General features: G+C 72.3%; 208 protein-coding genes and 1 tRNA gene (2 of these 209 running past the window's edge). 114 read left to right on the plus strand and 95 right to left on the minus strand.

What is annotated here, in order from left to right; translation table 11 throughout:
* The 3 genes from F9C41_RS10110 to F9C41_RS10120 form a co-directional block, all read left to right on the plus strand.
* On the plus strand, positions 1-802 hold the 3' portion of the coding sequence (locus F9C41_RS10110) for a helix-turn-helix domain-containing protein (RefSeq protein WP_155386440.1). It extends 95 nt beyond the left edge of the window; 802 of the gene's 897 nt are visible here — the last part of the coding sequence; the start codon falls outside the window, past its left edge; its stop codon occupies positions 800-802.
* A 57-nt stretch (positions 803-859) separates the two neighbouring features.
* On the plus strand, positions 860-1,060 hold the full coding sequence (locus tag F9C41_RS10115) for a DUF397 domain-containing protein (RefSeq protein WP_155386441.1): 201 nt from the start codon (positions 860-862) through the stop codon (positions 1,058-1,060).
* A 131-nt stretch (positions 1,061-1,191) separates the two neighbouring features.
* The gene (locus tag F9C41_RS10120; protein ID WP_155386442.1) at positions 1,192-1,386 is read left to right on the plus strand and encodes a DUF397 domain-containing protein; all 195 of its coding nucleotides are present in this window, start codon (positions 1,192-1,194) and stop codon (positions 1,384-1,386) included.
* A 158-nt stretch (positions 1,387-1,544) separates the two neighbouring features.
* Here the strand turns inward: F9C41_RS10120 and F9C41_RS10125 are convergent, their stop codons facing one another.
* Positions 1,545-2,471, minus strand: coding sequence for a site-2 protease family protein (locus F9C41_RS10125; RefSeq protein ID WP_155386443.1), 927 nt, complete (start codon positions 2,469-2,471; stop codon positions 1,545-1,547).
* 71 nt (positions 2,472-2,542) lie between these two features.
* Between F9C41_RS10125 and F9C41_RS10130 the strand changes: the two genes are divergently transcribed.
* Positions 2,543-3,223, plus strand: coding sequence for a VOC family protein (locus F9C41_RS10130; protein ID WP_155386444.1), 681 nt, complete (start codon positions 2,543-2,545; stop codon positions 3,221-3,223).
* Between the two features lie 45 nt (positions 3,224-3,268).
* Here the strand turns inward: F9C41_RS10130 and F9C41_RS10135 are convergent, their stop codons facing one another.
* The gene (locus F9C41_RS10135; protein ID WP_155386445.1) at positions 3,269-3,826 is read right to left on the minus strand and encodes a TetR/AcrR family transcriptional regulator; all 558 of its coding nucleotides are present in this window, start codon (positions 3,824-3,826) and stop codon (positions 3,269-3,271) included.
* A 55-nt stretch (positions 3,827-3,881) separates the two neighbouring features.
* Between F9C41_RS10135 and F9C41_RS10140 the strand changes: the two genes are divergently transcribed.
* The 10 genes from F9C41_RS10140 to F9C41_RS10185 all read left to right on the plus strand — a co-directional run bounded on the left by F9C41_RS10140 (position 3,882) and on the right by F9C41_RS10185 (position 18,481).
* Positions 3,882-4,943 (plus strand): FAD-dependent monooxygenase, encoded by a 1,062-nt coding sequence (locus F9C41_RS10140; RefSeq protein ID WP_155386446.1) that lies wholly within the window; start codon positions 3,882-3,884, stop codon positions 4,941-4,943.
* Positions 4,944-5,030: 87 nt separating this feature from the next.
* Positions 5,031-6,041: a LacI family DNA-binding transcriptional regulator gene (locus tag F9C41_RS10145; protein WP_230689473.1), complete on the plus strand. Its 1,011-nt coding sequence runs from the start codon at positions 5,031-5,033 to the stop codon at positions 6,039-6,041.
* Between the two features lie 537 nt (positions 6,042-6,578).
* Complete coding sequence (locus F9C41_RS10150) at positions 6,579-7,937, plus strand: ABC transporter substrate-binding protein (RefSeq protein WP_155386447.1); 1,359 nt, start codon at positions 6,579-6,581, stop codon at positions 7,935-7,937.
* 140 nt (positions 7,938-8,077) lie between these two features.
* Positions 8,078-9,040: a carbohydrate ABC transporter permease gene (locus tag F9C41_RS10155; protein WP_155386448.1), complete on the plus strand. Its 963-nt coding sequence runs from the start codon at positions 8,078-8,080 to the stop codon at positions 9,038-9,040.
* A 12-nt stretch (positions 9,041-9,052) separates the two neighbouring features.
* The gene (locus tag F9C41_RS10160; RefSeq protein ID WP_155386449.1) at positions 9,053-9,940 is read left to right on the plus strand and encodes a carbohydrate ABC transporter permease; all 888 of its coding nucleotides are present in this window, start codon (positions 9,053-9,055) and stop codon (positions 9,938-9,940) included.
* 194 nt (positions 9,941-10,134) lie between these two features.
* On the plus strand, positions 10,135-13,098 hold the full coding sequence (locus tag F9C41_RS10165; RefSeq protein WP_155386450.1) for a carbohydrate-binding protein: 2,964 nt from the start codon (positions 10,135-10,137) through the stop codon (positions 13,096-13,098).
* 35 nt (positions 13,099-13,133) lie between these two features.
* Positions 13,134-14,753 carry a glycoside hydrolase family 13 protein gene (locus tag F9C41_RS10170; protein WP_155386451.1) on the plus strand — a complete coding sequence of 540 codons (1,620 nt, stop codon included), beginning with the start codon at positions 13,134-13,136 and terminating at the stop codon, positions 14,751-14,753.
* 245 nt (positions 14,754-14,998) lie between these two features.
* Positions 14,999-16,771 carry a glycosyl hydrolase family 28-related protein gene (locus F9C41_RS10175; protein WP_155386452.1) on the plus strand — a complete coding sequence of 591 codons (1,773 nt, stop codon included), beginning with the start codon at positions 14,999-15,001 and terminating at the stop codon, positions 16,769-16,771.
* A 220-nt stretch (positions 16,772-16,991) separates the two neighbouring features.
* Positions 16,992-17,987 carry a LacI family DNA-binding transcriptional regulator gene (locus F9C41_RS10180; RefSeq protein ID WP_155386453.1) on the plus strand — a complete coding sequence of 332 codons (996 nt, stop codon included), beginning with the start codon at positions 16,992-16,994 and terminating at the stop codon, positions 17,985-17,987.
* Between the two features lie 140 nt (positions 17,988-18,127).
* Complete coding sequence (locus tag F9C41_RS10185; protein WP_155386454.1) at positions 18,128-18,481, plus strand: ADP-ribosylation/crystallin J1; 354 nt, start codon at positions 18,128-18,130, stop codon at positions 18,479-18,481.
* A 26-nt stretch (positions 18,482-18,507) separates the two neighbouring features.
* Here F9C41_RS10185 and F9C41_RS10190 read toward each other — a convergent pair whose 3' ends face one another.
* On the minus strand, positions 18,508-20,121 hold the full coding sequence (locus tag F9C41_RS10190; RefSeq protein WP_155386455.1) for an MFS transporter: 1,614 nt from the start codon (positions 20,119-20,121) through the stop codon (positions 18,508-18,510).
* Positions 20,122-20,271: 150 nt separating this feature from the next.
* On the opposite strand from F9C41_RS10190, the gene F9C41_RS10195 reads away from it, so the two are divergent.
* From F9C41_RS10195 to F9C41_RS10205, 3 genes are all read left to right on the plus strand, one after another.
* Positions 20,272-21,060 carry a nucleotidyltransferase domain-containing protein gene (locus tag F9C41_RS10195; RefSeq protein ID WP_155386906.1) on the plus strand — a complete coding sequence of 263 codons (789 nt, stop codon included), beginning with the start codon at positions 20,272-20,274 and terminating at the stop codon, positions 21,058-21,060.
* 81 nt (positions 21,061-21,141) lie between these two features.
* Positions 21,142-21,666 carry a GrpB family protein gene (locus F9C41_RS10200; protein WP_155386456.1) on the plus strand — a complete coding sequence of 175 codons (525 nt, stop codon included), beginning with the start codon at positions 21,142-21,144 and terminating at the stop codon, positions 21,664-21,666.
* Positions 21,667-21,815: 149 nt separating this feature from the next.
* On the plus strand, positions 21,816-22,724 hold the full coding sequence (locus tag F9C41_RS10205) for an ADP-ribosylglycohydrolase family protein (RefSeq protein WP_155386457.1): 909 nt from the start codon (positions 21,816-21,818) through the stop codon (positions 22,722-22,724).
* Positions 22,725-22,737: 13 nt separating this feature from the next.
* Here F9C41_RS10205 and F9C41_RS10210 read toward each other — a convergent pair whose 3' ends face one another.
* Together F9C41_RS10210 and F9C41_RS10215 are read right to left on the minus strand one after the other, a co-directional pair.
* Positions 22,738-23,670 carry an LLM class F420-dependent oxidoreductase gene (locus tag F9C41_RS10210; RefSeq protein WP_155386458.1) on the minus strand — a complete coding sequence of 311 codons (933 nt, stop codon included), beginning with the start codon at positions 23,668-23,670 and terminating at the stop codon, positions 22,738-22,740.
* Between the two features lie 57 nt (positions 23,671-23,727).
* Positions 23,728-24,660, minus strand: coding sequence for an MBL fold metallo-hydrolase (locus F9C41_RS10215; protein WP_155386459.1), 933 nt, complete (start codon positions 24,658-24,660; stop codon positions 23,728-23,730).
* Between the two features lie 124 nt (positions 24,661-24,784).
* On the opposite strand from F9C41_RS10215, the gene F9C41_RS10220 reads away from it, so the two are divergent.
* The 3 genes from F9C41_RS10220 (at position 24,785) to F9C41_RS10230 (ending at position 26,717) form a co-directional block, all read left to right on the plus strand.
* Positions 24,785-25,105, plus strand: a complete 321-nt coding sequence (locus F9C41_RS10220) for a hypothetical protein (protein WP_155386460.1) — start codon at positions 24,785-24,787, stop codon at positions 25,103-25,105.
* A gap of 208 nt (positions 25,106-25,313) precedes the next feature.
* Positions 25,314-26,054 (plus strand): hypothetical protein, encoded by a 741-nt coding sequence (locus F9C41_RS10225; protein WP_155386461.1) that lies wholly within the window; start codon positions 25,314-25,316, stop codon positions 26,052-26,054.
* 177 nt (positions 26,055-26,231) lie between these two features.
* On the plus strand, positions 26,232-26,717 hold the full coding sequence (locus F9C41_RS10230; RefSeq protein WP_155386462.1) for a GNAT family N-acetyltransferase: 486 nt from the start codon (positions 26,232-26,234) through the stop codon (positions 26,715-26,717).
* A 474-nt stretch (positions 26,718-27,191) separates the two neighbouring features.
* Here the strand turns inward: F9C41_RS10230 and F9C41_RS10235 are convergent, their stop codons facing one another.
* Both F9C41_RS10235 and F9C41_RS10240 read right to left on the minus strand, forming a co-directional pair.
* On the minus strand, positions 27,192-27,731 hold the full coding sequence (locus tag F9C41_RS10235; RefSeq protein ID WP_155386463.1) for an orotate phosphoribosyltransferase: 540 nt from the start codon (positions 27,729-27,731) through the stop codon (positions 27,192-27,194).
* Between the two features lie 14 nt (positions 27,732-27,745).
* Positions 27,746-28,441, minus strand: a complete 696-nt coding sequence (locus F9C41_RS10240; RefSeq protein WP_155386464.1) for an alpha/beta fold hydrolase — start codon at positions 28,439-28,441, stop codon at positions 27,746-27,748.
* 221 nt (positions 28,442-28,662) lie between these two features.
* On the opposite strand from F9C41_RS10240, the gene F9C41_RS10245 reads away from it, so the two are divergent.
* Entirely contained in the window at positions 28,663-29,121 is a 459-nt protein-coding gene (locus tag F9C41_RS10245; RefSeq protein ID WP_155386465.1) for a T6SS immunity protein Tdi1 domain-containing protein, read from the plus strand.
* A 60-nt stretch (positions 29,122-29,181) separates the two neighbouring features.
* Here F9C41_RS10245 and F9C41_RS10250 read toward each other — a convergent pair whose 3' ends face one another.
* From F9C41_RS10250 to F9C41_RS10255, 3 genes are all read right to left on the minus strand, one after another.
* Positions 29,182-29,676, minus strand: a complete 495-nt coding sequence (locus F9C41_RS10250; RefSeq protein WP_155386466.1) for a DUF309 domain-containing protein — start codon at positions 29,674-29,676, stop codon at positions 29,182-29,184.
* A gap of 122 nt (positions 29,677-29,798) precedes the next feature.
* Positions 29,799-31,052, minus strand: a complete 1,254-nt coding sequence (locus F9C41_RS41180; RefSeq protein WP_230689474.1) for an aminotransferase class I/II-fold pyridoxal phosphate-dependent enzyme — start codon at positions 31,050-31,052, stop codon at positions 29,799-29,801.
* Between the two features lie 75 nt (positions 31,053-31,127).
* A complete protein-coding gene (locus F9C41_RS10255) occupies positions 31,128-34,175 on the minus strand; it encodes a putative bifunctional diguanylate cyclase/phosphodiesterase (protein WP_230689475.1) in 3,048 nt (1,015 codons plus the stop codon).
* 258 nt (positions 34,176-34,433) lie between these two features.
* On the opposite strand from F9C41_RS10255, the gene F9C41_RS10260 reads away from it, so the two are divergent.
* Positions 34,434-35,189: a hypothetical protein gene (locus F9C41_RS10260; RefSeq protein ID WP_155386467.1), complete on the plus strand. Its 756-nt coding sequence runs from the start codon at positions 34,434-34,436 to the stop codon at positions 35,187-35,189.
* A gap of 76 nt (positions 35,190-35,265) precedes the next feature.
* On the opposite strand, the gene F9C41_RS10265 is transcribed toward F9C41_RS10260, so the two are convergent.
* A complete protein-coding gene (locus F9C41_RS10265) occupies positions 35,266-36,855 on the minus strand; it encodes a sodium:solute symporter family protein (protein ID WP_155386907.1) in 1,590 nt (529 codons plus the stop codon).
* A gap of 53 nt (positions 36,856-36,908) precedes the next feature.
* Positions 36,909-37,118 carry a DUF3311 domain-containing protein gene (locus F9C41_RS41185; RefSeq protein WP_230689477.1) on the minus strand — a complete coding sequence of 70 codons (210 nt, stop codon included), beginning with the start codon at positions 37,116-37,118 and terminating at the stop codon, positions 36,909-36,911.
* Between the two features lie 230 nt (positions 37,119-37,348).
* Here F9C41_RS41185 and F9C41_RS10275 point away from each other — a divergent pair, with 230 nt between their 5' ends.
* From F9C41_RS10275 to F9C41_RS10305, 7 genes are all read left to right on the plus strand, one after another.
* The gene (locus tag F9C41_RS10275) at positions 37,349-38,536 is read left to right on the plus strand and encodes an acyl-CoA dehydrogenase family protein (protein WP_230689478.1); all 1,188 of its coding nucleotides are present in this window, start codon (positions 37,349-37,351) and stop codon (positions 38,534-38,536) included.
* Complete coding sequence (locus F9C41_RS10280) at positions 38,533-39,642, plus strand: acyl-CoA dehydrogenase family protein (RefSeq protein ID WP_196279705.1); 1,110 nt, start codon at positions 38,533-38,535, stop codon at positions 39,640-39,642. The genes F9C41_RS10275 and F9C41_RS10280 overlap by 4 nt, the downstream gene beginning before the upstream one ends.
* A gap of 237 nt (positions 39,643-39,879) precedes the next feature.
* Complete coding sequence (locus F9C41_RS10285) at positions 39,880-40,716, plus strand: ABC transporter ATP-binding protein (protein ID WP_155386469.1); 837 nt, start codon at positions 39,880-39,882, stop codon at positions 40,714-40,716.
* A complete protein-coding gene (locus F9C41_RS10290; RefSeq protein WP_155386470.1) occupies positions 40,713-41,438 on the plus strand; it encodes an ABC transporter ATP-binding protein in 726 nt (241 codons plus the stop codon). The genes F9C41_RS10285 and F9C41_RS10290 overlap by 4 nt, the downstream gene beginning before the upstream one ends.
* 36 nt (positions 41,439-41,474) lie before the next feature.
* Positions 41,475-42,353 (plus strand): branched-chain amino acid ABC transporter permease, encoded by an 879-nt coding sequence (locus tag F9C41_RS10295; protein ID WP_155386471.1) that lies wholly within the window; start codon positions 41,475-41,477, stop codon positions 42,351-42,353.
* Between the two features lie 56 nt (positions 42,354-42,409).
* Complete coding sequence (locus tag F9C41_RS10300; protein ID WP_230689479.1) at positions 42,410-43,516, plus strand: branched-chain amino acid ABC transporter permease; 1,107 nt, start codon at positions 42,410-42,412, stop codon at positions 43,514-43,516.
* 87 nt (positions 43,517-43,603) lie between these two features.
* Positions 43,604-44,881, plus strand: coding sequence for an ABC transporter substrate-binding protein (locus F9C41_RS10305; protein ID WP_155386473.1), 1,278 nt, complete (start codon positions 43,604-43,606; stop codon positions 44,879-44,881).
* 126 nt (positions 44,882-45,007) lie between these two features.
* Here F9C41_RS10305 and F9C41_RS10310 read toward each other — a convergent pair whose 3' ends face one another.
* Positions 45,008-46,228, minus strand: coding sequence for an acetyl-CoA C-acetyltransferase (locus tag F9C41_RS10310; protein ID WP_155386474.1), 1,221 nt, complete (start codon positions 46,226-46,228; stop codon positions 45,008-45,010).
* A 191-nt stretch (positions 46,229-46,419) separates the two neighbouring features.
* On the opposite strand from F9C41_RS10310, the gene F9C41_RS10315 reads away from it, so the two are divergent.
* The 3 genes from F9C41_RS10315 (at position 46,420) to F9C41_RS10325 (ending at position 50,865) form a co-directional block, all read left to right on the plus strand.
* Positions 46,420-47,193: an SDR family oxidoreductase gene (locus tag F9C41_RS10315; protein WP_407924691.1), complete on the plus strand. Its 774-nt coding sequence runs from the start codon at positions 46,420-46,422 to the stop codon at positions 47,191-47,193.
* A 211-nt stretch (positions 47,194-47,404) separates the two neighbouring features.
* Positions 47,405-48,025, plus strand: a complete 621-nt coding sequence (locus tag F9C41_RS10320; RefSeq protein WP_155386475.1) for a TetR/AcrR family transcriptional regulator — start codon at positions 47,405-47,407, stop codon at positions 48,023-48,025.
* Positions 48,026-48,096: 71 nt separating this feature from the next.
* The gene (locus F9C41_RS10325) at positions 48,097-50,865 is read left to right on the plus strand and encodes a LuxR C-terminal-related transcriptional regulator (protein ID WP_230689480.1); all 2,769 of its coding nucleotides are present in this window, start codon (positions 48,097-48,099) and stop codon (positions 50,863-50,865) included.
* A gap of 163 nt (positions 50,866-51,028) precedes the next feature.
* Here the strand turns inward: F9C41_RS10325 and F9C41_RS10330 are convergent, their stop codons facing one another.
* The 3 genes from F9C41_RS10330 to F9C41_RS10340 form a co-directional block, all read right to left on the minus strand.
* Positions 51,029-52,111 carry a Zn-dependent alcohol dehydrogenase gene (locus tag F9C41_RS10330; protein ID WP_196279706.1) on the minus strand — a complete coding sequence of 361 codons (1,083 nt, stop codon included), beginning with the start codon at positions 52,109-52,111 and terminating at the stop codon, positions 51,029-51,031.
* Complete coding sequence (locus tag F9C41_RS10335) at positions 52,108-53,568, minus strand: aldehyde dehydrogenase family protein (protein WP_155386477.1); 1,461 nt, start codon at positions 53,566-53,568, stop codon at positions 52,108-52,110. Before F9C41_RS10335 ends, F9C41_RS10330 begins: the two co-directional genes overlap by 4 nt.
* A 123-nt stretch (positions 53,569-53,691) precedes the next feature.
* Positions 53,692-54,378, minus strand: a complete 687-nt coding sequence (locus tag F9C41_RS10340) for a TetR/AcrR family transcriptional regulator (protein ID WP_155386478.1) — start codon at positions 54,376-54,378, stop codon at positions 53,692-53,694.
* Between the two features lie 88 nt (positions 54,379-54,466).
* Between F9C41_RS10340 and F9C41_RS10345 the strand changes: the two genes are divergently transcribed.
* From F9C41_RS10345 to F9C41_RS10400, 12 genes are all read left to right on the plus strand, one after another.
* A complete protein-coding gene (locus F9C41_RS10345) occupies positions 54,467-55,615 on the plus strand; it encodes an acyl-CoA dehydrogenase family protein (protein ID WP_155386479.1) in 1,149 nt (382 codons plus the stop codon).
* A gap of 90 nt (positions 55,616-55,705) precedes the next feature.
* Complete coding sequence (gene fabG, locus F9C41_RS10350; RefSeq protein ID WP_155386480.1) at positions 55,706-56,467, plus strand: 3-oxoacyl-ACP reductase FabG; 762 nt, start codon at positions 55,706-55,708, stop codon at positions 56,465-56,467.
* A gap of 29 nt (positions 56,468-56,496) precedes the next feature.
* Complete coding sequence (locus F9C41_RS10355; RefSeq protein WP_155386481.1) at positions 56,497-57,669, plus strand: acyl-CoA dehydrogenase family protein; 1,173 nt, start codon at positions 56,497-56,499, stop codon at positions 57,667-57,669.
* Positions 57,666-58,097, plus strand: a complete 432-nt coding sequence (locus F9C41_RS10360; protein WP_155386482.1) for a hotdog family protein — start codon at positions 57,666-57,668, stop codon at positions 58,095-58,097. The genes F9C41_RS10355 and F9C41_RS10360 overlap by 4 nt, the downstream gene beginning before the upstream one ends.
* Complete coding sequence (locus tag F9C41_RS10365; protein WP_155386483.1) at positions 58,094-59,629, plus strand: long-chain-fatty-acid--CoA ligase; 1,536 nt, start codon at positions 58,094-58,096, stop codon at positions 59,627-59,629. The genes F9C41_RS10360 and F9C41_RS10365 overlap by 4 nt, the downstream gene beginning before the upstream one ends.
* 178 nt (positions 59,630-59,807) lie before the next feature.
* Positions 59,808-60,335 carry a SigE family RNA polymerase sigma factor gene (locus F9C41_RS10370; RefSeq protein WP_230689481.1) on the plus strand — a complete coding sequence of 176 codons (528 nt, stop codon included), beginning with the start codon at positions 59,808-59,810 and terminating at the stop codon, positions 60,333-60,335.
* The gene (locus tag F9C41_RS10375) at positions 60,332-61,576 is read left to right on the plus strand and encodes a hypothetical protein (protein WP_155386485.1); all 1,245 of its coding nucleotides are present in this window, start codon (positions 60,332-60,334) and stop codon (positions 61,574-61,576) included. Before F9C41_RS10370 ends, F9C41_RS10375 begins: the two co-directional genes overlap by 4 nt.
* 141 nt (positions 61,577-61,717) lie before the next feature.
* Positions 61,718-62,281, plus strand: a complete 564-nt coding sequence (locus F9C41_RS10380) for a SigE family RNA polymerase sigma factor (RefSeq protein ID WP_155386486.1) — start codon at positions 61,718-61,720, stop codon at positions 62,279-62,281.
* Complete coding sequence (locus F9C41_RS10385) at positions 62,278-63,510, plus strand: hypothetical protein (RefSeq protein WP_155386487.1); 1,233 nt, start codon at positions 62,278-62,280, stop codon at positions 63,508-63,510. Before F9C41_RS10380 ends, F9C41_RS10385 begins: the two co-directional genes overlap by 4 nt.
* A 78-nt stretch (positions 63,511-63,588) precedes the next feature.
* On the plus strand, positions 63,589-64,278 hold the full coding sequence (locus F9C41_RS10390; protein WP_155386488.1) for an HAD family hydrolase: 690 nt from the start codon (positions 63,589-63,591) through the stop codon (positions 64,276-64,278).
* A gap of 116 nt (positions 64,279-64,394) precedes the next feature.
* Positions 64,395-64,901 carry a DinB family protein gene (locus tag F9C41_RS10395; protein ID WP_155386489.1) on the plus strand — a complete coding sequence of 169 codons (507 nt, stop codon included), beginning with the start codon at positions 64,395-64,397 and terminating at the stop codon, positions 64,899-64,901.
* Positions 64,902-64,971: 70 nt separating this feature from the next.
* Entirely contained in the window at positions 64,972-65,754 is a 783-nt protein-coding gene (locus F9C41_RS10400; RefSeq protein ID WP_155386490.1) for an SDR family NAD(P)-dependent oxidoreductase, read from the plus strand.
* A gap of 183 nt (positions 65,755-65,937) precedes the next feature.
* Here F9C41_RS10400 and F9C41_RS10405 read toward each other — a convergent pair whose 3' ends face one another.
* On the minus strand, positions 65,938-67,332 hold the full coding sequence (locus tag F9C41_RS10405; protein ID WP_155386491.1) for an NAD(P)/FAD-dependent oxidoreductase: 1,395 nt from the start codon (positions 67,330-67,332) through the stop codon (positions 65,938-65,940).
* Between the two features lie 391 nt (positions 67,333-67,723).
* Here F9C41_RS10405 and F9C41_RS10410 point away from each other — a divergent pair, with 391 nt between their 5' ends.
* On the plus strand, positions 67,724-69,901 hold the full coding sequence (locus F9C41_RS10410; protein WP_155386492.1) for a carbohydrate-binding module family 20 domain-containing protein: 2,178 nt from the start codon (positions 67,724-67,726) through the stop codon (positions 69,899-69,901).
* Between the two features lie 90 nt (positions 69,902-69,991).
* Here F9C41_RS10410 and F9C41_RS10415 read toward each other — a convergent pair whose 3' ends face one another.
* Together F9C41_RS10415 and F9C41_RS10420 are read right to left on the minus strand one after the other, a co-directional pair.
* The gene (locus F9C41_RS10415) at positions 69,992-72,154 is read right to left on the minus strand and encodes a HelD family protein (protein WP_155386493.1); all 2,163 of its coding nucleotides are present in this window, start codon (positions 72,152-72,154) and stop codon (positions 69,992-69,994) included.
* Positions 72,155-72,271: 117 nt separating this feature from the next.
* Positions 72,272-72,991: a DedA family protein gene (locus tag F9C41_RS10420; protein ID WP_230689482.1), complete on the minus strand. Its 720-nt coding sequence runs from the start codon at positions 72,989-72,991 to the stop codon at positions 72,272-72,274.
* Between the two features lie 268 nt (positions 72,992-73,259).
* On the opposite strand from F9C41_RS10420, the gene F9C41_RS10425 reads away from it, so the two are divergent.
* A complete protein-coding gene (locus F9C41_RS10425; protein ID WP_330164747.1) occupies positions 73,260-73,895 on the plus strand; it encodes a carbonic anhydrase in 636 nt (211 codons plus the stop codon).
* Positions 73,896-74,155: 260 nt separating this feature from the next.
* Here F9C41_RS10425 and F9C41_RS10430 read toward each other — a convergent pair whose 3' ends face one another.
* Complete coding sequence (locus tag F9C41_RS10430) at positions 74,156-74,482, minus strand: hypothetical protein (RefSeq protein WP_144119606.1); 327 nt, start codon at positions 74,480-74,482, stop codon at positions 74,156-74,158.
* Positions 74,483-74,716: 234 nt separating this feature from the next.
* On the opposite strand from F9C41_RS10430, the gene F9C41_RS10435 reads away from it, so the two are divergent.
* Complete coding sequence (locus F9C41_RS10435) at positions 74,717-75,211, plus strand: DUF3145 domain-containing protein (RefSeq protein ID WP_196279707.1); 495 nt, start codon at positions 74,717-74,719, stop codon at positions 75,209-75,211.
* 112 nt (positions 75,212-75,323) lie between these two features.
* Positions 75,324-77,075 carry a glycoside hydrolase family 3 protein gene (locus tag F9C41_RS10440; RefSeq protein WP_155386495.1) on the plus strand — a complete coding sequence of 584 codons (1,752 nt, stop codon included), beginning with the start codon at positions 75,324-75,326 and terminating at the stop codon, positions 77,073-77,075.
* A gap of 63 nt (positions 77,076-77,138) precedes the next feature.
* On the opposite strand, the gene F9C41_RS10445 is transcribed toward F9C41_RS10440, so the two are convergent.
* The 3 genes from F9C41_RS10445 to F9C41_RS10455 all read right to left on the minus strand — a co-directional run bounded on the left by F9C41_RS10445 (position 77,139) and on the right by F9C41_RS10455 (position 79,405).
* Positions 77,139-78,386 (minus strand): RNA polymerase sigma factor, encoded by a 1,248-nt coding sequence (locus F9C41_RS10445; RefSeq protein WP_155386496.1) that lies wholly within the window; start codon positions 78,384-78,386, stop codon positions 77,139-77,141.
* Positions 78,383-78,721 carry a YciI family protein gene (locus tag F9C41_RS10450; protein ID WP_155386497.1) on the minus strand — a complete coding sequence of 113 codons (339 nt, stop codon included), beginning with the start codon at positions 78,719-78,721 and terminating at the stop codon, positions 78,383-78,385. The genes F9C41_RS10445 and F9C41_RS10450 overlap by 4 nt, the downstream gene beginning before the upstream one ends.
* 153 nt (positions 78,722-78,874) lie before the next feature.
* Complete coding sequence (locus F9C41_RS10455) at positions 78,875-79,405, minus strand: XdhC family protein (RefSeq protein WP_155386498.1); 531 nt, start codon at positions 79,403-79,405, stop codon at positions 78,875-78,877.
* A gap of 55 nt (positions 79,406-79,460) precedes the next feature.
* Between F9C41_RS10455 and F9C41_RS10460 the strand changes: the two genes are divergently transcribed.
* Positions 79,461-80,012 (plus strand): AAA family ATPase, encoded by a 552-nt coding sequence (locus F9C41_RS10460; protein WP_230689484.1) that lies wholly within the window; start codon positions 79,461-79,463, stop codon positions 80,010-80,012.
* 15 nt (positions 80,013-80,027) lie between these two features.
* Here the strand turns inward: F9C41_RS10460 and F9C41_RS10465 are convergent, their stop codons facing one another.
* From F9C41_RS10465 to F9C41_RS10500, 8 genes are all read right to left on the minus strand, one after another.
* Positions 80,028-81,431 carry an acyl-CoA carboxylase subunit beta gene (locus F9C41_RS10465; protein ID WP_155386499.1) on the minus strand — a complete coding sequence of 468 codons (1,404 nt, stop codon included), beginning with the start codon at positions 81,429-81,431 and terminating at the stop codon, positions 80,028-80,030.
* Positions 81,432-81,570: 139 nt separating this feature from the next.
* The gene (gene fabF / locus F9C41_RS10470) at positions 81,571-82,797 is read right to left on the minus strand and encodes a beta-ketoacyl-ACP synthase II (protein ID WP_155386500.1); all 1,227 of its coding nucleotides are present in this window, start codon (positions 82,795-82,797) and stop codon (positions 81,571-81,573) included.
* Positions 82,798-82,812: 15 nt separating this feature from the next.
* Positions 82,813-83,055, minus strand: a complete 243-nt coding sequence (locus tag F9C41_RS10475) for an acyl carrier protein (protein WP_120316303.1) — start codon at positions 83,053-83,055, stop codon at positions 82,813-82,815.
* Between the two features lie 58 nt (positions 83,056-83,113).
* On the minus strand, positions 83,114-84,058 hold the full coding sequence (locus tag F9C41_RS10480; RefSeq protein WP_155386501.1) for a beta-ketoacyl-ACP synthase III: 945 nt from the start codon (positions 84,056-84,058) through the stop codon (positions 83,114-83,116).
* 67 nt (positions 84,059-84,125) lie between these two features.
* A complete protein-coding gene (locus F9C41_RS10485) occupies positions 84,126-85,091 on the minus strand; it encodes an ACP S-malonyltransferase (RefSeq protein ID WP_155386502.1) in 966 nt (321 codons plus the stop codon).
* Positions 85,092-85,209: 118 nt separating this feature from the next.
* Positions 85,210-86,409: a PucR family transcriptional regulator gene (locus F9C41_RS10490; RefSeq protein WP_155386503.1), complete on the minus strand. Its 1,200-nt coding sequence runs from the start codon at positions 86,407-86,409 to the stop codon at positions 85,210-85,212.
* 41 nt (positions 86,410-86,450) lie between these two features.
* The gene (locus F9C41_RS10495) at positions 86,451-87,263 is read right to left on the minus strand and encodes an LppM family (lipo)protein (protein WP_155386504.1); all 813 of its coding nucleotides are present in this window, start codon (positions 87,261-87,263) and stop codon (positions 86,451-86,453) included.
* Positions 87,264-87,366: 103 nt separating this feature from the next.
* Complete coding sequence (locus tag F9C41_RS10500; protein ID WP_155386505.1) at positions 87,367-88,008, minus strand: hypothetical protein; 642 nt, start codon at positions 88,006-88,008, stop codon at positions 87,367-87,369.
* 253 nt (positions 88,009-88,261) lie between these two features.
* Here F9C41_RS10500 and F9C41_RS10505 point away from each other — a divergent pair, with 253 nt between their 5' ends.
* Positions 88,262-88,867, plus strand: coding sequence for a copper resistance CopC family protein (locus F9C41_RS10505; RefSeq protein ID WP_155386506.1), 606 nt, complete (start codon positions 88,262-88,264; stop codon positions 88,865-88,867).
* A gap of 52 nt (positions 88,868-88,919) precedes the next feature.
* Here the strand turns inward: F9C41_RS10505 and gltX are convergent, their stop codons facing one another.
* Together gltX and F9C41_RS10515 are read right to left on the minus strand one after the other, a co-directional pair.
* Entirely contained in the window at positions 88,920-90,347 is a 1,428-nt protein-coding gene (gene gltX, locus F9C41_RS10510; RefSeq protein WP_155386507.1) for a glutamate--tRNA ligase, read from the minus strand.
* A gap of 113 nt (positions 90,348-90,460) precedes the next feature.
* The gene (locus tag F9C41_RS10515; RefSeq protein WP_155386508.1) at positions 90,461-92,065 is read right to left on the minus strand and encodes a glycosyltransferase family 39 protein; all 1,605 of its coding nucleotides are present in this window, start codon (positions 92,063-92,065) and stop codon (positions 90,461-90,463) included.
* Between the two features lie 98 nt (positions 92,066-92,163).
* Here F9C41_RS10515 and F9C41_RS10520 point away from each other — a divergent pair, with 98 nt between their 5' ends.
* Complete coding sequence (locus tag F9C41_RS10520; protein WP_155386509.1) at positions 92,164-93,834, plus strand: stealth family protein; 1,671 nt, start codon at positions 92,164-92,166, stop codon at positions 93,832-93,834.
* Positions 93,835-93,935: 101 nt separating this feature from the next.
* On the opposite strand, the gene F9C41_RS10525 is transcribed toward F9C41_RS10520, so the two are convergent.
* Positions 93,936-95,804, minus strand: a complete 1,869-nt coding sequence (locus F9C41_RS10525; protein ID WP_155386510.1) for an ABC transporter ATP-binding protein — start codon at positions 95,802-95,804, stop codon at positions 93,936-93,938.
* A 57-nt stretch (positions 95,805-95,861) separates the two neighbouring features.
* Positions 95,862-96,353 (minus strand): MarR family winged helix-turn-helix transcriptional regulator, encoded by a 492-nt coding sequence (locus F9C41_RS10530; protein WP_155386511.1) that lies wholly within the window; start codon positions 96,351-96,353, stop codon positions 95,862-95,864.
* Between the two features lie 84 nt (positions 96,354-96,437).
* On the opposite strand from F9C41_RS10530, the gene F9C41_RS10535 reads away from it, so the two are divergent.
* Together F9C41_RS10535 and F9C41_RS10540 are read left to right on the plus strand one after the other, a co-directional pair.
* Positions 96,438-97,673, plus strand: coding sequence for an MFS transporter (locus tag F9C41_RS10535; protein WP_155386512.1), 1,236 nt, complete (start codon positions 96,438-96,440; stop codon positions 97,671-97,673).
* A 43-nt stretch (positions 97,674-97,716) separates the two neighbouring features.
* A complete protein-coding gene (locus tag F9C41_RS10540) occupies positions 97,717-98,376 on the plus strand; it encodes a ThuA domain-containing protein (RefSeq protein ID WP_155386513.1) in 660 nt (219 codons plus the stop codon).
* Positions 98,377-98,498: 122 nt separating this feature from the next.
* On the opposite strand, the gene aceE is transcribed toward F9C41_RS10540, so the two are convergent.
* Positions 98,499-101,234: a pyruvate dehydrogenase (acetyl-transferring), homodimeric type gene (aceE, locus tag F9C41_RS10545; RefSeq protein ID WP_155386514.1), complete on the minus strand. Its 2,736-nt coding sequence runs from the start codon at positions 101,232-101,234 to the stop codon at positions 98,499-98,501.
* Between the two features lie 202 nt (positions 101,235-101,436).
* On the opposite strand from aceE, the gene F9C41_RS40630 reads away from it, so the two are divergent.
* From F9C41_RS40630 to F9C41_RS10565, 4 genes are all read left to right on the plus strand, one after another.
* Entirely contained in the window at positions 101,437-101,973 is a 537-nt protein-coding gene (locus F9C41_RS40630; protein ID WP_196279708.1) for a hypothetical protein, read from the plus strand.
* 33 nt (positions 101,974-102,006) lie between these two features.
* A complete protein-coding gene (locus tag F9C41_RS10555; protein ID WP_155386515.1) occupies positions 102,007-102,411 on the plus strand; it encodes a secondary thiamine-phosphate synthase enzyme YjbQ in 405 nt (134 codons plus the stop codon).
* Between the two features lie 171 nt (positions 102,412-102,582).
* The gene (locus F9C41_RS10560) at positions 102,583-105,135 is read left to right on the plus strand and encodes a glycoside hydrolase family 9 protein (RefSeq protein ID WP_230689533.1); all 2,553 of its coding nucleotides are present in this window, start codon (positions 102,583-102,585) and stop codon (positions 105,133-105,135) included.
* Between the two features lie 156 nt (positions 105,136-105,291).
* Positions 105,292-106,863 carry a DUF4139 domain-containing protein gene (locus F9C41_RS10565; RefSeq protein ID WP_155386517.1) on the plus strand — a complete coding sequence of 524 codons (1,572 nt, stop codon included), beginning with the start codon at positions 105,292-105,294 and terminating at the stop codon, positions 106,861-106,863.
* 122 nt (positions 106,864-106,985) lie between these two features.
* Here F9C41_RS10565 and F9C41_RS10570 read toward each other — a convergent pair whose 3' ends face one another.
* On the minus strand, positions 106,986-107,912 hold the full coding sequence (locus F9C41_RS10570; protein WP_155386518.1) for a metallophosphoesterase family protein: 927 nt from the start codon (positions 107,910-107,912) through the stop codon (positions 106,986-106,988).
* A 101-nt stretch (positions 107,913-108,013) separates the two neighbouring features.
* Between F9C41_RS10570 and F9C41_RS10575 the strand changes: the two genes are divergently transcribed.
* The 4 genes from F9C41_RS10575 (at position 108,014) to F9C41_RS10590 (ending at position 111,853) form a co-directional block, all read left to right on the plus strand.
* On the plus strand, positions 108,014-110,338 hold the full coding sequence (locus F9C41_RS10575) for a thiamine pyrophosphate-dependent enzyme (protein WP_155386519.1): 2,325 nt from the start codon (positions 108,014-108,016) through the stop codon (positions 110,336-110,338).
* Positions 110,339-110,656: 318 nt separating this feature from the next.
* Positions 110,657-111,100 carry a DUF3052 domain-containing protein gene (locus F9C41_RS10580; RefSeq protein WP_155386520.1) on the plus strand — a complete coding sequence of 148 codons (444 nt, stop codon included), beginning with the start codon at positions 110,657-110,659 and terminating at the stop codon, positions 111,098-111,100.
* A 93-nt stretch (positions 111,101-111,193) separates the two neighbouring features.
* Positions 111,194-111,652 carry a peroxiredoxin gene (locus F9C41_RS10585; RefSeq protein WP_155386521.1) on the plus strand — a complete coding sequence of 153 codons (459 nt, stop codon included), beginning with the start codon at positions 111,194-111,196 and terminating at the stop codon, positions 111,650-111,652.
* A gap of 126 nt (positions 111,653-111,778) precedes the next feature.
* Positions 111,779-111,853: transfer RNA gene (locus F9C41_RS10590), tRNA-Val, on the plus strand.
* A gap of 63 nt (positions 111,854-111,916) precedes the next feature.
* On the opposite strand, the gene F9C41_RS10595 is transcribed toward F9C41_RS10590, so the two are convergent.
* Positions 111,917-112,072: a site-specific integrase gene (locus F9C41_RS10595; RefSeq protein ID WP_155386522.1), complete on the minus strand. Its 156-nt coding sequence runs from the start codon at positions 112,070-112,072 to the stop codon at positions 111,917-111,919.
* On the opposite strand from F9C41_RS10595, the gene F9C41_RS10600 reads away from it, so the two are divergent.
* The gene (locus tag F9C41_RS10600) at positions 112,071-112,229 is read left to right on the plus strand and encodes a hypothetical protein (RefSeq protein ID WP_155386523.1); all 159 of its coding nucleotides are present in this window, start codon (positions 112,071-112,073) and stop codon (positions 112,227-112,229) included. The two genes, F9C41_RS10595 and F9C41_RS10600, sit on opposite strands and share 2 nt — an antisense overlap.
* Positions 112,230-112,320: 91 nt before the next feature.
* On the plus strand, positions 112,321-112,806 hold the full coding sequence (locus F9C41_RS10605) for a hypothetical protein (RefSeq protein WP_155386524.1): 486 nt from the start codon (positions 112,321-112,323) through the stop codon (positions 112,804-112,806).
* Positions 112,807-113,389: 583 nt separating this feature from the next.
* Here the strand turns inward: F9C41_RS10605 and F9C41_RS10610 are convergent.
* The 8 genes from F9C41_RS10610 to F9C41_RS10645 all read right to left on the minus strand — a co-directional run bounded on the left by F9C41_RS10610 (position 113,390) and on the right by F9C41_RS10645 (position 120,835).
* On the minus strand, positions 113,390-113,998 hold the full coding sequence (locus F9C41_RS10610; protein ID WP_155386525.1) for a hypothetical protein: 609 nt from the start codon (positions 113,996-113,998) through the stop codon (positions 113,390-113,392).
* Between the two features lie 208 nt (positions 113,999-114,206).
* On the minus strand, positions 114,207-115,880 hold the full coding sequence (locus F9C41_RS10615) for a sulfatase-like hydrolase/transferase (protein ID WP_155386526.1): 1,674 nt from the start codon (positions 115,878-115,880) through the stop codon (positions 114,207-114,209).
* 1 nt (position 115,881) lies between these two features.
* Positions 115,882-116,526: a GTP cyclohydrolase II gene (locus tag F9C41_RS10620; RefSeq protein ID WP_407924692.1), complete on the minus strand. Its 645-nt coding sequence runs from the start codon at positions 116,524-116,526 to the stop codon at positions 115,882-115,884.
* A gap of 5 nt (positions 116,527-116,531) precedes the next feature.
* The gene (locus F9C41_RS10625; protein WP_155386528.1) at positions 116,532-117,239 is read right to left on the minus strand and encodes a RibD family protein; all 708 of its coding nucleotides are present in this window, start codon (positions 117,237-117,239) and stop codon (positions 116,532-116,534) included.
* Positions 117,232-118,200, minus strand: coding sequence for a lysylphosphatidylglycerol synthase transmembrane domain-containing protein (locus F9C41_RS10630; RefSeq protein WP_155386529.1), 969 nt, complete (start codon positions 118,198-118,200; stop codon positions 117,232-117,234). The genes F9C41_RS10625 and F9C41_RS10630 overlap by 8 nt, the downstream gene beginning before the upstream one ends.
* A gap of 79 nt (positions 118,201-118,279) precedes the next feature.
* The gene (locus tag F9C41_RS10635) at positions 118,280-119,338 is read right to left on the minus strand and encodes a glycosyltransferase family 4 protein (RefSeq protein WP_155386530.1); all 1,059 of its coding nucleotides are present in this window, start codon (positions 119,336-119,338) and stop codon (positions 118,280-118,282) included.
* A gap of 112 nt (positions 119,339-119,450) precedes the next feature.
* Positions 119,451-119,849, minus strand: a complete 399-nt coding sequence (locus tag F9C41_RS10640) for a 6-pyruvoyl trahydropterin synthase family protein (protein WP_155386531.1) — start codon at positions 119,847-119,849, stop codon at positions 119,451-119,453.
* Positions 119,850-119,854: 5 nt separating this feature from the next.
* Positions 119,855-120,835 (minus strand): zinc-dependent alcohol dehydrogenase, encoded by a 981-nt coding sequence (locus tag F9C41_RS10645; RefSeq protein ID WP_155386532.1) that lies wholly within the window; start codon positions 120,833-120,835, stop codon positions 119,855-119,857.
* 53 nt (positions 120,836-120,888) lie between these two features.
* On the opposite strand from F9C41_RS10645, the gene F9C41_RS10650 reads away from it, so the two are divergent.
* Positions 120,889-121,653 (plus strand): CDP-alcohol phosphatidyltransferase family protein, encoded by a 765-nt coding sequence (locus F9C41_RS10650; protein ID WP_230689485.1) that lies wholly within the window; start codon positions 120,889-120,891, stop codon positions 121,651-121,653.
* 41 nt (positions 121,654-121,694) lie between these two features.
* Here the strand turns inward: F9C41_RS10650 and F9C41_RS10655 are convergent, their stop codons facing one another.
* Positions 121,695-122,399, minus strand: a complete 705-nt coding sequence (locus tag F9C41_RS10655; protein WP_230689486.1) for an FkbM family methyltransferase — start codon at positions 122,397-122,399, stop codon at positions 121,695-121,697.
* 91 nt (positions 122,400-122,490) lie between these two features.
* A complete protein-coding gene (locus F9C41_RS10660) occupies positions 122,491-123,018 on the minus strand; it encodes a hypothetical protein (protein ID WP_155386535.1) in 528 nt (175 codons plus the stop codon).
* A 147-nt stretch (positions 123,019-123,165) separates the two neighbouring features.
* Between F9C41_RS10660 and F9C41_RS10665 the strand changes: the two genes are divergently transcribed.
* From F9C41_RS10665 to F9C41_RS10680, 4 genes are all read left to right on the plus strand, one after another.
* On the plus strand, positions 123,166-124,098 hold the full coding sequence (locus tag F9C41_RS10665) for an aminoglycoside phosphotransferase family protein (protein ID WP_155386536.1): 933 nt from the start codon (positions 123,166-123,168) through the stop codon (positions 124,096-124,098).
* A gap of 179 nt (positions 124,099-124,277) precedes the next feature.
* The gene (locus tag F9C41_RS10670; RefSeq protein WP_155386537.1) at positions 124,278-125,717 is read left to right on the plus strand and encodes an alpha-amylase; all 1,440 of its coding nucleotides are present in this window, start codon (positions 124,278-124,280) and stop codon (positions 125,715-125,717) included.
* Between the two features lie 234 nt (positions 125,718-125,951).
* Entirely contained in the window at positions 125,952-126,776 is an 825-nt protein-coding gene (locus F9C41_RS10675; protein WP_155386538.1) for an oxygenase MpaB family protein, read from the plus strand.
* A 196-nt stretch (positions 126,777-126,972) separates the two neighbouring features.
* The gene (locus F9C41_RS10680) at positions 126,973-127,731 is read left to right on the plus strand and encodes a VOC family protein (RefSeq protein ID WP_155386539.1); all 759 of its coding nucleotides are present in this window, start codon (positions 126,973-126,975) and stop codon (positions 127,729-127,731) included.
* A 71-nt stretch (positions 127,732-127,802) separates the two neighbouring features.
* On the opposite strand, the gene F9C41_RS10685 is transcribed toward F9C41_RS10680, so the two are convergent.
* The 7 genes from F9C41_RS10685 to F9C41_RS10715 all read right to left on the minus strand — a co-directional run bounded on the left by F9C41_RS10685 (position 127,803) and on the right by F9C41_RS10715 (position 133,743).
* Positions 127,803-129,143 (minus strand): C39 family peptidase, encoded by a 1,341-nt coding sequence (locus tag F9C41_RS10685; protein WP_155386540.1) that lies wholly within the window; start codon positions 129,141-129,143, stop codon positions 127,803-127,805.
* Between the two features lie 124 nt (positions 129,144-129,267).
* Positions 129,268-129,993, minus strand: coding sequence for a hypothetical protein (locus tag F9C41_RS10690; RefSeq protein ID WP_155386541.1), 726 nt, complete (start codon positions 129,991-129,993; stop codon positions 129,268-129,270).
* Between the two features lie 68 nt (positions 129,994-130,061).
* Complete coding sequence (locus F9C41_RS10695; protein ID WP_196279709.1) at positions 130,062-130,862, minus strand: tyrosine-protein phosphatase; 801 nt, start codon at positions 130,860-130,862, stop codon at positions 130,062-130,064.
* The gene (locus F9C41_RS10700; protein ID WP_155386543.1) at positions 130,859-131,608 is read right to left on the minus strand and encodes a tyrosine-protein phosphatase; all 750 of its coding nucleotides are present in this window, start codon (positions 131,606-131,608) and stop codon (positions 130,859-130,861) included. The genes F9C41_RS10695 and F9C41_RS10700 overlap by 4 nt, the downstream gene beginning before the upstream one ends.
* A 64-nt stretch (positions 131,609-131,672) precedes the next feature.
* Positions 131,673-132,461 (minus strand): dioxygenase family protein, encoded by a 789-nt coding sequence (locus tag F9C41_RS10705; RefSeq protein WP_155386544.1) that lies wholly within the window; start codon positions 132,459-132,461, stop codon positions 131,673-131,675.
* Between the two features lie 194 nt (positions 132,462-132,655).
* A complete protein-coding gene (locus F9C41_RS10710) occupies positions 132,656-133,189 on the minus strand; it encodes a carboxymuconolactone decarboxylase family protein (protein WP_155386545.1) in 534 nt (177 codons plus the stop codon).
* Entirely contained in the window at positions 133,189-133,743 is a 555-nt protein-coding gene (locus tag F9C41_RS10715) for a peroxiredoxin (protein ID WP_155386546.1), read from the minus strand. The genes F9C41_RS10710 and F9C41_RS10715 overlap by 1 nt, the downstream gene beginning before the upstream one ends.
* A 398-nt stretch (positions 133,744-134,141) precedes the next feature.
* Between F9C41_RS10715 and cimA the strand changes: the two genes are divergently transcribed.
* The 3 genes from cimA to F9C41_RS10730 all read left to right on the plus strand — a co-directional run bounded on the left by cimA (position 134,142) and on the right by F9C41_RS10730 (position 137,232).
* Complete coding sequence (gene cimA / locus F9C41_RS10720) at positions 134,142-135,737, plus strand: citramalate synthase (protein ID WP_155386547.1); 1,596 nt, start codon at positions 134,142-134,144, stop codon at positions 135,735-135,737.
* Positions 135,738-135,851: 114 nt separating this feature from the next.
* Positions 135,852-136,601, plus strand: a complete 750-nt coding sequence (locus tag F9C41_RS10725; RefSeq protein WP_155386548.1) for a D-Ala-D-Ala carboxypeptidase family metallohydrolase — start codon at positions 135,852-135,854, stop codon at positions 136,599-136,601.
* A 178-nt stretch (positions 136,602-136,779) separates the two neighbouring features.
* Positions 136,780-137,232, plus strand: coding sequence for a hypothetical protein (locus F9C41_RS10730; protein ID WP_155386549.1), 453 nt, complete (start codon positions 136,780-136,782; stop codon positions 137,230-137,232).
* 125 nt (positions 137,233-137,357) lie between these two features.
* Here F9C41_RS10730 and F9C41_RS10735 read toward each other — a convergent pair whose 3' ends face one another.
* Positions 137,358-138,281: a S66 peptidase family protein gene (locus tag F9C41_RS10735; protein ID WP_155386550.1), complete on the minus strand. Its 924-nt coding sequence runs from the start codon at positions 138,279-138,281 to the stop codon at positions 137,358-137,360.
* Between the two features lie 82 nt (positions 138,282-138,363).
* Between F9C41_RS10735 and F9C41_RS10740 the strand changes: the two genes are divergently transcribed.
* The 10 genes from F9C41_RS10740 to F9C41_RS10785 all read left to right on the plus strand — a co-directional run bounded on the left by F9C41_RS10740 (position 138,364) and on the right by F9C41_RS10785 (position 149,204).
* A complete protein-coding gene (locus F9C41_RS10740) occupies positions 138,364-139,320 on the plus strand; it encodes an endonuclease/exonuclease/phosphatase family protein (RefSeq protein ID WP_155386551.1) in 957 nt (318 codons plus the stop codon).
* 284 nt (positions 139,321-139,604) lie between these two features.
* Complete coding sequence (locus tag F9C41_RS10745) at positions 139,605-140,240, plus strand: TetR/AcrR family transcriptional regulator (protein ID WP_155386552.1); 636 nt, start codon at positions 139,605-139,607, stop codon at positions 140,238-140,240.
* 32 nt (positions 140,241-140,272) lie between these two features.
* Positions 140,273-140,866, plus strand: coding sequence for a hypothetical protein (locus F9C41_RS10750; protein ID WP_155386553.1), 594 nt, complete (start codon positions 140,273-140,275; stop codon positions 140,864-140,866).
* A complete protein-coding gene (locus F9C41_RS10755) occupies positions 140,863-141,144 on the plus strand; it encodes a hypothetical protein (protein WP_155386554.1) in 282 nt (93 codons plus the stop codon). The genes F9C41_RS10750 and F9C41_RS10755 overlap by 4 nt, the downstream gene beginning before the upstream one ends.
* Positions 141,125-141,916: a type 1 glutamine amidotransferase gene (locus tag F9C41_RS10760; protein ID WP_196279710.1), complete on the plus strand. Its 792-nt coding sequence runs from the start codon at positions 141,125-141,127 to the stop codon at positions 141,914-141,916. Before F9C41_RS10755 ends, F9C41_RS10760 begins: the two co-directional genes overlap by 20 nt.
* Before the next feature lie 48 nt (positions 141,917-141,964).
* Positions 141,965-144,970: a bifunctional [glutamine synthetase] adenylyltransferase/[glutamine synthetase]-adenylyl-L-tyrosine phosphorylase gene (locus F9C41_RS10765; RefSeq protein WP_155386556.1), complete on the plus strand. Its 3,006-nt coding sequence runs from the start codon at positions 141,965-141,967 to the stop codon at positions 144,968-144,970.
* A gap of 57 nt (positions 144,971-145,027) precedes the next feature.
* Positions 145,028-145,813, plus strand: a complete 786-nt coding sequence (locus F9C41_RS10770; RefSeq protein ID WP_155386557.1) for a metallophosphoesterase — start codon at positions 145,028-145,030, stop codon at positions 145,811-145,813.
* Positions 145,814-145,925: 112 nt separating this feature from the next.
* Positions 145,926-147,020, plus strand: coding sequence for a sensor histidine kinase (locus tag F9C41_RS10775; protein WP_196279711.1), 1,095 nt, complete (start codon positions 145,926-145,928; stop codon positions 147,018-147,020).
* A 31-nt stretch (positions 147,021-147,051) separates the two neighbouring features.
* A complete protein-coding gene (locus F9C41_RS10780) occupies positions 147,052-147,708 on the plus strand; it encodes a response regulator transcription factor (protein ID WP_155386559.1) in 657 nt (218 codons plus the stop codon).
* A 77-nt stretch (positions 147,709-147,785) separates the two neighbouring features.
* Positions 147,786-149,204: an alpha/beta hydrolase family protein gene (locus F9C41_RS10785; RefSeq protein WP_196279712.1), complete on the plus strand. Its 1,419-nt coding sequence runs from the start codon at positions 147,786-147,788 to the stop codon at positions 149,202-149,204.
* 116 nt (positions 149,205-149,320) lie between these two features.
* Here F9C41_RS10785 and F9C41_RS10790 read toward each other — a convergent pair whose 3' ends face one another.
* The gene (locus tag F9C41_RS10790) at positions 149,321-151,867 is read right to left on the minus strand and encodes a penicillin acylase family protein (RefSeq protein WP_196279713.1); all 2,547 of its coding nucleotides are present in this window, start codon (positions 151,865-151,867) and stop codon (positions 149,321-149,323) included.
* Between the two features lie 63 nt (positions 151,868-151,930).
* Complete coding sequence (locus F9C41_RS10795) at positions 151,931-155,116, minus strand: VWD domain-containing protein (protein WP_155386561.1); 3,186 nt, start codon at positions 155,114-155,116, stop codon at positions 151,931-151,933.
* A 123-nt stretch (positions 155,117-155,239) separates the two neighbouring features.
* Here F9C41_RS10795 and F9C41_RS10800 point away from each other — a divergent pair, with 123 nt between their 5' ends.
* Positions 155,240-155,674 carry a holin gene (locus tag F9C41_RS10800; protein ID WP_155386562.1) on the plus strand — a complete coding sequence of 145 codons (435 nt, stop codon included), beginning with the start codon at positions 155,240-155,242 and terminating at the stop codon, positions 155,672-155,674.
* Between the two features lie 72 nt (positions 155,675-155,746).
* Here F9C41_RS10800 and glnA read toward each other — a convergent pair whose 3' ends face one another.
* Positions 155,747-157,180: a type I glutamate--ammonia ligase gene (glnA, locus tag F9C41_RS10805; protein ID WP_155386563.1), complete on the minus strand. Its 1,434-nt coding sequence runs from the start codon at positions 157,178-157,180 to the stop codon at positions 155,747-155,749.
* A gap of 259 nt (positions 157,181-157,439) precedes the next feature.
* Here glnA and F9C41_RS10810 point away from each other — a divergent pair, with 259 nt between their 5' ends.
* Positions 157,440-157,805: an RDD family protein gene (locus F9C41_RS10810; RefSeq protein ID WP_269058908.1), complete on the plus strand. Its 366-nt coding sequence runs from the start codon at positions 157,440-157,442 to the stop codon at positions 157,803-157,805.
* 146 nt (positions 157,806-157,951) lie between these two features.
* Here F9C41_RS10810 and F9C41_RS10815 read toward each other — a convergent pair whose 3' ends face one another.
* The 4 genes from F9C41_RS10815 to lipA all read right to left on the minus strand — a co-directional run bounded on the left by F9C41_RS10815 (position 157,952) and on the right by lipA (position 161,710).
* A complete protein-coding gene (locus F9C41_RS10815) occupies positions 157,952-159,340 on the minus strand; it encodes an MFS transporter (RefSeq protein ID WP_155386564.1) in 1,389 nt (462 codons plus the stop codon).
* Positions 159,340-159,915: a winged helix-turn-helix domain-containing protein gene (locus F9C41_RS10820; RefSeq protein WP_155386565.1), complete on the minus strand. Its 576-nt coding sequence runs from the start codon at positions 159,913-159,915 to the stop codon at positions 159,340-159,342. Before F9C41_RS10820 ends, F9C41_RS10815 begins: the two co-directional genes overlap by 1 nt.
* A 132-nt stretch (positions 159,916-160,047) precedes the next feature.
* Positions 160,048-160,740 (minus strand): DUF4191 domain-containing protein, encoded by a 693-nt coding sequence (locus F9C41_RS10825; RefSeq protein ID WP_155386566.1) that lies wholly within the window; start codon positions 160,738-160,740, stop codon positions 160,048-160,050.
* Between the two features lie 34 nt (positions 160,741-160,774).
* A complete protein-coding gene (lipA, locus tag F9C41_RS10830; protein ID WP_155386567.1) occupies positions 160,775-161,710 on the minus strand; it encodes a lipoyl synthase in 936 nt (311 codons plus the stop codon).
* A gap of 310 nt (positions 161,711-162,020) precedes the next feature.
* Between lipA and aspS the strand changes: the two genes are divergently transcribed.
* From aspS to F9C41_RS10845, 3 genes are all read left to right on the plus strand, one after another.
* A complete protein-coding gene (aspS, locus tag F9C41_RS10835) occupies positions 162,021-163,298 on the plus strand; it encodes an aspartate--tRNA(Asn) ligase (RefSeq protein WP_155386568.1) in 1,278 nt (425 codons plus the stop codon).
* Positions 163,299-163,438: 140 nt separating this feature from the next.
* Positions 163,439-164,035: a LemA family protein gene (locus F9C41_RS10840; RefSeq protein ID WP_196279714.1), complete on the plus strand. Its 597-nt coding sequence runs from the start codon at positions 163,439-163,441 to the stop codon at positions 164,033-164,035.
* Between the two features lie 11 nt (positions 164,036-164,046).
* Positions 164,047-165,969 (plus strand): M48 family metallopeptidase, encoded by a 1,923-nt coding sequence (locus F9C41_RS10845; RefSeq protein ID WP_155386569.1) that lies wholly within the window; start codon positions 164,047-164,049, stop codon positions 165,967-165,969.
* A gap of 98 nt (positions 165,970-166,067) precedes the next feature.
* Here the strand turns inward: F9C41_RS10845 and lipB are convergent, their stop codons facing one another.
* Positions 166,068-166,721 (minus strand): lipoyl(octanoyl) transferase LipB, encoded by a 654-nt coding sequence (gene lipB, locus F9C41_RS10850; protein ID WP_407924693.1) that lies wholly within the window; start codon positions 166,719-166,721, stop codon positions 166,068-166,070.
* A 328-nt stretch (positions 166,722-167,049) separates the two neighbouring features.
* Between lipB and F9C41_RS10855 the strand changes: the two genes are divergently transcribed.
* The 3 genes from F9C41_RS10855 to F9C41_RS10865 all read left to right on the plus strand — a co-directional run bounded on the left by F9C41_RS10855 (position 167,050) and on the right by F9C41_RS10865 (position 171,216).
* Complete coding sequence (locus F9C41_RS10855; protein WP_155386925.1) at positions 167,050-169,194, plus strand: MMPL family transporter; 2,145 nt, start codon at positions 167,050-167,052, stop codon at positions 169,192-169,194.
* A 294-nt stretch (positions 169,195-169,488) separates the two neighbouring features.
* Positions 169,489-169,830, plus strand: coding sequence for a hypothetical protein (locus F9C41_RS10860; protein WP_155386571.1), 342 nt, complete (start codon positions 169,489-169,491; stop codon positions 169,828-169,830).
* 9 nt (positions 169,831-169,839) lie between these two features.
* Entirely contained in the window at positions 169,840-171,216 is a 1,377-nt protein-coding gene (locus F9C41_RS10865; RefSeq protein ID WP_155386572.1) for a hypothetical protein, read from the plus strand.
* Between the two features lie 22 nt (positions 171,217-171,238).
* Here the strand turns inward: F9C41_RS10865 and F9C41_RS10870 are convergent, their stop codons facing one another.
* The gene (locus tag F9C41_RS10870; protein WP_407924682.1) at positions 171,239-173,119 is read right to left on the minus strand and encodes a DUF6541 family protein; all 1,881 of its coding nucleotides are present in this window, start codon (positions 173,117-173,119) and stop codon (positions 171,239-171,241) included.
* 133 nt (positions 173,120-173,252) lie between these two features.
* Between F9C41_RS10870 and F9C41_RS10875 the strand changes: the two genes are divergently transcribed.
* The 4 genes from F9C41_RS10875 to F9C41_RS40635 all read left to right on the plus strand — a co-directional run bounded on the left by F9C41_RS10875 (position 173,253) and on the right by F9C41_RS40635 (position 177,718).
* The gene (locus F9C41_RS10875) at positions 173,253-174,230 is read left to right on the plus strand and encodes an ATP-binding protein (protein WP_155386573.1); all 978 of its coding nucleotides are present in this window, start codon (positions 173,253-173,255) and stop codon (positions 174,228-174,230) included.
* Positions 174,231-174,266: 36 nt separating this feature from the next.
* Positions 174,267-174,662, plus strand: a complete 396-nt coding sequence (locus tag F9C41_RS10880; protein WP_155386574.1) for an SCO5389 family protein — start codon at positions 174,267-174,269, stop codon at positions 174,660-174,662.
* Positions 174,663-174,800: 138 nt separating this feature from the next.
* The gene (locus F9C41_RS10885; protein ID WP_155386575.1) at positions 174,801-175,814 is read left to right on the plus strand and encodes an LLM class flavin-dependent oxidoreductase; all 1,014 of its coding nucleotides are present in this window, start codon (positions 174,801-174,803) and stop codon (positions 175,812-175,814) included.
* A gap of 227 nt (positions 175,815-176,041) precedes the next feature.
* Positions 176,042-177,718, plus strand: coding sequence for an extracellular catalytic domain type 1 short-chain-length polyhydroxyalkanoate depolymerase (locus F9C41_RS40635; protein ID WP_196279715.1), 1,677 nt, complete (start codon positions 176,042-176,044; stop codon positions 177,716-177,718).
* Between the two features lie 109 nt (positions 177,719-177,827).
* Here the strand turns inward: F9C41_RS40635 and F9C41_RS10900 are convergent, their stop codons facing one another.
* The 6 genes from F9C41_RS10900 to lpdA all read right to left on the minus strand — a co-directional run bounded on the left by F9C41_RS10900 (position 177,828) and on the right by lpdA (position 185,012).
* Entirely contained in the window at positions 177,828-178,718 is an 891-nt protein-coding gene (locus tag F9C41_RS10900; RefSeq protein ID WP_155386576.1) for a TIGR01777 family oxidoreductase, read from the minus strand.
* Between the two features lie 30 nt (positions 178,719-178,748).
* Positions 178,749-179,462 (minus strand): hypothetical protein, encoded by a 714-nt coding sequence (locus tag F9C41_RS10905; protein WP_155386577.1) that lies wholly within the window; start codon positions 179,460-179,462, stop codon positions 178,749-178,751.
* 100 nt (positions 179,463-179,562) lie between these two features.
* Positions 179,563-181,077: a DUF6297 family protein gene (locus F9C41_RS10910; RefSeq protein WP_155386578.1), complete on the minus strand. Its 1,515-nt coding sequence runs from the start codon at positions 181,075-181,077 to the stop codon at positions 179,563-179,565.
* Positions 181,074-181,718 (minus strand): ABC transporter ATP-binding protein, encoded by a 645-nt coding sequence (locus tag F9C41_RS10915; protein ID WP_155386579.1) that lies wholly within the window; start codon positions 181,716-181,718, stop codon positions 181,074-181,076. The genes F9C41_RS10910 and F9C41_RS10915 overlap by 4 nt, the downstream gene beginning before the upstream one ends.
* Before the next feature lie 95 nt (positions 181,719-181,813).
* Entirely contained in the window at positions 181,814-183,571 is a 1,758-nt protein-coding gene (sucB, locus tag F9C41_RS10920) for a 2-oxoglutarate dehydrogenase, E2 component, dihydrolipoamide succinyltransferase (RefSeq protein ID WP_155386580.1), read from the minus strand.
* A gap of 64 nt (positions 183,572-183,635) precedes the next feature.
* Entirely contained in the window at positions 183,636-185,012 is a 1,377-nt protein-coding gene (lpdA, locus tag F9C41_RS10925; RefSeq protein WP_155386581.1) for a dihydrolipoyl dehydrogenase, read from the minus strand.
* 184 nt (positions 185,013-185,196) lie between these two features.
* On the opposite strand from lpdA, the gene F9C41_RS10930 reads away from it, so the two are divergent.
* Complete coding sequence (locus tag F9C41_RS10930; RefSeq protein ID WP_155386582.1) at positions 185,197-185,514, plus strand: hypothetical protein; 318 nt, start codon at positions 185,197-185,199, stop codon at positions 185,512-185,514.
* A gap of 159 nt (positions 185,515-185,673) precedes the next feature.
* Here F9C41_RS10930 and F9C41_RS10935 read toward each other — a convergent pair whose 3' ends face one another.
* Positions 185,674-187,242: a leucyl aminopeptidase gene (locus tag F9C41_RS10935; RefSeq protein WP_155386583.1), complete on the minus strand. Its 1,569-nt coding sequence runs from the start codon at positions 187,240-187,242 to the stop codon at positions 185,674-185,676.
* Between the two features lie 72 nt (positions 187,243-187,314).
* Here F9C41_RS10935 and gcvT point away from each other — a divergent pair, with 72 nt between their 5' ends.
* The 3 genes from gcvT to F9C41_RS10950 are packed head-to-tail and all read left to right on the plus strand — an operon-like array spanning position 187,315 to position 189,585.
* Positions 187,315-188,436 carry a glycine cleavage system aminomethyltransferase GcvT gene (gene gcvT, locus F9C41_RS10940; RefSeq protein ID WP_155386584.1) on the plus strand — a complete coding sequence of 374 codons (1,122 nt, stop codon included), beginning with the start codon at positions 187,315-187,317 and terminating at the stop codon, positions 188,434-188,436.
* A gap of 50 nt (positions 188,437-188,486) precedes the next feature.
* Positions 188,487-189,224, plus strand: coding sequence for an ArsR/SmtB family transcription factor (locus F9C41_RS10945; protein WP_155386585.1), 738 nt, complete (start codon positions 188,487-188,489; stop codon positions 189,222-189,224).
* Between the two features lie 10 nt (positions 189,225-189,234).
* Entirely contained in the window at positions 189,235-189,585 is a 351-nt protein-coding gene (locus F9C41_RS10950) for an MmcQ/YjbR family DNA-binding protein (protein WP_155386586.1), read from the plus strand.
* Here the strand turns inward: F9C41_RS10950 and F9C41_RS10955 are convergent.
* The 3 genes from F9C41_RS10955 to F9C41_RS10965 are packed head-to-tail and all read right to left on the minus strand — an operon-like array spanning position 189,582 to position 192,957.
* Positions 189,582-190,217, minus strand: coding sequence for a hypothetical protein (locus F9C41_RS10955; protein WP_155386587.1), 636 nt, complete (start codon positions 190,215-190,217; stop codon positions 189,582-189,584). The two genes, F9C41_RS10950 and F9C41_RS10955, sit on opposite strands and share 4 nt — an antisense overlap.
* Positions 190,218-190,241: 24 nt before the next feature.
* A complete protein-coding gene (gene cobS, locus F9C41_RS10960) occupies positions 190,242-191,042 on the minus strand; it encodes an adenosylcobinamide-GDP ribazoletransferase (protein ID WP_155386588.1) in 801 nt (266 codons plus the stop codon).
* On the minus strand, positions 191,020-192,957 hold the full coding sequence (locus F9C41_RS10965) for a bifunctional adenosylcobinamide kinase/adenosylcobinamide-phosphate guanylyltransferase (RefSeq protein WP_155386589.1): 1,938 nt from the start codon (positions 192,955-192,957) through the stop codon (positions 191,020-191,022). The genes cobS and F9C41_RS10965 overlap by 23 nt, the downstream gene beginning before the upstream one ends.
* 90 nt (positions 192,958-193,047) lie before the next feature.
* Between F9C41_RS10965 and F9C41_RS10970 the strand changes: the two genes are divergently transcribed.
* The gene (locus F9C41_RS10970; RefSeq protein ID WP_120316212.1) at positions 193,048-193,242 is read left to right on the plus strand and encodes a hypothetical protein; all 195 of its coding nucleotides are present in this window, start codon (positions 193,048-193,050) and stop codon (positions 193,240-193,242) included.
* A 49-nt stretch (positions 193,243-193,291) separates the two neighbouring features.
* On the opposite strand, the gene F9C41_RS10975 is transcribed toward F9C41_RS10970, so the two are convergent.
* A complete protein-coding gene (locus F9C41_RS10975; RefSeq protein WP_155386590.1) occupies positions 193,292-194,290 on the minus strand; it encodes an aldo/keto reductase family protein in 999 nt (332 codons plus the stop codon).
* Between the two features lie 51 nt (positions 194,291-194,341).
* Positions 194,342-197,083 (minus strand): WG repeat-containing protein, encoded by a 2,742-nt coding sequence (locus F9C41_RS41190; RefSeq protein ID WP_230689487.1) that lies wholly within the window; start codon positions 197,081-197,083, stop codon positions 194,342-194,344.
* A gap of 241 nt (positions 197,084-197,324) precedes the next feature.
* Here F9C41_RS41190 and F9C41_RS10985 point away from each other — a divergent pair, with 241 nt between their 5' ends.
* The 4 genes from F9C41_RS10985 to F9C41_RS11000 all read left to right on the plus strand — a co-directional run bounded on the left by F9C41_RS10985 (position 197,325) and on the right by F9C41_RS11000 (position 201,365).
* Positions 197,325-198,065, plus strand: a complete 741-nt coding sequence (locus F9C41_RS10985; RefSeq protein ID WP_330164749.1) for an ABC transporter permease — start codon at positions 197,325-197,327, stop codon at positions 198,063-198,065.
* A complete protein-coding gene (locus F9C41_RS10990; RefSeq protein WP_230689489.1) occupies positions 198,058-198,867 on the plus strand; it encodes an ABC transporter permease in 810 nt (269 codons plus the stop codon). Before F9C41_RS10985 ends, F9C41_RS10990 begins: the two co-directional genes overlap by 8 nt.
* Before the next feature lie 22 nt (positions 198,868-198,889).
* On the plus strand, positions 198,890-199,861 hold the full coding sequence (locus F9C41_RS10995) for an ABC transporter ATP-binding protein (RefSeq protein WP_155386591.1): 972 nt from the start codon (positions 198,890-198,892) through the stop codon (positions 199,859-199,861).
* 172 nt (positions 199,862-200,033) lie between these two features.
* Complete coding sequence (locus tag F9C41_RS11000; protein WP_155386592.1) at positions 200,034-201,365, plus strand: MFS transporter; 1,332 nt, start codon at positions 200,034-200,036, stop codon at positions 201,363-201,365.
* Between the two features lie 84 nt (positions 201,366-201,449).
* Here F9C41_RS11000 and F9C41_RS11005 read toward each other — a convergent pair whose 3' ends face one another.
* The 7 genes from F9C41_RS11005 to nadA all read right to left on the minus strand — a co-directional run bounded on the left by F9C41_RS11005 (position 201,450) and on the right by nadA (position 208,629).
* On the minus strand, positions 201,450-202,055 hold the full coding sequence (locus F9C41_RS11005; protein ID WP_230689490.1) for a response regulator transcription factor: 606 nt from the start codon (positions 202,053-202,055) through the stop codon (positions 201,450-201,452).
* Positions 202,052-203,101, minus strand: coding sequence for a sensor histidine kinase (locus F9C41_RS11010; RefSeq protein ID WP_155386593.1), 1,050 nt, complete (start codon positions 203,099-203,101; stop codon positions 202,052-202,054). Before F9C41_RS11010 ends, F9C41_RS11005 begins: the two co-directional genes overlap by 4 nt.
* Before the next feature lie 238 nt (positions 203,102-203,339).
* Positions 203,340-204,071, minus strand: coding sequence for an ABC transporter permease (locus F9C41_RS11015; protein ID WP_155386594.1), 732 nt, complete (start codon positions 204,069-204,071; stop codon positions 203,340-203,342).
* 2 nt (positions 204,072-204,073) lie between these two features.
* Positions 204,074-204,967 (minus strand): ABC transporter ATP-binding protein, encoded by an 894-nt coding sequence (locus F9C41_RS11020; protein ID WP_155386595.1) that lies wholly within the window; start codon positions 204,965-204,967, stop codon positions 204,074-204,076.
* A 71-nt stretch (positions 204,968-205,038) separates the two neighbouring features.
* Positions 205,039-205,665, minus strand: a complete 627-nt coding sequence (locus F9C41_RS11025; protein ID WP_155386596.1) for a DUF3043 domain-containing protein — start codon at positions 205,663-205,665, stop codon at positions 205,039-205,041.
* A 341-nt stretch (positions 205,666-206,006) separates the two neighbouring features.
* Entirely contained in the window at positions 206,007-207,335 is a 1,329-nt protein-coding gene (gene murA, locus F9C41_RS11030; RefSeq protein WP_155386597.1) for a UDP-N-acetylglucosamine 1-carboxyvinyltransferase, read from the minus strand.
* Positions 207,336-207,477: 142 nt separating this feature from the next.
* A complete protein-coding gene (gene nadA, locus F9C41_RS11035; protein WP_155386598.1) occupies positions 207,478-208,629 on the minus strand; it encodes a quinolinate synthase NadA in 1,152 nt (383 codons plus the stop codon).
* Positions 208,630-208,812: 183 nt separating this feature from the next.
* On the opposite strand from nadA, the gene F9C41_RS11040 reads away from it, so the two are divergent.
* Complete coding sequence (locus tag F9C41_RS11040) at positions 208,813-210,015, plus strand: glycerate kinase family protein (protein WP_155386599.1); 1,203 nt, start codon at positions 208,813-208,815, stop codon at positions 210,013-210,015.
* 70 nt (positions 210,016-210,085) lie between these two features.
* Here F9C41_RS11040 and F9C41_RS11045 read toward each other — a convergent pair whose 3' ends face one another.
* Positions 210,086-210,997: a zinc-binding dehydrogenase gene (locus F9C41_RS11045; protein ID WP_155386600.1), complete on the minus strand. Its 912-nt coding sequence runs from the start codon at positions 210,995-210,997 to the stop codon at positions 210,086-210,088.
* Between the two features lie 30 nt (positions 210,998-211,027).
* Positions 211,028-212,506 (minus strand): MFS transporter, encoded by a 1,479-nt coding sequence (locus tag F9C41_RS11050; RefSeq protein ID WP_155386601.1) that lies wholly within the window; start codon positions 212,504-212,506, stop codon positions 211,028-211,030.
* Between the two features lie 85 nt (positions 212,507-212,591).
* On the opposite strand from F9C41_RS11050, the gene F9C41_RS11055 reads away from it, so the two are divergent.
* The 3 genes from F9C41_RS11055 to F9C41_RS11065 all read left to right on the plus strand — a co-directional run bounded on the left by F9C41_RS11055 (position 212,592) and on the right by F9C41_RS11065 (position 214,562).
* Positions 212,592-212,972, plus strand: coding sequence for a MarR family winged helix-turn-helix transcriptional regulator (locus F9C41_RS11055; RefSeq protein ID WP_155386602.1), 381 nt, complete (start codon positions 212,592-212,594; stop codon positions 212,970-212,972).
* Positions 212,973-213,051: 79 nt separating this feature from the next.
* Positions 213,052-213,405 (plus strand): HesB/IscA family protein, encoded by a 354-nt coding sequence (locus F9C41_RS11060; protein WP_155386603.1) that lies wholly within the window; start codon positions 213,052-213,054, stop codon positions 213,403-213,405.
* Between the two features lie 182 nt (positions 213,406-213,587).
* On the plus strand, positions 213,588-214,562 hold the full coding sequence (locus F9C41_RS11065) for a carbohydrate kinase family protein (protein WP_155386604.1): 975 nt from the start codon (positions 213,588-213,590) through the stop codon (positions 214,560-214,562).
* A gap of 150 nt (positions 214,563-214,712) precedes the next feature.
* On the opposite strand, the gene F9C41_RS11070 is transcribed toward F9C41_RS11065, so the two are convergent.
* Both F9C41_RS11070 and F9C41_RS11075 read right to left on the minus strand, forming a co-directional pair.
* The gene (locus tag F9C41_RS11070) at positions 214,713-214,952 is read right to left on the minus strand and encodes a sulfurtransferase TusA family protein (RefSeq protein ID WP_155386605.1); all 240 of its coding nucleotides are present in this window, start codon (positions 214,950-214,952) and stop codon (positions 214,713-214,715) included.
* Positions 214,949-216,103, minus strand: a complete 1,155-nt coding sequence (locus F9C41_RS11075; RefSeq protein ID WP_196279734.1) for a cysteine desulfurase family protein — start codon at positions 216,101-216,103, stop codon at positions 214,949-214,951. The genes F9C41_RS11070 and F9C41_RS11075 overlap by 4 nt, the downstream gene beginning before the upstream one ends.
* Before the next feature lie 257 nt (positions 216,104-216,360).
* Between F9C41_RS11075 and ctaC the strand changes: the two genes are divergently transcribed.
* Together ctaC and F9C41_RS11085 are read left to right on the plus strand one after the other, a co-directional pair.
* Entirely contained in the window at positions 216,361-217,185 is an 825-nt protein-coding gene (gene ctaC, locus F9C41_RS11080) for an aa3-type cytochrome oxidase subunit II (protein ID WP_155386607.1), read from the plus strand.
* A 10-nt stretch (positions 217,186-217,195) separates the two neighbouring features.
* Positions 217,196-217,621 (plus strand): cytochrome c oxidase subunit 4, encoded by a 426-nt coding sequence (locus F9C41_RS11085; RefSeq protein WP_155386608.1) that lies wholly within the window; start codon positions 217,196-217,198, stop codon positions 217,619-217,621.
* Between the two features lie 75 nt (positions 217,622-217,696).
* Here F9C41_RS11085 and trpD read toward each other — a convergent pair whose 3' ends face one another.
* From trpD to F9C41_RS11100, 3 genes are read right to left on the minus strand one after another with little or no spacing between them, the layout of a single operon-like run.
* Complete coding sequence (gene trpD, locus F9C41_RS11090; protein WP_155386609.1) at positions 217,697-218,794, minus strand: anthranilate phosphoribosyltransferase; 1,098 nt, start codon at positions 218,792-218,794, stop codon at positions 217,697-217,699.
* A 41-nt stretch (positions 218,795-218,835) separates the two neighbouring features.
* Complete coding sequence (locus tag F9C41_RS11095; RefSeq protein WP_155386610.1) at positions 218,836-219,231, minus strand: response regulator; 396 nt, start codon at positions 219,229-219,231, stop codon at positions 218,836-218,838.
* The gene (locus F9C41_RS11100) at positions 219,228-220,247 is read right to left on the minus strand and encodes a cytochrome c oxidase assembly protein (protein WP_230689537.1); all 1,020 of its coding nucleotides are present in this window, start codon (positions 220,245-220,247) and stop codon (positions 219,228-219,230) included. Before F9C41_RS11100 ends, F9C41_RS11095 begins: the two co-directional genes overlap by 4 nt.
* 129 nt (positions 220,248-220,376) lie before the next feature.
* Here F9C41_RS11100 and ctaE point away from each other — a divergent pair, with 129 nt between their 5' ends.
* The 6 genes from ctaE to F9C41_RS11130 all read left to right on the plus strand — a co-directional run bounded on the left by ctaE (position 220,377) and on the right by F9C41_RS11130 (position 226,112).
* Positions 220,377-220,982, plus strand: coding sequence for an aa3-type cytochrome oxidase subunit III (gene ctaE, locus F9C41_RS11105; RefSeq protein ID WP_155386612.1), 606 nt, complete (start codon positions 220,377-220,379; stop codon positions 220,980-220,982).
* An 8-nt stretch (positions 220,983-220,990) separates the two neighbouring features.
* On the plus strand, positions 220,991-221,803 hold the full coding sequence (qcrC, locus tag F9C41_RS11110) for a cytochrome bc1 complex diheme cytochrome c subunit (protein ID WP_155386613.1): 813 nt from the start codon (positions 220,991-220,993) through the stop codon (positions 221,801-221,803).
* Positions 221,800-222,876 (plus strand): cytochrome bc1 complex Rieske iron-sulfur subunit, encoded by a 1,077-nt coding sequence (gene qcrA / locus F9C41_RS11115; protein ID WP_155386614.1) that lies wholly within the window; start codon positions 221,800-221,802, stop codon positions 222,874-222,876. Before qcrC ends, qcrA begins: the two co-directional genes overlap by 4 nt.
* Before the next feature lie 2 nt (positions 222,877-222,878).
* Positions 222,879-224,465: a cytochrome bc1 complex cytochrome b subunit gene (gene qcrB / locus F9C41_RS11120; protein ID WP_155386615.1), complete on the plus strand. Its 1,587-nt coding sequence runs from the start codon at positions 222,879-222,881 to the stop codon at positions 224,463-224,465.
* 170 nt (positions 224,466-224,635) lie between these two features.
* Positions 224,636-224,815, plus strand: coding sequence for a hypothetical protein (locus F9C41_RS11125; RefSeq protein WP_155386616.1), 180 nt, complete (start codon positions 224,636-224,638; stop codon positions 224,813-224,815).
* Between the two features lie 94 nt (positions 224,816-224,909).
* Positions 224,910-226,112 (plus strand): cytochrome P450, encoded by a 1,203-nt coding sequence (locus tag F9C41_RS11130; RefSeq protein ID WP_155386617.1) that lies wholly within the window; start codon positions 224,910-224,912, stop codon positions 226,110-226,112.
* A gap of 131 nt (positions 226,113-226,243) precedes the next feature.
* Here the strand turns inward: F9C41_RS11130 and F9C41_RS11135 are convergent, their stop codons facing one another.
* The 4 genes from F9C41_RS11135 to F9C41_RS11150 all read right to left on the minus strand — a co-directional run.
* Positions 226,244-227,077 carry an alpha/beta hydrolase family protein gene (locus F9C41_RS11135; RefSeq protein WP_155386618.1) on the minus strand — a complete coding sequence of 278 codons (834 nt, stop codon included), beginning with the start codon at positions 227,075-227,077 and terminating at the stop codon, positions 226,244-226,246.
* 84 nt (positions 227,078-227,161) lie between these two features.
* On the minus strand, positions 227,162-227,437 hold the full coding sequence (locus F9C41_RS11140; RefSeq protein ID WP_144121539.1) for an Lrp/AsnC family transcriptional regulator: 276 nt from the start codon (positions 227,435-227,437) through the stop codon (positions 227,162-227,164).
* Between the two features lie 108 nt (positions 227,438-227,545).
* Positions 227,546-228,373, minus strand: a complete 828-nt coding sequence (locus tag F9C41_RS11145; protein ID WP_155386619.1) for a nucleotidyltransferase family protein — start codon at positions 228,371-228,373, stop codon at positions 227,546-227,548.
* Positions 228,370-228,788, minus strand: the 3' portion of a protein-coding gene (locus F9C41_RS11150) for an NUDIX hydrolase (protein WP_155386620.1). Its footprint extends 127 nt past the window's final position; the window shows 419 of its 546 coding nt (coding positions 128-546); its start codon lies off the right edge, out of view; the stop codon is at positions 228,370-228,372. The genes F9C41_RS11145 and F9C41_RS11150 overlap by 4 nt, the downstream gene beginning before the upstream one ends.

Raw genomic sequence — 228,788 nt, forward strand, 5'->3', positions numbered from 1 at the left:
CGCCGAGGCGCTCGACTGGTCGCTGTCCAAGGTGCAGCGCATCGAGAGCGGCGAGGTGACCGTCTCCGGCACGGACCTGCGTGCCCTGTTGGACACCCTCGGGGTGGCTGATTCAGCCACCGTTGCCGAACTCGTACAGGATGCCAGGACGGCGCGTCGCCGAGTCGCCGGTTGGTGGGACACTCCCCGTTACCGCACGCAACTCACCCCGGCACTGATGCAGCTGATGCAGTTCGAGAGCCAAGCCACGACGATCCGGACCTTTTCCCCGGCCCTGCTTCCGGGAGTACTGCAGACGCCACGGCACGCCGAAGCGGTCCTCAATTTCTGGAACAGCGAGCTTCGCATGATCACAGATGATCAGCGCGGGGCGCGGCTGGAGGTTCGGCTGCGTAGGCACGAACACATCTTCAACCGTGCGGATCAGCCGACCTACATGCTGGCGATCGACGAGGCGGTCCTGCTTCGAACTGCCGGTGACCGTGAGACTGCTATCGAACAATTCCAACGTTTGATGCGACTCATCACCGAGGGAAAGCTAATCTTGAGGATCGTTCCCCTGGCACTGGCCGGGCTCGCCGTCACTCTCGGGCAGTTCAGCATTCTGGACCTCGGCAGTGAGCAGGACGCCGTCCTGTATCGGGAAAGCTGGGCGACGGACGAGATTCTCCACGACCCGGGTGTGGTCTCGCACCATCGCCAGATCTTTGATGCGATCGAGCGCTGGTCGTACAGCGCCGAACGATCTAGTCGCCTGCTCGAGGCCCGTATCGCGGCCCTCCGTGCGGAGTCCGATGGCTAGGCGGTGAGACCGCCTGAAAGACCACTCCTACCACCATCAGAAGGGAACTGTTTCGTCGTGTCACATGTTCAGACAAGTGTCAGCTGGCGCAGGAGCACTCGTTGTGAATCCGGGGCCTGCGTGGAGGTGGCACAACTCGGGCCCGACGTCGGTCTGCGCGACTCGAAGGATCCGCAGGGGCCGGTTCTCCGCTTCTCCCGCCAGGAATTCGCCGCCTTTATCGCGGGGTTGAGGGCGGGAGATTTCGTCGCTGACTGACGTCGTCCGGCGACAGGCCCGTTCCTCGACGGAACGGGCCTGTTTTGTTGTGCCAACTGTTCTGCGGTACGTCGTAGGCAAGGGCCTTGCCTTGTACGCTGAGCTGCTAGTCACCGATGAAGGGTCAATCCATGACATCGGACAGTCAGCACGTCACCTGGGGTGTGGGCTCCTACTGCGAAGGCGGTGCCTGTGTTGAGGTTGGCGTGAGCGGCGACGAGGTGCTCATTCGCCGCGCTCGAACGGAGGAACCCGTCGTCGTGTTCACCCGCGGCGAGTGGGCGGCGTTCCTGAGGTCCGCCAAAGACGGCGAGTTCGACCTCTAACGGCCCGGAGCGGGCCGTTCACGATCGGGCACAGCAGCAGCCGGCGGTCAGCGGTGACCGCCGGGACCCGGTAGTGGCATGAGCTGAAACGTCCTCTCTCGTTCGGTGGTCTGACGACACGGCCGCCCAGCGGTTCTCGCTCGGTCAGGCGGCGTGCGTCACCAGCTCTTCCAGAACTGGAAGAGGTAGTTGCCGTAGGCGGCCAGTTCACGTGGGATGCCGGAGACGTCGAGGAAGAAGACGGTCGCGTCGCCGAACAAGCCCCGGGCCAGCGGGAAGTACAGCAGGGCGAAGACGATCAGGATGCCGAACGGCTTGATCTTGTTGCCCGCGTGGCGTGCGCCGGGGGACAGGTAGGGCTCGATCATCCCGTACCCGTCCAGGCCGGGCACCGGCAGCAGGTTGAGGATCGCGGTCGCGACCTGCAGGTAGGCGAGGAAGGTCAGCCCGGCCCAGAAGGTCAGATGCGGCGCGTCCCAGTTGAGGAAGGCCGGGCCGCCGAGCGCCACGGCCGCCAGCAGCCCGATGGCGGCGACGATGTTCACGGCGGGGCCGGCAGCGGAGACCAGCGCGTCGCGGAAGCGGTTGCGCAGCCGGTGACTCTCGATCATCACAGCGCCGCCGGGCAGCGGCAGACCGCCGATGAGCAGCCAGAGCATCGGCAGCAGCAGTGTGAGCACCGGGTGGCCGTACTTGCGGGGGTCTAGCCGCAGGTAGCCCTTCTCGGCGACGGTGTGGTCGCCGCCGCGGTGCGCGGTCAGCGCGTGGGAGAACTCGTGCAGGCAGAGGGTGACCAGCCAGCCGGAGAGCACGAAGAAGAACACGACCAGTGACGGATGTCCGACGCCGGTCCACGCCGCCACGGCGCTGACCAGCATGACGATGACGAGCGCGACGAAGATGAGGGAGATTCCGCCCCTCGGTTCGCGGTCGCGCCGCGGTCGCGGTGTGCGCGCCGGTCGCAGCGACGGTATGCGCCGTTCGCGTGCGACCTGGTTCTCGACCGCCTTGGCGCGGCGGCTCCAGTCCTCTTCGGCCGCGAGGCGGTCGAGTGGATCGTCGTGTTGCCCTTGCCCACCGCTCATGGCGGGCAAGGCTACCCGAGTCGACCCCATGAACGCTGTACGCGCGTCTCGCGCCCTGGCAGCATCGGGGCATGCGCGATGAGGTCCTCACCCGGCAGCAGGCATCCGATGCGGTCACCGGTCACGGCTGGCGGTTCGTGCTCGGCTCGTTGTGCACCGCCGTCGAGGTGTCGTCGCTGGCGCAGGCGGCGGAGGTGGCTTCGCTCGCGGTGGCGGCCGCGGGTCGGGGCGCGGAGCGTCAGCTGCTGCTCGACCTGCGTGGAGATCGGGTCCTGCTGACGGTGCAGGTGCCCGGCGCGATGCGGGTGACCGGCCGGGAGACGGAGCTGGCGGTGCGGGTGTCGGCCGCGTTGACCGCGGCGGGGCACGCGACCGATGCCGTCAGCGGGTCGCCACGCACCGTCCAGCTGTTGGAGATCGCCATCGATGCGCTCGACATCGCCTCGGTGCGCCCGTTCTGGCTGGCGGTGCTCGGTTACGCCGAGGTGGGCGACGATCCGGGGGCCGCTGTCGTCGATCCGTACGGTCAGGGTCCGACGGTGTGGTTCCAGCAGATGGACCGGCCGCGTACCGAGCGCAATCGCATCCACCTGGACATCTCGGTGCCGCACGACGAGGCGGACCGCCGTGTCGCGGCGGCCGTGGCCGCCGGCGGGCGGGTGGTCTACGACAAGGAGGCGCCCGCGTTCCGGGTGCTCGCCGACCCCGAGGGCAACGAAGCGTGCGTCACCACCTGGCTCGGCCGCGACTGACCACCGCGTCGTGGACCCTCGGCCCGGACGGCATCGCCGAGCGGATCAGGTGGCGGCCATGCCGCGCAGCGCGGTGAGGATGGACGGGGTCGGGTCGAAGTCGGGCTCCGGGCAGGCGAGCTGGATGGCCACCAAGCCGTCGAGCAGGGCGAGCACGGTCAGGTAGTCGGCCTGCGGCGCGGTCGAACCGAACTGCGCCAGCCACGGTTCGCCCCAGGTCGCCAGCCGCTGCCGCGCCGTCCTGATCCGCTCCTGCAGGACCGGATGGAACGCCGCCTCGTGGAAGATCGCGTGCCGGGCCAGCGTCAGTGCCTTCGCCGGGCCGGTGACCTCGCGGACCATGTCGCCTATGAGCTGGGCGAACTCCTCCAGCGAGGCGGGCGGGCGCTGGCCGGCCAGGCGCTGCCACACCGCTGTCTCGATCTCGACGAGCCGGTCGAGGATGCCGCCGACCAGGGCCTCCCGGGTGCGGAAGCTGTTCGACGTCGAGCCCTCCGGCAGTCCGGCCTGCGCGTCGACCGCGCGGTGGGTCAGCGCGCGCAGCCCTTTCGTGCCGAGTACGGCGATGGCGCCGTCGAGCACCTGCTCCCTGCGGTCGGACATGAGACCCATACTACAGCTGTAGTCATGCCCACTACAGCTGTAGTACGTTCGGGGCATGACGAGAACGGCGGCCGTCGTGGGTGGCGGCATCGGCGGTCTGGCGACCGCCATCGGCTTGCGGGCGGCGGGCTGGCGGGTCTGCGTGTACGAGCGCAGCGACACCTTGCCGACCACCGGCACCGGCCTGGGCATCTGGCCGTCGGCGCTGCGCGCGCTCGACGAACTCGGCGTCGGCGGGGCGGTGCGCGCGGCCGGGCTGCCCCAGCGCAACGGCGCGATCCGCCGGCCCGACGGGTCGCGCATCGCCACCCTCGACGTGGACCGGGTGCGGGACCGCCATGGCGAGCCGGTCCAGCTGGTGTCGCGGCCGGCCCTGCTCGGCGCGCTCAGCCAGGCGTTGCCCGCCGGTGTCGTCCGCTTCGGCCGCAGCGTCGACGACGTCACCGCGTTGCGCCGCGACCACGATGTGGTGGTCGCGGCCGACGGCATCGGCAGCCGGATCCGTACGGCGCTGTTCGGCGACCGGCACGGCCTGCGTTACGCGGGCGCGACCGTCTGGCGCGGCACCGCCGACCTGGACACCGACATGGGCGGCGAGACCTGGGGAGTCGGCGCCCGCTTCGGAGTCACCCCGCAGGGGCCGGGCCGCACCAACTGGTACGCCGTGCTGACCGCCCCCGAGCATCACCGTCCCGCCCTCGACGACCCGGACGAGCTGCGCCGCGTCTTCGGGCACTGGCACGACCCGATCCCGGCGGTGCTCGACCGGTATGCCACCTCGCACGTCATCCGGCACGACATCCACCACCTCGCCCCAGCGCTGCCGTCGTACACGGCGGGCAACGTGGCGCTGCTCGGCGATGCGGCGCACGCGATGACGCCCGACCTGGGCCAGGGCGCCTGTCAGGCGATCATCGACGGGGTCGCGCTGGCACGCTGCCTGTCCGGCGGCGACGTGGCGGCCGGGCTGCGCGCCTACGACCGCGAACGCCGCCGCCCCACCCAGCGCATGGCCGCCACGGCCCTCATGGTCAACCGCATGTCCCAGGCCAGGCGTCTCCTCCCGCTCCGCGACGCCGTCCTGCGCCTCGCCCTCTCCTTCGGTCCACCCGCCTGACCCCACCATGAGCTGGGCGTTCGTGAGCGTGCAACAGGTTGCGCAGGCCGTCTTGGTTTTTGCACTACTTCCTGTAAGATCCCGGAGGTGACGACGAGCAGGCTTTCGGCGGTGGCGAAGTTCGCGGGCGTGTCCGAGGCGACCGTGAGCCGGGTCTTACGCGGCAAGCCGGGGGTCTCCCAGGCCACCCGCGACACGGTGCTCACCGCGCTGGACGTGTTCGGCTTCGCCCGGCCGGAGCCCGTGCGCAGCGAGCGCGCCCGGCTGATCGGGCTGGTCGTGCCCGACCTCAGTAACCCGATCTTCCCGGCGTTCGCCGAGGTCATCGGGGTGTCGCTGATCCAGCGCGGGCTGGTGCCGGTGCTGTGCACGCGCACCTCCGACGGGGTGTCCGAGGCGCACTACATCGAGATGCTGCTGGCCCAGCAGGTCGGCGGGATCGTGTTCGTCGGCAGCAGCTACGCCGACGCCGGGCCCGCCGCGATCAAGCAGCTCACCGAGCGCAGGCTGCCCATAGTGCTGATCAACGCGGCCGACGAGAACCTCGGCGTGGCCCGGATCTGCGTCGACGACACCGGCGCGGCCGAGCAGGCGCTGGCGCACCTCGCGGGGCTGGGCCACGAGAAGATCGGGCTGATTCTGGGGCCCGTCGGGCACGTGCCGTCGGCCCGCAAGCTGGCCGGGTTCGCGAAGTTCTGGGAGGAACGCGGTGAGACCCGCTGGCGGCGCTGGGTGGACCACACGGTGTTCACCGTGGAGGGTGGCCGTGGCGCGGCGAACCGGCTGCTCGCGGCAGGGGTGACCGGGCTGGTGTGCGCCAGTGACGCGCTGGCGCTGGGCGCCGTTCGAGCGGTACGCAAGCAGGGCCTGGAGGTCCCGGACGACGTGTCGGTGGTCGGCTTCGACGACTCGACCTTCATGGGCGTGACCGACCCGCCCTTGACCACGGTGCGCCAACCGGTGCGAGCCATGGCCGGTGCGGCGGTGATCTCCCTGTTGTCACAGCTGGAGGGCCGTCCGGCGGCGGCCGAAGAAGTGCTGTTCGACCCCGAGCTGATCGTCCGCAGCACCACCGGCCCGTGCCCGGTGCGCGCTTAGGCCCACCCGTGCACTCCGGTCCCCGCCCGCAACGCCGCCGGCGGCAAGCCCCGACTGCCACGCACCCGGCCCCCGGGTGCGCCGCTGCTGCGCGCCTTCGCCCGGATCGCGCCGTCACCACGGGCCGCGCCCTGGGGTCGGTGGATGATCGTTCGACTTGCCTGGCACATGGGCGTATGAGTGTGCAAGATACGCACACCTGCCGGGCAAGTCGGGCGATCTTGGGGTGGGACGGGCGTCACGGGGTGGCGGCGATCTAGCGATCGGGCAGGTCGCGCCCTTCTTGAGCGATCATATCGATGAGTCACGAACTTGCGGGGCTGTGCAAGTGGATGGCAAACGAGCCATCACGTTTTTGCGTCATCCTCTGGACTTCCGGGCGCGAGCGCGCCTATCCTTCTGCTCACGCCACGGCGCTGTAACCCCCGAGCGACGCGGCCGCAATGCGCGATTAACAAACCCGGAGCGCCCGCCGCTGCCGGAGCAGCCGGGCCGGCTGAGGTCCGGGATGTGCATACAGAAGGGATCGGAGAACCGATGAACCGACGTTTGCTCGGCAAGTCGCTGGCGCTCGCGCTGGTGGCCGGCACGACGATGCTCGGCGCGGCCTGCGCCAGCGAGGAGCCGGCGACCCCCAGCGGTCCGGTGACCATCACCGTCAACGGGATGCCCCCGGCGACGGACGCGGTCAACCGCAAGAACTTCGAGGACGATGTCAAGGCGTTCGAGGCCAAGTACCCGAACATCAAGATTGACGCCAAAGAGGGGTTCATGGACCCCCAGCAGTTCGCTACGAAGCTGGCCGGCGGCCAGCTGGAGGACGTCTTCTACGTCTACCTGACCGACCCGGCGAGCCTGATCGCCAAGCGCCAGGTCCAGGACATCTCCGCACAGCTGGCGGCGTTCCCGTCGATCAAGGACGTCAAGCCGGACCTGATGAAGGTCTTCACCGGCGGCGACGGCAAGATCTACGGCGTTCCGGTGGCGAACTACTCGCTGGGCCTGGTCTACAACCGGACGCTGTTCACCAAGGCCGGCCTCGACCCGGCGAGCCCGCCCAAGACCTGGGAAGAGGTCCGTGAGGCGGCCAAGAAGATCGCGGCGCTGGGCAACGGCACCGTCGGCTACGGCGACTACAGCAAGAACAACACCGGCGGCTGGCACTTCACCGCGGAGATGTACTCCATCGGTGGCGACGTCGCCGTCAAGGAGGGCGAGGCCTGGAAGGCCGCCTTCAACAACGACAAGGGCAAGCAGGTCCTGCAGCAGCTGAAGGACATGCGCTGGACGGACAACACGATGGGCCAGCGCCAGCTGCTCGAGTGGGCCGACCTGCTGCAGATGATGGCGTCGGGCAAGCTCGGCATGTACATCGGCTCGGCGGACAACTTCCCCGTCATCGTGAACCAGTACAAGGCCAAGTACGAGGACTTCGGTCTCGGCGGCATCCCCGGCGGCCAGGGCACCCTGGGCGGCGGCGACGGCTACATGTTCAAGGCCGGCCTCAGCCCCGAGAAGATCAAGGCCGGTCTGACCTGGCTGTCCTTCAAGGGCGGCGCGCTCGACCCGGACCGCATCGCGGCCGACAACGAGAAGGCGGCCGCCAAGGGCCAGCCGGTGGGCCTGCCCCAGCCGAACATCTGGACCGGCGCCTCGCTGGCCAAGTGGGAAGAGGCGACCAAGAAGCACGCCAACATCCCGTCGCAGAACTTCGGCCCGTTCCTGGCCACCTCCACCACCATCCCGCTGAAGCTCGAGCCGCCGCTGGCGCAGCAGATCTACGCGGTGCTGGACACGGCGATGCAGAAGGTGCTGACCGACCAGAACGCCGACATCAGCAAGCTGCTGGCGGACGCCGAGAAGCAGGTCAACACCATCCTGTCGACCGTCAAGTGACGCGGTAGGGTCCCGGACCGCGGGGGCGCCGGTAGGAAGTCCAGGTGCCAAGCCACCAGGACGAATGACCGGCGCAGGTCCGGGACCCACCTGCCGACCAGGCACACCGGGTTCAGCACAGCAGGAGAGGAAGCACGACGATGACGGTGATCGCGCCGGAGACCACGGCAGCGGTGACACGGGGGACGGGGCGCGACGGCGGGCCAGGGGGGCCGGGCTCGGCCCGCATGGCGAGGCTGCGTCGTAAGATCGGCGACAACGTACAGGCGTACATCTTCCTGGCGGCAGGTCTGCTCTGCTTCGGCCTGTTCTCCTGGTGGCCGCTGGTCAAGGGCATCATCCTCAGCTTCCAGCAGGACAACTTCGTCACCGACCCGATCTGGGTCGGGTTCGACAACTACCAGGCGGTGCTCGACGACCCGCTGTTCGCCACCGCATGGCTGAACACACTGGAGTTCACCGGCCTGGCGCTGCTGTTCGGGTTCGCGGTGCCGTTCGTGCTGGCGCTGGTCATCAACGAGTTCCGCCACGCCAAGGGCTTCTTCCGGTTCGCGGTGTACCTGCCGGTGATGCTGCCGCCGATCGTCAGCGTGCTGCTGTGGCAGTACTTCTACGACCCCGGCACGGGCCTGTTCAACGCGATCCTGTCCGGCGTGGGCCTGCCCACCTCCGACTGGACGCAGTCGCCGAAGATGGCGATGATCTCGCTGGTACTGGTCTCGACCTGGGCCAACATGGGCGGCGCGACCATCATGTACCTGGCCGGCCTGGCCGGCATCCCCGGTGAGCTGTATGAGGCCGCCGAACTCGACGGCGCGTCGGTCTGGCAGCGCATCAGGCACGTGACCATCCCGCAGATGCGCTTCATCATGCTGGTCTTGCTGCTGCTGCAGATCGTGGCCACGATGCAGGTCTTCATCGAGCCCTATCAGCTCACCGGCGCCACCAACCCCGAGACGATCACGGTGATGATCCTCATCTACCGGTACGCGTTCACCGTCAACAACGACTTCGGCATGGCCGCGGCGATGAGCGTGCTGCTGTTCATCGTGCTCGGTGCGTTCTCGGCCCTCTACCTGCGGCTCACCCGCAAGGCCGACTGAGGAGGATCCCAGATGAGCTCGATGACGCGATCCCTGATCTCGGAGGCCGACCTGCGCCGCGGCCACGGCCGCCTGATCTACCGGCTGGTGCTGGGCGCGATGGCGGTGGCCTTCGTGCTGATGTTCATCGGCCCGCTGTACTGGATGGTCATCGGCGCTTTCAAGACGCCGATCGAGCTGGCCCAGACGCCGCCGACCATCCTGCCGACCGAGTGGCACCCGGAGACCTACCTCGACGCGTGGAACCGGCTCGAGATCGGGCGCTACATGGTCAACACGGCGTTCTACGCGCTCGGCGGCTGGCTCATCCAGCTGATCGTCGACGTCGCCGCCGCGTACGCCCTGTCGAAGTTGCGGCCGGTGCTCGGCAACGTGGTGCTGGGCGGCATGCTGGCCAGCCTGATGCTGCCGGCCGCGGCGCTGCTGGTGCCCGCCTACCTGACCGTGGCCGAGGTGCCGATCTTCGGGGTCAACCTGCTGAACACCCCGTGGGCGCTGTGGCTGCCGGGCGCGGCCAACGCGTTCAACATCTACGTGCTCAAGCGGTTCTTCGACCAGATCCCCAACGATCTGCTGGACTCGGCGGGCATCGACGGCGCGGGCAGGTTCCGTCTGCTCTGGCACATCATCCTGCCGCTGTCGCGGCCGGTGCTGGCGGTGGTCTCCATCTTCGCGATCATCGGTTCCTGGAAGGACTTCATCTGGCCGCTGCTGGTGCTGCAGGACCCGGAGGGTCAGACCATCAGCGTGGCGCTGAGCCGGCTGGCCGAGACCGGGCGGGTGACCAACAACGAGATGTTCGCGGGCCTCGCCATCGCCAGCATCCCGATGGTGGTCCTGTTCATGATCTTCCAGCGCAGCATCCTCAACGGCCTGTCCGCGGGAGCCCTCAAGGGGTAGGCCGCACCCAGATTTCCGGCCGCCCCGCCCGGTGGCGGCCGGATCAGAGATCCGCTCACGCATCGCCGCCCGGTTCCCATGCCCGGGGGCCGGTCGGTGCTGCCCGGAACACGGCCCGCCCGCCATCGCGCGAGGCAGGCGGCCGGGTTCCACCGCCACGGGGGACACACCCACGCAAGTGAAGGGAGTACGCAATGACGCTGCACCATCGCACCGCTCCACGCATCCCCGCTCGCACCCTGCTGGCCGCGCTCGCCGCGACCGTGCTCACCCTCGGCGCAGGCCTGCTCACGGCCCTGCCCGCGTCCGCCGCGACCACGACGTACCAGGCCGAGTCGGCCGCGCGGTCCGGCGGGACCGTGGTCGCCACCGACCACACCGGCTACACCGGTTCCGGTTTCGTGGGCGGCTACACCGACACGAACAAGGGCAACGCCAACCTGACGTTCACGGTGAACGTGTCCGGGACGGCCAACCGCACGCTGACCATGCGCTACGCCAACGGCACCACGGCCACCAAGACGCTGTCGCTGTACGTCAACGGCACGAAGATCAAGCAGATCAGCCTCAACGCCACCGCCAACTGGGACACCTGGGGCACCCAGGTCGAGACCGTGTCCCTGGCCAACGGCAACAGCACGGTGTCGTACAAGTTCGACACGGCCGACTCCGGCAACGTCAACCTGGACAGCCTGACCGTCGCCGACATCGCGGCCCCGCCCGCGGGCCAGTACGAGGCCGAGTCCGCCTCGCTGTCCGGCGGCACGACGGTCGCCACGGACCACCCCGGCTTCACCGGTTCCGGTTTCGTGGGCGGCTACACCGACGGCAACAAGGGCAACGCGAACACGTCGTTCACTGTGAACACCGCGAGCGCGGGCACCGCCACGGTGACCGTGCGCTACGCCAACGGCACCGGCGCGAACATGACGCTGTCGCTGTACGTCAACGGCGGCAAGCTGCGCCAGATCAATCTCCCGGCCACCGCCAACTGGGACACCTGGGGCACGATCGCCGAGGCCGTGACGCTCAACGCGGGCAACAACACGGTCGCGATCAAGTTCGACAGCACCGACTCGGGCAACATCAACCTGGACAACATCAGCGTGTCCGGGACGACCCCGCCGAGCAGCCCGAGCCCGACCCCGAGCACCAGCCCGACCCCGCCGCCCACGGGCGTGAGCTACGAGCTGGAGACCGGGTTCACCTCCGGTGGCGCGTCGACCGCGACCAGCACCGGCGGTTACACCGGAAGCGGCTACGTGACCGGCCTGACCACGGCCGGCGCGCGCGTGATCCGGACCGTCAACGCCACCGCGGCGGGGGCGACCACGGTGACACTGCGCTACACCAACACCAACGGCGCGGCTCGCACCGTGTCCGTGCATGTCAACGGTCTCAAGACCGGCCGGCTCTCGCTGCCCGCCGGTGCGGGCTGGCTCAACGCCGCGCAGAGCATCACGCTGCGCGCCGGGCTGAACATCATCGGCTACCAGTACGACTCGGGCGACTCCGGCAACGTGCTGCTGGACAACGTCACCGTCGGCAGCGGCACGGCGCTGGCCACACGCGGCGCGACCCTGCCGTACACCGTCTACGAGGCGGAGTCGGGCAGCACCAACGCGGCGCTGATCGGGCCGAACCGGGCCTACCTGACCGAGCCGTCGGAGGCGTCCGGCCGCCGGGCCGTGAAGCTGTCCTCGACCGGCCAGTACGTGCAGGTCACGCTGAGCAAGCCGGCGAACGCGTTCGTGATCCGCTACTCGATCCCGGACAACGCGGCGGGCACGGGCAACACCAACCCGCTGGCGCTGTACGCGGGCAGCACGAAGATCCAGGACGTCAGCCTCAGCTCGACCTACAGCTGGGTGTACGGGGCGTACCCGTACAACAACAACCCGGCGGGCGGCGAGCCGCACCGGTTCTTCGACGACGTGCGGGTGCTGCTGGGCACCACCTACCCGGCGGGCACGGTCATCAAGCTGCAGAAGGACGCGTCCTCGTCGGCGGCGTACTACACGATCGACCTGATCGAGGCCGAGGTCGCCCCGGCGGCCCTGTCCGCCCCGGCCGACTTCCTGTCGGTGACCTCGTACGGCGCGGTCGCCAACGACGCCGGTGACGACACCAACGCGTTCAACAGCGCGATCTCCGCGGCGCAGAGCCAGGGCAAGGGCCTGTGGGTGCCGGCCGGCACGTTCGTCACGAACGCGCGGCTCAACATCCAGAACGTCTCCCTGCGCGGCGCGGGCGTGTGGCACACCGTCATCAAGGGCACGAACGGCAAGGGCGGCTTCTTCGCCACCGGGTCCAACGTGCGGCTGGCCGACTTCACCCTGTCCGGCGACGTGCGCTACCGCGACGACAGCGCGTTCGACGCGGGCATCGAGGGCAACTTCGGCACCGGCTCGCTGGTCAGCAACGTCTGGCTGGAGCACACCAAGGTCGGCATGTGGCCGTCCACCGGCACCAACGGCCTGTACGTCGTCGGCACCCGGATGCGCAACATCTTCGCCGACGGCGTGAACGTCAACGGCGGCGCGACCAACGTGCGCGTCGACCAGAGCACGCTGCGCAACACCGGCGACGACGCGCTGGCCATGTGGTCCAACTCGGCGCCCGTCACGAACAGCGCGTTCACCTTCAACACGGTGGCGCTGCCGATGCTGGCCAACGGTGCGGCGATCTACGGCGGCAACGGCAACCGCATCGAGGACAACCTGATCAGCGACTCGGTGTACGCCGGGTCCGGCATCGCCATCAGCACCTGGCACGGGGCGCAGCCGTTCAGCAACACCACCTCGGTGCAGCGCAACACGCTGACTCGCACGTCCAGCTTCGAGCGCAACTGGAACTCGTCGCTGGGCGGCCTGTGGATCTACGCGGAGGCCACCGACATCACGGCCCCGGTCCTGGTCAAGGACGTCGACATCATCGATTCCACGTACCAGGGCATCCTGCTCAGCTTCCAGCGCAACATCACCAACCTCACGCTCGACCACGTCACCGTCAACGGCGCCGGGACGTACGGGATCGAGCTCAACGCCGCGGGCAGCGCGTACGTCACGTACGTCACCGTCTCCGGCGCCGCGAGCGGCGGGTTGATCAACCGTCTGGGCTACACGCTCAACCGCGGCCCCGGCAACAGCGGTTTCTGACCGGACCCACTGCGAATCACTGAAGGCAGGTACCCGTGTTCCACAACGACACCCGTGACTGGTGGCACCACGCCGCCATCTACCAGGTCTACCCGCGCTCCTTCGCCGACGCGAACGGCGACGGCGTGGGCGACCTGGCGGGTATCCGCGCCAAGCTCGGGTACCTGCACTCCCTCGGCATCAACGCCATCTGGTTCAGCCCCTGGTACCCGTCGCCGATGGCGGACGCCGGCTACGACGTGGCCGACTACCGCGACATCGACCCGTCCTTCGGCACCCTCGAAGAGGCGGAGCTGCTGATCGCGGAGGCGCACGAGCGCGACATCCGCATCATCATCGACATCGTGCCGAACCACTGCTCCGACGCCCACGCGTGGTTCCAGCGCGCGCTGGCCGAGGGGCCGGGCTCGCCGGCCCGGGACCTGTTCTGGTTCCGGGCCGGTCGGGGCGAGCACGGCGAGCTGCCGCCCAACGACTGGAGCTCCATCTTCAACGGCCCCGCCTGGACCCGCGTCGCCGACGGCGAGTGGTACCTGCACCTGTTCGCCCCCGAGCAGCCCGACCTGAACTGGGAGAACCCGCTGGTCCGGGCGGAGTTCGAGGACATCCTGCGGTTCTGGTTCGACCGCGGCATCGACGGCATCCGCATCGACTCCGCCGCGCTGTGCGTCAAGGACCCGACGCTGGCCGACTTCGACCCGGCCGCGCCGCCGACCCCGCACCCGTTCGAGGACCGCGACGCCATCCACGACATCTACCGCTCGTGGCGGGTCATCGCCGACTCGTACGAGCAGCCGCGGGCCCTCATCGGCGAGGTGCTGCTCGCCGACATCGACCGGTTCGCGCTGTACCTGCGACCCGACGAGATGCACGCCGCGTTCAACTTCCACTTCCTGGGCTGCCCGTGGGACGCCAAGTCGCTGCGCCACTGCGTGGACGCGACGCTGGCCTCGCACGCCCCGGTCGGCGCGCCGAGCAGCTGGGTGCTGGCCAACCACGACGTCACGCGTACGGTGACCCGCTACGGCCGCACCGACACCGGCTTCGAGCACGCGCTGCGCCAGGCCCGCCACCTCATGCCCACCGACGCGACGCTCGGCCTGCGCCGGGCCCGCGCGGCGGCGCTGCTGACCCTGGCCCTGCCCGGCTCGGTGTACGTGTACCAGGGTGAGGAGCTGGGCCTGCCCGACGTCGAGCGGCTGCCCGATGACACCCGCCAGGACCCGATCTACCACCGTTCCGGCGGCACCGACCCGGGCCGCGACGGCTGCCGGGTGCCGCTGCCCTGGTCGTCGACGGGCGCCTCGCACGGTTTCAGCCCTGAAGGCGGCGCACCCGCCTGGCTGCCGCAGCCCGACTGGGCGCACCTGACCGTCGAGGCCCAGCAGGCCGACCCCGGCTCGATGCTGCGCCTCTACCAGGCCGCGCTGGCCATCCGGGGCAGCGAGGCAGGGCTCGGCGACGGCCCGATGACTTGGCTGGACACCCCGGAGGCGGTGGTGGCGTTCACCCGGCCCGGCGGCTTCACCTGCGTGGTGAACCTGTCCGCCGAGCCGGTCGACCTGCCCCCGCACACCGCGGTGATGCTGACCAGCATCGACCTGACCGACGGTCGCCTGCCCGCCGACGCCTCGGCCTGGCTGCGCACCGTCTGACAGACCACCCGCGGCGGCGGTTGAGCGGACCGCCGCCGCGGGTCCTTCCTCCAAGCCCGCCCACCATTCGCCCCGCGGCCCCGCCTTCCCCCGTGGGCCGCGACGCTCGTCATGATCGCCGGACTTGCCTGGCAACCGGGCGAAAGCGCCTTCAAGATACGCACAGGTGCCAGGCAAGTCCGGCGATCTCGGGCGGTCCGGCGGTGGGCGGCCACGGCGAGCGCACCTACTTCCAGGAGTCGCCGATGTCCCGCAAAGTGTTGATTTCGCTGGTCGTGGCAGTGGTCGCGGTGGCCGGTGCCGCCGTGGCGGTCGCCTGGCCGCGGGAGGACAAGCCCGCGCCCGCGCCGCCGAGGCTGGCGACCGTCGGCGACATCACCGGTCGTGGGGCGTCGCTGCCCTGGCGGGCGTACGAGGCGGAGCACGTGCGCACCGACGGCGCCGTCATCGGGCCGGACCGCCGCCACGGGACGCTCGCGGGGGAGGCCTCCGGCCGGATGGCGGTGACACTCCAGCCCGGACAGCGGCTGACGGTCACCCTGGCCGCCCCGGCGAACGCGGTCAACGTGCGCTTCTCGATCCCCGACAGTGCGGACGGCAGGGGCCAGGACACCTCGCTCGCCATGGAGGCGGGCGGCGTGACCCTGCCCGCGCTCGCGCTGACCTCGCGCTACAGCTGGTTCTACGGCGGCTTCCCGTTCACGAACACCCCGGCGCAGGGCGGCGAGCGCCACCTGTACGACAGCGCCCGCACCCTGCTCGGCACCGACCTGCCCGCCGGCGCGACGGTCACGCTGCGCGCCGGCGGGCTGCCGACCACCCTCGACCTGGTCGAGTTCGAGCAGGTCGCGGATCCGCTGCCGCAGCCCGCCGGTGCCCTGTCGGTGGCCGACTTCGCGGCCGACCCGAGCGGCGCGCAGCCCGCCGGCGAGGCGTTCATCAAGGCGATCGCGGCGGCCCGTGCCCAGCGCAAGGTGCTCTACGTGCCCGCGGGCCGGTACGCGGTCGGGCAGCACCTGCCGGTCGACGGCGTCACCGTGCAGGGCGCGGGCATGTGGCACACCGAGCTGCGCGGCAAGGGCGTCGGCGTCTACGGCAACCCCGTCCCGAAGCCCTCCCAGCAGGTGCACGTGACCGACCTGGCGATCATCGGCGAGGTGGACGAGCGCGACGACCGGGCGGCGCTGGCCGGGGTCGGCGGTGCGCTCGGCGGCGGCTCGGTGCTGGAGCGCCTGTGGATCCAGCACGTCAAGGTCGGCATGTGGCTGGACGGCCCGTTCGACGGGCTGCGCATCACCGGATGCCGGATCATGGACGTCACCGCGGACGGCATCAACCTGCACCAGGGCGTCAGCAACACCGTGATCAGCGACAACCTGGTGCGCAACACCGGCGACGACGGCATCGCGCTGTGGTCGGAGGCCGGGCCCGACGGCTTCGACGGCGAGTACGGCGCGGACCGGCAGGTCACCGTCGAACGCAACACCGTGCAACTGCCGATGCTGGCCAACGGCATCGCGATGTACGGCGGCCACGACAACACGGTCCGCGCGAACGTCGTCGCCGACATCCAGGTCGAGGGCGGCGGCATCCACGTCGGCAACCGCTTCTCCGCGACCCTGCTGCGCGGGGTCACCCGGATCGAGGGCAACACCACGCTGCGCGCCGGGGCCGACCACCCGTTCCTGGCCACCCCGATCGGCGCGCTCTGGTTCTACGCCAAGGACGCCCCGCTCACCGGCGAGGTCCTGGTCACCGACAACGACCTGCTCGACAGCACGCACGCCGCACTCCAGGTCCTCGGTTCCTCCGTCACCAACGTGACCATCACCGACCTGCGCGTGCACACCACCGGCACCCACCTCCTCCAGATCCAGTCCGCCGGCTCCCTGACCCTCTCCACCCTCACCGCCGAAGCCATCGGCGCCCAACCTCTCTTCCACTGCCCCGACGCCGTCACCTTCACCCTCACCGCCACGCCCCTAACCCCCACCTACTGCGGCCCCTTCCTCAAATGAAAGGAAGGGCACCTTCACATCGCTATGTGTTGTAGAAGGTGCCCTTCCCCACCGCGCCGTAGAGCGGACCTGCGGATCTGCGGTTCGGCCGGGCCGCTCGCTCCATGGATCGATCATGAAGTTGTGCCGCCGACACGCCGCCGACCCGTGCCATAGGTTCATGATCAACGCAGGGAGATTTCTGCAAGTGGCTTGCACCCGAGTGTTCTACACTTGCGCGATGGCGCGGAGGCTGGCCGAAGTGGCCCAACATGTCGGAGTCAGCGAAGCCACCGTGTCGCGGGTGCTCAACAACAAGCCGGGCATCTCCGAGGCGACTCGGGCGGCCGTGCTGTCGGCGCTCGACGTGCTCGGGTACGAGCGGCCGACCAAGCTGCGCGGGGAGCGCGCCAGGCTGGTCGGCATCGTGCTGCCCGAGATGCAGAACCCCATCTTTCCCGGGTTCGCCGAGGTCATGGCGGGTGCACTGGCCAAGAAGGGGTTCACCCCGGTGCTGTGCGCGCGGACCGTCGACGGGGTGGCCGAGTCGGAGTACATCACCATCCTGCTGGAGCAGAACGTCTCCGGCGTGATCTTCGCCAGCGGCCTGTACCAGCAGACCCGCGCCGCGCACGAGCACTACGCGCGGTTGAGCGAGCGCGGCCTGCCCACGGTGCTGATCAACGCGAGCGCCGACGGGCTGGCCTTCCCTCGGGTGTGCACGGACGAGGAGCACGCGGTCGAGCAGGCGTACGCCCACCTGACGGCGCTGGGCCACGAACGGATCGGGCTGGTGCTCGGCCCGCCGGACCACGTGCCCTCGGCCCGCAAGCTGGCCGCCTACCGCGCCGCCCGCAAGGGCGCGGCCGAGCTGGTCGCGCACGGCGCGCTCACCATGGAGGAGGGCCACGCCGCCGCCGCGCGCCTGGTCGCGGAGGGCGCGACGGGTCTGATCTGCGCCAGTGACGTGCTGGCCATCGGCGCGATGCGGGCGGTGCGCCGGGCCGGCAAGCAGGTGCCCGCCGACGTGTCCGTGGTCGGCTTCGACGACTCCGGGCTGATGGCGTTCACTGACCCGCCGCTGACCACGGTGCGCCAGCCGATCGTCGCCATGGGGCAGGCCGCGGTCGCGCTGCTGCTCAGCCAGATCGACGCCGAGCAGGTGCCCGACGACGAGCTGCTGTTCGAGCCGGAGCTGGTGGTACGCGCCTCGACCGGCCCGGCCCCGACCGCCTGACGCCCCTGCGGCGCGGCCGTGCCGCGCGGGCTGGACAGCCGTCCGTACGTGACCGACCTGCGCCCGCCGGCCTGAGCAAACCGCTGGCCGGGCCGCCCCGCCTGGCGGTAACGTGCGCGCCGCTGCGAGAGGAGCGCGCGATGACCGAGACGTTGACCCTGTGGCGGCCCACCGGACCGAAGGAGCTGGACCTCGTTCGGGAGTCCGGCTGGCGGGCGTGGCCGCCGCGCCTACCGGACCAGCCGATCTTCTACCCGGTGCTCAACGAGCAGTACGCCATCATGATCGCCAGGGACTGGAACGTGCCCGCCAGCGGCTCGGGCTACGTCACCCGGTTCGCGGTGGACCGGGAGTTCGCGCAGCGCTACCCGGTGCAGCAGGTCGGCGGGCGGGACATCCTCGAACTGTGGGTGCCCGCCGAGGAGCTCGCCGAGTTCAACCGGCACCTTGTCGGCCTGATCGAGGTCGTGCACGAGTTCCACGCGACCGCCTGAACCGGCTGCGTCCTGCCGCGCCTTCGTCAGCTCGCCTCGCGGGCGGGCGAAGGCGCGGTCCCGGCTGGTGCCACGTCTTCGGCCTGGTAGGACGTGAGCAGTCGGCTCTCCTCGACGTGACGGGGGTAGTACCGGGCGACCAGGGCCATGCCGAGTCCGATGGCGATGATCGCGGCGGAGTACGCCCAGCGGTCGCCCTCCAGGAAGGCGTTGCGGGCGCCTTCGATGATCTCGTGCGCGTGATGCGGGTAGCGCTGGGCGGTGTCGGCGGCGCTCGAAAACGACTTCTGCAGCTCGGACACGACCGACTGGGCGATCTCCTGCGGCTGCGGCGTCTCCTGCACCTGCTTGGCGATCGACCTGGTGTACCCAAAGGTGAGCAGCGCGCCGAGCAGCGACTGCATGATCGCCCCGCCGAGGTCGCGCTGCAGGTCGGCGGTGCCCGAAGCCATGCCGACCCGGCGCACCGGCACCGAGCCGGTCAGCGAGCGCGACGCCGGGGTGCCGGCGAGCCCGATCCCGACTCCGATCAGTGCGTACGCCAGCCCCACCCGCCAGTAGGCGACGCCCTCGTGCCACAGCAGTAGCATGGTGAGGAACGCCAGCAGGCAGAACAGGTAGCCGAGCAGCAGCGTGAACCGTGAGCCGCGGCGCTCGACCAGCTTGGCCGAGTACGGCGCGAACAGTGTCATCATCAGCGGCGAGGGCAGGATCGCCGCCCCGCCCTGCAGCGCGGTGTAGCCAAGCACGTTCTGCATGAACTGCTGCCCGATGAAGATCGCCCCCATCAGCGAGCCGAACACGATGGTGCCGGCCACGGCCGCCACCCAGAACGTGCGCCGTGCCGCGATTCTCAGGTCGTACAGCGGGTTGGCGGCCCTGCGCTGGCGCAGTACGAACGCGATCGTCGCGGCGACGGCGACCACCGCCAGCCCGGCCGCCGTCGCGCCGACTCCGGGGGAGGGCGCGAAGTTGACGGCCAGCACCAGGGATCCCACCAGCACCACGGACAGCACACCGCCGAGGTGGTCGACCGGTTCGGTGGACTCGTTGACGTGCGACGGGACGCACCGGATCGCCAGGATCAGCGCGACCACCGCGAGCGGCAGGGTGAGCAGGAAGACCGAGCCCCACCAGTAGCGTTGCAGGGCGGCTCCGGCCAGCAGCGGGCCCATCGCCGAGATCGCGCCGCCGATGCCCGACCACAGCGCGATCGCGTGGATGCGCGGGCCGCCGCGCCACAGGGCGGCGATCAGGGCCAGGGTGGTCGGGTAGGCCATGCCGGCGGCGAGCCCGCCGAGTACGCGGGCGCACACCAGCATCACGTCCGACGTGGCGTGCGAGGCCAGCAGGCAGGCGGGCACGGACAGGCTGACGCCGAGGATGAGCAGCAGCTTGCGGCCGTACCGGTCGCCGAACGCGCCCAGGTAGAGCACCGAGGCGGCCAGGCCGAGCGAGTAGCCGACGGCGACCAGGTTGAGCATGGTCTGCGAGGAGTCGAAGGCGCGCCCGATCGCGGGCAGCGCCACATTGGCCACGCTCAGGTTGAGGTTGGCCACCGCGGCGACCAGGATCAGCGTGCCCAGCACCAGGGCCTGGCGCGGGGGAGCCGCGTCGGGCACCGCGCTGCTCGGCGTCATCGCTGGCCTCTCGTGCTGTTTCGCCCGGTGGGTGACCAGGGCGTATCTCCACGTTATGCGGCAGCGCCGCGAGCGTACGCGGATTGCCCGGACCGCCGTCGCCGTGGACGGGCGGTTCCGGCAGATGGGGTAACGTGACCTGCCGTGGAAATGGATCTTGCGCAGCGGCTGCTGGCGGTGCCGGGCGTGGTGGCCGTCGTGCTGGGCGGCAGTCGGGCCCGCGGCGAACACCGGCCCGACAGCGACACCGACCTCGGGCTGTATTACCGCGGTCCGCTCGACGTGGACGCGTTGCAAGCGCTGGCCGTCCAGGTGGCGACCGCGCACGACGTGTACCGGCCGGGAGAGTGGGGGCCGTGGGTCGACGGTGGCGGCTGGCTTACCGTGGACGGGCGGGCCGTCGACTGGATCTACCGTGACCTCGACCGGGTGCGGGCGGTGTGGGCCGACTGCCGTGAGGGCCGGTACACCGTCGAACGGCAGGTAGGGCACCCGCTGGGTTTCTACAGCCACGCGTACGCGGGGGAGGTCGCGCTGTGCCGGGTGCTCGCCGACCCGACCGGGGAGGTCTCCGAGCTGCGGGAGCAGACGCTCGACTACCCGGCCGCGCTGAGCGACGCGCTGGTCGCCGCGCTGTGGGAGGCGGAGTTCTCCATCGTGGGCGCGCGCAAGGTTCCGCAGGACCGGGTCTACGTCGCGGGCTGCCTGTTCCGCGCGGTCGGCGTGATGGCGCAGGCCCTGCACGGGCGGGCCGGTCGCTGGACGGTCAACGAGAAGGGCCTCGTCGCCTCCGCCGCCCGGCTGCCGATCGCGCCGGCCGGTTTCGCGGAACTCGCCGCAGCGGCCGTCATCGATGTGGACGCCGCAACGTGGCTGCTGGCGCAGGTGCGTGCCGCGACCGGCACACCGGGCGAGGCCGTCTTCGCCGACCGTCCCTGACCGCGCGGTGTTCGCCCGTACGGCTCCACGTGGCGACCTGGCCGTGTTTCGCTTCGCGGCTCGATGAGGCACCGTGGTCGGATGCAGACACCCGGGGTCCGGCTGGACGAGATCGTGATCGTGCCGTACGACGCACGCTGGCCGGCGCTGTTCGAGGCGCAGCGGGTGCGGGTGGCGGTGGTGCTGGCGCCGGTGCTGGTGGGAGCCGTGGAGCACATCGGCAGCACGGCGGTGCCGGGACTGCCGGCCAAGCCGATCATCGACATGCTGGCCAGGGTGAGCGGGCACGAGGCGGCCGGTCCGGTGGCGGCCCGGCTGGTGGAGATCGGCTGGGTGGCCGCGCCCGAGCCGTCGGACGGGGCGCTGCGGCGGTGGTCGTACTGCTATCCCGACATGGCCCGGCGCAGCCACCACCTGCATGTGGTCGAGCACGCCTCGGACGGCTGGCCGACCTGGCTGGCGTTCCGGGACCGGCTGCGCGCCGACCCCGCCGCGGCGGCGCGCTACGCCGCGCTGAAGACCGAGCTCGCCGCGCGTGACCGGCACGACCGGGTCGCGTACCGGGCGGGCAAGGCCCCCTTCATCGAAGCCGTGCTCGACTCCTGACCCGGCCGCTTGATCCGTTTATGTGGACGCTGGACGTTGCCAGGACGACTATCCAGGACGACGTCCAGCGTCCACAAAAACGGATCTTGAACGCGGGTGCGGTTACCCGATTGCCGGGGTTGACGCGGTGGGACATGATCGACGGCACGATGAGGTTCGTCCTACACGAGAACACGCGGCGCGGATACGCCGCCGAGAGCCTGGCGGGTCTGTCCGTCGGGGACGCGCTGGGAGCGCAGTACTTCATGGTCGGGCGCAGGGTCGCCGACCTCGTGGCGGGCATCGTCCCGCCGCCGGTCTGGGAATGGACCGACGACACGGAGATGGCCTGCTCCATCACCTGGATGCTGCACGAGGCGGGCCGGATCGACCCGGACCGCCTCGTCGAGGCGTTCGCGCAGCGCTGTGAACCCAACCGTGGGTACGGCGTCGGCGCGTTCATCATTCTGCGGCGGGTGCGCGGCGGAGCGCCGTGGCAGCAGGCCGCCACCGAGGCGTTCGAGGGGCAGGGCTCCTGCGGCAACGGCGCCGCGATGCGGGTCGCGCCGCTGGGGGCGTACTTTCCCGACGATCCGAAACGGGCCGCCGAGGAGGCCGTCGCGTCGGCGATGGTCACCCACGCCCACCCGGAGGGGGTGGCCGGTGCGATCGCCGTCGCCGTCGCGGCCAGCCACGCCTGCGCGGGACGGCTGTCGGGCACCCGGCCCAAACCGGGGCCGTTCGTGGACGCGGTGCGGGCGCTGACCCCGCCGGGCCGGGTGCACCGCGGGCTCGGCCGGGCCAGGCGGATGCTGCACCTGCCGGCCGCCGAGGCCGCGTACGAGCTGGGCAACGGCGCCGCGATCACCGCGCAGGACACGGTGCCGTTCACGGTCTGGGTCGCGGCGCGGCTCCTGCACGACTACCCGGCGGCGATCCGCACCTGCGTCGAGGCGGGCGGGGACGTCGACACCACGGCGGCGATCGTCGGCGGCATCGTGGCCGCGTACACCGGGCTCGCGGGCATCCCGCCCGAGTGGCTGGCGTCGCGCGAGCCACTGCCCGACTGGGCGGGCTGAGATACCGGCGGCGTCAGCGGACCTGGGGGGCGACCTCGGCGGCGACCAGCTCCAGGTGGTCCAGGTCCGTCAGGTCGAGGACCTGCAGGTAGATGCGCTGCGCGCCGATCTGCGCGTACCGGCCGATCTTCTCGACGATCTCCGCAGGCGAACCGGCCAGGCCGTTGGTCCGCAGCTCGTCGACCTGCCGCCCGATCGCCCCGGCGCGCCGGGCCACCTCGGCGTCGGTGCGCCCGCAGCACAGCACGAGGGCATTCGACAGGCGCAGCGCGCCCGGGTCGCGACCGGTGCGCACGCAGGCGTCGCGCACCCGGCCGAACTGCGCGGCCGAGTCCTCGACACTCGCGAACGGCATGTTGAACTCGTCGGCGAACCGCGCCGCCAGCACCGGTGTGCGCCGCTTGCCGCCGCCGCCGAGCAGGATCGGCGGGTACGGCTGCTGCGCCGGCTTCGGCAGCGACGGCGACCGGGTCAGCGTGTAGTGCTTGCCGTGGAAGTCGAACGCGCCGCCGACCGGGGTCGACCACAGCCCGGTGAGGATGTGCAGCTGCTCGCCGAGCCGGTCGAAGCGCTCGCCGACGGGCGGGAACGGGATGCCGTACGCCTCGTGCTCCTCGGCGTACCAGCCGGCGCCGATGCCGAGCTCGACCCGGCCGCCGCTCATCGCGTCCACCTGCGCGACGCTGATCGCGAGCGGGCCCGGATGGCGGAACGTCGCCGCGGTCATCAGCGTGCCCAGCCGGATCCGGCTGGTGTCGCGGGCCAGCCCGGCCAGCGTGGTCCAGGCGTCGGTAGGCCCCGGCAGCCCGGTCACGTCGCCCATCTTCAGGTAGTGGTCGGACCGGAAGAACGCGCCGTACCCGGCGTCCTCCGCGGCGCGGGCCACCGCGAGCAGCTGCTCGTACGTGGCGCCTTGCTGGGGCTCGGTGAACACGCGCAGTTCCACAGCCCGAGCCTAGAAGCGCAGCTCAGCGTGGCGAGGGCGTTTCCCAATGCCGGCCCGTCAGGCGAAGCAGGTGGGGATGCGGCCGCCGTTGAACGCGGCCACGTCGGCGAGGATCGCGTAGTTGTCGAGTTCCGCGCCGCGCTCGACGCCCTGCGCCTCGGCGTAGGCCCGGTGCAGGTTGGCGACCAGGCGTTCGGGGTCCAGCCAGGCTTTGAACGGGCCCAGGTCGGCGTTGCGGGCGGTCTCCAGCGGGGTGAGCCCGGCCGCGATGCCCTCCGCGGCCAGCTCCTGAACCAGGCGCAGGTAGGCCGCGTTGTCCTCGAACACCTCCGGGCCGGCGAGCGGGCCGTGCCCGCTGACCACGACCGCCGGGTCGAGGGCGGCCAGCCGCGCCAGCACCTCCAGCGAACCCTCGATCGAGCCCATCAGGCACAGCGGCGTGACCCCGGAGAACGTGATGTCCCCGGTGAACAGCACCCGGTGCTCGGGGATCCACACCACGGTGTCGCCGGTGGTGTGCGCCGGACCGGGGTGCCAGAGCTCCACCCGGGTGGCACCGGCGTGCAGGGTGAGCCGGTCGGTGTAGGTGAGCGTGGGCACGGCCGGGGCGACCTCGCCCCAGGCCACGTCGGGCCAGATGCCGGGCAGGTTCAGGCCGTCGCCGATGATGTCGGCGCGGGCCTTCTCGTGCGCGACGACGACCGCGTCCGGCGCGACGGTGCGCGCGCCGTAGTGGTGGTCGCCGTGCCGGTGGGTGACCACCAGGGTGCGCACCGGCGCCCAGGTCAGTGCGGCGATGTGTTCGGCGAGCAGGCGGGCGCGGCGTTCGGTGGCGGTCGCGTCGACCAGGGTCACCGCGTCCTGCCCGAGCAGCACGCCCGCGTTGCTGACGCACCAGCCGCCGTCGGGCTGCAGGTACGCGTACACGTCAGGGGCGAGGCGGGTCAGTGACGGCGTGGGTTCCACGACGGGCGAGGCCGTGCTGCTCATGTGATCCCCCGGGTTCGTCGGGCAGCGACGTTCGCCAGTCTGGCAGAGAACCGGCGCGCCCGTGTCCCTGTGGTCTCGATCACTCCGGATGCGACGTTCGCCCGAACGGGGTAGTTTTCGTTTCGTGACATTCAGCGCGTTCACCGGTCCAATCCGGTGGGTCGTGCGCCTCTCCGCGCGGATGCTGACCGCGCTGGCCCTCATGAGCCTGCTGCTCGCCCCCTCGGCCGGCCACGCGGCGCAGCCCGCGCCCCGGCCGCCGGCCGAGCAGGTCGCGGTGAGCCCGGCCGCCGCCAAGCACGAGGCGGAACCCGCCCCGGCGGCCGCGCCCGTCCAGATCGGAATCATCGAGCCGGCCGTAGTGGTCCGCACCGCCGCGAACGCGGTCCGGCCACCGGCCGCGGCTCACCTGCTGGCGCACGGCAGTCGCGCTCCGCCCGCGTAACGCTCCGTCGCGTCGCCGCCCCCCGTCTGCGGCGTCGAACCCGTTCGTGGCCGCTTGATGCATGGGCGCGTCCACGTCCGTCGGAACGGATCACGCGCCTTCGGTGCCACCGCGTGACGCGGTGCCCGGGCCTCCTCAACGTCAGACCCCCACCTCGCGACGAACCCTGGTGTCGCGTCCACCCCTCCACCACCCCGAGGTGTCGATCATGAACGTCGTCCTGGACCTGTTCCTCCGTGACCTGCCGAACGCCGCGCTCGTCTGGTCGCTGCTCGCCGTGCTGGCCGTCGTGGCCATCGGCGCGCTGACCCTGTCCACCCGCCAGCCCGAGCCCGCGCCGGTCGCGCCCTCCCCGGAGGTGCTCGAGCAGCAGGCGCTACTGGCCGCGCACGCGCAGGCGCTGGTCCGCAAGGCGCGCGAGGCGACCGCCGCGGCCGAGCGCGCCGCGGCGACCGCCCGGCGGCGGCGCGAGGAGTGGCTTGCCGCGCAGGACGTGGCCGAGACCACCTGGCAGCGTTACGACGAGGCCGACTCGCAGGCGCGCCGCACGCTGACCGCCGCCGCGCTGCCGCTGCCACGCACCCCCCAGACCCCCGCCGAGTACGCCTTCCGGGAGCGCCACCTGCACCGTGCCGCCATGTCGGCCTGCTCGCACCAGCAGCTGTCCGCCCTCGAACTGAGTGACGCGCTGGCCCACCGCGGCGGCTGGGACCCGCGCCGGCACCCGATCGAGCAGGAGACGATGCTGTCGCAGTTCGCCCGCGCGTCGCTGCGCACGGCGTACCGCCGGGCGGCCGACACCGAGAAGCAGGCCTGGCTGGCCACGGAGGCCGCGACCGCCGCTGCGGCGTCGCTGCGGGCAGCCGCCCACGCCGCGCACGTCCGCGCCCGCCGGGTCACCCGCCGCGTCACCCCGCCCGCCGAGACGACCCTCGCGGACCTGATCTGACCCGCGCCCCGCGCGTCCGGGGCGCCGCGCGTCCGCCGTGCGCCGCGCGCGGCGTGATCACTCGACCTGCCTGGCAACCGGGCGAATGGCCGGCCGCACAGGTGCCAGGCAAGTCGAGTGATCTTGGGCGGGCGAATGCGGGTGAGCGGGCCGGGGACGGGGCGGTAGGGTCCGGGCGTGATCATTCGAGAGGCGACCGGCCAGGACTGGCCGAAGATCTTCCCGTTCTTCGCCGAGATCGTCGCGGCGGGGGAGACCTATGCCTTCCCCGAGGGCATGGACTCCGAGCAGGCCCGGCCGTGGTGGATGGAGCAGGCTCCCGGCCGGACCGTGGTGGCCGTGGACGGGGACACCGTGCTCGGATCGGCCAAGATGGGCCCGAACCGGCCGGGACGGGGCGCGCACATCGCCACCGCCAGCTTCATGGTCGACCCGGCGCAGCGCGGCCGCGGCGTGGGCCGGGCGCTGGGCGGGCACGTGCTGGACTGGGCGCGGGCGCAGGGGTACCACGGGATGCAGTTCAACGCGGTGGTGGAGACCAACACCGCGGCCGTACGCCTCTGGCAGGCGATCGGGTTCGAGATCCTCGCCACGGTCCCCGAGGCGTTCGAGCACCCGAAACACGGCCGGGTTGGCCTGCACGTGATGTACCAGCGGCTGTAGCCATACCGCCCATCCGGGCGCGATCCGGTGGTGCATGGCGCACAAAACGGGTTAATCGTGCGTGTTTGAACGCTGGCGAGGTGCGAAATCCGTGCCCGCGGCGAACGCGGAGAGTGGAGCGCCGATTACTTTCAGTGAAAAAATCTTGAGTTTGCCCTGGACGACCCCAGGTCAGGCGACGTAGCGTGATCCCCAGTGGCGCGACGCTCGATGAAGGCCCCAGGGGTCCCAGCGGGCCGGCCCGGTCGGAGAACTCGTTTTCCGGTTGTGGCGCCGAGCGAAGTGCACAGGGGGATGGGTGGACAGATGCCGTTGGGGGACGGCGTCCACCCGGACAGTGAAAGGCCGGCGGTCGCTAACGGGGGTGAGCGACCGCCGGCCGCACTGTCGACCAGGGCCGAACTTCCGGCGCCGACGTCCCGTCTCCCCGAGCCGCGGCTTCTTGCGATCGCGACACCGGAGTGAATTCAGCGGCTATCGCTCGGCGGTGGCCCGTGCGCGGTCGAGGTCGGAGCGGGTCAGCAGGGCGCCCAGCGTGATGCCGTCGGCGGCCAGCGCCGCCGCGCCGCCCTCCTCGCGGTCGATGACGCACAGCGCGTTGTCGACGGTCGCGCCCAGCTCACGCAGCTGCCGAGTGGAGATGGCGAGCTGGCCGCCGGAGGTGACCACGTCTTCGACCACCAGCACCCGCCGGCCGGCGAGCTCGGCGCCCTCGGCGAGCCGCGCGGTGCCGTACGCCTTAGCGGTCTTGCGCACGAACGCGCACGGCAGCCCGGTGTGCCGGCCCAGCGCGGTGACCACGGCGATGCCGCCCATCTCCAGCCCGGCCAGCACCTCGGTGCCCGGCGGAACGAGCGCGGCCAGTTGTCCGGCCAGTGCGTCGAGCAACACGGGGTCGGCCTCGAAGCGGTACTTGTCGAAGTACTCGGTCGCGGTGCGTCCGGAGCGGAGCAGGAACTCGCCGCGCAGGCGGCAGACGGCGTCGACCTCGAAGGCCAGCTCGGTAAGGTTCACGAAAGTCGATCCTGTCAGGCCGTCGATGGGTCCAGGAACGTCCGCAGCGCGGCGAGGAACTCCGCCGGGCGCTCGCGGTGCACCTGGTGCCCGGCCTCGACGGTGACCGTGCGGGCGTCGGGAATGCGGGCGACGGCCTCGGCTGCCCTGTCCGCCGGGACCGGGCTGGCCGTGCCGCCGTGGATCAGCAGGGTGGGCACGGCGATCCGGTCCAGGCGCGCCCACCAGTTCGGGTCGGGGTCGTTGACCTGCGCCATCAGGCTCGCGAAAACGTCCCAGTCGTAGTCGAGCCCGCCGTGCGGCCGGTCCGGGATCGCGAAGCGCGAGCCGCCGGGCCACGGCGGCGGGGAGTCCTCCAGCACCAGCCGCGCCAGCCAGTCCGGCTGTTCCTGGGCGACCAGGCACGCCACGGTGGCGCCGGCGGAGTGCCCGACCAGCGTGACCTCGCGCAGGCCCAGCGACGGCACGAAGCCGAGCACGTCGTCGCGCATCAGCTCGAACGAGTACACCCCGGGGTGCTCGCTGCGACCCTGCCCGCGCTGGTCCAGCGCGTAGACGTGGTGCGTCGCGGCCAGCCCCGCCATGGTGTGCGCCCAGGTCCCCGCCTCGTTCGGCAGCCCGTGCAGGAACAGCACCACCGGCGCGCCCGCCGTCCCCTCCTCCAGAAAGGACAGCCGTATCCCGTTCGCCGTGATCTCGCCCCGTGTCACGGGCGCGACGGTACTGCAGTTTCGGGGAAACTGCTGCCTCGCGTGCGCCGGATGCCGGAGTTTCCCCGAAACTGCAAACCCTGATCAGACTCGGCCACGGCGGCGGCGTGTGCCGCAGCCTCGCGGGTGACGGCCAGACCAGCACGTCGGCAGCGTCGCCGCGGGGCACGGATTCGTGCGGCTGCGGGCCGACGTGCTGCCGGTTCGTGCATACTGCCCGGATGCGCTTCACCAAGACGTTCACCGAGCAGCAGTACGCCCAGGCCCTCGACTCCTGGTCGTGGCTCGGCCTCGAGGGCAGGAAGCCGCTGTTCACCTCGCTGTTCGGCGACGTGTTCATGGCCGGCAAGGACGGCTGCTGGTATCTCGACACCATCGAGGGCGCCCTCACCCGGGTCTGGGCCTCGGCCGACGAGCTGGCGCTCGACCTCTCCACCGAGCAGGGGCAGGACCGCTACCTGCTGGGCGGCCTGGCCGCGCAGGCCGCCGACCGCGGCCTGGAACTCGGGCCCGACCAGGTGTACACGTTCATGCCGCCGCCGGTCATCGGCGGTGGCGTCACCGTCGAGTCCGTCGTCGTGGAGAGCTTCGTCGTCGCGGTGAACATCGCGGGCCAGATCCACGAACAGGTCCGCGACCTGCCTCCGGGCACCTCGGTCACCGGCATCACGCTGGGCTGATCGGCGCGTCGTGGGTTCGCCGCCGCGCGGCCCTGGTGGGTCGTGGTGAGCAGCCGCCGGTCAGCGCTGGTCGCGCAGGCGGGGGACGAGCGCGTCCGGGCCGAGCCGGTCCAGGCCGTCCTGCCCGATGCGGGCGGCCAGCGCCCGGGACCAGGCGACCAGGCCGGTGACCGCGACCTCGTGCGGCGGCGCTGCGGCGTACTCCTCGATGCGGTCGGCGGCGCGGGTCAGCAGCCTGGCCGCGCCGGTGGCGTTGCCGCGGCGGGCGTGGGTGAGGCCCACCGCGAGCTGCGCGAGGCCACGCCACAGCTCACGTTCGGGTTCGGGTGCGGCCTTCCACGCACCTTCCAGCACCTCGTGCGCGTGGAACGCGCGCCCCTCGGCGAGCAGTTCCTGCGCCTGCGCCAGCGCCTCGTCCGGCGCAAGCCGCAGCTCGTCCGGAGTGGTGGGCACGCCTGCCGCGCCGCGGGGCAGGGGTCGGCCCAGTTCGTCACGGGGGCGGGCGTTGCGCGCCCGGCCCGCGCCGTCACGGTCCCGATCGGCGGCTGCACTCATCCGTCCATCCTGCCCCGTGCCGCCGGTTCCGGCACACCGGTCCGTCCGGGCGGCGTCCGGCCTGACCCGGTTCGACTGGGGCCGCGACCGGCCGGGGCCGCGGCGGTATGCGGCGAGGCCGCTCAGGCCAGGGCCCGGCGGAGGGCGCCGCGGCCGTCGAGCTCGGTCAGCACCGTGTTGAGGTGGTCGACCTGCTCGTCGGTATGCGCGGAGGTCAGCTGCACCCGGAAGCCGACCTGCCCCCGCGGCACCAGCGGGTACGCGGCCAGCGTGACGTACACGCCGCGCCGCCAGAGCAGGTCGGCCACGTCGGCCAGGTCGTAGCCGGGCGACAGGGGCAACTCGATCACCGGTGTCCGGTGCCGGTTGGGGGTGTGCACGCTCAGCGACTCCAGGTGCGCCAGGACCCGGGCCGTCAGCCCGTGCAGCGTGGTGCGCAGCTGCTCGCCGCGGGCCTCGTTGACGTCGAACCCGGCCAGCACCGCGGCCAGCGAGTGCACGGGTGACGGTCCTGAGTAGAGGTAGGGCGGGGCAGCCAGTTTCAGGTGCTCCTTCACCGCGGTCGGCACCGCCACGAACGCCAGCAGCGCCGAGTAAGCCTTGGAGAACCCGCCGACCAGCACCACGTCGTCGTACGTCTGCCCGCAGTGGCGCACCACCGCGTTGCCGCGCGACCCGTACGACGTGGCTGCCCCGTCGCCGCGTTCGCCGATCACGCCGAAGCCGTGCGCGTCGTCGACGTAGAGCAGCGCGCCCCACTCGCGGCAGATCGCGGCGAGCGCGGGCAGGTCCGGGATGTTGCCGGTCATGCTGTTCACGCCGTCGAGGCAGACCACCCGGGGATGGCCGGCGTCGGCCGAGCGCAGCAGCCGCACCAGCTCGTCGGGATCGTCGGCGCGCCAGCGGTAGAGCTGCGCGCCCAGCCCGCGGGCGTACGAGCCGCCGTCGTAGATCGTCTTGTGCGCGCCGGCCTCGACGAACACCGCACCGCCGCCGACCAGCGCGGGCAGCACCGACATGTGGATGTGGGTGATCGTCGGCAGCACGAGCGTGTCGGGCGCGCCGAGCAGTTCGGTCAGGCGCTGTTCGATCTCGGGGTAGAGCCGCGGGTTGCCCAGCAGCCGTGACCAGCCCGGATGGGTGCCCCAGCGGCGGACGGCCGCCTCACCCGCCGCGATGATGTCCGGGTCGAGGTCGAAGCCGAGGTAGTTGCAGGAGGCGAAGTCGATCAGCCACCGGTCCCCGATCCGGATGCGCCGCCCGTCGACCTCCTCGATGACGGCGTCGTACATCGGGGTCTGCGCGCGCAGCCGGTCGAGCTGGTCAGTCGAGGGGACCCTGTGCGCATCCGGCATGTGCGCCGACGCCTTCGTCATGCCGGCTGCCCGCTGCTCACGCCTTCTCCGCGCTGCGCTCGCCGGTGACATCTCCGCGCCCATTGATTCGCTCGCTCATGCGGCCACCTTCTGCTCGGTGATGAAGCTGATGGCCTGCTCGCTGGTGAGCGGGCGGGCGAACAGGAAGCCCTGGCCGTAGCGGCAGCCGATGCGCGACAGCAGGTCGCGTTCGACGGTGCGCTCGATGCCCTCGGCGATCACCTGCAGGCCGAGCGTGTGGGCCAGCCGGACGATGCCGTCGACCAGTGCCGCCTGCTGCGCCGACGAGGCGATGGTGCTGGTGAACAGCCGGTCGATCTTCACCACGTCCAGCGGCACGTGGCGCAGGTAGCTCAGCGACGAGTAGCCGGTGCCGAAGTCGTCGATGGCCACCCGGATCCCGGTGGTGCGCAGCTCGGTGAGGTCCTCCCAGACCCCGTCGTCGTCGCGCAGCAGCAGGCTCTCGGTGATCTCCAGCATGAGCTGGTGCGGCGGCAGGCCCTCCTCGGCCAGGGTCTCGTGCAGGCTGGCCACGAAACCCGGGGTGCGGAACTGGCGTGCGGACACGTTGATGCTGACGTACGGCACCGAGGTCGGTCCGGCCTCGCGCTGCCACCGCGCTGCTTCGGCGACGGCAGCGCGCAGCACCTGGTCGCCGATCGCCACGATCTGCCCGGACTCCTCGGCGACCTCGATGAACTCGCCCGGCAGCAGCCGGCCGCGGGCGGGGTGGTTCCACCGGACCAGTGCCTCGTACCCGGCGGTGATGCCGGTGCGCAGCTCGACGATGGGCTGGAACTCGACGGTGAACTCCTTGCCGGCGATCGCCTGGTCCAGCTCGGTGCGCAGCTCCAGCCGCTCCACGATGGCGGTGTGCAGGTCGGGCAGGTAACGACGCCACTGGCCCTTGCCCTCGCCCTTGGCGACGTACAGCGCCAGGTCGGCCTGCCGCAGCAGTTCCGGGGCGCTGCGGGCGTCGGCGCTGGTGGCGATGCCGATGCTGGCGATGCCGGAGACCGGCCGGTCGTCGATGGTGAACGGCTCGGCCAGCGCGGCCACGATCCGGTCGGCGACCTCGTCGATGGTGGCCGCGTCCGGGGCTCCCTCGATCAGCGCGGCGAACTCGTCGCCGCCGAGCCGCGCCGCCACGTCGTCGGCCCGCAGCACCCCGGCCAGCCGCTCGCCGACCGCGCGCAGCAGCCGGTCCCCGTGCTCGTGGCCGAGGGTGTCGTTGACCACCTTGAAGTCGTCGAGGTCGATGAAGAGCACGCCGACGACGGAGCCGTCCGCGTCGGCGCGGGCGATGGCCTGGCCGATGCGCTCGGCGAAGCGCACCCGGTTGGCCAGGCCGGTGAGCGAGTCGTGGTACGCCAGGTGGGTCAGCTCGGACTCCATCCGGCGCTGCTCGGTGACGTCGCGCATGGTCACCACCAGGCCGTTGACCGTCGGTTCGTCGCGCAGGTCACGGCAGGAGACCTCGGTCTGCACGGCCGTGCCGTCGGGGCGCAGCACGGTCCAGTCGGCGGTGTCGACGGTCTCGTCCTCGGCCGCGGCCAGCCGGAACAGGTCGGCCACCAGGGTGTGGTGCGGGCTGTCGACCAGCTGTGAGAGGTTCTTGCCGGGTAGTTCCGCGGTGCCGAAGACGGTGGGCGCGGACGGGCTCGCATACCGGATGCGCCCGCCGTCCGGTTCGACGATCAGGATCACGTCCGAGGTGTTGTGCACCAGGGTGCGGAAGTATCGCTCGCTGTTGTGCCGGGTGATCTCGTTGCTCAGCATGATCCGCTCGATGGCGAGGGCGGCCTGCGCGGCGACCAGCTCCATCGGCAGCTGCAGGTAGCTGAGCGAGTTCTCGTCGGAGGAGATCAGCAGCATGCCGATGTGCGGGTCGCCGGTGGGCCGGTCCTCCAGCGCCAGCGGGCAGATCATGGTGATCTCGAAATCGCCCATCTGGGCCGCGATGTCCGGGGGCAGCGATTTGGTGAAGCGCAGTCGCGAACCCATGGTGGTGGGCGCGGGGTGGAACAGCTCGGGCGCGGTGCCGTCGTTCATCACCATGGCGACCCGGTAGTCCGAGCCGGGCGGCAGCAGCCGTTCCGCGGTGCGTTTGAGCGCCCAGGTGACGCCCTCCACCGTGGTCGCCGACATGAGTGCGGCGTTGCTGGCCCGGATGCCGCTGGTGCGGATGGTGTTGCCGCGATAACTGTTGATCACGCCGAACAGCCGGATCAGCACCAGGAGCACCGTGGTCACCACGAAGGCGACGATGACCATCGGATACCGCAGCCGGTCCTGGCCCACGCCGACCACCAGGACCGCGAGCGGGATGAGCACGAACAGGGTCAGCAGCGCCTGGTGCATCGCGCGCATCTCGCGGGGTCTGACCACGCGCGGAGTGGTCAGGTCGGCCATCGAGGGATGCAGCGCGGCCGCGCCCCAGCAGGTGTAGAAGACGATCCAGCCCAGGTCGACCGGGCCGCCGACGGTCCAGTACCCGTGCAGCTGGACCAGGCCGTACATGACGTCGGCGGCCAGCAGCCCGACCGCGCCCACGGTCAGCAGCGCCACCGTGGGGCTGAACGGCACCACGGAGATCAGCCGGCCGACCGTGGCCAGGATGAGGATGTCGCCCAGCGGGTAGGCGACGGACACCAGGCGCTGGCTCATGGTCAGGTCCTGGTTGAGGATCTGCGGGCTGATCAGGAAGATCCACGAGAGCAGGCCCAGTCCGGCCGTGACGATCAGCGCGTCCAGGGGGACGGTGCGGTCCCGGCTGGCCGCGCCCGCCTTCGACAGGCCGAGCAGGCCGATCGTGACCGCGGGGTACATCGCCAGGTAGAGCATGTCGGCCGGGGACGGGAACGGGTTCACCTCGCCCAGCATGTCGGTCATGACGTTGTACAGCGTGTCCCCGGCGGAGAGCAGCAGCAGGCCGGCGATGATCCAGAACCACGGGGACCAGCGGCGCGGGCGGTAGCGGTACAGGCCGTAGACGATCGCCCCGGCGCTGCTCAGGCCGATCGCGCTCCATAGCAGGATGTGCCAGCTCGGCAGGGCGTAGAACAGTGCCGCCAGGACGGCCATCCAGGCTCCGTACCAGGCCATCACTTTGCGGGCTGACACGCTCCTCCTTCCGGCGGGGCGGCATGCGGCCCGAATTAGGTAATTATGACAGCTTTTCGTATACCTTATCGCCTCACAGCGCGCCGGCGGCAAGAGATATGGCCAGGTCAAGGGCTACTTGCGTAGTTCGTCCCGGCTGCCGGGGGGCCGACGGCCGGGAACGCGAGACCTGGACCACAAAGGGTACAAGTCCGGAACACCGGAAATGCTCCCTCGGTTGAATCCCCTCGTACGCAATCCCAACGAAGGGACCTACTCGTGGTCAACGTCGACCTGATGGCACGGCACCTGCCCGCACTCAAGCGCGTGTCCTTCCGGGCAGTACTCGCCGCCACCGGCATGGCAGTGCTCACCGGCATCGCCGGAGCACCGGCCAGCGCCAGCCCCGTCACCGCCAACGCCCCTGAGGCGAAGGCAGTGGCACGGGCCGTAGCGGCACCCGCCACCGCCACCAAGACCGAGTCGGCCGCGGCAGTCGCCGCAGCGCCGGTCGCCAAGCCGGCGACCAAGGCGCCCGCCGCAGCCAAGAAGGCCGAGCAGGCCGCCAAGGCACCGAGCCGCCAACAGCTGATGCCGGCTCCCGTAGCGGAATACCAGGAGACTTTCCGGCCCACCGCCGAGCAGAAGCGCAACGCGGAGGTCATCATCGAGACCGGCCAGAAGATGGGCCTGCCCCCGCGCGCGTGGGTGATCGCGGTCGCGACCGCGGCGCAGGAGTCGACCCTGAACAACCTGGGTCACCTCGGTGACATGAACGACCACGACTCGCTGGGCCTGTTCCAGCAGCGTCCGTCGGCCGGCTGGGGCACCCCGGCCGAGATCACGGACCCGGTCTACTCCTCGAAGGCCTTCTACAACGGCCTGAAGAACGTCGAGGGGTACGACACGATGGCGCTGACCGACGCGGCGCAGACCGTGCAGGTCTCGGCCTTCCCGGACCACTACGCCAAGTGGGAGAAGCTGGCCGCGGACCTGGTCCTGGCCAAGTACGGCCAGGGTCCGTACGCCGCCTGACACAACGCAGTACCGCAGTACGCAGCTCCGGCCGCGCCCGTCTTCGGACGGGTGCGGCCGGAGCTTTCTGCGCTCTTCAGCGGGCGGCGTGGGCGCCTACGCGGGGCCGGGTGGGGCCGTCGAGGAGGGCGTCGGAGTGGCGGGGGGCGGTGGTGGTCGCGTCGGCGAAGTAGTCGGCGGGGCGGGTGGCGTCGATTCCGGCAGGGACGCGCAGGGCGCGGAGGAGCAGGGTGGCGGCTACCACGATCACCAGGTTCACGGCCAGGGCGATCAGGCCGGTGTAGACGGCGGCGCGGGTGTCGAAGCCGAGCTGGGCGAGCGGGAGGTTCGAGCCGCCGAAGTGGGTCTTGAGGATGCGGCCGTCGGGGGCGCGCTGGGGGACCAGGTAGAGCAGGAGCAGGCCGGTGCCGAGGCCGCCGAGCAGGCCCGCGGCCAGTGCCCAGCGGTGGAACCAGTTGGTCCACAGGCCGAGCACCACGGCGGGCACCGTCTGCAGCACGATGACGCCGCCGATCAGCTGGAACTCGATGGAGAACTGCGGGTCCAGCAGCAGGATGAAGACCAGTGCGCCGAACTTCGCCAGCAGCGACACCCAGCGGCTGACCCGGGCCTCCTCGCGCGGTGACGCGCCGGGGCGCAGGTATTCGCGGTAGATGGAGCGGGTGAACAGGTTCGCGGCGGCGATGGACATGACCGCGGCCGGGATGAGGGCGGCGACGCCGACGGCGGCGTACGCGATGCCCGCGCACCAGGCCGGGAACACCTCGTGGAACAGCTGCGGCACGACCGTGTTCAGGTCCCCGCCGACGGGGCGCACGCCCTGGCCGATCGCGAAGAAGCCGAGCATCGCGACCAGCCCCAGCGCCAGGCAGTAGACCGGCAGCGCGGCAGCGTTGCGCTGCACCGTGGCCCGGTCGCGGGCGGCCAGGATCCCGGTCAGCGCGTGCGGGTACGCGAAGATCGCCAGCGCGGAGCCGAGCACCAGGGTGAGGTAGCCGATCCAGCCGCCCTCGGGCAGCAGCAGCCCGCTGGCGGGGGAGACGTCGTTCGTGAAGCGCTCGCCGGCTCCCCGGAACGCCGCGGACCAGCCGCCGGACATGGCGACCAGCAGCACGATCGCCAGCACCAGCCACAGCAGCAGCACGTCCTTGGCGATGGACAGCAGCGCGGGCGCGCGCAGCCCGGACCGGAAGGTGCAGATCGACGCCACGACCACGGCGACGGTCAGCGGCCACTCGCCGGTGACGCCGAGCGTCCTCATCACCGCCTGCAGCGCCACCAGCTGCACCGCGATGTACGGCATGGTGGCCACGATCCCGGTGACCGCGACCAGGGCCGCCAGCCCGCGCGAGCCGAACCGGGCCCGGGTGAACTCGGCCGAGGTGACGAAGCCGTGCGCGTGCGAGACCGACCAGGTGCGGGTACTGATCAGGTATGCCATCGGGGCGGTCATGATGGCGAACGGCACCGCGAAGAAGCCGGCCGCGCCGACGCCGTACACCAGCGCGGGCACCGCGATGTAGGTGTACGCGGTGTACATGCTGCCGCCGAGCAGGAACCAGGTGACCCAGTTGCCGAACGCGCGCCCGCCGACGCCCCACTCCTCCAGCGAGTGCAGGCTGTGCGGCCGGCGCCAGCGGGCGGCGGAGAAGCCGAGCAGCAGCATCGCCCCCAGCAGCACGGCGAAGACGCCGATCTCGACCTGCCGTGCGGTCACGGTCACCGCCCCGCCCTGGTCATCCGGTGCACGAACGTGGTGACCGCCATCGCCAGCACCGCACAGCCCACCTGATACCAGTAGAAGAACGGGATGCCCCAAAGCTGCGGTTCCAGCCGGTTGTAGAGGCCGACCGGCAGCGGGGCGAGGATCGGGATCAGCAGCAGCCACCGCCACCCCCGCCGTGCCGGACGTGCGCCGAATTCGGGCACCTGACGTCTCCTCTCGTCCCGTCCCGGCGACGATCGGACGCGCCGGGGAGCACGCTGGGTAATCAGGACACTGTCCGGTCGTAACGCGCCGGAGACATCGGCGAAATCACCGGTCTTGCGGCTCGCGATCATCGCCGGTGGCCGCCCCCTTCCGCCGCGGCCGTCTCGCGCTTATATTGCACTCGCAGTGCATCTAGTTTGCGCCGAGGGGACCGAGGGTGGGAGGGCACGTGACACAGCCGGTGACGGCCGAGGACCTGCAGGAGCGGGTCGACGGCTTCCTGGCCGGGCACGATGTGGCGGGCGACCGGCGGGAGTTCCTGCGCGCCCGGTTCGACGCCGGGCTGGCGTGGGTGCACTATCCGGACGGTCTGGGCGGGCTCGGTGCACCGAGGGTGCTGCAACCCGTGGTGGACCAGCGGTTCGCCGCGGCGGGCGCGCCGGACAACAGCCCGCGGCGCATCGGCATCGGTCTGGGCATGGCCGCCCCGACCATCCTGCGCCACGGCACGGCCGCGCAGCGCGCGCGCTTCCTGCGTCCGCTGTGGACCGCCGAGGAGGTCTGGTGCCAGCTGTTCAGTGAGCCCGGCGCCGGGTCCGACCTGGCCGGCGTCGCCACCCGCGCGGTACGCAACGGCGACGGCTGGCTGATCGACGGGCAGAAGGTGTGGACCTCCATGGCGCACCAGGCGCGCTGGGGCATCCTGCTCGCCCGCACCGACCCGGCCGCCGCCAAGCACGCCGGGCTGACCTACTTCCTGTGCGACATGCACGCCCCCGGCGTCGAGGTGCGGCCGCTGCGGCAGGCCACCGGCGAGGCCGAGTTCAACGAGGTCTTCCTGTCCGGCGTACGGCTCGACGACGAGCTGCGGCTCGGCGCGGTCGGCGAGGGCTGGGCGGTGGCGCGTACCACGCTGATGAACGAACGGGTCGCCATCGGCGGGGCCGCGCTGCCCCGCGAGGGCGGGATGATCGGCGTGCTGGTCCGCACCTGGCGCACGCGGCCCGAGCTGCGCACTCCCGCACTGCACGACGAGGTGCTGCGGCTGTGGGTGCGCGCCGAGGCGCTGCGGCTGACCGGCATCCGGCTGCGCCAGCAGCTGGCCGCGGGCGAGCCCGGCCCGGAGGGCTCGGCGATGAAGCTGGCCTTCGCCGCGCTCACCCAGCAGATCTCCGGCACGGAGGTGGAGTTGCTGGGCGCCGAGGGCCTGCGCCACGACCACTGGCGCGCCGACCGCCCCGAGGAGCTCGACCTGATCGGACGCGGCCCCACGTACCGCTGGCTGCGGGCCAAGGGCAACTCCATCGAGGGCGGCACCTCCGAGGTGCTGCGCAACATCGTCGCCGAGCGGGTGCTCGGCCTGCCCGCCGAGCCGCGTCAGGACACCGGCGCCGCCTGGAAGGACCTGCCCCGATGACCCTCGACCTGCGCTACACCGAAGAGCAGGAGGCCCTGCGCGACTCCGTGCGGGCGATGCTCACCGACCGCGCCCCGTGGGCGCGCGTGCTCAAGGTCGCCGAGAGTCCCGAGCCGGACGACGCCGACCTGTGGCGGCTGCTGTCCGCGGAGACCGGGCTGGCCGCCCTCGCCGTGCCCGAGCACCTGGGCGGCGCGGGCGCGACGCTCGCGGAGACCGCGGTGGTGCTGGAGGAACTCGGCCGAGCCGTCGCACCCGTGCCCTATCTCGGCACCGCGGTCGCCGGGCAACTGCTACTGCACCTCGGCGACGGCGAGCTGCTGCGGGACCTGGCCGGTGGCGAGGTGGTCGCGCTGGCCCTGCCGTTCGACGTCGGTCCGGCGGCGTCCGGGCTGCGGCTGCCGGGTGTCGAGGTGTCGACGGCCGCGGACGGCAGTCCGCTGCTCAACGGCACGGTGAGCAGCGTCGCCGACGCGCTGCGGGCGCGGGTGCTGCTGGTGCCCGCGGGCGGGGCGCTGTTCGCGGTCGAGGCGGACGCGGCCGGGCTGACCCGGACCCCGGTGGCCTCGCTGGACGAGACCCGGCCACTGTGCGACCTCTCCATGTGGAACGCACCGGCGCGGTTGCTGGCAGCGGGTGACCGTGCCGCGGCGGGGCTCGACGCGGCGCTGGTCGCGGGCGCGGCACTGCTGGCTTCGGAGCAGCTCGGGTTGGCCCAATGGTGTCTGGACACGACGGTGGAGTACCTGAAGACCCGGTTCCAGTTCGGTCGGCCGGTCGGCTCGTTCCAGGCGCTCAAGCACCGGCTCGCCGACCTGTGGGTGGAACTGGTGCAGGCGCGGGCGGTGGCCCGCCACGCCGCGGCCGCTGTGGCGGTGGGCGATCCGGACGCGCGGCTGGCGGCGGCCCTGGCCCAGGCGCACTGCGGCCCTGTCGCGGTGCGCGCGGCCGAGGAGTGCGTGCAGATGCACGGCGGCATCGGCTTCACCTGGGAACACCCGGCCCACCTGTACCTGAAGCGGGCCAAGAGCGCCGCCGTCGCCTACGGCACCGCCGCCCACCACCGAGCCGCCCTCGCCACCCTCGCCGACCTCGTTCCCGCGTGACCCCGCGACGCGGAGGTTGCTTCACCGAGCGTGCAAATAAAGATCGACTCGACGGTGTCCGGAGTGGGCGCAGGGCATGTTCGCGCCCCGAAGATCATGCGATTTGAACGACTTCGTGCAGTGAGGTCACGGGGTCGTAACAAGGGTATTGACGAGCCGTTTCTCAAACCTACACTCCTAGTGTAATAACTTAGCCATCCCTCACATCGACCCCGATCCCGACCTGTAGAGGTGACGATGAAACCGCCGTCCGGCGAGACAAGCGCGGCAGGCCACAGCCTGTTCCTGCGGGGTATCGGGGTGCGCTTCGGCGGGCTGACCGCACTGGACGACGTGTCCCTCGAGGTGGCTCCCGGCCAGGTGGTCGGGGTCATCGGCCCCAACGGCGCGGGCAAGACCACGCTGTTCAATGTGGTCTGCGGACTGGTCCGGCCGACCTCGGGCACGCTGGAGCTGAACGGCGTGCGCCTGTCGCCGTCGCCGCACCGGCTGGCCGGCCTCGGCATCGCCCGCACCCTGCAGGGCGTCGGCCTGTTCCGCGGGCTGACCGTGCTGGAGAACGTGATGGCGGGCGCGACCTGCACCGCCCGCGCCGGTTTCTTCTCCGGCCTGCTCGGCCTGCCCCGCAGCGACCGCGACGAGCGGCGGCTGCGCGAGCAGGCGTTGACGCTGCTGGAACGCTTCGGCGTCGCGGCGTACGCGGCGGCGCTGCCCGGCACCCTGCCCTATGCCGTCGGCAAGCGGGTCGCGCTGGCCCGCGCGCTGGCCGCCCGCCCCCGCCTGCTGCTGCTCGACGAGCCCGCGGGCGGGCTGGGCGCGCAGGACATCGCGGAGCTGGCTGAGCTGATCACGACCCTGCCGGCCGAGGCGGGTTGCTCGGTGATGCTCGTCGAGCACCACATGGACCTGGTGATGGCTGTCTGCGACCGGATCGCGGTGCTCGACTTCGGACGCCTCATCGCCACCGGCACCCCGCAGGAGGTGCGCGACGACCCCGCGGTGGCCGAGGCCTACCTCGGCGCCGAGGTCGACGCGGCCACCCCGTCCATCAGCCGCCAGGAGGCTTCGGCATGACCGCTGACGACGTGATCCTGCAGGTGCGGGGCCTGACCGCCGGGTACGGCGCGGCGCCCGTGCTGCAGGAGGTGGACCTCACCGTGCGGGCCGGGACCATCGCGGCGGTGCTGGGGGCCAACGGCGCGGGCAAGACCACCCTGCTGCGCACCCTGTCCGGGCTGGTCCGGCCGAGTGGCGGCGAGATCGTCTACGGCGGGCAGCCGCTGCGCGACGTGCCGGTGGAGCAGCTCGTGCGCCGGGGCATGGCGCACGTGCCGGAGGGTCGGGGCGTCGTCGCCGAGCTGACCGTCGACGAGAACCTGCGGCTGGGCGGCCTGTGGCGGCGCGACCGCGAGGACGCGGGCAAGGCGCTGGCCGAGGTGTACGAGCTGTTCGAGCCCCTGGCGCAGCGCCGCCGCAGCGCCGGGCACCAGCTGTCCGGCGGCGAGCGGCAGATGCTGGCGCTGGGCCGGGCCCTGGTGGCCCGCCCGAAGCTGCTGCTGCTCGACGAGCCGTCGCTGGGCCTCGCGCCCCGCGTCATCGCGCAGATCATGGCGCTGCTGCGGCACCTGCGCGACAGCACCGGCCTGACCGTGCTGCTGGTCGAGCAGAACGTACGCAGCGCGCTGTCGGTGGCCGACGAGGCGGTGGTCATGTCGCTGGGCCGGATCGTGACGGCGACCAGCGCCGACCGGCTGCGCGACGACGAGGAACTGCGCCACGCCTATCTGGGCTTCTGAGCCCCCGCCCTGCTACTGCGAGTAAGGAGGTATCCGTTGGACCGCTTCGTCTTCCTCACCTTCGACGGCCTGTCCAAGGGGGCGGTGCTGGCCGCGTTCGCGCTGGCCCTGGTGCTGATCTGGCGGGCCGCGCGCATCGTCAACTTCGCCCAGGGGGCGATGGCGGTGGCTGCGGCGTACGCCGGCTACAGCGTCACCACGGCGACCGGCTCGTACTGGCTGGGCTTCGGCGCGGCGCTGGTCGGCGGGCTGCTGATCGGCATGGTCGTCGAGCGGGCGGTGATGCGGTTCGTGGACCACAGCTCGCCGCTGTCCGAGGTGATCGTGGCGCTCGGCCTGGTCCTGGTCATGCAGGCGGTGCTGGGCATGGTGTACGGCAACGAGTTCCTGCCCGCGGGCACCCCGTTCAGCCGCAACGCGCTGAGCGTCGGGGAGGTGCCGCTGCTGTCGCGATACGACCTGTTCGTCTTCGGGGCCGTGCTGCTGGTGCTGCTGGGGCTCGCGCTGCTGTTCACGCGTACCTCCGTCGGCCTGCGCATGCGGGCCTCGGCCTTCGCGCCCGAGGTGTCGCGGCTGCTCGGCGTGAACGTCGGCGGGATGCTGACGCTGGGCTGGGCGCTGGCGTCGGCGGTGGGCGCGCTCGCCGCGATGCTGGTCATCCCCACCGAGCTGGGCCTGCACCCGCACGCGATGGACCTGGTGTTCGTGTCCGCGTTCACCGCGGCTGTGGTCGGCGGGCTGGACAGCCCGCCCGGCGCGGTGGTCGGCGGCCTGACCGTCGGCCTGATCCTCTCGTACGTCAGCGGCTACCTGGGCAGCGACGTCACCCCGATGGCAGTGCTCGTGCTGCTGCTCGCGGTGCTGCTGGTCCGTCCGGGCGGCCTCTTCTCCAGCACCGTGGCGAGGCAGGCATGAGCGAGCGAACCGGGTCAGCGGGAACCGAGACCGCCGACGAGCGGGCAGGAGAAGGCGTGAGCGAGCAGACCGTCAGCCCGGCCGCCGCCGCACCCGCACCACGGCGGGCCGGACTCCTGCCTGGCCTTTTCGGCCGGTCGACGCTGCTCCGTCACCTGATCCTCGCGGTGCTCGCCGGGGTGCTGCTGTTCCTGCTGACCCAGCAGCTCGACCCGTTCCGCAACTTCCAGTTGGCCACGGTCGCGGCCTACCTGTGCGCGACGGCCGGGCTCACGTTGCTGGTCGGCATGAACGGGCAGCTGTCGCTGGGGCACGGGGCGCTGATGGCCGTCGGTGCGTACACCGTGGCGCTGGCCCAGAACGCGCTGGCCGAGCGGGGGATCACCGGCAACCAGGTGCTGCCGTTGTCGCTGGCCCTGGGGGTGCTGGTCACCATGGTCGCGGGCGCGGTCATCGGGCTGGCCGCCGCCCGGCTGCGCGGGCCGTACCTGGCGGGCGTGACCCTCGCCGTGGCGGTCGCGGTGCCCGCGGCGACGGTCACCTTCGACGAGACGTTCAACAGCGAGCAGGGCCTGTCGGTGGCCGTCGAGCCGCCGCCGCTGTCGCTCGGGCTGTACTTCCCGAACGAGCGTTGGCAGGCCTGGGTCGCGCTGACCGGGGCGCTGCTGACCATGCTGCTGCTGGCCAACCTGGTACGCAGCCGGGTCGGGCGCAACCTGCGCGCGGTGCGCGACGACGAGGTGGCCGCCCGGCTGGCCGGCATCCACGTCGGGCGTACCCAGGTGCTGGCCTTCGTGGTGAGCGCGGCCAGCGCCGGGCTCGGCGGCGGCCTGATGGCGCTGCTGGCGCAGAGTGTGTCGCCGGGTGCGTTCTCGCTGACCCTGTCGCTGTTCCTGCTGATGGCCGTGGTCATCGGGGGCCTGGGCAGCCTGTCCGGTGCGGTGTGGGGAGCGCTCCTGCTCGTGGCGCTGCCCGACCTGACCCACGACAGCGCGCAGTGGGTGTCCCTGTCGCCCGCGGTGGCGCAGCGGCTGGAGGGCAACCTCCCGCTGGCCGTCTTCGGGCTGACCCTGATCGTCGTGATGATCGCCGCCCCGGGCGGCGTGCAGGGCCTGCTGCGCCGGATCGGCGCGAGGGTCCGGCGGCGGGCGCCTGCCCGCTGATCTCACGACCGCACCACCGTACCAACTGCTCCACCTTGTTATATCGATAATCATCAATGTAAGCGTGACGGAAGGACCGGTGTTTCCATGAACGCCCTGACCCGACGCGGGCTCTCGCTCGCCACGGCCGCCGTGCTGCTCGCGGCTGTCGCGGCCTGCAGCGAGGACGCGAACACCCCGCCGGCCGACGTGCCCGGCGTGACCGCCGGCGAGATCGTGGTCGGCACGCACATGCCGCTGACCGGTCCCGCCGCGGCCGGCTACTCCGAGATCGCCCCGGCGAGCAAGGCGTACTTCGACTACGTCAACGCCAACGGCGGGGTGCACGGCCGCAAGATCACGTACAAGTTCATGGACGACGGCTACAACCCGGCCAACACCCAGACCGTGGTGCGCAAGCTGGTGCTGGAGGACAAGGTCTTCGCCGTCCTCAACGGCCTGGGCACCCCCACCCACACCGGCGTGCTGGACTTCCTCAAGACCAACCGGGTGCCGGACCTGTTCGTCGCCTCGGGCAGCCGCAGCTGGAACCAGCCGGACAAGTACCCGGGCACGTTCGGGTTCAACACCGACTACACGGTCGAGGGCAAGATCCTGGCCACCCACATCAAGGCCACGTACGCGGGCAAGAAGGTCTGCTTCATGGGCCAGGACGACGACTTCGGCCGGGACAGCCTGGTCGGCGTCGAGCAGGTGCTCGGCGCGGGCGCCGTGGTCGCCAAGGAGAAGTACGTCACCAGCAACCAGAACGTCGCCCCGCAGATCGGCGCCCTGAAGGCGGCCGGTTGCGAGGTCGTCGTGCTGGCCACCGTGCCGGGCTTCACCGCGCTGTCCCTGGGCACCGCGGCCCGCCTCGGCTTCAAGCCGCAGTGGGTCGTGTCCAACGTCGGCTCGGACTACCTGACCCTGTCCAAGGTGCTCGGCGCGGGCAAGCCGCTGCTCGAGGGCATGGTCGGCATCTCCAACCTGCCGTCGCCGGTGGACATGAGCGACCCGTGGACCGCGGCGTTCAAGAAGATCCACGACCAGTACAACGGCAGCGCCCCGTTCAACGGCAACACCGTGTACGGCATGTCGGTGGCGTACCTGTTCGTGCAGTCGCTGCAGGCGGCCGGCAAGGACCTCACCCGTGAGGGCCTGATCGCGGCCGTGGAGAAGGGCGGCTTCAAGGGCCCCGGCCTCGCCCCGTTCCGCTTCAGCAAGGACAACCACTCCGGCATGGGCGGCGGCAAGCTGACCAAGGTCACCGCCGGCAACCAGGAGTTCTTCGGCCCCGTCTACGAGACCGACTCCGCCGCCGGCCCGGTCAACGAGTTCAAGGAGGAGCGCCCCGCCCCTCCCGCCAACTCCATCCCGGCAGCCTGACCCCTTCCCGCGTCGATCATGAACTTATGGCACGGCTCGACGGCGTGTCCCTGCCATAACCTCATGATCAACGCCCGGTGAGCATCGGCCCGGCATGCGGAATGCATGCCGGGCCGGTGGGGTGGGTCAGGAGAGGCGTTCGAGGACCATGGCCATGCCCTGGCCGCCGCCGACGCACATGGTCTCCAGGCCGATGGACTTGTCGTGCCGGCGCAGGGAGTTCAGCAGGGTGGTGGTGATGCGGGCGCCGGTCATGCCGAAGGGGTGGCCGACGGCGATCGCGCCGCCGTTGACGTTGAGCTTGTCCCAGTCGAGGCCTAGTTCGGCGGCGCTGGCGACGACCTGGACGGCGAACGCCTCGTTGATCTCGACGAGGTCGACGTCGTGGATGGACATGCCCGCGCGGGCGAGGGCCTGCTTCGACGCCTCCACCGGGCCCAGGCCCATGATCTCGGGGGACAGGGCGGACAGGCCGGTCGAGACGATGCGGGCCAGCGGGGTGATGCCCAGTTCGGCGGCGCGGGTGTCGGACATGATGACCAGGGCCGCCGCGCCGTCGTTGAGGGGGCAGCAGTTGCCCGCGGTGACAGTGCCGTCGGGCCGGAACACCGGCGCGAGCCCTTCCAGCGCGGACAGGGTGACCCCGGCGCGCGGGCCGTCGTCGGCGCTGACCACCGTGCCGTCGGGCAGCGTGACCGGGGTGATCTCGCGGGCCCAGAACCCGTCCTTGATCGCCTGCTCGGCGAGGTTCTGCGAGCGGCAGGCGAACTCGTCCTGCAGCTGCCGGGACACGCCCCTGAGCTGGGCGACGTTCTCGGCGGTCTGGCCCATCGCGATGTAGACGTCGGGCAGCTCGCCGTCCTCACGGGGGTCGCGCCAGGTCGGCGCGCCGCCGGTGGCCCGCTGCTCGGTGCGCGCGAGCGCGCCGTCGTAGAGCGGATTACGGGTGCCGGGCATGCCGTCGCTGCGGCCGTTGCCGTAGTGCGACACCGATTCGACGCCGACGGAGAGGAACACGTCGCCCTCGCCGGCCCGGATCGCGTGCAGCGCCATCCGGGTCGTCTGCAGCGAGGACGAGCAGTAGCGGTTGACGGTGGTGCCGGGCAGGTGATCGAACCCCAGCATGGTGGCGACCACCCGGCCGAGGTTGTGGCCCTGCTCGCCGGCGGGCTGGCCGCAGCCGAGCAGCAGATCGCCGATCTCGCGCGGGTCGAGGGCGGGCACCTGGTCCAGCGCCGCCCGGACGATGTCGGCGGCCAGGTCGTCGGGGCGTTTCGTGGCCAGCGATCCCTTGTTGGCGCGGCCGATGGGGGAGCGGGCCGCGGCGACCACCACAGCTTCAGGCACGGTCGGATCCTTTCACGAGTACGGGCAAACTTTGTGCACTTAAGCTGCATCTTTCGGCGCGGCCCTGTCAATGCCGTGCCAGGTGGGCCATGTCACGATGACCGTCTTCCGTTGACCGCCCGCGCGGCGCTCCCTAATATCGGCACTGCTAGTGCAACTAAACCCTTCCTGGAGGAGTCCACGTGACCGCCCTGGAACTCGACGGCGCCGCGATCGTCGTCACCGGCGCCGGCTCCGGCATCGGCGCCGCGATGGCCCGCCGCTTCGCCGCGGCCGGCGCCCGGGTGGTCGTCAACGACCGCGACCCCGTCGCGGCACAGCGCGTCGCCGACGAGATCGGCGGGCGTGTCTTCCCCGCCGACGTGGCCGACGAGGCGCAGGTCGCCGCGCTGGTCGACTACGCGTGGGAGTCCTTCGGGGCGCTGGATCTGTTCTGCGCCAACGCCGGTGTCGCACCGCCCGCCGACGGCGCCCGGGCCTGGGAACTGGCCTGGCGGGTCAACGTGCAGTCGCATGTGCTGGCCGCGCAGGCGCTGCTGCCGCGCTGGCTGGTCGCCGGGCAGGGCCGGCTGCTGGTGACGGCGTCGGCGGCGGGGCTGCTCACGATGCTCGGCAACGCGCCGTACGCGGTCACCAAGCACGCGGCCGTGGCCCACGCGGAATGGCTGCGGGCCACCTACGCCCACCGCGGTGTCGTGGTGCAGGCGCTGTGCCCGCAGGGTGTGCGCACGCCGATGCTGGATTCGTCGGGCCCAGGCGGCAGCGTGCTGCTGGACCCCGGTGCGATCAGCGCCGAGGAGTGCGCCGAGGCCGTGGTGACCGCGCTGGGCGGCGACGCCTTCCTGGTGCTGCCGCACGCCGAGGTGGCCGGCTTCTACACGCGCCGCGCCGAGGACCCCGATCGCTGGCTGCGCGGCATGAACCGCCTGCAGCAGGACCTGGAGCAGCGGCTGGCGGACTCGTGAGGCCGCGACCCGGCACCATCGTCCCGGCCTCGGGACGCGTCGCCGGCCCGGCGGTGTCGCGTCTCGCCGTCCCGGCGGAGGCGGGCATCGCCGTCCCGATCGTGGGACGGCGACGAGCGGCCGGATCCCGTCGTGAACGACGCGACTACACTCTGCGTGCACGTTTGGGCGGCGCGGTGTGCAGCACCGTCGAGAGGTTGGCGGGAGCGGTATGAGCAGGACCGGCACCGAGGGCAGGGTCGACGGGCGCACCGCCCGTGCCGAGCGCACCCGGGCCGCCATCGTGGATGCGCACCTCGCGCTGATCACGGAGGGTGACCTGCGGCCGACCGGCGAGCGCATCGCCGAGCGGGCCGGGGTCTCGCTGCGCGCGCTGTGGACCAACTTCACCGACATGGAGACGCTGTTCGAGGCCAGCGGCGTGCGCGTGCTCGCCCGCCAGGACGCGGCCTACCGGCCGGTGGACCCCTCGCTGCCGCTGCACCGGCGAGTGGAGGAGTACTGCCGCCAGCGGGCCGAGCTGCTGCAGCTGATCGCGCCGATGGCCCGCGCCGCGGCGATGCGCGAGCCGGTCTCCGCGCAGCTGCGCCGCAATCGGCTCAAGCACATCGAACGGGTACGCGACGAGGTGTCCGCGCTGTTCGCACCCGAGCTGGAGATGGCCGGCCCGGGCCGGGACCAGCTGCTGGCCGCGCTGACCGCGTCCACCATGTGGCCGGCCTGGTCGATGCTGCTCGACGGGCTCGACCTCGACGTCGACGCCGCCCGGGGTGTCATGGTGCGCACCGTCACCGCGCTGCTGCTCACCGCGATGGCGTCGGGGATGGCATAAGCGGCACGATCCGCGTCTTTCCAAAGCCGTTACTTATAGGTAACACTGTCGGCATGGTAAATGCATCGACAGTGCACATACCAGTGCTGCGCGGGCGTGCCCGTGAGCAGCAGACGATCGCCGAACTCCAGGCGGGGGCGGCCGGCGGGCTAGGCGGAGCGCTGCTCCTGCACGGCGACCTGGGCGGCGGCAAGACCGCCCTGCTGCGCCACGCGGCGGCCACCGCCCCGGACGGCACCGTGCTGCTGTGGGCCGCCGGTCTGGAGGAGGAGTCCGACCTGCCGTACGCCGGGCTGCAGAGCCTGCTCCAGCCGGTCTGCGAGCGGATCGCGGAGCTGCCGTCGCACCAGGCGCGGGCGCTCACCCGGGCGCTGTCCGGTGAGGGCTGCGCCGCCGACGACCGGCTCGCCCTGTCCATGGCCGTGCTCACCCTGCTGAGCACGCTGGGCCGGGAACACCCCGTGCTGTGCTGCGTCGACGACGCCGACGCGCTGGACCGGTCGTCACTGGACGCCATCGCCTTCACCGCGCGCCGGGCCCATACCCACCGGGTGACGCTGCTGCTCACCTCCACCGCCGAACTCCCGCTCAACGGCGTGCCACAGCTCCCGCTCCGGCCGCTGGAACCGCAGTCGGGCCGCGCCCTGCTGGCCGACCTGCTGCACCATCCCGGGGTCGACGAGGAACCGCGGCTGTGGGGCGTCCGCGGCGTGGATACGGGCGACGACGTGCTGGCGGCGTTGGCCACTCTCGGTGGCGGCAATCCGCGTGCGCTCACCGATCTGGCCGCCTCGCTCAGCGACAGCCAGGTCGCGGGGGAGGCCCCGCTGCCGACCCGGCTGCCCGCCGACAGCACGCTGCTGCGGACCTACCGGGCCCGGCTCGACCGGCTGCCTGCGGACACCCGCTGGCTGCTGCTGCTGGCCGCCGCCGACGAGGAGACCGATGCCGCGGGCCTGATGCGGGCCGCGCACAGCTCCGGCGTGGACATCGCCGCGCTCGCGCCCGCCGAACGCGGCGGCCTGGTCCGGGTGAGCCGGGGCGGAATCGTGTTTCCGCAGCCCATCGCGCGCGCCCTGGCGTACGAGGAGGCGCCCCTGGCCCAGCGCCGCGCCGCCCATCTGCACCTGGCGCAGATCCTCGACGCCGACACCGAACGGCTGCGCCGCGCGGTGCACCTGGCCGCGGCCGCGTACGGCCCCGACGCCGAACTCGCCGAGGAGCTGGAGGAGGCGGCGGCCGGCGGCGGTTACTCGCGCGCCTCCGCGGCGCTCGAGCACGCCGCACAGCTGACCACCGAACCCGGCGGCGCGGCCAGCCGGCTGGTCACCGCCGCCCGGTACGCCTGGCAGTCCGGCAGCGCGGGACGGGCCCGCAGCCTGCTGCGCCGCGCCCGGCCGACGGCGCGCGGCGTGTCGGCCGAGAGCGAGGTGCTGTCCGGGGAGATCGAGCTGCGCGCCGGGGCCACCGCGAACGCGGCCGAGTCGCTGCTCACCATCGCCGACCGGCTCGCCGCCTCCGAACGCGAGCTGGCCGTGCTGGCGCTGATGCGGGCCGGTGAGGCCGTCTGCTTCTCCGGCGACTACCCCCGCTACGCCGAGGTGGCGAGCCGGGCCGCGGCGCTGCGCCGCCCCGACGACCCGCCGGAGCTGGAGGTGGTGTTCGAGCACATCGCCGGGTTCGGGTACACCTTCGGCGGCCGCCACCACCGCGCGATCGGCCCGCTGCAGCGCGTCGTCGAACTCGGCGCCGCGCTGGACACCGCGTCCCCGCTGACCTGTGCCAGCGCTGCCGCGCTGCTGCTGGCCGACGACGTCGGCGCACACCGGCTGGCCGCCCGCGCCGTCGAGGTCGCCCGGGAGAGCGGCGACGTGTCCGCGCTGCCGCTGGCCCTGGAGATGACGGCGTACGCCGAGTACTGGCTCGGCCGCTACGACGCCGCGGCGGCCACCAGCCTGCACGGGCTACGCGCCGCGCGGGCCTGCGGGCAGGGCAACTACGCCGGGGACCACCAGGCGATGCTGGCGGTGCTCGCGGCCATCCGGGGCGACCGCGAGCAGGCCCTGCGCCACATCCGCGACATCGAGGTCGCGCCCGGCACCGGGCAGACCAACCGTCCGAAGGCGCTGAGCCAGTGGGCTCTGGCGGTGCTCGACCTGATCGCGGGCCGCCCCGCCGACACGGTCGCCCGTATCGCGGGCATCGCCTGCCCGGTCACCGGCCGGGGGCACATCGTGGTGCAGGCCATGGCCACGCCGTGGCTGGTCGAGGCGGCCGTCCGGGCGGACGACCGGGAGCAGGCGGTGGCCGCGCTGGCCGGGTTCGACCTGTGGGCGGCGTCCACCGGCGACCCGGTGCGCCGGGCGCTGTCGGCCCGCTGCCACGCCTTGCTCGCCCCGCGCGGCAGCGCCGCGGCCGAGGAGCACTTCCAGCAGGCGCTCGCGCTGCACCTGGCCGGGGAGGCCGACTTCGAGCAGGCCCGCACCGAGCTGCTCTACGGCCAGGAGCTGCGCCGCGCCCGCCGTCCCCGCGACGCGCGCGAACACCTGCACCGGGCGCTGGAGACGTTCACCCAGCTCGACGCCCCGGCCTGGGCCGACCAGGCCCGCGCCGAGCTGCGGGCGGCCGGCGAGGCGGTGGACGCCCTCGCGGTGCGCGCCGCCGACGTGCTCACCGCCCAGCAACTCCAGATCGCCCGCCTGGTCTGCGACGGCGCCACCAACCGCGAGGTCGCCGCTCAGCTGTTCCTCAGCCCCCGCACCGTCGACCACCACATGCGCAACATCTTCGCCCGCCTCGGCATCCGCTCCCGCATCGAACTCGCCAAAGCCCTCACCTAACCCGCCCGCCCCGCCCCTCCTGCCGCAACTCTTAAAGAGTCGCGCCCCCCGGCCCGACCGGAAGCCGCAACTCTTCAAGAGTTGCGACCCGGGCGGGGGGCCGACGGGAGCCGGGACGGCCGGGAGGCCGCACGCGTGGGCGTGCGGCCTCGGTCGGGAGCGGTCAGGGGAGGAGGATGACGGAGCGGGCGCCCTCGCCGCGGGACATGCGGGCGAAGGCCTCGGGGGACTCGTCCAGGGTGATCCGGTCGGTGATGAGCGCGGCCGGGTCGAGGTCGCCGGCGAGGACCTGGCGGGCCAGGTCGGGGACGTCGCGGTCGGGGTCGGAGTTGCCGTACACCGAGGAGCGCAGGGTCCGGGCGGAGTGGAAGATGTCCAGCGCCGCCAGGCTGACCATGTCGTCCTTGGCGCCCATGCCGACGACGGTCACCTGACCGCCGCGGCGGGTCGCCCGCCACGCGGCCCGGATGGTCGCCGACCGGCCCACGCACTCGAAGGAGTGGTCGGCCCCGCGGCGCTCGGTAAGGCCGCGGACCTGGGCGCTCAGGTCGTCACCCGATACCAGGAAATGGGTGGCCCCGGCGGACAGCGCCAGCTCGCGCTTGGCGTCGGAGACGTCGACGGCGATCAGCGGATCGGCGCCGGCGGCCCGCGCTGCCATCACAGTAGACAGGCCGACCCCGCCGAGCCCGATCACGAGCGCCGACTCGCCTGGCCGCACCGCGGCGGTGCGGTGCACCGCGCCTACCCCGGTGAGCACCGCGCAGCCGAGCAGGGCGGCGGTGGCGAACGGCAGCTCGGACGGCACCGGGATGACCGCGTGGTCGCCGACGACGACCTCCTCGGCCAGCGCCCCGAGGCCGAGCGTGACGTGCAGCGGCTCGCCGTCGGCGGTCGCGCCGCGGGCGGCGGTCGGTGCGCCCGCGGTCTCGCACAGCCACGGCTGCCCGTTGCCGCAGAACCAGCAGCGACGGCACGGCGGAGCCCAGTTCAGCACCACGTGCGTGCCGACGGCGACGGTCGCGTCCGGCCCGGCGGCGGTCACCACGCCTGCCGCCTCATGACCCAACACCAGGGGGTACGCGGGCGCGAGCGTCCCGTTCACCATGGACAGATCGGAGTGGCACACCCCGGCGGCGCGGATGTGCACCCGCACCTCCTTCGGGCCCGGCGGGGGCAGCAGGATCGGCTCGATCTCCAGCGCCGATCCGGGTCCGCGCCACAGCAGCGCGCGCACGGGGCTCATCGCTGGATCGCCTTCGTCTCGAGGAACTCGTCCAGCCCGTGGCGGCCGAGCTCCCGGCCGATGCCGGACTGCTTGAACCCGCCGAACGGGGCGAGCGGGTTGAACGCTCCGCCGTTGACGTCGACCGCGCCGGTGCGCATCCGCCGCGCGACGGCCAGTGCCCGTTCCTCGTCCCCCGACCACACCGCACCGGCCAGGCCGTACCGGGAGTTGTTGGCGATGGCCACGGCCTCGTCGTCGGAGTCGAACGGGATCACCACCAGCACCGGCCCGAAGATCTCCTCCTGGGCGACGGTGCTGTCGGGGTCCACATCGGCCAGCACGGTCGCTGCGACGAAGTGGCCCCGGTCCGGCACGGGCGCGTCGAGCCCGCCCGCGATCAGGCGCGCGCCGTCGGCGAGCCCCTGCGCGATGTAGCCACGTACGGTCTCGCGCTGCGCGGCCGAGGCCAGCGGGCCGAGCCGGGTGCTCCGGTCGAACGGGTCGCCGAGGGTCTGCCCGGCGGCGACCTCCGCGGCGATGGCGAGCGCCTGCTCGTACCGGGCGCGGTGCACCAGCATGCGGGTCCACGCGGTGCAGGTCTGGCCGGAGTTGAGGAACGCGTTCGCGACGCCGGTCTTCACCGCTCGGTGCAGGTCGGCGTCCTCCAGGATCACGTTGGCGGACTTGCCGCCCAGCTCCAGCGCGACCCGGGCGATGCGGTCCGCGGCCAGGTGCGAGATGCGCGCGCCGACCGCCGTGGAGCCGGTGAACGACACCATGTCCACGTCGGGGTGCGCCGCGATGGCGGAGCCGACCACCGAACCCGGCCCGGTGACCAGGTTGGCCACGCCCGGCGGCAGCCCGGCCTCGTCGATCGCGTCGAACAGCAGGTACGCCACCAGCGGGGTCAGGTCGGCGGGCTTGAGCACCACCGTGCAGCCGGCGGCCAGCGCCCCGGCGACCTTGGCCATGATCTGGTGCAGCGGGTAGTTCCACGGCGTGATCGCGCCGACCACGCCGACGGGCTCGCCGACGATCAGCGAGTTGCCGACGGTGTGCGTGCTCTCCGGCTGCCCGGCCAGCTCGACGTAGCTCCTCAGCACGGTCAGCGGCAGTCCTGCCTGGACCTTCGTGGCGATCCGCAGCGGGGTGCCCAGTTCGCGGGCCACGGTGGCGGCGATGTTCTCGGCGCGGGCCGACAGCGCCGCGTGCAGCCGGTCGAGATGTGCGGCGCGCTCCGCCGGGGCCAGCGCCGACCAGGGTCCGAACGCGGCCTTCGCGGCGGCGACGGCGCGGTCCACGTCGACGGTGTCACCGGCGGGCACGTGCGCGATGACCTGCTCGGTGGTGGGGTCCTCGACGGCGATCACGTCCGTGCCGTGCGGGGCGGTCCAGCGGCCGCCGATGAAGAGCTGGGTGCGGTCCGCGATCGGGGTGGTACGTCCCGGATGCGTCGCCGCGGCTGCCAGGTCCATGCTGTCCCTTCCCATCAAGCGGCGTCGCCCGCGACGCGGCACCCGGACGCGGACCCGATGGGGTGGTGACGGCGTCGTCGGCTGGCCGCGGCGCGAGCGGCCGGCACTCGCCGGGCCGCAAAACTAGCGCTGCAAGTTTCGACTGTAGTACGAGTCGGCCCGCGGCTCCAGAGGCGGGAGCGGGCCGACCGTGGCCTCGTACTCCCGGGCCAGCCCGTCGACCAGCGCGTCCAGGCCGAGCGAGAACGCGCCCTCGTCGACGCTGTGCTGGTGCTCGGCGAGGCGGTGGGCCTGGGACAGGTGGGGGTAGTGGGCGGCGTACAGCTCGGGGTCCTCGACGAAGCCGCGCGCGAACGAGCCCAGCGACGAGCCCGCGACCAGGTAGCGCATCACCGCGCCGATGTGCGTGGCGCGCGCGGGCGGCCAGCCGGCCTTAACCAGTCCGCCGTACACGGCGTCGGCCATGTGCAGCGCGGCCGGCCGCCGCCCCGGGCCCTGGGCCAGGTACGGGACGATGTTCGGGTGCGCGGTCAGCGCGTCGCGGTAGGAGTGCCCCCACCGCCGCAGCGCCTCGCGCCAGTCGTGCGTGGTGAAGAACGACACGTCCACGCCCGCGATCACCGCGTCGGCGACCGCGTCCAGGATCGCGTCCTTGGTGGCGAAGTGGTTGTACAGCGACGGCCCGCGTACACCCAGCTCGGCGGCCAGGCGTCGGGTGGAGAAGGCGGCCAGCCCGTCGGCGTCGATCATCGCGGCGGCGGTCTCCACGATGCGCTGCCGGCTCAACAGGGCCTGGCTGGGCCGGGGCATGGTCGGTTCTCCTTCGGTCGGTGCTGCCGCCAAACTCTGCCACAGCGGGGTCTGGACGAGATAAAACTTTCACCGCTAGTTTAATGCGGTGGACATGACACTGTCGCCGGAACACGCCGCGGTCCGCCGCCTCGCCGCCGAGTTCGTCGATCGCGAGGTCGTGCCGCACGCGGCCGAGTGGGACCGGCGCGAGAGCGTCGCCCGCACCGTCGTCAAGCAGCTCGGCGAGCTGGGCTTCCTCGGCCTGACCATCGCCGAGGAGCACGGCGGCAGCGGCGGCGACCACCTGGCGTACTGCCTGGTCCTGGAGGAGCTGGGCCGCGGCGACTCGTCGGTGCGCGGGCTGGTCTCGGTGTCGCTGGGCCTCGTGGCCAAGAGCATCGCGCGCCACGGCACGCCCGCGCAGCGGGAGCGGTGGCTGCCCGGCCTGTGCGGCGGGGACCTGCTGGGCTGCTTCGCGCTGACCGAGCCGGGCACCGGCTCCGACGCGGCGTCGCTGACCACTCGGGCGGTCCGGGACGGCGGGGACTGGGTCATCACCGGCTCGAAGATCTTCATCACGAACGGGACCTGGGCCGATGTCGCGCTGGTCTTCGCCCGCACCGGCGGGGGCGGGCCGCGGGGGATCAGCGCGTTCCTGGTGCCGACCGACGCGCCCGGCCTGACTCGGCGGGAGATCCACGGCAAGCTCGGGCTGCGCGGGCAGCCGACGGCGGAGCTGGTGTTCGACGGGGTGCGGGTGCCGGCCGACGCGCTGCTCGGCGAGCAGGGGCGCGGGTTCCATCTCGCCATGTCCACGCTGGACAAGGGGCGGATGTCGGTCGCGGCGGGCTGCGTGGGCATCGCGCAGGGCTGCCTGGACGCGGCGGTGGGCTACGCCAAGGAGCGCACCCAGTTCGGCAAGCCGATCGCGGCGTACCAGCTGGTCCAGCAGTTGATTTCCGATGTCGCGGTGGACACCGCGGCGGCCCGGCTGCTGGTGTGGCGGGTCGCCGACCTGGTCGACCGCGGGCAGCCGTTCGCGACCGAGGCGTCGATGGCGAAGCTGTTCGCCAGCGAGGCCGCCGTACGCGCGGCGAACAAGGCGCTGCAGGTGTTCGGGGGGTACGGCTACGTCGACGAGTACCCGGTCGGCAAGTACCTGCGCGACGCGCGCGTCACCACCCTCTACGAGGGCACCAGCCAGATCCAGCAGTTGTTGATCGGCCGCGCCCTCACCGGCGTGAACGCGTTCTGAAAGTCCAGCTCAGACAGGCATAGGCGTTAACAAGGGCACCTTCCTCTACGAATAGCGATGTGAAGGTGCCCTTCCTTTCAAGGAGGAGCTATGAGCAGCAGGTTCGGTGGGCGGGTTGCGATCGTGACCGGCGGGGCGCAGGGGATCGGGGCGGCTACCGCCAGGCGGCTGGCCTCGGAGGGGGCGACGGTTGCCGTCGTCGACCTGAGCGTCGAGAAGAGTGCGGCGCTGGCGAAGGAGATCACGGCGGCGGGCGGGACGGCTGCGGGTTACGGGTGCGACGTCACCGACGAGGCGGCGGTGCACGCGATGACCGAGCAGGTGGTGGCCGACTTCGGGCGGCTGGACATCCTGGTCAACAACGCGGGGATCACGCGGGACGATCTGCTGTTCAAGATGAGTTCCGCGGACTGGCACGCGGTGCTGAACACGAACCTGACCAGCATGTTCTACTGCTGCCAGGCGGCGCAGAAGCACATGGTCGCCGGGAAGTACGGCAAGATCGTCAATTTGAGCAGCCGGTCGGCGCTGGGCAACCGGGGGCAGGCCAACTATGCGGCGGCCAAGGCCGGGGTGCAGGGGCTGACCGCGACGCTGTCGATCGAGCTGGGGCCGTTCGACATCTGCGTCAACGCCGTTGCGCCCGGGTATGTGGCCACCGCGATGACCGCCGCCACCGCCGAGCGGGTCGGTTCGTCCGCCGAGGCGCACCAGCAGTGGGCGAGCGAGCACACCCCGCTGCGCCGGGTCGCCCAGCCGGAGGAGATCGCGTCCGTGGTCGCGTTCCTGGCCAGCGACGACGCCTCCTTCGTCACCGGGCAGACCCTCTACGTCAACGGCGGCGCGCGCTAAGCGAAGCACCACAACCGAAGGGAACCACAGTGGACTTCTCGCTCGACGACGAGCAGAGGGCGATCCGGGACACCGCCCGCGCCTTCATCCGCAAGGAGGTCGTGCCCCTCGAACACGAGCTGCTGCGCCGCGAACGCGCCGGAGAACCCGGCATCGAGCGGTCGGAGCTGCGCGAGCTGCAGCTCAAGGCGCGCAAGTTCGGCTTCTGGGGGCTGGCCACGCCGACCGAGCACGGCGGCATGGACCTGCCCGCGATCATGCAGTCGCTGATCTGGACCGAGATCGGGCACACCCTGGTGCCGTTCCGGTTCGGCGGCGAGGCCGACAACATCCTGTTCTACGCCAACGCGGAGCAGCAGGAGGAGTACCTCAAGCCCACCATCGAGGGCGAGCGCGTCTCCTGCTTCGCCATCACCGAGCCGGGCGCGGGCTCCGACGCGGCGAACATCAAGCTCAGTGCCCGCCAGGACGGCGACGACTGGGTCCTGAACGGCGAGAAGACCTTCATCACCAACGGCAACGAGGCCGACTTCGCCATCGTGGTCGCGGTCACCGACAAGGACAAGGGGGTACGCGGCGGCGGCACCACGGCGTTCCTGGTCGACCGGGCGATGGGCTGGCACTCGGAGTTCATCGCCACCATGGGCCCCGGCGGACCCGCGTCGCTGGTGTTCGACAACGTCCGGGTCCCGTCCCGCAACATCCTCGGCGAGATCGGGCAGGGCTTCGAGCTGGGCATGAAGTGGATCGGCAAGGGCCGCTACCTCATCCCGTCGCACGCCCTCGGCATCGGCGAGCGCGCCCTGCAGATGGCCGTCGACTACGCAAACACGCGGGTCACCTTCGGCAAGCCGATCGGGGAGAACCAGGCCATCCAGTGGATGATCGCCGACGCGGAGACCGAGCTGGAGGCCGCCCGCTGGCTGGTGCTGCGCGCCGCGTGGACCGTCGACCAGGGCGAGGATCCGCGCCACTCGTCGTCGATGGCCAAGCTCTACGGAGCCGGGATGATCAACCGGCTGGTGGACCGGGTCATGCAGATCCACGGCGGCATGGGCTACACCCGTGAGCTGCCCATCGAGCGCTGGTACCGGCAGGTGCGGCTGCTGCGCATCTACGAGGGCACCGACGAGATGCAGCGCCTGATCATCTCGCGGGACCTGCTGCGCGGGTACACGAAGATCGGGGGGCATCTGGCATGAGGGTGTTCGCGTCCGCCCAGGAGCTGGCCGCCGCGGTCGGCCAATGCATCGGTCCGGGCCCCTGGCAGCGCGTCGACCGGTCGCGGGTGGACGCGTACACCGACGCCACCGGCGGCGTCGACTGCATCGGCATCGGGTCGGCCACGCCCGGCTGGCTGACCCTGTCGATGCTGCCGCTGCTGGTCCGCGACGTGTACCGGTTCGACAACGTGCGCCTGGGCGTCGACTACGGGGTGAACCGGGTCCGTTTCCCGGCCCCGATCCCGGTCGGGGCCCAGGTGCGCCTTACCGCCCGCATCGCCGAGGTCGAGCCCGTCGACGGCGGCGTGCAACTGGTCGCGCAGCTCACCGTCCGCGCCGACGGCGAGGACAAACCCTGCTGCGTGGCCGAGACCGTCAGCCGTATCTACTTCGAGGAGGAGCTGTGAGCACGCTTTCCCTGGCCGCCGTCCTGGCCGAGGCCGCGCGCCGCCATCCCGCAAAGACCGCCGTGGTCGACGCGTTCGGCCGCGAGACCTACGCCGACCTGTGGCGGCAGGCGCTGGCCTACGCCGCCGGCCTGCGTGAACTGGGCGTCCAGCCCGGCGACGCCGTGGCGCTGGTCGCGCCGAACGTGACCGACTTCCCGCGCGCCTACTACGGCATCCTCGCCGCGGGCGGTGTCGTCGTCCCGGTGCACCTGCTGCTCACCCCGTCCGAGGCGGCGTACGTGCTGCGCGACAGCGGGGCGAAGCTGGTCGTCTGCCACAGCGGCATGCTCGCGCTCGGCGCGCCCGCCGCGGCCGAGGCCGGCATCCCGATCGTCAGCGTCGGCCCGCGCCCCGACGAGGGCGGACCGGAGCGGCTGGAGCAGGTCAGCTCGCGCGTCCCGGCGCTGCGCTCGTACGAGACCCGCTACCCGAACGACCCGGCCGTGATCTTCTACACCAGCGGCACGACCGGCAAGCCCAAGGGCGCCGTGCTCACCCACCTCAACCTGGTGATGAACGCGACCGTCAACATCTTCGACGCCAACGACGCCCGCCCCACCGACGTGGCGCTGGGCTGCCTGCCGCTGTTCCACACGTTCGGGCAGACCGTCGGCATGAACGGCACCTTCCGCATCGGCGCGACCCTGGTGCTGCTGGCCCGGTTCACCGGCGAGGCCGCGCTCGACCTGATGGTCCGGGAGAAGGTCGACGTCTTCCACGGCGTGCCGACCATGTACGTCGGCCTGCTCGAAGCCGCCGCCGGCCGGGCCGAGCTGCCGAAGCTGCGGCTGGCCATCTCCGGTGGCGCGTCGCTGCCGGTGGCCGTCCTGGAGCGGTTCAACGCCGCGTTCGACACCACGATCTACGAGGGCTACGGCCTGTCCGAGACCTCCCCGACGGCCACCACCAACCAGCCGCACTTCGGCGTACGTCCCGGCACCGTCGGCCACTCGGTCTGGGGCGTCGAGGTCGAGATCGCCCGCGCCGAGGTCGACGACCGCATCGAGCTGCTCGGCCCCGGCGAACTGGGCGAGATCGTGATCCGCGGCCACAACGTGTTCGCCGGCTACCTGGGCAACCCGGCCGCGACCGAGCAGGCCCTGGTCGACGGCTGGTTCCGGACCGGCGACCTCGGCACCAAGGACGCCGAGGGCTTCGTGTCCATCGTGGACCGCAAGAAGGACATCGTCATCCGCGGCGGCTTCAACGTGTACCCCCGCGAGGTCGAGGAGGTCCTGGCCCGCCACCCGTCCATCGAGCTGGTCTCCGTCATCGGCGTCCCCGACGACGTGCACGGCGAGGAGATCTGCGCCGTGGTCGTGCTGCGCCCCGACGCCGAACCCGTGACCGAGGACGGACTCATCACGTGGTCCCGCGACCTGCTGGGCAAGCACAAGTACCCCCGCCAGGTCCGCTTCCTCCCCGAACTCCCGATGGGCCCGAGCCACAAGATCCTCAAACGCGAACTCCGCCGTATGCTCACCGACTGACGAGCAGAAGGAAGGGCATCGTCGGCTCGCGTCAGCGAGACGAGCAGCAGCTCGGGACATCGCTATGAATGGTGGAAGGTGCCCTTCCTAACTTCTCCCGCAGGTTTTCCAACCCGTGCCCGGCATGCCGCCGTGTAGGTGGGGCGGAAGGTCGGGAAGACGAACGGGGAGGTGTCATGTGGCGGACGACGACGGGTTCCGCGAGTTCGTGCACGCGCGGCTGGGCAGGCTGTCGCGCATCGCGTACCTGCTGACCGGTGACCATCACGCGGCCGAGGACCTGCTGCAGAACGCGCTGGTCAAGCTCGCGTCACGGTGGTCGAAGGTGTCCGCGGGCGGCGCGCCGGACGCGTACCTGCGCAAGATCCTCTATCACGAGCACGTGTCGGCCTGGCGGCGCAACCGGCACCTGCGTGCCGAGTGGTCCACGGCGGAGCCGCCGGAGGGCGGCAGCGGCCGCGACATGGCCGCCGAGACGGTGCGCCGCCTGCTCCTGGAACAGGCGCTCGCCAAACTGACCCGCAAGCAGCGCGCGGTGATCGTGCTGCGCTTCGTCGAGGACCTGTCCGAGGCCGACGCCGCCACGGCGCTCGGCGTCACCGTGGGCACGGTCAAGAGCCAGACGTCGTATGCCCTGAAGCGGCTGCGCGAGCTGGCACCCGAACTGCACGTGCTGGTCAGGGAACCGAAGGAGGCCTGGGCATGACCGACTTGAACGAACTGCTGGCCGACATCGGCGACCGCGCCCGCACGTACGACGTCACGGAGCGGGCCCTGGTGCTGGGCCGCCGCCGGCGCAACAACCGCCGCCTCGCGGGTATGGGCGGGATCGCCGCGGTGGTCGCCCTGTCGATCCTGGGCGTCACGTACCTGCCTACCACGCAGGGCTCGCCGCCACCCCCGGCGGCCCCCTCGTCACCGGCCCCGGCCCTGTCGCCGACCACCCCGGCCGTGAACGTGGCCAAGTGCGTGCCGCAGCGCCTGCCGATGCCCAAGGGCTACCCGCCGAAGAGCGTGGTGACCGGCGGCGACCCCACCGGCCGTATCCTGGTCGGCCGGGCCTACCCGTACGACGGCCGGGACCGCCTCCTGATCTGGGAGGACGGCAAGGTCAAGGTGATCCGGCACGAGGGCGAGGACCCCGACTTCAGGGACGTCAGCTCCACCGGCATCGCCGTCGGATCCAGTTACGTCGACGGGGACGTCCAGGTCCCTTGGATCTACCAGGACGGCAGCCTGCGCCGGCTCAAGGGGCAGCACGCCGGGGCGACCGCCGTCAACGACAGCGGCGTCGCCGTCGGCGCGATGGACAAGGGCGGCGGCTCGGACGCCTGGCCCGTCATCTGGCGTACCCCGACGGCGGAGCCGGCTCGGCTGGAGGTGCCGGCCGGGATGACGGGCAAGGCGACCGGCATCGACGCCGGCGGCACGATCTCGGGCTGGGTGCGACCGCTGTCGCCATCGGCCGAGCGCGGGCAGAACCCGGTCGTGCCGGTGATCCCGAGCCGGGCGGTCGTCTGGCAGCCGGACGGCACGATGCGGGAGCTCAAGGTGCCCGACAGCATCGACGGCAACCCGGTCATCGCAGCCACGGCCGAGGACGTCCGCGACGGCCAGGTGGGCGGCACCCTGACTGCCGGCACCAGCCGGACAGACGTGCGCGAGTACGTCGTTCAGTGGAACCTCGCCACCGGTGAGGCGCGCTGGCACGTGGTGGCAAGCCGCGCCAAGGTGGTCAACGCGGTCGGGCTCGCGGTCTCGTGGGACCGGCATCCACTCCTGTTCCTGGAGCGGGCCTCCGTGCCGCTGCCGGACGTGGCGGGCGCCCCCGACGGCCACGCGGCGAATCCGGACGTGCGTCTGATCAGCGCGGACGGCCGCACCGTCGCCGGCTACCAGCCCGTCAACGGCGCCGGCCCCGTCGCCGTCGTCTGGCGCTGCACCTGACAAAGGAAGGGCACCTTCCCATCGGATTTCGTAGCGGAAGGTGCCCTTCCCAACTCTGTGGCCGAGGACTTCCAACTTTCGTGTCGTATGCCGCCGTCAGGTGAGGCGGAAGACCGGATACGAACGGGGAGGTGACGGCTGGTGGACGACGAAGGTTTCCGTGACTTCGTGCACGCGAGGCTGGGCTGGTTGTCGCGTATCGCGTACCTGCTCACCGGTGATCGCCATGCGGCGGAGGACCTGCTGCAGAACACGCTGATCCGGCTGTCCTCGCGGTGGTCGAAGGTGGTGGCGGCGGGCACGCCGGACGCGTACGTGCGCAAGCTGATGTACCACGAGCACGTGTCGGCCTGGCGGCGCGCCCGCCATCTGCGGGCCGAGTACACGACCGCGGAGCTGCCCGACGGGGCGGCCGGGCCGGACATGGCCGCCGAGACCGTGCGGCGGCTGCTGCTGGAGCAGGCGCTCGCCAAGCTGACCCGCAAGCAGCGTGCGGTGATCGTGCTGCGGTACTTCGAGGATCTGTCCGAGGCGGACGCCGCCGAGGCGCTCGGCGTGTCGGTCGGCACGGTCAAGAGCCAGACCTCGCACGCGCTGGCGCGGCTGCGCGAGCTCGCGCCTGAGCTGCACGTGCTGGTGAAGGAGCCGAACGAGCGCGCCGTCGGGGCCGTCCGCGCGCACAGCCGGAACGGGGTGACGGCATGAGCGACCTGAAGGAACTGCTGCACGCGATCAGCGACCACGCCGGGGTGTTCGACGTCACCGAGCGCGCCTTCGTGCTCGGCCGCCGACGCCGGACCAGGCAGCGCACGGCCTTCGCGGGTGCGGCCACGACCCTGGCCGTCACCGCCCTGCTGGTCGCGGTGAACCTGCCGGCCCGCCCGGCCCCCGAACCCGCGATCACCCCGGTCCCGTCGCCGTCGCCGTCCATGGTCGGCCCGTCGGCCTGCACCCCCGCGGAGCTGCCGCTCCCCGAGGGTGTCCGCAACGACGACGTCTTCAGCATCCACGGAGATCCCACCGGCCGGGTCCTGGCGGCGCGGGCCTGGGACGCCAAGGGCGCCGTCCTGGTGGTCTGGGTGGACGGCGCGTCCCCCACGGTCGTCCCGTGGCCGGACGGAGCCACCTCGGTCGACGCGGTCAGCTCGACGGGCGCCGTGCTGATGACCGTCGAGAACGGGACCAAGGGCGGCCGCGAGAAATCGAAGACCTGGGTGTATCGGGACGGCAAGGTCACCAGGCTCAGCGGCACGGGCGCGCTCGGCCTCGGGATCAACGCCACCGGCACGATCGTCGGCCTGGTCGCCGACAACCAGCTGGTGACCTGGTCCGATGCCGACGCCGAGCCGGTGCTCCTGCCCGTGCCGGACGGCATGACCGCGGCCGATCCAATGGCGATCGCCGATGACGGCACCATCGCCGCCCAGCTCTACGAAGGGCGGCTCGGCCCGAAACCGGCCTACCGCTACTCAGGCCCGGGCTGGGGATACGTCTGGCCGCCGGGTGGCTCGCCGCAGCGGCTCAGGGTGCCCGACACGCTCAACGGTCTCCCCGTCGACGCGTCGCGGGCCTTCGCCGTCGCCGACGGATGGGCCGCGGGCAACATCGGGGGCGGCAAGAACGAGGCGAGGCTGACCCGGCCGACCCGCTGGAACCTGGCCACGGGCGAGGTCGAAGTGCTCGCAGCAGCGGAGCGGGTCAGCCCGCACGGGTGGTCGATCGTGCGGAAGGCCGGCGCGCTGACGCTGGTGGGCTGGGGCACGGCGGTTCCCGTGCCGCCCATGCCGGGCCATCCGATTTCCCGAAACGGAGTGAGGGAACGCCTGAACGTCTATGTGGTCAGCCCGGACGGCCGCGTCCTGGCCGGGATCCAGGACGTCACACCGATGAACGGGCTGCCGGCATACCTGACACTGCGCTGGACCTGCCGGTGACCTTCCGCGGGCCGGGCACACGTCTGGTGCCCGGCCCGCGGCTTGACACCGGCCCCGGCCGCGTGGTCGGGTCGGGGGATGCAACGGCTGGTGCTCTGGGACATCGACCGCACGCTGATCGACGGCGGCAAGGTCGGCCGGGACGTGTTCGTCGCCGCGTACCTGGCGGTGGTGGGCAGCGAGCCGCCGCGGCTGCCGGAGTTCGGCGGGCGTACCGACCACTGGATCTTCACGACGGCGCTGGAGTGGCACGGCCGCGAGGTCAGCACGGAGATCGTGGCCGAGTTCTTCGCTCACCTGGCCGAGCACACCCGGGCACACCGGCCGCAACTGCTGGCCCGCGGTGCGGCGCTCGCGGGCGCGGCCCAGGCGCTGGCCGCGCTGGCGGTGGAGACCGGGGTGGTGCAGTCGGTGGTCACCGGCAACATCCGGGAAGCCGCGTACGAGAAGCTGTCCGCGTTCGACCTGCTCGGGCCGATCGACCTGGAGGTCGGCGGCTACGGCTGCGACGACGGGGTGCGTTCGGTGCTGGTGCGGCTGGCTCACGAGCGGGCGCAGGCCAAGTACGCGGCGATGCTGCCCGCGCGGCAGGTCGTCGTCATCGGTGACACCCCGCACGACATCGAGGCGGCCAGGGCCAACGGCGCGGTCGCGGTGGGCGTGGCGACCGGCTCGTGCACCGCGGACGAGCTGGTCGAGGCGGGCGCGGACGTGGTGCTGCCGTCGCTGGCCGACACCCCGGCGGTGCTGCGCGCGGCCCTGACCTGACCGGTCCGGCCCACGCCGGCCCGCTGCCCGTAGGCGTGTCGCGGCCATGCCGCCCGCCTCCTGAACCGGGGCTTATCGGTTCGACAGGCACCGGGCCGACCAGCATGATCGCAGGCATGACGCGAACCGACGTGCCCGCCACCTGGGACGAACGAGCCACCCTCACCACCTTCCTCGATTACGTGCGCGCGACCGTGCGTGCCAAGTGCGAGGGCGTCACCGACGCCGACGCGCGCCGGGCACCGCTGCCGGACTCCCCACTGATGACCGTGAAGGGCCTGGTCAGCCATGTGCGCTGGGTGGAGTACTCCTGGTTCCAGGTGGTGCTGCTGGGTGAGGAGGACGCCGGGCCGTGGACGAAGGAGGACCCGGACCGCGAGTTCACCTGCGCCCTGGACGTGCCGATCGAGCAGCTGCTCGACGAGTACGACGCGCAGAGCGCCCGTTACCGCGAGCTGGTCGCCTCGCTCGACCTGGACACCCTCGCCCAGCGGAACCTGGGCCGGGCCGGACGGCCCGCGACGCTGCGGTGGATCCTGTTCCACCTCGTCGAGGAGATCGCCCGCCACAACGGCCACCTCGACGTGGTGCGCGAGCTCGTCGACGGCACCAAGGGTGACTGACCTGCCCGTTTCCCCGGAGGGACCGGCCCGGCGCACGTAGCCTGAACCGGAGCGCGTCGGGGGAGGCGTCATGGATCTTCAGCTGGGCGGCAAGGTCGCGGTGGTCACCGGAGCCAGCAAGGGCATCGGCCTCGCGGTGGTGAAGGCGCTGGTCGCCGAGGGTGCGAGCGTCGTCGCCGCGGCCCGGGACACCTCCGGCGACCTGGCCGGGATCGACGGCCCGGTGCGCGCCGTCGCGGTGGACCTGACCGACCCGGCCGGGCCGCAGCGCCTGATCGACGAGGCGACGGCCGCGTACGGCGGGCTGGACGTGCTGGTCAACAACGTCGGCGCGTTGAAGACCCGGCTGGGCGGGTTCGTCTCGGTCACCGACGAAGACTGGTTGTGGTCGCTGACCGTCAACCTGCTCGCCGCGGTACGCGTCACCCGCGCCGCGCTGCCGCATCTGCTGGCCCGGGGCGGTGGCAGCATCGTCACGGTCAGCTCGATCAACGCCTTCCTGCCCGACCCCGCGATCATCGACTACACCGCGTCGAAGGCGGCGCTGACGAACTTCTCCAAGGCGCTGTCCAAGGAGGTCGGGCCGAAGGGCATCCGGGTCAACACGGTCAGCCCCGGCCCCGTGCGCACGCCGATGTGGACGGGCGCGGGCGGCGTCGCCGAGTCGTTCGGCAAGGCGGGCGAGGTGTCGCCCGAGCAGGTGGTCGACCAGGTCGCCGCGCAGGCGGCGACCGGCCGGTTCACCGAGGCCGAGGAGGTCGCCGACCTGGTGGTGCTGCTGGCGGGCGCGCGGGCGGGCAACGTCACCGGGGCCGACTTCGTCATCGACGGCGGGCTCATCACCACGCTGTGAACCCGATCGGGCGGTGGATGTTTGGCGCACGGGTGTTCGGGGAACCCCCGTGCGCCGCGCGGCCACTCGTCATCGGAGGGATGGGCGCATCCCGGAACGGGTGACCGCGGACGGCCGTCACCCGCCGGCGGCTCGGTCGATTCGGTCGCACCCCGGATCGACCGTCCGCCGGCGGGCTGCCGATCAGCGGACCGGTTCGAACAGCGAGACCGGGGAGGGCTGCGCCACCGCAGTGGTGCGGGCCCTGCCCGCCCGGCCGGACCACAGCACGCGGGCCAACACCCCGGGGGAGAACAGCCGCTGCGGCGGGGACATCAGGTTCGCCACGGCCAGGAACGCGTGGCCGACCTCGGGGTGCTTGGCGGCGGCGCGGTGCAGGCGGCCGACGTACCCGTTGAGGAAGTTGACCTTGCCGGAGCGCGCGCCCACGACCTCGGGGTAGCGCAGGTCCGCGCCGACCGCGATGTCCCATGGCACGTCGATGACCGACGCTGCGGCCGCGTAGAAGCGCTTCGGCAGGCCGTCGCGGCCCGCGCGCAGGCTGTCGCGCAGCACGATCGACTCGACGGCGGCGACCGTCATGCCCTGTCCGTACGCCGGGTTGAAGCTGCACATCGCGTCGGCGACGGCCACGAAGCCCTCGGGCAGCCGGTTCATCCGCTCGTAGCGGCGGCGCACGCTGACCGGCAGCCGCAGGCGCAGCGCCGGACCGGCCGGCTCGCACTTGCTGAGCAGTTGGAACAGCTCGTCACCAGGCAGCTGCCGGGCGAACGCGGCGTAGTCGTCGGGGTCGGTCGGCGGGGTGCCCGCCTTGCCGACGCCGACCAGGGTGATCATCCAGCGGTCGCCTTCGACCGGCACCGCGATGCCGCCGAAGGGCGTCTGCGGCGACGGGCTGATCACGGCTGCGCTGAAGTTCAGCTGGCCGGGCGTCCGCCGGTAGGCCTGCGAGACGTAGACCGTGTGCGGGTCGACGTGCTCCTCGGCCGGCCTGTCGAAGCCCAGCTCGGACAGCCAGGTCGGGCCGCGGTTGCCGCGACCGGTGGCGTCGACGACCAGGTCGGCGTCGAGGCGCTGCTCGGTGTCGCCGCCGACGGGCAGCACCCGCGCGCCGACGACCCGGCTGCCGTCCGCGGACGCGATCAGGCCGACGGCCTCGTGGCGCGGGTGCAGCGTCACCTCGGGCAGCTCGGCCAGGCGACGGCGTACGTACGACTCCAGCGCGATCCGGGTGACGCCGAGGCCCTGCAGGCCGGTGGCCGCCTGGGCAAGGCGGTGGCCGTCATTGATCCAGACGACGTCGTGCTGCACGTCGAGGGGCACGGCTCCGGCTGCGGCCATGTCGGCGGCGAAGCCGGGGAACAGCTCTTCGAGGACCTGGCGGCCGCGGGCGAGCAGGCCGTGCGTGTGGTCGCCCTGCGGCACCCCCTTGCGGCCGGTGATGCCGTCGGTGGGCAGCGCGTCGCGGTCGAAGATGGTGACCTTCGCGTACGAATCGCTCAGCACGCGGGCGGCGAGCAGGCCGCCGATGCTGGCGCCGAGCACGATCGCGTGCCCGGACTTTTCCTTGGCAGACAAGGTTTTCTCCGTCTCGGTGTGAGGTGTGCACACACCGTAAGAAGCGGTAACGCAATCATGAAAACGAATATCCGGTCCGGTAGATGACACTGTGTGCCCGCTCACGCGCTCTGCGTCGGTCCTGTCAGGACCCCGACGCCGAGCGACTGGAAGAATCTTTGAAAGATTTTTCAGTATCGCGACCGCGCCCGCTCGCCCCGGCGTGCGCCGATGCGGTCCATGGCCGACCCGCCGAAGATCCGCTGTGCAAACGGAACCCTCCTCAGCTCTGATTTGTACGGCAAATCCGGCGCATCGATACCCTTCACGTCGCGTCAACGCGGGGCTAACATCCTTGAAACTTGCGCAAGAGTTTCCATCCCTCGCCCCTCCCCGACCCAGGAGGAGACTCGTGTCCACCCGCCACCGCTCCCTAGCCGCAGCCCTCGCCTCGGTGCTGCTGGCCGCCGCGCTGTCCGCGGTCGTGCTCCTGCGACCCGGCGCCCCCGGCCTCGTCCCGGCCAAGGCGGACGCCAACCCCGGCAACCGCGACGTCATCGTGCACCTGTTCCAGTGGCCCTGGGCCTCGATCGCCAACGAGTGCACCACCGTGCTGGGCCCCAAGGGCTTCGGCGCGGTGCAGGTGTCCCCGCCGCAGGAGCACGTCGTGCTCGGCGGCCAGGGCTACCCCTGGTGGCAGGACTACCAGCCGGTCAGCTACCAGCTCGTCAGCCGCCGCGGCGACCGCGCCGCCTTCGCGAACATGGTCGCCGCCTGCCACAACGCGGGCGTGAAGATCTACGTCGACGCCGTGATCAACCACATGGCCGGCGGCGCGTCCACCGGCACCGGCTCGGCGGGTTCCACCTACTCGCACTACAACTACCCCGGGATCTATCAGAACCAGGACTTCCACCACTGCGGGCGCAACGGCAACGACGACATCGTGGCCTGGGGCGACCGGTGGGAGGTGCAGAACTGCGAGCTGGTCGACCTGTCCGACCTGGCCACCGAGTCCTCCTACGTGCGCGGGAAGATCACCGCGTACCTCAACGACCTGGTCTCGCTCGGCGTGGACGGGTTCCGGGTCGACGCTGCCAAGCACCTGCCCGTCGCCGACCTGCAGGCGATCCTGGGCGGTGTCAGCGGCTCGCCGTACGTCTTCCACGAGGTGATCGAGGACAGCGCGTTCCCGCCGGGGGAGTACGCCGGGATCGGTGACGTCACCGAGTTCCGCTACGGCGACGTCGTCGGCAACGCGTTCCGCGACGCGAACCTGTCCAACCTGAACAACCTCGCCTCACAGATGGCCCTGAGCTCCGGCGACGCGGTCAACTTCATCGACAACCACGACACCCAGCGCAACGGGCGGGCCCGGCTCACCTACAAGAACGGGCAGACCCACGCGCTGGCGGCGGCGTTCAGCCTGGTCTACCCGTACGGCACGCCCCAGCTGATGAGCAGCTTCACGTTCAGCGACAACGAGGCGGGCCCGCCCGCGAGCAACGGCGTCACCAGCCAGGTGAGCTGCGGCTCGGGCTGGGAGTGCGAGCACCGCAAGACCGTGGTCGCCAACCTCGTCGGCTTCCACAACGCGGTCAACGGCACCGGGGTCGCCAACTGGGCCTCACCGTCGGCGTCCCGGATCGCGTTCGGGCGCGGCAGCGTCGGGTTCGCCGCGTTCAACCGCGACGGCGCGGCCTGGAGCACCACCTTCAGCACCGGGCTGCCCGCGGGGGTGTACTGCAACGTGGCCACCGGCGACTTCACCGCCGGGGTCTGCGCGGGCAGCACCGTCACCGTGAACGGCTCCGGCCAGGCCACCGTCACGGTCGCCGCCAACAGCGCGCTGGCGATCTACACCGGGGCGCTGGTCGGGTCGTCCCCGTCGCCGACCGGCCCGCCCTCGCCGACGCCCAGCGGCACCGCCTGCACCACCGTGTCGGTCACCCTGGCGTCCGACACCACCACGACCAGCGGCCAGAACGTCTTCGTGGCCGGCAGCATCGCCCAGCTCGGCTCCTGGAACACGGCCAACGCGGTGGCCATGTCCGGCACGGCGTACCCGCTCTGGCGGGTCACCGTGAACCTGCCCGCGGGCACGTCGTTCGAGTACAAGTACATCAAGAAGGACGGCTCCGGCAACGTCACCTGGGAGGGCATCGCCAACCGCGCCCGCACCGTGCCGACCGGCGTCTGCGCGGTCACCTACACCGAGGCCTGGAACGTGCCAGGCGGCTCGACCCCGTCGCCCAGCGCCTCCCCGAGCCCGTCGCCCACCGGTTCGACCTGCGCCTCCATCGCGGCGGCGTTCTCCGTGAACGCGACCACGACCTGGGGTCAGAACGTCTTCGTGGTCGGCTCGATCCCCGCCCTCGGCAGCTGGAGCGCCGCGAACGCGGTGGCCCTGTCCAGCGCGGCCTACCCGCTCTGGACCGCCACGATCAACCTGCCCACCGGCACGACCTTCGCGTACAAGTACCTCAAGAAGGATGCCGCCGGCACCGTCACCTGGGAAAGCGACCCCAACCGCACCCGCACCACCCCCACCACCCCCTGCACCGCCACCTACCCCGACACCTGGCGCTGAGAGCAAAGGGAGGGCACCTTCTCAACGCTCCGCGTTATGGAAGGTGCCCTCCCTGACGTCTCACCCGGGTTGAACCGCGCCGACGCGCGGTCAGCGCCAGGGGCGGCTAGCGATGGTGGTGAGGCGTTGGGTGGCGCGGGAGAGGGCGACGTAGAGGGTCCGGCGGCCGGCGTCGGTGCCGGCGTCGACGAGGCCGGGTTCGACCAGGACCACGGCGTCGTACTCCATGCCCTTGGCGGCCAGAGCGGTGACCACGCGCAGGCGTTCGGTGTCCCACTCGGACAGGCGGGCGGTGATGCGGTCGCGGATGCGGGCGTCGGGGGTGATCACGCCGACGGTGCCCTCGACCTCGCCGAGCAGCGCGGCGACCGCGTCGCGGACCGCGTCGTCGAGCTGCGCCCGGTCCACGATCCGGTGCACGGGGGCGACGCCGGTGGTGCGTACGGCCCTCGGCAGCGGCAGGTCCGGGGAGACCCGCCGGATCACCTCGGCGGCCACCTCGAAGATCTCCGTCGAGTTGCGGTAGTTCGTGGTGAGCTGGTGCGGGTGGCGCTTGCGGCCGCCCAGCGCCTCGTCACGGGCCCGGGCGACCTCGCCCGCGCTGCCGATCCACGCCGACTGCGCCGGGTCGCCGACCACGGTCCAGCTGGCCGCGTGGCCGCGCCGGCCGATCATGCGCCACTGCATGGGCGTGACGTCCTGCGCCTCGTCCACCACCACGTGGGCGTAGTCGCGGTAGTCGTTCTCGCGCGGCGCGGCGGCCGACGCGGCGCGCGAGCGCTCGTGCGAGGTCGCCACCTCACGCACCCCGCCCACCATGTACGCCTCGCGCCGGCGCACCCGGGGCTTCGGCTTGTCGCCGAGCAGCTCCTGCAGTTCGTCGAGCAGCGGCACGTCGTCGATGCTGGGACCCTGCTCACGCAGCGGCGCGAGCGCCCGCACCAGGGCGCGCTGCTCCTCGTTCGACAGCGTGCCCTCGGCGTACCGGCGCAGCCGCTGCGGGTCGGCCAGCCAGCCCAGCACCTGCACCGGGCGCACCAGCGGCCACCACGCCTTGAGGAAGTCGCGGAAGCCCTCGTGCTCGGTCAGCTCCTCGTCGAACCGGGCCTGCTCCAGCCGGGGCTGCTTGGCCTTCATCTGCTCCCAGAGCTGGTCCAGCACCGCGCCGAACGCCTTGGCGCGGATCTCGTTGCGCCGGTTGCCGCGCCCGATCCGCCGCCGGATCTCCTCGCCCTGGCGCCAGGTCAGCTCCAGCCACTCCCCGCGGTAGCGGAAACGCAGGCCGTCGGGGCTGCCGGGCGGGGCGTCCTCGGCGGCGCGGCGCAGCACCCGCCGCATGCGCGTCGAGCCCTTCACCGCGCGGACCGCGGCGGTCTCCTCGCGGGTCGCGTTGAAGCCGGGCACGAGCTGCCCGAGCGACTTCAGCGTGGCGGTGTCCTCGCCCAGCGAGGGCAGCACGGTCTCGATGTACTCGACGAACACGGGGGAGGGCCCGACGATCAGCACGCCGCCGCCGGCGAAGCGCGCCCGGTCGGAGTACAGCAGGTAGGCCGCGCGGTGCAGGGCCACCGCGGTCTTGCCGGTGCCGGGGCCGCCCTCGACCATGGTCACACCGGACGCGGGTGAGCGGATCGCCAGGTCCTGCTCGTGCTGGATGGTCGCCACGATGTCGCGCATGCCGGTGCCCTTGGCCCGGCTCAGTGCCGCCAGCAGCGCGCCGTCACCGACCACGCGCATGCCCTCCGGCGCGGCCGAGGGGTCGAGCAGGTCGTCCTCCAGGCCGGTGACCTTCTCGCCGAACGACGAGATCATCCGGCGGCGGATCACGCCCAGCGGCTGGGCCGCCGTGGCCCGGTAGAAGGCCGCCGCGGCCGGCGCGCGCCAGTCGATGAGCAGCGGCTCCGCCCGCTCGGTACGCACGCCCAGGCGGCCGATGTAGCGGGGGCGCTCGTCCCAGCCCGCCGCCTCCGGGTCGGCCGCGGCCTCGTCCGGCTCGATGCGGCTGGGGTGCAGGTCCAGGCGGCCGAAGACCAGGCCCTCGTGCTCGCTGTCGAAGGCCTGCCGCCGCCGCGCGGCGTGGAACACCATCGCGTCGCGCTCGACCAGCGACCCGTACGTGCCGACCCGTGCGAGTTGATAGCCGTCGGCCTCCGCCTTCGCGGCGTCGGCGCGCAGTCGGGCCAGCCGCGCGTAGACACGGTCCACGTGCTGCTGCTCGATGGCGATCTCGTCGTGCAGGGTGTTGTCAGACATGCGTCTCCCGGGCCGGGTATGGCGGCGATGGTGCCCCGATAGGGTACGGGCTGCCCCCGACCGGAAGATCGATCACCGGGCCGATGTGACGCGGAGCCCCACCGGATAGGCTGACTATCAGCCCACCCGCTCCTCGCTCGGCCGCCGCGCGGCCGCCGGGGAGGAGTCCGTGAGGTGGTCGGTCTCATCCGTGCCGAGGTGTGCGACGGTCTCGTCCGCCGCGGCGGCGACCAGGGACTTCTTCGCCCGGTGCTTGAACCACCAGGTGGTGCCGAGGCCGAAGACCAGGGCCAGGGCCAGGGCCGCCCAGGAGAACCGCTTCAGCCAGGCCTCCGCCACGGCGCCCAGCGCGTAGATCGCGAATGTGGTGCCGAACGCCCAGACCAGGCCGCCACCGGCGTTGGCCAGCAGGAACTTGCGATACGGCACCTTCAGTGCGCCGGCCATCGGCCCGGCCAGGATGCGCAGCAGGGCGATGAAGCGGCCGAAGAAGACCGCCCAGGTGCCCCAGCGCCCGAACATCGCCTCGGCCCGCACGATCTGCTCCGGGCCCAGGTGCTTCGGGAACCGGCGGCCCAGGCGCTCCAGCAGTGGGCGGCCGCCGCGCTTGCCGATCGCATACCCGATGGAGTCGCCGACGATCGCGCCGATCGCGGCGCCGGCGGCCACGCCCCACGGTGAGATGTGATCCGTGGTGGCGGCCAGCAGAGAGGCACTGACCAGCACGATCTCGCCGGGCAGTGGGATGCCCATGCTCTCGGTTCCGATGACCAGACCGACGATGAGGTAGATGGCGACCGCGGGGAGCGTCTCCAGCCATGCTCCGACGAACTCCACCGGCCACCCCTTCCCGAGCGCCATCGCCCGCAGGGACCTCACGGGACGCTCGAAAGATACCCGACCGGCAACCCCTGCGCACCCGGCTGAACTCCCTAAGGGGCCACCGGAGGTGTCGGATCACGGCCTCGCCCGCACGCGTGTCGCGGGCCCGCCGGGCTCGGCTCGGCGGCCGGTTCGGGCCGGAACCGCGCCTCGGTCGTGAGAAGGGTCGCACTACTTCCGAGTAACCTTCCCGTGGCGGGTCTTCACCAGCGACCCTTGAGCCATGACGCAGTCGAAGACCGCGCCGTCGGATCGCGATGTGACGATGCTCGGCGAACGCCGGGGGCCCGCAGAGGCGCTGGCCGACCTGATGACCGGCAACCGCCGCTTCGCGGCCGGACGCCCCCGCTACGGCCACCACATCGGCGAGGCGGCCGCCCAGTCCAGCGCCCAGGAGCCGTACGCCGTGGTGCTGGGCTGCATCGACTCGCGGGTGCCGCTGGAGGCCGTGTTCGACCAGAACTTCGGCGACATCTGCGTGGTCCGCTCCGGCGCCCACGTGCTGGACCGCTCGGTGGTGGGCTCGGTCGAGTTCGCCGTCGCCGAGTTGCACGCCTCGCTGGTGATGGTGCTCGGGCACGAACGCTGCGGCGCCGTCGCCGCGACCGTCGACGCCCTGCGCACCGGCAGCCGACCCGACGGGTTCATGGGCTACCTGGTGGATCAGATCGCACCCGCGGTCACCGAGGTCGGCTTGAGCGACCCGCAGGTGAACGCGAAGGCGCTGCGCCGCCACGTCGGCCGCACCGTCGAGCAGCTCCGCCTGGCCGAACGGCTCGCGACCGCCACCACGGCCGGTCGCGTCCAGATCGTCGGCGCCGTCTACGACCTCGACACGGGCGTGGTCGAACTCCTCTGACCCGACCTTCCCGCCCGAACTCCCCGGGGGCGCGACCCGCGCCGCCCGCACGAACTGCAGAAGACCCGCGGCCGCAGAGACTCTCTGCGGCCGCGGGTCTTGCATCCGCAGGCTCGGCAGGCGTGGCCGCCGGCCGTGCCGGGTGCGACGGCCATCGCCGGTTCGCGGGCCGGGCGTGTCGCCGACCCGGGGCATGGGATCGGGCATGACTGAGGCCCCGGCCGCGGAGCGGACGGGGCCTCAGTGTGAGACAGAAGGGCTCAGCCCTCGAAGATGCCGGCCTCGGCCAGGCGCTTCTCGGTGGCGTCCCACCCGTGACCGGGGTGGGTGCTGTTGAGAGCGACCAGCTCGGCACGGATCTTGGTGGCGTGGCCGGCGCCCGCGAGCACGCGGATCTCCTCGACGAAAGCGTCCGAAGAGGTGCTCAGGTGCACGGTCTTGCCGTTGGTGAGGTTCCGCACGTAGGCGTGCTTGCCGTTGTTCAGCGGAATGATGTACTTGAACTCACCGAGCACGCTGAGCGCGCCACCCTTGGCCTCACCGGCCCGGACAGACGCGCGTGCGGTCTTGGAGGTGTTGCTCGCCACGACGTACTCCTTGAAAGTCTGGTTGACTTAAGAACTCTACACGACCCCTGAGCAGACCCTGATCGGCGTCGCCTTCCGGTGTGACGGACACGTCCCCGCGGGCCGGTCGGACATTTCATCCGGCGAGTTTCGCGATTCTCTGGCGCCACATCCGCCCCAGCCGTCATCATGGGTGAGATCGCCGGAGCGCCAGGCCGTAGGGGAAGACGCGCCTGTCCGTCTCGGGAGGTCACCGTGCCCACGCGTGGCGTCGTACACGTCCACTCGAGCCCGCTTGCCGTGTGTCCTCACGTCGAGTGGGCGATTTCGCGCGCCCTGAAAAGCGGCGCGATCAACCTGCACTGGACCGTGCAACCGCTCGAGCCCAGCGCCCGCCGTGCCGAGTGCGGCTGGTCCGGGCGGCCCGGCACCGCCGCGGAGATCGCGGCTGAGCTGCGCCAGTGGCCGATGCTGCGCTTCGAAATCACCGAGGAGCCCAGCGCCGGCGTCGACGGCGAGCGGTTCATGCACGTGCCCGGCCGGGGCCTGTTCCGGGCCGCCATGGGCGCGGCCGGGGACATCCAGCTCGGCGAGGACCGGCTGCGCGCGCTCATCACGGGCAGCCGCAGCCCGGAGGCGCTGGCGCATGCCCTCGACATGGCGATGGGCACCCCCTGGGACGCCGAGCTCGAGCCGTACCGCTACGCCGCCGAGGGCGCGCCGGTGACGCTGCTGACCAGGGCCGGGTGACGCTGCTGACCAGGGCCGGGTGCGGCGGCAGGCCTGGCAGGGGGACGCCGGCGAACCGGGGCCGGTGGGTCCGAGCGCCGGGGGGAGGCCGCCCCGATCGGCCGTAAGGACGATGCCGAGGCGTGTAACGGTTGACCCGGTCACGTACTGCTGGTGGGATACCCGCGTGACCTCGTCAACGCAGAAAAGGTTCCGCAGGCTCGGCACCGTCGTGTCCAGCCTCTGCACAGTGGCGCTCGTGGCAAGCGCGTGCGGCACGGCGCCCGACAACGGGGGAACACTGCCGATGCAGGAACCGACCGATGTCTCCGCCAAGGTCGCGGGGATCATCAAGAAGATGTCCGACGCGGACCTCGCCGGCCAGGTGCTGATGCCGTTCGCCTACGGGCGCTCGGCCACCGACGTCTCTGCCGGCACCGCGGCGGGCAACAAGGCCCTCGCCGGGGTGGACACCCCCGCGCAGATGATCGAGAAGTACCGGCTCGGCGGCATGATCCTGATCGGATTCGGCGGCAACGACCCGACCGCGGCCAACCAGCCGGTGAACAACGTGGAGTCCCCGGAGCAGGTGCGGGCGCTGACCGGCGGGCTGCAGAGCGCGGCGGCCCGGCTGCCCGCCGACGTGCCGCTGCTGATCGGCATGGACCAGGAGTTCGGCGTGGTCACCCGGCTCACCACCGGGGTGACGGCGCTGCCCAGCGCGATGGCGTTCGGGGCGGCCGGTGATCCGCGGCTGACCGAGGTCGCCTGGCGGGCCGCGGGCCTGGAGCTGGCCGCGGTGGGCGTCAACGTCAACTTCGCGCCGGTCGCCGACGTGCTCGGCCCGGCGGGCAGCCCCGTGATCGGCTCGCGGTCGTACGGGTCGGACCCGCGGGCGGCCGGAGAGCAGGTCGTCGCCGCGGTCAAGGGGATGCGTGCGGGTGGCGTGGCCGCCACGCTCAAGCACTTCCCCGGGCACGGCCACACGGCCGCCGACAGCCACACCGAGCTGCCGGTCGTGAACCAGACCCGGCAGCTGCTCGACTCCGACGACCTGGCCACCTTCAAGGCCGGCATCGAGGCCGACGCGCCGCTCATCATGTCCGGGCACCTCGACGTGCAGGCGATCGACCCGGGCGTGGCGGCGACCTTCTCCAAGAAGGTGCTGACCGACCTGCTCCGCAAGGAGCTGGGCTTCCAGGGCGTCGTGGTGACCGACGGCATGAACATGGCGCCGGCGATGAAGGTGCCGCCGGGCGAGGCGGCCGTGAAGGCGCTGCTGGCCGGCAACGACCTGATCCTCATGCCGCCGCACGTGGGCCAGGCGCACCAGGGCATCGTCGACGCGGTCAAGGCGGGCACCCTGCCGCGGGCACGGCTCGTCGAGGCCGCCGGCCGGATCCTGTCCCTCAAGCTCGGGTTCGGACAGGCCGCCGCCCCCGCACTGTCCACGGTGGGCACCCACCAGCAGGAGGTCGCCCCGCTCGCCGCGGCCGCGGTCACCGTGCTGCGCGGCGCCTGCGGCAAGCCGCTGGTGACCGGGCCGGTGCGGGTGACCACGTCGGCCGGGCGCGACAAGGCCCGCAACCGCCTGACCGAGGCGCTCAAGAAGAACGGGGCCACAGTGGTCGAGACCGGCGGCAGCGTGGTGCACCTCGTCGGGTACGGCGACGCCGCCGACGACTTGAGCGCGGCCGCGGCGGTCACCGTCCACATGGACGTGCCCACGCTGCTGGCCAAGTCGACGTCGAAGGTCCTGCTGGCGACGTACTCGTCCAGCGACCTGTCCATGGACGGGCTGGCCGCGGTGCTGACCGGCAAGGCCAAGCCGACCGGCCGCTCGCCGATCGAGGTCACCGGCCTGCCCCGGACCACCTGCGCCTGACCTGCCGAAACGCCCGCTGCGCCCCCGTGGCCGCAGCGGGCGTCCGGCTGTCCGCCGCTGCGCCTAGAGCTCGTCGGCGCGGTCGAGCAGGGCACGCCGCTCGGCGTCGCCGTGGGCGCGGGCGGCGGCCGCGCGGAACAGGTCCGCTGCGCGCACCCGGTCGCCCGCCCGTGCGGTGAGGTCGGCCTCCGCGGCGATCGCCAGCGGGTAGTCGTCGAGCGCCCCGCCCGCGCGGGCCCGGGCGAGCAGGTCGAGCCCGGCCTCCGGTCCGTACGCGTACCCGTGCGCCACGGCCCGGTTGAGCTCGATCACCGGGTTCGGCTGCAGGCGCGCGAGCTGGTCGTAGCAGTCCGCGATCCGGATCCAGTCGGTGTCGGCGACGGACGCCGCGGTGGCGTGGCAGGCCGCGATCCGTGCCTGCAGCGCGTAGGGCCCGGACTCCGCCGGCCCGGACTCCCGCAGCTCGGACTCCCGCAGCTCGGACAGGATGCCGACGGCTTCGCCGATCGCGGCGTGATCCCAGCGGGACCGGTCCTGCCGGTCGAGCGGGACCAAGTCGCCGGCGGGGTCGCGGCGGGCGTGCCGCCGCGAGTGCTGCAGCAGGAACAGGGCGCGCAGGGCGTGGACTTCGGCCTGGTCGGGCATGAGCCGGCCGAGCAGCCGGGCCAGCCGGATCGCCTCCTCGGCGAACGCGGGCTCCCCGTCGGCGTTGTAACCGTGCGTGAACAGCAGGTACAGCACGGCCAGCACGCCGGGCAGGCGCTCGGCGCGCGCCGGGCCGGTCGGCACCCGATACGGGATGCGGGCTTCGGTGATCTTTGTTTTGGCCCTGGTCAGCCGCCGGGTCATGGTCGACTCGCTGACCAGGAACGCCCGCGCGATGTCCGCGGTCGCCACCGCGCAGATGGTGCGCAGCGTCAGCGCGACCCGGGCCTCCAGCGGCAGCGCGGGGTGGCAGCAGGTGAAGATCAGCCGCAGCCGGTCGTCCACGATCTCCTCCCGCTCCGGTTCGGCGGTGGCCGCCGTCAGCGCCAGCACGGCCAGCTCACGCAGCTTGCGGCGTTCGACGGTGCCGCGCCGGAGCACGTCGAGGGCGCGGTTGCGGGCCACCGTCATCAGCCAGCCGCCCGGGTTGTCCGGCAAGCCGTCGACCGGCCAGCGGTCCAGCGCCAGCGCCAGCGCCTCCTGGGCGCAGTCCTCGGCGAGCGTCCAGTCGCCGGTGATCCGGATCAGCGCCGCCACGATGCGCTGGTACGCCTCGGTGGCGGCGGCCGCGGCGGCGTCGGCCGCCGCGGCCCGTGCGTCGGTCAAGACCGGTCCCAGTCGGCCTGCGGCCGGATCTCGATGCGGCCGTTGCGGGCCATCGGATGCGTCCTGGCGACCTCGATCGCCTCGTCGAGGTCGGCGCACTCCAGCAGGTCGAAGCCCACGATCAGCTCCTTGGTCTCGGCGAACGGCCCGTCGGAGACCAGGGTCTGCCCGTTGCGCACCCGCACGGTCGTCGCCGTCGACTTCGGCGCGAGCGCCATGCCCTGCAGCCGCTGCCCGCTGGCGTCGTGCCGGTCCACCCACACGTTGATGTCGGGCTCGGGCGTCGGGTCGGTGTCGGGCTCGGTGTCGGTGCAGACGAACATCAGATACTTCATCGCTTGCTCTCCTTGTTCGGGACTCACCACAGTGACGAACAGCGGACCGCGTTCCGGACAGCTTTGCGAAAGAAGTTCGAAGGAAGGGCACCTTCTTGTCGGCATACGCGGAGGAAGGTGCCCTTCCTGACGTCTGGCGAGCGTTTCCGCAGTTCAGAAGGCGAAGCCGCCGGGGCGGGCGTTGCGGTCGGCGATGAGGCCGGCCAGGGTGGCCACGGCGATCTCCGCGGGTGTGCGCGAACCGATGTTCAGCCCGATCGGCCGGTGCACCCGCGCCACCGCGGTCTCGTCCACCCCGCGCTCGCGCAGCGCCGCCACGTGCGGGGCGGTGTGCCGAGGGCTGCCCATGACGCCGATCCACCGGGCCCGGGTCTGCAGGGCCGCGTCCAGGATCGCGCCGAGTTCGGGCCGGTCGTGGTCGGTGACCACCACGTCGACGTCACCGTCGGCGAACGACGGGTCGACGGTGCTGGCCAGCCGCAGGTGGTCGGGGCGGGAGACGGATTCGACCCGGTGCAGGTCGGGTTCCACCAGCACGGTGCGGTAGCCGAGGTCGTGCCCGAAGTGCAGCAGGTGCTCGGCGACCGGGGACGCGAACACCGCGACCAGGGTGCGGGCGCCGTGCTGCGCCGGGAGGTCGTCGTGCGCGGCCGCGCAGGCCGGATCCGGGTGCTGATGTGCCACTCGCCCAGCCTAGTACCGTGGCGTCGGATTCCGGGACGGCAGCGGGGAGGCCGCGGTGGCGGTGATAGTGGTGACGGGCATTCAGGCCGCGGGCAAGTCGACGGTGGCGCAGGGGGTCGCCGAGCGGTTGGCGCGTTCGGTTCACCTGCGCGGCGACCTGTTCCGCCGCATGGTGGTCAGCGGCCGAGTGGAGATGGGCCCGGCCGACCCGCCCGCCGAGGCGGTGCGCCAGCTGCGCCTGCGGTATGCGCTGGCGGCGTCCGTGGCCGACGGATACGCCGAGGCCGGGTTCGACGTGGTGCTGCAGGACATCGTGCTCGGCGAGGACCTTACCGAGATGGTGGCCGCGATCCGGCACCGGCCGCTGCACGTGGTGGTGCTGGCGCCGCGGCCGGCGGTGGTGCAGGCCCGCGACGACGAGCGGCGGGCGACGCGCGGCAAGGTGGCGTACAAGCCCGGTGATGAGGGCGTGGCGGAGCTGGACGCGTATCTGCGGACGCATACGCCCCGGATCGGGCTCTGGCTGGACACGTCGGACCAGACGGCGGCCGAGACCGTCGACGAGATCATGTCTCGGGTGTGGACCGAAGGCCTGATCTCGAGGTGAAGGTGCCTTCCTTCGTCAGAGGGGGATGTTGCCGTGGGCGCCGCGGGCCGCGGGGGCGGCGGCGAGGGCCTCGGCGATGCGTTTGCGGGACTCCGCGGGTTTGATGACGTCGTCGACGACGCCGATCTCCAGGGCGCGGTTGACGCCGCCGGCGGTGTGGGTCTGCTCCTCGATCAGCTGGGTGCGCAGGGCCTCGCGCTGCTCGGCGGGGGCCGCGGCGAGCCTGCGGCGGTGCAGGATGTTCACGGCGGCGCCGGCGCCCATGACGGCGACCTCGGCGTTCGGCCAGGCGAACACGGCGCTCGCGCCGAGTGCGCGGGAGTTCATCGCGATGTACGCGCCGCCGTACGCCTTGCGGGTCACCAGGGTCACCCGGGGCACGACCGCCTCGGCGAAGGCGTGCAGCAGCTTCGCGCCGCGGCGCACCACGCCGTCCCACTCCTGGCCGAGGCCGGGCAGGTAGCCGGGCACGTCCACCAGGACGACCAGCGGCACCCCGAGCGCGTCGCACATGCGCACGAAGCGGGCGGCCTTCTCGGCGCCCGCCGAGTCCAGGCAGCCGCCCAGGCGGATCGGGTTGTTGGCGACGACGCCGACGGTGCGTCCGGCGAAGCGGCCCAGCGTGGTCACCACGTTCGGGGCCCACTTGGCGTGCAGTTCGATGCCGGGCTCGTCGAGCAGCGCCGTGACCACGGGCCTGGCGTCGTACGCCCGGTTGAACTGCTCGGGCAGGCTCGCGCTGAGGTCGCGGTCGTCGGCGACGTCGGCCGGGGAAAGGCGGCCCTGCCTGCCGAGCAGCCGGGTCAGTTTGCGCGCCTCGCCGAGCGCGGTCTCGTCGTCCTTGCAGGTCAGGTGTACGACTCCGGAGCGCCGACCGTGCGCGTCGGGGCCGCCCAGGCTCTCCATGTCGACCTGCTCGCCGGTGACGGAGCGGACGACCTCGGGGCCGGTCACGAAGATCCGGCCCGCGTTGCTCATGATCACGATGTCGGTGAGCGCCGGCCCGTACGCCGCGCCGCCCGCCGCCGGGCCGAGCACCACGGACAGCTGCGGCACCCGGCCGGAGGCCCGCACCATCGCCGCGAACACCTGGCCCACGCCGTCGAGTGCGACGACGCCCTCGGCCAGCCGGGCTCCGCCGGAGTGCCACAGGCCGACGACCGGGATGCGCTCGCGGACCGCGGTGTCGATGGTGTCCACGATGTGCTGGCAGCCCGCGACGCCCATCGCGCCGCCCATCCGGGTGGCGTCGGTGGCGAAGGCGACCGCGGGCACGCCGTCGATCTCGCCGCGCGCGCTGAGCACGCCGGAACCGTCGGCGTCGAGCAGCAGCCGCATGGCGCCCGCGTCGAACAGCGCCCGCAGCCGCACCAGCGGGTCACGATGGTCGACGGCGACCGCTGCCTTGGTCGTGGTCACTCGGGCCTCCTCGGGGCGGGCGGTGACGCAGCGACGCCCAGGCGCCTTACGGCGCCTGAGCGTCGCCTGGCCTTGCCCGGGGACCGGATTGCCCGGCCGCCCGGCTCAGGGCCGCGTCCCGAGCTGCCGGTCACTCGGCCTACGGCCTCGTGAACAGGAGGGCGACGTTGTGCCCACCGAAGCCGAACGAGTTGTTCAGCGCGGCCGCGATCTGGAGCGGGCGGGCCTTGTGCGCCGCCACGTCCATGGTCAGGGCGTCGTCGGGGTCGTCGAGGTTGATCGTCGGCGGCACGACACTGTCGCGGATCGCCAGGATCGTCGCGATCGACTCCAGCGCGCCCGCCGCGCCGAGCAGGTGCCCGGTCATCGACTTGGTCGCCGTCAGCACCGGGTGGTCACCCAGCGCCGACCGCAGCGCTGCGATCTCCGCGATGTCGCCGACCGGGGTCGACGTCGCGTGGGCGTTGACGTGCACGACATCGGCCTTGGCCACGTCGGCGTCACGCAGTGCCTTCGCGATGGCCTTGGCCGCGCCGGTGCCCTCGGGGTGCGGCTGCACGATGTCGTACCCGTCGGAGGTCATGCCCGCGCCGGCGAGACGTGCGTAGATCCGCGCGCCGCGTGCCGCGGCATGGTCGGCCCGCTCGAGGATCAGGATGCCCGCGCCCTCGCCCAGGACGAAGCCGTCCCGGCCCTTGTCCCAGGGGCGGGAGGCCCGCTCCGGGTCGTCGTTGCGCGTCGACATGGCGCGCATCGAGGCGAAACCGGCGATCGGCAGGGGGTGGATGACGGCCTCGGTGCCACCGGCGATGACCACGTCGGCGCGGCCGGACCGGATCATGTCCAGACCCCAGGCGACCGCCTCCGCTCCGGTGGCGCACGCGCTGGTCGGCGCGTGCACGCCGGCCTGCGCGCCGTACTCCAGACCGACGAAGGCGGCCGGACCGTTCGGCATCAGCATCGGCACCGTGTGCGGGCTGACCCGCCGCGCGCCGGATGCCTCCAGGATGTCGTCCTGGGCCAGCAGGGTCTGTGCGCCGCCGATGCCGGAGCCGACGACCACGCCGAGCCGCTCGCGATCGAGACCGGCGTCGGCCAGGCCGGAGTCGGCCCATGCCTCGGCGGCGGCGATGAGCGCCACGGCCTCGGAGCGGTCCAGCCTGCGCAGCCGGACGCGGTCGATGACCTCGCTCGGCTCCACCGCCAGCTGGGCAGCGATCTTTACCGTCAGCTGATCGGCCCACTCCTGGGTCAGCTTGCTGACCCCGGAGCGGCCCGCCAGCATCGCGTCCCAGGTCGACGCCACGTTCCCGCCGAGCGGGGTGGTGGCGCCGATGCCGGTGACGACAACGTCAGGCTTGGTCACGTCAATCTCGCAACTTCAGGAGTTGGCGACGATGAAGGAGACAGCGTCGCCGACGGTCTTCAGGTTCTGGACCTCGTCGTCCGGGATCTTCGCGCCGAACTTCTCCTCGGCGGCCACGACGACCTCGACCATGGAGAGCGAGTCGACGTCGAGGTCCTCGGTGAACGACTTCTCCTCGGAGACGTCGTCGGGGTTCACGCCGGCGACCTCTTCGAGGATCTCGGCCAGGCCGGTGACGACCTCTTCGCGCGTAGCCATGGAACTTGGTTTCCCTTCGGTTGGTGGAACTCAGGTGGATTCAAGCCAGGGGTGGGGCTCAGGGGCAGCGGACTACCTGACCGGCGTAGGTCAGGCCGCCGCCGAAACCGACGAGGAGCACCGGCGAGCCGGACTTCACCTCGCCGCGTTCGATCATCTTGGACAGCGCCAGCGGGATGCTCGCCGCCGAGGTGTTGCCCGACTCGATGATGTCGCGGGACAGCACCGCCGGGTCCACGCCGATCTTGCGGGCCAGCGGCTCGATGATGCGCAGGTTGGCCTGGTGGGGCACGAAGCCGCCCAGGTCGCCGGGGGCCACCCCCGCCTTCTCGCAGGCCGCGAGCGCGACCTGGGGCGCGGTGCCGGTCGCCCAGCGGAAGACCTTCTGGCCCTCCTGCACGATGTACGGCTGCCAGCCCTCGATGGCGATCGCGTCGCTGGGCTCGCTGCCCCAGACCACGGGACCGACGCCGGGCTCCTCGCCCTCGGCGGTGGCGGAGACGACCGCCGCGCCCGCGCCGTCGGCGAAGATCACGCAGGTGCTCCGGTCGGACCAGTCGGTGATCTGCGACAGCTTCTCGGCGCCGATCACCAGGGCGTGCTTCGCCGCGCCCGCGCGGATCGCGTGGTCGGCGTTTGCCAGCGCGTACGAGAAGCCGGAGCACGCGGTGTTCAGGTCGAACGCGGCCGCGCCGGCGACCCCGAGCTTGTCGGCGACCCGGCAGGCCACGTTCGGGCTGCGGTCGATCGAGGAGCAGGTCGCCACGATCACCAGGTCGATGTCGGCGGCGGTCAGGCCGGACGCGGCCAGCGCCTTCTCCGCGGCGAACCCGGCCATGTCGGCGACGGTCTCGGTGTCGGCGATGCGCCGCTCCTTGATGCCGACGCGGGACTGGATCCACTCGTCGTTGGTGTCCACCATCTGCGCCAGATCGTCGTTGGTCACGACGCGAGACGGCTGGTAGTGCCCGAACGCGAGGATCTTGCTGCCGTTAGCGCTCATGCCCACTCCTCGCTTCGCTCGTCGACGGCATGAGTTCCCGCCGACATGGTTCGTTCGCTGCGCTCACTCACGATTGCTCTCCGATGCGGGCTTGCGGGGTGGGTTCGTGCGACCCCGGCGCGCTGTGGCGCGAGATGAGGTCCTTCGCGGCGGCCAGGTCGTCCGGCGTGTTCAGCGTGACGATCTCCGGCGTGCCGGGCTTCAGCTCGCGCTTGACCAGCCCGGCGAGGGTGCCCGCGGGCGGCAGCTCGATGACGGCGGTGACGCCGCGCTCGGCCAGGCCGCGCATGCACAGGTCCCACCGCACCGGTGCGGTGACCTGGCGGACCAGGCGGCCAAGCATCTCCTGGCCGTCGGTCACGGCCGCGCCGTCGGCGTTGGACAGCTGCGCGCGCGCCGCGTCGGCCGTGCCGACGGTGCTCGCGACGGCGGCCAGGGCCGCCTCGGCCGGGGCCATGAACGGGGTGTGGAACGCCCCGGCGACCTGCAGTTTGATGACCCGGGTGCGGGCCGGCGGGGCGGCGGCGAACTTGTCCAGCGCGTCGAGCGCGCCCGCGATGACGATCTGCCCCGCGCCGTTGCGGTTGGCGGCGTAGAGGCCGTGCGCCTCCAGCGCGGCCAGCAGTTCGGCCTCGTCGCCGCCGAGCACGGCGGCCATGCCGGTGGGCTCCAGCGCGCAGGCGGCGGCCATCTCGCGGCCGCGTACGCCGGCCAGCGTGATCGCCGCGTCGGGCGTGAGCATCCCGGCCAGCGCGGCGGCGCCGAGCTCGCCGACGCTGTGCCCGGCCACGACTGACACGTCCGCCAGCGGCAGGTGGTCGGCGGCGAGCAGGGCGGCGGCGATGAGCAGCGGCTGGGTCTTCGCGGTGTCCTTGATCTCCTCGGCGTCCGCCGCGGTGCCGAGGTGCACCAGGTCGACCCCGGCGAGACTCGACCACCAGCGCATACGTTCGGCGGCGCCGTCGAGGTCGAGCCACGGCGTGAGGAATCCTGGTTTCTGGGCACCCTGGCCCGGGGAGAGTACGGCGAGCACGTATTCAACCCTGAGGGATCACGGTCCCGCGCGCCGTTGCCGGGGATGACTAAATCCTCCTACCGAAGTTGTGGGTACCCCACAAAGATCGGCGGACGGTGGCGGAATTATGTCCTGTTCATGTCGGCTTGGTGAGCTGTTCGCCCTGCGTACCCGGCTCGAGGCGGCCCAAAGCCAGTGCGATCTTGAGGGTGAAGGCGTCACGGGGAGTCAGCGGTCCGAAGCCTGTGACCTCGGCCACTCGGCGTAGTCGGTAACGCACCGTGTTCGGGTGGACGAACAGCGCGCGAGCGGTCGCCTCCAGCGCGCCACCGTGGGTGAGGAACGCGTCCAGCGTCTCCAGCAGCTCCCCGCTGGTCCGGGCGAGCGCGCCGTACGCCGAGTGGCGCAGGATGCGCCGGGCCTCCCCGTCGCCCGCCAGGGCACGCTCGGGCAGCAGGTCGTCGGCGGCCACCGGCCGGGGCGCGGCGGGCCACGCGGGCGCGGCGCGGTAACCGGCCATCGCCGAACGGGCCGACTCGGTCGCCGCCTCCAGCGACGGCACCGCCGGGCCGACCACGACCGGGCCCTCGCCGAACGCGGGCAGCAGACGCTCGGCCACCGACACCGGATCGCTCGCCCCGCCCATCACCACGACCAGCCGGTCGCCGTGCACGCCGCCGAGCACCTCGACGTCGGCGCGGCGGGCGGCCCGGTGCACGCCGTGCAGCACGATCGCGGCCTCGCCGCCGGGGGAGCGGCCCACCACCACCGCCACCGGCGGCGCGTCGGTCCAGCCCAGCGCGGCGGCGCGGCTGGCCAGCACGTCGGCGGAGTCGCCGCGCAGCAGTGCGTCCACCAGCAGCGCCTGCAGCCGGGCGTCCCACGCGCCGCGGGACTCGGCCGCGCGGGCGTACACCCGCGCCGCGGCGAACGCGACCTCCCGGGAGTAGCGCAGCACGGCCTCGCGCAGCTGCTGCTCCTCGCCCGGCGCGGCCAGGTGCGGCACCTGCTCCTCGACGACGTCGATGGTGACCTTGATCAGGGCGACCGTCTGCTGCAGGTTGATACTGCGGGCCAGGGCCCGCGGCGCGACGTCGAACACCTCGTCGGAGACGGCCTGCGGCCCGCCCCGCGCCCCCGCGCCGGTGCGCAGCCACTGCACCAGTGACTGGACGCCGGCCTGGGCCACCAGCATGACCCACGACCGCTGATCGGCCGGCAGCTCGCGGAACCACGGCAGGGACTCGTCCATGCGCGACACGCTGGCCGTGGCCAGGGCACCGGCGGACCGCTCGATCTGCCGCAGGGTCGCGGCCAGCGGTTCGCCGTCGGTCATGTGCCCCATATTAGGGAGCCTGCGGGCTCCGCCACCCCGGCTCAGTGGGGGTGCCCTTCCGTGCCGCCCTGCTGCGGCGTGGCGAAGGGGCCCGTCGCCGGGTGCCCGCCGACGGGTTCGGCCACGGTGGCCGGGTCGAAGGAGGTCGCGGCGGCCGGGTCGGCCGGGGCGGCGGGCGCCTTTCGGCGGGTGAGCCAGACGGCCAGCAACACGATGCCGACGATCACGGCGAGCCCGAGCACGCCGCCGACCACGGCGACGACCAGCCACGGGAAGACGCTGCCCTCCTCGGCCACGGCACGCAGCTCGTTCTTGCCGCCCAGCGCCACGTTCCAGCGCACGGTGTTGCCGTCCACGACCGCCTTGGCGTCGTGCTCGACGACCTTGCCGGGGAAGGTGATCGCGAAGGTGATCTGCAGGCTGCTCAGGAACGGCCGCACCATCTCGGCCTGCGCGCCGAGGCCGTCGGCGCCCGTGTCGAGGTCCGCGGTGAACAGGTACCTGCCGTTGGCGTGGGTGATCGAGGGCGCGCCCTTCTCACCGGTGTTGAACTCGGTCAGCGGCAGGTCGTCGTAGACGAACTTCTTGCCGTAGTACTTGCCGTCGTCGTAGACCTCGGTACGCGCGCCCTCCGGCAGCTCCGTCAGGCTGTCACCGGCCTGCGCGAACGCCTCTTCCGGGCTCTTGCCGCTCAGCTGGAGCACCGACTTGTCCAGCGCCATGACGATCGTGCCGTCGACGGTGTCGTCGCTGTTGACGGTCATGTCCATGTCGAGCTTCATGCAGCCGGTGAGGCTGAAGGCCGCCAGGGCCAGCACGGCGAGGGTGCGCAGGGGCTTGCGGGGCAGTCGCATCGGGCCAGTATGTGGCACCTGCGCCCCGGCCGGAAGCCGGGGCGCAGGGCGTCGATGCGGATGGCGCGCCGAAAGCGACGCGGATGTCAGGACGACGCGGACGTCAGATGGTGCGCCGGAACGCGTACGCGATGGCGAACACGCCGAGCGCGATGACCACGACGACCGCGCCGTTGAGACCCACGAAACGCTGCCAGTCGCCGACCATGGCGCGGATGTCCGGCTCGGCGGTCGCCGACTCCACCAGGCCGCCGCCCACGCCGCCGCCCTCGACCGGCGCGGTCCCGCCCAGCAGGACCCCGGCCCCGCGCAGCGAGGCGTCCATGCTGAACCGGCCCAGGAACCAGGCGGCGGTGACCTTGCGCTTGTCGGGCTGCGCGGCCGGGCGGAACACCCGGGGGCCGCCCGCGGCCAGCGGGTAGAGGTCGTAGGTCTGCTTGTCCACGCCGTTGACCGCGCTCACCACGACGAACTTCGGGCCGAGCTTGTCCTCGGCCGGGGCCTTGAGCGGCGAGGTCCCGCCGGCCAGCCAGTCCACCTCGCCCGCCAGCGCCGCGAACTGGCGCTGGTGCTGATCGGAGCGCAGCACGATGGGCGCGGTCAGCACGTCCGAGGAGATGGTGATGCTGCGCACCGTCGGCGACGGGCTGGGCTTCGGTGCCGGCGACGGCGTCGGCGCACCGAACGCGGGCGCGCCGAGCAGCAGAAGGGCTGCTGAGAACAGTCCCGCCGCGACTTTCAACATGGTGCCCCTCACGATGTTGCCCTGCATGGCCCGCCCCGTTTCGCCGCGTCACCTGGTGCCAGTGTGACTGGTGGTACCTCTTCTAGACCCGCGAGAAACCTGTCAGGTTGCTGCTCGGATAGTCACGTTTCAGACACGGACGCAGTGGTGTCCGACTCGCTCGGCCGACACACGTGATTCGCCGGGAACCGAACAGGCCGGTAGCGTCGACCAACTGCGGATTGCGGTGGATCATAACGAGGCGGAGGCGATCGTGGGGGACAGTCGGCGGCGGACCCGGGAGCACCGGGCGGCAAGGCGCGGCGCGGCGGTGCTCGCCGTCCTGGTGGGACTGGGCGCGCTGCTGCTCGGCGCGACTCCCGCCTGGGCGCACAACGCCCTGGTCGAGGCATCGCCGAAGAAGGACGCGACGCTGACGGCCGCGCCCTCTGCGGTGAAGCTGACGTTCCTGGCGACGCTGAAGAGCGATGGGACGAAACTCACGGTGACCGGTCCGGACGGAGCCGGGGCGGCGGGTCAGCCGGCCGTCAGCGGCAAGGCCGTGTCCGCGCCGTTCACCGGCACCGGCGGCGGGCTCTACACCGTCGCGTACGAAGTGGTGTCAAAGGACGGTCACCTGGTCAAGGGCTCGTACAAGTTCACCCTGGCGGTGGCAGAGAGCGCCGCGCCGAGCCCGTCCCCGGTCACGGAATCGGCGCAGGTCAGCCCGTCGGCGAGCGCGGCCGCGGCGAGCACCGCCCCGGTGGCGGGCGCGGACTCCGGCGACCCCTGGTGGCCGTGGGTCGGCGGGGCCACGGTGGCCGGCATTCTGGTCGGCGGACTCGTCAACCTCGTCAAGAAGCGTCGCGAAAAGGTGTGATCCGAATACGAAGCCCCCGCCGGAGCACGGCGGGGGCTTCGTCGTCTGCGGGTCAGGCCGCGGCGGCCTCGAGCCGGCGCAGCGTGCGCTCGCGTCCGAGCACCTCCAGGGACTCGAACAGCGGCAGGCCCACCGAGCGGCCGGTGACCGCGACGCGCACCGGAGCCTGCGCCTTGCCCAGCTTCAGCCCGTGCGCCTCGCCGACGGTGACGATGGTGTTCTTCAGCGACTCGGCGTCCCAGCCCGGCAGGTCGCGCAGCGCCGCGATGACGTCGGGCAGGATGCCCGCGTCCTTGGCCGCCTTGGCCCAGGACGCCTCGTCCAGCACGGGCTCGTCGAGGAAGAGGAAGTCCACGTACGACGGCACCTCGGACAGCACCGCGATGCGGGTCTGCACCAGCTCGGCGACCTGCGCGAACACGGCCGGGTCGTACGCGTGGGCAGGCCACGGCGGCGGCGTGATGCCGTACCCCCGCTCGGCCCGCTCCTCCTCCGTCGGGAACGGCCCGGTCAGCCACGGCGTGCAGGCCTGCATGAACTCCGCGACCGGCAGCGCCCGGATGTACTCGCCGTTGAACGAGCGCAGCTTCTTCTCGTCGAAGAACGCGGGGGAGGGGTTGACCTCCGCCAGGCGGAACTCGTCCTCGATCACCGACCAGGGCACGATCTCCCGGTCGCCGCTGGGCGCCCAGCCGAGCAGCATCAGGTAGTTGCGCATCGCCGCGGCGAGGTAGCCCTCGTCCCGGTACATCTCCAGGGCGACCTTGTCACGGCGCTTGGACAGCTTCTGCCGCTTCTCGTTCACCACGACCGGCACGTGCGCCCACACCGGCGGGGTCTTGCCCAGCGCCTCCCAGAGCAGCTGCTGCTTGGGCGTGTTGGGCAGGTGCTCCTCGGCGCGGATCACGTGGGTGATCCCCATGGTCATGTCGTCGACGACGTTGGCCAGCAGGAACACCGGCGAGCCGTCGCCGCGGGCGATGACGAAGTCCTCGAGCAGCTTGTTCTCGAAGGTCGGCTCGCCGCGGATCAGGTCGACGACCTTGGTGACACCCTCGTCGGGGGTGCGGAAGCGCAGCGCCCGGCCCTCGCCCGCGCTCAGGCCCCGGTCGCGGCAGAAGCCGTCGTAGCCGGAGTACTTGTTGTCGGTGCGGGCCTGCACGTCGTCGCGGGTGCAGTCGCAGTAGTAGGCCTTGCCGGCGTCGAACAGCTGCTGGGCGGCCTTGGTGTGCTCCGCGTGGTAGGACGACTGGAACAGCGGGCCCTCGTAGGTGTCGCGGGCGATGCCGATCCACTCCAGCGCGGACAGGATGCCCTCGGTCCACTCGGGGCGATTGCGCGCGGCGTCGGTGTCCTCGATGCGCAACACGAACACCCCGCCCTGCTGCTTGGCGAAGACCGCGTTCTGCAGCGCCGAGCGGGCGCCGCCGACGTGGAACATACCGGTCGGGGAAGGGGCGAATCGCACACGTACCGTCACGACCTCCAGGGTACGGCGCTACCCCGGGCACCGCGCCACCAGGTTTGCCGCGGGTGTCCCCGGATACGCGAAAGGCCCACCCGGCGGGTGGGCCTTTCGCGTCGTGCTCGCCGCTACGGCTGGGCGGGGGCAGGCTGCTCGCGGACGAGCAGGGCCACCGCGACGCCCTGGGTGCGCTGCGCGAACACCGTGGTGAACTCGTCGCGCAGCAGCTCGGCACGAGCCACCGGCATGTCCGCGAAGAGGTCCCGGTCGGGCGCCGAGGTCACCAGCCAGATCCGGGTGACGTCCTTGGCGCACTCGGCCGGGTCGGCACACTCCACGGCCTCGAAACTGCCCCGGTCCTGGCCCCGCACGGACACGAAGACGTCCTTCGGCCCGTCGAGATCGCGCAGCTCGAAGGTCATCCCGCGGCGGAACGTCCGTGGACCGCCGTAGGACTCGCCGCCGTAGGCGATGGCGTCGCCCGGCAGCAGGCGCGGCCGCATGATCTCCGCAGCGGTACGCAGATCGGCCTGGTTGCCGGCGGGCAGCGTGCGGGCCTCGACCTGGCCCGGCAGGCCGAGCAGGGCCAGCGCCGCCAGCGCGCCCAGCGACACCGCCCACGCGGGCCCGTCCCCGGCCAGCGCCCGCCGGGGCTGGCCGGGGACGGCCGTGGCCGGCGGGACGGGGGACGCGGCCCGTGCCGCGGCCGCGCGGGCCGTCGGGGTCAGCGCCGCCACCCGGGCCGACATCTGCCGCAACGTGCAGGCGGCCAGGAGCACCCAGGCGGGCACGGTGAACAGCAGGTACCGCGACAGCATCATGTTGATCACCGGGGTGAGCGCCAGCACCGCCGCGGGCGGCAGCAGGGCCCAGGCCAGCAGGAAACGGCGGCGCGGTTCGGCCAGGCGCACCGACAGCAGCGCCAGCGCCAGCACCGCGAGGCCGCTCCAGAGCGAGCCGAAGGTGCTGGTGATGAACTCGCGGATCGACTCCTCGCCGCGGTCGCCGATCCAGCCGATCTGACCGGTCTGCCGCTTGCCCAGCCACAGCAGCGGGGCGACCGGCAGGCCGCCGGCCGCGGTGGCGAGCACCCAGTTGCGCAGCGCTTTCGACCGCAGCCCCGCGGCGCCGATCACGGCCACCGCATACGCCGCCAGCACCGTCAGCGCGACCAGGTGCGACCAGCCGATGGCGGCCACCACCAGGGCGTACGGCACCCAGCGCCGCCACCGGTCCGGCTGCTCCAGCGCCCGCAGCAGCAGGAGCGCGCCCGCCACCGAGAACGCCAGCGCGAACGCGTACGGCCGGGCCTCCTCGCCGTAGCGGGACACCGCGGGCAGCAGCGCGAACAGCAGCCCGGCGACCAGCCCGGCGCCGGGGGAGAACAGCCGCCGCCCGAGCGCGCCGATCAGGCCCGCAGCGGCGGCCATGGCCAGTGCCGAGGGCAGTCGCAGGCTGGTCAGGCTGTCGCCGAAGAGGGCGACCCACGCGCGGGTGAACAGGTAGAACGGCGCGAACACCGCATCTACCTTGGACAGCAGGAGTTGCAGCTGGTCGGTGGACAGCGAGGCCGCCCACCAGGTGGCGTACTCGTCGCGCCAGAGCGCGCGCCGGTCGTGCCCGACCAGCACCACCAGCAGGGTGACCAGCGCCGGGATCGTGATCGGAAGGCTGCGGGCGAACCGCGAGCCGAGCGGAGCCGCCTCGAGGGCGTGCGGTTGTGGGCGGGTCAAGCGTTGACCCCCTGACAGCGGAAAACGGCAGTAAACATGAATGTCCTTATTAATCAAATACGCAGTCTTATGCGGCTTATATACTATGTTGGGTTGTTGTGAAGCAGATTGTCAAACGCCTCCTGCCGAGGCCCGCCCTGCGTGCCGCCGCCTACCGGCTCCCGCTGCGCCAACGGGTCCGCATCGCCAAGTTGCTCGTCGGCGGAACGGCCCGCACCCGGACCCCCGGCGTGGCGAACCCGGCCCGCGGGTCCTCGCCCGCCCACGCGTGGCACGACAATCTGCAGACCGTGACCGGGCTGCTGGAAGCAGACGGCGTCGACTACTTCTGCGTGCCGCACACCGACCCCCGGCGCAGCGCCGTCGCCGTCGCGGCCGAGCACCGCGCCCAGGTGCTCCGCCTGCTGCGCGGCAGGTCCGGCGGGGACGCCGTGATCCGGACCCTGGACACCGCCGGACGCCGGGTCAGCCCGCAGCGCTGCGCGATCGTGCAGGTCTACCGGGCCGCCGCGGGCCCGTCGGCCATGCCGCTGACCGAGGACGCGTACGCCTGCGAGATCGAGTTCTGGTCGACCGTGAAGCAGCAGGGCTGGCAGGCCCCGCGTCAGGTCGGCCCGCGCAACCACAAGGTCGGCACCGTCGTCAGCGTGGACAACCCCACGCAGTACGTCGCCGCCGCGCGCCTGTCCGCGTTCGTGCCGCGCGACGCCGAGCCTCGCTACCGCAGCCGCGCCGTGTACGCCGAGCCCGGCCCCAACGACGTGCAGTTCCCCATCGACGTCGTCTACACCTGGGTCGACGGCGACGACCCGGCCTGGCGCAGCCGCAAGGCCCAGGCGCTCGGGGAGGACGAGGACGACTCGTTCGCCGGGCTGGCCACCAACGCGTCCCGGTTCACCTCACGCGACGAGCTGCTCTACTCGATGCGCTCGCTGCACGCCTTCGCGCCCTGGGTCAACCACATCTACCTGGTGACCGACGACCAGACGCCGTCCTGGCTCGACCCGACCTCGCCGTACGTCACGCTGGTCTCGCACAAGGAGATCTTCGGCGACGTGGGCCGGCTGCCCACCTTCAACTCGCACGCGATCGAGTCGCGCCTGCACAAGGTGCCCGGCCTGTCGGAGCACTTCCTCTACTTCAACGACGACATGATCCTGGGCCGGCCCGTGCTGCCCACCCAGTTCTTCTTCGCCAACGGCGTGGCCAAGTTCTTCCCGTCCAGCTCGCTGGTGGACGTGAACCCGCCCGCGCCCGCCGACGCGCCCGTGGACGTCGCCGCGAAGAACAACCGGCGGCTGCTCCAGTCGCGCTTCGGCACACAGCTCTACCAGAAGATGCGGCACGTGCCGTATCCGCTGCTGCGCGCCGTGCTGGAGGAGATCGAGACCGAGCTGCGCGAGGAGTCGCACGCGACCGCCTCGCACCAGTTCCGCGACCGCGGCGACCTGTCCATCCCGTCGTCGCTGGCGCACTACTGGGCGCACAGCACCGGGCGCTCGGTGCCCGGCTCGATCAGCCACGTCTACATCGACCTGGGCCGCCTGGTCGCGCCGATCATGCTGGCCCGGCTGGTGCGCCAGCGCAACGTGGACGTGTTCTGCCTCAACGACACCAACTCGGTGGCCGGGGAGATGGACGAGCAGACGGCGATGGTGCGCGACTTCATGGAGGCGTACTTCCCGTTCCAGGCACCCTGGGAGCAGGCCGGCCGCATGGACCTCACCCAGCGCACCGCCGAGCCCGTCACCGTCGCGATCCCCGGCTGACCCCACTAGCAGGGCCTGGCGCGGCACCGCGCCCCGCCCACCGTCCCCGACCCGTTCTTTAACAGACGGAGGTCTGGTCGCGGGCGCGACGGGACGGTTGGTCAGGCCGGGTCGGGGGCGGGGTCGACGAGGAACTGGTGGGCGGCGAGTTCGCGGTAGAGGGGGCTGGTGTCGAGGAGTTCGGCGTGGGGGCCGGTGGCCACCACGCGGCCGTGCTCCAGCACCACGATCTGGTCGGCGTCCACGACGGTGGACAGCCGGTGCGCGACGATCAGCAGCGTGCGCCCCTGGGCGACGGTGTCGATGGCCGCACGCAGCGCCGCCTCGTTGCGCGCGTCCAGGTTGCTGGTCGGTTCGTCGAGCAGCAGGATCGGCGGCTTGGCCAGCAGCGTACGGGCGATGGCCAGTCGCTGCCGCTCCCCGCCGGACAGCAGCACGCCGCCCTCGCCGACCTGCGCCTCCAGCCCCAGCGGGGTCCGGTCGACCAGCTCGTCGAGGTTGACCGCGGCGAGCACGGCGCGCATCTGCTCCTCGGTCGCGTCGGGGGTGGCCAGGCGCAGGTTCTCCCGCAGCGTGCCCGCCAGCACCGGCGACTCCTGCTCGACGTAACCGAGCCGGGACCGCAGCGTCTGATGGCTCAGCTCCCGCACGTCCACGCCGTCCACGCGCAGGCTGCCCGAGGTCACCTCGTAGAACCGCTCGACGAGGGACAGCAGCGTGGACTTGCCCGCGCCGGACGGCCCGACCAGCGCGGTACGCGTACCCACCGGGGCCCGGAAGCTGACCTCTCGCAGCACCGGCTCCCCGACGCGGCCCTCGGCGTCGGTGTAGCCGAAGCCGACCCGGTCGAACTCGATCGCCGGAGTCCCAGCCACCGCTGCACGGGCCGACGCCGCCGCACCGGCCGACCTGGCCGAGCCGGACGACGGCTGAGCGCCCGCCGAAGCCCTCGCGCCCCCGGTCGGCGCGGTCGCCGTGTCGGCGCGGGCACCCTCCAGCGGGATGACCAGCACCTCCTCCATCCGCTGCAGCGCGCCCAGTCCGGCCTGTAGCTGGGTGTACGCGTTGAGCGCCTGGCCCAGCGGCATCACCAGGAAGAACACGAACAGCACGAAGGCGACCAGGTCGCCGACGGTGATCGCGCCGGATGCGACCCGTGCCCCGCCGACGCCCAGCACCAGCAGGAACGAGCCCTGGATGGTGGTCACCATGGCGGGCTGCACGATCGCCTGCAACCGGGCGATCCGCACCCCGGCCTGGTACGCCTGCTCGGCGCTGTGCGCCACGGTGTCGGTCTCGCGGGCCTCGGCGCGGCTCGCCCGGATCGTGCGCGCCGCGGTGATCGACCGCTCTACCGCCGCGGTCATCTCGCCGAGGCGCGCCTGCGCGTCGCGGGACATGCCGCGTACCTTGCGGGCGAAGAAGATGCCGCCGGACAGCCCGATCACCAGGCCGATCAGGGTGACCCCGAACAGCAGCGGGTCCAGCAGCACCATCGCCGTCGCCGCGCCGACCACCATGATCGCGCCGCTGACGGTGTCGAACAGGCCGGAGGTGACCACGGCGCGCAGCAGTGTGGTGTCCGCGCCGACGCGGGACAGCAGGTCACCGGTGCGGCGCTGGTCGTACTCGGCGATGGGCAGGCGCAGCAGGTGCCCGGCCAGCCTGCGGCGGGACGTGAGGACCAGGCCCTCCGCGGTGCGCTGGAGCAGGAAGTGCCGGAAGCCGTCGACCGCGGCGACGCCGACCAGGGTCGCCACCAGCGCGAGCACGCTCGGGCCGATCGGCGTGCTCGCGCCGAGCCCGTCGAGCACGTCGCGGGTCAGCACCGGCTGCAGCAGTGTGCCTGCGGTGGTGACCAGGGACAGTGCGGCGACGAGCAGCAGCGAGGAGCGGTGGGCGCGCAGGTACGGCCAGAGGGTGCGCAGCCCTACCTTGGGCAGCGCGCTGGCGGGGTCTTCCGGGGGCATGTCCCCGACACTAGCCGCCGCGCCACAACCACCGTCCTGAGCTGCTGCTCGGCGGCGTCAGCGCTGCTCGGCGGCGAGCATGACCCGGCGCAGCAGATCGGCCAGCGTCCGGCGCTCGGCCGCGTTCAGGGCGCCGAGCAACCGGTATTCCTCATGGCCCAGCACGTCCATCGCGCCGAGCCAGGCGGCGCGACCGGATTCGGTGAGCTCGATGTCGACCCGCCGCCGGTCCGAGACGGAGTGGGTGCGGCGGATGAAGCCGCGCTGCTCCAGCCCGTCGAGGCGGCCGGTGACCGTCGCCGGTGCCATGGCCAGGTCGCCGGCCAGCTCCGACGGCGCGGCGCGGCCGCCCCGCCCGGCCAGCGAGTGCAGCGTGTCGAACTCGTGGCGCTGGAGGTCGAAGTCGACGAGCGACTGCTCGCGTACCCGTCGCAGGTGGTCGGACAGCTTTTTCATCCGTGTCACCGCGGCCTCGACGTCGGGGTCGAGGTCGGGCAGCACGGGCAGCCAGCGGGCGACGTGCGCGTCCACCCGGTCGCGAGGCTCCATGCCGGTGATCCTATGACGGCGGTGATCCCTCGGTGCCAGATTATTCGTTGACAAATAGTTTGATACCGAAATATCTTCGACGGCATGGCCCACCCCCTGCGCCAACGCGCCTTCCGGCTGCTGTTCCTCGGCCGCACCCTGTCCTCGCTGGGCGACTTCGTCATCCCCGCGGCGCTCGCCATCGCCGTGCACCACGCCACCGGATCCAGCGGCGCGCTGGCCCTGGTGCTGGGCTGCGCGATGGTGCCCCGCCTGGTGCTGCTGCCGCTGGGCGGCGTGCTCGCCGACCGGCACGACCCGCGCCTGGTCGCGCTCGCCGCCGACCTCGTCCGGTGCGCCGCGCAGGCGTTCGTCGGGTGTGCGCTCATCAGCGGAGACCCGGTGCTCGCGCACCTGGCGGTGGCGTCGGCGGTGGGCGGAGTCGCCTCCGCGTTCGCCATTCCCACCACATCACCGCTGGTCGCCGGAGTGGTGGACGCTCCGCAGCGGCAGGCGGCCAACGCCGCGATGGCCATCGCCACCGGCGTCACCCGGCTGGCCGGGCCGGCGCTGGCCGGGGTGCTGATCCTGTCCGCCGGAGCGGGCTGGGCGTTCGTGCTCGACGGCGCCTCGTTCGCGGTCAGCGCGATGCTGCTGGCCGTCATCCGGGTGCGCCGGGTGCCGGTCGAGCGCCGCACCCTGCTCGCCGACCTGGCCGCGGGCTGGGCCGAGGTCCGCTCCCGCGACTGGTACTGGAGCAGCCTCATCGCCCACGCCGCGTGGAACGGCGTCGCGGCGGTGCTGATCACGCTGGGCCCGGCCATCGCCGTCGACCGGCTCGGCGGCGACGCGACCTGGGTGCTCGTGCTGGAGGCCGGTGCGGTGGGCCTGCTGCTCGGCTCCCTGGTCGCGAGCCGGGTGCGCCCGCGGCGTCCGGTGCTGGTGGCGAACCTGGGCCTGGCCACCTACGCGCTGCCGCTGGCGCTGCTGGCGTTCGCCGCCCCGGCCCCGGCGGTCATCGCCTCGTACGGGCTGGCGATGGCGGCGCTCGGCTTCCTCAACCCGGTGTGGGAGACGGTCGTGCAGGCCGAGATCCCGCCGCAGGCGCTGGCCCGGGTGACGTCGTACGACTGGCTGTGCTCGCTGGCGGCCACCCCGGTGGGCTACGCGCTCGCGCCACTGGCCGCGGCAGCCTGGTCGCCTCAGGTCCCGCTGCTCGCCGCAGCGGTCGTGGTGGCCGTCGCCTGCCTCGGCACGGTGCTCGCCCCCGGGGTGCGCCGAATCGGCCTGCCCGTGCCGCCGGTCCCGGCCGCTGTCGAGCCTGTCGCCGCCGTCCGGTGACCAGCCCTCGTCGTCCGGGAGGAAAGCGTTTACCCTGTTCGCCATGCGTAGCGCGTTGATCGTCCGCGGTGGAGCCGACTTCCACGACCCCGTCGGCACCACCGACAGCTTCCTGCCATACCTCAAGGAGCAGGGCTTCACCGTCGACACCGCCGACGACCTCGCCGTGTACGACGACGCCGCGCTGCTCGCCCGTACCGACCTGATCGTCAACTGCTGGACCGCGGGCGGCGACGAACTCACCCCGGACCGCGCCGCCAATCTCGACCACGCCGTCCGCACCGGCACCGGCCTCGCGGGCTGGCACGGCGGCATCGTCGCCGCGTTCACCGAACGCCGCTACCAGTGGCTCACCGGCGGCTGGTTCACCTGCCACCCTGGCGACTTCGTCCCGCACACGCTCACGGTCCGGCCGGAGCGCGCCGACCACCCGATCGTCGCCGGGATCAGCGCGGTCGCCCTGCACACCGAGCGCTACTGGATGCTCGCCGACCCGCTCAACGACGTGCTGGCCACGATCACCTTCCCGGTCGAGGAGGGCGAGCCCTGGGGCGAGCCGGTGACCCACCCGGCGGTGTACACCCGGCAGTGGGGTCTGGGCCGGATCTTCGTCTCGACCGTCGGGCACCACCTGCCCGACCTGGACGTGCCTGAGATCCGCACGCTCACCGAACGCGGCCTGCGCTGGGCCGCCCGCGGGTAGGCCCGCCGCCGCCCGGTCGGGGCAGGACGAAGGCCCCGCGACAGCAGGTCGCGGGGCCTTCGTGGTTAAGAGGGGCACCTTCTACCACGTATAGCGATGTGAAGGTGCCCTTCCTTCGCTCGTCAGGAGTCGCCGCCGGTTTCGCCGGCGGGGGCCGCCAGGACGTCGTCGATGGCGTACTTGCGGGCTGCCTCGGCCGGGGCGGTCGCGGGGACCTCACCGGCGCGGGCGAGCTGGGCCAGGACCGCCACGACGACCGACTCGGCGTCGACGTTGAAGTGGCGGCGCAGGGCCGAGCGGGTGTCGGACATGCCGAAGCCGTCGGTGCCGAGCGAGGTGTAGTCGCCCGGGACCCAGCGCGCGATCAGGTCCGGGACGGCGCGCATCCAGTCGGACACGGCCACCTTCGGGCCCGGCGCGTTCTGCAGCGCGCGGGTCACGTACGGGACCTTGGCGGGCTGGTCCGGGTGCAGCAGGTTGTGCCGCTCCGTCTCGATCGCGTCGCGGCGCAGCTCGGTCCAGCTGGTCGCCGACCACACGTCGGCGGCCACGCCCCAGTCCTCGGCCAGCAGCTGCTGGGCGCGCAGCGCCCAGTGCAGGCCGACACCGGAGGCCATGATCTGCGCCTTGGGGCCCTCGACCGTCGCCGGCGCGTACCGGTACAGGCCCTTGAGCAGGCCCGCCACGTCCACGTCGGCGGGCTCCGCCGGGTGCACGTACGGCTCGTTGTAGACGGTCATGTAGTAGAAGATGTCCTCCGGCGTCTCGCCGTACATCCTCTTCAGGCCGTCCTCGACGATGTACGAGATCTCGAAGCCGAACGCCGGGTCGTACGCCACCGCGGCCGGGTTGGTCGCCGCGATGAGGTGCGAGTGCCCGTCCTCGTGCTGCAGGCCCTCGCCGTTGAGCGTGGTGCGGCCCGCGGTGGCGCCCAGCAGGAAGCCTCGCGTCATCTGGTCCGCCGCCGCCCACAGGCCGTCGGCCGTACGCTGCCACCCGAACATCGAGTAGAAGATGTACACCGGGATCATCGGCTCGCCGTGCGTGGCGTATGCGCTGCCCGCGGCCGTGAACGAGGCGACCGAGCCGGCCTCGTTGATGCCCTCGTGCAGGATCTGCCCGGCGGTGGACTCCTTGTAGGACAGGAACAGCTCCCGGTCCACCGAGGTGTACGTCTGCCCGTGCGGCGAGTAGATCTTCGCGGTCGGGAACAGCGAGTCCATGCCGAAGGTGCGCGCCTCGTCGGGGATGATCGGCACCCAGCGGTGGCCGATCACCTTGTCCTTCATCAGGTCCTTGAACAGGCGGACGAAGGCCATCGTGGTGGCGATCTTCTGCTTGCCGGAGCCCTTCTTCAGGTCCGCGTAGACCTTGTGCTCGGGCAGCTGCAGCGGCACGTGCTTGGTGTTGCGCGAGGGCAGCGAACCGCCCAGCGCCGCACGCCGCTCCATCAGGTAGCCGATCTCGTCGCTCTTGGCACCCGGGTGGAAGTACGGCGGCTCGTACGGGTTCGACTCCAGGGCCGAGTCCGGGATGTCGAGGAAGAGGCGGTCGCGGAAGCTCTTCAGGTCGTCCAGCGTCAGCTTCTTCATCTGGTGCGTGGCGTTGCGGCCCTCGAAGTGCGAGCCCAGCGTCCAGCCCTTGATGGTCTTGGCGAGGATGACCGTCGGCTGACCGGTGTGCTCGGTCGCGGCCTTGTAGGCGGCGTAGAGCTTGCGGTAGTCGTGGCCGCCGCGCTTGAGACCCCAGATCTCGTCGTCGGACATCGTCTCGACCATCTTGCGGGTGCGCGGGTCGCGGCCGAAGAAGTGCTCGCGCACGTACGCGCCGGACTCCGCCTTGTAGGTCTGGTAGTCACCGTCGGGCGTCACGTTCATCAGGTTGACCAGCGCGCCGTCGGTGTCCTGGGCGAGCAGCGGGTCCCACTCCCGGCCCCAGACGACCTTGATGACGTTCCAGCCGGCGCCCCGGAAGTACGCCTCCAGCTCCTGCATGACCTTGCCGTTGCCGCGGACCGGGCCGTCCAGGCGCTGCAGGTTGCAGTTGATCACGAAGGTGAGGTTGTCCAGCTCCTCGCGCGCGGCCAGGCCGATCGCGCCCAGGGTCTCCGGCTCGTCCATCTCGCCGTCGCCGAGGAAGGACCATACTCGCTGGTCCGAGGTGTCCTTGATGCCGCGGTGGTGCAGGTAGCGGTTGAACCGCGCCTGGTAGATCGCGTTCAGGCCGCCCAGGCCCATGGAGACCGTGGGGAACTCCCAGAAGTCCGGCATCAGGCGCGGGTGCGGGTACGACGGCAGGCCGCCGCCCGGGTGCGTCAGCTCCTGGCGGAACCCGTCGAGTTGGTGCTCGGTCAGGCGGCCCTCCAGGTACGCGCGCGCGTACATACCGGGCGACGCGTGGCCCTGGTAGAAGATGTGGTCGCCGCCACCCGGGTGGTTCTTGCCCCGGAAGAAGTGGTTGAAGCCGACCTCGTAGAGCGAGGCGGACGACGCGTAGGTCGAGATGTGCCCGCCGACGCCGACACCGGGGCGCTGCGCCCGGTGCACGGTCATGGCCGCGTTCCACCGGATGTACGCGCGCAGCCGGCGCTCGATGTGCTCGTCGCCGGGGAACCACGGCTCGCGCTCGCTGGGGATCGTGTTGATGTAGTCGGTCGTGGTCAGCGGGGGGACGCCGACCTGCCGCTCACGAGCCCGCTCCAGCAGGCGCAACATGACGTACCGGGCGCGCTTGGCGCCTCGCTCGTCGATCACTCCGTCGAGCGACTCCACCCACTCGGCCGTCTCCTCGGGATCGATGTCCGGGAGCTGGCTCGGCAGGCCGTCGCTGATCACCGGGCGCTTGCGTTCGGTGGCCACAGGCGTTCCCTCGTAGTTGTAGTGATGATCGGTCTAGACACAGAGTTTGTCTGTTCGACCCATCCTGCCCCTCCGGTGGGGGATTCGTCACGCGTACCGCCGTCCGATGCGACACGCGACACGCATACTGACCAGTAACATTTCGGTCGGCTTCACGACCGGGAGCGCTATTGAGTGGTGTACGCCGATTAGATTGCCGCCCATGCGACGACTCCTCGGTCTCCTTCTCATCGCATACGGATTCCTGCTCGCCGTCAACACGACCTTCCCCCTCCTGGCCGATCTGGGCGGGGAAAAAGTGACGGCAGGGATCACCGGTGACGAAGTGAGCTGCCAGCAGGACCTGCTGGCTCCGCCTTACGCGGGCATCTACGGCAACTGCAAGCTCAGCTGGGTGAACGGCCCGCTCCGCGACAGCGGCCGGGTGGTCGGCGCAGACGTCGCCGCCGCGGTCGATGCCAACAAGACCGCGGTCCCGGCGGTCGCGATCACCGGCATGGAGGGGTACGCCTTCCTGCCGCCCGCGGGCCTGGAGCGCATCGCCGGCTTCGCCGCCCCGCTGGTGATCGTCTTCGGCCTGGTCCTGCTGTTCGCCCCACGCAAGCGCCGCCGCCGCAGCGGCCACTCCCACGGCCAGCACGACCACGACGATGACGACGACTACGACAGCGACGACTCCGGCGACTCGGGGGACTCCGGCGGCGACGGTGGCGGCGACGGCGGTGGCGGCGGCGACTGACCTCGCGGCACGGTGCTGTCCTAAGTTGTCCTCATGGACAGCACCGTGCTCACCGTACGCACCGGCTCGCGCGCGAGCGTGGTCGATCTGACCGACGAGGCCGCGAAGTTCGTCGCGGGCCGGGGAGACGGCCTGCTGCACGTGTTCGTGCCGCACGCGACGGCCGGTATCGCGATCATCGAGACCGGCGCGGGCAGCGACGACGACCTGCTCACCGCGCTGGAGCACGTGCTGCCCGCCGACAACCGCTGGCAGCACCGGCACGGCTCCCCGGGTCACGGGCGTGATCACGTGCTGCCCGCCTTCGTGGCCCCGTACGCCAGCCTGCCGGTTCTGGGCGGCCGCATCGCTCTGGGCACCTGGCAGTCGATCTGCCTGGTCGACACCAACGGCGACAACCCCACCCGCCAGGTGCGCCTCTCCTTCCTCGCCGGCTGAAACTTCCACGCCTCCACTGCGGGGGCGATTGACACTCCGGAAATGTGGCGGCAATAATTCATGAGCGCAGATGGGAGCGCTCCCAGATCCTCCGGCGCATTCCGGCTGCTCACGCCCGCTTTCGATGCAACACCGATCGCTCCATCGAAAGGACCCCCAGTGCGTAGACCCGTGCTGATCGCGCTGGCCGCCGTGGCCGGGCTCGTCTCGACGAGCCTGACCGCGGCCGCCGCCTCGGCTGACGCCCCCGAGCAGATCGTCAACGGCACCTTCACCTCCGGCCACGCCCCCTGGTGGGGGACCGGCAACATCACGCTCGACTCCAGCGGCGGGCAGCTGTGCGCCGACATCCCGGGCGGCACGGTCAACCCGTGGGACGTGATCATCGGGCAGGACAACATCCCGCTGGTCGCGGGGGAGACGTACAGCTACACGTTCACCGCGAGCGCGACCCCCGACAAGGTCGGCAAGGCGCTCATCCAGCTGCCGGTGGACCCGTGGACGCAGTTCCTCGCCGCGAACCCGCTGATGACCGGCACTGCCACCGGCTACTCGTACACCTTCACCGCGCCCGTCTCCCTTCCGAACGCGCAGGTGGCGTTTCAGATCGGTGGCAGTGCCTCCCCCTGGCGGCTCTGCCTCGACGACATCTCCCTCAAGGGCGGCGCCGCGCCCGAGGTCTACCAGCCCGACACCGGCCCGCGGGTGCGGGTCAACCAGGTCGGCTACCTGACCAAGGGCCCGAAGAACGCCACCGTGGTCACCGAGGCGACCTCGGCGCTGCCGTGGCAGCTGAAGAACGCCGGCGGCGACGTGGTCGCGAGTGGGAGCACCACCCCGCGCGGCGTGGACGCCAGCTCCGGCCAGAACGTCCACTCGATCGACTTCAGTGGGTACGCGGTCGCGGGCACCGGCTACACCCTGGTCGCCGACGGCGAGACCAGCCGCCCGTTCGACCTGGCCGGCAACCTCTACGCCGGGCTGCGCGACGACGCGCTGAAGATGTTCTACACGCAGCGCTCCGGCATCACGATCTCCGACGCCCTGCGGCCCGGCTACGGCCGCCCGGCGGGCCACGTCGGCGTCGCGCCGAACAAGGGCGACACGTCCGTGCCCTGCCAGCCGGGCGTCTGCGACTACTCGCTGGACGTCTCCGGCGGCTGGTACGACGCCGGTGACCACGGCAAGTACGTCGTCAACGGTGGTATCTCGGTGTTCCAGCTGGTCAACGAGTTCGAGCGGGGCAAGTGGGCGGCCACCGCCCAGGCGTTCCCCGACGGCCAGCTCAACCTGCCGGAGAGCGGCAACGGCGTGCCGGACATCCTCGACGAGGCGCGCTGGCAGCTGGAGTTCCTGCTGAAGATGCAGGTCCCGGCCGGTGAGCCGCTGGCGGGCATGGCCCACCACAAGATCCACGACAGCGAGTGGACCGGCCTGCCCTTGCTACCGAACCTGGACGACAAGCAGCGCGAGCTGCACCCGCCGTCGACCGCGGCGACGCTGAACCTGGCCGCCGCGGCGGCGCAGGCGGCCCGCGTGTACGCCCCGTACGACGCGGCCTTCGCGGCCCGCAACCTGGCCGCGGCCCGCACCGCATACGCGGCGGCGCTGGCCCACCCGGCGATCTACGCCAGCCCGGCCGACGGCACCGGCGGCGGCACCTACGACGACGTCGTGGTGAGCGACGAGTTCTACTGGGCGGCCGCCGAGCTCTACCTGACCACGGGGGAGAGCCAGTACCAGGCCGCGGTGACCGGCTCGCCGCTGCACACCGCCGACGTGTGGAGCAGCAACGGCTTCGGCTGGCAGTCGCTGGCCGCGCTGGGCCGCCTCGACCTGGCCACGGTGCCCAGCGCGCTGCCCGGCCGGGCAGCGGTGCGCGCCTCGGTGGTGTCCGGCGCGGAGGAGTACCTGGCCGCGATCGAGGCGCACCCGTACGGCGTGCCGTACCAGCCGGCGAACAACTCCTACGACTGGGGCTCCAACAGCGGGATCGCCAACAACCTGGTGGTGCTGTCGGCGGCCTACGACCTCACGGGTCAGGACCGGTTCGCCGACGCGGTGACGCAGGGCGCGGACTACCTGTTCGGCCGCAACGCGCTGAACATGTCCTACGTGACCGGCTACGGCGAGGTGAACTCGCACAACCAGCACAGCCGCTGGTACGCCCACCAGCTCAACCCGGACCTGCCGAACCCGCCGAAGGGCACCCTGTCCGGCGGCCCGAACTCGTCCATCCAGGACCCGCTGGCGCAGCAGAAGCTGACCGGCTGCGTCGGGCAGTTCTGCTACATCGACGAGATCGACTCGTGGTCCACCAACGAGCTGACCATCAACTGGAACGCCCCGCTGGCCTGGGTGGCGGCCTTCCTCGCGGGCCAGGGCGACGGCGCGAGCGCGCCCGCGCCCACCTGCAAGGTGACCTACACCAAGCACAGCCAGTGGAACGACGGGTTCAACACCCAGATCACCGTCAAGAACACGGGCTCCACCGCGGTCAACGGGTGGACGCTGCGCTGGTCGTTCCTGGGCGGGCAGTCGGTCGACGACATCTGGAGCGCCTCGGCCGCCCAGTCCGGCGCGTCCGTCAGCGCGACGAACCTCGCCTGGAACAAGGTCATCGCACCCGGGCAGTCGGTGACCTTCGGGTTCATCGGCGACCCCGCGAGCGGCCCCAACCCGAACCCGGCCCTGTTCACCCTGAACGGTGCCGCCTGCGCGTAACACCTCCTCCCTGGAGTACGGGGCGGTCACGGCATCCGGCCGTGGCCGCCCCGCCCCATTTGGGGCGCTTCCCCTGAGCCCGTTTGGGTAGCCTCATTTCATGAGCGAACGAATCGTCGTACCAGCGGAACGTGCCGGACACGGCGAGGTGCGGGCATGACGCTGAGCGCAGACGGCCCCGACCTGGTCGACGCCCCGATCGTCGCCGTCACCGTGTTCCCGGACCGGGCGCGGGTGACCCGGCGCGGCACGGTGACCCTGGCGCCTGGCGAGCACCGCGTCCCGTATGGACCCCTGCCGCTGAACCTGCTGCGCGACTCGGTGCGGGTGTCCGGGCACGGCCCGGCGACCGTGGCCGGGGTGAACGTGGTGACCCAGCGTGAGCCGGTGACCTCGCACGCCACGGTCACCGCGCTGGAGGCGGAGCTGCGCGAGATCGAGGCCGCGATCGCGGTGTTGAACGACGCCGATGCGGTCGCCACGGCACGCGAACGCTTCCTGGGCCGGCTGGCCATGCGCGGTGCGGGGGCGCTGGCCACCGGTGAACCCACGGCCGCGGCACGGTTCGCCGACGGCCTGGACGAGCAGCTCACCGCGATCCACGCGGCCCGCCGCAGCCGCGAGCGCGAGCGGCTCGACCTGCACCGCCGCCGGGAGGCGACCGAGCGGCGGCTGATGGACCTGCGCGGCAGCACCCGGCCGGACCGGCTGGTCGCCGAGGTCCTGCTGGAGGTCGACGGGGACGGCGAGATCGAGCTGGAGCTGTCCTACGTGGTGCCCGGCGCGAGCTGGAGCAGCGGCTACGACCTGCGGCTGGCCGGGGAGACGCTGTCGCTGACCTGGCACGGCATGATCACCCAGCGGACCGGCGAGGACTGGCCGGAGTGCGCGCTCAAGCTGTCCACGGCCCGCCCGGCGGGCGCGCTCGAGGTGCCCGAGCTGGACCCCTGGTTCGTCGACGTGCTGCGCCCGATGCCGGTCGCCTACGCCGCCGCCGCGATGCCGATGTCCGCCCCGCCGCCACCCGCTCCGGGGGCCGCGCCGATGCAGACCATGATGCCCAAGGCGCGGGCCGCGGTGCGCGAGACCAGCGCGAGCGTGGAGGAGGGGCCGGTCGCGGCGACGTACACCCCGCTCAAGCCGGTGGCCGTGCCCGCCGACGGCACCGCGCACCGCACCCTCATCGCGCGCTTCGACCTGGCCGCCCGCCTGGACCACATCACCGCGCCGGTACGCGCCGAGGAGGCCACCCTGCGCGCCACCGTCCTCAACACCTCCGGCCACACCCTGCCCGGCGGCTCCGCGGCCCTGTTCCACGAGGGCGACTTCGTCGGCTCCACCCGCCTCGACCCCTGGGCCCCCCAGGAGGAACGCGAACTGGCCCTCGGCGTCGACGACCGCGTCCGCGTCGAACGCGAGCTGGTCCGCCGCTCCGCCAGCAAGGCCACCCTGGGCTCGTCCCGCCGCACCGACGCCGAATACAAGATCACGGTGGCGAACCACAGCCCCCGCCAGGTCAGCGTCACCGTCCTCGACCAGCTCCCCGTCTCCCGCGACCCTCAGATCACCGTCAAAGAACTGAGCGCCAAACCAGACCCCGCAGAACGCTCCGACCTGGGCGTCTACACCTGGCAGCTCACCCTGCCCGCGAACACCACCCAGGAAATCCACTTCGCCCTCCGCGTCGAATCCGCCAAGGGCGTCGACATCTCCGGCTGGCGCGACTGACCCACCCACCCCACAAGATCGAGACGATCTTGCGCGGGCTGTGGGGATGACACGCCCATATCGGGCATATCCCCAACAGTTCACGCAAGATCGTCGCGATCTTGGTGGGCAGTGAGGCGGGGTCAGTGGCAGGTGTCGGCGCCCTGGTCTTGGAAGGTGGCGCCGGCGGGGGAGACGAACTTCCAGGTGTAGAAGTCCTGGTAGAGGGAGAGCTTCAGGACTCCGAAGGTGTCGGCGCTGCGGGCGCGGGAGTTGGGGGCGATGTTGTCCTTGCTGAAGCCGTTGAGACCGCCGCCGCCGGTGCCGACGGTGAACTGGCGGACGCCCTTTTCCTTGTCGAGCTCGCCGTCGGGGGTCTGCGGGGCGAAGCGCTCGTAGTGGTGGTTGTGGCCGTTGAGGACGAGTTCCACGCCGTGGTCGTAGAGGAGCTGGAAGAAGGGCTTCACGCGGGGGTCGGCGCCGTGCTTCCAGCCGGAGGTGAACAGTGGGTGGTGCCACATCGCCACGGTGCACTTGGCGTCGGATGACTCCAGCTCCTCGCGCAGCCATTCGGCCTGCTCGGAGTCGTCCTCGCAGTCGACCAGGTCGCAGGTGGAGTTGAGCACCAGGACCTGCCAGCCGTTGAGCTCGTACGAGTACCAGCCCTTGTCCTTCTCGCCCGCGGCGTCGCCGAAGTAGTCGTAGTACGGCCCGCCGTCGTCGGTGCGCATGTCGTGGTTGCCGATGGCCGGGCGGGTGCGGTCCTTGTGGCGGCCCCAGTAGGGCTCGTAGCACTTCTGGAACTGCTCGGCGGTGCCGGCCACGTACGCGTTGTCGCCGAGGGTGAACACGGTGCCGGGGATCCGGTCGAGCAGCTTCGCCGTGGCCTCGTCACCGTCGCTGAGGCAGCTGCCGATGTCGCCCGCGCCGACCAGCACCGCGGGTTCCTCTGCGGCGGCGGGCGCGGCCGCGGCCAGCGCGGCCGGTTGCTGGGGCGCGAGCGCGGCGAGCAGGCCTATGCCTGCGGCGGCGAGCAGAAGACGACGGACACGGGGGGACCGGTGAGCCATGACGCAGATTATGGGTAAATCTGGATAAATCGTCCATCTTGCAGGGCGGTGTGGCGTGTCCGATCACCGATCCGGGTGGTCGCCCCTGGCACCTCTGGGTAATGCTGTGCAGCGTGAGCACCTCTCATGATCTCGACGAACGGTTCCGGAGCGCGCTCGCGGCGTGGCCCGCCAGCACCCCGCCGAACGGCGATCCGCATGCGACGGTGCGCCCCGACAGTGGCCTCACCGGGACCATGGCCAGGGAACTCTTCGACGCGCAGGTCACCAGCAGGCACCTGGACCTGGCCGCGCGGCGGCTGCGGGCCGACGGCGCCGGGTACTACACCATCGGCTCGGCCGGGCACGAGGGCAACGCGGGCGTCGCCGCGGCGCTGCGCCCCACCGACCCGGCACTGCTGCACTACCGCTCCGGCGCCTTCTACGCCGCGCGCGCCGCCCAGCTCGCCGAGGGCAAGGTCGACGCCATCCGCGACGTGCTGCGCGGCGTCGTGGCCAGCGCCGCCGAGCCGATCGCGGGCGGGCGGCACAAGGTCTTCGGCAGCACCGACCTCAACGTCATCCCGACCACCTCGACCATCGCCTCGCACCTGCCCCGCGCGGTCGGCCTGGCGTTCGCCGTCGAGCGCTCCCGGCAGGGCCTGGACGCCCGCGGCCCCAGCGGCCGGCACGCAGCCGACTCCGGGCAGCCTGTGCTCGTGCCGCCCGCCTGGCCCCGCGACGCCGTCGTGCTCTGCTCGTTCGGCGACGCCTCGGTCAACCACGCCAGCGCCGTCGCCGCCTTCAACACCGCCGGCTGGTCCGACTTCACCGGGCTGCGGCTGCCCCTGCTGTTCGTGTGCGAGGACAACGGGCTGGGCATCAGCGTGCGCTCACCCGCCGGCTGGGTCGGCGAGACCCTGCGCTCGCGCCCCGGCATCCGCTACTTCCACGCCGACGGCTGCGACCTCGCGGACACGTACGCGGTGGCCCGCTCCGCGGTGTCCTGGGTGCGCCGCCACCGCCGCCCCGCGGTGCTGCACCTGCGCACGGTGCGGTTGATGGGCCACGCCGGGGCCGACGCCGAACTCGCCTACCGCACCCCCGCCGAGATCGAGCACGACCTGACCCTGGACCCGCTGCTGCGCACCGCGCGCCTGCTCGTCGACGCCGGGCAGGCCAGCCCGATGGAGCTGCTCAGCCGGTACGACGAGATCGCCTGGCGGGTGCAGCAGACCGCCGCCCAGGTCCGTGACGAGCCGAAGCTCGCCTCCGCCGCCGAGGTCGTCGCTCCGCTTGCCCCGCGCCGCCCGCTGCGCGTCGCCAAGACCATCGCGCGGGCCGGGGAACGGGCCGCGGGCGCGGCGCTGGCCGAGCGCCACCGCATCTTCGGCGGCAAGCTGCCCGAGCAGTCCGGCCCGCAGACCCTCGCCCAGGCCGTCAACGCCACCCTGTCCGACCTCATGATCAGCCATCCGCAGGCGATGGTCTTCGGCGAGGACGTGGCCCGCAAGGGCGGCGTCTACGGGGTCACCAAGGGCCTGCGCGACCGCTTCGGCCCCGCCCGGGTCTTCGACACCCTGCTCGACGAGACGTCCATCCTCGGCCTCGGGCTCGGCGCCGGGCTCGGCGGGCTGCTGCCCATCCCCGAGATCCAGTACCTGGCGTACCTGCACAACGCCGAAGATCAGCTGCGCGGCGAGGCCGCCAGCATGCGCTTCTTCTCCCAGGGTGCCTACCGCAACCCCATGGTCGTACGCATCGCCGGGCTCGCCTACCAGAAGGGCTTCGGCGGCCACTTCCACAACGACAACTCCGTCGCCGTGCTGCGCGACATCCCCGGCCTCGTCGTCGCCGTGCCGTCGCGCGCCGACGACGCCGCGGCCATGCTGCGCACCTGCGTCGCCGCGGCCGAGGTCGACGGCACGGTCAGCGTCTTCCTGGAGCCCATCGCGCTCTACCACACCCGTGACCTGCACGCCGACGGCGACGGCGGCTGGCTGAGCCCGTACGCCGCACCCGACCGCTGGGCCGACACGCACGTGCCCGTCGGCCGCGCCCGCAGCCACTCCTACGGCACCGGGGACCGGCTCACCGTGCTCACCTTCGGCAACGGCGTACGCATGTCCCTGCGGGTCGCCGCCCGGCTGGCCGAGGAGGGCCACGGCTGCCGCGTCGTCGACCTGCGCTGGCTCGCCCCGCTGCCGCTGGCCGACATCGTGCGCGAGGCCGGCGCCACCGGCCGCGTGCTGGTCGTCGACGAGACCCGCCGCTCCGGCGGGGTCGGCGAGGGAGTGCTCGCCGCGCTGGTCGACGCCGGCTACGTCGGCCTGGCCCGGCGCGTCGCGGCCGTGGACACCTTCCTGCCGCTCGGCCCCGCCGCCGACCACGTGCTGGTCGGCGAGGACGCCATCGAACGCGCCGCCCGTGCCCTGCTGGCCGCCTGAGCCCCCGCGCGGCCGCCTGAGCCCCGCCGGTCGCCGCGCGGGGGCTCAAGATCGCTCGATTTGCCAGGCAGGTGGGCGAAAAGCCGTCCAAGATACGCACAGGTGCCCGGCAAGTCGGATGATCTTGAGCGGACGCGGTCCCGCGCCGCTCCGTGAAGCGCCTGAGCCGCGTTTTTGGCGACCCGCCGAGGCCGCCACTTGCGCTGGGCGCTAGAACTGTGTGGACTACCCGCAGTCGGCTGTGACGCCGACGACAATAATCGAGTGATCCCGCAGCGAACTGCGGGTGTCCGGAAAACGAAGAGGAGGCACAAGACAGTGAGCGCGACCGCTGGTCAGGCCGCCGAGGGCGTACGCAGCCTGGCGGACCGGTTCGGCATCGAGCCGGACATGGTGGTCATGGAGATGGGGTACGACGACGACGTCGACTCCGAGCTCCGTGACGCCCTGGCCGACGCATGCGGATCAGATCTGGTGGACGAGGACACCGACGAGGTCGTCGACGCGGTCCTGGTGTGGTACCGCGAGGACGATGGTGACCTGGTCGACCTGCTCGTCGACTCCATCGCCCCGCTCGCCGAGAGCGGCGTGGTGTGGCTGCTGACCCCCAAGTCGGGTCGGCCCGGGCACGTCGAGCCCAGCGAAATCAGCGAGGCGGCACCCACCGCCGGACTTACCCAGACTTCCACCCTCAGCGCCGGCAAGGACTGGAGCGCGGCGCGGTTGGTGGCCCCGAAGGCGGCGCGCGCGCCCAAGCGCTGAGCTCCGCCGCGGACGACGAGCGGCCTGCCCCGACCGGCAGGCCGCCAGGCACCCCTGCGATCATGGAAGCTTCACCGATCGTGGGGGCACATCATGCCGATCGAGGCGGGCGCGACGGCGCCGGACTTCATGCTGAAGGACCAGAACAACCAGGAAGTCAGGCTGTCCGACTTCCGCGGTGACAAGAACGTGCTGCTGGTCTTCTACCCGCTCGCCTTCACCCGCACCTGCGAGGGCGAGCTGTGCGAGATCCGCGACAACCTCAACGACTTCGCCAACGACGGCACCCAGGTGCTGTCGGTCAGCGTCGACTCGGTGTTCGCACACAAGGTGTGGGCAACCGAGCAGGGCTACGAGTTCCCGCTGCTGGCCGACTTCTGGCCGCACGGCGGCGTGGCCCAGGCGTACGGCGTCTTCAACGACGACCGGGGGTTCGCCAACCGGGGGACGTTCGTCATCGACAAGGCGGGCGTCGTCCGGTACGCCGAGATGAACCTGCCCGGTGAGGCCCGTGATCAGGACGCCTGGCGCAAGGCGCTCGCGGCGCTCTGAGCCCGATTCATGATCGCGTTCCCGCTCCGTCGGGGCGGGGACGTGGTCATGGCGGGCGGATAAGTCCCGTGAGGGCGGGGTCGCCGGTCAGGTAGGATGTGCCGGTTCGTGTCGGCGCAGCCGAGCGGGCGTGTAGCTCAGCGGGAGAGCATCCGCCTTACAAGCGGAGGGTCGCAGGTTCGAACCCTGCCACGCCCACCAGCACAAACGGGCTGCTACAAGCGGGAATTACCCCCGTGTGTAGCAGCTCGTGTAGCAGTGGGGTCAATCCAAGTGGTCATCGAGACGCTTGGCCGCCTGGCGGATCGCTTCGAGGTTGGTGCGAGCGTAGACCTTCAAGGTGATATCCACGTCGGCGTGCCGGGCCAGCGCCTGGACCGTGTGCGGGGGCACGCCGAGTTCGAGTAGCAGCGTCACCATGGACCAGGTGGACCTGCGGCGAGAGTACTTCTACGCCACCCCCGCCGAAGTCCGGGAGTTGCTGAGCGAGATTGCTGGCCAGCACCTGCTCGAGTACCACGAGACGCCCGAAGCCCTGGAGTGGCGAGCTAGTCGCGCCAGCCTGGGAACAGATTGAGCGAAGCGGCCAGATCGACCACGCTTAGCAGGGGCAGCGCGGCGTCCGTCCGCGCCTAGCATGTACGTCGAAACGACGGCAAGGAGACCAGATGCCTATACGGATCCGGATAAGACCCGATGCGCAGTATCTGATGTTGCTCGGACTCGTCTGTGTCCCGGTGGTACTCGGCGTGATCGTGGGCGGTGGCACCGGCACAGCTGTAGCGGTCGCGGGCGCGGCGTTCCTGGTCCTGGCCGCGTTTCCCGTGGTGGTGAGCACGCTGCTGCGGGTGCCGGTCCTCGTGATCACTGATGAGGGCCTCCGGATGCCGCTGATGGGGCCGGCGTTGGGCTGGGACGAAATCGCCGACGTGCGCGATGATCTGAAGGTCACCGGATCGCGTCTGGTGCCGGTGCTGCTGATCGTCCCGACCGAACCGCAGGACGCGGTCTGGCGGTTGCGGCCGTGGCTGCGCGGCGAAGGGCGGGCCAACCTGGCGCGGTTCGGCACGCCGTTGGTGATCCAGGGCGGGTCGTTGAGCTGGTCGCTGGCAGACATCCGCACGGCCATCCGGGATCGAATAGACCAGTCCTGACCTGGGCGGAGCTCGGCGTCGGCGGTGCCGGGACGCGCGGCGACCGGGACAATCTCGGGGCGGCGGTCGGTGGGCATTGCCGCAATGCCCCGCCGGGCCGTCATCCCGCCGGTCGGACGGGAGGCCGCTGTTGATCTTTCCTGTCACCATTGTCACCACCTGTCACCGCGGCCACCTCGACCCCCGCTAACTTCGCTGAGCCGCCATGAAGCGGGAGGAAGCACCGTCAAGGCTGCGTTGACGGTGCTCGGTCCGCGTCCGGATGCCATGCGGTGTCAGGCCGTCTCCAGGCCGTCAAAGGGCGACCTGCGCCGACCAACGATGACGACGACACCAGAGTTTGCCCTTGGTAGACCTGCCGAACCCTGTCCCGGTCCACGTCTACGCCAGGCAGAACACTGTTTACTGAACCGCTGAGCCACTCCAGGACGGTGCCGGCAGTTCGCCGCCGAAGAAGTACGTCGCGCTGGATACACCGTCGAACTCGCCAGGGTCGCGCGGCCGGTGACCGTGGTCAGGTGACTTCGAGGATCGACGCCGCGGGCGGTGCGGGTCTCGCCCGCACCGCCCGGAGCAGGCGGGCTCAGCAGAAGTCGGTGCCGCCCTCGTAGCTGGACTTCAGGTAGGCGGCGTCGCCGGCGATCATCGCGAAGACCTTCTTGCTCTGGTCGAGGTCGAATAGGATGCCCCGCCCGGACGTCGTGGTGACCAGGAGCGCGGCGCCGCCGTTCAGCTCCTTGGCGAGGCTGCCGTAGATCGACGACACCGCGGCGAGGGTCATGCCGAGGCGGGCGCCGGACGGCGTCGGGACCGTCTTGGACCGGTTGACCGCGAGGTAGAGCACGCCGTCCGGACGGAACTGCAGCCGGATGTCCTTCCACACGCCGGTGCCGCGGGCGGTGGTGTTGGCGGGGCAGGTCTCCGCACCGGTCTTGACCTCCTCCAGCAAGCCGCCCGCCTTCAAGGCCTCCAGGTTCGCGCCGATCGTGTACGGGCCCGCGCCGTCAACGGTGAAGTTGATCGCTGGGGAGGGTGACGGCGACACTGCCGGGCTCACCGACGGGATGGGGGAGGCCTCCGCGGACACGCTCGTCTGCGCGCTGGGCGTCGACGTGGTAGGGGTGGGTTCGTCGTCGCCGCAACCGGCGAGGACGGTGACGGCGAGCAGGGCGAGGCAGGCACGACGCAGCATGTGCTGAGTGGAGCGGATCGGCGTTGGTTGCGCTATCAGCAAACCGACTCACGTTGCGCACCTCACGGCCGCCCGCCCGCGACACCTGCCGCGGCCCGCCCACGATCATCCGACTTGCCAGGCAGTCGCGCGTATCTTGGCCGCGCTTTCCCCCATGTGCCAGGCAAGTCGAGCGATCTTGGCCCGAGGGTGCGGGGCGGCTGCGGGGTCAGCGGGCGTACGCGGAGAGGAAGCGGTCGCGGAAGGCGTCCATGCGCCAGACGGGGGCGTCGGGGCCGGGGTTGAGGCCGTCCTGCCAGTTCCAGGCGGTGATCCGGTCGAGGACCGCCGGGTCGCGGGCGACCACGGTGATCGGCGAGTCGCGGCTGGCGTTTTGCCCGGACACCGACGGCGAGGGCTGGTGATCGCCGAGGAAGACCAGCACGAGGTCGTCGCCGCCGTACGTCTCCACGTAGGAGACCAGCGTGTTCACCGAGTACGTGATCGCGTTGCGGTAGGCGTGGCGGACCCGGTCGCGGTCGCGCTTCTCGACGATCTCGGCGGGGTCGTCGGAGCCGGCGGCGGTGTCGTACACGGAGCCGTCGCCGACGGTGTCCCAGGGCAGCATCTTCGGCACGGGCTCCCAGGGCGAGTGGCTGGAGATCAGCGGGATCACCGCCATCAGCGGCAGGTGGCCGGGTGCGCGCTCGCGCTGCTGGAAGGTGTGCAGGGTGTACTGGTCGGGCATGGTCGCGAAGCTGTAGCGCGGTCCCTGGTAGCCGAGGTCGGGGGCGGTGTAGAGCTGGTCGTAGCCGTAGACCGCGCCCTCGGGCCACGGGGTGGTGGTGGCGGGCATGACGGCGACGGTTCGCCACCCGGCCCGGCCGAACGCGGCGGGCAGGGTGAACCGGTCGCTGGCCATCATGGTCTGGTAGCGCTGCTGGTTGTCGATCCACAGGCCGGACAGCAGCGTGGACTGGGCCAGCCAGCTGCCGCCGCCGGTGGTCGGCGAGGTGAGCCAGGCGCTGCGGGCGGTGTACCCGGCGGCGCGCAGCCGGGCGTTGCCGGCGTCGAGGGCGGGCCCGACCTGCGAGGTCAGTTCGGGGTCGGTGAGCGCGACCCGGCCGTAGCTCTCCACGAAGGCGACGATGACGTCCTTGCCGCGCAGCGCGGTCAGCAGATCCCCGGTGGGGGTGTCGCGGTACGCGTCGGCGGACAGCAGGGCCCCGAACACCCGCTCGTCCTGGGCGCCCGCGCGCACCTGGTTCACCTGGTCGTAGGAGTCGTGGGCGGCCACCGGGACGCCGGGCACCAGCTGCACGCCGGCCAGGGCGCAGGCGGTCCACGCGGCTGCGAGGCCGGCCACGGAGCGGGCGGCGGCGGTGCGGTGGCGCAGCGCGAGCCGGGCGGCGTGCCGGTACGCGGCAATGACCAGCAGCAGTACGGCGAGGGCGAGCAGCAGGGCGGCCGCGGCGGCGGCCCACATCGCGGCCGGCCCGCTGGACTGGCGCAGGTAGTCGGCCCCGGCGATGAGGAACGGCCAGTCGAGCACGGGGTGGAAGGGGCGGTCGAGCACCGCGGAGAAACCGAGACTGATGATCTTTAGGATGACCAGCAGGCCGAGCAGGGCGCCGGTCACCGGGACGGCGACGCGCCGGAACCGGGTCGGCAGCAGCACCGCCAGCGCGACGGCGAGCAGGCCGTCCACCGGGATGCGCAGGAACGCCGCGGGGGTGAGCCGGCCGAGTTCGTTCGGCACGACGAGCAGCACCGCCAGGAGCAGGACCGCCAGCCCGAGCAGCACCTGGCGCACCCTGCCCGGCGGCGGCGAAGGCGCGGCGTGCGCCGGATCAGGCTCGTTCTCGGGCGAAACGGGGGTGGCCGGATGGGTCGCGTCGAGCATGTCAGCGGGCCGGGCGGAGCTGGAGGGTGTGCGCGGCGTGGCGGGCCTTGGTGGCCAGATAGCCGGCGTTGGCGGGGGACAGGTGCACCGCGGTCGGCACGCGCTCGGTCACCGTGACCCCCAGCCGGGCGAGCTGCTCGGCCTTGTCGGGGTTGTTGGACAGCAGCGCGACCCGGGACACGTCGAGGGCGTGCAGCATCTGCGCGGCGACCGTGTAGTCGCGCGCGTCCTCGTCGTGGCCGAGGGCGACGTTCGCCTCGTAGGTGTCCAGGCCGGTGTCCTGCAGCGCGTACGCCTCCATCTTGGCGTACAGGCCGATGCCGCGGCCCTCCTGGCGCAGGTAGAGCAGGAATCCGCCGGCGACGGTGATGCGTTCGGCGGCCTCGCGCAGCTGCGGGCCGCAGTCGCAGCGCTGGCTGCCGAACACGTCCCCGGTCAGGCACTCGCTGTGCGGGCGCACCAGCGGGACGGGCAGGTCGTCGGCGTCGCGGCGCAGGGTCGTGGCGTGGTCGCCGAGCCCGAGCGCCAGGTGCTCGCGGCCGTCGGCCAGCCCGGTGAAGGTGATGACCCGGGCCATGGTGGTGTAGCCGTCGGGGAACCGCATCGGTACCTGGACCTGGGTGCGCACCGTCGCCAGGGGCAGCATGCCGGTCACCGTTCTTCCTGGTCGGCGCTGTCGAACCGGGGCGACAGCGCGTAGCGCAGCAGCACCACGTCCCCGATCTGCTGGACGTCGGCCAGCTTCGCGCGCCGTCCAGGGTTCCACGGGAAGTCCCCGTCGTTGACGAAGCGGCTGGCCCGCGAGTCGCCGACGAAGAACGGGGCCACCACCAGGTGCAGCTCGTCGGCGAGGTCGGCGGTCAGGAACTGGGTGTGGATGGTGCCGCCGCCCTCGACCATCAGCCGGCACACGCCGCGGTCGTACAGATCCTCGGTCACCTGGCGCAGGTCCACCGGCAGGCCGCCGTCGACCACGGTCGCCACGCCGCCGAGCTGCGCGCGGGCGTGCTCGACCCGCGGGCTGGCGCAGTAGACGATCTTCTCCGCGTCGCCGGCGGTGAAGAACGCGGCGCCCGGGTCCAGCTTGGCCTTCTCGGTGACGGTCACCTTGATGGGGCACTCGGGCACGCCGCGGGCCGTCCGGGCGTCGCGGCGGGCCTGGGTGCGCACCATCAGGCGCGGGTTGTCCCGGCGCACCGTGCGCGCGCCGACCAGGATCGCGTCGCACGACGCGCGGACCGCGTCGACCCGGTCGAAGTCGGCCGCGTTCGACAGCAGCAGCCGCTCGTCGGTCGCGCCGTCGAGGTAGCCGTCGATCGACATGCTGCAACTGAGCAGGACGTACGGGCGCTCACGCATGCTGTCCACCCCGACTCTTGGTGCGTGCCAGCAGGACGGCGGCGCCGGGCAGCGCGGCGACCAGGCCCAGCACGCCGTAGGTGACGGCGGCTGCGACGCCCTGCGTGGAGGTCAGGCCGGCGGCGGCGAACGCCCAGGCCGCGACGCCTTCGCGGGGCCCCCAGCCGGCGATGTTCAGTGGCAGCGCCATGGCCAGCAGGGCCAGCTGCGTCAGCGGCACCAGCAGGGTCACCGGCGCGTCCGCGCCCGCGGTGCGGGCCGCGATCACGAACATGACGAGCTGTCCGGTCACGACGACCGCCGAGGCGAGCCCGATGCCGATCCACCGCCGCCGGGTGAGCAGCACTTCACGGACATCGGTGTACGCCGACCGCAGCGCCGTCGCCCAGCGGGCGGACCGCCCGCGGGCCACCGCCCGCACGCCCAGCGCGACGGCCAGCCCGGTCGCGGCGACGACCGCGACGATCACGGGCATGCGGTCCCGGACCGGGGACGGCAGCACCAGCAGCATCAGCAGTGAGGCGGCGACCTGCACGGTCAGCCCGATGGTGCGCTCCAGCACCACCGCTCGCACGGCCAGCCGGACGTCGCTGATGTCCAGGCCGTGCCGTACCGCGCGGTGCACGTCGCCGACGACGCCGCCGGGCAGCGTCGTGTTGAGGAACAGGGAGCGGTAGTACGCCTTGACGGCCCGGCCGAGCGGCAGCCGCACGCCGAGGCCCTCGGCGACCAGGCTCCACCGCCAGGCGCAGCACACGGTGCTCAGCGCGCCGAGGCCGAGCGCGGCCAGCAGCGCGGGCCGGTCGACGAGGCGTACGCCGTCCAGGAACGGCCCGGTGCCCACCTGCCACACGAGCAGCGCGAGGATGAGCAGCCCGGCGGCGGCGCGCGCCCAGGCCCCGAGGCGACCCGCGGCGCGGCCCGAAGGCGGCAGGCGGACACCCGTCACGGCACGGTGCAACGCGACCTCCTGTCCAGACTCTTCATCCTTCCTAGAGGTACCGTCCCCGCGTGTCTGTGGATTTATGCACACAGCGCCGTCATCGGGCCACTGGACCGGGCTGGGCCACCCGGGAGAGCACCGCGCCGACCTCTTCCGCGGTGCGGGTCCAGCCGGTGAGGTGAGCGCGTCGCGCGCGGGCCGCGTCCCGTAGCCGGTCGCGCAGGTCCGGTTCGGTGAGCCAGCGGCGCAGCGCGTCGCCGAGCGCCGGACTGTCGGGTGCGACGAGCAGGCCGGGCACACTGCCGTCCGGGGCCGTGCCCAGCGCTTCGGGCAGCCCCTGGACGTCGCAGGCCAGCACCGGGATGCCCCGGGCCAGCGCTTCGGTGACGACCATGCCATAGCTCTCCCCGCGCGAGGGCAGCACGAGCAGATCCGCGACGCCGTACGCGGCGGCCAAGCCCTCACCCGTACGCACGCCCGCGAAGGTGATCCGGTCGGCGACCGGGTGCGCCCGCAGTTGTGCCGCGTACGCCGGGTCGCGATCGGGCGAGCCGACGAAGGTGCAGCTCCAGGGTAGCCCGGTGAGCGTGTCCAGGGCGTCGAGAAGCAGGTGCTGGCCCTTGTGCGGGGCGAGCGCGGCCACGCAAAGCAGCCGGTTCCCGGCGGGCGACCCGGAGGCGAGGGGCGCGGGGTCGACGCCGGGTGGGGCGGCGTGGACGCGGGCGGGCGGCAGGGCGTACGCCTCGATGGCGCGCTCGCGGCACCACCGGCTGGTGGTGACGACGGCGGCCGCCGCCCGCAGCACCCGGGCCTCGCCGGGCCGCAGGCCCGGGTCGTCGTCGTCGCCGAACAGCATGTGCGCGAGCACGACCGGCCGCAGCCGGGGCGTGCACGCGGCCAGCACGTCCGGCGCGGCGACGGCGACGAGTCCGTCGAGCAGCACGACCGCGTCGTCGGGCAGCGCCGCGAGCTGCCCGGCCAGCCGGGTGAGGTCGGCCGGGCCGGGAGTGGGCCACGCGCCGGGCACGGGGTGCTCGTGCACCGTCCAGCCGGACGCGGCCAGGCTGTCGCAGACGCGCCGGTCGTAGACGTTGCCGCCGCTGGGCGCGGCCGGGTCGTCGACCCCGCCCGGCAGGACGACGTGGACGGTCCTCACCCGTCGGCCCTTTCGGATCTTGCGCACTTCGTGCGGCCAGGGCGACACGAAGTGCACAAGATCCGGGTGCCGGGTGGCCGGACCCGGCCCCGTGGGCGGGCGCGGCGCATGCTCACAGGGGCCGCTCGTAGCTGGCCCAGGCGATGTGCGACTCGTGCAGCGTCACCGCGATCCCGGCCAGCCCGCGCGCGTTCTCGCCGAACGCGCCCGCGTGCACCCGGGCCGCCAGCCGGTCCGCGATGACCTGGGCCAGCTTCTCGGTCGTGGTGTTCACGCCCGCGAACGCGGGGTCGTCGTCGAGGTTGCGCAGGTTCAGCGCGCCGACTATGGCGTTGAGCTCCTGCGACGCGGCGGCGATGTCGACCACGATGTCGTCGGGGTCGAGTTCGGCGCGCTTGAACGTGGCGTCGACGACGAACGTCGCGCCGTGCAGGCGCTGCGCCGGGCCGAAGACCTCGCCCCGGAAGCTGTGGGCGATCATCATGTGGTCGCGGACCGTCACGCTGAACATGGGGGTCACTCTCCGTCGTAGCTGATGGTGTGGCACAGGGCGGGCAGGCTGCCGTCGGCGAGGGCGGCCAGCACCTCGGGCAGCCGGTCGAAGCTCGACTCGCCGGACAGCAGCGCGTCGAAGGCCGGGTCGCGCAGCAGGTCCAGGGCGATCGCGAGCCGGTCGGCGTAGGAGCGGCGCGCGGCGCGGGCCGGGGAGACCGTGCCGACCTGGCTGCCGCGGATGGTCAGCCGACCGGAGTGGAAGGCGCCGCCCAGGGACAGGTTCACCTGGCGGTCGCCGTACCAGCTCAGCTCGACCACGGTGCCCTCCGGGGCCAGCAGGTCGAGCGCACGCTGCAGCCCGGCTCCGCTGGCCGAGGCGTGGAAGACCAGGTCGTTGCCGCCGTCGGCGGACTCGGGCGAGGCGAACCCGACGCCGAGCGCCGCCGCGACCGCGGCCCGCTCCGGGTCCACGTCGACCAGCTGCACCGATACCCCGGGGAAACGCGCCAGCAGCGCCGCGACGCAGCAGCCGACCATGCCCGCGCCGAGCACCGCGATCCGGTCGCCGACCAGCGGCGGGCCGTCCCACAGCGCGTTGACCGCGGTCTCCACGGTGCCCGCGAGCACGGCGCGCCGCGCGGGCACGCCGTCGGGCACCGGCACCACCGCGCCCGCCGGGACGACGTAGCGGGTCTGGTGCGGGTACAGGCAGAACACGGTGCGTCCGAGCAGCTCCGGCGGGCCCTGCTCGACGACGCCGACGTTGAGGTAGCCGTACTTGACCGGTCCCGGGAAGTCGCCCTCCTGGAAGGGGGCGCGCATCACGGCGTACTGGCCGGGCGGCACCTCGCCGCGGAAGACCAGCGTCTCGGTGCCCCGGCTCACGCCGGAGTGGACGGTGCGCACCAGCACCTCGCCGGGGCCCGGATCGGGCAGCGCCACGGGGCGGATCTCGCCCGCGCCGGGCGCGGCCGTCCAGAACGCACGCGCGTAGGATGCCATCGGCTTCCTCTCCTCGGATCAAGGTCGAACCTAACGGAGGTACGGTGCCGCCGGTGAGACCGGGCCCGGTGATCGGGCTGATCCTCCAGTTCGCCATGCTCGCGCTGCTGTCGGCGGCGGTCGGCCTCGGCCCCGCCGGGTGGGCCGCCGGGATCGCGTACGCGCTCGGCTCGTGCGTGCTGCTGACCCGGGCGATGCACACCGCCGGGCTGGTCGCGTTCGGACCCGCCGACCTGGTCACCCTGACCCGGGCCGCGCTCGTCGGCTGCGTCACGGCGCTGACCGCGGCCTCCTTCGCGGGCGACGTGCCGGTGCCGGTGCTGGTCGGGATCACGGTCGTGGCGCTGGTGCTCGACGCGGTCGACGGCAAGGTCGCGCGGCGTACGGCCACCGCGTCGGCGTTCGGCGCGCGGTTCGACATGGAGGTCGACGCGTTCCTCATCCTGGTGCTGAGCTGCTACGTCTTCCCGGCGGCCGGCTCGTGGGTGCTCGCGATCGGCGCGATGCGTTACGTGTACGTAGTCGCGACCTGGTTGCTGCCGTGGCTGCGCGGGCAGCTGTTCCCCCGGTACTGGCGCAAGGTGGTGGCCGCGATCCAGGGCATCGTGCTGGCGACCGCCGCCGCGGACGCGCTGCCCCGGCCGGTGGTCGTCGTCGCGCTCGGGGGCGCGCTCGCCCTGCTCACCGAGTCCTTCGGCCGTGACGTGGTCTACCTCTGGCGGCACCGCGCCGCCACGACCGGCGCGATCCGCCGAGCCGCCGCCCAGACCCGGGTCATGACAGGCGCACCCGGGGGCGTTCGCGGCGATCGGGCGTAGCGCTCACCCACCTGGCGTCGCCGACGAGGTGGCGCGCTGCGCTACCGCAGGCGGGCGTAGACGTCGCCGGAGCGGCCGAGCGCGCGGAAGCGCTGCTCCAGCAGCTGCACCAGGCCTGCCGCGTCGAGCCACTGCTCGCTTGCGAAGCGCATGGTCTCGACGGGGGCGTAGTTGTACTCGTACCCGCCGAGCCGCTCCACCAGGTCCAGGGCGGTGAGGGCGGCGTCGTGGGCGAACGGCAGGTACTCGAAGGACAGTGCGCGCAGCGGCCGGGACAGCCCGCGCAGCACGTCCGCCTCGAAGCCCTCGACGTCGATCTTGCAGAAGGCCGGCTCGCCGTACGTCGCGATGAGATCGTCCAAGGTGACCACCTCGACCTCCACCGAGCGGTCCCAGCGGACCTCGGCGAAGCGCTCGTCGGCCGCGGTCACCGACTCGATCCACTCGTGCGACAGCGAGGAGACGGTCGGCGTCGCCGAGGACAGCGCGAGCGAGGCCGTGCCCGGCCGCGCGCCGACGGCGGTGGGCAGGATGGTCACGCCCGGGTCGCGGCCGAAGAACAGGCGCAGCACCCGCAGGCAGTCGGGCTGCGGCTCGATCGCGAGCACCCGCGCACCGAGCCGCCGCCACGGGCGCACCCGGCTGCCGACGTGCGCGCCGACGTCGAAGGCGAGGTCACCGGGCCCGATGAACTGGCCGTAGAAGCGGCGCATCCGCCGGTGGCGGCCCGGGATGCCGTGGTACATCACGAGGGACCTGGCCATTCCCCGGGCGCGAGCGAGCATGGCTGAGCCTAACCCGCATGCCCGCCGCGAGCCCGCTGTCCGGCGGCGGCGATCACGGCCAGGTGATCTTCAGGGAATCCATGACGATCTCGCAACCCGTTCCGACGAGGTCCCGGTCGCCCTCGCACGACACCCCGACCCGGCTGCCCTGCTCGTCCAGCAGCACCATCAGCATGTCCGTCGCGAGCAGCTCGTCCCGCTCGATCCGGATCGCCTGCCGGCCGTCCACCGTGCGCTTGTCGACGCCCGGCGGCTCCGCGCCGAACAGGTCCGTGAAGACCAGCAGGCTGGGGTCGCCCTCCGGCGCGTTCGGATCGTGAGTCATGACGAGCACCACGACGCCGGTGTCGGGGGAGGCGTCCGGCGGAGCGACGCGGACGCAGTCGGGCTGCGGCATGGTGCAGTCGTCGGCCACCCAGCCCTCCGGCATGGCGAACGTGACGTGGCCGTCGCGGGTGCCCGCGGGAACGGTGTCCGGCCCCTGGGCCAGGATCCCCGCCCCGGCGGCGCCGGCCACGACGACGGCGAAGAGGGCGATGATCAGCACTGGCAAGCGGGCGGAAGTCAGGGACCGGGTCATGCCGTGACGCTAGAGAGCCCGCGCCACCCGGCGCGGCGGCGTCACGCCGAGGGCGTCGTTTCCGTGTCGCCGGGCGACGGAGCGCGACGACGCCCGGGTTCCGGAAATCCGCTGGCCGGGCGGCATGACGGCTGGGATCGTGGGGCGGTGATCGAGCTGCCGGACCGGATGAGGCGTACCGCGCTGAGCAAGGGTGCGCCGGGGCGGGACTGGCTGGCGGTGCTGCCGGAGCGGCTCGCGGACGTGTGCGCGGCCTGGTCGCTGACGCCCGGGGAGGCGCTCGACGGCGGGTCGGCGGCGCTGGTGCTGCGGGTGGCCATGGCCGACGGCACCGAGGCGGTGCTGCGGCTCGCGCCGCCCGGGGACGGCTTCGCGGGGCAGGTGCGCACCATCGCGGCCGCGGACGGGCACGGCTACGTCAGGTTGTACGCCCACGATCTTGAACGTGACGCCGCGCTGCTGGAACCCCTCGGCCCGGCCCTGGCGAGCACCGCGCCCTCGCCCGAGCACGTCCTGGACGTGCTCGCGGCGACACTGCGGCAGGCTTGGCTCGTGCCCCGTCCGGCGGACGCGGCGGTGCCGCCCGGCACGGACAAGGCCAGCACGCTCGCCGAGCTGATCGTCGAGCTGTGGCCGGAGACCGGTGAGCCCTGCCCGGCCGAGGTCGTCGACCGGGCCGTCGGGTACGCCCGCCGTCGCGCCGCCGCGTTCGACCTGGACAAGTGCGTGGTCTGCCACGGCGACCCGCACCCGGACAACGCGCTCGCGGTGCTGTCGCCCCGCCCCGGCGCGGAGTCGGGCCACGTCTTCGTCGACCCGGACGGCTTCCTCTGCGATCCGGCGTACGACCTGGGCGTCGCGGTGCGCGGCTGGACGGACGAGGTGTCGGCCGCGGCGGATCCGGTCGGGCTGGTGCGGGGCTACTGCGCGCGGCTGGCCGCGGCGACCGGCGTGGACGAGCAGGCGATCTGGGAGTGGGGCTTCACCGAGCGCGTCTCGTCGGGCCTCTACATGATCCGGCACGGCGCCCCCGACGAGGGCCGTGAATACCTCGCGTCCGCCGCCCGGCTGCTCGGCTGAGGCATCACTCCGGGTTGGAAAGATCTTGCGTGGCGGTTCTCGTGCCGTTCCGCTCCGGATTCGTTGACTTCGTTGAAACTTCTTGTGAATATTGCCGCAAGGTTTCAATGCGGTTTCAACCGCGTGCTCCATGCACCACTGCGCGACGATCCGTCCCCTCGTACGTCCGGAGTGTCCTCATGCAACGACGCAGACTTCTCCCCCTGGCGCTGGCCGCGGTCCTCGCCGCCGCGCTGCCGATCCCGGCCGCCGCCCCCGCGGCCGCGGCCCCCTCGGGCAGCAAGGACGTCATCGTCCAGCTCTTCGAGTGGAACTGGCCCTCGGTCGCGGCCGAGTGCACCAACTTCCTCGGCCCGCGCGGCTACGGCTACGTGCAGGTGTCCCCGCCCCAGGAGCACGTGCGCGGCCAGCAGTGGTGGGTCGCGTACCAGCCGGTCAGCTACCGGGTCGAGTCCCGCAAGGGCACCCGCGCCCAGTTCCAGTCGATGGTCACCACCTGCCACAACGCGGGCGTGAAGGTCATCGTCGACGCGGTGGTCAACCACATGACCGGCGTCGGCTCGGGCACCGGCTGGGCCGGCTCGACCTACACCTCGTACACCTATCCGGGCATCTACCAGACGCAGGACTTCCACCACTGCGGCCGCAACGGCAACGACGACATCGTCAACTACGGCGACCGCTACGAGGTGCAGAACTGCGAGCTGGTCAACCTCGCCGACCTCAAGACCGAGAGCGACTACGTCCGTACCAAGCTGGCCGGTTACCTCAACGACCTGCTGACCCTGGGCGTCGACGGGTTCCGGCTGGACGCGAGCAAGCACATGCCCGCCGCGGACATCGCCGCGATCAAGGGCAAGCTGTCCCGCTCGGTGTATCTCGTGCAGGAGGTCATCCACGGCGCGGGCGAGCCGATCCTGCCCACGGAGTACACCGGCAACGGCGACGTGCACGAGTTCCGCTACGGCAAGGACCTGGGGCGGGTGTTCCGGCACGAGAAGCTGGCCTACCTGAAGAACTTCGGCGAGCCGTGGGGGCACATCGCCACCGGCAAGGCCGTGGTGTTCACCGACAACCACGACACCCAGCGCGACGGCGGCGACATCCTGACCTACAAGGACAACGGCATCTACGCGCTGGCCAACGCGTTCATGCTGGCCTGGCCGTACGGGGCGCCCGCGGTGATGAGCAGCTACGAGTTCAGCAACAAGGACCAGGGGCCGCCGTCGGACGCCAACGGCAAGACGAACAACTCCACCTGCTACTCGGGCGGCTGGCGTTGCGAGCACCGCTGGCAGGTCGTCGCGAACATGGTCGGCTTCCACAACGCGGTCAAGGGCACCACCGTCGTCAACTGGTACGACAACGGCAACAACCACATCGCGTTCGGGCGCAACGGCAAGGGGTACCTCACGATCAACGACGAGGACGGGGCGGTCAACGGGCGCTCGTACCAGACCAACCTGCCCGCGGGCCGGTACTGCGACGTGATCCACGGTGAGAAGAGCGGCACCACCTGCACCGGTCCGGTGATCACGGTGGACGCCGCGGGCTGGTTCGCGGCCAGCGTCGCGGCCCACGACGCCATCGCCATCCACGTCAACGCGAAGATCAGCTAGCCGCGACGCGCGCCCCTCGCCCTTGATCGCTCGACTTGCCCGGCACATGTGCGTATCTTGAACCGCCTTTCGCCCAGGTGCCGGGCAAGTCGAGCGATCTTCCGAGGAAAGGGCGGCCGGGTCGGGCGGCCGACTCGGGCATACCGGATGATTCGGGTTTGAAGTCCGCGCGGGTCGCGCCGGGTGGTCGCGACGGCGTTCCGGCGCGTCAGCGCGCATGGCACGCTGGGACGCATGGACGATGCGAGCGACGTCGGACTGTTCGGCCCGGGGTCGGTGACCTGGCGGGTGCATGGCGAGCCGGTGCTCTGGGTCGCCGGGGTGCGCTCGCTGTTCCTGCAGGCGCTGCACCCGAGGGCGATCGCCGGGGTGGTGCAGAATTCCAGCTACAAGGTCGAACCGTGGAGCCGGCTGATGCGCACCGCGGACTACGTCGGCACCGTCATGTTCGGCACCACCGCGCAGGCCCGCGCCGCGGGGCGGCGCATCCGGGGCGTGCACGCCCGCATGCGCGCGGTGGACCGGCACACGGGGGAGACGTACCGCATCGACGAGCCCGAGCTGCTGCGCTGGGTGCACGTCACCGAGGTGGAGTCGTTCGTGAGCACGGCCCGCCGGGCGGGCCTGGAGCTGAGCGACGCCGACGTCGACGGGTACTACACCGAGCAGCGCCGGGCCGCCGAGTTGGTCGGGCTGGACCCGGCGTCGGTGCCGGGCACCGCGGCCGAGGTCGACGCATACTACCGGCGGATGCGCCCCGAGCTGGCGCTGACCCGTGAGGCCCTGGACACGCTGTTCTTCCTGATGGCGCCGCCGCTGCCGTGGCACCTGGGGCTGACCCCGGCGCGGCTGGTCTACACGGGCCTGGCCGCCACCGCGTTCTCGCTGCAACCGGGCTGGGCCCGCCGGATCTACGGCACGCTGGGCCTGCCCACCACCGACCTGTCCGCGTCGGTGTCGGTCCGCGCGCTGCGCCTGACCATGCGCGCCCTGCCGGACCGCTACCTGCACGGCCCCATCTACCGCGACGCCATGGCCCGCGCCGCTGTAGCGGCCTGACCTGCGCCGTCGGCCTCCGGCGGAGGGGAAGGGCACCTTCTCCAAGGGATGGCGATGTGAAGGTGCCCTTCCTTGCGTTCGACCCGTGCGCACCGTCCCGGCTGCCCGGATCGCCCGTCCGGCCAGCCGAACGGGGCGAGTCGGTCGGCACGCGCAGAGGTCGCCGTGAACCACGGATGGCCCTAAGGTGGCGGGCATGCGAGTGAGGGGATACGCGCCCGCCACCCCGTGCTGGGCCGAGTACGTGACCGCGGACCCGGCCGGTGCGTCGGCGTTCTACAGCGGGCTGTTCGGATGGACGCCGGGCGAGGTGTTCGGGCTCGACGGCCGCGCGGTCGCGGGCCTGCTCCCGGCCGAGCCGGGACGGCCGTCGACCTGGTTGTGCTACGTGTCGGCGGTGGCGGCAGAGGACGGCGTGGCGGCGGTGCTCGACGCCGGCGGACGGGTGCTCGTCCCGGCGCACGACCGCGGCCCGCGCGGCCGCGCCGCCCTGGTCGCCGACTCCGCCGGCGCGGTCTTCGGGCTGTGGCAGCGCGGCACGTCCGGCGGCGCCGAGGTGGCGGCCGAGCCCGCCTCGATGTGCTGGACCGAGGTCGTGACCTGGGACGAGGCCAATGCAGTGGCGTTCTACGGCAAGGCGTTCAACTGGTCCGAGCGCAAGAGCGAGATCGCCGAGGGCGTCGACCACATCGAGTGGTTCGTCGACAGCCGCACGGTCGGCGGGCTGTCCGTGATGGACGAGCGCTACCCGGCCGGCACCCCGGCGCACTGGCGGGTCACCTTCGAGATCGAGGACTGCGCCGCCACGATCGCGCGCTGCCTGGAGCTCGGCGGCACGGTGCTCAGCGGGCCGCTGGACCTGCCGGTGGGGCACTACGCGCTGCTGGCCGACCCGCAGGGCGGCACGTTCGGGGTGATCGCGCTGTCCGACGCGATCCTGGACACCCGGCTGTGACCGGGCGGCGATCCGGCATCCGGCGGTGACCCGGATGCGCCCCACGGCGGGGGCGCACCCGGGTCGTCAGGTCACCAGTTCGTGGAGCCCGCGACCACCGGCCACGGCTTCCACCACGGCTTGATCAGGTAGGCGATGCCGCCCGAGCCCGAGGCCACCGTGCCGTTCGCGCGGTAGCGCTTGGTACGCAGCCAGATCTGCTCGAACTGCTCACGCGGGTAGACGTTGCGCACCGCGTCGTTGCTCGACGACGCCGGGTCGTTGATGATCACATCGCCCTCGGCGGTGAAGCCGACGATGACGAACAGGTGCCCGGACGTGCCGTAGCCTGCGCCGTCCAGCTCCTCGGACAGGAAGGACTGGCTGGTGATCACCGGGATGCCGGCCTTGATGAACCGCTCCGCCTCGTCGAGCGAGTGCAGCCGGGTCACCTTGGCGTCCAGGCCCGGGAACGACGCGGCGTACGCGGTGTTGAAGGGCCAGTTGCCCGCGCCCTCGTAGGCGTAGTCGTACGTCATCCGGGCCGCGTGGTCGACCTGCGGATCGGCGTAGGACGGGTCGACCCACGCGGTGTCCTGCGCCGACGGGCCGCGGCCGTAGTACTGCACGACCATCGAGGTGGACGTGGGCGAGCACCAGGCCTCGCCGCCGCCGTCGTACTCCGGGTACTCCCCGGTGTGGATGTTCTGGGAGAACCGCGGCACGGCCAGCTCGGTGCCCCAGGCGATGCCGCCCGCGCTCGGCGTGACGGTGAACCGGTCGGCCACGTTCGAGCTCATCGCGCCGAGCATCCACACCCGCGGGGAGCGCCACTGGCCCGGCGCCCGGTACAGGGTCAGGCGCAGCTGGTAGGCGTGCAGCAGCACGCCGTTGGCGGCGTCGTCGATGGAGAAGGTGTCGGTCCAGATCGTCGACCACGGGTCGCCCTGCCGGTTGACCGTGGTGCGCTTGATGTCGGTGTCGCCGGAGGCCCAGCGGCCCATCGTGTACCAGGGGGTCTGCCCCCCGGTGTTGTAGGTGCCCTGCATCTCGATCTGGATCCAGGTGCCCGCCGGGGTCTCGGCGTTCCAGGAGGCGACCAGTTCGGTGGCGTCGAAGCCGACCTCGGTCACCGGCGAGGTCCAGGTGGAGTAGTTCCAGCTCTTGGTGACGCCGGTGTACGGGTCGGCGTAGTCCGTCTTGCCGGCCGGCAGCAGCATGGTGATCCCGGTGCGCACGCCGGGGATTGCCAGGGTGCCCTGGTGGGTGCCCTGCCGCCAGTCGGGGTAACGGGACCACTCCTGGAACGTGACCTGCTCGTCGTGCGTGGGCGGCGCGGCCGCGGCGGGCGCGCCGGCGGCGGCGGACAGCGCCGCGAGGCTGAGCGCGGTGAGGCCGGCGACGACGGCCGCCCGCAGGCGTGATCTGGCCATGGGTACTCCGCGGAAGTGGGGGATGGACATTCACCCGCCACTATCGCCGTTGAAGTTAACTTTCGCCAGACCCTAGTTGTCCGAAGATTTCTTCATCCGTCCGCCGGAGCGGGCGGCCGGGTCGTCAGGCGGCCACATTGGCCACCGAGGGCTCGGGCGTCTCCTCCTGCTGCGCGCCGTCCTTGTTCTTCCTGCGGCGGCGCAGCAGCCAGCTCACCACGCCGACGATGCTGGTGACCACGGCCGACCAGGTGCCCCAGTGGGTGATGACCTGCCACACGGTGTACGCCATCGTGCGGCGCACCTGCACCGACAGCGCGACCTCGTGCGTGATGGTGTGCCCGTTGCTCAACGGCACCTCCAGGTATGCGGTCAGCAGCAGATCGTCGGTCGGATGCTTGGGGTACACCAGCCAGGTCCACAGCATCTGCACGTCGCTGCCGGTGGTGGCGTTGACCGACTCCGACGGCGTGATCTCCACGTCCTCGGTGTTGCCGCGCAGCGTCGCCTTGACCGTGGGCCCGACCTCCAGCGGCCCGGCGGCCGTGGTCTGGGTGTTCTTCAGCATCGTGTTGATCTTCTGGGTGAGCTTCTCGCCCTCGCCGACCGCCAGCCCGATCCGCTGCGTCTGCTCGACGTCCAGCACGGCGGGCGACTGCCAGTAGGCCTCGCGGGTGACCAGCTCCCGGGCCGCTGTGTCGATGTCCTTGAAGGTCCCCGTGCCGGGCGCCACCTGGCCGGGGGCCGGCTGCTGCATGGAGTCGCCGTTCGTCTCGCCTGCGCAGCCGGCCAGTGTGGCCACGGCGACGGCGGTGGCCACGGCCAGCAGCGCTCGCGTTCCGATGTGCATGGTGGACGGCTCCTCCCCGATGAAAATTCGGTCACATCATGGCACTCGTCGATAACGCTGAGGTCACCTCACGGCCGCTGCTCGCGTAATCTAGACCGCAGCGCCTGGATATTTTCCTCGGCCAGACCGGCCCCGGTCAGGTAGGCCCGGACGGAGCCGTGCCGGTCGCGCAGCTGCGCCAGGAAGACGCGCATCACCTCGGCCGGCGTGCTCGCCAGGTAGGGCTGCAGCGGCCCCTTGTCCGGCCGGTTGTGGCGCTGCCAGTTCAGGTAGCGCGCCATGCCCTGCTCGGTCAGCTCGTAGTCGGCGGCGATGTCGATATCGGACACCCCGGCGAGTTCCAGCACCAGCGCGATCACCACGCCGGTGCGGTCGCGCCCGCCCCAGCAGTGCACCACGGTCGGCCCTTCGGCGGTCGCGATCAGCTCGACCGCCCGGGCGATGTCGGCCGCCGCGTGCTCGGCGGTCTCGTGGTAGCGCGCCAGCAGGAACGCCACGACCCCCGCCTCGGGCGAGTAGTCCTCGGCCCGCCACACCGGGTTGTTCAGCGGCACGTTGTGCCAGTCCTCGCAGCACCACGCCGGGGCGCGGCCGTGGCGCTCCAGCTCCACCGGGTGCCGCAGGTCGATCACGGTGCGTACGCCGAACTGCGCGAACCGCTCGCGGTCGGCCTCGCCCAGCGCGGTCAGCGTGTCGGAGCGGAACAGCACGCCCCGGCGCACCTCGCCCCCGTCCGCGGTGGCCAGTCCGCCCACGTCCCGGAAGTTGAACAGCGGACTCGCGAAGTCGACCAGCCGCGACGACCCCGCCGGCCCGCCGCGCTCGTCGGCGGCGGGGGGCGCCGACCTCGGCTCGCTCAGGCCGCTCACGCTTCCAGCAGCCGTTCGCGCAGCCGGGCCACCCGGTCGCGGTGCAGGCCTGCGCCGACCAGGTATTCGGTCACCGAGCCGTGCCGGTGGCGCAGCCCGTGCAGGGTCATCAGCATGGCCTCGGCCGGCGTGTGCGTGTAGAACGGCGGCGGGGTCAGCTGGTTCTCGTCCGGGAACGCGGTGCGCACCCACTGGCTGAACATCGGCGCGCTGCGCTCGGTCAGCGCGTAGTCGGCCGCGATCTGGTCGTCGGGCACGCCCAGCAGGTCCAGGGCCAGCGCCGCGATCAGCCCGGTGCGGTCCTTGCCGGCCACGCAGTGCACCACGGTCGGGCCGTGGTCGTCGTCGGTGAGCATGCCGACCACCCGGGCGATGTCGGCCTTGCCGTGGTGGGCCAGCTCCAGGTAGCGCTCGGCCAGCCAGCGCGCGACGCCGACCTCCGTGGTGTAGGTGGAGTGGTCCCAGTTCGGGTGCTCGAGGTGGTTGTGCCGCCACACCACCTGCGTCCACTCCGGCACCCGGCCCATCGAGGCGACCTCGGCGGGCCGGCGCAGGTCGATCACGGTGCGGATGCCGAGCGCCGTGAACGCGTCGCGGTCCTCGGCGCCGAGCCGGCTGAGCGTGTCGGACCGGTACACCGTGCGGCGGCGTACGGTGCGGCCGTCGGCGGTGGTCAGACCACCGAGGTCGCGGAAATTGAAGACGGCGGCGAAGGCGATGCTGCGCTCGGTCGGCGTGATGGTCACCCCGATACCGTAATCAAGGTCACGTGGCCTGGTGTAGACCGACCGCGTCACATCCTCGATGAGGTCAGCCGAGTTGCACCGAACGTTTGGCCAGGCCCATCCAGAAGCCGTCGATGACGGTGCGTTGCGCGGACAGGTCGTCCTCGCCCGCGCCCAGGGTGACGAACAGCGGCGCGAAGTGCTCGGTGCGCGGGTGCGCCATCGCGCCCGACGGGGCCTTGTGCAGGAAGTCGAGCAGCCCGTCGACGTCGCCGGCGTCCAGCGCCTGCCGTCCCCAGTCGTCGAACTCCGCAGACCAGCCCTGCACCGGCGCGTCGAAGCCCAGGTGCATGTACGGCATCGCGGCGCGCAGGTTGTGGGTGAAGAAACCCGAGCCGATGATGAGCACGCCCTCGTCGCGCAGCGGCGCGAGCTTGCGGCCGAGCTCCAGCAGGCGCTGCGGGTCGAGGGTGGGCATCGAAATCTGCAGCACCGGGACGTCGGCCTCGGGGAACATCTCGACCAGCGGCACGTAAGCGCCGTGGTCCAGGCCGCGGTCGGGCACGTCGGTCACGGGTGTCTCGGCGCTTCGCAGCAGTGCGCGCACCTTTGCGGCCAGCTCGGGTGCGCCGGGGGCCGGGTACTTCACCTCGTAGTAGTGCTGGGCGAAGCCGCCGAAGTCGTAGTAGAGCGGCACGGTGGTGGTCGCGCCGATCGCCAGCGGGGCGTTCTCCCAGTGCGCGGAGACGACCAGGATCGCGGTGGGCCGGGGCAGGTCGCTCGACCAGTCCGCCAGCTGCCGGGTCCACAGCGGGTCGTCGGCCAGCGGAGGAGCGCCGTGGCTGAGGTAGAGCGCGGGCATGCGGGTGCTCATGCCACCGAGAATACTTGACCATTCAACTAACGTCGAGTGGTGGCCCTCACCCTGACATGCGGAAAGCCCGGCGAGACGTCTCCCGCCGGGCCCTTTCCTTCCGGTTAATGCTCTCTGTCGCAACTCTTGAAGAGTTGCGGCCTCAACGGCTTCCCGATGGCGCGACTCTTGAAGAGTTGCGCCAGGTGGGGTGGTCAGGCCGTCAGGGCGGCCTCGGCGTCGAGGGTGACGGCGGCGGCGTGGACGACGGCTGCGATGCGCAGCGCCTCGTGCACCGCCTCGCGGCCGATCCCGGTGCCGATCAGGGTCTTCTCGTGCGACTCCAGGCAGACCCCGCAGCCGGTGATGGCCGAGACGGCCAGGCTCCACAGTTCGAAGTCGGCCTTGTCGACGCCCGGGTTGCCGATGATCTGCATGCGCAGCCGGGCCGGCAGCGACTGGTAGGCGTCGTCGCCGATCAGGTGCTTGGACCGGTAGTAGATGTTGTTCATCGCCATGATCGACGCCGCGCCCTTGGCCGCCTCGATCACCTCCGGCTTGAGGTGGTCGCCCGCCTCGGCCGCGATCTCCCGCAGCACGAACGCGTTGCGGGCGGCGAACGCGCAGGCCAGGGCGGTGCCCCAGAGCTGCTGCGCGGTCAGCGGCGAGGTGCCGAGCACGGTGCCGAGGTTGAGCTTGGTGTCGCGGGCGTACGCGGGCAGCGCCGCCTTGATCGCGTCGAGGCCCATCAGGCGGCGGCCAGCAGCTTGCCGGCGTCGAGGGTCTCGCCGCCCTTGTTCCAGTTGCACGGGCACAGCTCGTCGGTCTGCAGGGCGTCGAGCACGCGCAGCACCTCGGCGACGTTGCGGCCGACCGAACCGGCGGTGACCATCACGAACTGGATCTCGTTGTTCGGGTCGACGATGAACGTCGCGCGCTGCGGCACGCCGTCCTGGCCGAGCACGCCCGCGGCCTCGGTGAGCTCGCGCTTGACGTCGGCCAGCATCGGGAAGGGCAGCTCGCGCAGGTCGGGGTGGTTCTTGCGCCACGCGTGGTGGACGAACTCGTTGTCGACCGACCAGCCCAGCACCTGCGCGTCACGGTCGGCGAACTCGTCGTTCAGCCGGCCGAACTCGGCGATCTCGGTGGGACATACGAAGGTGAAGTCCTTGGGCCAGGAGAAAAGCACCCGCCACTTGCCCTCGTAGGTCTTGTTGGTGATCGTCTCGAACGCCTTGTCGGCGTCCAGCGAGACGCAGGCGGTGAGTTCGTAGGCGGGGAAGTGGTCGCCGACGGTGAGCAAAGCAGGTACCTCCTGAGCGGTCTTTCTTGAGCCGTTCAAGATTAGGCAGGGCGTTGCGACGCGGTGTTTACCGGATCATGACAATGTGGCGACCGCCACGGGGCTTTGGCGTGCCCCCTCGCGCAGGTCATCGACGTGATCCGTGGTCCGGACGGCGACACGCCTTCCCGACATGCGGGAGCCTGCTGGTCTGAGGGCCGCAGAAGTGGGACGCTACTGAGCGTGATCCGCCTCGTACTGATTATTGGCACCTAGCGCGCCGGCCGCACCTGGGCAACCAGGCCCCTCGCCGACGCGCAGACCTCCCGCGACCGCGGGGGGTCTTTTGTTTTGCAGCTTCTTCCCGGTTCACACGTCGGCGTCCCTCAGGCGGGCGCCCACACAGGAGGTCACACGACATGCAGATCTTCGACACCACGCTGCGCGACGGCGCCCAGCGCGAGGGCATCACCTACTCGGTGGCCGACAAACTCGCGGTGGCGCGCCTGCTCGATCAGTTCGGGGTCGGGTTCATCGAGGGCGGGTGGCCGGGCGCGGTGCCCAAGGACACCGAGTTCTTCGAACGGGCCAGAACCGAACTGGAGCTGAAGAACGCGCTGCTGGTGGCGTTCGGCTCGACGCGCAAGGCGGGCGTCGCGGCGGCCGACGACGCGCAGCTCGCCGGCCTGCTCGCCGCGCAGACCCCGGTGGTGTGCCTGGTCGCCAAGTCCGATGTGCGCCACGTCGAGCGCGCGCTGCGCACCACGCGCGAGGAGAACCTCGCCATGGTCGCCGACAGCGTGAACCACCTGCGGGCGCACAGCCGCCGCGTCTTCGTGGACTGCGAGCACTTCTTCGACGGCTTCCGCTTCGACCCCGAGTACACCGCCGCGGTGGTGCGCACCGCGCTCGACGCGGGCGCCGAGCGCGTGGTGCTCTGCGACACCAACGGCGGCATGCTGCCCTCGCAGGTCAGCAAGGCCATCAGCGAACTGGCCGCCCGGCTGGGCGTCTCGCCGGAGCTGTTCGGCATGCACGCGCAGAACGACACCGCGTGCGCCGTCGCCAACACCATCGCCGCGGTGGAGGCGGGCGTACGCCACGTGCAGGGCACCGCCAACGGCTACGGGGAGCGTCCGGGCAACGCCGACATCTTCACCGTGGTGGCGAATCTGCAGCTCAAGCTCGGCATGACCGTCCTACCGGACGGCTGCCTGGAACAGATGGCGCACGTCTCGCACGCCATCGCCGAGATCGCCAACATCGCACCCGACTCCCACCAGGCCTACGTCGGGTCCGCAGCGTTCGCCCACAAGGCGGGTCTGCACGCGAGCGCGATCAAAGTCGACCCGGCCCTCTACAACCACGTGGACCCGGCCGTGGTCGGCAATGACATGACGATCCTCGTCACCGAGATGGCCGGCCGGGCCAGCATCGAGCTCAAGAGCCGCGAGCTCGGTCTGGACCTGGCCGGCCAACCGGACACGCTGTCCAAGGTGACGCACCGGGTGAAGGAGCTGGAGGCGGCGGGTTGGTCCTTCGAGGCCGCCGACGCGTCCTTCGAGCTGCTGGTGCGCCAGTCCCTGGGCGAGCAGACGACCCCGTTCACGCTGGAGTCGTACCGGGTGATCGTCGAGCACCGCGAGGACGGCGCGGTGGTCAGCGAGGCGACCGTCAAGTTGCGGGTGCGCGGCGAACGGGTGATCGCCACCGCGGAGGGCAACGGCCCGGTCAACGCGCTCGACCAGGCCCTGCGCCAGGCGCTGGAGCGGCACTTCCCGCAGCTGACCGGGCTGGAGTTGGCCGACTACAAGGTGCGCATCCTGGCCGGCTCGCACGGCACCGACGCGGTGACGCGGGTGCTGGTGGAGACGGTGGACACCGACGGTCGTGACTGGACCACGGTCGGCGTGCACGAGAACGTGGTGGAGGCGAGCTGGCGGGCGCTGGTCGACGCGCTGGCGTACGGCGTCGCCGCCGCTGGCGGGGACCGCAAGGTGCGCTCGCGACGCTGATCGGTAGTGACCTGATGACGGCCCGCTGCTCGATTTTGCGGAAGGATACTACGTAGTAACTGCAAGATATGTAAACTCTTGACATCGATGTTCATGGTTGGCACAGTGCCTGGCATGTCTCGACGTTTCCCCCGCAACGCCCTCACCCGGGCGTTCACCGTGCTGGTGATGGCGGCCATCGGATCAGTGGCCGCCATCACCGTCGGCGCGTCCCCCGCATACGCCGACGGCTGCTACACCTGGGGCCGCTCCCTGTCCTCGGGCATGTCCGGAGAGGACGTCCGGCAGCTGCAGATCCGCGTCGCGGGCTGGCCCGGCTACAACAACACCATCGGCATCGACGGCGTCTTCGGCGCGGAGACCCGCGACGCGGTGATCCGCTTCCAGCAGGCGTACGGTCTCGGCGCCGACGGCATCGCCGGCCCGCAGACGTTCAACAAGATCTACTCCCTGCAGGACGACGACTGCACGCCGATCCACTTCAGCTACGCCGAGCTGAACAAGTGCAACACCACCTGGGCCGGCGGCGCGGTCTCGGCCGCCACCGCCAAGTCCAACGCGCTACGTGCGATGTGGCGCCTGGAGGCCCTGCGCCACGCCCTCGGCGACCAGGCCCTCCGCGTCACCTCCGGCTTCCGCAGCACCGCCTGCAACAACGCCGCGGGTGGTGTGTCCAGCAGCCGCCACCTCTACGGCGACGGCGTGGACCTCGGCTCCGGCCCCCACTCGCTGTGCACCATCGGCAAGCAGGCCCGCTACCACGGGTTCAGCGGGATCCTCGGCCCCGGCTACCCCGACCACTCCGACCACATCCACACCGACGCCCGCAGCGGCACCCTCTGGTCCGCCTCCCAGTGCTTCTAGCCTGACCCGAAGGAAGGGCACCTTCTTATCGTTTTCCGTATAGGAAGGTGCCCTTCTTGACGCCTGTCAACGGCGGTGAGGGCGGGGCGATCGGGGGAGGGCTGCGGGTGTCGGGCGGCGGTAGGCTGCGCGGCACGCACCTCTGACGGCCCGGCCCGTTCGATCTGGAGGCACCCCCGTGAGCGACAACCCCTACCGGGCACCGACCCCGCCTGCCCCGCCTGCGGCATCCGCCCCGACCGCGCCCGCCGGCGCCGCGTGGTCCGATCCTTCGCTGGACGCCCCGCCGCAGACGAGGCGGCCGGTCGAGGCCAGGCTGGTGTGGCGGGGCATCTTCACCATGCTGGGCGCGCACGCGCTGACCATGGTCGCGGGCCTGCTCGCCGGCCTGGTGTTCGGGCAGCAGAGCGACTACGGCCCGCTCGCGGACGGCGACCGCGCCTACGTCTTCGTGGTCGTCGGCGTCTTCGCGCAGTTCATTCTGGGGATCATCGCCCTGGTCACGGGCATCGGCGGCATCATCGGCAGGGACGGCGGCAAGGGCTCGGGCATCCTCATCGGCTGGGTCGCCGGCATCCCGGCCAGCCTGATCGTCGGCATCGTCATCACGGCCTCACTGGCCAACATGTAGCCACCCGAGCGACTGCTGCCTCCGGGCCGCTGCGCGACCAGATCGATCATGAACTTGTGGCAGCGACACGCCGTCGACCCGTGCCATAAGTTCATGATCACCGCGGTGGTGCGGTGGTGCGGGGATCAGGTGGTGGCGGGGGCGACGGTGAGGGTGCCGGTGTCGGCGTCGAGGTGGGCGTGGGTGCCCAGGGGGACTGCGGTGTGCTGGGCGCCGTGGCCGATCGGGAGGCCGCCGAGGACCGGCAGGCCCAGGTCGAGCAGGCGATCGGTGAGCACATCGGCGATGGTGACCGGCCAGGCGTCCGCGCAGTCGGTGAACTGGCCGACGGCGATGCCCGCGACCTGGTCGAGCGCGCCGCTGCGGCGCAGGTGGGTGAGCATCCGGTCGACACGGTACGGGTACTCGCCGACGTCCTCGACGAGCAGGATCGCGCCCGTCAGGTCCGGCAGGTGCGGCGTGCCCAGGGTGCTGACCAGCAGCGACAGGTTGCCGCCGAGCAGGGTGCCCTCGGCGTGGCCGGTGGTGCGCACCCGGTGGGTGTCCTCGGCGGGGTCGGCGGCTACGACCACCGGCTCCCCGCTCATCAGCGCGTGGCGCGCGCCGAGCGCGGTCGGCGAGTCCGCGCCCTTGTCGAACTGCGCCGCGACCGGCCCGTGCACGGTGGCCAGCCGCGCGCCGCGCCACAGTGCCAGGTGCAGCGCGGTGATGTCGGAGAAGCCCATGACCACCTTCGGGTCACGGCGTACGGCGTCGAGGTCGACGCGGTCGGTGATGCGCTGCGCGCCGTAGCCGCCCCGGGTGCAGAGCACGGCCCGGACCTGCGGGTCGCCGAGCGCGTCGTTGAGGTCGCCGAGGCGCTGGTCGTCGGTGCCGCCGAAATAGCCGTGCCGGGCCAGCACGTGCGGGTACACGCGGGGCGCCAGGCCCCAGCCGGTGAGCACGGACACCGCCGCCTCGACGCGCTCCGCGGGCACCGGCCCCGAGGGCGAGACCAGCGCGACCGTGTCGCCGGGCCGGAGGGTCGCGGGGTGCAGCGTGGCGGTCATGGCCGCAGAGCCTAACGCCGTCCACGGAACCTTCACAAAGCCCACACCTAGTTGACCATGAAAAATGTATAGCATCCCATGCATGAAACGGTTCCTTCTGCGCGCGCTGCCCTGGATCCTGGCGCTGCCGGCGGCGGTGTGGGCCGTGTTCCGGATCGCCGGCTGGGACGACAGCTACCCGATGGCGCAGCTGATGGCGTTCACCCCGTACGTCGCCGCCGGTTGCCTGGTGCCGCTGGCGGCGCTGCTGGTGTGGCGGCGCTGGGCGGCCGCCGCGCTGGCCGCGGTCACCGCGGTGGCGCTGGCGGCGGTGGTGCTGCCGCGCTGGTTCGCCGACGGCGACCCGGCGGCCGGGGCGGCGGGCACGACGCTGCGGGTGATGAGCGCGAACGTGCTGGTGGGTTCGGCGGGGGCGGCCGAGCTGGTCGACCTCGTGCGGACGCACCAGGTGGACGTGCTGGCGCTGCAGGAGGTGACCCCGGACTACCTGGCCGCGGCGGACGCGGCGGGCATGCGCGACGAGCTGCCATACCGGGCGGACTACGCGGTGCCCGGGGTGGAGGGCTCGGCGCTGCTGTCGCGGCATCCGCTGCGCGATGCCGGGGTGCGGGTCAACCCGGGCGGCTTCCGGCAGGCCCACGCCGAGGTCACGGTGCCGGGCGGGGGGAGTGTGCTGGTCGAGTCGGCGCATCCGCTGGCGCCCTGGGCCGACTTCGTGACGCCGCTGTGGGTACGCGGCTTCGAGGGCCAGCCGCGGGCCACCCCGCAGGGGCCGGTGCGGGTGCTGCTGGGCGACTTCAACGCCACCCTCGACCACCACCTGCTGCGCGACCTGATCGACTCCGGTTACCGGGACGCGGCCGACGTGCTGGGGCGGGGCCTGTCCGGCACCTGGGGGCCGTACGACGGGGACCCGATCCCGCCGGTGACGCTGGACCGGGTGCTGGCCGACAGGCGGGTGGGCGTCAAGGACTTCCAGGTGCTGGAGCTGCCGGACAGCGACCACCGGCCGGTGTACGCCGAGCTGGTCCTGCCCTAGGGTGCGCCATTGTTTGAGCGGACGCTCAAGCCTGTTAGGCTGACGTTTGACCGACCGCTCAAACATGTGGCGCGGGCCGTGTTCCCTGGGGACCGTCCTGACCCGACACTGCCGGGGCGCACCGGCATCTGTTTTGTCAGACCGGTGCGAGAAAGTCTGCCCGTCCCGCTAGTCGGGGACGCGACAGTTCGGGCGGTGCCGGCCACATTGGCAACGGGGGGTGGCCGGCACCGCCCGCATACGTGTGTCTGACACGCGCAGGGCCCGGGTATCGAGGGAGCGGCATGTCCGACACGAAGCAGCGGTTGCTCGACGGGGCCATGGAGACCCTGCGCAAACAGGGGATCGCGGGCGTATCCGCCCGCAACATCGCCGGTCAGGCGGGAGTCAACCAGGCGCTCATCTTCTACCACTTCGGCAGCGTGGACGACCTGCTGGTGGCGGCGTGCACGGCCGCGACCGGCGAGCGCGTCGCGGCATACCGCGAGCGGTTCGCGACCGTGGGCTCGCTGCGGGAGCTGCTCGAAGTCGGGCGTGCGCTGCACGAGGAGGAACGCGACCTGGGCAACGTCGCAGTGCTGGCGCAGATGCTGGCCGGTGCGCAGCACGACGAGAAGCTGGCCCGGGTGACCGCCGAAACGCTGGGCATGTGGACCGCGGAGATCGAGTCCGTGCTGCACCGGGTGCTGGCGGGTTCGCCGTTCGCCGAGATGGCCGACGTGCCCGGGCTGGCCGCGGCGATCTCCGCCTCGTTCGTCGGGCTGGAGCTCTGCGAGGGCGTCGACCGCCCTGGCGCGCAGCGCGCGATGGCGGCGCTGGAGCAGCTCGGTGCGCTGCTGGAGGTCGTCGAGGAGCTGGGCCCGGTGGCCCGCCGGGCGTTGCGGAGCAAGGTGAGCAAGGCGGCCGCCCGCCGGGGCTGACGCGGTGGCGCCTCTTGCCTAGCATCACGACCGTGAACGGACGGCTGAGCGGGGAGAGCGGGCGACAGGCGTGGTGGCGCAGGCACCGCCGAACGGTGGCGGGCATCGCATGCTGCGGGATCGCCGTCGGGCTCCTCACCGGGTATCAGCGCGGTGGGTTGGCACAGGTCCTGCCGCCCGCGCCGGCCGCGGTCTGCCCGCTGCTGCGTCCCGAACTGCTCGCCCTGCTCGTGCCGGGTCACGGCACGGCGACGCAGGACACCGATCGTGACGACGAGACGTTGTCGGCCTGGTGCGTCGTGGAACGGCCCAAGGACGACGGCGAGGACGCCTCGCTCGTGGTGGGCGTGATCAACGTGGGCCGCGCGGCCGGCGCCGACCCGGCGGCCCGAGCGCACCGTCACTTCGTCGGCTCGTTCGTGCTCAACCGCGACCGGTTCCTGCTCGACGGGCTCGGCGACGAGGCCGGCTACTGGTCCGAGCTGGGTCCCGCCGGACGGCTCTACCTCACCGTGCGCGCGGGCACCCGCCTGGTGCACGTGCAGTACCGCAACACCATGGTCGGTCCGGAGCGCAGCCGGGAGGCGGCCGTGCTGGCCGCGCGGGAGGTGCTGGCGAAGCTGTGAAAGACGACGACGGGCTGATGACGAGCCTCATCGCAGGCCGGGGCGTGGCGACGGGCCACCTGCTGCACGAACTGCGCCCGGAGCCGAACTGGCTGATCCGGTGGACCGTGGCGATCGCCGTGATGATCGTCTGCGGGCTGGCCGGATACCACGGCAGCACGCTGCTGCTGGAGCTGTCGACCCGGCTGGAGCTGGCCTGGACCGAGTCGTCCTGGCAGGCCCCGCCGCCGCCGGAGCTGCCGCCCACCCCGTTCGGCCATGCGCCGGGGCCGGGCTAACCTCGTCAGCGTGGCGACCGCACTGGTGATCGAGAACGACCCGACCGACGACCTGCGCCGACTCGGCGACTGGCTGACCGAGGCCGGGCTGGAGCTTTCCGTCCTGCGCCCGCACGCGGGCGACGCGCTGCCCGACGATCTCGAGGGCTACGCCGCGTTCGTGGTCATGGGCGGGGAGCAGGACGCGTTCGCCAAGGACGGGGTGCCGGGCGCGCCGTGGTTCCCGAAGCTGGAGTCGCTGCTGCGCAAGGCGGTCAAGAACCGGGTGCCGACGCTGGCGATCTGCCTCGGCGGGCAGCTGCTGGCCCAGGCGCACGGCGGCACGGTCGAGCGCTCCACCAGCGGCCCGGAGATCGGCGCGCGCCTGATCGCGCGCCGGGACAAGGCCGAGTCCGACCCGCTGTGGTGGGCGGTGCCGTTCGCGCCCGACGTGATCCAGTACCACTTCGACGAGATCACCGAACTGCCGCTCGGGGCGACCCTGCTGGCCGCCTCGCCGCGCTATCCCCACCAGGCGTTCCGGATCGGCGACCGGGCCTGGGGCACCCAGTTCCACATCGAGTGCGACGTCGACATGTTCGCGAACTGGGTGGAGAACAACCGGGACTGGATGACCGAGCAGGGCTGGCAGCCCGACGGCCTGGTCGCCGGGGTCGAGGCCACCCAGGACGACGTGGCCGAGGTGTGGCAGCCGTTCGCCCGCCGCTTCGCCGAGCTCGCCCTGGGCACGCTGCCCGAGGCCGGCCGCCGGGAGCTTCCGCTGCTGAGCTGAGCCGTGCCGCGGCTACTGCGGCCGGGCGCGCGCCGATAGCCTGAGCGGGTGGCGGGAATCGGGCGGTTGGCACGGTACGGCTTCACGCTGTCGGCGACCGGCCCCGACCCGGCGGTGCTGCTCGGCGCGACCGGGCTGAGCCTGTGGGACGCGGCCGCGCAGCGGCCGGTCGACGAGGAGAGCGCGCTCATCCTGGAGCAGCTCGGCCGCGCCGCCGACCCCGACCTGGCGCTGCGCCAGCTGCACCGCATCGCCGAGCGCGACAGGGGCGCCGACAAGGGCGTGCTGGAGCGGCTCGGGACCGACGAGGATCTGCGCATCCGGCTGCTCACCGTGCTGGGGGCGTCCTCGGCGCTGGGCGACCAGATCGCCGCGCAGGCGGGCCAGTGGCAGGTGCTCACGCACACCGTGCCGCCGCGCTACGAGGTGCACAGCGGGCTGGCCGATGTGCCCTCGCTGCGCGCCGGCTACCAGCGCGGGCTGCTGCGCATCGCCGCGGCTGACCTAGCCGACGGGGTCGACGTCGAGACGACGATGGCCGAGGTGACCGCGCTGGCCGACGCGACGCTGCGGGCGGCGTACCGGATCGCGCTGGGCCGGGTCGGCGAGCAGCGGCCCCGGCTGGCCGTCATCGCGATGGGCAAGTGCGGCGGCGACGAACTGAACTACGTCTCGGACGTGGACGTCATCTTCGTGGCCGCCGAGGACGAGGACCTCGCCGCGGGCACCACCGTCGCCGCGGCGCTGATGGAGATCTGCGGCCACGTGGCCTGGCCGGTGGACGCCGCGCTGCGGCCCGAGGGCGGGCGCGGGCCGCTGGTGCGCACCCTGGCCAGCCACCTCGTCTACTACCAGCGCTGGGCCCGCACCTGGGAGTTCCAGGCGCTGCTCAAGGCACGGCCGGTGGCCGGGGACGCGGGTCTGGGCAAGGCGTGGCTGGCTGCGCTGCAGCCGCTGATCTGGCACGCCGCGGAGCGGCCGGAGGCGGTCGAGGACGTGCGCGCGATGCGTCGGCGCATCATCGACCAGATCCCGCGCGCCGAGATCGAACGGGAGATCAAACGCGGGCCGGGCGGGCTGCGCGACATCGAGTTCGCGGTGCAGCTGCTGCAGCTGGTGCACGGCCGCGGCGACGAGACGCTGCGTTCGGGCAACACGCTCAACGCACTGCGTTCCCTGGTCACGGGCGGTTACGTCGGCCGGGGGGACGGGGAGGCGCTCAGCGCGGCATACCGCTTCCTGCGCAACGTGGAGCACCGGCTGCAGTTGCAGCGGCTGCGGCGTACGCACACCGTGCCCGCCGACGACGGCCAGGCTGGCACCCTGGCGCTGCGCTGGCTGGCGCGGGCCATGAACTACAAACGCGAGGAGCCGTCGCTGGGCACCGGCCGGGGCCGGGAGGGCGGCGGCCTGGACCCGATCTCGGCGTTCCGCGCCGACTGGGTCACCCACGCCGCCGAGGTGCGCCGCCTGCACGCCAAGCTGCTCTACCGGCCCCTGCTGGCGGCCGTCGCCCGGGTGCCTGCCGACGGCCTGTCGCTGCGCGCCGACGCCGCCCGCAAGCGCCTGGAGCTGCTCGGGTACGCCGATCCGGCGGGCGCGCTGCGGCACATCGAGGCGCTGACCTCGGGGGTGTCGCGTACCGCGGCGATCCAGCGCACCCTGCTGCCGGTGCTGCTGGCCGAGTTCGCCGACGCGCCCAATCCCGACGCCGGGCTGCTGGCCTACCGGCAGGTGTCCGACACGCTGGGCACCACGCCCTGGTATCTGCGCCTGCTGCGCGACGAGGGTCCGGTGGCGCTGCGGCTGGCCCGGGTGCTGGACAGCTCGCGCTACCTGTCCGACCTGCTCTCGCGCGACCCGGAGGCGCTGCGGCTGCTGGCCGACGACACCGAGCTGGCACCGCGCACCCGGCAGTCGCTGCTGGACGGCACGGCGGCGGCCGCGGGGCGGCATGCCGACCCGCGCGCGGCGGTGGCCGCGGTGCGGGCGATGCGTCGCCGGGAGCTGTTCCGCATCGGCAGCGTCGACCTGCTCTCCGGGGCGGGCGAGCTGGCTCCGGCCAGGCCGGTCGGCATCACCGAGGTGGGCCAGGGGCTGGCCGACCTAACCGACGCGACCATCGCGGCGGCGCTGGCGGTGGCCCGGCAGGCCGCGGGCGCGCCGGACGAGCTGCGCTTCTCCGTGATCGGCATGGGCCGGCTGGGCGGGGCCGAGACGAGCTACCCCAGCGACGCCGACGTGCTGTTCGTGTACCAGCCCGCGCCGGGCATGAAGGACACTGAGCCTGCCGCTCGTCGCTTGCGCGACGACGAGGCCAACGGCGTCGCGCTGGCGATCGCCGAGCAGCTGCGCACGCTGCTGTCCGCGCCCGCGCCCGACCCGCCGCTGGGCATCGACGCCGACCTGCGCCCGGAGGGCCGGCAGGGCCCGCTGGTGCGAAGCCTGGCCGCGTACCAGCGCTACTACGCCACCTGGTCGCAGGTGTGGGAGGCGCAGGCGCTGCTGCGGGCCCGGCCCGTCGCCGGCGACGCCGCGCTGGCCGCCGAGTTCATCGGGCTGGTCGATCCGGTGCGCTACCCGGTCGACGGGCTGCGCCGCGAGCAGATCGTCGAGATCCGCCGGATCAAGGCACGGGTGGAGAACGAGCGGCTACCCCGCGGCGCGGACCCGCTCACCCATACCAAGCTGGGCCGGGGCGGCATCGCCGACGTCGAGTGGACGGTGCAGCTGTGGCAGCTGCGGCACGGGCACGACGTGGCGGGGCTGCGCTCCACGCGTACCCTCGACGCGCTCGCGGCCGCCCACGCGGCCGGGATCGTGTCGGTCGAGGACGCCGAGGTGCTGGCCACGGCGTGGACGCTGTGCTCGCGGGTGCGCAACGCGCTGACGCTGATCCGCGGCCGGGCCGTGGACCAACTGCCCCGGCACGGCGTCGAGCTGGCCGGGGTGGCGCGCCTGCTGGGCGGCGGCGATCCGGGGGAGTTCCTGGACGAGTACCTCAAAGTCACCCGCCGGGCGCGCGCGGCCGTGGAGCGGCTGTTCCTGGCGTGACCGGCGCGCTCGCGGTGTGCCAGGGGAGTGCCCATGGTCATGTCGTAGGGTGATCGCGTGACGCTCTACGTGGTCGGCGACGTGCACGGCCATCTCGTGCCGCTGACCCAGGCGCTGCGGGTGACCGGGCTGGTCGACGGGCAGGGCGCGTGGACCGGCGGCGACGCGCGGCTGTGGTTCCTCGGCGACCTGACCGACCGCGGCCCGGACGGCATCGGCGTGATCGACCTGATCCGGCGGTTGCAGGGCGAGGCGGCCGCGGCCGGCGGCGAGGTCGGCTGTGTCATCGGCAATCACGACATGCTGCTGTACGGCAGCCGCTTCGTCCCCGGGTCGCCGGTGACCGAGGTGCGCACCATCGTGCAGGTGTGGGCGCTCAACGGCGGCCAGGAGCACGACCTCGAGGCGCTGGACGAGCAGCGGGCGGCCTGGCTGGCCGACCTGCCCGCGGTGGCGCTGGTCGACGACCACCTGCTGCTGCATGCCGACACCCTGGCCTACCTGGAGTTCGGGCCGACCATCGACGAGATCAACGCCGCCGTGCGCACCATCATGCACGAGCACGACGAGCGGACCTTCGGGCGCAACACCCGGCTGCTGTTCCGCCGCTTCGAGTTCCTGGAGCACAACGACGGCGTCGCCAACGCCCGCCTGCTGCTGGACTCGCTCGGCGGGCGGCAGATCGTGCACGGCCACTCCACCATCCCGGAGACCTTCGGCGTCGCCCCGTCCGCCGTGCGCGGCCCGGTCACCTATGCCGACGGCCTGGCCATGGCCGTGGACACCGGCATCTCCCTGGGCGCGCCCTGCATCATCGTCTCGCTCACCCCGGCCGCCGCCTGACGCCGCGCCGCCCGTCACGGCTGGAACGGTCCGGCTCGCCGCGGCCCATAGCGGCCACCCCGGACGGACACGGGCGTACGCGGCGGGGCGCGGTGGCCTAGGCTGGCTCACCGTGACGTGGGGGATGGCGCGGCCCGCCGACCTGTCCCGGCGAGCCTGGTCGGTGGACATCGGGCTGACCCTGCTCGTCCTGGCCGCGCAGTCCGCGCCCTACTTCTTCACCCGCCGGTTCGGCGAGGATCCCCCGTGGACGTTCGCCGACTACTGGCCGGTGCTGGTGACCTCGTTGCCGGTGCTGCTGCGGCGCTGGCAGCCGACGTACGCGCTGCTGCTCACCGCCGTCGGGATCGCCGCGTACGCGATCGCGGGCACCGGCCCCGCCCAGCCCATCTGGTACGGCCCGCTGGTCTGCTTCTACGCGGTGGCCTACCAGTCCCCACCTCGGCAGCGGCTGGTGGTGCTGATCGTCACCGCCGCGGGCATGCTGTCGATCATCCAGTCGGTGAACACCGCGGTCCGCGAGATGGCGACCTGGTCGGCGGCGTACATGCTGGGCACCCTGGCCCGCACCCGGCGGGAGGCCGCCGCCCGCGAGCACGCCCAGGCCGCGCAGCTGGCCGCCGAGCGCGAGCGCACCCGGATCGCCCGCGACCTGCACGACATCCTCGGCCACGCGTTCAGCCTGATGGTGGTGCAGGCCGAGGCGGGCGGCGCGATCGCCCGGCGCGACCCGGCCCGCGCCGAGGCCGCGTTCGACGCGATCTCCGACGCCGGGCGCAGCGCCATGGCCCAGTTGCGCGCCGCCGTGGGCGGGCTGCGCGAGTCGGCGCTGACCCCGCCACCGGGTCTGGCCGACCTGCCCGAGCTCGTCCGCGGCACCCGCCACGACGGCCTCGACGTCACCTACACCGAGCACGGGCAGGCGCGTCCGCTCGCACCGGACGTCCAGCTCGCCGTCTACCGAGTGGTCCAGGAGGCGCTGACGAACGTGGTCCGGCACGCCGCGGCGACCTCCGCGCAGGTGTCGGTCACCTGGGACGAGAACGGCACCCGGGTGAGCGTCGCCGACGACGGCCGGGGCACCGCCCCGGTCACGCCGGGCAACGGGCTGGTCGGCCTCGGCGAGCGGGTCGCCGCCGCGGGCGGCACCGTCGAATTCGGGCCGGACCCCGTCGGCGGTTTCCGCGTGACGGCGGTGTTCGCGTGAGCGGGCAGACCGGCACCCGCGGGGCGCGGCCATGACCATCACCGTGGTGGTCGCCGACGACCAGGAGCTGGTGCGGTCGGGGTTCGCGATGATCCTGTCCGCGCAGCCGGACATCGAGGTGGTCGCCGAGGCCGCCGACGGCGCGGAGGCGGTCCGGGCGGTGGCGCAGCACGCCCCCGCCGTGGCGCTGCTGGACATCCAGATGCCGGTCATGGACGGCATCGAGGCGGCCCGGCGCATCTGCGCGGCCGGGCCGACGAAGGTGGTCATGCTGACCACGTTCGGCTCCGACGAGCACGTGTTCGCCGCGCTGCGCGCCGGGGCCAGCGGTTTCCTGCTCAAGGACGTACGCCGGGACGACCTGGTGCACGCGGTGCGGGTGGTCACGGCCGGGCAGGCGCTGCTCGCGCCCGCGGTGACCCGCCGCCTCATCGACGACGTGGTGCGACTGGGGCGGCCTGCCCCGGCCCCGCCGGCGGGCCTGGCCCGATTGACCGAGCGCGAACACGAGGTGTTGGTGCTACTCGGCCGTGGTCTGTCCAACCCGGAGCTGGCGGCGGCCCTGTTCGTCAGCGAGCACACGGTGAAGACGCACGTCAGCAGCGTGCTGGGCAAGCTCGGGCTGCGCGACCGGGCGCAGGCCGTGATCGCCGCGTACGAGTCGGGGCTCATCCGTCCCGGCGAGTGACTCCCTCGCGCGAATGAGGGTGTGCACCGCTCTCGTCGGCGATGTCCACGGCGGTGGATTTCCCGAGGATCGTGGACATGAGGAAATCACTGTTCACCGCCTTCGGAGCGATCCTGCTGGCACTGGCCGGCACGCCGGTCGCGTCCGCGGCCGAGACCACGTCCACGCCGTACATCCCGCCCGCGGGACTGACCGCCACCGACCTGACCTTCCGCAACGGCGGCACAGAGCTGCACGGCTCGGTGGTGCGCCGCGCCGACCTCGACCCGGCGGTGCGCCACCCGGCGATCGTGCTGGTGCACGGCTCCGGCGCGGGCCCGCGTGAGGAGCTGGGCCAGGAGGCCGAGGTGTTCGCGCGGGCCGGGCTGGTCACGCTGATCTACGACAAGCGCGCCGACTACACGAAGACCCACCGCGACTACTCGGCGCTGGCCGACGACGCCGTGGCCGGGGTGCGGGCGGTGGCCGCGCTGCCCGACGTCGACCCGGCGCGCACCGGGCTGTGGGGGCTCAGCGAGGGCGGCTGGATCGCGCCGCTGGCCGCGTCCCGCTCGGCGGAGGCGAAGTTCCTGGTCACCATCGGTGCGCCGGGGCTGGCACCGGCGCGTACCCAGGCCTGGAACCTGATCAACCGGATCACCCGGGCCGGGGTGACGCCGTCCACCGTGGACGCGATCGTCGGCACCGGCATGGGCCTGGCCGTCGCGACGGACGGGTTCCCGCAGGCGGCGTACGACCCGGTGCCCGCGCTGCGGGCGATCCGGCAGCCGGTGCTGGCGCTCTGGGGTGAGCTGGACACGCAGGTGCCGCCGCGGGAGAGCGCGGAGGTCTTCCGCCGCGAGCTGACCGCCAGCCCCAGCGTCACGATCCGGATCCTGCCGCACGGCGCGCACGCGGGCCGGGTCACCACCGACGGCTACGACCGCGTCGGCGGCCCGACGATCAACGGCTTCGACATGGGCGAGCTGCTGCCCGGCTACGGCACGCTGATGACCGACTGGATCGCCCAGGTGACCGGCGGACGGCTGCCCGCCTCCGCGGCCGACGCGCTGCCGGTGCAGGGCAGCGACAGCATCCCGGTGTCCGGGGTGGGCCCGCTGTGGTGGGCCGCGTTCGCGGCGATCGCGCTGGCGCTGCTCAGCTGGCCGGTCGGGGCGCTGGTGCGGCGGCTGCGCGGTGGCCGTGGCCGGCCCGCGGGGGCCCGCCCGGCGCGCCTGCTGGTGCTGACCGGGCTGATCGCCCTGGTCGGCGGCGTCGCATACCCGATCGTGACGGTGGCCACCTCCGGCAAGCAGACCGAGGCGTTCCTGTTCGGCCAGCCCCTGACCTGGCTCGTGCTGCGGGCGGCGACCGTGCTCGCCCTGCTGTGCACCGCCTGGGCCGTGGTCGCGCTGCGCTCGACGCAGGGCCGCGACCGGGTGCGGCTGGCGGTCACCGCGGTCGGCGGCCTGCTGCTCGTGCCGTTCGCCCTCTCCCTGGGCCTGCTGCTGCCCTGACCCGCCGACGGTCGCGCCGCCCGGCCCGGCACGGGGCTGGCCGGACGGTGCGACGAAAGAAGGGGCGCCTCCCCACCGAGCTCCGGTGAGGAGGCGCCCCCTTTCGCTGACCGACCCTACGGCTTGAGGGTCTGGGTCTGCGTGGACTCCTTCTCGATGGTCGCCTTGTCGAAGCGGAACGGCAGGGTCTGGCCCGTACGCCACAGCTCGAACTGGTCGGCGTAGTTGTCGTGGAACGCGTGGCCGGAGTTGCCGGTCAGCTGGATCCAGCGCGAGTCGTCCAGGTCCGCCATGTTCACGATCATGCGCATGGACGGCACCGCGTCGACCTCGTATCCCTGCCCGGCGCTCCAGCCGGTGGCGTTGACGATCGCGTCGCCGCCGGAGACGCCGACGGTGTCCCGGTTGAACAGCCACTCGATCGGGCCGATGCCGGACTCGCCGAACGTCGCGTGGGTCGGGGTGAGGGTGTGCATGGCACCCCAGCGCCACTGCTTCGGGTCTTCGCCCTGCGCCTCGGACAGCTCCTTCACCGCCGCCGACATGGCCTGGGCGAGCATGTCGTCCCGCTTCTCCACGGCGGGCGTGCCCTTGTTGTCCCACCACTTGTCGTCGGGCTTGCTCAGCAGCCCGCGGACCACCTCGAACCAGCGGTCCCCGCCGTCGGCGGCGTAGTCGGAGCCCAGCTCGTCGAAGGTGAGGCCGAGCAGGTTCTTCCAGATCGCGTTGTAGTAGGCCGCGGCCGCCGAGTCCTCGCCCTGCTGGAAGTCCCAGTCGACGAGCAGCGCGTCGGCGTTCGTCTCCACCTGCGACGGGGCCTGGCGCGGGGCCTTCTGCAGGGCCGGGATCAGCGCCGGGGCGAAGCCGTTGCGGTTGTCGAACTGCTGCTTCTGCACGTCGTCGAGCGTGATCTTCCCGCCCGCGGCGCCGATCATGTCGTAGATGCGCTGGCTGCGGTAGCCGTAGCTCCAGTCGTCGGTCAGGTGCTGCTGGTACTGGTCGCCGATGACCGCCTGGTTGGCGGTGACGACGTAGCCGCGCTCGGGGTTGAGCACGTTGGGCAGCTCGTTGAACGGGATGAAGCCGGTCCAGTCGTACGCCGGGTCCCAGCCGGGCGCGAACCACTTGCCGTCGCCCTTGCCGCGCACCGGGATGCGGCCCGGCGACTGGTAGCCGATGTTGCCCGCCACGTCGGCGTAGACGATGTTCTGCGCGGGCACCTCGAACAGCGCGGCGGCGGCGCGGAACTCGTCCCAGTTGGCGGCCCTGTTGATGGCGAACACCGCGTCGCCGGTGCGGCCCGGGTCGAGCGCGGTCCAGCGCATCGCGATCGCGTACTGGCCGCCGAGCTTCTTCAGGCTCTCGCTGGCGTCCGACAGCAGCGGCCCGTGCTTGCTCGTGCGCACCGTGATGGTGACGTCGTCGCCACCGGCGACCTTGAGCACCTCCTGGCGCGAGGCCAGCGGCTCCCAGCCCTCGCCGACCTTCACCTTGTCGCCCTCGACCTGCTCCAGGTACATGTCGATCACGTCGGGGTCGAGGTTGGTGAAGCCCCAGGCGATGTTCGCGTTGTGGCCGATGACCACCCCGGGCACGCCGGAGAAGGTGAAGCCGGCGACGTCCTGACCGCACTCGCAGTGCAGGCCCATCTGGTACCAGATGCCGGGCTGGCTCGGGCTCAGGTGCGGGTCGTTGGCGAGGATCGGCTTGCCGCTCGCGGTCAGCTTGCCGCTGATGACCCATGAGTTGGAGCCGATGCCGTCGCCGTCGGCGTTGCCCATCAGGCCCGGCAGCGCGGCCAGCGCGTCGGCCATGTCGTTGAGGCCGTCCGCGGCCAGTGCCGCGGTCGGCGTCGGCGGCGGGGTCACCGGCGTGACCGGGGCGGACGCCTTCGCGTCGAACGCGCCGTTCACGATCGCGCCGCCGGTGACGATCGGCAGGTTGCGGTCGATCGGGTACGCCGGGTAGAGCTGGTCCACCTGCTCCTTGGCCAGACCCTCAGCCTGCAAGGCGGCGCGGCGGATCTCGGCCTCCATGTTGCCGCGCAGGTCCCAGGCCATCGCCTTGAGCCAGGCCAGGCTGTCCACGGGAGTCCAGCGCTCGACGACGTAGTCGGAGTTCTGCAGGCCGAGGATGCCGTACTCCAGGCTCAGCGACCCCGACGCCGCGAACCCGTCGCCTTCGACGTCGGTGTTGGCGGCCAGCCACGCGTTGACGCCCGCGGCGTACGCCTCCAGCCCCTTGCGGGACTCCGGCGTCAGCAGCGCCACCTCCTGCTCGGCGACCCGGCGCCAGCCCATGGTGCGCAGGTACTTGTCCGTCTCCAGCTGGGACTGCCCGAACAGCTCGGAGACCCGCCCGGCCGTGACGTGGCGGCGGAAGTCCATCTCCCAGAACCGGTCCTGGGCGTGCACGAAGCCCTGGGCGCGATACATGTCGTCGCTGGTCTTCGCGTAGATCTGGGGGATGCCGTGCGCGTCGCGGCGCACGGTCACCGGCGCGCCGAGCCCGGTCAGGGTGAGCTCACCGTCGAGGGTCGGCAGGGCGCGGCGCACCGACCAGACGGTCAGCCCGGCGCCGACGACGGCCAGCACCGTCACGACGCCGAGCAGCCAGAGCGCGGTGGTACGCAGGCGGCGGAGCCAAAGGCGTGGGGGTTTCACGTTGGCGGAGTCTACGCATGCATTGTGATCCCCGTTACCACCAGGTAACCCAGACTTTGCTGGTCAGGTGCGCAGTCTTACCTGGGCCGTTCCGGCCGCCCGCTCGCTCGGATCCACGATGAGCTGATATGTCCCGGTCGACGGCAGCTCGACGCCCTCCTCGCGCAGCCCGCCCTTGCCGTTGATCACGCAACCGGACTCGACCACGGCACCGCCCGGGCCGCGCAGCTCCAGCCCGCCGCACTGGTTCGGCAGGTCCGTGCTCGGCACCTCGATGAACACCCGCTGCCCGGCCCGGCCGGTGAAGGTCAGCACGCTGACCGCGCCCGGCCGCTCGATCCGCGCGGTCACCCCGTCGCCGCCGGCAGGCAACGCGACCCGCTGGTCGACGGCGAGGCTCACCCGTACCTTCGCCTCGCCGACGCCCTTCTCCTGCGGGTCCACCACCACTGTGTAGTTGCCGGTGTCCGGCAGGGTGAAGCCGTCGATGTAGCCGTCGCCGTTGATGACGCAGCCGTTGGCCACCTGCTTGCCGTCCGGGCCGAGCAGGCCCAGGCCGCCGCACTGGTTCGGCAGGTTGGTGCTCGGCACGTCCACGAACACCTTCTGCCCCGCCGTGGCGGCGAAGGTGAACCGGGCCACCGTGCCCGGCTTGGGCAGGCGTGCGGTCAGCTCCGGACCGTCGAGGCGGATCGCCTCCTGCTGGTCCTCGACGGTCAGCAGGCGCAGTCGCGCCTCGCCGGTGGCGTCGCTGCTCGGGTCGACCGCGATGCTGTACGTGCCGGTCTCCGGCAGCACCGTGCCGTCGATGTACCCGGCGCCGTTGATGATGCAGCCGTTGGCCACCTGCTTGCCGTCCGGGCCGAGCAGGTCCAGGCCGCCGCACTGGTTCGGCAGGGTCGTGGCGGGCACGTCGACGAAGACCTTCTGCCCCTTCGTACCCGGGAACTCGACCTTCGCGACCGCGCCCGGGGCGTCCAGGCGCACCGTCCAGGTCTGCCCGCCCAGGTCCGCGCCGCCGGCGAAGACCTGGCCCGCCTTGGCCGCGACCGCGAAGTCGGGCTGGCCGGTCAGCGCCACGTCGAGCACGCAACCGGCCAGCACGGCCGGGTCGGAGACGCCGAGCCCGCGGCAGATCGCCTCCGCCGACGCCCGGTTCGGCAGGTCGACCGTGGCCGCGTCCTGCTCCGGGAAGGCCCGGTCGACGTAGCTGTCGGGGTTCTTGCCGTCTGCATAGGTGAACAGCGACGATGCGGCGTCGATGCGCCAGCTGTCGGCGTACGCGGGATACAGCGCGGCGAACGTCGGCTGCGCGCCGAGCGGCTCCCCGCCGCGCGGGCGTACGTCGTCGTCGGTCTTGCCGTTGAAGTCGCCGAGCAGGCCCTCCAGCTTGCCTGCGTACGTCTGCGCGGGCTCGACCGACAGCGCCAGGCCCCAGACGCCGATCGGGTCGATCACCAGGCGCGAGCCGTCCTTCCAGCGCAGCTCGACGTTGCCGCCCGTGACGGTGCGGACCTCGCCGCCGCCGGGCAGTTGCCGCGGGGAGGCCAGCTCCGCCGGGGCGGGGCCGGTCGCCACGCCCGCCACCAGCAACTCCACCCCCGCGGTGGTCATCCGCGCCTCGACCCGGTCGCCGTCGACCTTCGCGGCGACCGCGGAGTTCACCGCCGCGACGCGCGAGCCGGGCACCGGCTCCTGGCGGACCTGGATCTCGTACGCCCCGGCGGTGTCGCGCACCGCGACGAACTCACCCGCGGCCTGGAAGTCGTAGCGCAGGCCGTCGACGGTGCGCAGGTGCGGGTCGCCGGTGCTGTGCCCGCAGCCCGCGCCGGTGCAGGCCGGCGGGGGCGGGGGAGCGGTGCAGTCGCCGCTGGGCAGCGCGCTGTCGCCGTAGTGGCTGCGCGCCGGGCGGCCCAGCGCCTCGCGCAGCTGGTTCTGCGCCCGGGTTGCCATCACCTCGGTCGTCGGGATGCCGCTGCCCGCGCAGTCCTCGCGGCTGTACGTGCCCTGGTTGTGCTGGTAGCCGTGGTGGAACTCGTGGTAGAGCGCGTCGCACGGGTCGGCGCTGCCGCCGGTGCCGAAGTAGGCGTGGTGGTCGTCGGGGTCCCAGAAGACCAGGATGTTGTTCTTGTCCAGGGCACCCTCATGGGTGTCGCCGGGCTGCGCCCGGATGATGCTGACGGTCACCCCGGGCGCCTCCAGCGCGGGCAGGATGCCCGCCGGGTCGCCGCCGGGCCCGTGCAGGATCGCGCTGCAGGCGGCCCAGGCACCGGCCAGCTCCGGGTCGGTCACGATGATTTCGGCGTACGCCGCACGCGTGGGCACCCCCACCGCCCCGAGCGCCACCACCAGCGCCAACACGACCGCCCCGCCGATCCCGGCCACCCCACCGGCCCCCGTGCTGCCGGACTTTCCGCCCGGACCGGAGCCGTCCACGGCAGGGCCGTCACCGGCACTGTCGTGGACGGCACTGTCGCCACCCCCGGCGTGCCCGTCGCCGCCCGAGGCGTGGTCCCCGGTGCCGCCACCGTCCGCCGCGACACCACCATGCGCCGCGACGCCGCTGTCCGCCGCGGCGGCGTTGCCCGAAGCGGCGGCTGCGCGGCGGCGCTTGCGCCGGTTCGGCACGAGCAGGATGACCACGGCCACCAGCGTCAGGATCACGCCCACCCCGGCGAGGACCGCCCAGTGCCACCACGGGCGGCCCGCGTCGGCCGCGTCGGCCGTGACACCCGCCCCGGCCAGCGGGGCGCAGGCGGCGGCACCGCTCACGGGCACGATCGGCACCGCGTAGGTGAACTCCAGCCGCAGCGGCACCCCGGGCTTCACCGGGTACAGCGCGCCGAACGCGCCCGCGCCGGCCGACCACGTGACGATCTCGATGGCGTGCCCGGTCGGCCCGATCGGGATGGCGCGCAGCGGCACCTGCACGTCCGCGCCCGGCTCCAGCGTGTGCAGGCGCTTGGCCAGCACCGTCTCCAGCGACTCCTCGAACGAGGTCTCCATCGGCAGCGGCGTGACGGCGACGCCGCCCTGCTCCAGCCGGGTCACCGCGAGCGTGCCGTAAGTCGAGGTCACCACCTGGCACGGTGCGTCACCCCGGTTGGCCAGCACCAGCACAGTCGCGAGTGGATCGTCGCCGCGTACGGTCACCGCCAGGTCGCCGGCCGCTCGGGCGGGCGTCGCGGGCAGGAGTACACAAACGAACGCGGCCGCGGTGAGCAGCGCGCGGTGGAGGGGGTGCGCCATGCGGCACACGATAGGCCCTTGCTCCGCCGTGGTCGGTCGGGAAGCGGATAGGTGACACGGGCGCTTGCCATCTAAGCTCGTGAGCGCCTTCCGGGCGTGCCCCCTCATTCCAGGAGAACTCCGATGTACCTCTTGAACAAGATGTTCTGGATCGCCAGTGCCGAGCGTGCCATCAAGACCTTCGTGCAGGCCCTCATCGCCGCGTTCGGTGTCGGGCAGGTCAGCGGCGCGGTGGGCGTCGACGTCGCCGCGATCGACTGGCGCGGCGCGCTGTCGCTGGCCTTCAGCGCCGCGCTGCTGTCGGTGCTGATGTCGGTCGGTTCCGGACCGATCGGCGTGGCCAACAGCCCCAGCATCCTCACCGCGGCCCCGGCCGCCGCCGCCACGGCGCTGGTCGCGGCGGCAGCCGCGAGCCCGGTGCTCGCCCCGGCCGTCGCCGCCGCTACGGCTGCCACCGAACCCGCTCCTGCTCCCGCCGCTCCTGCTCCGGCGGAGCCCGCTCCCGCTGCGGCTCCGGCTCCGGCCGCCGCCACTCCGGCACCCGCGGCTGCCGCCTGACCGACGGCGTCGGGCCCGGGTACGGAAAAGGCCCCGCCGAAGGCGGGGCCTTTTCCGTACCACCGAGTGGACTCAGCAGTCGAAGTACATCTGGAACTCGTGCGGGGTCGGACGCAGGCGGACCGGGTCGATCTCGTTGGACCGCTTGTAGTCGACCCAGGTCTCGATCAGGTCGCTGGTGAAGACGCCACCGGCCTGCAGGTAGTCGTTGTCCTTCTCCAGCGACGTGAGCACGTCGGAGAGGGAGCCGGGCACCTGGGTGACGTTGGCGACCTCCTCCGGCGGCAGGTCGTAGAGGTCCTTGTCGATCGGAGCCGGGGGCTCGATCTTGTTGCGGATACCGTCGAGACCGGCCATCAGCATCGCCGAGAACGCCAGGTACGGGTTCGACGACGGGTCGGGGCAGCGGAACTCGATGCGCTTGGCCTTCGCGTTCGTGCCGGTGACCGGGATACGGGTGCAGGCGGAGCGGTTGCGCTGCGAGTACACCAGGTTGACCGGTGCCTCGAAGCCCGGCACCAGGCGGCGGTACGAGTTGACCGACGGGTTGGTGAAGGCCAGCAGCGACGGCGCGTGGTGCAGCAGACCGCCGATGTACCAGCGGGCGGTGTCGGCCAGGCCGGCGTAGCCGGTCTCGTCGTAGAACAGCGGCTCGCCGCCCAGCCAGAGGCTCTGGTGGGTGTGCATGCCGGAGCCGTTGTCGCCGAACAGCGGCTTCGGCATGAACGTCGCGGTCTTGCCCGCGTGCCAGGCGGTGTTCTTGATGACGTACTTGAACAGCTGCATCTGGTCGCCGGCGGCCAGCAGCGTCGAGAACTTGTAGTTGATCTCGGCCTGACCGGCGGTGCCCACCTCGTGGTGACCGCGCTCGACCGTGAAGCCGAGGTCCACCAGGTTCGTCACCATGGTGTCGCGCAGGTCGGCGTAGTGGTCGGTCGGTGCGACCGGGAAGTAACCGCCCTTGTAGCCGGGCTTGTAGCCGCGGTTGGCGCTGCCGTCGCTGTTGGTCGCGGCGCCGGTGTTCCACGCGCCCTCGACCGAGTCGATGTGGTAGAACGCCTGGTTCGGCTGGGTCGCGTAGCGGATCGAGTCGAAGATGTAGAACTCCGCCTCGGCGCCGAAGTACGCGGTGTCCGCGATGCCGCTGGCGGCCAGGTACGCCTCGGCCTTCTTGGCCACGTTCCGCGGGTCACGGGAGTAGGCCTCACGCGTGAACGGGTCGTGGATGAAGAAGTTCAGCGCCAGGGTCTTCTGGATGCGGAACGGGTCGATGAACGCGGTGGTCACGTCCGGCAGCAGCAGCATGTCCGACTCGTGGATCTGCTGGAAGCCGCGGATGGACGAGCCGTCGAAGGCGAGTCCGTCGGTGAAGACGCTCGCATCGAACGACTGCACCGGCACGGTGAAGAACTGCATCACACCGGGCAGGTCACAGAAGCGGACGTCGACGAACTTGACGTCTTCGTCCTTGAGGTACCGAAGCAGTTCCTCGGAATTGGCGAACAACACGTCCTCCTGGCACGGATGGTCTGCGGGAGCTCCCGGCCCCCACTTCAGCACATCTCCTGGGCTGACCTCGGGAGACGCGGCCGACGGCGCTGCGCTGCGTCGGGTGGCCATTGGCTGGTGGCGACGCTAGAACCGTGGCGTTGCCCGGCCGTGTCAGCTTTGTTTCCGCCGTGTTACGTCACCGGTAAACCCGGCTCAAGGGCTGCCCGGACAGCTCACCCGGCCGGTACGGCGGAGCGGACGGTACGCTCGGCGGGTGACCGACGCATCCCTGCCTGCCGTACCCTCCCTGGCCCGACGGTTCGGGGCGCTGCTGCTCGACTGGATGCTGTGCGTCCTGGCGGCCGGTGTCTTCGCGGACCCGATGCGGGACGGCTGGGCGGCTCCGGTGGTGCTGATCGCCGTCTACGCCGTCTTCGTCGGGTTCTTCGGGCAGACGCCGGGCATGCGCGTGACGAAGATTACCTGCCTCGGCGTCGACTCGGGTCAGCCGGTCGGCCCTCTCAAGGGCGCCCTCCGGGGCACCCTGCTCGCCCTGGTCATCCCCGCCCTGATCATGGACGGCGAACGCCGCGGCCTGCACGACCGCGTCGCCGGCACCCTGATCCGCCCCGCCGTCTGACCGTCCCGCCCGGCCCCGGCCCCGGCCCCGCTCCGGCCCGGACGGGCGACGGTGATCGTCCGACTTGCCAGGGGCGAATGAGGGCTCAAGATACGCACAGGTGCCGGGCAAGTCGGACGATCATGACGGCAGGGTGGCGGGTCGCCTCACCGCGTGGATGTCGGTGCTGACGGCTTGGCCAGGCGGGCGTGACGGAGGGCAGGGATCGCCACGCACATCGCGGCCGCGACGAGGATCAGGGCGGCGCTGGCGGCGAACGCGGTGACCGTGCCCAGGCGGGCCGCGGCGACGCCCATGACGGCCATCGCCATCGGGGTCACGCCCAGGCTCGCCAGGTTGTTGATCGAGGCCACCCGGCCGCGGTGCGAGTCGGCGGTGTATGTGTGCGTCAGGCCGCTGAGCAGCACCGCCTGCGGTCCGCCGGCCAGCCCGCCGACCGCGGTGGCGACGAACGCCCAGGCCGGGAGCGGGGCGACGGCGATCGCGAACAGCGCACCGCACTGCACGACCGCGCAGCAGGCCACGATCACGCCGAGCCGTCCCGCCGGACGCCACCGCATCATCAGCAGGTTCCCGGCGACCGAACCCGCGCCGAACCCGGCGAGCATCACGCCGATCCCGCCCGCGCCCCAGCCGCGTTCGTCGGCCACCAGCGCCAGGCCCACGTTGAGCGGGCCGACCGCACCGAGGTTGACCAGCAGGCCGACCAGCGTCACCGACCGCAGCAACGGGTGCCCGGCAAGGTAGTGCAGACCCTCGCGCACCGCCACGCCGATCGGCGTGCGGGCCGCCGCGGGTACCGCCCCGGCCTCCGCATCGGCGGGTCCGGCGGTGGCGCCTCGGGTGAGCCCGGCCGCCGCCGCGGGGGCTGCCCCGGCCTCCAAGTCGGCGGGTCCGGGCGTGGCACGTCGCGCAGGCTCACCGGCGGCGGTCGCCGGGCGCACCGACCACAGGGCGAGCACCGACACCGCGAACGTCGCCGCGTTGACCAGGCAGGCCAGCGGGAGTCCGCCCACCGGCAGCAGCAGGCCGCCCAACGGCGCGCCGAAGGTCAGCGCGAGCCGGGCGGTCAGCCCGGACATGGCGAGTCCGCCGGTGAGCTGGGCGGGGGGCAGCAGGCGCGGCAGCATCGCGCCGGCCGCGGGCAGGAACAGGGCGTCGGCCAGCCCGAACGCCAGCGCCACCACGACCAGCAGCGCGACGCTCGGCTGCGCCAGCGCCACCGCCGCGGTGACGAGGGCGATCGCGCCGCGGGCGAGGTCGCTGCCGATCATCAGGCGGCGGGGGCCGTACCGGTCGACGATCGCGCCGCCGAACAGCAGCAGCACGAGCCGGGGCAGGGCGGATACGGCCAGGACGACACCGGCCGTGCCGGGGGAGGCGAGCTGGACGGCGCTGAAGGACAGCGCGACGTACCAGACCTGATCGCCGAGGATCGAGACGGCCTGCCCGCCGAGGTAGCGCAGGAAGGCGGGCCGGCGGTGGGCGGGGACGGCGGGCGGGGTGTACGGGGGAGCCAGGGTCGCGGTAGTCATCAGGGGCGCTCCGGGAAGGCGTGGAAGAAGAGGAAGACGTGTTCGCGGTCGGCGTCGTCCGAGCGGGCGGCGCGCTCGTTGCTCCGCTGCTTCCAGCGGACGACCAGCTCGTGCAGTTCCCCGGTCAGCTCGGCCAGTTCGGCCGGGGTCAGCCGGAGGAAGGTGTCGCTGCTCATCGCGGCGGCCTGCCACTGCTCGCTCCAGCTGTCGCGGGACTGCTCGTAGCCGCGTACGCGCTCGAACTCGTCGATGACGGTCTGCGCCTTGACGGCCGACGAGATCGCCTGGCCCTCGGGGGTGGGGAAGTCGAGCGAGGACCAGCCGGTGGGGCCGGGCACCACACGCCACCAGCGCTCGCGGCGGTCGCGGGCCAGCTCGGGCACGTCCTCGACGAACCCGGCCTTGGCCAGCTCGCGCAGGTGGTAGCTGGTCTGCCCGGGGTCGGTGCCCAGGCGCTTGGACAGGGTCGCGCCGGTGGCGGGGCCGAGCTGGGTCAGCAGCCGGTAGAGCTTCTGCCGGATCGGCTGGGCGAGGCCTTTGAGGACCTCGGGATCGGTGATGCGCCTCATCTCCATGCCCACCAACCTAGATCCAGTAGATCCCTACCGCAATATATCTACTGGATCTTGCAAATATCGATATGTGCGGGCGTTAAAAAGGGCACCTTCTACAACGCATAGCGTTAAGAAGGTGCCCTTCCCTTGGGGTCAGCGCTGGCGGCCGCCGCCGCGCGGCATGCGCGGCGGACGGAACTCCTTGGGGAGCTGGCCGCGGGGCATCTGGGGGCGGGCGTTGAGGGCGGTCAGGGCCCGGTCCAGGGCGTTGACCTCCTTGCCCGACAGGTTGCGGGGCAGGCGCATCAGCGTCATCCGCAGCTTGCGGATGGACAGCTGGCCCTCTTCGGTGCCGATGATGTAGTCGTACAGCGGGGCGTCGCCGATGACCTTGCTCAGGCGGCGCTTCTGCTCGCCGAGCAGCGGCTTGAGCCGCGCCGGGTTGCCCTCGGCGAGCAGGATGACGCCGGGCTTGCCGATCACCAGGTGCACCACGTCGAACTGGGTGGTCGCCGAAACGGCCTGCTTGACCCGCCAGTCACCGCGCATCTGCTCGACGAGCTGGCCGGCCGCGCCGGGCTGGCCCTCCATCATGTTCATCATCGCGGTGTTCGACCGCAGGTTGAGCACGATGAGCACCGCCAGCAGCGCGGTCAGGATGCCCAGCGGGATCCAGATCCAGCCCCAGCCCAGCAGCACCGCCACCACGGTGAGGGCCAGCGGCAGCACGACAGCGGCCGCCACCAGGGGCGTGAACCACTTGTCCTGCTTGGCGGTGAACTTGAACACCATGCCGATCTGCTTCAACCGCTGGAAGAAGGAGACCTTTTCTTCGGCCTTTGCCATAGACGAGATCCTAGATTGGGTGACGGTGGGGCTTTCAGGCGGCGGCAGTGCGCGCGTCGAGTGCCTGACGATACAAGCGACCGGCCCGGTATGACGAACGCACCAGGGGGCCGCTCATCACGCCGGCGAAGCCGATCTCCTCGGCCTCCTCGCGCAGCTCGACGAACTCCTCGGGCTTCACCCAGCGCTCGACGGGGTGGTGGCGCGGGGTGGGGCGCAGGTACTGCGTGATGGTGATCAGCTCGCAGCCGGCCTCGTGCAGGTCGCGCAGCGCCTGCGAGATCTCCGCGCGCTCCTCGCCCATGCCCAGGATCAGGTTCGACTTGGTGACGAGCCCGGCCTTGCGGGCCTTGGTGATCACGCCGAGGGAGCGGTCGTAGCGGAACCCGGGGCGGATGCGCTTGAAGATGCGCGGCACGGTCTCCACGTTGTGCGCCAGCACCTCGGGCGCGGCCGAGAAGACCTCGGCCAGCTGCTCCGGCACGGCGTTGAAGTCGGGGATCAGCAGCTCGACGCCGCAGCCGGGGACGAGGGAGTGGATCTGGCGGACCGTCTCGGCGTACAGCCAGGCGCCGCCGTCTGGCAGGTCGTCGCGGGCGACGCCGGTCACGGTGGCGTACTTCAGGCCCATGGTGGCGACGGACTCGCCGACCCGGCGGGGCTCGTCGGCGTCGAACTCGGCCGGCTTGCCGGTGTCGATCTGGCAGAAGTCGCAGCGGCGGGTGCACTGGTCACCGCCGATGAGGAAGGTCGCCTCGCGGTCCTCCCAGCACTCGTAGATGTTGGGGCAGCCGGCCTCCTGGCACACCGTGTGCAGGCCTTCCCGCTTCACCAGCGAGCTGAGCTGGGTGAACTCCGGACCCATCTTCGCCTTGACCTTGATCCACTCAGGCTTACGCTCGATGGGGGTCTCGGCGTTACGGGCCTCGACGCGCAACAGGCGCCGGCCCTCAGGAGCGACGATGGTCATGCCCGCCAGCGTACGCGGAGAAACAGCCTTGATCTTCTGCTGGGTAACGGACGTCTCAGCCCCGACGCGCCCGGAAAAACGGGCTGCGCGGCTCCCGATCATGGTCTACAGTCTCCGCTCAACAGCAGTGACGGGGTGAATCACCGGAGTGACGCCCGGGTCGGGACGGCGTGCAGCCGCCCGTGTGGCTCCGCTCACGCGCTGGTAGAGGCCCGGATCATCCGGGTGAAGGTGTGGTGGCACCGCGGGTTCCCAAACCGCCCACACCCCTTTGGGGATGGCGTTGCGGAAGAACCCGGAGGTACCCACCATGCAACGCATCCTTTCCGTCGAACTGCCCCGCCATGTGGGCGCACGGATCACCATCGCCGGCTGGATCCATCGCCGCCGGCTGCTCAAATCGGTCTCCTTCCTCATCGTGCGCGACGCGTCCGGGCTCAGCCAGGTCGTGGTCACCGAGCCGGAGCTGCGGGCCCACCTGGAGACGCTGCCCGAGGAGACCGTGGTCGCCGTCGAGGGCCTGGTCACCGCGAACCCGGCCGCGCCCGGCGGGGCGGAGCTGACCGAGCCGGTGGTACGCCTGCTCGGCGAGCCCGCCCAGCCGACGCCGTTCGACCTGTACCGGCCGGTGCTGACGCCGACCCTGCCCACCCAGCTGGACCACGCCCCGCTGTCGCTGCGCCACCCGTCCCGGGCCCGCGCGCTGCGGATCAGTGCAGCGGCCGCGGCCGGGTTCCGCGAGGGCATGGACACGCTCGGCTTCACCGAGATCCACACGCCCAAGATCGTGGCGACGGCGACCGAGTCCGGGGCGAACGTGTTCGCGCTGGACTACTTCGGCCGTCCCGCCTACCTGGCCCAGTCGCCGCAGTTCTACAAGCAGCAGATGGTCGGCGTGTTCGAGCGGGTGTACGAGGTCGGCCCGGTGTTCCGGGCCGAGCCCAGCGACACCACCCGGCACCTGGCCCAGTACACCTCGCTCGACGCGGAGCTGGGCTTCATCGGCGACCACCGCGACGTGATGGCGGTGCTGCGCGAGACCGTGGCGGCCATGGTCGCCCGGGTCGGCGCGCTCGGCGCGGCCGTGGCGGGCCTGGAGCTGCCCGAGGTGCCGGCTGAGATCCCGGCGCTGCACTTCAGCGAGGCGCTCAAGATCGCTGGTGCGCCGGCGGACGAGCCCGACCTGGCGCCCGCGCACGAGCGGGCGATCGGCGAATGGGCCAAGCGCGAGCACGGCAGCGAGTTCGTCTTCGTCACCGGCTACCCGATGGTGAAGCGGCCGTTCTACACCCACCCGCAGCCCGGCGACGAGCGCTGGTCGAACAGCTTCGACCTGCTGTTCCGGGGCCTGGAGATGGTCACCGGGGGACAGCGGCTGCACCGCTACAGCGACTACCTCGCGGCGCTGGCCGCGCACGGGGAGAGCGCCGAGCCGTACGAGCCCTACCTGCAGGCGTTCCGCCACGGGATGCCGCCGCACGGCGGGTTCGCGATCGGCCTGGAGCGCTTCGTCGCCCGCATCACCGGGGCGCAGAACATCCGCGAGGTCACCGCGTACCCGCGCGACCTGCACCGCGTCACGCCGTAGCCCCTGGACCCGCCGCGCGGCCCACCACACCGGGTCGCGCGGCGCTTGATCGACCGACTTGCCTGGCAATCGGGCGTATGAGCAGTCAAGATACGCCCGATTGCCAGGCAAAACGGATGATCAGGTGGCACGGTGAGGGCATGGAGTTCCTGATCGGGTTGATCTGCCTGCTGATCATCGTGGTGGTGATCGTGGCCTGGGTCGCCTCGCTCTACAACGGCCTGGTGCGCTCGCGCAACGGCTACCAGAACGCGTTCGCGCAGATCGACGTGCAGCTCACGCGCCGCCACGATCTGATCCCGAACCTGGTCGAGACGGCGAAGGGCTACCTCAAGCACGAGCGCGAGACCCTGGAGGCGGTCACCGCCGCGCGGACCGCCGCGATGACCGCGCAGGCCACCGCGGCCCGCAATCCGGGCGACCCGGCGGCCATGCAGGGCCTGGCCGGCGCCGAGAACGGACTGACCCAGGCGCTGGGCAGGCTGTTCGCGGTGTCGGAGGCCTATCCGGACCTCAAGGCCAACCAGAACATGATGCAGCTGTCGGAGGAGCTGACCTCCACCGAGAACCGGGTCGCGTTCGCCCGGCAGGGCTACAACGACGCCGTGCTGGCGTACAACAACAAGCGCGAGACGTTCCCGGGCAGCGTGCTGGCCGGGCCGTTCGGCTTCCACAAGGCCGCGCTGCTGGAGATCGACGACCCGGGCAAGCGCGAAGCCCCGCGCGTGCAGTTCTGACCGCCGCGGCGATGGACTTCTTCGAGCGCCAGCGGCAGGTCAAGCGGATGTCGTTCCGCCTGATCCTGCTGTACGTGCTGGCCGTGCTCGCCATCGTGGCGGTCGTCTGCCTCGCGGTCGCGTGGGCGCTGGGCGCGTTCGAGGCCCCGGCGGCCGAGCTGGCCTGGCTGATGTTCTGGACCGCGGTGCTGACCGGTGGGTCGATCCTCCTGGCGTCGCTGTTCCGCACCATCGGCCTGCGCGCGGGCGGCGGCAAGGTGGCCCGCGACCTGGGCGGGGTGCTGGTCCCGGAGGACACCACCGACCTGCGCCTGCGCCGGCTGCGCAACGTGGTCGAGGAGATCGCGCTCGCCTCGGGTGTGCCGGTGCCCGAGGTGTACGTGCTGGAGGACGAGCCCGGCATCAACGCGTTCGCGGCGGGCTGGTCCCCGGCGGACGCGGCGGTGGCGGTCACCCGCGGCGCGCTGGACCGGCTCAACCGCGACGAACTGCAGGGCGTCATCGCGCACGAGTTCAGTCACGTGCTCAACGGGGACATGCGGATCAACATCCGGCTGATCGGGCTGCTGTTCGGCATCCTGTTCCTGGCCATCGTCGGCCGCACCTTCCTGTACGCGGGCGCGTTCGGCGGCGGCCGCGAGCGCCGCGACAACCAGGGCAGCAACCCGCTGCCGCTGATCGGCATCGCGCTGATCGTGGCCGGCTCGATCGGCGTGTTCGCGGGGCGGCTGATCCAGGCCTCGGTGTCGCGGCAGCGGGAGTACCTGGCCGACGCGTCGGCGGTGCAGTTCACCCGGCAGACCTCCGGCATCGCCGGTGCACTGAAGAAGATCGGCGGCCTGGAGACCGGGTCCCGCCTGTCCTCTCCGAAGATCGACGAGGTCGGCCACATGCTGTTCGGCGCGGCCCGGCTGCGCTCGCTGTTCGCCACCCACCCGCCGCTGGCCGACCGCATCCGGGCCCTCGAACCGGGCTTCGATCCGGCGCAGCTCACCGCGCTCGCGGCACGGTGGCGCGACGCGCCGCCCTCGGGCCTGGCCGAGGACGCGGCGATGGGCCTGGCCGGGCCCGAGCACGGCGGACCGCTGCCGGACCACGACACCCGGATGGCGGTACGCCCCGACGCCGTCACCGCCTCCGTCGGCGCGCCGCAGCAGCCCGCCTACCAGCGGGCGGAGTCCATCCTCGAACGTTTCCCGCCCGAGGTGCTGGCCCGCGCCCGGCGCGGCGACACGGCCCCCGGCCTGCTGTTCGGGCTGCTGCTGTCGGAGCAGCCGGAGGTGCGCGACAGCCAGCTCGCGGCGCTGCGCGAACGGCACGGTGAGGCCGTCGTCGCGGACACCGTCGCCGCCGCGGGCCGGCTCGCCGGCCTGCACCCGCTGCTGCGGCTGCCACTGGCCCAGCTGTGCTTCCCGGCGCTGCGCGCCCACCCGCTGGCCCGCCGCCAGGACCTGCTGGGCACCATCGACACGCTGGCCAGGGCCGACGGTCGCGTCAGCATCTTCGAGTACGCCCTGTCCCGGCTGCTGCACCGCGACCTGTACGAGGCCACGTACGACAGCCCGCCCTGGCCGACCCGGCAGCGCAGCCTCGCGACCTGCCGCAACGCCATCGCTTCACTGCTGGCGGTGCTGGCCCGCGCCGGTCACCCGGACGAGAAGTCGGCCGAGCACGCCTACCATGTCGGCCTGGCGATGATCCTGCCCGGACAGCCGGTGCCGATGACCGCCCCGCAGCACGGCGTGCTGGCCCTCGACGCGGCCTGGCCACTGCTCGACGGCCTCGCGCCGAAGGACAAGTCGCTGCTCATCCAGGCCGTCGTCGCGGTCATCGCCGAGGACGGCACCATGACCGTCGCCGAGCAGGAACTCACCCGCACCATCTGCGGCATGCTCCACTGCCCCCTCCCACCCCTGACCGCCCTCCCGGCCTGACGCCACCCTCGCCGCGCCCTCGGCACAACTCTTGAAGACCTGCGCCCATGGGGACGGCCTGAGGGCGCGACTCTTTAAGAGTTGCGGAAGGCGGGGGGTCAGACGGCGAGCAGGGTCGGGAGGTGGCGTTCCACGATGGGGAGGACCTCGTCGACGGTGATCTCGCGGCCGAGTTCGGCGCTGAGCGAGGTGACCGAGGCGTCGGTGATGCCGCAGGGCACGATGCGGTCGAACCACGTCATGTCGGGATTGCAGTTGAGCGCGAAGCCGTGCAGCGAGACGTTGCGGGCGACCCGGATGCCGATCGCGGCGACCTTGCGGTCCGGGCCGCGGTCGTCCTCGCGCACCCATACGCCGGAGCGGTTGTTGCCCTTGATCCGGGTGGTGGCGACGCCGAGTTCGGCGCAGACGTCGATGAGCATCTGCTCGGTACGCCGCACGTGCGCGACCACGTCGGCAAGCCCGCCGCGCTGCACCGGCAGCTCGATGATCGGATAGCCGACGAGCTGCCCCGGCCCGTGCCAGGTGATCTTGCCGCCGCGGTCCACGTCCACCACCGGGGTGCCGTCGAACGGGCGCTCCCAGGCCTCGGTGAGCTTGCCGGCGGTGTACACGCTCGGGTGCTCCAGCAGCAGCACGGTGTTCGGCTCGCTGCCCTCGACGACGCCGGCGTGCAGACGGCGCTGCTCGTCCCAGGCGGTCTGATACTCGACGGTGCCGGCGCGGCGCACCGCGAGTGCCGGCGAGACGATGCTGGTCACGTCGCTCAGGCTACTCGCGCCCGCGTCCCTGGCCAGTGAAGGTGCTCGGCGTCACCCGTACCCGTGAATGCGTGCCCGGCTCGGGATCGGTATCGTGTGCGCGAGCTTGTGAAAGCTTTCACAAATAGTGTCACGTTGTGCCAACCTTGCTGCGCACGTAGGGAAAGGACGCCTCGCGATGACGGCGATGCGGGAGAAGAAGGAGCTCCAGGGCGAACCGGGGCAGGAGACCGAGGTCGCCGCGCCGCCGCGGCCACGGCGCCTGCGCTGGCTGCTGCCGGCGATCGGGCTCGTGGTCTGGCTGGTCGTGGGCGGGGCCATGGGCGGCTTCGCGAGCAAGACCGCCGAGGTCCAGAAGAACGACAACGCCTCGTTCCTGCCGGAGAGCGCCGAGGCGACGGTCGTGCTCGACCTGAGCAAGAAGTTCGCCGGGCTCGACGTGGTGCCCGCGCAGCTGGTCTACGGCCGCGACAGCGGGCTCACCGAGGCGGACAAGACGGTCATCGCCGAGCAGCTGGCCACGCTCAAACGGGAGCTCGGCAGCCGGCTCGCCGACGTCCCGCTGCTGCCGCGCTACTCCGACGACGGCAAGGCGGCCCAGGTCACCGTGCTGTTCACGGAGACCGATGCGCAGAAGAACATGACCGACGTGACCTGGATCCGCGATCACACGGGCCTGCCCGACGGGCTGAACGCGCACGTCGGCGGCCTGGGCGGCATCCTCACCGACATGATGGAGGTCTTCGGCTCCATCGACGGCCTGCTGCTGGGCGTCACCGTCGGCATCATCGGAATCATCCTTTTGATCGTGTATCGCAGCCCGATCCTGCCCGTGGTCGTGCTGCTCGGCGCGGGCCTGGCGTTCGCGCTGGCCAACGGCGTGGTCTACCTGCTGGCCAAGGAGGAGATCATCACGGTCTCCGGCCAGAGCCAGGCCATCCTCGACGTGCTGGTGCTGGGCGCGGCCACCGACTACGCGATGCTGCTGGTGTCCCGCTTCCGCGAGGAGCTGCGGCACACCGAGAGCCGGTACGACGCGATGCGGGTCGCGCTGCGCGCCTCGTTCGAGCCGATCCTGGCCAGCGGCGCGACGGTCATCCTGGGCCTGCTCTGCCTGCTCGTGTCCGACCTCGCCTCCAACAAGGGCCTCGGCCCGGTCGGCGCGATCGGCATCGCCAGCAGCCTGGCCGTCTCGCTGACCCTGCTCCCGGCGATCCTGGCCCTGCTCGGCCGGGCGGCGTTCTGGCCCGTACGGCCGAAGTTCGACTCCGCGCCCGTCGAGCAGCGGGGGATCTGGGGGAAGGTCTCCGCACTGGTCGGCCGCCGGGCCCGGCTGGTCTGGATCGGCACCGCGGTGCTGCTGCTGGCGGGTGTCGCGGGGTTGACCCGCCTGGAGGCCGACGGCATCCCGCAGTCGGAAGGTTTCACCGGCCACCCCGACTCGGTCTCCGCGCAGGAGCTGACCACCGCGCACTTCCCCGGCGGCACCGGCAGTCCCGCCGAGATCGTGACCCGGGCCGAGAAGCTGGACCAGGTCCTGCTCGCGGTGCGCCAGACCAAGGGTGTGGCGGAGGCGGCCCCGTTCACCGGTATGCCCGTCCCGATCATGGTGGTCCCGCCGTCGCCCGACGGTCAGACCACCGGCACCGGCACGACCGGCACCGGCACGACCGGAAGCGGCGCGACCGGCACCGGTGCGGCTCCCGCCGTCATCCCGATGAATCCGGAGCCCAAGGTCGTCGACGGCATGGTGCGCATCGACGCGACGCTGACCGACCCGGCCGACTCGCCGGCCGCACTGGCGACGGTCGAGCGGCTGCGTGCCGCGGTGCACGCGATCGACGGCGCGCAGGCGAAGGTCGGCGGGTTCAGCGCGATCAACTACGACGTGCAGCACACCTCGCAGCGCGACCGCAACGTGATCATCCCGCTGGTGCTGGGCGTCATCTTCCTGATCCTGATGGTGCTGCTGCGCTCGCTGGTCGCGCCGCTGCTGCTGATCGCCACGGTGGTGCTGTCCTACCTGGCGACGCTGGGCATCTCCGGCATCGTGTTCTCCGACGTGCTGGGCTTCGCCGGGGCCGACTCCTCGTACCCGCTGTTCGCGTTCGTGTTCCTGGTGGCCCTGGGCGTCGACTACAACATCTTCCTGATGACCCGGGTCCGGGAGGAGGCCGGCAAGCTCGGCCACAAGGCGGGCACGCTCAAGGGTCTGGCGGTGACCGGCGGCGTCATCACGTCGGCCGGCGTGGTGCTGGCGGCGACGTTCGCGGCGCTCGCGGTGCTGCCGCTGGTCTTCGTGGTGGAGATCGCGTTCGCGGTCGCCTTCGGCGTGCTGCTGGACACGCTGCTGGTGCGCTCTCTGCTGGTGCCCGCGCTGACGGTGGACATCGGCCGGTTCGTCTGGTGGCCGGGCCGGCTCTGGCGGGCCGGCGCTCCCGAGCGGCGGCACAGCCCGCAGTAACCCCGGGGTGGGGAGAAGTGGGGGGGGGGGGGGGGGCCCCCCCCCCGGGGGGGGGGGGGGGGGGGGGGCAGCGGCCCCCGACCCCCCTCCCCGGGGGGGGGCCCCCCCCCCCCCCCCCCCCCCCCCCCCCCCCCCCCCCCCCCCCACTTCTGTGTTCGTACCGCAACCGAGCTGCTAATTCGCAGCCCGAGTGGCCAATGTGGAGGGCCTCGCACCACGTGATGTCTGGTTTGTCCTACAACCCCGGGGCGATCAGGGCATTACCCTCTGCCGACGCAAGGGACAGGGGAACGTATGTACTTCGTGCTCGGCTATTTCGCCCTCCACGGCAACGTCGCGGACGACGCGCGGCTCAGGCTGGTCGAACGAGCGGAGCAGGCACTCGCGCCGGTGGTTCCGGAGTCGTACGTGCGCCACCGGTACGAAGGCCCCGGCTGGGGCGTGCTCGCCGGGCACAGCGCGGACTGGAACCGGCTGCGGTGGCCGCTGACGGCGCAGGACGGCGACGTCACCGCGGTGTCGTTCGGCATCCCGGTCGGCGCCGACCCGGCCGCCCGCAAGGGCGCGGTGCGTGAAAAGCGCGCCGACCCGGACATGCCCCGCGGTCCTGCCGACCCGCGGGGGCGCGGTGCGTAGGGTAGCGCCGTGTCGCTGACCACGATGGAACCCGCCGCGCCCACCACAGCCGAGCCGCCCGCGCGGCGGCCGGGCTGGACCGCGGTCGCCGAGACGCTGCTCATCCTCGCCGGGCTGGCCCGGCTGGTCTGGGGCCAGCAGGTCGCGGTCGTGGCCGACGGGGTGGACCGGCTCAACAGCCTGAGCCTGCTGCTCGGCGAGGGCCGCCTCAACAACAGCGAGTACTCCGTCATGGGCCCGCTGTTCTCCGCGCCGCTGTGGTTGCTGGGCCGTGCCGTGGCCACTCCCGAGGCCGGGATCAAGTACTTCAACCTGGTCGTCTTCGCGGCCGGGCTGGCCGCGCTCGGGCTGCTGCTGCGCGGGCTGGTCCCCGGCGTGCTGATCCGCCGGTTCATGCTGATCACCGTGGCGGCGAGCATGCTCGCGCCGGACGTCGGCCACTACGGCAGCGAGACCTTCACCATGATGGGCGTGATGGTCGGCATCGTCGTCGTGGTGCGGGGACGGCGGCGCGGCTGGGGCTGGGCGGCGGCTGTGGTCGGCGTGGTCAACACCCCGGCCACCGTGGTCGGTCTCGGCCTGGTCAGCCTGGTCGAGACGTGGCGGCACCGCCGGCTGCGGCTGCTGGTGCCGGTGGCGGTCGCCGCGGCGCTGGTGCTGCTGGAGATCCTGGCCCGCAAGGGCGGGTACGTCGGCGACCGCGGCGCGAAGGACGTCATGCCGTTCTCCGGGCGGCCGGGCTTCTCGTACCCGTTCTTCTTCGGGGTGCTGGCGATCATGTTCGCCTTCGGCCGCGGCATCGTCTGGTACCTGCCCGGCATGTTCCTGCCGACCCGCCGCGCGCTGGCCGACCTTGGCCCGACCGGCATCGACCTGGCCCGGATCCAGCGGCTCTGGCTGATCTTCGTCGGCGGTCTGGTGCTGGTGTACGCCCCCTGGTGGGCCTGGTACGCCGGGATGTCCTGGGGGCCGCGGTTCTTCCTGGCCGGCATCCTGCCCGCCGCGCTGGCGCTGGCGCTGCGACTCGGGCACCGCCAGGCCGGGCCGGGCGCGAACCTGATCACCCTGGCCGTGCTGATCCTGTCGGTCTGGATCGGGCTCAACAGCCTGTTCTGGCACGAGCTGTGGCCGACCGCCTGCTTCAACACCCCGCAGTCGGTCGAGGCGCTGTGCTGGTACTCACCCGAGTACAGCTCGCTGTGGTACCCGCTGGTGTCCTGGCAGTTCGACCACCTGACCGGCGGTCAGTGGATCAGCGTCGCCTACAGCGCCGTGGTGCTCGGCTGGCTCGGCACGCCCCTGGTGCGCCGTATCGCGGGCCAGCTCGCCGCCGCCTGGCGCGAGCACCTCGCCCCGCGCCTGACCCGCACCGCCTGGCACTGGTAAGCGCCGCCCCGAGGGCGGGAGGTCAGGTGGTGGGGGCTTTCCAGAGCCAGACGTCGGCGACGCGCTGCGGCGGGCCGAGCAGGTCGGTCATGACGGTCTTGAGGGCGGGCTGGTAGGCCGGCCAGTGGGCACCGAGCACGTCGTCGGCGAGCACGACGATGCTCGCGTTCCAGTAGCGCAGGTCCGCGCGCAGCGCGGCCCGGTCGGCCTCGGTGATCTGGGGTGCCGCGCCGGTCCTGGCCACCTTCTCCAGCAGCGTCTGGGTCGGCCGGGGGATCGGGCCGATGCGGCCGGTGCCGTTCGGGCCGCCGGGGCCGAGGAAGAAGCCCGCGGGGATGCGGAACACGCCCTCGCCCGCCCCTGACGCGTCGGCCAGGGCCGCGGCCTGCCAGCGCTGGCCGTCGGGGAGCAGGTCGTTGGTGATCGGGACCGGCACCACGGTGCCGCCGTCGGCGACGTACTCGCGCCACTGGCCGGAGGTGAAGAACTCCGGCACGGGAGCGCGCTCGCGGGCCAGCAGCGGGGTCGGCACCAGCGGCAGCAGCGCCACGGTGAGTCCGGCGATCCAGGCCCAGCGGGGGCCGGGCAGGCTCACCCGCATGCTGCCGCCGTCGGTGCGGCTCAGCGCGGTGGCCAGCCAGGCCAGGACCAGCCCGAACACCGGCGCGACGATCAGGGCGAGCCGGGACGGCAGGGCGGCGTTGAACACCGGCAGCCCGCCGATCAGCGCCTCGGGCATCGGGATCGCGGTGAGCCGGCCCAGCCAGCGCAGCTCCGGGCCGAGCGAGAGCAGGAAGAACACGCCCGCGGTGACGCCCAGGCCGAGCAGGTTGACCCGGTGCCCCCGGTCGGTGCGCCGCCACAGCACCACCAGGCCGATGATCACCAGCAGCAGCAGCGGCAGGCCGAAGAACGAGTTCTCCTCGGTCGGGTTCGCGGCCAGGTCGGTGTTGAGGCCGACCGCCCCGGCCAGCGAGCGTTCCGGCCAGGCGGCGTACGCGGCGAGGTCCTCGTTGTGCACGTGCGGGTCGAAGCCGGTGCCGTGGTAGCGCTGCGGCCCGGCGAAGTGCAGCCACAGCGGGTATGCCAGCAGCACGCCCGCCACGAGCGCGCCGCTGCCCAGCCCGGTCAGCACCGGGCGCACCAGCGCCTTCACCTCGGCGCGCCGGGACAGCACCCAGACCAGCGTGAAGACGCCGAGCGCCAGGGCGGTGAAGAACAGCGCCTCGGCGGCGATCGAGAAGCAGACCGCGATCAGCAGGCCCAGCAGCGCGCCGTCGCGCACCGGCCGGTCGCGGCGCACCAGCAGCAGGCACTGCGCGATGATCAGCGGGATCACCCACTGCGCGGTCCAGTTCAGGTGGGCGTTCGCGTGGGAGATCATCGCCGGGGCGAAGCCGCAGAACAGGCCGCCGACCGCCGCCCCGATCCGGTTCGCGCCCAGGTGCCGGGAGAACAGCCAGTACCAGGCGTACGCGGTGCCGGCCAGGTTCAGGGTGAGGATGACCAGGAAGGTGATCGCCGGGCCGGCCAGGATGGTCAGCGGGGCGAAGACGAAGGCGTACACCGAGATCGAGGTGTTGACGGCCAGGTTCACCCCGTCCGGCACGTTGAGCAGGTGGGTGAAGAGCGGGTCGACGCCGTGCGTGAGCGCGTAGGCCCCGTATGACAGCAGCCACTCGAAGAACGCCTGGTCACCGGAGTTGACGCCGCTGGCGCGGTGCGCCGGGTCCGACCAGAGCGCGCCGGTGACCCATACCGCCATGACCAGGGCGGTGGCCGCGACCAGCAGATCGGCGCGGCGGCGGCGGGTCTTGACGGCGGCCTCGGCGGGGACCGCGCCGGCCGTCTCCGCGACGTCGGCGGGCGGGCTCAGCGGGCTTCTGGGCGAGGCGATCGACACTCGGCGCAGTTTATCAGCGCGACGTTTCCGACCCATGCTCCGCCGGACGGCGTCACACCCGTGACAGTGCGACACGCGCGGGGATACGCGGGGTGATTGACCGGCCTATTGAAAATGACTATCAATAGCAGTTATGAAGATGGCATTCGTCGGCAAGGGCGGCAGTGGTAAGACCACCCTCGCGGCGCTGGTGGCCAGGCATCTCGCGGCGGCGGCGACACCCGCGGCCCTGCTGGCCATCGACGCGGACATCAACCAGCACCTGGCCGCCGCGCTCGGGATCAGCGAGGACGAGGCCGTCCTGCTCCCGTCGCTGGGCGACCACCTAGACAAGATCAAGGACTACCTGCGGGGCGAGAATCCGCGGATCTCCTCGGCCGCCGCGATGGTCAAGACCACGCCACCCGGTCAGGGCTCCCGCCTGCTGCGGGTCGACGAGCCCAACCCGATCTACGACGCGCTGGTGCGCCGGGTGGGCGGGGTGCGGCTGGCGGTGACCGGGCCGTTCGCCACCGAGGACCTGGGCGTGGCCTGCTACCACTCCAAGGTCGGCGCGGTCGAGCTGCTGCTCAACCACCTGGTCGACGGGCCGGGGGAGTACGTCGTGGTGGACATGACGGCGGGCGCGGACAGCTTCGCCTCCGGCCTGTTCACCCGGTTCGACGCGACCTTCCTGGTGTGCGAGCCGACCCTGCGCAGCGTCGGGGTGTACCGGCAGTACATCGGCTACGCCCGCGACTTCGGGGTGCGGGTGCACGTGATCGGCAACAAGATCGACGACGAGTCGGACGTGGCGTTCCTGCGCGAGCACGTCGGCGACGACCTGCTCACCTGGATCAGCCGGTCCGGCTTCGTGCGCGCCGCCGAGCGCGGCGCACCGCAGCCGATCAGCGAGCTGGAGGCGGCCAACCGCGCCGCGCTGAACATGATCCGCACCACGGTCGACGGCGTCGTCAAGGACTGGCCGCGCTACACCGCGCAGGCCGTCGAGTTCCACCTGCGCAATGCGCAGGCCTGGGGCAACGCCCGCAGCGGTGAGGACCTCGCCGCCCAGGTCGACCCCGCTTTCGTGCTCGGGCCGCAGCGGCTCGAGCTGGCCCGACACCACTGACGGCGACCGCCGTCCCCACCGAGAAGGAGAACAACCATGTCCCTTGACGTCCCCGTGGCGCTGCTGGAGCGCGCCGAGGCCGGGCAGGTCGACGACGCCGAGTTCGTCGACTGCGTGCGCCAGTCGCTGCCGTACGCCTGGACCGTGGTCAGCGCCGCGGCCGAGCGGCTGGCAGACGCGCCCGGCGCGGAGTTCGGCGAGCACGGCACGCCGCCGCCGAGCGAGGCCGAGCGCGGCGAGCTGCTGCGCGCGCTGGCCAGCGACGCGATCCGCGGTGGCCTGGAGCGCCACTTCGGCATCAAGCTCGCCTTCCAGAACTGCCACCGCGTCGCCGCGTTCGCCCTGTCCGCCGTCGGCGGCGACACCTACCAGGAGTTCATCTCCCCGGTGGCCCAACTCCGCAACCAGTCGCCCGAACTCCGCGACTGCTGAGAAGTAAGGAAGGGCGCCTTCGCCAGCTCGCGGAGCGTGCCGAGCAGCAGCTCGACACGCTCCGCGTGGCAGAAGGCGCCCTTCTCGACGCACGAGCACCGCCGAGCAGGGCGGATCCGGACCGCACACGGGAGCACCATGGACATCTTCCTGACCAGCGCCTTCGGCCCGGCCGTGGCGGTGGCCCACGCGCGCGAGGCGGAGCGGGCCGGCATCCGCGGGGTATGGCTGGCCGAACACCACTTCGTCGAGTACGGGCAGTGCCCGTCGGCGACCGTGCTCGCCGGGCACATCCTGGCCGGCACCCGGCGCATCACCGTCGGCACCGCGGCGTGCGTGCTCGGCTCGCGGCACCCGATCGCGCTCGGCGAGGAGGCGGCACTGCTGCACGCGCTGGCCGGCGACCGGTTCCAGCTCGGGGTGGCCCGCGGCGGCCCGTGGCAGGAGATCGAGGTGCTCGGGCGCGGGCTGGACCACTACCGCCGGGGCTTCGCCGAGTCGCTGGCGGTGCTGCTGCGCTGGCTGTCCGGCGCGCCCGAGGCACAGGCCCGCGGGGAGTTCCACCGTTTCGGGCCGCTGACCGTGGTGCCGAGACCCGCGACGCCGGTGTCGGTGCGGGTCGCGGTGACCTCGGGCGAGACCGCGGAACTGGCCGGGCGGCACGGCCTGCCCCTGCTGCTCGGCGTGCACGCCGACGACGCCGAGGTGGCGGCGCTGGTGGACCGCTGGGCGCAGGCCGCCCACGCCCACGGGCACGACCCGGCCACCGCCGACCACGCGCGCGTCCGGCTGGCCTACCCCTGCGCGAGCCGGGCCGACGGCGAGCGCGAGCTGCGCGAGAACCTGCCGCGCTGGCTCGCCGGCATCCGCGCCGCGGTCCCGGTCGGCGGCGCGCCCCCGGCCCGTGACCTCGACGCCCACGTCGATCACCTGCTGCGCGTCCAGCCGGTCGGCCCGCCCGGCGAGGTCGCCGCCGCGCTGGCGCACAGCGCCGACACCACGGGGGTACGCCGCCAGCTGTGCATGGTCGAGGCGGCCGGCTCGCCCGAGGCGACCTCGGATCTCATCGCGGCACTGGCGGCGCTGCCGACGGCCTGGCCGGTCGGGCAGGCACCGGACAGGGCCCGGGATGCGGCCCTCGCGAGCTCCTGAGCCCCGTCCGGCCGGGCTGGTCGATCGACAGACCGCGGTGGCCAGCGGGCCGGCCGTCACCCCGGCGAGGCGCGGGTGTCGAGCGGCCGGTCAGCCGGCCCGGACCGCGATGACGCCATAGCGGGGCGCGGCAATGTGTGTTTCGTGGACATGTCGAGGGTGTTGCGGCAGACCGTAGCGTGCGGCTCCACAGGGGAGTGACACGGATCACTATCGAGGAGCCCGCCATGCCCAGACTCACCGCCCCGCGGTTGCTCCGCGCGGCGTTCGCCGTCCTGACCGGACTCGCCGGGGTGGCCGTCGCCGCGGCCCCCGCCCAGGCCGCGACGCTGACGCAGGTCAGCTCGTTCGGCAGCAACCCCGGCAACCTGGCCATGTACAGCTACCGCCCGGACAGCCTGCCCGCCGGGCGGCCCGTCGTGGTGCTGCTGCACGGCTGCACCCAGAACGCCACCGGGTACTTCACCAACTCCGGCTGGCGCAAGTACGCCGACCTGTGGGGCTTCAGCCTCATCGTGGCCGAGCAGAAGTCGGCCAACAACTCGCTGAGCTGCTTCAACTGGTTCCAGGCCGGCGACATCGCGCGGGGAGCCGGCGAGGCGCTGTCGGTCAAGCAGATGGTCGACCACGCGGTCGCCAACCTGGGCGCGGACGCGGGCCGCGTCTACGTCTCCGGCCTGTCCGCGGGCGGCGCGATGAGCGCGGTGATGCTGGCGACCTACCCGGACGTGTTCAAGGCCGGCTCGGTCGTCGCGGGTATCCCGTACAACTGCGGCACCGTCTGCCAGTCCGCCGCCCAGAGCAAGACCCCGCAGCAGTGGGGCAACCTGGTCCGCAGCGCCTACAGCGGCTACGCCGGCCCGTGGCCCAGGGTGGCGATCTGGCAGGGGCAGTCGGACTCGACGGTGGTGCCCGCCAACGGCACCGAACTGATGACCCAGTGGACCAACGTGCACGGCGCCACGCAGACCCCCACCGGCACGACGAGCCTGCCCGCGGGCACCACGCTGGAGACCTACGGCAGCGACGTGGTGCGGCTCTACAAGGTCGCGGGCATGGGCCACGGGACCCCGGTCGACCCGGGCAGCGGCCCGGACCAGTGCGGCACCGCGACCTCCTACTTCCTCGACACCATCTGCTCGGCGTACCGCGACGCGGTGTACTTCGGCCTCGACAACACCGCGACCACGCCACCGGGTGCGCCCACCGGGCTGGCCGTCACCGGCACCACGAACGTCAGCGTCGGCCTGTCCTGGGCGGCGGTCTCCGGTGCGACCGGCTATAACGTCTACCGCGGCGGCACGAAGGTGACCGCGTCCCCGGTGACCGGGACGTCCTACACCGACACCGGTCTGACCGCGTCGACGACGTACAGCTACACGGTCCGCGCCGTCAACGCGGCCGGGGAGGGCCCCGCGTCCGGTGCGGTCTCGGCGACGACCTCGGCCACCCCGCCGCCCGGCCCCGCCGCCCCCACCGGGCTGGCCGTCACCTCGGTCAGCGACACCAGCGTGTCGCTGTCCTGGACGGCGGTCTCCGGCGCGACCGGCTACCACGTGTACCGCGGCGGCGCGAAGGTCACCGCGTCCCCGGTCACCGCGACCGCGTACACCAACACCGGCCTGGCCGCGTCCACGACCTACAGCTACACGGTCAGCGCGGTGAACTCCGCCGGCGTCGAAGGCGGCCAGTCGGCGGCCGTCCCCGCGACCACGGCCGCCACCGCGGCCTGCTTCACCGCCAGCAACTACGCCCAGGTCGCGGCGGGTCGGGCATACCACTCGCTCGGCTACACCTACGCCAACGGCTCGAACCAGAACATGGGCCTCTACAACACCTTCTACACCCACACCCTCAAGCAGACCGCCCCCAACTACTACGTCATAGCCGACGGCCAGTGCTGACGTCCTGAGCGTCCCCCGCCCGTCTCCAATAGACGTTGGCCTATCCAGGTGAGTTTTTCGCGATCGTTCTCATCCGGATAGGCCAACGTTTATGTAAAGCGCTGCCTGGCTACGCCGGGATGGGGTCGGTGAGGGCGGCGTGCAGGGCCTGGGTGACGGTGCGGTGGCGGAACGGGAAGCCGGCCGCGGTCAGGGCGCCGGGCATGGCGCGCAGGCTGCGGTATGCCTCGTTGCCGAACTCGCCGTAGAGGATCTTGAGGGCGGCCTTGGGGATCGGCATCACCGTGGGCCGGTGCAGCTCGGCGCCGAACGCCTTGGTGAACTGGGCGTTGGTCACCGGTGCGGGGCCGACCATGTTCACCGGGCCCTCGACCTGGTCGTTGTCCAGGATGAACTGCGTCGCGGCCAGCCAGTCGAACAGCGAGATCCACGGCACCCACTGCCGTCCGTTGCCCAGCCGGCCGCCGATGCCCATCTTGAACGGCACCAGCTGCGCCTTGAGGAAGCCGCCGTCGCGGTGCAGCGGGTAGCCGGTGCGCAGCAGCGACACCCGGGCCCCTGCGGCCGCGGCGGGCGAGGTCGCGTGCTCCCAGTGCCGGGAGATCCCGGCCAGGAAGTCGTCCCCGGACGGGGACAGCTCGGTCACCTCGCGGTCGCCGGTGTCGCCGTAGTAGCCCACCCCGGAGGCGTTGACCAGGATCGGAACGCGCTGTGCGGCGACCGCGCGAGCCAGCGTCGCGGTCGGCACCACCCGGCTGGACAGGATCAGCGCCTGGTATTCGTCGGTCCAGCGGCGGTCGCTCACGCCGACCCCGCACAGGTTCACCACCGCGTCGGTGCCCTCGGGCAGCCGGATCGGCTCGGCCGGGTCCCACTGCCGCTCCGAGGCGTCCGCCGCGGGACGGCGTACCAGCTGGACGACCTCGTGACCCGATGAGCGCAGGGTCGACACCAGGGGTTGGCCCAGGAAGCCCGAGGCTCCGGCCACGACGATCCGCATACGACAATCATGCCCGATCGCGGCGCGGGCTCAGCGTGCCGACACCGCCTGACGCAGTTCCTCGAAGCGGCTCGCCAGCTCCGCGTCCATGCGGGCGTTCTGTTCGGCGGTCAGCTCGACGAGCGCGGCCTGCGGTGGTCGGCCCGGTGCGCCTCGAGCATCCGTGCCCGCAGGCCGCTCGGCGGGTGCGAGGCGAACAGCGAGGCCTCCTCGCGCACCGACAGCTGGCGCAGCCGTCCGCGCCGCGGTGCGGCCTGCTCCCGTAGGTGCTCGGCGCTCGACAGCCACACCGCCGGGCCCGCGCCCATCCGGGCCGACCGGCCCAGCGGTTCCAGCACCCCGGAAGCGCGGGCGCAGGCCGTACGACAGCGCCAGGCACAGCACGCCGATCATCAGCCAGCCGTTGACCTCGGTCAGCACCAGCCGGACACCGGTGAACAGCAGCAGCGCCCAGCCCGCCAGCAGGGCGGCCGACACCGCCTGCAACGCCAGCCAGGTCGCGCGGCGCGGGCGGTGCACCCCGTCCCGCGCCCAGACGGCGAAGTCGCGCATCGACCGGCGCAGCGCCCAGTCGAAGGTGAGCCGGTCGATCCAGCGCCAGCCCGGGCCACGACGGCGAGGGTCGAACACGTCGAGGTTCCACTCGCACGACTCGCACCACGGCATCGCGTCGTGTTCGGACACCAGCGGCTGCCCGCACGCCCCGCAGGCCGTTCCCGGCGTCAGGTCAGATCGTCTCGGCACCGGCGCATTCTGCCCCGAGCGGGCCGCTCTCGCTGCCCCGTGCGCGCGACCGGACCAGCAGACCTTGACGGTCTGTGGTTCGCCCCGGCAGCCGGAACTGTCAGGTGCGGCGGCGACGGTACAGGTGGGCGGTGAGGAGGAGGGCGGAGAGTGCCGCTTGGATCGATGCCGCCAGGGCGGGGGCGGGGTCGGGGGTGGTCAGCGCCAGGAGCAGGGGGAGCAGGCCCGGCACGGCCACGTCCAGTCCGGACAGGCTCCAGGTCAGCCAGCCGAGCGGGATGCGGGAGCCGACCATCGGCATCACCACGGGCGTGGAGGCGTGGTCGATGTGGCCGCGGCGCGCCATCCGCAACGCGGCGAGGGCCGGCACCCCGGCCGCGGCCGGGCCGAGCCAGCACCAACCCCCGCCCGGCAGTGCCCCGGCCAGCTCCAGCAGGCCCAGCGCGGCGGCGAGCCACGCCCCGGCCAGCACGGCGGGCAGCACCAGCCGTGCCGCCTCCGCAGGCAGGCCGGCGACGCCGAACAGGCGGCGCAGGGCGGGACTGCCGGTCTCCCGGCGTACGCCGCCCGTGCCCGCGCTCGCCGCGGCCAGGCCGAGGACGAACACCGCAGCGGCGGACAGCAGCGGGCGGTCCGGCCACACCGTCGCCAGCAGGACGGGCACCAGCGTGCTCAGCGCAAGGGCGGCCAGGCGGCCCGGCCGGCGGCGCAGCCCGCGCCAGTCCAGCCAGGCGAGCACGAGCGGGCCGGGCCAGGCAGGCCACGGCCGCGACGGGGGCCGGCGCTCGCGCCAGTACGCGTTCTCCGCCACCCGGGACAGGAACGACGGCTCCAGCGCGACGACCGCGTCGCCCGCGGCGCTCAGCCGGGTCGCGGCCTCCAGCACCGGACCGGCGGGGAACGTCGCGAGGCTGCGCCATACCGCGGCAGCCGTCACCAGCGCGCAGAGCACACCGGCACCGGCCGCGGCGAGCGCCGCCGACAAGGGGACTGCAGCCGGCGGACGCACCGCGCTGCCGGCCGCGGCCACCGTCGCGCCGGTGAGCAGGGCGAGCGCCACAGTACCGCCCGCGATCCGGCGCAACCACGGCGCGGACCGCGCGGACCGCTGCACCAGTGCCGCAAAGCCCACGCCGGTCAGCGCGTACGAGCCGCCGCACACGACGGCCGCGGCCAGCCGCAGCGCACCGTGATCCGGGAAGCCGAGCAGCGACAGCGTCATGCCGCCGAGCACCACGCCGACGACCACCGCCGCCCCGGCGGCACGCAGCGTGGCGGGCGCGAGCACCGCGCGCCGGTCCAGCGGCGACATCAGCAGCCAGCGCGCGTCCCCGGGAGTGAGCAGCACCGGTCCCGCCACCGCGGCGACCTGCACCAGCGCGGCCAGGGCCGCCACCGCGAGCGCGACGCCGACCAGGGCGGTCGCCGGCGCGGTGGGCGGGAGCGGTGTCGACAGGTCGCTCAGCAGGCCCTGGAACGGGCCGAACAGCAGTGCGCCGCCGACGCCGACGCCGGCGAAGGGCAGGTACCGATCGGACCAGTGCAGCTCGGCGGGCCGCCGGCCGGGGGAGCGGATCGCGGCCCGGGCGGCGCGGGCCGTGGCGCCGTCGGTCACGCGGCCACCGGGCCGGGCTGGGTGAGCCGGCCGTCGCGCATGCGCAGGCTGGTCGCGTCCATCGCGTCGACCAGCGCGGCGTCGTGGGTGGCCAGCACGACCGTGCCACCGGCGTCGGCGTACGCCCGGATCATCCTTGCCAGGCGGTCGCGGAACCCGGCGTCGAGCTTCTGCTCGGGCTCGTCGAGCAGGAGCAGGCGGCTGGGCCGGGCCATCGTCGCGGCGAGGGCAAGCCGCTGCCGTTGCCCGGACGAGAGTGTCAGCGGGCTCGCGTCGGCGCGCGAGGTCAGCTCGAAGTCGTCGAGCGTGCGGTCGACCGGAGCGGCCCCGCCGTGGGTCAGCGCGACCAGTTCGAGGTGCTCGCGCACGGTCAGGCCGGGATACCAGGCGGGCTCCTCGGCCAGCAGGCCGACCTCCCGCCAGAACGCGGGATCGGCGGCCGGGGCCGCACCCAGCACCTCCACCTCACCACCGCCGGGCCGGAGCAGGCCGCTCAGGCAGCGCAGCAGGGTGGACTTGCCGCAGCCGTTCACCCCCTGCACGGCCACGATCTGGCCGGGGTCGGCGGTGAGGTTCACGCGGTCCAGCACGGTGCCGCCACCGAGCTCCACCGACAGGTCACGGGTGACGACGACGGGCACCCCGCCACAGTAGCGATCCCGTCCAGCACGGGCTCGTCGCAAACGAGAGGGGCGGCCGGCTCACGCCGACCGCCCCTCTGCTAGTCAAACCCGGGTCACAGACCCAGTTCGCCCTCGAAGGCACCCGTCTCCAGGCGCTCCTTGACCGTGCCCAGGAAGCGCGCGGCGTCGGAGCCGTCGACCAGGCGGTGGTCGTAGGACAGGGCCAGGTAGACCATGTACCGCGGCACGATCAGCTCGCCCAGCGCCGGGTCGTCGACGACCACGGCCCGCTTGACGACCGCGCCGGTGCCGAGGATGGCGACCTGCGGCTGGTTGATGATCGGCGTGTCGAACAGGGCGCCCCGGCTGCCGGTGTTGGTCAGCGTGAAGGTGCCGCCCGACAGCTCGTCCGGCAGGATCTTGTTGGAGCGGGTGCGCTCGGCCACGTCGGCGATCCGGCGGGCCAGGCCCGCCAGGTTGAGGTCGCCGGCGTTGCGGATCACCGGGACGATGAGCCCCTTGTCGGTGTCCACGGCCATGCCCAGGTGCTCCGCGTCGTGGTAGGTGACCGTGCCGGCCTCCAGGTCCATCGACGCGTTCACGTTCGGGTGCACCCGCAGCGCCTCGACCGCCGCCAGCGCGAAGAACGGCAGGAAGGACAGCTTCACGCCGTTCTTGGCGAGGAAGTCGGCCTTGGCCTGCTGGCGCAGCTTCGCGATCTTGGTGACGTCGACCTCGACCACGGTGGTGAGCTGCGCCGAGACCTGCAGCGACTCCACCATGCGCTTGGCGATGGTGGTACGCAGCCGGGACAGCTTTTCGGTGCGGCCGCGCAGCGGGCTCGGCGCGGCCTTGGCGGCCGGAGCCGGGGCGGCCGTGGCGGGTGCGGCGGCCGCGGGGGCGGCGGCCGGAGCCTTGGCCTTCTCGGCCGCGTCCAGCACGTCCTGCTTGCGGATGCGACCGCCGACGCCGGTGCCGCTGACCTTGCCCAGGTCGACGCCGTGCTCGGCGGCGAGCTTGCGCACCAGCGGGGTGACGTAGCCGTCCGCGCCGTTGACCGACTCGGCGGCCGGAGCCGCCGGAGCGGCGGCCGCGACGGGAGCCGGAGCGGCCGGGGCCACCGGGGCCGGAGCAGGTGCGGCGGCCACCGGTGCCGGGGCCGGAGCCGCGGGTACGGCCGGTGCCGGAGCGGGAGCCGCGGGGGCTGCCGGCGCGGGAGCCGGAGCAGCCGGGGCGGCGGCAGCCGGAGCGCCGCCGGCCGCGCCGATCAGCGCGAGCTGCGCGCCGACGGCGGCGGTCTCGTCCTCGGGGACGGTGATCTCCAGCAGGACGCCGGCGACCGGGGACGGGATCTCCGTGTCGACCTTGTCCGTGGAGACCTCCAGCAGCGGCTCGTCGACCTCGATCGACTCACCGACCGCCTTCAGCCAGCGGGTGACGGTGCCCTCGGTGACGCTCTCGCCGAGCGCGGGCATCTTCACCGGGGTGGCGTCCCCGGCGGGAGCCGCGGCCTGGGCGGGTGCGGCGGCCGGAGCCGGCGCCGGTGCCGCCTCCTGAACCGGTGCGGCCGGTGCGGGGGCCTCGGCGGCGGGCGCCGCGGCAGGGGCCGGCGCGGCTGCGGCCGGGCTCTCGCCCTCGCCCGCGATGACGGCGAGCTCCGCGCCTACCTCAGCGGTCTCGTCCTCACCGACGATGATCTTGCTGAGAATGCCGGCCGCCGGGGACGGGATCTCCGTGTCGACCTTGTCGGTGGAGACCTCGAGCAGCGGCTCGTCGACCTCTACCCGGTCACCCTCCTGCTTGAGCCACCGGGTGACGGTGCCCTCGGTGACACTCTCGCCGAGCCGCGGCATGGTTACCGATACCGGCATTGCTTCAGACTCCTCAGTTAAGTGCAGATCCGCAGTGATAAAAGGACGAGGTGAGCTTATTCGCTCAGTTGTGCGCGTGCAGGGGCTTGCCGGCCAGCGCCAGGTGCGCCTCGCCGAGCGCCTCGTTCTGCGTCGGGTGGGCGTGGATGAGCGCCGCGACCTCGGCCGGGAACGCCTCCCAGTTGACGATGAGCGAGGCCTCGCCGACCTGCTCGCCGATCCGGGCGCCGATCATGTGGATGCCCACGACCGGGCCGTCCTTCTGGCGGACCAGCTTCACGAAGCCCTGGGTGCCCAGGATCTTGCTCTTGCCGTTGCCGCCGAGGTTGTAGTTGTACGTCTCGATGTTGTCCGCGCCGAACTTCTCCTTGGCCTGGGCCTCGGTGACGCCGACCGACGCGATCTCGGGGTCGGTGTAGGTGACCCGCGGGATGCCGGACTCGACGATCGGGGCCGGGTTCTGCCCGGCGATCGTCTCCGCGACGAAGATGCCCTGCGCGAAGCCGCGGTGCGCCAGCTGCAGGCCGGGCACGATGTCGCCGACGGCGTACACGTTGGGCAGGTTGGTGCGCAGGCGCTCGTCGGTGATCACGAAACCGCGCTCCATGGTCACGCCCTGGGCCTCGAAGCCGCAGTTGGCGGTGGCCGGGCCGCGGCCCACGGCGACCAGCAGCAGCTCGGCCTCCAGGGTCTCGCCGCCGGCGATGGTGACCTTGACGCCGCCCTCGGTCTTCTCGACCTTCTCGAACGGCTTGCCGACCTTGAAGCCGATGCCGCGCTTGCGGAAGGTGCGCTCCAGCTGCTTGGAGATGTCCGGGTCCTCGGCCGCGACCAGGCGGGGCAGCGCCTCGACGATGGTCACGTCGGCGCCCAGCGACTTCCACGCGCTGGCGAACTCGACGCCGATCACGCCGCCGCCCAGCACGATCGCGGAGGCGGGCACCCGGTCCAGGGTCAGCGCGTGCTCGCTGGCGATGACCCGCTCGCCGTCCAGCTCCAGGCCGGGCAGGCTCTTCGAGTACGACCCGGTGGCCAGCACGATGTTGCGGCCGGTGACCCGCTGCCCGTTCACCTCGACGGCGTTCGGGGCGACCAGTGCGCCCTTGCCCTCGATGTAGGTGATCTTGGCGGCCTTGATCAGACCCTGCAGGCCCTTGTACAGGCCGGCGACCACGCCGTCCTTGTACGAGTTCACGCCCGCCATGTCGATCTGGATCAGCTCGGCCTTGATGCCGATGTGCGCCGCCTCGCGGGTCTGGTCGGCGACCTCGCCGGCGTGCAGCAGCGCCTTGGTCGGGATGCAGCCCCGGTGCAGGCAGGTGCCGCCCAGCTTGTCCTTCTCGACCAGCGCGACGGACAGACCCAGCTGCGCCGCACGCAGCGCGGTGGCATAACCACCGCTGCCGCCGCCGAGGATGACTACGTCAAAGGTCTCGCTCACGATCGCTCCAAGGTCGCGTCATTGCCACTTCGCGTCACTGTGAGCCGGCGTGTGCTCAGCCCACACTCGGCCATCTTGTCACTGCCGGGGGTGAGTCGCGCACCGAGGTGCTGAAGGACACGTCTGGCTACTCTTGCCAGTACCATGCGCACCGGAGTGCCACACCTACAACAGAGGAGCAGGCGTGGGTTGGTTCCGCCGCCGGGGCGGGTCCCCGGCCGACCGTCCGGCCGACCCGGCCGCCGTCACGCATCTTGAGCAGTTCGTGCAGTCCCGTCGCGGCGTCGAGGCGTTCATCGAGCCGCGCACCACGGTGACCGGGACCACGGTCATCCTCATCGCCCACGACGGCGAGTGGACCCGCCGCCGCATGCCGAACCCCCAGGCCGTACGCCAGTTCGCCCAGCGCCTGTCCATGCCCGTCTACGACGTCCAGCTGGTCGGCTACCCCCAGCGCATGCGCGACTTCAACGCCCGCCAGAAACTCCGCCCCGCGGAGTAGCCCACCCCGTCAAACGCGAAGATCGCTGTTTCGTGTCGGAACCTGCGGCCGAAGCACAGGTTCCGACACGAAACAACGATCTTGGTCCCGCAAGCGGGAAATCTCAACCGTTCGCCGCGATGTTCCGCCAGCGGCTCGGCGGCCGTTCCGCTTCGCTTCTCAGCCGTTCGCCGCGATGTCGTCGAGGAGGGCCAGGAGGGTGCGGACGGGGACGCCGGTGCCGCCCTTGCTCCAGTGGCCGGTGGCCTCGCCGGAGTGGAACGACGGGCCGGCGATGTCGATGTGCGCCCACTCGACGCCCTCGGTGACGAACTCGCGCAGGAACACGCCGCCCTGCAGCATGTGGCCGGCGCGCTCCATGCCCGCGCTGACCTGCAGGATGTCGGCGACGTCCGACTCCATCGACTTGCGGATCTCGTCCGGCAGCGGCATCGGCCAGGTCGGCTCGCCGACCAGGTCGCCCGCGGCCTTGGTGCGCTGGGCCAGCTTCTCCGAGCCCATCACACCGGCGATCTTCTTGCCGAGCGCGATGACCTGGCCGCCGGTGAGCGTCGAGGTCTCGATCAGGTAGTCCGGCTGGGACTCGCAGGCCAACGCGATGGCGTCGGCCAGGATCATGCGGCCCTCGGCGTCGGTGTTGAGCACCTCGACCTTCTTGCCGCTGCGCATGGTGATCACGTCACCGGGCCGGTACGCCTCGCCGGAGAGCATGTTCTCCGCGATCGGGATGTACGCGGTCACCGCCACGGCGGGCTTGAGCTCGGCGATCGCGGCCATGGTGCTGGCCACGGCGGCCGCGCCGGCCATGTCGGACTTCATCTCCCACATGCCCTGCGCGGGCTTGATGGAGACGCCGCCGGTGTCGAAGGTGATGCCCTTGCCGATCAGCGCCACGCTGGTGGTCGACGACGCCGGCTTGTACGTGATCTTCACCAGGCGCGGCTTGGCGGCCGAGCCCATGCCGACGGCGAGGATGCCGCCGAAGCCGCCCTCGATGAGCGCCTTCTCGTCGAGCACCTCGACGTCCAGGCCCGCCTTGCCGGCCAGCGCGGCGATCTCGTCGGCGAAGTTCGGCGGGCGCAGCAGGTTGGCCGGGGCGTTGACCCAGTCCCGGGTGCGGGCGACCGCGGTGGTCACCACGCCGGCGCGCTTGAGCTCGGCGTTGGCGGCGGCCTCCTTGGCGTCGGGCACCAGCACCGACACGGCGGTGACCGGGTCCTTGCGGCTGGCGGATGGCTTGGCCTTGTAGCCGGTGAACCGGTACGCCCCCAGCGCCGCGCCCTCCGCGACCGCGCGCAGGGTCAGCGCGCCGCTGTCGTCGGCGTCGTCGGACAGGGGCAGCGCCAGCACGACCTTCTTCGCGCCGGCCAGGGCGCGGACCGCGGCGGCGGTGGCGCGGCGCAGCGTGTCGGGGGCGGGCGCCGGGCCGGTGGGCTCGCCGCCGAGGCCGACGGCGACCAGCACGGGCGCGGTGATGGTGCCGAGCGTGGCGAGCTTGGTGACCTCGCCTGCGCCGCCGGTGGCCCCGAGCAGGGCCAGGGTGGCGGTCAGCTTGCCGTCGAACGCGGCGGCGATGCTCTCGGCCCCGGACGCCAGCAGCAGCTCCCCGGCCGTGCCCTCGGCGCCTTCCTGACTGTGTACGCCGATGACCACGGCGTCCACGGTGAGGTCGGCGGGGTCGGTGTCGGCGAGGCTCAGCGTGGGCAGAGCCGTGGTGGGCGTGGTCACAAAGTACTCCTGGTGGACGTGGGTTGCTGCGCCGATGCTAACGAACCGCAAACGCCAGGGTAAGTTGCGCTCATGACCGACGTGGGTTCAAAAGACTCAGCCGACCTGCTCACATCGCCTCTGCACGATCGTCACGTGGCGCTGGGAGCGAAGTTCGCCGCCTTCGGCGGCTGGGACATGCCGCTGGAGTACGCCGGGGGCGGGGTGCTCAAGGAGCACGCCGCGGTCCGCGAAGGGGTGGGCGTCTTCGACGTCAGCCACCTGGGCAAAGCACGGATCACGGGGCCGGGCGCGGCGGACTTCGTCAACGCGTGCCTGTCCAATGACCTGGGCCGCATCAAGCCTGGTAAAGCGCAGTACACGCTGTGCTGCGACGACGCGACCGGCGGCGTGGTCGACGACATCATCGCCTACCTCTATGGCGACGATCACGTCTTCCTGATCCCGAACGCGGCCAACACCACCGAGGTCGTGCGCAGGCTGTCCGCCGCCGCGCCCGCCGAGCTGACCGTCACCAACGAGCACGCGGACTTCGCGGTGCTGGCGGTGCAGGGTCCGCACTCGGCGGAGCTGCTGGCCGAGCTGGGCCTGCCCACCGAGCACGAGTACATGAGCTTCGCCACAGCGGACCTGAACGGGGTCACGCTGACCGTGTGCCGCACCGGTTACACCGGCGAGCACGGCTACGAACTGGTCGTCCCGTCGGGCGACGCGACGCGGGTGTGGGACGCGCTGTTCGGCGCGAGCGTGCCCGCCCGGGCCTGCGGCCTGGCCGCTCGCGACACGCTGCGCACCGAGATGGGCTACCCGCTGCACGGGCAGGACCTGTCCATGGACATCACCCCGGTGCAGGCCCGCGCCGGCTGGGCGGTGGGCTGGAGCAAGCCGGAGTTCTGGGGTCGCGACGTGCTGACCGCGGAGAAGGCCGCCGGCGCCCGGCGCACGCTGTGGGGTCTGGTCGCCAACGACCGGGGCATCCCGCGGGCGCACATGAGCGTGCTCTCCGGCGACCGGACCGTGGGGGAGATCACCAGCGGCACCTTCTCGCCCACCCGGAAGATCGGTATCGCGCTGGCCCTGCTCGACACCGCCGCCGGCCTGGCCGAGGGCGACACCGTCGAGGTCGACGTGCGCGGCCGCCGCAGCTCGATGACCGTCACCAAGCCGCCGTTCGTCCAGCCTTCGGTGAAGTAGCCGAGGACTGTTCGGTCCGGGCCGAACGGTGCCGGGAGCAGACTGAGGGCATGCCCGCTCCCGCTGCGCCTGACGCCGCCGCCGTACCGCTGGCCCGGCTCGCCGCGCTGTTCGCCGACGGCACCCGTGCCGCGTTCCTGCTCGCCCTGCTCGACGGGCGGGCGTGGACGCTGGGCGAGCTGGCCCGGCAGGCCGGGGTCGCCCCGTCCACCGCCAGCGAGCACGTCGACCTGCTCGTCGCGGGCGGCCTGCTGGCGCAGGAACGCCAGGGCCGGCACCGCTACCTGCGCCTGGCCGGCGCGCACACCGCGCAGCTGGTGGAGGACCTGGCCGGGTACGGCGGCCCGCCCGTCGCCCGGCCCGCCACCCTGCGCGCGTCGGCCGCCGCGGCGGCCCTGGCCAGAGGCCGCACCTGCTACGACCACCTGGCCGGGCGGCTCGGCGTCGCCCTCACCGACGCGATGATCGAGCGCGGCCTGCTGCAACGCGACACCGGCTTCGCCCTCACCCCCGACGGGGTGCGCTGGTTCGCCGAGTCCCTGGACGTGGGCGACGAGCTGAGCGGCGGTTCCCGCCGACCGGTGGCCAGGCCGTGTCTGGACTGGACGGAACGGCGGCACCACCTCGCCGGGGCCGGCGGCGCGGTGCTGTGCGACCGGCTCCTGGCTCGCCGCTGGGTCGAGCGGATCGGCACCGGCCGAGCCGTGCGCCCGACCCCCGACGGCGTACGGGCGCTGCGCGAGCTGCTCGGCGTCGACGTGTCCGGCGGCCCCGGCGCGGTGGCCTAGGGTGGTCGCCATGGCTGTCACGTACGAGCAGGTGAGGGACTGGGTGCTGGCGCTGCCTGGCGGGGCCGAGGTGATGGTCGAGGAGTGGGGCCACCCGACGCTGCGGGTCGGCGACAAGATGTTCGCCGGGGGCGCGCCCGGCAGCCCGACCATGTCGGTGAAGGCCACCAAGGAGGAGCAGGCGGCGCTGCTGGCCGCCGCGCCGGACGTCTACTCGCCCGCGGCCTACGTCGGGCGGTTCGGCTGGGTCCAGGTGGTGCTCGCCAACGCCGATCCGGACGAGCTGAAGGAGCTGGTCGTCGAGGCCTGGCGGCGCACCGCGCCGAAGAAGCTGGTCAAGCAGTACGACGCCGAGGCCTAAGCCGCGGCGGCGGAGGTCGCCTCGTCGCTCGCCGACAGGAGCGTGGACAGCGAGGTCATGTCCGCGCGCACGGGCTCCAGCGCGGCGACGGCCGCCCGCAGGGCGGGCTCTGCCCGGCAGGCCTGCCGGGCCTCGGCCGAGTGCTGCAGCAGCGCGGTGGCGCAGCGCATCCAGGACTGCCACCCGAACCAGCTCTCCGCGAGCCGCACCGCCTGGTCGGGCGGGATGGCCGCGTCGAGGCGGTCCAGCACGGCGTCGAACTCGGCGGGGCCCGGCTCGGGCACGGGCTCGCCGGGGAACTCGCGCGCCCACACCGCGGCGAACTCCGCCGCCAGGCCCGCGACCTCGGCGAGCCGGTCCCGCAGCACCGGGATCAGCGGCTCCGGTGACGCGCCGAGCTCGATCAGCGCGCCGCAGAGCATCGCGAACTCGCCCCCGAACCCCGGCCCGAGCTCGCCGAGCAGCTCGGCGCAGCCGGTGAGGGCGGTGGTGAGCTCGTCCGCCGGGGCCGTCTGGGCGGCCTCCCACAGTTGCGCCGTCGCCGACTCGAACGCCTCGATGTCGCGCTCGCGCCGGGCGCGCACCAGCGCGTCGCAGGCGCGGGCGAGCGGGGTGGCGGCTTCGAAGATCATTCGCGAATGCTAGCGGGCCGCGGGTCAGAAGAGAATCAGTCCGATGGCGATCACCGTGGTCCCCGTTTCGGACAGGAAACCGAGCACGTCGCCGGTGACGCCGCCGAACCGGCGTACCAGATGGACGCGCAGGCCGACCACGACGAGCAGTGAGCCGAGCACGGCGGCCGGGCCCTGCCAGGGGCGGTCCGGCACGGCCGGCACGGCCAGGGCCGCCACCCCGATCGCGGCGACGGCCACCGCGACCGGATGGACCGTGCCCGCGACCAGGGCGCCCATCCCGCCGGGCCGCGCCGCGGGCACGCCCCGGCGGCAGGCCTCGGCGATGGCCAGCCGTCCACCCGCGACGGCGGCGGCGACCGCCGCGACCAGCGCGGGCAGCGGCCGCGCCGACAGCTGCGCCAGCGCGCCGACCTGCAGCAGCAGCACCAGGATCAGGGCCACCACGCCGAACGGGCCGACCTCCGGCGACTTCATGATCTCCAGGGCGCGCTCGCGTGAGCGGTACGACCCCAGCGCGTCCACGGTGTCCGCCAGCCCGTCCAGGTGCAGCCCCCGGCTGAGCAGCGCGGCCAGGCCCACCGTCAGCGTCGCGGCGACCAGCCCGGGCAGTCCCGCCGCGAGCGCCGCCAGCACGCCGCCGAGCAGCGCCCCGAGCAGCGCGCCGACCGCCGGGGCGAGCGTCATGGCCCGGCCGGCGACGGCACGGTCCAGACTTCGCGGCCCGGCGACCGGCGCGACCGTCAACGTGGTCAGCGCCAGCCGCAGGCCGTCGAGGCGGCCGGTCCGCGGCTGCGGACCGTCAGTCCACGACGGAGGCGTCATCGGCGCGGGACACGGCCGGGTCGGTGTCCGGCTCGTCCTCGGGCTCCTGCAGGTGTGCGGGCGGTTCGTCGAGCAGCGGCGGCAGTGCGGGCAGCGACGCGGCCAGGGTCAGCGCCGAGCGCAGCAGTGGCAGCGCCAGCAGCGCGCCCGCGCCCTCGCCGAGACCGGTGTTCAGGTCGGTCAGCGCGGTCAGGCCGAGCACGTCGGCGGCGAGCACGGTGGTCGGGTGCCGGCCGGTGTCGGCCAGCGCGCACCACAGCCGGGACTGGCTGCCCAGGTCCCGGGCGATCAGCCCGGCGGCGACGCCGACCGGCCCGTCCAGCAGCACCGGCGTACGCCGTGCCGTGGCGCCCAGGATGACGCCGGCCGCGACCGCCAGGTCCGGCCCGCCCAGCTCGGTGAGCATCTCCTTGGCCGGCAGCACCCGCCCGCGGACCCGGTGCAGCGCGTCGCGCACCGCGGCACAGCGCAGCATCCACGCGGCGTCGTCCACCGTGCCGTCGGCGCTGACCACCCGGTTCAGCAGACCGGGCACCTCCGCGCCGGTCACCGCGGAGACCACCGCGGCCGCGGTCGCCTCCGCGCCGGCCCCGCACGAGCCCAGCAGCAGCAGGTCGACCCCGCTGTCGGCGGCCTCGTCGGCCAGCTGCCAGCCGTAGCGCAGCAGGCCGTCGACAGTGTCCAGCTCGGTCGCCGGGGCGTGCTCGATCGCCTCGGCCGTGGCCGTGTCGACGATCTGGAGGCTGACCCCGTGCTCGGCGGCCAGCAACCCGATCGGGCCCTCGCCCCGGCGGGCCTGCGCCGCGAGCAGGGCCGACGCGTGCGGGGTCTGGCCGGCGGCCACGTCGCCTTCGTGATCGCCGTGCAGCAGCAGCATCCGCGGCCGCTGCCACGGCAGCGGCACGGCGCGGCCCTGCGCGCCCGCCGCGAACAGCACGATCTCGGCCAGCCGGCCCAGGCCGGAGCCGGGGATGTCGAGCAGGTTCAGGTGGTCGCGGGCGGCGTCGCGGGCGTCGCTGTCCGGGATGGGCAGGTCCATGTTCTGCTGGATGACCAGGCCGGTGGCCACGATCGGCAGGGCCTGGGTGCTTTCGGTGAGCGCGGCCGTGAGCTTCGGCGCGGCGGCGGCCGGGCTGAGCACCTCGGGGCTGGGGATGGTCGCGGCGGGCAGCGTCACGGCGATCGGTGCACCGGCCGTCGTCGCGGCGGCCGCACCCGCGGCAGCCGTCACCGCGCCACCGGCGATCGCGCTTGGCGCAGCCCCTTCGGCCGGTTCCGACCCCGCAGCCGTCCCGGCCGGACCGGACAGGCCCGTGCCCGCAGCAGGCGCGGCCGGGCCGCCGAAGCCCGGTCCCGTCGCCGTGCCGTCGGCGGTGGTCAGCCAGACCGGGTGCCCGGCGACGACGAGGGCCACCGCATCACAGGCCGCGGCGACGGCCTGGTTGGTGAGTCCCATCAGGTCGGCGAAGCGCACGCCCGCCTCGGACGGCGGCACCACCGACAGGCCGACCTCGGGGCTGACCAGCACCACCCGGGCCGGGCAACCGGCGACGGCGGCGGCCAGCCGGCTGACGTGCACCTGGGCGTCCGAACGGTCCAGCAGGTTCACCACCCAGCCGCCGAGGTCGTCGACGATCAGCATGTCGTCGGCGGCCGCCTGGCCGAGCGCGGTGACCAGGGCGGCCGGGTCGCCGTACGTCTCGACGGTGATCCAGGACCGCGGCCGGCGCTCGCGGTGCGCGGCCACCCGGTCGGCGAACGCCGGGTCACCGCCGTCCGCCAGGGCGGTGGCGAGATAGCGCACCGACCGTGCGCCCGACAGCAGCGATTCGGCGTACTCGCTCTTGCCTGAGCGAATGCCACCGAGCACCAGCACCCGTGCCCCGAAGTGTGGGGGCCAACCGTCATGCGACATGCCCGTACCTTATGACCTTCGGCGCGGGAGCGGGTCAGCGGATGCGCCGCCTGCGCGGCCGGACCGGCGACGCCGGATAAGCTGATCGTCATGACGTGGAGCTGGCGGTACGAGGATGCGGCGGGCAAGCCCGTCGAAGGCCCGAACGAGACGTTCAGCAACCAGGCCGACGCCGAGTCGTGGCTCGGCCAGACCTGGCGTGACCTGGTCGCCGCCGGCGCGGTGGAAGTGATCCTCGTCGAGGGCGACCGCGACGAGTACCGGATGAGCCTGCAGGGGGCCTGATCCCCCGACCGTCAGGGGCCGCCCGCGCGGGCGGCCCCTGACGTCGTCTTCAGGGACGCTCGGCGGGGGACACGGTCTTGCCCGGGTCCCGCTCCGTGATCGGCTCGACGATCTCGTCGATCGCCTTCATCAGGTCGGCGTCGAGCTTCACGCCCGAGGCCTTGACGTTGTCGTACACCTGCTCGGGGCGCGTCGCGCCGACGATCGCCGACGACACGTTCGGGTTCTGCAGCACCCACGCGACGGCCAGCTGGGCCATGGTCAGGCCCGCCTGCTCGGCCAGCGGCTTGAGCAGCTGCACCCGGGTCAGCACGTCCTCGTCGAGCCAGCGCGCGATGAAGCCGGCACCCGACTTCTCGTCGGTGGCCCGCGAACCGGCCGGCGGCGGCTGGCCGGGCAGGTACTTGCCGCTCAGCACACCCTGCGCCATCGGCGACCACACGATCTGGCCGAGACCCAGCTCCTCGCAGGTCGGCACGACCTCGGCCTCGATGACCCGCCACAGCATCGAGTACTGCGGCTGGCTCGACACCAGCGAGATCTTCAGCTCGGTCGCCAGCGCGTGGGCGGCGCGGATCTCCGACGCCTTCCACTCCGAGACGCCGATGTAGTGCGCCTTGCCGGAGTGCACGATGTCGGCGAAGGCCACCATCGTCTCTTCCAGCGGGGTCGCATAGTCGTAGCGGTGCGCCTGGTACAGGTCGACGTAGTCGGTCTGCAGGCGCTGCAGCGAACCGTTGATCGACTCCATGATGTGCTTGCGGGACAGGCCCCGGTCGTTGCGTCCCGCACCGGTCGGCCAGAAGACCTTGGTGAAGATCTCCAGGCCTTCGCGGCGCTCGCCCTTCAGCGCCCGGCCGAGTACCGCCTCGGCGCGGGTGCCGGCGTACACGTCGGCGGTGTCGAAGGTGGTGATCCCGCTGTCGAGGGCGGCGCGCACACACGCGTCGGCGGCGTCCTCCTCGACCTGCGAGCCGTGGGTGATCCAGTTTCCGTACGAGATCTCGCTGACGAGCATCCCGGAACGGCCCAAATGCCGAAACTCCATACGGAGACCCTATGCCGACCGGGTCCGGCCCGTCGCAGAGGGTTGAATGTTCTACAAAACCGGTTTCGTGTCGGCCAGCAGGCGGTCCAGCTCCTCCATGACGACCTGGCGGCTGGGCAGCTCCGGGTCGATGAAGGCGCGGCCCTTGCGGTCCAGCGCGCCCCAGCGGCCGGACGGGCCCGCGATCAGGAACGCGACCGGGTGGATGACCAGCGCGGGGTGCACGGGCGGCACCACCACGGCACCGGTGCGGTCGACCACGCCCTTGCGGCCGCCCGCGTCCACGATGGCCAGGCCCTCGTCGGAGAAGCCGTCGACGTAGCGGCCGTCGGTGAGCGCGGTGGCGAACCCGGTGAACTGGAACGGCACCACGGCCCGGCCCTGCTTGTCGACCGCGCCCCAGCCGCCCCGGCGCACCGCGGCCAGGCCACGGCGGAACGGGCGTACGTCCTCGAAGCCGGTGGAGATGACCACCCGGCCCTGCTTGTCGATGGCGACCCAGTTTCCCGCGCCGTCGCGCGACACCCAGGCCAGCCCGTCGGAGAACGAGCCCACGCCGAGCCAGCCGGCCCGGCCGTCGATGAGCCGGGTGCCCGCCTCGTCGATCAGCTCCCAGGTCTCCATCTCCGGACGGCGCACCCACGCCGCGCCGTCGCGGAACGGCTGCACGTCGGCGAACGCGGGGGAGATGACCGTGCGGCCGTCGGCCCCGGCGAAGCCCCAGCACTGCACGCGCTCGTCGAAGCGCGGCACCGGCGGCTTGCTGACCTGCAGGATCTCGTCCATGCTGCGCGGGTACGGGCCCATGCCGTTCTCGGCGATCTTCATCGAGACGGCGTCGAGCGCCATCTCGGTGCGCGTGATCAGCTCCGGGTCCTCGACCTTGCGCAGTTCCAGCGCCTTCTCGAAGTGGTTGAACGCCTCCATGTAGCGGCCCTGGTCCAGACAGGACCGACCGGCGTGCTCGTGCATGGTGGCGCGCAGCCGGTCCGGCAGCTCGCTGGAGTTGGCCTCCGCGAACAGCTTGTCGGCCTCGGTGAAGTCGCCGCGCCACTGCAGCACGTGCGCCAGCCGGGCCTTGGCCAGCGCGATCCGGCGCAGCTCGCCGGTCGCCTCGGCATGTACGAGGGCCATCTTGCCGTCCGACAGCGCCTTGGTCAGGTCGCCGAGGATGCGCGAGACCACGGCCCGCAGGCTGAGCAGCCGGGCCCGGGTCGGGTTGTCGGTGGCCGGGGTGAGCTTCTCGGTGAGCCGGTCGCGGATCTCACGCAGCTCGTCCGGGCTGTCGACCAGCTCGCGCAGGGTCTCGTGGTGGAAGCGCCACTCGTACGCCGCCAGCACCTGCTCCGGATCGGGCCCCGCCTCCGGGGTGGCCTCCGGCTCCGGCTCGGCCGCGGCCGCGGCGGCAGCCGCCGCGTCACCGCTGACGGTGGCCGTCGTCGTCGCGGGCTCGGCGGCGGGCGCGGGTGCGCCACCCGGCCGGACCAGCGGGTGCAGCATCGTCGGGGCGGACAGCGCGGTGGCCGCGCCGGCCGCGCTCGCGGCGACGGGCAGCACCGTGTCGGGGGTGGCGACGACCGGTGTCTGCGGCACGGCCGGCGAGACCGGGTTGACCGAGACCGGTGCGGCCGAGACGGGCGCGGGGGAGACCGGGGCGGTGCTCGCCGCGGGCTCGCCGGAGACCGGCGCGACCGCGGGCGCGGATGCGGCCGACGCGGCGGGAGCCGGCGTGTCGTCGGTGATGGCGGCCATCATGCCGGTGTCCGCGCTGGAGTGGCGTCCCCGGCGGGCCGCGGCGGCCTGCGCCTGGTCACCGGCCGCCGTGGCGGCGGGCGTGGTGGCGGCGGGCGCGGATGCGGCCGTCGTGGCAGGCGCGGCGGGCTGCGCGGGAGACGTCGGAGCAGCCTGCTGGGCGGGTGGGGCAGTCGTCGGCGCGGCGGCTGCCGCGGCCTGCGGAGCCTGCTGCGGCGCGGACTGGCCGGGCGTCTGCTGGCCGGGGGCCTGCTGACCCGGCGCGGGGGCATAGCCTTGCTGGCCCGGAACCTGCTGGGGGTGGCCGGGCATGCCGGGGTGGCCCTGGCCGGGCTGGCCGTAGACCTGGCCCTGCTGCGGCTGTCCGGGGCGGCCCTGCGGCTGGCCGTACGGAGGCTGCCCCTGCGGCTGGCCGTAGTGGGGCTGCCCCTGCGGCGGCTGGCCCTGGCCGGGGTGGGGCTGGCCGTACTGCTGGGGGCCGTTCGGGTGCTGGCCGTAGACCTGGCCCTGCTGCGGCGGGCGCTGACCCTGCGGGCCGGGACCCTGCTGCGGCGGGCGGCCCTGCTGAGGCGGGCCGTACTGACCCTGCGGCCCGGGGCCTTGCTGCGGGTGCGGCTGGTTGGGGCCGCCGTAGACCTGACCCTGCTGCGGGCCGGGGCCGTTCGGGCGGTACTGCGGGCCGGGCTGCGGCGGCATCGGGCCGGGACGCCCACCGCGCTGCGCGTTCGGGTCCCAGTTGCCCTGACCCTGCTGCGGCGGGCGCTGGCCGTTGGCGGGCGGGAACGGTCCGGGCGGCGGGCCCTGGCCGGGGTGCGGCTGGCCGTGCTGCTGGGGGCCGTTCGGGTGCTGGCCGTTCGGGTGCTGGCCGGGCTGCTGCGGACCGGGCTGCTGCGGCGCCTGTGTGTTGGCGGGCTGCTGCGCGGCGGGGTCGGGCGCGTCCGAGGGCGGGCGTTGTCCGGGCACGCGCGACCACGGCGACGTCGGCGTACCGGCCCAGGCCGGCGTGCCGCGGTGCCGTTCGTCGGTGCGCTCGTCGGTCACGCCCCACCTCGCCTGGTTCCGGTCTTGTATGGCACAAATGCATCGCGAACCGGGTCGCCACAAAGGTATGGTCGCGCCCGGCCGAAAAAAGAATGCGGTTGCGAGTGGAGGGTACGGGGTGGGCTTCGTCACCGCCACTGCGGATCGGCTCACAATCCGAAACTTCACCGAGACGGCAGGGCTTTTCCGGACATTAGGTGCATCCGGATTCCGGCGATTCTCCACATACCGCCAGGCGACCGTGGCCGCCACCATCACCAACACCATGTTCGGCTTCGTGCGCACCTACGTCATGCTGGCCGTGGCCGGCTCCGCGGTGGCCGTCGGCGGGCAGGCGGCCGGCTACGACGCCCCGCAACTGGTCACCTACGTGTGGGCGGGGCAGGGCCTGATCGGCGTGGTGGCGCTGTGGGGCTGGACCGAGCTGGCCGACCGGATCCGCTCCGGCGACGTGGTCACCGACCTGCTGCGCCCGGTGCACCCCGTGCTCGGCTACCTGCTGCCCGACCTGGGCCGGGCGGCGTACGCATTGCTCACCCGGTTCGTCGTGCCGATCGTGGTCGGCGCGCTCGCGTTCGACATGTACCTGCCGCAGCGTGCCGCCACCTATCCGATGTTCGCGGTGTCGGTGCTGCTCGCTGTGCTGGTCTGCTTCGCCGGGCGGTTCCTGGTCAACGCGGCCGGCTACTGGCTGCTGGACACCCGCGGCGTGCTGATGGGCTGGGCGGTCTGCGCGGGCGTGCTCGGCGGCCTGTACTTCCCGATCCGCTTCCTGCCCGAATGGGCCGCGGCCGCCGTCTACCTGGGCACCCCGTTCCCGTCGGTGCTGCAGATCCCGCTCGACGTGCTGGTCGAGCGGGATCCGCCGGCCGGGCAGCTGGGTCTGCTCGGACTCCAGGCGCTGTGGGCCGTGCTGCTGCTCGCGGCCTGCGTGCTCGTGCAGCGCCGGGCGGAGCGGCGGCTGGTGGTGCAGGGTGGCTGAACCCTCGACCGCGGCGATCTACCGGCGGCTGATCGCGGCGCAGGTGCGCTCGCAGGCGTCGTACCGGGCGAGCTTCGTCCTGGACCTGCTGTCCAACGTGGTCTTCCTCGGCGCAGACCTGCTCACCGTGCTCGTGGTCTTCCACCGGGTGCCGGTGCTGGCCGGTTTCTCGCTGACCGACACGCTGCTGGTGTTCGGGCTGTCGTCGCTGGGCTTCTCGCTGGCCGACCTGGCCGTCGGCAACATCGACCGGATGCAGCGCCACGTGCGCACCGGGCTGCTCGACGCGGTGCTGATCCGCCCGCTGGGCGTGCTGTGGCAGCTGCTGGTGCTCGACGTGGGGGTGCGGCGGCTGGGCCGGGTCTGCTCCGGCGTGGTCGTGCTCGTGGTCGCGGTGCACCTGGCGGGGGTGCCGCTCACGCCGGCCGACGTGCTGCTCCTGGTGATCACACCGCTGGCCGGGGCGGTGTTCTTCAGCGCGGTCTTCGTGGCCACCGCCACCGTGGCGTTCTGGTGGGTGGACTCCGGCGAGCTGAGCGCGGCGCTGACCTACGGCGGGCGGGACTTCACCTCGTACCCGATGACCGTCTACGGCGGCTGGTTCCGCCACGTGCTCGCCTTCGGGCTGGGCTTCGGCTTCGTGGCGTACTACCCGGCGCTGATCCTGCTCGACCGCCCGGACCCGCTCGGCGCCCCGTCCTGGCTGGGCTGGTGCAGCCCCGTCCTGGCGGCGATCGCCGCGGTGCTGGCCGGGCTCGTCTGGCGCACCGGCGTACGCCACTACCGCAGCACCGGCTCATGACGCGAACGGGAGGCACGGCGGCATGCACGTGATCGAGGCAAAGGGGCTGCGCAAGGACTTCACCGTACGGGTACGCAAGGGCCTGCTGCGGCGCGAACGCCGGGAGGTCGCCGCGGTCGACGGCGTCGACCTGACCGTGCGGCGCGGCGAGCTGCTCGGCTACCTCGGCCCCAACGGCGCGGGCAAGTCCACCACCCTGAAGATGCTCACCGGCGTGCTGAACCCGTCCGGCGGCCAGGTCTCGGTGTGCGGGCTGACCCCGGTGCCGCAGCGCATCCTGCTGGCCCGGCGCATCGGCGTGGTCTTCGGACAGCGCTCGCAGCTGTGGTGGGACCTGCCCCTGCGCGACTCGTACGAGCTGCTGCGCCACATCTACCGGGTGCCCGCCGCCGAGCACGCCGCCCGCCTGCGGCGCTGCCGCGATCTGCTCGAACTGGACCCGTTCCTGGACACCCCCGTCCGCCAGCTCTCGTTGGGCCAGCGCATGCGCGGCGAGCTGACCGCGGCCCTGCTGCACGGGCCGGAGGTGATCTTCCTCGACGAGCCGACGATCGGCCTGGACGTGGTGAGCAAGCAGGCCGTCCGCGGCTTCCTGGCCGAACTGGGCGAGTCCGGCGACACCACCATCGTGCTGACCACGCACGACCTGGCCGACATCGAGCGGCTGTGCCGCCGCATCGTCGTCATCGACCACGGCCGCGTGGTCCACGACGGCGGCATCGACGCCCTGCACGCCCGCTACGGCTCGCAGCGCCGCGTGGTCGTCGACTTCGACACCCCGCCCGCGGCCCTGCCCACGCTGCCCGGCGTACACCTCGAATCCGCCACCGGCCCCCGCCTGACCTTCACCCTCGACGGCTCCGCCTCCGTCGGCGCCCTCGTCTCCGCCCTCTCCGCCCTCGGCGGCCTGCGCGACCTCTCCGTGGCCGAACCCGAAATCGAGCAGGTCATCGCCCGCCTCTACCGCTCAGACGAAGGAAGGGCACCTTCTTAGCGGATTCCGTAGAGGAGGGGCACCTTCCCCACTTGCCGGCACTGTGCCCCTGGTGACATCTGCTTCCGGAAGCGGATCTTGCCTGGATACACTCGAGCCGCACAGGGCCGCAAGGGGCACGCTGGTTGGGTGGGACGGCGCGCATCAACCGCGTCGTACCCGGAGTACCCACATGGCCGCCCGTGCCTCATACCGTGACCTCGTCCGGATCACCGGACCCTGGTTCCTCGTCCTGGCCTTCCTCGCCCGCCTGCCCGCCGCCATGGGCCCGCTCGGCGTGATCACCCTTGTCGTCGCGGCCACTGGCAGCTACGGCACCGCAGGCCTGGCCGCCGCCGCGTACGGCATCGGCGCCGCGCTCGGCGGTCCCGTCGCCGGCACCCTCGCCGACCGGTTCGGCCAGCGCGCCGTCGGCATCGCCACGGCCGTCGTCGACGCCGCCGCCTACGCCGCCCTCGTCCTCGCCGTGACCGGCGGCTTCCCGGCCGCGGTGCTGCCGCTCGCGGCGCTCGCCGGGTTCGCCATGCCGCAGGTCGGCCCGCTGGTCCGGGTGCGCTGGGCGGTGCTGCTCGGCGACCGCGGCCGGCAGCGGCAGCTGCCCACCGCGATGGCGTACGAAGGCGCCGTCGACGAGGCGTCGTTCCTGGCCGGTCCGGCGCTGGTCGGCATCCTGGCCCTGTCCGGCTGGGCCGGCGCGCCGCTGCTCGTGGCCTCCGCGCTGACCGTGCTGGCCGCGGTGCCGTTCGCGCTGCACCGCACCGTCCCGCCGGTGCTGCGCGCGCCCCGGGTCGCGCCGGCGAAGGCCGGTCCCGCCACCGGCCCGGCTGCGGCCGAGCGTGCCCGTGCCGGCGAGCGTGCCGGGGTCGCCGGGCGGATGCCGTTCACGCGGGTGGCGGTGCTGGTCGCGGCCATGTCCGTGATCGGTGTCGTGTTCGGGGCGACGCAGACCGGCGTGACCGCCTTCGCCGACTCGCTCGGCTCGCCCGGCTCAGCCGGTCTGATCTACGCCGTGCTCGGTGTCGGCAGCGCCCTCGCCGGGCTCGCCGTGGCCTGGCTGCCGGAGTCGCTCGGCCCGGTCAGCCGGTATGTCTGGTCGGCTGCCGCCCTGGTCGCGGGCACCGCCGCACTGCTTCTCGCGCACTCCACGCCGACCGCCCTGGCCGCCGTCGTCGTGCTCGGCGTCACCGCCGCGCCGTACCTGATCTCCGGCTACGCCCTGGCGGGACGGCTGTGCCCGCCCAACCGCGCGGGCATGGTGATGACCCTGCTGGCCAGCGGTGTGGTCGCGGGGGTCTCGATGGGCGCGGCGGTCGCGGGCCGGCTCGCCGACGCCTACGGCTACCGCGGCGCGTTCGCGGTGCCGCTGGTCGCCGCGTCGCTGGGCCTGCTGCTGGCCGCGCTGATCGGGCCGGGTCTGCGCCGGGCGGTGCGCGCCGCGGACCGCGCCGACGCCGCGATCGCCGCGCAGGCGGCGGCCCGACACCCCGCCCTCACCGCCGCCTGAGGCGGCACACGCAGCCGCGCTGCTCCGGCTCGCCGGGCTGCCCTGATCGGGCTGCCAGCCTGGCTGTCCGCCTTCACGGCAGCGTCAGAGCCAGCCCTGGGCGCGGGCGGTCTGGACGGCTTCCATGCGGTTGCGGGTGCCGGTCTTGCCGATCGCGGCGGACAGGTAGTTGCGCACGGTGCTCTCGGACAGGTGTAGGCGGATGGCGAGGTCGGCGATGGTCGCGCCGTCGGCGGCGCTGGCCAGCACCTCGCGTTCGCGTTCGGTCAGCGGGTTGGGGCCGGCCGCCAGCGCGGCTGCCGCCAGCGCGGGGTCGATGACGGTCTGTCCGGCGAGCACCCGGCGGACCGCCTCGGCCAGGTCCTCGACCGGGCCGTCCTTGACCAGGAAGCCACGCGCTCCGGCGTCCATGGCCCGGCGCAGGTAACCGGGGCGGCCGAAGGTGGTCAGGATCAGCACCTTGCACCCCGGGGCCGCGGTGCGCAGCAAGGCGGCGGCGTCCAGGCCGGACAGGCCGGGCATCTCGATGTCGAGCAGCGCCACGTCCGGCGACGCCGCCGCGGCGGCCGCGGCCACCTCGTCGCCCCGGCCCACCTGGGCGACCACCTCGATGTCGGGTTCCAGGCCGAGCAGCAGCGCCAGCGCGCCGCGCATCATGCCCTGGTCCTCGGCCAGCAGCACCCGGATCACGCGGGGCCTCCGGCGGGGACGGTGGCGCGCAGCACGAAGCCGCCGCCGGACAGGTCCACGGTCGACAGCGTGCCACCGACCAGCGCCAGCCGCTCGGCCAGGCCGCGCAGGCCGTTGCCGGGCGAGGCGTCGGCGGGGATGCCGCGGCCGTCGTCGCGCACCTCCAACTGCCAGCGGTCGGTGCGGCTGAGCGCGATGACGCACGAACCGGCGCCGCTGTGCCGGATGACGTTGGTGGCGGCCTCGCGCACCGCCCAGGCGAAGGCGTCGTCGACGGCGGTCGGCAGCGGGTCGGCGGTGGTGCGCACGGTGGGCTCGATGCCCGCGTCGGCCAGCGCCGCCCCGGCGGTGGCCAGCTCGGCGGCGAAGGCGCGGGCGCGGTAGCCGGTCACCGCCTGGCGCACCTCGGCCAGCGCGGTGCGCCCGATCTGCTCGATCTCGGCGGCCTCCCGGGCGGCGGCGTCGGCGTCGCGCCCGGCGGTGCGGCGTACCACCTCGGCCTTGACGACGATCAGGGAGAGGCTGTGGCCGAGCAGGTCGTGCAGGTCGCGGGCGAAGCGCAACCGCTCGCTCTCCACCGCGGCGCGGGCCAGTTCCTCCCGGGTCGCGCTCAACTCCCGGATGAGGCGCATCATGCGGCGGACGACCATGATCAGCGCACCGGCCATGATCGTGTTGAAGACCGACTCGGCGATCTCCCGGCCGGGCTCGCCGTGCAGCATGCCCAGTCCGACCTGCACCACGACCATGGCGGCCAGCCAGAGGTAGGCCACCGGCAGCGCGTAGAGCGCCACCCCGGCGGCGGCCAGGTACAGCACCAGTCCCAGCCAGCCGCCGGGCTGCCCGCCGTACGCCGCCGCGAGGGTCACCCCGATGACGGTGACCAGGGCGAGCAGGCCCTGGTTGCGCAGGCTCGGCTGGTTCGTGGTGCTGAAGCCCTGCACCACGACGAACAGGTACAGCGTGATGAAGGCGGCCAGGCCGACTCCGGCTGCCAGGGGGGCGGCGACCTGCCCGACCAGTACCGCGTGGATCGCCGGGGCCATCGGCCACAGCCAGAGCGCGGCGAACAGCGCTCCGCGCCGCTGTCCGCGCCGCTTGGCCCCACGGGACGCGGCAGAGCCGGGGGGGGGGGGGGGGGGGGGGGCCCCCCCGCCCCGGCCCGGGGCCGAGGGGGGGCGCCCCCCCCCGGCGGGCGCGCTTCGCCCCCGGGGGCGGGGGCCGGGGGGGGGGGGTGGTCCTGGGCCCCCCCCCCCCGGCTCAGGCCGTCCAGGAAGCGGGACATCACCGCAGTGCCGCCGAGCGCCGGTAGGCCCAGGCCGCGAGCCCGCCGAAGATCAGGGCCCAGGCGGCGAGGATGGCGACCCCGCCGACGGGCGGCGCCTGCCCGGCCACCACGGACCAGCCCAGCTCGGCGAAGCGGTTGCTGGGCAGCCAGGTCGCGATCGACGCGAGCACGTGCGGCATCACGGCGACCGGCACGAACAGCCCGCCGAGGAACGCCAGGCCGAACACGCCCAGCATGCTCACCGGCTGGGTCAGCTGGGGCGGCAGGGTGAAGCCCAGCGCCAGGCCGAACGCCGCGAAGGGCAGGCTGCCCAGCCACATCAGCAGCACCAGCGCGACCCACTGCCCGGCGCTGAACGACACGCCGTGCGCGAACGCGGCGACCAGGCCCACCGAGACCACCGGCGGGATCGCCAGCAGCGAGGCCAGCAGCGCCTTCACGGCGACCACCTGGGTCGGCGCGAGCGGCGTGATCCGCAGCTGGCGCAGCCAGCCGTTGGCGCGCTCCTGGGACACGGCGATGCCGACGGACAACGCGCCGACCAGCGCGCCGTACGCGGCCATGCTGACCATGAGGTACGCGGCGACGTCGACGCCGCCGACCTGCCCGGCTTCCTCGGAGCTGCCGCTGCTGATCGTGTAGATCAGCACCGGCAGCACCACGGTGAAGATCGCCATGCGCGGCTCGCGGATCAGGCGGCGCAGTTCGAAGACGAGATAGGCGCGCACGGTCACTCCTTGCCGGCGGATGCGGTCAGGGACAGGAAGGCCTCTTCCAGGCCCGCCCCGGTGATCTCCAGGTTGCGCCAGGCGTGGCCTTCGGCGAGCAGGGCGCGCACGGTGCGGTCGGAGTCGTCGCAGCGCAGCAGTGCGCGCTCGCCGCGCTGCTCGGCCTCGACCACGCCGGGCAGGCGGCGCAGCATGTCGAGGTCGGTGCCGGCGCGGTCGAAGCTGACCGTACGCCCGCCGGTGAGCTGCTTGATGTCCGCGCCGCTGCCGTCGGCGACGACCCGGCCCCGCGCGATCACGATGACGCGGTCGGCGAAGTCGTCGGCCTCTTCGAGGTAGTGCGTCGCGAACAGCACGGTGCGGCCGGTCGCGGCGTAGCGGCGCATGGCCGCCCAGAACGCCTGGCGGCTCTCCACGTCCAGCGCGGCGGTCGGCTCGTCGAGCACGAGTAGTTCGGGGTTGCCGGCCAGGGCGAACGCGAAGCGCACCCGCTGGGTCTGACCGCCGGAGAGCTTGTCGAGCCGCCGTCCCGCCAGGTCCGCGAGGTCGGCCGTGGCCAGGATCTGCGCGGTGGGCAGCGGGTCGCGATACAGCGCACGGGCGAGTTCGACCAGCTCCCGTACGGTGGCGTTGGCGGCGAAGCCCGACTCCTGCAGCATCGCGCCGACCTTGCCGGCCCGCACCGCCTCGGTCGGGCTGCCGCCGAACAGGCGCACCGTGCCGGCCGTCGGCTCCAGCAGGCCGAGCAGCATGTTGATGGTGGTGGACTTGCCTGCTCCGTTGGGGCCGAGCAGCGCCACCGTCTGGCCGCGGGCGATGGACAGGTCGATGCCGTCCACCGCCCTCACCGGGCCGTAGTCTTTCGCGACCGCTTGCAGCCGCACCGCTTCCGTCATGCGTCCGACGCTAGGCGGAGCCGGGACGGCCGGGCAGATCCGGCGATCCCGACTCCGGCAGGACAGATGTCCTAGGCCTTGGTGGGGACGACCGGGTCACCGATCTTGACCTGCGGGTTCGGCATGCGCATGCGGCGGAAGGTGATCCCGCGCATGACCGCGTACATGTACAGCGAGCCCATGCGCTGGGTGGTCTTGGGGTAGTTCGCCTTGATCAGCTTCTTGATCTTCCGGCAGATGAAGAAGCTGTCCACGATCACGGCCAGCGCCAGCAGCAGCCAGATGATGTTCGCGGCCACCGCGATGCGCGGGTCGCGGACCTGGATCAGGAAGAAGATCAGGAAGGCGCCGCCGAAGAACCAGGTGCCTACGGTGCGCCGGGAGTCGACGTAGTCGCGCACCAGCCGCCGCTCCGGGCCCTTGTCCCGGGGCAGCAGGAAGCGCTCGTCGCCCGCCTTCATGCCGGCCATCGACTCGGCCCGGTCGGCACGCGACTTCTCGCGGGCGCGCTTGAGGGCCTCGCGGCGGTTCGCCGGCGGCGGCTCGGCCTTGCGGCGCTGGGCCTCGGTGCGCTTCGGCGTCGCCTTGCCCTTGGCGGGCGTGTACGAGCGCGACGCGCGCACGATCTCCGAGCCCTCGGGCTCGGAGGCCGAGGCCTCGGCGGGAACGTCAGTGGTCTTGCGGGAGAACAACGGCACGCAGCAAGGGTAGCCGACCCGCGGCCATCGCCGACGCCCACCGCGTGGCGACCTGTGACGAACCGCTCGCACCGACCACCACCAGCCCCGCCTGCCCCTGCCTCACCCCGACGCGCACCACGCGACGCGAACACCTCGCGCCGCGCCCTGCGCGCGTGGCGGTGGCGCGCCGCGGGAGGTCTGGGCGGCCGTGCGTCGCCTCGCCGAAAATAGACGTTGGCCTATCTGGATGAGAAAATAAAGATCATTCTCATCCAGATAGGCCAACGTCTATGGTAGTCGGGCCTGGGGCCAGGGCCGGGCGGCGCGGGCCGCCGGGCGGGTCGCGGGTGGGGCGGGTGTCAGCGGGAGACGGTGGCGCCGAGGCCGGCGAGCTTGGCCTCGAAGTCCTCGTAACCGCGGTTGATCAGGTCGACGCCGTGCACCCGGGAGGTGCCCTCGGCGGCCAGGGCGGCGATCAGGTGGCTGAAGCCCGCCCGCAGGTCCGGGATGATCAGGTCGGTGGCGTGCAGCTTGGCGGGGCCGGCGATGACGGCGGAGTGGCGGAAGCCCATCCGGCCGAACCGGCACGGGGTGCCGCCGAGGCAGTCCTGGAAGACCTGGATGTGCGCGCCCATCTGGTTCAGCGCGCTGGTGTAGCCGAAACGCTTCTCGTACACCGTCTCGTGCACCACGGACAGGCCGTTGGCCTGGGTCAGCGCCACGACCAGCGGCTGCTGCCAGTCGGTCATGAAGCCGGGGTGCACGTCGGTCTCCAGCGCGACGGGGCGCAGGTCGCCGCCGGGGTGCCAGAAGCGGATGCCGCCGTCGACCGGGTTGTCGTCGATCTCGAACTCGCCGCCGATGGACCGGAAGACGTTGAGATACGTGGTCATGTCGGCCTGGCGGGCGCCCCTGACGGTGATGTCACCCCGGGTGGCCAGCGCGGCCGAGGCCCAGCTGGCGGCCTCGATGCGGTCGGGGATGGGGCGGTGCGAGAACCCGCCCAGGCGCGGCACGCCCTGGATCTCGATCACCCGGTTGGTGTGCACCTTGATGATCGCGCCCATCTTCTGCAGGATGCAGATCAGGTCGATGATCTCGGGCTCGACCGCGGCGTTGCTCAGCTCGGTGACGCCCTCGGCGCGCACGGCGGTGAGCAGGATCTGCTCGGTGGCGCCGACCGACGGGTAGTCCAGCTCGTACTTGATGCCGTGCAGGCCGTCCGGGGCGGACAGGTGCAGGCCTTCCGGGGTCTTGTCGACGACGGCACCGAAGCGCCGCAGCGCCTCCAGGTGGTAGTCGATGGGGCGCGGGCCGATGTGGCAGCCGCCCAGATCAGGGATGAACGCATGGCCGAGCCGGTGCAGCAGCGGGCCGCACAGCAGGATCGGGATCCGGCTGGAACCGGCGTGCACGTTGATCTCGTCGATGCCGGCGCGCTCGACGTTGGACGGGTCGAACCGCAGCTCACCATCGAGGTCGCCGTTGGTCACCTTGACGCCGTGCAGCTCCAGCAGGCCTCGCACGATCTCGACGTCGCGGATGCGCGGAACGTCGTACATGCGGCTCGGACTCTCGCCCAGCACGGTCGCGACCATGGCTTTGGAGACCAGATTCTTGGCCCCGCGAACCCGCACCTCGCCCTTGAGCGGGCTACCTCCGCTGACGATGAGCACGTCGTCCGACAAGGCGACCTCCTGGGTGTGGCGCGAGTGAAAAGCAAACCCCGGCAGCATAGCGCTGAGTGATGTGTGACGGAACACGGGAAGATTAAATGAGTACGAGCACCGCGATTCGGACGCGATGCTCGCACTCAGGGTAATCAGTTGCCTACGGCAATGCCAGCATCTGGTCCAGCGCGACCCGGGCGTGGTGCGCCGTGTCGGGATCGACCGTGATCTGGTTGGGCACCCGGCCCGCGACCAGCTCCTCCAGCGCCCAGACCAGGTGCGGCAGGTCGATGCGGTTCATCGTGGAGCAGTAGCAGACCGTCTTCTCCAGGAACATGACCTGCTTGTCCGGATGCGCGGCGGCCAGGCGGCGGACCAGGTTGAGCTCGGTGCCCACGGCCCAAGCCGAGCCGGGCTCGGCCGCCTCCAGCGCCTTGATGATGTACTCCGTCGAGCCGACGTAATCGGCCGCGGTGACCACCTCGTGGCGGCACTCCGGGTGCACCAGGATGTTGACGCCCGGCACCTGCTCGCGCACGGCCTGCACGTTCTCCAGGGTGAACCGGCCGTGCACCGAGCAGTGCCCGCGCCACAGGATCATCTTGGCGTCGCGCAGCTGCTGGTCGGTCAGGCCGCCGTTGGGCTTGTGCGGGTCGTAGAGCACGCAGTCGTCGAGGGAGTAGCCCATCTCCAGCACCGCGGTGTTGCGCCCCAGGTGCTGGTCCGGCAGGAACAACACCTTCTCGCCCTGGGCGTACGCCCAGTCCAGCGCGCGCTTGGCGTTGGAGGAGGTGCAGACCACGCCGCCGTTGCGGCCGACGAAGCCCTTGATGTCGGCGGAGGAGTTCATGTAGGTGACGGGCACCACGGATTCCGCGATACCCAGGTCGCTCAGCAGGTCCCAGCACTGCTCGACCTGCTCCAGCACGGCCATGTCGGCCATGGAGCAGCCCGCGGCCAGGTCCGGCAGGACCACGCGCTGGGCCTCGGAGGTGAGGATGTCGGCCGACTCGGCCATGAAGTGCACGCCGCAGAACACGATGAACTCGGCGTCGGGCCGGGCCGCGGCCTCGCGGGCCAGCTTGAACGAGTCGCCGGTCACGTCGGCGAACTGGATGACCTCGTCGCGCTGGTAGTGGTGGCCGAGCACGAAGACCCGGTCACCGAGCGCGGCCTTGGCCGCGGCGGCGCGCTCGACCAGGCCGGGGTCGCTGGGCGCGGGCAGGTCGCCCGGACAGTCGACGCCGCGTTCCGAGTTCGAGTCCTTGCCGCGGCCGAGCAGCAGCAGTACGGGAGCAGTCACGCCTCCCATCGTCGCACCAACCGGGCGCGACAGGCTCGCCCGCACGGCTGTGGCCTGCCCCACGGCGGGCGTCTGCCGCACGGGGCCGGGGCGCTCCGCCGGCGCAGGGTTCGCCGTTCGTCGGGGCCGGGGCGTGGGACGCGGCCACGCCGGTCGTCCGGGCGGCCGGGGCGGGTCACTATCGTGCAGCCCATGCGAGTGTTGATCTGTCCCGACAAGTTCGCCGGCACGCTCACCGCGGTGGAGGCGGCCCAGGCCGTCGCCGAAGGCTGGCGGACGGCCGCCGCGGCGGATGAGCTGATCTGCCGCCCCATCGCCGACGGCGGCCCCGGTTTCGTCGAGGTGCTGCACGCCTCGATCGGCGGCGAGCTGATCGAGGTGGACACGACCGACCCGCTGGGCCGCCCGGTTCTCGGCTCGGTGCTGCTGGCCGGGGACGAGGCGGGCACGGCGTACGTCGAGAGCGCGCAGGCCTGCGGCCTGCACCTGGTCGAGCCGGGGGAGCGGGACCCGAAGGTCACCTCCTCGTACGGCCTGGGCGCGCTGATCGAGGCCGCGGTGGCGCACGGCGCCCGGCGCGTGGTGATCGGGCTCGGCGGCTCGGCCACCAACGACGGCGGCGCGGGACTGCTCGCCGCCCTCGGTGCGGTCGGCCTGGACGCCGCGGGCGAGCCGCTGCCCCCCGGCGGCGCGGCCCTGACCGCCTGCACGTCTCTCGCCCTCGCGGACAGCGCGCCGGACTCGGCCGACGCGACCGCCCCCGACGGCGCGACCCGCGCGGACGGGTCGGCCGGATCGGGCCTGCTGCCCGCCGGGGTCGAGCTGATCGCCGCCACCGACGTCGACAACCCGCTGACCGGCCTGCACGGCGCGTCGGCGGTGTACGGCCCGCAGAAGGGCGCCACCCCGCAGGACGTGACACTGCTCGACGCGGCGCTGGCGAACTGGGCCGCGGTGCTGGAGCGGGAGCTGCCCGGGTGCCCGGCGAAGCTGTCGGAGCTGCCCGGTGGCGGCGCGGCGGGCGGGCTCGGCGCGGCGATCCTGGCCCTGGGCGGCACGGTCGCCTCCGGCATCGACCTGATCCGCGAGCTGACCGGCCTGGACCAGGTGCTGGAGAACGTCGACCTGCTGATCACCGGCGAGGGCTCGTTCGACCACCAGTCGTTGCGTGGCAAGGCCATCTCCGGGCTGGCCGGCGCGGCCCGTGACCTCGGCATCCCGTGCGTGGTGCTGGCGGGTCGGGTCACCACCGGGCGCCGCGAGCAGGGCGCGGCCGGCGTCACCGAGGCGTATGCCCTGGTCGACCACTTCGGCAGCGTCGACCTCGCCCTCGCCGAACCCGCCCGCGGCCTCCGCGAACTCTCCGCCCGCCTGGCCGGCCAGTGGTCCCGCTGACCTGAACCGAAGGAAGGGCACCTTCTACACGGACGTCCGTTAAGAAGGTGCCCTTCCTTTGTCCTGGGCGTCAGGTGACGTCGAGGATGGCCTTGCCGTTGACGCGGCGGGCGAGGAGGGCCTCGGCGGCTTCGGCCGCCCGGTCCCAGCCGCCGCGCCAGCCGATCTGCGGATCAAGGCGGCCCGCGGCGATCAGGCCGACCAGGTATGCCAGGTCCGGTCCGTTGCCACCGGCGACGCTGCCGATGAACGACTCCAGCCGACGCCGCCGCCCGATGGTGGAGTACGCCGGGAACACCGTCGGCTCGCCCGACGCCGCCCCGATCGAGATGACCGCCCCGTCGACGGCCAGCAGCTCCCAGAGCGCGGCCAGGTCCGGACCGCCCACGTTGTCCAGCGCCCCGTGCACCGGCTCGGTGATCTCGGCGAGCGAGCCGACGACCTCGGCCGCGCCCAGTTCGCGCAGCCCCTTGGTCCGTTCGGGGCGGCCGGCCACCGCGATGACATGCGCCCCGGCCAGCGCTCCGAGCTGGACGGCGAACCGCCCGACGCCGCCCGCCGCGCCGGTGACCACCACCCGCCGGTCGAGCAGCGGGCCGAGCCGGCGCAGTGCGCTCAGTGCGGTGATGCCCGCCACGGGCAGCGCGGCGGCCGCGCCGAAGTCGACCTCCTCCGGCAGTTCCGCGAGTTCGCCGGTGGGCACGGCGCGGCGGGTGGCCCAGGCGGGTCCGGGGCCGAAGGTCACCACGCGGGTGCCGACGGGCGGGCCGGAGCCGTCGGCCGCGGCGGCGACCACCACGCCGGCCGCGTCCCAGCCGCTGACCGCGCCGTCGGGCAGGTCGCGGACGTGGGACACGTCGCCGTAGTTGAACGAGATCGCCTTGACCTCGACCAGCGCCTCCTGCGGCGTGGGTACGGGATCCGGGGCGTCGCCGATCCGCAGCCCGGCGGGTGCCGAGCGGTCGGCCAGCAGTGCGCGCATACGCGTTCCTCTCTGAGTGGGGGCGGCGGTTCAGGCCGCGTTGTCCGGCGCGAGGAACCGGTCCCCGGCGGAGTCGGCGGCGGACGTGCGGTCGCGCCGGCCCAGCACGGCAGCCAGCAGGCCGAGCAGGGAGATCGCGGTGACCAGGCCGATGGCGGCCAGGAAGGTGTCCGGCAGGCGGCCCGGCACGATGGCCCCGCCGCCGACCACCGCCGACGTGACGGCCAGCGCGACCGCCCCGCCGACCTGGAACGAGCTCTGCACCAGCCCGGAGGCCAGCCCCTGCTCGTCGTCGGCGACCCCGTTGGTCGCCTGCACGTTCAGGGCGGAGAAGGACAGTGCGAAGCCCAGCCCGAGCAGCAGCGCGGTCGGCAGGATCACGGTGAGGAACTCCGGCTCCGGCCCGGCGCGCAGGAACAGGGCGTACGCGGCGACGAACGCCACCATGCCCAGCGCGATCAGCCGCCGGGTGCCGTACCGCGTGATCAGCCTGCCCACCAGCGGGCCGGAGCTCGCCACGATGACGCCGGCGGGCAGCAGCGACAGCGCCATCTGCAGCGGCGACCACTGCAGCACGTTCTGCAGGTACAGCGCGACGATGAACTGGAAGCTCAGGTAGCCGCCGGAGACGGCCATCGCGGTGAGGTCGGCCCGGACCAGGCTGCGGTTGGCGAAGATGCCCAGCCGCACCAGCGGGTGCGCGACGGTGCGCTCGGCCACGACGAAGGCGACGGCGAGCCCTGCGACCACGGCCAGCGAGCCCAGCGTGCGCAGCGAGGTCCACCCCGCCTCGGGGGCGTTGACCACGGTGAACACCAGCAGCAGCAGTGCGCCGGTCGAGGTGGCCGCGCCGAGCACGTCGTAGCCGCCGGGGTTGCGGCTGCCGTCGCGCGGGATGAGCCGCAGCCCGGCGACCAGGGCGATCAGCGCCAGCGGCGCGGGCAGCAGGAAGGTCACCCGCCAGTCGATCTCGGTGAGCAGCCCGCCCAGGATCAGGCCGGAGGAGAAGCCGCTGGCCCCGAACACGGTGTAGATGCCCAGCGCCCGGTTGCGCACCGGCCCCTCGGGGAAGGTCGTGGTCAGGATGGACAGCCCGGCGGGCGCGGTGAACGCCGCGGCCAGGCCCTTGACGAACCGCGTCGCGATGAGCAGCGTGCCGTCCTCGACCAGACCGCCGAGCACGGACGCGCCGGCGAAGACGGCGAGGGCGATCAGCAGCACCCGGCGCCGGCCGAGCAGGTCGGCGGTGCGTCCGCCGAGCAGGAGCAGGCCGCCGTAGCCGAGCACGTAACCGCTGACGATCCACTGCAGCGTGGCGGTGGACAGGCCGAGGTCGGACTGGATGGCCGGCAGGGTGACGCCGACCATCGAGATGTCGAGGCCGTCGAGGAAGAGCACCGCGCACAGCACCAGCAGCGTGCCCCACAGCCGCGGGGTCCAGCGCTGGTCCGCGGGGGCCGGAGGGGGAGAGGCAGGGGCAGGTGGCGACAGCGTCGCGGTGGAAGACATGGTGGGTACGTTAGTTGCACGTGCATTGAATGCGCAAGCATAAAATGCGTTCACATTTACTGCACCTGCATGTTAAGCTCCCGGCATGCACGACGAGGTGGCCGTGAAGGCGTGGCGAGAGCTGTCCCGGCAGTACGCGGCGCTCTCGTGCGCGCTGGAGAGCGCGCTGCAGGAGCAGCACAAGCTCGGCATGAGCGAGTTCGAGGTGCTGGACCGCCTGGTCGGCGCGCAGGACTGCACCGGGCTGCGGATGCAGGAGCTGGGCGAGCAGATCCACCTCAGTCAGAGCGCGCTGTCGCGCACCGTCGCCCGCCTGGAGAAGGACGGGCTGGTGGAGCGGCAGCTCTGCACCTCCGACCGGCGTGGGGTGTTCGTGCACCCCACCGACGCCGGGCGGGAACGGCACGCCGCGGCGCGGCCCACGCACCGCGCAGTCATCAACACCACACTGGCGAGTAGCCAGTGAGGCGCTCTGGGGAATCAAACCGCAGCGCGCTAGCGTTACCTCGAAGGATTATCAGCACTTCACGCTTGGGGAGCACCACGTGACGACGCCCGACATCAAGACGGACGCCACCGGCATCAACCTCACCGAGGTCGCGGCCGGCAAGGTCAAGGCTCTGCTGGAGCAGGAGGGTCGCGACGACCTCCGGCTGCGGGTCGCGGTCCAGCCTGGTGGCTGCTCCGGCCTGCGTTACCAGCTCTTCTTCGACGAGCGCGAGCTCGACGGCGACATCGTCCAGGAGTTCGGCGGTGTCGAGGTCGTGGTCGACCGGATGAGCGCGCCGTACCTGGCAGGCGCCACCGTCGACTTCGCCGACCGCATCGACGCGCAGGGTTTCACCATCGACAACCCGAACGCCGGCGGCTCCTGCGCCTGCGGCGATTCGTTCCACTGACGCGAAGCGGCGGTGGAACCGGCGACACGGTCACTGATCGGTCGCACGATCAACTGAGCTTCACGCCGCCCGATGTGGGCGACGACACAAGCGGCACTCCGGCCCCGCCGGAGTGCCGCTGTCGTCTGCCCGCCAACCGGTACGCTTTCCGCGCCCATCTTTCGCCGACCTGAAGGTCAACCATGAAGATCTGCGTTACCGGATCGATCGCCACGGATCACCTGATGCACTTCCCGGGCCGCTTCGCGGACCAGCTCATCGCCGACCAGCTGGACAAGGTCTCGCTGTCCTTCCTGGTCGACGACCTCGTGATCAGGCGTGGCGGCGTGGCGGCGAACATGGCCTTCGGCATGGCCAAGCTCGGCCTGCGGCCGGCCCTGGTCGGCGCGGTCGGCGCGGACTTCGCCGACTACCGCTCGTGGCTGGAGCGCCACGGCGTCGACTGTGACTCGGTGCACGTCAGTGAGGTGGCGCACACCGCCCGCTTCGTCTGCACCACCGACGAGGACCTGTGCCAGGTCGCCTCGTTCTACGCCGGCGCCATGAGCGAGGCCCGCAACATCGAGCTGTCCCCGGTGCACCAGCGCCTCGACGGCCTCGACCTGGTCATCGTCGGCGCGAACGACCCGGTGGCGATGGTGCGCCACTCGCAGGAGTGCCGCGACCGCGGGTACCCGTTCGCCGCAGACCCGTCCCAGCAGCTGGCCCGCATGGGCGGCGACCAGGTGCTCCAGCTCATCGACGGTGCGGAGTACCTGCTCACCAACGAGTACGAGAACTCGCTGCTGGAGCAGAAGACCGGCCTGACCTCGGACGAGGTGCTGGAGCGGGTCAAGGTGCGGGTCACCACGCTCGGCAAGAACGGCGTGCAGATCACCGGCCGCGGCTTCGCGCCGATCCGGGTGCCGGTCGCCCGCGAGATCCAGGTGTACGACCCGACCGGCGTCGGGGACGGCTTCCGCGCCGGCTTCTTCGCCGCGCTGTCCTGGGGGCTGGGCCTCGAGCGCGCCGCGCAGGTCGGGGCACTGCTGGCCACCCTCGTCCTGGAGACCGTCGGCACGCAGGAGTACGAGGTCGAGCCGGACAACTTCCTCAAGCGGCTGGCCGAGTCCTATGGCGAGGACGCCGCCGCCGACATCCGCCCGCACCTGAACTGACGCCGTTCCCGCCCGGCTCTTACATAAACGTTGGCCTATCTGGTTGAGAATGATCGCGAATTTCTCACCTGGATAGGCCAACGTCTATTCGGGGCGGGGCGGGGCGGGGCGGGGCGGGGCGGGGCGGGGGGCGGGGCGGGGCGGGGCGGGTCAGGTGAGGCGGCGGACGTCGAAGGCGGGGGAGCCGTCGACGGAGACCGCGCCGAGGTACTCCTGGGCGCGCATGCGGCACCAGGCGGGAATGTCCACGGCGGCGGCCGGGTCGTCGGCGAGCACCCGGACGACCGCGCCGACGGGCATCGTGGGCAGCCGCTTGGCCAGCGCGATCACCGGCAGGGGGCAGCGCTGCCCGAGGCAGTCGAGCACGTCGACCGGGGTGTCGGCTTTCACATGCCCACCTCCGCCCGCAGCGCGGTGACGATGCCGGGCAGTTCGGCCAGGAACCGGTCGACCTGCTCGGCGGTGCTGTCGCGGTGCAGCGACAGCCGGATGTTGCCGTGGGTCAGCACGCCCATCGCCGCCAGCACGTGACTCGGCTGGAGTGTCGAGGACGTGCAGGCCGAGCCCGACGACACCGCGAAGCCGCGCCGGTCCAGGGCGGTGAGCAGCGCCTCACCGTCGACGTACAGGCAGGAGAAGGTCACCACGTGGGGCAGCCGGTCCACCGGGTCGCCCACGATCTCCACGTCGGGCACAGTCGCCGCGACGGTCGTGCGGACCCGGTCCACCAGCTCCGACAGGCGCTTGCCCTCCTGCGCCGCGGTCTCGTGCACGGCGTGCAGTGACGCCGCCGCCGCGATGATCGCGGGCAGGTCGGGTGCGCCGGGGAAGCGGCCGGACTCCCGGTCGTCAGCCGGGTAGGGCGACACCCACCGGGTGCCTTTACGCACCACCAGCAGGCCGACACCGGGCGGACCACCCCACTTGCGGGCCGAGCCGGACAGCAGGGACCAGCCGTCCGGCACGGGCATCCGGCCCAGTGACTGTGCGGCGTCGACATACAGCGGCACGCCGCAATCACGGCACGCCGCCGCGGCGGCCGCGACGGGCTGCACCGTGCCGACCTCGTGGCTCGCGCTGATCAGTGAGGCGAGCGCCACACCGGGGGCGGACACCGCCCGCGCCCACGCGTCGAGGTCGACCCGGCCGAGCCGGTCCACAGGCACCTCCGCCTCGGTGCCGCCGGCGCGGACGTGCCGCTCTCCGGCGTGCAGCACGGCGGAGTGCTCGATCGCGGAGCGGACCAGGGCCGCCCCGGCGCGACGGCGGCCGGCCAGTCCACCCAGGACGGCGGCGTGCGCCGCGGTGGTGCCGCTGCCGGTGAAGGTCACCTCGTCCGGGCGTACGCCCAGGACCTGCGCGAACGTGTCGCGCGCCGCGTCGAGCAGTAGGCGCGCGCGGCGGGCCTGGGTGTAGAGCTTGCCGGGGTCGGCCCAGCCGTCGTCGAGCGCGCCGAGCAGCGCCTCGCGCGCGGCCGGGTGCAGCGGCGTCGCGGTCGCCGCATCGAAATACACACCACGGACGTTCTCGCCCTGATCGATTGGTCCGGCCTGCCGGGGATCTCCCACCCCTCGACGGTATCGTGATCTAGCGGTGACGGCAGTCGTCGCCGCCACCAGTTCCCGCGGACACGCCGGATCACCGGGCCGACCCCAGGCCCGGCCGGAGCCCCGGGGTGAAGTACTCTGCGACCGTCGGTCACGCCCCTCACCGGTGCGTCCGAAGGTGGCGCTGCTAAGGGAGGCAGGAGCAGGTGGTCGCAACACGAGCCCGCAGGCGAACCGTCGGCTTGAGCGCGATGTCGGTCGTCGCCGTGACGCTGCTCGCGGGGTGCAACGTCGGCGAGGCGTTCGGCGGTTTCGGCTGGCCCGAGGGCGGCATCACCGAGCAGTCCGAGCGGATGTACGACCTGTGGGTCGGTTCGGTCGTCGCGGCTCTCGCGGTGGGCGTCTTCGTGTGGGGTCTGATCTTCTGGTGCGTGGCGGCCTACCGCCGCAAGCGCGGTGACGCCGAGCTGCCCACGCAGACGCGGTTCAACCTGCCGATCGAGATCCTGTACACGGTGCTGCCGTTCCTGGTGATCGCGGTGCTGTTCTACTACACCGCCGTCGTGCAGACCGACGTGAACAGGCTGACCAAGAACCCGGACGCCACCGTCGAGGTTGTCGCGTTCAAGTGGAACTGGCAGTTCAACTACCTCTCCAACCCCGGCCTCGACGCCGAGAGGGTGGAGAGCACGCCCGGTGACAGCAACTACATCCCGGTCGTGGTCGTGCCGACCGGCAAGACGGTGCGCTTCATCGAGCACAGCAACGACGTCATCCACTCGTTCTGGGTGCCGGAGCTGCTGTTCAAGCGGGACGTCTTCCCCGGCAACGTGATCAACGAGTTCGAAGTGAACGTCATCCAGACGGGCAGCTACGTCGGCCGGTGCGCCGAGCTGTGCGGCACGTACCACTCGATGATGAACTTCGAGCTGCGGGCCGTGACGCCGGAGAAGTACGCGCAGTTCGTGGCGGCGCTGAAGTCGGGCAAGAGCACTCCGGAGGCGCTGACGGCGATCGGCGAGGTCCCCTACGCCACGACGACCGAGCCGTTCCCGACCCTGCGCACCGCGAACTGAGGCTGGAGACATGAAGACCGAATACCGCATCTTCGTCGGCGTGGCGCTGTTCCTGATCGTCGTCGCGGTGGTGTACGGCTGGTGGACCGACCTGTCCATGGGCGGGGTCGAGTGGATCGGCACCACCGCGCTGGTGCTGTCGTTCCTGCTGTGCTCGATGTGCGGCGGATACTTCTGGTTCGTCTCGCGGCGCATCGACCCGCGACCGGAGGACCGGCTCGACGCGGAGATCGCGGACGGCGCCGGCGAGCTGGGCTTCTTCAGCCCGGGCAGCTACTGGCCGTTCGGCATCGCGCTGTCGGCGCTGATCGCCTCGCTCGGTCTGGTGTTCTGGATGTGGTGGCTGATCGGGCTCGGCATCGTGTGCGTGCTGCTGTCCACCTCGGCCATGCTGTTCGAGTACTACACCGGCACCCGGCGCACCGCGGAGCACTGATTCCCGCGTACCGAAAGCAAATGAAACCGGCCCCCTCCGCATCGGAGGGGGCCGGTTTCATTTCGTATGTCGGCGCTATTCGGCGTACTTCGCGGCCGCCGCGGCGGCGATCCAGCGCTCCAGCACGGCCGACGCCGCGCCGGAGTCGACGGCCTCGGCGGCGCGGCGCATGTTCGCGTGCAGCGCGTCGGTCAGCTCCTCGACGAGGGTGTCCGGGTCGGCGGGGCCCACGCCCTTGACCGCCCAGTCGTGGGCGGTCAGCCCGGTAGCCGTGTTGACCAGGACGGCGTCGCGCACCGGGCCGGTCTCCCCGCCCAGCAGGCGGCGCACCACCTCGGCGTTGAGCGACACGTCGCCGCCGCGCAGGTCGCCCGCGGCGGATCGGGCCACACCGAGGTCGGCGGCGTCGACGGTGAGTGGGGTGACCTGCCCGCCACGAGCCACCCAGAGGCGCGTCGGGGCGGCGGTGGTGAACTCGTCCAGGCCGTCCTCGCCGCACAGCACCAGGACCGTGTCACCGCGATCGGCGAACACCTGCGCCATGACCCCGGCCATCCGGACGTCGGCGCAGCCGATCGCGCCCGCGCGCGGCCGGGCGGGGTTGGTCAGCGGGCCGAGGAAGTTGAACGCGGTGGGCACACCCAGCTCGCGGCGCACCCCGCCGGCGTGGCGCAGGCCCTGGTGGAACGTGGCGGCGAAGCAGAACGTGATGCCGGCCTCCTCGGCGACGGCGGACACCTGCTCCGGGGTGAGGTCCAGTGGGATGCCCAGGAACTCCAGCACGTCGGCGGTGCCGCAGGAGGAGGATGCGGCCCGGTTGCCGTGCTTGACCACGCGGGCCCCGGCGCCGGCGGCCACGATCGCCGACATCGTCGAGATGTTGACCGTGTGCGCCTGGTCGCCGCCGGTGCCGACCACGTCCAGGGTGGCGCTGCGCTGCTCGTCGGTCTGCGGCAGCGGGGCCGCGTTCGCCAGCATCGTCGCGACCAGGCCGGACACCTCGCCGGCGGTCTCGCCCTTGGCCCGCAGCAGCAGCGCGAACCCGGCGATCTGCGCCGGTGTCGCCACGCCCGACATGATCTCGCCCATGGCCCAGGCCGTGTCGTCCGGCGTGAGCTCCTCCCGGCGCAGCAGCGCACCGAGCAGGTGGGGCCAGGTGTTCCGGTCGCCCATCGGGCCTCCAGGGGTGAAGGGCGTGGCGCGCGGTGCTCTCGTCAGGCGGCCACGACGTAGTCGTCGTTCAGGAGCGGAGCGATGACCTTCGCGGTCTCGATCGGGTCGAGCGGGTGCATCAGCGTCGCGTCGACGCGGGCGTACGCCGCCAGCCAGCGGTCGGCCGAGCGGGCGATGACGACACAGCAGGGCGGGCACTCGTCGATCTCGTCCTTGAGCTGACGCGCCACGCCCAGGCCACCGCCCGGAGTCGCCTCGCCGTCCAGCACCAGCAGATCGATCTCGTAGTCGTCCACGAGCTTGACGCACTCGCCGTAGGTGGACGCCTCGACGAACTCGACCTCGAGGTCGGGTGCCGGGTGCTCGCCGATGGCCAGTCGCATCCGGTCGCGGACCTGCGGGTCGTCGCTGTAGAGCAGGACGGTCTTGGTACTCATGCGCTCATCCTAAGCGGTGAAGTGATCTCGTGGTCGTGCGGTGCGCCGTCCGCGTCGGCCTGTGCCGACCCGGCCGCCGTACCGGCCGCCGACCCGGCCGCTGCGGCGGCCTCGGCGGCGGCCTGCGCGGCCTCCTCGCGGTCGAGTTGGCGGTCGATGCGGGCGGCCTCCTGGCGGGACTGCTTGATCCACTGGACGACGAGGACCGCGAGCATGGTGACCGAGACGAGCTCGCCGCCCGCCCACAGCACGCCGCCCGCGGTCACCTGGTCGGCCCAGGGGTCCATCCAGGACAGGTTCAGCGATGGATACCAGTCGCCGCCGAGGAGGTTCTTCTGCTGCATGATGGTGAGCCCGAGCACGGTGTGAAACGGGACACTCAACAGCATCAGCAGCGCGCGGGCCGGATACGGCCAGCGTCCCGGCAGCGGGTCGCGGCCCAGCAGGGGCCAGAAGAACAGGCAGCCGGTGGCGATGAAGTGCGCATGCATGACTTCGTGCAGCCACTCGTGCCGCAGGGTCTGCTCGTACAGGCTGGTGAAATACAGCGCGAACGGGTTGGCCACGAAGATGCCGAACGCGACCAGCGGGAACGCCAGCACCGCGGCGACCTTGCTGTGCAGCGCCGCCAGCAGGGTGCGGCGGGGGCGCGCGGGCAGCGTACGCAGGGCGAGCGTCACCGGCGCGCCCAGCGCCAGGAAGATCGGCGCGACCATGGACAGCGCCATGTGCTGCAGCATGTGCACCGACAGCAGTGTGGTGTCGTAGCCGCCGATGCCGCTCACCGTGACCAGGGCCAGCGTGCCCAGGCCGGGGCCGAGGAAGGCGATGGTGCGGCCCACCGGCCACCGGTCGCCGCGCATGCGCAGCCGGTGCGTTCCGTAGAGATAAAGCGCACCCGCCAGCAGCAGACCGACCGCGAGCCACGAGTCGAGCCGGGCCCCGGTCACCAGGGTCGCCACCGTGAACGGCGGAGTCTCCGCGGTCAAGGTCGCAACGTTCGAGGTCAGCGCGATGAAATGATCGACAGGCGGCACCACCCGAGGCTAGACCGTCGGCGGCGGCGGCACTTCGCCGGGTCGCGACACGCCGCCAACCAGGCACCCCGACGCTCACCGATGCAGGTAGGGGGCAATAATGACCGCGTGACTGCCGCCTCAGCCATCGACAAGAGCAGGATCCACTCCCTGACCAGGCCCAACATGGTCAGCGTCGGGACGATCGTGTGGCTCTCCAGCGAACTCATGTTCTTCGCAGCGCTTTTCGCGATGTTCTTCGCGATCCGCGCCGCGGACTACGACCAGTGGATCCAGCACTCCCACGTGCTCAATCTCCCGTACGCCGTGTTCTTCACGACGATCCTGGTGCTGTCTTCCATCACCTGCCAGATCGGCGTGCTGCGCGCAGAGCGGGGTGACGTGTACGGGCTGCGGCTCTGGTTCACCATCACGTTCCTGATGGGCCTGACGTTCGTGCTCGGCCAGGTGAACGAGTACCGCGTGCTGGTCAGCGAGGGCATCAAGATCAACGCTGACGGGTTCGGGTCGATGTTCTACCTGACCACGGGCTTCCACGGCCTGCACGTGACAGGCGGTCTGATCGCCTTCATCATCTTTATGATCCGCACCACCATGGGACGGTTCACGCCGGCGCAGGCGACCTCGGCGATCGTGGTGTCGTACTACTGGCACTTCGTCGACGTGGTCTGGGTCGGCCTCTTCTTCATGATCTACCTGCTGGAGCGGATGTGAGCTCGGCCATGACACCAGACACCCCACGCCCGGCGGCGGGTGCGCCCAAGCAGCGCGGCCGAGCACGCCGGCGGCTGAACTCGGCGCTGCGCATGTTCGCCGCGCTGGTCTTCGCGGGCGGCATCTACGCGATCGTCGCGCCCGGCGGAGCCCAGGGCGCCGCCCCGCTCACCCCGGCCGCCGAGGCCGGCAAGGCGCTGTACGACGTGAGCTGCATTACCTGCCACGGCGCGAACGCGCAGGGCGTGCCCGGCCGCGGTCCGAGCCTGATCGGCGTCGGTTCTGCGGCCGTCGAGTTCCAGGTGGAGACGGGCCGCATGCCGGCCGCCCGCCAGGAGGCGCAGGCCGAGCGCAAGGACCCGCAATACACCGTGGACCAGGCCCGGCAGCTCGGTGCGTTCATCCAGGAGCTGGGCGGCGGCCCTCAGCTCCCGGAGGGCGAGGACTTCGCGTCCAAGGGCGACATCGCCCGCGGCGGTGAGCTGTACCGGATCAACTGCTCGTCCTGCCACGCCTTCTCCGGCGGCGGCGGCGCGCTGTCCAGCGGCAAGTTCGCCCCGAGCCTGGAGCCGGCCACCGACCGGCAGATCTACGCGGCGATGCTCACCGGACCGCAGAACATGCCGGTCTTCGGTGACAACGAACTGTCGCCGCAGGACAAGTTCGACATCATCGCCTACGTGCAGAACCTGAAGACCGACAGCGACCCGGGCGGCTGGGGCCTCGGCCGGTTCGGCCCGGTCACCGAGGGCCTGGCCATCTTCCTGGTCGGCGTCGTGGCTCTGGTTTTCGCAGCGCTGTGGATTGCGGGTAAGTCATGAGTGACACGAACACCCAGGTGCGCGACGCCGCGGGCGTCGACCTGGACAATCCGAACCTGACCCGGTTCGACATCGTGCGCGAGGGCGCGCGGCGCGACGGCGTGGAGATCGTCCACTACGAGGCGCAGTACCCGCCGGGCTCGAAGGGCGAGCGGCGCATGACCCGCATCGTCGCCTTCTTCTTCCTGCTCACCGGCATCATGTCGACGCTGTTCGTGATCGCCTTCATCTGGTGGCCGTGGGAGTACCAGCTCGGCCCGCACGCCAGCAAGTACTACACCCCGGTTCTCGGCCTGACCCTGGGCCTGGCCCTGGTCGGCGTCGGTCTGGGCATCCTGACCTGGGGCAAGAAGCTGCTCCCGCACGAGATCGCGATCCAGGAGCGGCACGACGGCCCGTCGTCGCCGGAGGAGCAGAAGCTCACCGGCACCACCCTGCAGTACCTCGGCGACGAGATGGGCCTGGGCCGGCGTCCGATCCTGAAGTGGTCGCTGCTCGGCCTGGCCCCGCTGGGCCTGGCGGCCGCGGCCGTGCCGATCGGCGCCCTCATCAAGGACCCGCACCACCCGGACATCCTGTTCAAGACGGGCTTCGCGGGCGCCACGCCGCAGAACCCGATCCGGCTGATGCACGACGACGGCACGCTGGTGCGGCCCGAGGAGGTGAGCACCGGTGGTCAGATCACGGTGTTCCCGAACATCCCGGGCGGAGCCACCAACCACTACGCCGACTCGCCGACGCTGCTCATCCACCTCCGGGAGGACGACGCGGCGAAGCTGAACGGCCAGCTGTACACGCTCAACCAGGGCAGCACCTGGAGCAGCTTCGTGGCCTACTCGAAGATCTGCACCCACGCGGGTTGCCCGGCGAGCCTGTACGAGCAGCAGACCAACCGTCTGCTCTGCCCGTGCCACCAGTCCCAGTTCCTCATCACCGACAACGCCCGGCCGATCTTCGGCCCGGCGACGCGGTCCCTGCCCATGCTGCCCATCAGCGTGGACAAGGAGGGCTTCCTCGTGGCGACCGGCGACTACAAGGTGCCGGTCGGGCCGGCGTTCTGGGAGAAGGACTGACCATGAAGCGTCGCAAGGTTGACTTGAAGGCCCTGCCGGGCAAGACCGCGCAGGAGGTGGACACCCGGCTGCCGGTCGCGACCCCGTTGCGCGGCATGCTGAACAAGGTGTTCCCCGACCACTGGTCGTTCCTGCTGGGCGAGATCGCGCTGTTCTCGTTCATCATCCTGCTGCTGACCGGCACGTTCCTCGCGCTGTTCTTCGAGCCCTCGCTGCAGGAGGTGCACTACGACGGCTCGTACCTGCCGCTGCAGGGCGTGGGCATGTCGCGGGCGTACGAGACGGCGCTGGACCTGTCGTTCGACGTGCGCGGCGGCCTGATCATGCGGCAGATGCACCACTGGGCGGCGCTGCTGTTCATGGCCGCGATCGTGGTGCACATGTTCCGGATCTTCATGACGGGCGCGTTCCGCAAGCCGCGTGAGCTCAACTGGATCATCGGCCTGAGCATGTTCTGGCTGGGCTTCACCGAGGGCTTCGCCGGCTACTCGCTGCCCGACGACGCGCTGTCCGGCACCGGCCTGCGCATCGCCTCGGCGATCATGCTGTCCATCCCGGTGATCGGCTCCTGGGTGACCACGTCGCTGTTCGGCGGCGAGTTCCCCGGCGAGATCATCCTGTCCCGGCTGTACATCCTGCACGTGTTCCTGCTGCCGCTGATCCTGCTCGCGCTGGTCAGCATCCACCTGGGTCTGGTCTTCGTGCAGAAGCACACCCAGTGGCCGGGCCCGGGCCGGACGAACAAGAACGTGGTCGGCGAGCGCTTCGTGCCGCGCTACGTCATCAAGCAGGGCGGCTTCTTCATGCTCGTCTTCGCGGTCATCGCGCTGATGGGCGGCCTGTTCCAGATCAACCCGATCTGGCTGTTCGGCCCGTACGAGGCCGCGGTGGTGTCCGCGGGCAGCCAGCCCGACTGGTACGTCATGTTCCTCGACGGCTCGACCCGTCTGATGCCCGCCTGGGACATCAGGGTCCTCGGATACAACATCCCACCGCTGTTCTGGCCGACCGTGGTGCTGCCAGGCATCCTGTCAGTCCTGCCGATGGCGTATCCGTGGATCGAACGGCGCTGGAAGAAGGACTACGAGTCGCACAACCTGCTGCAGCGTCCGCGTGACGTGCCGGACCGCACCGGTCTGGCCGCCATGGCGCTGGCGTTCTACCTGGTGCTGACGATCTCCGGCGGCAACGACATCGTCGCCGACAAGTTCCACATCAGCCTGAACGCGATGACCTGGGCGGGCCGCATCGGCATCCTGATCCTGCCGCCGCTGGCGTACTACTTCGCCCGCCGTCTCTCACTCGGGCTCCAGCAGCACGACCGCGAGGTGCTGGCGCACGGCGTCGAGACCGGCATCATCAAGCGGCTGCCGGACGGGCGGTTCGTCGAGGTGCACCAGCCGCTGGTCGCTCCCGACGAGCACGGCCACACCGACCTGCCGTACGTCGGCTGGACAGTGCCGAAGAAGATGAACCGCCTCGGCGCGCTGGGGCCGGCCGTCCGCGGCTTCTTCCGGCCGATCGAGCAGCCGGCACCGCCGCAGCAGGAGGAGCAGCCGCGCGAGGAAGTCACCTCCGGCAAACCCTGATCCGGCAACGGTTTCACGACGAAGGGGCATCCGCCACGGCGGGTGCCCCTTCGTCGTGCCGGGCGGTCGCGTGGGCACGGTCACACGGGTGTACGCGCCGTTCCGGACGGATCTTGAAGGCGCGCCATGGCATAGTCGTGACTCGTTCGACCCACCCCAGGAGGCAGTACATGTTCACGGCATACCAGGACGGCAACCGCGGCACGGGCACCGCACCGGCAGTGCGCAGGCCCGCCGTTCCGCAGGGTGTCGCCCGGCACGCGATCTTCAACCGCGCGTGGTCCGTGAACTGCTGCGCGTCGACGCACACCGGCACGGGCTGCCGCCCGATGTCGCTCATGCCCCGCTGACCCAGGCACACCCACCGCGCCCCGGCGGCACGGCGTTCGGCGTGCCCGCCCGTCGTAGTCTTCGCTCAGGGACGGCGACGATGGGGGAGCGGCGATGCAGGACGCACTGGCGGCGATGCAGGCACTGGCCACGACGGCGGGTCGAGCCGATCCCTACCCGCACTACGAGCGGCTGCGCTCGGCCGGGCCGGTGGCGTCGCTGGGCGACGGGTTCGCCGTCGTCACCGGGTATGCCGAGGCCGACCAGGTGCTGCGGGACGCCTCGTGCCGGGTCACCGACGCCGTCGCGCTGGACCGGGCGATGCCCGGCTGGCGCACCGTCGCCTCCTGGCAGTGGCTGAGCCGCACCATGCTGTGGCACAACGCGCCCGACCACACCCGGCTGCGCCGGCTGGCCGGCTCGGCCTTCACCGCCCGCCGCGTCGCGGCGCTGCGCGCCGACGTCACCGCGCTGGCCGAGGAGCTCATCGAGCCGATCGCGGCCGCGGGCGGGCCGGTGGACTTCATGGACACGGTGGCGTATCCGCTGCCGGTGTCGGTGATCTGCGCCCTGCTCGGGGTGCCCGCCGCCGACCGGGACTGGTTCCGGCCGCGGGCCCACGACCTGACCCTGGCCCTGGAGGTGTTCGCGGGCGACCCGCAGGAGCTGGCCCGCGCCGACGCCGCGAGCGACGAGCTGGCGGAGTACTTCGTCGACCTGCTGGCGCGGCGGCAGCGCGAACCGGGCGACGACATGATCAGTGATCTGCTGGCGGCGGGCGCGGACGGCCGGATCGGCGGCGCGGAACTCGTCGCGCACCTGGTGCTGCTGCTGGTCGCCGGTTTCGAGACGACCACCAACCTGCTCGGCAACGGCCTGGCCATGCTGCTCGACCGGCCGGAGCACCTGGCCCGGCTGCGCGCGGACCCGGACCTGTCCCCGGCGTACGTCGAGGAGATGCTGCGCCTGGACCCGCCGGTGCAGGTGACCTCGCGGTACGTCGGACAGGACACCGAGCTGGCCGGAGTCGACCTGCGCGAAGGCACCGAACTGCTGGTAGTGCTCGCCGCGACGGGACGGGACCCGCGCCGCTTCACCGCGCCGGACAGCTTCCTGCCGGACCGCCCGTCGGTGCCGTCACTGTCCTTCGGCGCGGGCGCCCACTACTGCCTGGGCGCGCCGCTGGCCCGCCTGGAAGCCCAGGTCGCCTTCCCGCTCCTGCTGGCCAAGCTGCCCCACCTGCGCTCCGCGGGCGTGCCCACTCGCCGCGACCGCCTCGGCTTCCGCGGCTACGCCACCCTGCCCATCGCGGCCTGACGCCCCGCTCCGCCTCTTGATCGTCGGACTTGCCCGGCACCTGTGCGTATCTTGGGCCCGCATTCGCCCAGGTGCCTGGCAAGTCGAAAGACCTTGGTGCGGATCCTGCCCGCGCCGGTCACGGCGGGTGGTCAGTGGCGGATCGGGAGCCAGGCGGTGATGCGGGGGGCCAGGGCCGCGCCCGCCTTGACCCACTTGAAGTGGTCCAGGGGTGCGGCGGCGTCGGCGGAACTGAGGTGGTCGCGGCGGACCTTCGCGCCGGTCAGCGCGGCGACCAGGTGGTCGGTGGTCTCCGGCGGGGTGTACTGGTCGTCGTCGACGCTGATCGCGAGCACCGGCAGGTCGACCTCGGACAGACCCGCGCCCGCGCCCAGGTGGGCGGGGAACAGGCCGTGGCGGGCGGTGTACGCCCAGTCCTTGATGACGCCGCGGGCCTGGCGGCCGCCGAAGCCCCAGCCGGGCCAGACGCGCAGCAGCGCGGAGACGGCGTTGACGAACTGCGTCATGGCCAGCACGCCCAGCCGCTGCCGGGGGTAGGCGCGCCAGTACGGCAGCCCGACCGCGATCAGGACCAGCCCGTCCACGCTGTGCCCGGCCCCGCGGGCGGCTTCGCGCGCCAGGTGCAGCACGCAGACCTGGCCGCCGAGCGAGTGTCCGAGCAGGATGGTGCGCCGCCCGGCGCGGTGCTCGGCCAGCGCCTCCAGGACGGCGGCGACGTCGTCGGCGAGCTCGGTGTAGCCGTACCGGCTGTCCCGGGCAGGGCGCGGCGCGCTCGTGCCGGTGCCGCGCAGGTCGGCCACCGCGACGCCGAGGCCGGCCTCGTTCAGCGAGTGCGCGAAGCGGGTGTAGTAGCCGGCCGGCACGCCCATCGCCGGGAAGATGACGACCAGGGGTGCGTCGGGGGCCTGCGCCGGGTGGAGCTGGACGCCGAGCCGGTCGCTGCCGCGGTCCACGGTGAGCTGCATGGCAGCAGCCTAGACCGCGACGTTACTCACAAGTAAGAAGCGTCGGGTGTGACGCGGGCCGCTCCGCGAGGGTCACGCGCGCGCTCAGAAGCCGATGGCGAACGCCTGCTCCAGGTCGTGGCGCGAGTACGAGCGGAACGCGATGTGCGTGTCGGTGTTGAGCACGCCGGGCACCTTCGAGATGCCGCCCGCGATGACCTCGGCGATGTGGTCGAACTCGCGTACGCGGATGATCGCGATCAGGTCGACGCCGCCCGCGACGGAGTACACCTCGCTGACGCCCTCCAGGTTGGCCAGCTCCTCGGCCACCTCCGGGATCGCGTCGGTCGCGCAGTCGATGAGAACGATCGCTGTGATCACCGGAGACTCCTCGCGTCGTGCGTCTGTCGATCATGAAGTTGTGGCCGCGACACGCCGTCGACCCGTGCCACAAGTTCATGATCATTGTATCGGGCCTACGGGGCCATGCTATGCCGCGGGGACGGTGAGGTCCCGGCCTACCCGGATCACGCGGTGCAGGTTCTCGTGCGGGGCGACGTACGCGCCGGGCCACAGCACGCAGTCGCGGACGGCACCGTCCACCCGGGAGCCGGCGCCGAGCACGCTGCCGTGCGCCTCGCCGGTGACCTGCACATCGTCGCCGAACATGTTCACGCCGCCGGCGGCGTGCAGGTTGGCGGCGAGGTAGTCGGCGGGCGTGCCGCAGTCGAGGTAGCGGCCGGGCAGCGCGATCACGTCGAGCCGCCCGCTCTGCTCGGCCGGACGCCAGGTGGTGCGGACCAGTTCGCGCGGCTTGTCGGGCAGGGCCGCGACGTCGGCGGCCGGCAGCAGCGACGCGCCCGCGAAGTTGTAGCCGTGGAACGGGTCGGGCAGCCCGGCCTTGACGCCGTGCATCCGCACCCGCCTGCCGTCCCAGCCGGACAGCAGCGCTGCCAGATCCTCCGGGGCGTCGGCCGCGACATACGCGTCGGCGTTGAGCACCAGCACCGCCCGACCGTCGATCCAGCCGTGGAGGTTGCCCAGCGCCCCGGCGGTGCCCAGCGGCTCCTCCTCGAAGGACAGCCGCACCAGGCCGTCGACGTGCTCGGCGATCTGCCCGGCCAGCCAGTGCGTGTTGACCGCGACCCGGTCCGGGCCGGTCAGCCCGACCTCGGCCAGCCGCTCGAGCGTGCGGTCCAGCAACGTCGCGTTGCCGACCGGGACCAGGGCCTTGGGCCGCAGCATGGTCAGCGGCCGCAGCCGCGTGCCCAGCCCGGCGGCCAGCACCACGGCGCAGACATCGTCGGGGGCTCTCACCGGGCCACGTCCACCTCGTCGCGCAGGTGCGCCTCCGGCCCGATGCCGTAGTGGCCGAGTAGCCGGGCCGTGGCCGGGGTCACCACCGGCAGCTCGTCCAGGGCGTACCAGCGGGCCTCCCACACCTCCGCGCCGTCCACGCTGAGCGCGGTGCGGGCGGCGGGCACCCGGGCCGTGAAGACCATGTCCACCCAGTGCCCGCGGTGGTGCACCACCGCGTTCGGCACCGCCGGGGTGACCTGGTCGGGGGTGAGCCGGATGCCGGTCTCCTCGGCCGCCTCGCGGCAGGCCGCCAGGATCGGGGCCTCCCGCCGCTCCAGCAGCCCGGCGGGCAGTGTCCAGCCGCGGCCCGGCGGCTGGCGCAGCAGCAGGATGCGCTCCGGGCCGTCGGCCTCGCTGTCGAAGATGAGCACCA

Origin of the sequence: Catellatospora paridis (assembly GCF_009720365.1) — a bacterium.
GTDB lineage: Bacteria > Actinomycetota > Actinomycetes > Mycobacteriales > Micromonosporaceae > Catellatospora > Catellatospora paridis.

What these genes read in the sequence shown, in the direction of transcription:
- F9C41_RS11130 (WP_155386617.1), top strand. Translation starts at nt 224,910, where the DNA reads ATGCAGGACGCACTGGCGGCGATGCAGGCACTGGCCACGACGGCGGGT.
- F9C41_RS10305 (WP_155386473.1), top strand. Translation starts at nt 43,604, where the DNA reads ATGAACGCCCTGACCCGACGCGGGCTCTCGCTCGCCACGGCCGCCGTG.
- F9C41_RS10690 (WP_155386541.1), bottom strand. Translation starts at nt 129,993, where the DNA reads ATGCACATCGGAACGCGAGCGCTGCTGGCCGTGGCCACCGCCGTCGCC.
- F9C41_RS10125 (WP_155386443.1), bottom strand. Translation starts at nt 2,471, where the DNA reads ATGAGCGGTGGGCAAGGGCAACACGACGATCCACTCGACCGCCTCGCG.
- F9C41_RS10195 (WP_155386906.1), top strand. Translation starts at nt 20,272, where the DNA reads ATGGATCTTGCGCAGCGGCTGCTGGCGGTGCCGGGCGTGGTGGCCGTC.
- F9C41_RS10620 (WP_407924692.1), bottom strand. Translation starts at nt 116,526, where the DNA reads ATGCTGCCCCTGGCGACGGTGCGCACCCAGGTCCAGGTACCGATGCGG.
- F9C41_RS10645 (WP_155386532.1), bottom strand. Translation starts at nt 120,835, where the DNA reads ATGGCATCCTACGCGCGTGCGTTCTGGACGGCCGCGCCCGGCGCGGGC.
- F9C41_RS11095 (WP_155386610.1), bottom strand. Translation starts at nt 219,231, where the DNA reads ATGAGTACCAAGACCGTCCTGCTCTACAGCGACGACCCGCAGGTCCGC.
- F9C41_RS10360 (WP_155386482.1), top strand. Translation starts at nt 57,666, where the DNA reads ATGAGGGTGTTCGCGTCCGCCCAGGAGCTGGCCGCCGCGGTCGGCCAA.
- F9C41_RS10815 (WP_155386564.1), bottom strand. Translation starts at nt 159,340, where the DNA reads ATGACTACCGCGACCCTGGCTCCCCCGTACACCCCGCCCGCCGTCCCC.
- qcrA (WP_155386614.1), top strand. Translation starts at nt 221,800, where the DNA reads ATGAGTGACACGAACACCCAGGTGCGCGACGCCGCGGGCGTCGACCTG.
- F9C41_RS10595 (WP_155386522.1), bottom strand. Translation starts at nt 112,072, where the DNA reads ATGGTGACGCTGCTACTCGAACTCGGCGTGCCCCCGCACACGGTCCAG.
- nadA (WP_155386598.1), bottom strand. Translation starts at nt 208,629, where the DNA reads ATGGGAGGCGTGACTGCTCCCGTACTGCTGCTGCTCGGCCGCGGCAAG.
- F9C41_RS10385 (WP_155386487.1), top strand. Translation starts at nt 62,278, where the DNA reads ATGAGCGACCTGAAGGAACTGCTGCACGCGATCAGCGACCACGCCGGG.
- F9C41_RS10150 (WP_155386447.1), top strand. Translation starts at nt 6,579, where the DNA reads ATGAACCGACGTTTGCTCGGCAAGTCGCTGGCGCTCGCGCTGGTGGCC.
- F9C41_RS10495 (WP_155386504.1), bottom strand. Translation starts at nt 87,263, where the DNA reads ATGCGACTGCCCCGCAAGCCCCTGCGCACCCTCGCCGTGCTGGCCCTG.
- F9C41_RS10655 (WP_230689486.1), bottom strand. Translation starts at nt 122,399, where the DNA reads ATGTACCACGGCATCCCGGGCCGCCACCGGCGGATGCGCCGCTTCTAC.
- F9C41_RS10820 (WP_155386565.1), bottom strand. Translation starts at nt 159,915, where the DNA reads ATGGAGATGAGGCGCATCACCGATCCCGAGGTCCTCAAAGGCCTCGCC.
- qcrB (WP_155386615.1), top strand. Translation starts at nt 222,879, where the DNA reads ATGAAGCGTCGCAAGGTTGACTTGAAGGCCCTGCCGGGCAAGACCGCG.
- F9C41_RS11020 (WP_155386595.1), bottom strand. Translation starts at nt 204,967, where the DNA reads ATGACGGAAGCGGTGCGGCTGCAAGCGGTCGCGAAAGACTACGGCCCG.
- F9C41_RS10760 (WP_196279710.1), top strand. Translation starts at nt 141,125, where the DNA reads ATGCGCCGGGGCCGGGCTAACCTCGTCAGCGTGGCGACCGCACTGGTG.
- F9C41_RS10610 (WP_155386525.1), bottom strand. Translation starts at nt 113,998, where the DNA reads ATGCTGCGTCGTGCCTGCCTCGCCCTGCTCGCCGTCACCGTCCTCGCC.
- F9C41_RS11000 (WP_155386592.1), top strand. Translation starts at nt 200,034, where the DNA reads ATGGCCGCCCGTGCCTCATACCGTGACCTCGTCCGGATCACCGGACCC.
- F9C41_RS10795 (WP_155386561.1), bottom strand. Translation starts at nt 155,116, where the DNA reads ATGGCGCACCCCCTCCACCGCGCGCTGCTCACCGCGGCCGCGTTCGTT.
- F9C41_RS11045 (WP_155386600.1), bottom strand. Translation starts at nt 210,997, where the DNA reads ATGCGCGCACTGCTGGCCGACCGCTCGGCACCCGCCGGGCTGCGGATC.
- F9C41_RS10375 (WP_155386485.1), top strand. Translation starts at nt 60,332, where the DNA reads ATGACCGACTTGAACGAACTGCTGGCCGACATCGGCGACCGCGCCCGC.
- F9C41_RS10265 (WP_155386907.1), bottom strand. Translation starts at nt 36,855, where the DNA reads ATGCTGCTGCTCGGCTTCTCCGCCGCCCGCTGGCGCCGGCCGCACAGC.
- F9C41_RS10120 (WP_155386442.1), top strand. Translation starts at nt 1,192, where the DNA reads ATGACATCGGACAGTCAGCACGTCACCTGGGGTGTGGGCTCCTACTGC.
- F9C41_RS10970 (WP_120316212.1), top strand. Translation starts at nt 193,048, where the DNA reads ATGACGTGGAGCTGGCGGTACGAGGATGCGGCGGGCAAGCCCGTCGAA.
- F9C41_RS10130 (WP_155386444.1), top strand. Translation starts at nt 2,543, where the DNA reads ATGCGCGATGAGGTCCTCACCCGGCAGCAGGCATCCGATGCGGTCACC.
- F9C41_RS10180 (WP_155386453.1), top strand. Translation starts at nt 16,992, where the DNA reads ATGGCGCGGAGGCTGGCCGAAGTGGCCCAACATGTCGGAGTCAGCGAA.
- F9C41_RS10250 (WP_155386466.1), bottom strand. Translation starts at nt 29,676, where the DNA reads ATGAGTGCAGCCGCCGATCGGGACCGTGACGGCGCGGGCCGGGCGCGC.
- F9C41_RS10165 (WP_155386450.1), top strand. Translation starts at nt 10,135, where the DNA reads ATGACGCTGCACCATCGCACCGCTCCACGCATCCCCGCTCGCACCCTG.
- F9C41_RS10740 (WP_155386551.1), top strand. Translation starts at nt 138,364, where the DNA reads ATGAAACGGTTCCTTCTGCGCGCGCTGCCCTGGATCCTGGCGCTGCCG.
- F9C41_RS10475 (WP_120316303.1), bottom strand. Translation starts at nt 83,055, where the DNA reads ATGGCTACGCGCGAAGAGGTCGTCACCGGCCTGGCCGAGATCCTCGAA.
- F9C41_RS10450 (WP_155386497.1), bottom strand. Translation starts at nt 78,721, where the DNA reads ATGAAGTATCTGATGTTCGTCTGCACCGACACCGAGCCCGACACCGAC.
- F9C41_RS10245 (WP_155386465.1), top strand. Translation starts at nt 28,663, where the DNA reads ATGCGCTTCACCAAGACGTTCACCGAGCAGCAGTACGCCCAGGCCCTC.
- F9C41_RS10860 (WP_155386571.1), top strand. Translation starts at nt 169,489, where the DNA reads ATGTACTTCGTGCTCGGCTATTTCGCCCTCCACGGCAACGTCGCGGAC.
- F9C41_RS10555 (WP_155386515.1), top strand. Translation starts at nt 102,007, where the DNA reads ATGGACAGCACCGTGCTCACCGTACGCACCGGCTCGCGCGCGAGCGTG.
- F9C41_RS10825 (WP_155386566.1), bottom strand. Translation starts at nt 160,740, where the DNA reads ATGGCAAAGGCCGAAGAAAAGGTCTCCTTCTTCCAGCGGTTGAAGCAG.
- F9C41_RS10855 (WP_155386925.1), top strand. Translation starts at nt 167,050, where the DNA reads ATGGGCGGCTTCGCGAGCAAGACCGCCGAGGTCCAGAAGAACGACAAC.
- F9C41_RS11055 (WP_155386602.1), top strand. Translation starts at nt 212,592, where the DNA reads ATGCACGACGAGGTGGCCGTGAAGGCGTGGCGAGAGCTGTCCCGGCAG.
- F9C41_RS10680 (WP_155386539.1), top strand. Translation starts at nt 126,973, where the DNA reads ATGCGAGTGAGGGGATACGCGCCCGCCACCCCGTGCTGGGCCGAGTAC.
- F9C41_RS10785 (WP_196279712.1), top strand. Translation starts at nt 147,786, where the DNA reads ATGAGGAAATCACTGTTCACCGCCTTCGGAGCGATCCTGCTGGCACTG.
- F9C41_RS10320 (WP_155386475.1), top strand. Translation starts at nt 47,405, where the DNA reads ATGAGCAGGACCGGCACCGAGGGCAGGGTCGACGGGCGCACCGCCCGT.
- F9C41_RS10885 (WP_155386575.1), top strand. Translation starts at nt 174,801, where the DNA reads ATGGACATCTTCCTGACCAGCGCCTTCGGCCCGGCCGTGGCGGTGGCC.
- F9C41_RS10705 (WP_155386544.1), bottom strand. Translation starts at nt 132,461, where the DNA reads ATGAGCACCCGCATGCCCGCGCTCTACCTCAGCCACGGCGCTCCTCCG.
- F9C41_RS10900 (WP_155386576.1), bottom strand. Translation starts at nt 178,718, where the DNA reads ATGCGGATCGTCGTGGCCGGAGCCTCGGGCTTCCTGGGCCAACCCCTG.
- F9C41_RS10390 (WP_155386488.1), top strand. Translation starts at nt 63,589, where the DNA reads ATGCAACGGCTGGTGCTCTGGGACATCGACCGCACGCTGATCGACGGC.
- cobS (WP_155386588.1), bottom strand. Translation starts at nt 191,042, where the DNA reads ATGACGCCTCCGTCGTGGACTGACGGTCCGCAGCCGCGGACCGGCCGC.
- F9C41_RS10745 (WP_155386552.1), top strand. Translation starts at nt 139,605, where the DNA reads ATGTCCGACACGAAGCAGCGGTTGCTCGACGGGGCCATGGAGACCCTG.
- F9C41_RS10685 (WP_155386540.1), bottom strand. Translation starts at nt 129,143, where the DNA reads ATGGCCAGATCACGCCTGCGGGCGGCCGTCGTCGCCGGCCTCACCGCG.
- lipA (WP_155386567.1), bottom strand. Translation starts at nt 161,710, where the DNA reads ATGACCATCGTCGCTCCTGAGGGCCGGCGCCTGTTGCGCGTCGAGGCC.
- F9C41_RS11085 (WP_155386608.1), top strand. Translation starts at nt 217,196, where the DNA reads ATGAAGACCGAATACCGCATCTTCGTCGGCGTGGCGCTGTTCCTGATC.
- F9C41_RS10945 (WP_155386585.1), top strand. Translation starts at nt 188,487, where the DNA reads ATGCCCGCTCCCGCTGCGCCTGACGCCGCCGCCGTACCGCTGGCCCGG.
- F9C41_RS10615 (WP_155386526.1), bottom strand. Translation starts at nt 115,880, where the DNA reads ATGCTCGACGCGACCCATCCGGCCACCCCCGTTTCGCCCGAGAACGAG.
- F9C41_RS10780 (WP_155386559.1), top strand. Translation starts at nt 147,052, where the DNA reads ATGACCATCACCGTGGTGGTCGCCGACGACCAGGAGCTGGTGCGGTCG.
- F9C41_RS10875 (WP_155386573.1), top strand. Translation starts at nt 173,253, where the DNA reads ATGAAGATGGCATTCGTCGGCAAGGGCGGCAGTGGTAAGACCACCCTC.
- F9C41_RS10215 (WP_155386459.1), bottom strand. Translation starts at nt 24,660, where the DNA reads ATGAGCAGCACGGCCTCGCCCGTCGTGGAACCCACGCCGTCACTGACC.
- F9C41_RS10840 (WP_196279714.1), top strand. Translation starts at nt 163,439, where the DNA reads ATGGAGTTCCTGATCGGGTTGATCTGCCTGCTGATCATCGTGGTGGTG.
- F9C41_RS10285 (WP_155386469.1), top strand. Translation starts at nt 39,880, where the DNA reads ATGAAACCGCCGTCCGGCGAGACAAGCGCGGCAGGCCACAGCCTGTTC.
- F9C41_RS10425 (WP_330164747.1), top strand. Translation starts at nt 73,260, where the DNA reads ATGACGCAGTCGAAGACCGCGCCGTCGGATCGCGATGTGACGATGCTC.
- F9C41_RS10500 (WP_155386505.1), bottom strand. Translation starts at nt 88,008, where the DNA reads ATGTTGAAAGTCGCGGCGGGACTGTTCTCAGCAGCCCTTCTGCTGCTC.
- F9C41_RS10490 (WP_155386503.1), bottom strand. Translation starts at nt 86,409, where the DNA reads ATGACCGACGGCGAACCGCTGGCCGCGACCCTGCGGCAGATCGAGCGG.
- F9C41_RS10950 (WP_155386586.1), top strand. Translation starts at nt 189,235, where the DNA reads ATGGCTGTCACGTACGAGCAGGTGAGGGACTGGGTGCTGGCGCTGCCT.
- cimA (WP_155386547.1), top strand. Translation starts at nt 134,142, where the DNA reads ATGCAGATCTTCGACACCACGCTGCGCGACGGCGCCCAGCGCGAGGGC.
- F9C41_RS11040 (WP_155386599.1), top strand. Translation starts at nt 208,813, where the DNA reads ATGCGAGTGTTGATCTGTCCCGACAAGTTCGCCGGCACGCTCACCGCG.
- F9C41_RS10400 (WP_155386490.1), top strand. Translation starts at nt 64,972, where the DNA reads ATGGATCTTCAGCTGGGCGGCAAGGTCGCGGTGGTCACCGGAGCCAGC.
- F9C41_RS10200 (WP_155386456.1), top strand. Translation starts at nt 21,142, where the DNA reads ATGCAGACACCCGGGGTCCGGCTGGACGAGATCGTGATCGTGCCGTAC.
- F9C41_RS10880 (WP_155386574.1), top strand. Translation starts at nt 174,267, where the DNA reads ATGTCCCTTGACGTCCCCGTGGCGCTGCTGGAGCGCGCCGAGGCCGGG.
- F9C41_RS10205 (WP_155386457.1), top strand. Translation starts at nt 21,816, where the DNA reads ATGAGGTTCGTCCTACACGAGAACACGCGGCGCGGATACGCCGCCGAG.
- F9C41_RS10800 (WP_155386562.1), top strand. Translation starts at nt 155,240, where the DNA reads ATGTACCTCTTGAACAAGATGTTCTGGATCGCCAGTGCCGAGCGTGCC.
- gcvT (WP_155386584.1), top strand. Translation starts at nt 187,315, where the DNA reads ATGACCGACGTGGGTTCAAAAGACTCAGCCGACCTGCTCACATCGCCT.
- F9C41_RS10625 (WP_155386528.1), bottom strand. Translation starts at nt 117,239, where the DNA reads ATGCGTGAGCGCCCGTACGTCCTGCTCAGTTGCAGCATGTCGATCGAC.
- F9C41_RS10155 (WP_155386448.1), top strand. Translation starts at nt 8,078, where the DNA reads ATGACGGTGATCGCGCCGGAGACCACGGCAGCGGTGACACGGGGGACG.
- F9C41_RS11125 (WP_155386616.1), top strand. Translation starts at nt 224,636, where the DNA reads ATGTTCACGGCATACCAGGACGGCAACCGCGGCACGGGCACCGCACCG.
- F9C41_RS10660 (WP_155386535.1), bottom strand. Translation starts at nt 123,018, where the DNA reads ATGACCCGGTCCCTGACTTCCGCCCGCTTGCCAGTGCTGATCATCGCC.
- F9C41_RS10975 (WP_155386590.1), bottom strand. Translation starts at nt 194,290, where the DNA reads ATGGAGTTTCGGCATTTGGGCCGTTCCGGGATGCTCGTCAGCGAGATC.
- trpD (WP_155386609.1), bottom strand. Translation starts at nt 218,794, where the DNA reads ATGGGCGACCGGAACACCTGGCCCCACCTGCTCGGTGCGCTGCTGCGC.
- aspS (WP_155386568.1), top strand. Translation starts at nt 162,021, where the DNA reads ATGCAACGCATCCTTTCCGTCGAACTGCCCCGCCATGTGGGCGCACGG.
- F9C41_RS10480 (WP_155386501.1), bottom strand. Translation starts at nt 84,058, where the DNA reads ATGAGCGCTAACGGCAGCAAGATCCTCGCGTTCGGGCACTACCAGCCG.
- F9C41_RS10735 (WP_155386550.1), bottom strand. Translation starts at nt 138,281, where the DNA reads ATGACCGCCACGCTGCACCCCGCGACCCTCCGGCCCGGCGACACGGTC.
- F9C41_RS10185 (WP_155386454.1), top strand. Translation starts at nt 18,128, where the DNA reads ATGACCGAGACGTTGACCCTGTGGCGGCCCACCGGACCGAAGGAGCTG.
- F9C41_RS10280 (WP_196279705.1), top strand. Translation starts at nt 38,533, where the DNA reads ATGACCCTCGACCTGCGCTACACCGAAGAGCAGGAGGCCCTGCGCGAC.
- F9C41_RS10395 (WP_155386489.1), top strand. Translation starts at nt 64,395, where the DNA reads ATGACGCGAACCGACGTGCCCGCCACCTGGGACGAACGAGCCACCCTC.
- F9C41_RS41180 (WP_230689474.1), bottom strand. Translation starts at nt 31,052, where the DNA reads ATGACGAAGGCGTCGGCGCACATGCCGGATGCGCACAGGGTCCCCTCG.
- F9C41_RS10725 (WP_155386548.1), top strand. Translation starts at nt 135,852, where the DNA reads ATGTCTCGACGTTTCCCCCGCAACGCCCTCACCCGGGCGTTCACCGTG.
- F9C41_RS10225 (WP_155386461.1), top strand. Translation starts at nt 25,314, where the DNA reads ATGAACGTCGTCCTGGACCTGTTCCTCCGTGACCTGCCGAACGCCGCG.
- F9C41_RS10605 (WP_155386524.1), top strand. Translation starts at nt 112,321, where the DNA reads ATGCCTATACGGATCCGGATAAGACCCGATGCGCAGTATCTGATGTTG.
- F9C41_RS10175 (WP_155386452.1), top strand. Translation starts at nt 14,999, where the DNA reads ATGTCCCGCAAAGTGTTGATTTCGCTGGTCGTGGCAGTGGTCGCGGTG.
- F9C41_RS10955 (WP_155386587.1), bottom strand. Translation starts at nt 190,217, where the DNA reads ATGATCTTCGAAGCCGCCACCCCGCTCGCCCGCGCCTGCGACGCGCTG.
- F9C41_RS40630 (WP_196279708.1), top strand. Translation starts at nt 101,437, where the DNA reads ATGCGACGACTCCTCGGTCTCCTTCTCATCGCATACGGATTCCTGCTC.
- F9C41_RS10845 (WP_155386569.1), top strand. Translation starts at nt 164,047, where the DNA reads ATGGACTTCTTCGAGCGCCAGCGGCAGGTCAAGCGGATGTCGTTCCGC.
- F9C41_RS10575 (WP_155386519.1), top strand. Translation starts at nt 108,014, where the DNA reads ATGCTGTGCAGCGTGAGCACCTCTCATGATCTCGACGAACGGTTCCGG.
- fabG (WP_155386480.1), top strand. Translation starts at nt 55,706, where the DNA reads ATGAGCAGCAGGTTCGGTGGGCGGGTTGCGATCGTGACCGGCGGGGCG.
- F9C41_RS10340 (WP_155386478.1), bottom strand. Translation starts at nt 54,378, where the DNA reads ATGCCCCGGCCCAGCCAGGCCCTGTTGAGCCGGCAGCGCATCGTGGAG.
- F9C41_RS10290 (WP_155386470.1), top strand. Translation starts at nt 40,713, where the DNA reads ATGACCGCTGACGACGTGATCCTGCAGGTGCGGGGCCTGACCGCCGGG.
- F9C41_RS10330 (WP_196279706.1), bottom strand. Translation starts at nt 52,111, where the DNA reads ATGAGCCCCGTGCGCGCGCTGCTGTGGCGCGGACCCGGATCGGCGCTG.
- F9C41_RS10670 (WP_155386537.1), top strand. Translation starts at nt 124,278, where the DNA reads ATGCAACGACGCAGACTTCTCCCCCTGGCGCTGGCCGCGGTCCTCGCC.
- F9C41_RS11010 (WP_155386593.1), bottom strand. Translation starts at nt 203,101, where the DNA reads ATGGCCCCGGCGATCCACGCGGTACTGGTCGGGCAGGTCGCCGCCCCC.
- F9C41_RS10570 (WP_155386518.1), bottom strand. Translation starts at nt 107,912, where the DNA reads ATGGCTCACCGGTCCCCCCGTGTCCGTCGTCTTCTGCTCGCCGCCGCA.
- F9C41_RS10535 (WP_155386512.1), top strand. Translation starts at nt 96,438, where the DNA reads ATGGCCCACCCCCTGCGCCAACGCGCCTTCCGGCTGCTGTTCCTCGGC.
- F9C41_RS10710 (WP_155386545.1), bottom strand. Translation starts at nt 133,189, where the DNA reads ATGGGCCTCGACGCGATCAAGGCGGCGCTGCCCGCGTACGCCCGCGAC.
- qcrC (WP_155386613.1), top strand. Translation starts at nt 220,991, where the DNA reads ATGACACCAGACACCCCACGCCCGGCGGCGGGTGCGCCCAAGCAGCGC.
- F9C41_RS11135 (WP_155386618.1), bottom strand. Translation starts at nt 227,077, where the DNA reads ATGCAGCTCACCGTGGACCGCGGCAGCGACCGGCTCGGCGTCCAGCTC.
- F9C41_RS10530 (WP_155386511.1), bottom strand. Translation starts at nt 96,353, where the DNA reads ATGGAGCCTCGCGACCGGGTGGACGCGCACGTCGCCCGCTGGCTGCCC.
- F9C41_RS10440 (WP_155386495.1), top strand. Translation starts at nt 75,324, where the DNA reads ATGCCGAGGCGTGTAACGGTTGACCCGGTCACGTACTGCTGGTGGGAT.
- F9C41_RS10995 (WP_155386591.1), top strand. Translation starts at nt 198,890, where the DNA reads ATGCACGTGATCGAGGCAAAGGGGCTGCGCAAGGACTTCACCGTACGG.
- F9C41_RS10525 (WP_155386510.1), bottom strand. Translation starts at nt 95,804, where the DNA reads ATGCCCCCGGAAGACCCCGCCAGCGCGCTGCCCAAGGTAGGGCTGCGC.
- F9C41_RS10585 (WP_155386521.1), top strand. Translation starts at nt 111,194, where the DNA reads ATGCCGATCGAGGCGGGCGCGACGGCGCCGGACTTCATGCTGAAGGAC.
- F9C41_RS10565 (WP_155386517.1), top strand. Translation starts at nt 105,292, where the DNA reads ATGACGCTGAGCGCAGACGGCCCCGACCTGGTCGACGCCCCGATCGTC.
- F9C41_RS10335 (WP_155386477.1), bottom strand. Translation starts at nt 53,568, where the DNA reads ATGGACCTGGCAGCCGCGGCGACGCATCCGGGACGTACCACCCCGATC.
- ctaC (WP_155386607.1), top strand. Translation starts at nt 216,361, where the DNA reads ATGTCGGTCGTCGCCGTGACGCTGCTCGCGGGGTGCAACGTCGGCGAG.
- F9C41_RS10600 (WP_155386523.1), top strand. Translation starts at nt 112,071, where the DNA reads ATGGACCAGGTGGACCTGCGGCGAGAGTACTTCTACGCCACCCCCGCC.
- F9C41_RS10160 (WP_155386449.1), top strand. Translation starts at nt 9,053, where the DNA reads ATGAGCTCGATGACGCGATCCCTGATCTCGGAGGCCGACCTGCGCCGC.
- sucB (WP_155386580.1), bottom strand. Translation starts at nt 183,571, where the DNA reads ATGCCGGTATCGGTAACCATGCCGCGGCTCGGCGAGAGTGTCACCGAG.
- F9C41_RS40635 (WP_196279715.1), top strand. Translation starts at nt 176,042, where the DNA reads ATGCCCAGACTCACCGCCCCGCGGTTGCTCCGCGCGGCGTTCGCCGTC.
- F9C41_RS10415 (WP_155386493.1), bottom strand. Translation starts at nt 72,154, where the DNA reads ATGTCTGACAACACCCTGCACGACGAGATCGCCATCGAGCAGCAGCAC.
- F9C41_RS10640 (WP_155386531.1), bottom strand. Translation starts at nt 119,849, where the DNA reads ATGTTCAGCGTGACGGTCCGCGACCACATGATGATCGCCCACAGCTTC.
- F9C41_RS10135 (WP_155386445.1), bottom strand. Translation starts at nt 3,826, where the DNA reads ATGTCCGACCGCAGGGAGCAGGTGCTCGACGGCGCCATCGCCGTACTC.
- F9C41_RS10965 (WP_155386589.1), bottom strand. Translation starts at nt 192,957, where the DNA reads ATGTCGCATGACGGTTGGCCCCCACACTTCGGGGCACGGGTGCTGGTG.
- F9C41_RS10140 (WP_155386446.1), top strand. Translation starts at nt 3,882, where the DNA reads ATGACGAGAACGGCGGCCGTCGTGGGTGGCGGCATCGGCGGTCTGGCG.
- F9C41_RS11050 (WP_155386601.1), bottom strand. Translation starts at nt 212,506, where the DNA reads ATGTCTTCCACCGCGACGCTGTCGCCACCTGCCCCTGCCTCTCCCCCT.
- F9C41_RS10190 (WP_155386455.1), bottom strand. Translation starts at nt 20,121, where the DNA reads ATGACGCCGAGCAGCGCGGTGCCCGACGCGGCTCCCCCGCGCCAGGCC.
- F9C41_RS11065 (WP_155386604.1), top strand. Translation starts at nt 213,588, where the DNA reads ATGAAGATCTGCGTTACCGGATCGATCGCCACGGATCACCTGATGCAC.
- F9C41_RS10675 (WP_155386538.1), top strand. Translation starts at nt 125,952, where the DNA reads ATGGACGATGCGAGCGACGTCGGACTGTTCGGCCCGGGGTCGGTGACC.
- F9C41_RS10540 (WP_155386513.1), top strand. Translation starts at nt 97,717, where the DNA reads ATGCGTAGCGCGTTGATCGTCCGCGGTGGAGCCGACTTCCACGACCCC.